The 230,686-nt window shown below is 38.7% G+C and carries 223 protein-coding genes, 7 tRNA genes and 11 pseudogenes (2 of these 241 only partly in view); 98 read left to right on the top strand and 143 right to left on the bottom strand.

Annotated elements, in window-relative coordinates; genetic code table 11:
• On the bottom strand, positions 1-772 hold the 5' portion of the coding sequence (locus E2H97_RS09950; protein ID WP_133406992.1) for a TonB-dependent receptor. 2,402 nt of this gene lie to the left of the window's left edge; the window shows 772 of its 3,174 coding nt (coding positions 1-772); it begins with the start codon at positions 770-772; its stop codon lies off the left edge, out of view.
• A gap of 174 nt (positions 773-946) precedes the next feature.
• Between E2H97_RS09950 and E2H97_RS09945 the strand changes: the two genes are divergently transcribed.
• Positions 947-1,738: a S1/P1 nuclease gene (locus E2H97_RS09945; RefSeq protein ID WP_133406991.1), complete on the top strand. Its 792-nt coding sequence runs from the start codon at positions 947-949 to the stop codon at positions 1,736-1,738.
• 51 nt (positions 1,739-1,789) lie between these two features.
• Here E2H97_RS09945 and E2H97_RS09940 read toward each other — a convergent pair.
• Together E2H97_RS09940 and gloB are read right to left on the bottom strand one after the other, a co-directional pair.
• Positions 1,790-3,342 (bottom strand): annotated as a pseudogene (locus E2H97_RS09940) (LysM peptidoglycan-binding domain-containing protein).
• Between the two features lie 124 nt (positions 3,343-3,466).
• A complete protein-coding gene (gene gloB / locus E2H97_RS09935) occupies positions 3,467-4,243 on the bottom strand; it encodes a hydroxyacylglutathione hydrolase (RefSeq protein ID WP_133406990.1) in 777 nt (258 codons plus the stop codon).
• Between the two features lie 65 nt (positions 4,244-4,308).
• Between gloB and E2H97_RS09930 the strand changes: the two genes are divergently transcribed.
• Positions 4,309-5,016 carry a class I SAM-dependent methyltransferase gene (locus tag E2H97_RS09930; protein WP_246028988.1) on the top strand — a complete coding sequence of 236 codons (708 nt, stop codon included), beginning with the start codon at positions 4,309-4,311 and terminating at the stop codon, positions 5,014-5,016.
• A 2-nt stretch (positions 5,017-5,018) separates the two neighbouring features.
• On the opposite strand, the gene rnhA is transcribed toward E2H97_RS09930, so the two are convergent.
• Positions 5,019-5,489 (bottom strand): ribonuclease HI, encoded by a 471-nt coding sequence (gene rnhA / locus E2H97_RS09925; protein WP_133406989.1) that lies wholly within the window; start codon positions 5,487-5,489, stop codon positions 5,019-5,021.
• 61 nt (positions 5,490-5,550) lie between these two features.
• On the opposite strand from rnhA, the gene dnaQ reads away from it, so the two are divergent.
• The 3 genes from dnaQ to E2H97_RS09910 all read left to right on the top strand — a co-directional run bounded on the left by dnaQ (position 5,551) and on the right by E2H97_RS09910 (position 7,759).
• Positions 5,551-6,279 carry a DNA polymerase III subunit epsilon gene (gene dnaQ / locus E2H97_RS09920; protein WP_133406988.1) on the top strand — a complete coding sequence of 243 codons (729 nt, stop codon included), beginning with the start codon at positions 5,551-5,553 and terminating at the stop codon, positions 6,277-6,279.
• A 6-nt stretch (positions 6,280-6,285) separates the two neighbouring features.
• The gene (locus E2H97_RS09915) at positions 6,286-7,593 is read left to right on the top strand and encodes a TIGR03503 family protein (RefSeq protein WP_133406987.1); all 1,308 of its coding nucleotides are present in this window, start codon (positions 6,286-6,288) and stop codon (positions 7,591-7,593) included.
• 89 nt (positions 7,594-7,682) lie between these two features.
• Positions 7,683-7,759, top strand: a tRNA-Asp gene (locus E2H97_RS09910).
• Positions 7,760-7,797: 38 nt separating this feature from the next.
• Here E2H97_RS09910 and E2H97_RS09905 read toward each other — a convergent pair.
• The 6 genes from E2H97_RS09905 to sppA form a co-directional block, all read right to left on the bottom strand.
• Complete coding sequence (locus E2H97_RS09905) at positions 7,798-9,522, bottom strand: Na+/H+ antiporter NhaC family protein (protein ID WP_246028987.1); 1,725 nt, start codon at positions 9,520-9,522, stop codon at positions 7,798-7,800.
• Between the two features lie 187 nt (positions 9,523-9,709).
• Entirely contained in the window at positions 9,710-12,310 is a 2,601-nt protein-coding gene (gene adhE, locus E2H97_RS09900; RefSeq protein WP_133406985.1) for a bifunctional acetaldehyde-CoA/alcohol dehydrogenase, read from the bottom strand.
• A gap of 278 nt (positions 12,311-12,588) precedes the next feature.
• Complete coding sequence (locus E2H97_RS09895; protein WP_170308279.1) at positions 12,589-13,701, bottom strand: ankyrin repeat domain-containing protein; 1,113 nt, start codon at positions 13,699-13,701, stop codon at positions 12,589-12,591.
• 318 nt (positions 13,702-14,019) lie between these two features.
• A complete protein-coding gene (locus E2H97_RS09890; protein ID WP_170308278.1) occupies positions 14,020-16,599 on the bottom strand; it encodes an ankyrin repeat domain-containing protein in 2,580 nt (859 codons plus the stop codon).
• A gap of 450 nt (positions 16,600-17,049) precedes the next feature.
• Positions 17,050-18,057, bottom strand: a complete 1,008-nt coding sequence (gene ansA, locus E2H97_RS09885) for an asparaginase (protein ID WP_133406982.1) — start codon at positions 18,055-18,057, stop codon at positions 17,050-17,052.
• Positions 18,058-18,157: 100 nt separating this feature from the next.
• The gene (gene sppA / locus E2H97_RS09880; protein ID WP_133406981.1) at positions 18,158-20,014 is read right to left on the bottom strand and encodes a signal peptide peptidase SppA; all 1,857 of its coding nucleotides are present in this window, start codon (positions 20,012-20,014) and stop codon (positions 18,158-18,160) included.
• 159 nt (positions 20,015-20,173) lie between these two features.
• Here sppA and E2H97_RS09875 point away from each other — a divergent pair, with 159 nt between their 5' ends.
• Both E2H97_RS09875 and E2H97_RS09870 read left to right on the top strand, forming a co-directional pair.
• Positions 20,174-22,186 (top strand): NADPH-dependent 2,4-dienoyl-CoA reductase, encoded by a 2,013-nt coding sequence (locus E2H97_RS09875; protein WP_133406980.1) that lies wholly within the window; start codon positions 20,174-20,176, stop codon positions 22,184-22,186.
• 106 nt (positions 22,187-22,292) lie between these two features.
• Positions 22,293-22,982, top strand: a complete 690-nt coding sequence (locus E2H97_RS09870) for a hypothetical protein (RefSeq protein ID WP_133406979.1) — start codon at positions 22,293-22,295, stop codon at positions 22,980-22,982.
• A gap of 6 nt (positions 22,983-22,988) precedes the next feature.
• On the opposite strand, the gene yfaE is transcribed toward E2H97_RS09870, so the two are convergent.
• The 5 genes from yfaE to ubiG form a co-directional block, all read right to left on the bottom strand.
• Positions 22,989-23,288, bottom strand: coding sequence for a class I ribonucleotide reductase maintenance protein YfaE (yfaE, locus tag E2H97_RS09865; protein WP_133406978.1), 300 nt, complete (start codon positions 23,286-23,288; stop codon positions 22,989-22,991).
• The gene (gene nrdB / locus E2H97_RS09860) at positions 23,288-24,418 is read right to left on the bottom strand and encodes a class Ia ribonucleoside-diphosphate reductase subunit beta (protein ID WP_133406977.1); all 1,131 of its coding nucleotides are present in this window, start codon (positions 24,416-24,418) and stop codon (positions 23,288-23,290) included. The genes yfaE and nrdB overlap by 1 nt, the downstream gene beginning before the upstream one ends.
• Before the next feature lie 69 nt (positions 24,419-24,487).
• Positions 24,488-26,776, bottom strand: coding sequence for a class 1a ribonucleoside-diphosphate reductase subunit alpha (gene nrdA, locus E2H97_RS09855; protein WP_133406976.1), 2,289 nt, complete (start codon positions 26,774-26,776; stop codon positions 24,488-24,490).
• A 367-nt stretch (positions 26,777-27,143) separates the two neighbouring features.
• Positions 27,144-27,803 carry an HAD family hydrolase gene (locus E2H97_RS09850; protein WP_133406975.1) on the bottom strand — a complete coding sequence of 220 codons (660 nt, stop codon included), beginning with the start codon at positions 27,801-27,803 and terminating at the stop codon, positions 27,144-27,146.
• Positions 27,803-28,513: a bifunctional 2-polyprenyl-6-hydroxyphenol methylase/3-demethylubiquinol 3-O-methyltransferase UbiG gene (ubiG, locus tag E2H97_RS09845; RefSeq protein ID WP_133406974.1), complete on the bottom strand. Its 711-nt coding sequence runs from the start codon at positions 28,511-28,513 to the stop codon at positions 27,803-27,805. The genes E2H97_RS09850 and ubiG overlap by 1 nt, the downstream gene beginning before the upstream one ends.
• Before the next feature lie 341 nt (positions 28,514-28,854).
• On the opposite strand from ubiG, the gene gyrA reads away from it, so the two are divergent.
• Both gyrA and serC read left to right on the top strand, forming a co-directional pair.
• The gene (gyrA, locus tag E2H97_RS09840) at positions 28,855-31,518 is read left to right on the top strand and encodes a DNA topoisomerase (ATP-hydrolyzing) subunit A (RefSeq protein WP_133406973.1); all 2,664 of its coding nucleotides are present in this window, start codon (positions 28,855-28,857) and stop codon (positions 31,516-31,518) included.
• A 55-nt stretch (positions 31,519-31,573) separates the two neighbouring features.
• The gene (gene serC, locus E2H97_RS09835; RefSeq protein ID WP_133406972.1) at positions 31,574-32,656 is read left to right on the top strand and encodes a 3-phosphoserine/phosphohydroxythreonine transaminase; all 1,083 of its coding nucleotides are present in this window, start codon (positions 31,574-31,576) and stop codon (positions 32,654-32,656) included.
• Positions 32,657-33,042: 386 nt separating this feature from the next.
• On the opposite strand, the gene E2H97_RS09830 is transcribed toward serC, so the two are convergent.
• The 3 genes and pseudogenes from E2H97_RS09830 to E2H97_RS09820 form a co-directional block, all read right to left on the bottom strand.
• A complete protein-coding gene (locus tag E2H97_RS09830) occupies positions 33,043-33,306 on the bottom strand; it encodes a hypothetical protein (protein WP_133406971.1) in 264 nt (87 codons plus the stop codon).
• A 116-nt stretch (positions 33,307-33,422) separates the two neighbouring features.
• Entirely contained in the window at positions 33,423-34,139 is a 717-nt protein-coding gene (mnmC2, locus tag E2H97_RS09825) for a tRNA (5-methylaminomethyl-2-thiouridine)(34)-methyltransferase MnmC2 (protein ID WP_133406970.1), read from the bottom strand.
• Between the two features lie 161 nt (positions 34,140-34,300).
• Positions 34,301-35,673: pseudogene (locus E2H97_RS09820) on the bottom strand (MATE family efflux transporter).
• A 32-nt stretch (positions 35,674-35,705) separates the two neighbouring features.
• Between E2H97_RS09820 and E2H97_RS09815 the strand changes: the two are divergent.
• Complete coding sequence (locus tag E2H97_RS09815; RefSeq protein ID WP_133406969.1) at positions 35,706-36,320, top strand: riboflavin synthase subunit alpha; 615 nt, start codon at positions 35,706-35,708, stop codon at positions 36,318-36,320.
• On the opposite strand, the gene E2H97_RS09810 is transcribed toward E2H97_RS09815, so the two are convergent.
• Entirely contained in the window at positions 36,317-36,577 is a 261-nt protein-coding gene (locus E2H97_RS09810; RefSeq protein ID WP_133406968.1) for a hypothetical protein, read from the bottom strand. The genes E2H97_RS09815 and E2H97_RS09810 overlap by 4 nt on opposite strands.
• A gap of 308 nt (positions 36,578-36,885) precedes the next feature.
• On the opposite strand from E2H97_RS09810, the gene thrS reads away from it, so the two are divergent.
• The 6 genes from thrS (at position 36,886) to E2H97_RS09780 (ending at position 41,282) form a co-directional block, all read left to right on the top strand.
• Positions 36,886-38,814 carry a threonine--tRNA ligase gene (gene thrS, locus E2H97_RS09805; RefSeq protein ID WP_133406967.1) on the top strand — a complete coding sequence of 643 codons (1,929 nt, stop codon included), beginning with the start codon at positions 36,886-36,888 and terminating at the stop codon, positions 38,812-38,814.
• 3 nt (positions 38,815-38,817) lie between these two features.
• Positions 38,818-39,360 carry a translation initiation factor IF-3 gene (gene infC / locus E2H97_RS09800; RefSeq protein WP_133406966.1) on the top strand — a complete coding sequence of 181 codons (543 nt, stop codon included), beginning with the start codon at positions 38,818-38,820 and terminating at the stop codon, positions 39,358-39,360.
• A gap of 90 nt (positions 39,361-39,450) precedes the next feature.
• The gene (rpmI, locus tag E2H97_RS09795) at positions 39,451-39,645 is read left to right on the top strand and encodes a 50S ribosomal protein L35 (protein ID WP_011496149.1); all 195 of its coding nucleotides are present in this window, start codon (positions 39,451-39,453) and stop codon (positions 39,643-39,645) included.
• Positions 39,646-39,661: 16 nt separating this feature from the next.
• Complete coding sequence (gene rplT, locus E2H97_RS09790; protein ID WP_121840707.1) at positions 39,662-40,021, top strand: 50S ribosomal protein L20; 360 nt, start codon at positions 39,662-39,664, stop codon at positions 40,019-40,021.
• Between the two features lie 202 nt (positions 40,022-40,223).
• Positions 40,224-40,592 carry a hypothetical protein gene (locus E2H97_RS09785; protein WP_133406965.1) on the top strand — a complete coding sequence of 123 codons (369 nt, stop codon included), beginning with the start codon at positions 40,224-40,226 and terminating at the stop codon, positions 40,590-40,592.
• 45 nt (positions 40,593-40,637) lie between these two features.
• A complete protein-coding gene (locus E2H97_RS09780; RefSeq protein WP_133406964.1) occupies positions 40,638-41,282 on the top strand; it encodes a hypothetical protein in 645 nt (214 codons plus the stop codon).
• 123 nt (positions 41,283-41,405) lie between these two features.
• Here the strand turns inward: E2H97_RS09780 and E2H97_RS09775 are convergent, their stop codons facing one another.
• Positions 41,406-42,422, bottom strand: coding sequence for an IS110 family RNA-guided transposase (locus E2H97_RS09775; RefSeq protein ID WP_133406963.1), 1,017 nt, complete (start codon positions 42,420-42,422; stop codon positions 41,406-41,408).
• Positions 42,423-42,666: 244 nt separating this feature from the next.
• The gene (locus E2H97_RS09770; RefSeq protein ID WP_133406962.1) at positions 42,667-44,133 is read right to left on the bottom strand and encodes a methyl-accepting chemotaxis protein; all 1,467 of its coding nucleotides are present in this window, start codon (positions 44,131-44,133) and stop codon (positions 42,667-42,669) included.
• Between the two features lie 407 nt (positions 44,134-44,540).
• On the opposite strand from E2H97_RS09770, the gene pheS reads away from it, so the two are divergent.
• The 8 genes from pheS to rplY all read left to right on the top strand — a co-directional run bounded on the left by pheS (position 44,541) and on the right by rplY (position 55,972).
• A complete protein-coding gene (pheS, locus tag E2H97_RS09765) occupies positions 44,541-45,521 on the top strand; it encodes a phenylalanine--tRNA ligase subunit alpha (RefSeq protein ID WP_133406961.1) in 981 nt (326 codons plus the stop codon).
• 15 nt (positions 45,522-45,536) lie between these two features.
• A complete protein-coding gene (gene pheT / locus E2H97_RS09760) occupies positions 45,537-47,924 on the top strand; it encodes a phenylalanine--tRNA ligase subunit beta (RefSeq protein ID WP_133406960.1) in 2,388 nt (795 codons plus the stop codon).
• Between the two features lie 3 nt (positions 47,925-47,927).
• Positions 47,928-48,224 carry an integration host factor subunit alpha gene (gene ihfA, locus E2H97_RS09755; RefSeq protein ID WP_133406959.1) on the top strand — a complete coding sequence of 99 codons (297 nt, stop codon included), beginning with the start codon at positions 47,928-47,930 and terminating at the stop codon, positions 48,222-48,224.
• A gap of 264 nt (positions 48,225-48,488) precedes the next feature.
• Positions 48,489-49,424: a lauroyl-Kdo(2)-lipid IV(A) myristoyltransferase gene (lpxM, locus tag E2H97_RS09750; protein ID WP_133406958.1), complete on the top strand. Its 936-nt coding sequence runs from the start codon at positions 48,489-48,491 to the stop codon at positions 49,422-49,424.
• A 49-nt stretch (positions 49,425-49,473) separates the two neighbouring features.
• Positions 49,474-51,258 carry a DUF885 domain-containing protein gene (locus E2H97_RS09745; RefSeq protein WP_133406957.1) on the top strand — a complete coding sequence of 595 codons (1,785 nt, stop codon included), beginning with the start codon at positions 49,474-49,476 and terminating at the stop codon, positions 51,256-51,258.
• A 132-nt stretch (positions 51,259-51,390) separates the two neighbouring features.
• Positions 51,391-53,349, top strand: coding sequence for a hypothetical protein (locus E2H97_RS09740; RefSeq protein WP_133406956.1), 1,959 nt, complete (start codon positions 51,391-51,393; stop codon positions 53,347-53,349).
• Positions 53,350-53,482: 133 nt separating this feature from the next.
• Positions 53,483-55,576, top strand: coding sequence for a prolyl oligopeptidase family serine peptidase (locus E2H97_RS09735; RefSeq protein ID WP_133406955.1), 2,094 nt, complete (start codon positions 53,483-53,485; stop codon positions 55,574-55,576).
• A 108-nt stretch (positions 55,577-55,684) separates the two neighbouring features.
• Complete coding sequence (gene rplY / locus E2H97_RS09730) at positions 55,685-55,972, top strand: 50S ribosomal protein L25 (RefSeq protein WP_133406954.1); 288 nt, start codon at positions 55,685-55,687, stop codon at positions 55,970-55,972.
• Between the two features lie 73 nt (positions 55,973-56,045).
• Here rplY and E2H97_RS09725 read toward each other — a convergent pair whose 3' ends face one another.
• Positions 56,046-59,834: a translocation/assembly module TamB domain-containing protein gene (locus tag E2H97_RS09725; RefSeq protein ID WP_133406953.1), complete on the bottom strand. Its 3,789-nt coding sequence runs from the start codon at positions 59,832-59,834 to the stop codon at positions 56,046-56,048.
• Complete coding sequence (locus E2H97_RS09720) at positions 59,831-61,615, bottom strand: autotransporter assembly complex protein TamA (RefSeq protein ID WP_246028986.1); 1,785 nt, start codon at positions 61,613-61,615, stop codon at positions 59,831-59,833. The genes E2H97_RS09725 and E2H97_RS09720 overlap by 4 nt, the downstream gene beginning before the upstream one ends.
• 185 nt (positions 61,616-61,800) lie before the next feature.
• Between E2H97_RS09720 and hrpA the strand changes: the two genes are divergently transcribed.
• Together hrpA and E2H97_RS09710 are read left to right on the top strand one after the other, a co-directional pair.
• Positions 61,801-65,676 (top strand): ATP-dependent RNA helicase HrpA, encoded by a 3,876-nt coding sequence (gene hrpA / locus E2H97_RS09715; RefSeq protein ID WP_133406952.1) that lies wholly within the window; start codon positions 61,801-61,803, stop codon positions 65,674-65,676.
• A 60-nt stretch (positions 65,677-65,736) separates the two neighbouring features.
• Positions 65,737-66,963, top strand: coding sequence for a nucleoside recognition domain-containing protein (locus E2H97_RS09710; RefSeq protein ID WP_133408613.1), 1,227 nt, complete (start codon positions 65,737-65,739; stop codon positions 66,961-66,963).
• A 267-nt stretch (positions 66,964-67,230) separates the two neighbouring features.
• Here E2H97_RS09710 and E2H97_RS09705 read toward each other — a convergent pair whose 3' ends face one another.
• Positions 67,231-68,253, bottom strand: a complete 1,023-nt coding sequence (locus E2H97_RS09705) for an IS110 family RNA-guided transposase (protein WP_133405709.1) — start codon at positions 68,251-68,253, stop codon at positions 67,231-67,233.
• A gap of 421 nt (positions 68,254-68,674) precedes the next feature.
• On the opposite strand from E2H97_RS09705, the gene E2H97_RS09700 reads away from it, so the two are divergent.
• Positions 68,675-69,304, top strand: coding sequence for a YidC/Oxa1 family membrane protein insertase (locus tag E2H97_RS09700; RefSeq protein WP_133406951.1), 630 nt, complete (start codon positions 68,675-68,677; stop codon positions 69,302-69,304).
• Between the two features lie 43 nt (positions 69,305-69,347).
• Here E2H97_RS09700 and E2H97_RS18995 read toward each other — a convergent pair.
• From E2H97_RS18995 to E2H97_RS09640, 12 genes and pseudogenes are all read right to left on the bottom strand, one after another.
• Positions 69,348-69,500: pseudogene (locus E2H97_RS18995) on the bottom strand (DUF2897 family protein); the annotation flags it as partial.
• Positions 69,501-69,557: 57 nt separating this feature from the next.
• Positions 69,558-70,892, bottom strand: a complete 1,335-nt coding sequence (locus E2H97_RS09690) for a patatin-like phospholipase family protein (RefSeq protein WP_170308277.1) — start codon at positions 70,890-70,892, stop codon at positions 69,558-69,560.
• Between the two features lie 143 nt (positions 70,893-71,035).
• Entirely contained in the window at positions 71,036-71,773 is a 738-nt protein-coding gene (kdsB, locus tag E2H97_RS09685) for a 3-deoxy-manno-octulosonate cytidylyltransferase (RefSeq protein WP_133406948.1), read from the bottom strand.
• Between the two features lie 103 nt (positions 71,774-71,876).
• Positions 71,877-72,491 (bottom strand): carbonate dehydratase, encoded by a 615-nt coding sequence (can, locus tag E2H97_RS09680; RefSeq protein ID WP_133406947.1) that lies wholly within the window; start codon positions 72,489-72,491, stop codon positions 71,877-71,879.
• 74 nt (positions 72,492-72,565) lie between these two features.
• Entirely contained in the window at positions 72,566-73,246 is a 681-nt protein-coding gene (locus tag E2H97_RS09675; protein WP_133406946.1) for a M15 family metallopeptidase, read from the bottom strand.
• On the bottom strand, positions 73,240-74,370 hold the full coding sequence (dapE, locus tag E2H97_RS09670; protein ID WP_133406945.1) for a succinyl-diaminopimelate desuccinylase: 1,131 nt from the start codon (positions 74,368-74,370) through the stop codon (positions 73,240-73,242). Before dapE ends, E2H97_RS09675 begins: the two co-directional genes overlap by 7 nt.
• Complete coding sequence (locus tag E2H97_RS09665) at positions 74,370-74,711, bottom strand: ArsC family reductase (protein WP_484237560.1); 342 nt, start codon at positions 74,709-74,711, stop codon at positions 74,370-74,372. Before E2H97_RS09665 ends, dapE begins: the two co-directional genes overlap by 1 nt.
• Before the next feature lie 81 nt (positions 74,712-74,792).
• A complete protein-coding gene (locus E2H97_RS09660) occupies positions 74,793-75,959 on the bottom strand; it encodes an acetyltransferase domain-containing protein (protein WP_170308276.1) in 1,167 nt (388 codons plus the stop codon).
• A gap of 93 nt (positions 75,960-76,052) precedes the next feature.
• Entirely contained in the window at positions 76,053-76,565 is a 513-nt protein-coding gene (gene crr, locus E2H97_RS09655) for a PTS glucose transporter subunit IIA (protein WP_133406942.1), read from the bottom strand.
• Positions 76,566-76,582: 17 nt separating this feature from the next.
• Positions 76,583-78,286, bottom strand: a complete 1,704-nt coding sequence (ptsP, locus tag E2H97_RS09650) for a phosphoenolpyruvate--protein phosphotransferase (protein ID WP_133406941.1) — start codon at positions 78,284-78,286, stop codon at positions 76,583-76,585.
• Between the two features lie 23 nt (positions 78,287-78,309).
• Positions 78,310-78,567, bottom strand: a complete 258-nt coding sequence (locus tag E2H97_RS09645) for an HPr family phosphocarrier protein (protein WP_133406940.1) — start codon at positions 78,565-78,567, stop codon at positions 78,310-78,312.
• Between the two features lie 58 nt (positions 78,568-78,625).
• Positions 78,626-79,957 (bottom strand): anti-phage deoxyguanosine triphosphatase, encoded by a 1,332-nt coding sequence (locus E2H97_RS09640; RefSeq protein ID WP_133406939.1) that lies wholly within the window; start codon positions 79,955-79,957, stop codon positions 78,626-78,628.
• Positions 79,958-80,205: 248 nt separating this feature from the next.
• On the opposite strand from E2H97_RS09640, the gene pssA reads away from it, so the two are divergent.
• Positions 80,206-81,516 carry a CDP-diacylglycerol--serine O-phosphatidyltransferase gene (pssA, locus tag E2H97_RS09635; RefSeq protein ID WP_133406938.1) on the top strand — a complete coding sequence of 437 codons (1,311 nt, stop codon included), beginning with the start codon at positions 80,206-80,208 and terminating at the stop codon, positions 81,514-81,516.
• Between the two features lie 77 nt (positions 81,517-81,593).
• Complete coding sequence (locus E2H97_RS09630; protein WP_133406937.1) at positions 81,594-82,355, top strand: tRNA-uridine aminocarboxypropyltransferase; 762 nt, start codon at positions 81,594-81,596, stop codon at positions 82,353-82,355.
• A 3-nt stretch (positions 82,356-82,358) separates the two neighbouring features.
• Here the strand turns inward: E2H97_RS09630 and E2H97_RS09625 are convergent, their stop codons facing one another.
• On the bottom strand, positions 82,359-82,670 hold the full coding sequence (locus tag E2H97_RS09625; protein WP_133408612.1) for a hypothetical protein: 312 nt from the start codon (positions 82,668-82,670) through the stop codon (positions 82,359-82,361).
• Positions 82,671-82,920: 250 nt separating this feature from the next.
• Here E2H97_RS09625 and E2H97_RS09620 point away from each other — a divergent pair, with 250 nt between their 5' ends.
• The 11 genes and pseudogenes from E2H97_RS09620 to E2H97_RS09570 all read left to right on the top strand — a co-directional run bounded on the left by E2H97_RS09620 (position 82,921) and on the right by E2H97_RS09570 (position 93,805).
• A complete protein-coding gene (locus tag E2H97_RS09620; RefSeq protein ID WP_133406936.1) occupies positions 82,921-84,765 on the top strand; it encodes an AsmA family protein in 1,845 nt (614 codons plus the stop codon).
• 342 nt (positions 84,766-85,107) lie between these two features.
• Positions 85,108-86,220, top strand: a pseudogene (coxB, locus tag E2H97_RS09615) (cytochrome c oxidase subunit II); the annotation flags it as partial.
• A gap of 24 nt (positions 86,221-86,244) precedes the next feature.
• On the top strand, positions 86,245-87,849 hold the full coding sequence (gene ctaD, locus E2H97_RS09610) for a cytochrome c oxidase subunit I (RefSeq protein WP_133406935.1): 1,605 nt from the start codon (positions 86,245-86,247) through the stop codon (positions 87,847-87,849).
• Positions 87,849-88,427, top strand: coding sequence for a cytochrome c oxidase assembly protein (locus E2H97_RS09605; protein ID WP_133406934.1), 579 nt, complete (start codon positions 87,849-87,851; stop codon positions 88,425-88,427). The genes ctaD and E2H97_RS09605 overlap by 1 nt, the downstream gene beginning before the upstream one ends.
• Positions 88,428-88,445: 18 nt before the next feature.
• Complete coding sequence (locus E2H97_RS09600) at positions 88,446-89,318, top strand: cytochrome c oxidase subunit 3 (RefSeq protein WP_133406933.1); 873 nt, start codon at positions 88,446-88,448, stop codon at positions 89,316-89,318.
• Positions 89,319-89,409: 91 nt separating this feature from the next.
• Entirely contained in the window at positions 89,410-90,093 is a 684-nt protein-coding gene (locus tag E2H97_RS09595; RefSeq protein ID WP_170308275.1) for an SURF1 family protein, read from the top strand.
• A complete protein-coding gene (locus tag E2H97_RS09590) occupies positions 90,074-90,607 on the top strand; it encodes a hypothetical protein (RefSeq protein ID WP_133406931.1) in 534 nt (177 codons plus the stop codon). The genes E2H97_RS09595 and E2H97_RS09590 overlap by 20 nt, the downstream gene beginning before the upstream one ends.
• Positions 90,607-91,599 (top strand): COX15/CtaA family protein, encoded by a 993-nt coding sequence (locus tag E2H97_RS09585; RefSeq protein ID WP_133406930.1) that lies wholly within the window; start codon positions 90,607-90,609, stop codon positions 91,597-91,599. The genes E2H97_RS09590 and E2H97_RS09585 overlap by 1 nt, the downstream gene beginning before the upstream one ends.
• Positions 91,592-92,488, top strand: coding sequence for a heme o synthase (gene cyoE, locus E2H97_RS09580; RefSeq protein ID WP_133406929.1), 897 nt, complete (start codon positions 91,592-91,594; stop codon positions 92,486-92,488). Before E2H97_RS09585 ends, cyoE begins: the two co-directional genes overlap by 8 nt.
• 9 nt (positions 92,489-92,497) lie before the next feature.
• Positions 92,498-93,124, top strand: coding sequence for an SCO family protein (locus E2H97_RS09575; protein ID WP_133406928.1), 627 nt, complete (start codon positions 92,498-92,500; stop codon positions 93,122-93,124).
• Between the two features lie 90 nt (positions 93,125-93,214).
• Positions 93,215-93,805, top strand: a complete 591-nt coding sequence (locus E2H97_RS09570) for a hypothetical protein (protein ID WP_133406927.1) — start codon at positions 93,215-93,217, stop codon at positions 93,803-93,805.
• 121 nt (positions 93,806-93,926) lie between these two features.
• Here the strand turns inward: E2H97_RS09570 and exaC are convergent, their stop codons facing one another.
• Positions 93,927-95,447: an acetaldehyde dehydrogenase ExaC gene (exaC, locus tag E2H97_RS09565; protein ID WP_133406926.1), complete on the bottom strand. Its 1,521-nt coding sequence runs from the start codon at positions 95,445-95,447 to the stop codon at positions 93,927-93,929.
• 125 nt (positions 95,448-95,572) lie between these two features.
• On the opposite strand from exaC, the gene E2H97_RS09560 reads away from it, so the two are divergent.
• The 9 genes and pseudogenes from E2H97_RS09560 (at position 95,573) to E2H97_RS09525 (ending at position 101,448) form a co-directional block, all read left to right on the top strand.
• Positions 95,573-96,490, top strand: coding sequence for a helix-turn-helix domain-containing protein (locus tag E2H97_RS09560; protein ID WP_133406925.1), 918 nt, complete (start codon positions 95,573-95,575; stop codon positions 96,488-96,490).
• Between the two features lie 138 nt (positions 96,491-96,628).
• On the top strand, positions 96,629-96,931 hold the full coding sequence (locus E2H97_RS09555) for a hypothetical protein (RefSeq protein ID WP_246028985.1): 303 nt from the start codon (positions 96,629-96,631) through the stop codon (positions 96,929-96,931).
• Positions 96,928-97,089, top strand: a complete 162-nt coding sequence (locus E2H97_RS18990; protein ID WP_246028984.1) for a GNAT family N-acetyltransferase — start codon at positions 96,928-96,930, stop codon at positions 97,087-97,089. Before E2H97_RS09555 ends, E2H97_RS18990 begins: the two co-directional genes overlap by 4 nt.
• 44 nt (positions 97,090-97,133) lie before the next feature.
• Positions 97,134-97,598 (top strand): GNAT family N-acetyltransferase, encoded by a 465-nt coding sequence (locus E2H97_RS09550; RefSeq protein WP_133406924.1) that lies wholly within the window; start codon positions 97,134-97,136, stop codon positions 97,596-97,598.
• A 519-nt stretch (positions 97,599-98,117) separates the two neighbouring features.
• Positions 98,118-98,375 (top strand): annotated as a pseudogene (locus E2H97_RS09545) (transposase); the annotation flags it as partial.
• 67 nt (positions 98,376-98,442) lie between these two features.
• Positions 98,443-99,594 carry an IS30 family transposase gene (locus E2H97_RS09540; protein WP_133406922.1) on the top strand — a complete coding sequence of 384 codons (1,152 nt, stop codon included), beginning with the start codon at positions 98,443-98,445 and terminating at the stop codon, positions 99,592-99,594.
• A 6-nt stretch (positions 99,595-99,600) separates the two neighbouring features.
• A pseudogene (locus E2H97_RS09535) lies at positions 99,601-100,503 on the top strand (IS3 family transposase); the annotation flags it as partial.
• 65 nt (positions 100,504-100,568) lie between these two features.
• Complete coding sequence (locus E2H97_RS09530) at positions 100,569-101,066, top strand: VOC family protein (RefSeq protein ID WP_133406920.1); 498 nt, start codon at positions 100,569-100,571, stop codon at positions 101,064-101,066.
• A 19-nt stretch (positions 101,067-101,085) separates the two neighbouring features.
• Complete coding sequence (locus tag E2H97_RS09525) at positions 101,086-101,448, top strand: cupin domain-containing protein (protein WP_133406919.1); 363 nt, start codon at positions 101,086-101,088, stop codon at positions 101,446-101,448.
• Positions 101,449-102,040: 592 nt separating this feature from the next.
• Here E2H97_RS09525 and E2H97_RS09520 read toward each other — a convergent pair.
• The 10 genes and pseudogenes from E2H97_RS09520 to E2H97_RS09475 form a co-directional block, all read right to left on the bottom strand.
• Positions 102,041-102,116, bottom strand: a tRNA-Val gene (locus E2H97_RS09520).
• Between the two features lie 281 nt (positions 102,117-102,397).
• A pseudogene (locus E2H97_RS09515) lies at positions 102,398-103,128 on the bottom strand (IS3 family transposase); the annotation flags it as partial.
• A 9-nt stretch (positions 103,129-103,137) separates the two neighbouring features.
• Positions 103,138-104,267, bottom strand: a pseudogene (locus E2H97_RS09510) (ISAs1 family transposase).
• A gap of 657 nt (positions 104,268-104,924) precedes the next feature.
• Positions 104,925-105,284, bottom strand: coding sequence for a hypothetical protein (locus E2H97_RS09505; RefSeq protein ID WP_133406917.1), 360 nt, complete (start codon positions 105,282-105,284; stop codon positions 104,925-104,927).
• A 109-nt stretch (positions 105,285-105,393) separates the two neighbouring features.
• The gene (locus E2H97_RS09500) at positions 105,394-105,675 is read right to left on the bottom strand and encodes a hypothetical protein (protein ID WP_133406916.1); all 282 of its coding nucleotides are present in this window, start codon (positions 105,673-105,675) and stop codon (positions 105,394-105,396) included.
• A gap of 112 nt (positions 105,676-105,787) precedes the next feature.
• Positions 105,788-106,291, bottom strand: a complete 504-nt coding sequence (locus E2H97_RS09495; protein ID WP_133406881.1) for a hypothetical protein — start codon at positions 106,289-106,291, stop codon at positions 105,788-105,790.
• Positions 106,292-106,748: 457 nt separating this feature from the next.
• Positions 106,749-107,941, bottom strand: a protein-coding gene (locus tag E2H97_RS09490) for an IS3 family transposase (protein ID WP_133406885.1) whose coding sequence is annotated in 2 segments (ribosomal slippage) — positions 106,749-107,633 and positions 107,636-107,941 — 1,191 coding nt in all. Because the reading frame shifts where the segments join, the coding sequence is not laid out codon by codon here.
• 85 nt (positions 107,942-108,026) lie between these two features.
• Positions 108,027-108,317 (bottom strand): hypothetical protein, encoded by a 291-nt coding sequence (locus E2H97_RS09485; RefSeq protein ID WP_133406915.1) that lies wholly within the window; start codon positions 108,315-108,317, stop codon positions 108,027-108,029.
• A gap of 791 nt (positions 108,318-109,108) precedes the next feature.
• Positions 109,109-109,447, bottom strand: coding sequence for a hypothetical protein (locus E2H97_RS09480; RefSeq protein WP_133406914.1), 339 nt, complete (start codon positions 109,445-109,447; stop codon positions 109,109-109,111).
• A gap of 117 nt (positions 109,448-109,564) precedes the next feature.
• Positions 109,565-110,344 (bottom strand): annotated as a pseudogene (locus E2H97_RS09475) (IS3 family transposase); the annotation flags it as partial.
• A 115-nt stretch (positions 110,345-110,459) separates the two neighbouring features.
• Between E2H97_RS09475 and E2H97_RS09470 the strand changes: the two are divergent.
• The gene (locus E2H97_RS09470) at positions 110,460-111,578 is read left to right on the top strand and encodes an ISAs1 family transposase (RefSeq protein WP_133408610.1); all 1,119 of its coding nucleotides are present in this window, start codon (positions 110,460-110,462) and stop codon (positions 111,576-111,578) included.
• Positions 111,579-111,584: 6 nt separating this feature from the next.
• Here E2H97_RS09470 and E2H97_RS09465 read toward each other — a convergent pair.
• From E2H97_RS09465 to E2H97_RS09415, 11 genes and pseudogenes are all read right to left on the bottom strand, one after another.
• Positions 111,585-112,024 (bottom strand): annotated as a pseudogene (locus E2H97_RS09465) (transposase); the annotation flags it as partial.
• 73 nt (positions 112,025-112,097) lie between these two features.
• Positions 112,098-112,334, bottom strand: coding sequence for a hypothetical protein (locus E2H97_RS09460; RefSeq protein WP_133406912.1), 237 nt, complete (start codon positions 112,332-112,334; stop codon positions 112,098-112,100).
• 130 nt (positions 112,335-112,464) lie between these two features.
• Positions 112,465-112,992 carry a hypothetical protein gene (locus E2H97_RS09455; protein WP_218938207.1) on the bottom strand — a complete coding sequence of 176 codons (528 nt, stop codon included), beginning with the start codon at positions 112,990-112,992 and terminating at the stop codon, positions 112,465-112,467.
• A 404-nt stretch (positions 112,993-113,396) separates the two neighbouring features.
• The gene (locus E2H97_RS09450) at positions 113,397-113,876 is read right to left on the bottom strand and encodes a hypothetical protein (protein ID WP_133406911.1); all 480 of its coding nucleotides are present in this window, start codon (positions 113,874-113,876) and stop codon (positions 113,397-113,399) included.
• 439 nt (positions 113,877-114,315) lie between these two features.
• Positions 114,316-114,783 (bottom strand): hypothetical protein, encoded by a 468-nt coding sequence (locus tag E2H97_RS09445; RefSeq protein ID WP_133406910.1) that lies wholly within the window; start codon positions 114,781-114,783, stop codon positions 114,316-114,318.
• A 138-nt stretch (positions 114,784-114,921) separates the two neighbouring features.
• A complete protein-coding gene (locus E2H97_RS09440) occupies positions 114,922-115,335 on the bottom strand; it encodes a hypothetical protein (RefSeq protein ID WP_133406523.1) in 414 nt (137 codons plus the stop codon).
• A gap of 127 nt (positions 115,336-115,462) precedes the next feature.
• The gene (locus tag E2H97_RS09435; RefSeq protein ID WP_133406909.1) at positions 115,463-115,804 is read right to left on the bottom strand and encodes a hypothetical protein; all 342 of its coding nucleotides are present in this window, start codon (positions 115,802-115,804) and stop codon (positions 115,463-115,465) included.
• Between the two features lie 448 nt (positions 115,805-116,252).
• Positions 116,253-117,445, bottom strand: a protein-coding gene (locus E2H97_RS09430; RefSeq protein ID WP_133406885.1) for an IS3 family transposase whose coding sequence is annotated in 2 segments (ribosomal slippage) — positions 116,253-117,137 and positions 117,140-117,445 — 1,191 coding nt in all. Because the reading frame shifts where the segments join, the coding sequence is not laid out codon by codon here.
• A gap of 33 nt (positions 117,446-117,478) precedes the next feature.
• A complete protein-coding gene (locus tag E2H97_RS09425; protein WP_133406908.1) occupies positions 117,479-117,910 on the bottom strand; it encodes a hypothetical protein in 432 nt (143 codons plus the stop codon).
• Between the two features lie 106 nt (positions 117,911-118,016).
• The gene (locus E2H97_RS09420; RefSeq protein WP_133406907.1) at positions 118,017-118,532 is read right to left on the bottom strand and encodes a hypothetical protein; all 516 of its coding nucleotides are present in this window, start codon (positions 118,530-118,532) and stop codon (positions 118,017-118,019) included.
• Positions 118,533-119,050: 518 nt separating this feature from the next.
• Positions 119,051-120,243 (bottom strand): IS3 family transposase gene (locus tag E2H97_RS09415; RefSeq protein WP_133406885.1). Its coding sequence is split into 2 segments (ribosomal slippage): positions 119,051-119,935 and positions 119,938-120,243, totalling 1,191 coding nucleotides; the frame shifts between segments, so codons are not numbered across the junction.
• A gap of 749 nt (positions 120,244-120,992) precedes the next feature.
• On the opposite strand from E2H97_RS09415, the gene E2H97_RS09410 reads away from it, so the two are divergent.
• Positions 120,993-122,123, top strand: coding sequence for an ISAs1 family transposase (locus tag E2H97_RS09410; RefSeq protein WP_133408585.1), 1,131 nt, complete (start codon positions 120,993-120,995; stop codon positions 122,121-122,123).
• Between the two features lie 167 nt (positions 122,124-122,290).
• Here the strand turns inward: E2H97_RS09410 and E2H97_RS09405 are convergent, their stop codons facing one another.
• The 24 genes from E2H97_RS09405 to E2H97_RS09285 all read right to left on the bottom strand — a co-directional run bounded on the left by E2H97_RS09405 (position 122,291) and on the right by E2H97_RS09285 (position 139,076).
• The gene (locus E2H97_RS09405; RefSeq protein WP_133406906.1) at positions 122,291-122,698 is read right to left on the bottom strand and encodes a hypothetical protein; all 408 of its coding nucleotides are present in this window, start codon (positions 122,696-122,698) and stop codon (positions 122,291-122,293) included.
• A gap of 114 nt (positions 122,699-122,812) precedes the next feature.
• Positions 122,813-123,202 (bottom strand): hypothetical protein, encoded by a 390-nt coding sequence (locus tag E2H97_RS09400; RefSeq protein ID WP_133406905.1) that lies wholly within the window; start codon positions 123,200-123,202, stop codon positions 122,813-122,815.
• 128 nt (positions 123,203-123,330) lie between these two features.
• Positions 123,331-123,612: a hypothetical protein gene (locus tag E2H97_RS09395; RefSeq protein ID WP_133406904.1), complete on the bottom strand. Its 282-nt coding sequence runs from the start codon at positions 123,610-123,612 to the stop codon at positions 123,331-123,333.
• 117 nt (positions 123,613-123,729) lie between these two features.
• Positions 123,730-123,990, bottom strand: a complete 261-nt coding sequence (locus tag E2H97_RS09390) for a hypothetical protein (RefSeq protein ID WP_133406903.1) — start codon at positions 123,988-123,990, stop codon at positions 123,730-123,732.
• Positions 123,983-124,333 (bottom strand): DUF6864 domain-containing function, encoded by a 351-nt coding sequence (locus E2H97_RS09385; RefSeq protein ID WP_133406902.1) that lies wholly within the window; start codon positions 124,331-124,333, stop codon positions 123,983-123,985. The genes E2H97_RS09390 and E2H97_RS09385 overlap by 8 nt, the downstream gene beginning before the upstream one ends.
• A 495-nt stretch (positions 124,334-124,828) precedes the next feature.
• Positions 124,829-125,080 (bottom strand): hypothetical protein, encoded by a 252-nt coding sequence (locus E2H97_RS09380; protein WP_133406901.1) that lies wholly within the window; start codon positions 125,078-125,080, stop codon positions 124,829-124,831.
• 835 nt (positions 125,081-125,915) lie between these two features.
• Entirely contained in the window at positions 125,916-126,152 is a 237-nt protein-coding gene (locus E2H97_RS09375) for a hypothetical protein (protein ID WP_148669340.1), read from the bottom strand.
• 129 nt (positions 126,153-126,281) lie between these two features.
• A complete protein-coding gene (locus E2H97_RS09370; protein WP_133406899.1) occupies positions 126,282-126,599 on the bottom strand; it encodes a hypothetical protein in 318 nt (105 codons plus the stop codon).
• 72 nt (positions 126,600-126,671) lie between these two features.
• Entirely contained in the window at positions 126,672-127,328 is a 657-nt protein-coding gene (locus tag E2H97_RS09365) for a DUF4145 domain-containing protein (RefSeq protein WP_133406898.1), read from the bottom strand.
• 163 nt (positions 127,329-127,491) lie between these two features.
• The gene (locus E2H97_RS09360) at positions 127,492-127,956 is read right to left on the bottom strand and encodes a nuclear transport factor 2 family protein (RefSeq protein WP_133406897.1); all 465 of its coding nucleotides are present in this window, start codon (positions 127,954-127,956) and stop codon (positions 127,492-127,494) included.
• A gap of 116 nt (positions 127,957-128,072) precedes the next feature.
• Positions 128,073-128,420 carry an energy transducer TonB gene (locus tag E2H97_RS09355; RefSeq protein WP_133406896.1) on the bottom strand — a complete coding sequence of 116 codons (348 nt, stop codon included), beginning with the start codon at positions 128,418-128,420 and terminating at the stop codon, positions 128,073-128,075.
• A gap of 121 nt (positions 128,421-128,541) precedes the next feature.
• Positions 128,542-129,045 (bottom strand): hypothetical protein, encoded by a 504-nt coding sequence (locus tag E2H97_RS09350; protein ID WP_133406895.1) that lies wholly within the window; start codon positions 129,043-129,045, stop codon positions 128,542-128,544.
• A gap of 75 nt (positions 129,046-129,120) precedes the next feature.
• Positions 129,121-130,149: a hypothetical protein gene (locus tag E2H97_RS09345; protein ID WP_133406894.1), complete on the bottom strand. Its 1,029-nt coding sequence runs from the start codon at positions 130,147-130,149 to the stop codon at positions 129,121-129,123.
• A gap of 63 nt (positions 130,150-130,212) precedes the next feature.
• Positions 130,213-131,019, bottom strand: coding sequence for a hypothetical protein (locus E2H97_RS09340; RefSeq protein WP_133406893.1), 807 nt, complete (start codon positions 131,017-131,019; stop codon positions 130,213-130,215).
• Between the two features lie 113 nt (positions 131,020-131,132).
• On the bottom strand, positions 131,133-131,390 hold the full coding sequence (locus E2H97_RS09335) for a hypothetical protein (protein WP_133406892.1): 258 nt from the start codon (positions 131,388-131,390) through the stop codon (positions 131,133-131,135).
• Positions 131,391-131,448: 58 nt separating this feature from the next.
• The gene (locus tag E2H97_RS09330; protein WP_133406891.1) at positions 131,449-131,790 is read right to left on the bottom strand and encodes a hypothetical protein; all 342 of its coding nucleotides are present in this window, start codon (positions 131,788-131,790) and stop codon (positions 131,449-131,451) included.
• 61 nt (positions 131,791-131,851) lie between these two features.
• A complete protein-coding gene (locus tag E2H97_RS09325) occupies positions 131,852-132,166 on the bottom strand; it encodes a DUF6966 domain-containing protein (protein ID WP_133406890.1) in 315 nt (104 codons plus the stop codon).
• Between the two features lie 348 nt (positions 132,167-132,514).
• Positions 132,515-133,707, bottom strand: a protein-coding gene (locus tag E2H97_RS09315) for an IS3 family transposase (protein WP_133406885.1) whose coding sequence is annotated in 2 segments (ribosomal slippage) — positions 132,515-133,399 and positions 133,402-133,707 — 1,191 coding nt in all. Because the reading frame shifts where the segments join, the coding sequence is not laid out codon by codon here.
• Between the two features lie 73 nt (positions 133,708-133,780).
• Positions 133,781-134,137, bottom strand: a complete 357-nt coding sequence (locus tag E2H97_RS09310; protein ID WP_133406889.1) for a hypothetical protein — start codon at positions 134,135-134,137, stop codon at positions 133,781-133,783.
• A gap of 836 nt (positions 134,138-134,973) precedes the next feature.
• A complete protein-coding gene (locus tag E2H97_RS09305; protein WP_133406888.1) occupies positions 134,974-135,270 on the bottom strand; it encodes a hypothetical protein in 297 nt (98 codons plus the stop codon).
• Positions 135,271-135,377: 107 nt separating this feature from the next.
• Positions 135,378-136,304 carry an SDH family Clp fold serine proteinase gene (locus E2H97_RS09300; protein WP_133406887.1) on the bottom strand — a complete coding sequence of 309 codons (927 nt, stop codon included), beginning with the start codon at positions 136,302-136,304 and terminating at the stop codon, positions 135,378-135,380.
• Between the two features lie 527 nt (positions 136,305-136,831).
• Positions 136,832-137,401 carry a hypothetical protein gene (locus E2H97_RS09295; RefSeq protein WP_133406886.1) on the bottom strand — a complete coding sequence of 190 codons (570 nt, stop codon included), beginning with the start codon at positions 137,399-137,401 and terminating at the stop codon, positions 136,832-136,834.
• Positions 137,402-137,517: 116 nt separating this feature from the next.
• Positions 137,518-138,710 (bottom strand): IS3 family transposase gene (locus E2H97_RS09290; RefSeq protein WP_133406885.1). Its coding sequence is split into 2 segments (ribosomal slippage): positions 137,518-138,402 and positions 138,405-138,710, totalling 1,191 coding nucleotides; the frame shifts between segments, so codons are not numbered across the junction.
• A 72-nt stretch (positions 138,711-138,782) separates the two neighbouring features.
• Positions 138,783-139,076: a MafI2 family immunity protein gene (locus E2H97_RS09285; protein WP_133406884.1), complete on the bottom strand. Its 294-nt coding sequence runs from the start codon at positions 139,074-139,076 to the stop codon at positions 138,783-138,785.
• Between the two features lie 1,104 nt (positions 139,077-140,180).
• On the opposite strand from E2H97_RS09285, the gene E2H97_RS09280 reads away from it, so the two are divergent.
• A complete protein-coding gene (locus tag E2H97_RS09280; protein ID WP_133406883.1) occupies positions 140,181-140,360 on the top strand; it encodes a hypothetical protein in 180 nt (59 codons plus the stop codon).
• On the opposite strand, the gene E2H97_RS09275 is transcribed toward E2H97_RS09280, so the two are convergent.
• The 15 genes from E2H97_RS09275 to E2H97_RS09205 all read right to left on the bottom strand — a co-directional run bounded on the left by E2H97_RS09275 (position 140,352) and on the right by E2H97_RS09205 (position 154,191).
• Complete coding sequence (locus E2H97_RS09275) at positions 140,352-140,606, bottom strand: hypothetical protein (RefSeq protein ID WP_133406882.1); 255 nt, start codon at positions 140,604-140,606, stop codon at positions 140,352-140,354. The two genes, E2H97_RS09280 and E2H97_RS09275, sit on opposite strands and share 9 nt — an antisense overlap.
• Before the next feature lie 105 nt (positions 140,607-140,711).
• Entirely contained in the window at positions 140,712-141,215 is a 504-nt protein-coding gene (locus tag E2H97_RS09270) for a hypothetical protein (RefSeq protein ID WP_133406881.1), read from the bottom strand.
• Between the two features lie 54 nt (positions 141,216-141,269).
• Positions 141,270-141,932, bottom strand: coding sequence for a hypothetical protein (locus E2H97_RS09265; RefSeq protein WP_133406880.1), 663 nt, complete (start codon positions 141,930-141,932; stop codon positions 141,270-141,272).
• A gap of 448 nt (positions 141,933-142,380) precedes the next feature.
• The gene (locus tag E2H97_RS09260; RefSeq protein WP_133406879.1) at positions 142,381-142,797 is read right to left on the bottom strand and encodes a hypothetical protein; all 417 of its coding nucleotides are present in this window, start codon (positions 142,795-142,797) and stop codon (positions 142,381-142,383) included.
• Between the two features lie 116 nt (positions 142,798-142,913).
• Complete coding sequence (locus E2H97_RS09255; protein ID WP_133406878.1) at positions 142,914-143,165, bottom strand: hypothetical protein; 252 nt, start codon at positions 143,163-143,165, stop codon at positions 142,914-142,916.
• A gap of 768 nt (positions 143,166-143,933) precedes the next feature.
• Positions 143,934-144,539 (bottom strand): hypothetical protein, encoded by a 606-nt coding sequence (locus tag E2H97_RS09250; RefSeq protein ID WP_133406877.1) that lies wholly within the window; start codon positions 144,537-144,539, stop codon positions 143,934-143,936.
• Between the two features lie 95 nt (positions 144,540-144,634).
• A complete protein-coding gene (locus tag E2H97_RS09245; protein ID WP_133406876.1) occupies positions 144,635-145,540 on the bottom strand; it encodes an FRG domain-containing protein in 906 nt (301 codons plus the stop codon).
• 122 nt (positions 145,541-145,662) lie between these two features.
• A complete protein-coding gene (locus E2H97_RS09240; RefSeq protein ID WP_133406875.1) occupies positions 145,663-147,354 on the bottom strand; it encodes a hypothetical protein in 1,692 nt (563 codons plus the stop codon).
• A gap of 134 nt (positions 147,355-147,488) precedes the next feature.
• Positions 147,489-148,475 (bottom strand): restriction endonuclease, encoded by a 987-nt coding sequence (locus E2H97_RS09235; protein WP_133406874.1) that lies wholly within the window; start codon positions 148,473-148,475, stop codon positions 147,489-147,491.
• Positions 148,476-148,627: 152 nt separating this feature from the next.
• Positions 148,628-148,969, bottom strand: coding sequence for a hypothetical protein (locus tag E2H97_RS09230; RefSeq protein WP_133406873.1), 342 nt, complete (start codon positions 148,967-148,969; stop codon positions 148,628-148,630).
• Positions 148,970-149,243: 274 nt separating this feature from the next.
• On the bottom strand, positions 149,244-150,431 hold the full coding sequence (locus E2H97_RS09225; RefSeq protein ID WP_133406872.1) for a phage integrase Arm DNA-binding domain-containing protein: 1,188 nt from the start codon (positions 150,429-150,431) through the stop codon (positions 149,244-149,246).
• The gene (locus E2H97_RS09220) at positions 150,431-150,637 is read right to left on the bottom strand and encodes a hypothetical protein (protein ID WP_133406871.1); all 207 of its coding nucleotides are present in this window, start codon (positions 150,635-150,637) and stop codon (positions 150,431-150,433) included. Before E2H97_RS09220 ends, E2H97_RS09225 begins: the two co-directional genes overlap by 1 nt.
• A gap of 12 nt (positions 150,638-150,649) precedes the next feature.
• Positions 150,650-153,304 carry a toprim domain-containing protein gene (locus E2H97_RS09215; RefSeq protein WP_133406870.1) on the bottom strand — a complete coding sequence of 885 codons (2,655 nt, stop codon included), beginning with the start codon at positions 153,302-153,304 and terminating at the stop codon, positions 150,650-150,652.
• 39 nt (positions 153,305-153,343) lie between these two features.
• Complete coding sequence (locus E2H97_RS09210; protein WP_133406869.1) at positions 153,344-153,601, bottom strand: hypothetical protein; 258 nt, start codon at positions 153,599-153,601, stop codon at positions 153,344-153,346.
• 206 nt (positions 153,602-153,807) lie between these two features.
• On the bottom strand, positions 153,808-154,191 hold the full coding sequence (locus E2H97_RS09205; protein WP_133406868.1) for a hypothetical protein: 384 nt from the start codon (positions 154,189-154,191) through the stop codon (positions 153,808-153,810).
• Between E2H97_RS09205 and E2H97_RS09200 the strand changes: the two genes are divergently transcribed.
• Both E2H97_RS09200 and E2H97_RS09195 read left to right on the top strand, forming a co-directional pair.
• Positions 154,168-154,869: an SDR family NAD(P)-dependent oxidoreductase gene (locus E2H97_RS09200; protein WP_133406867.1), complete on the top strand. Its 702-nt coding sequence runs from the start codon at positions 154,168-154,170 to the stop codon at positions 154,867-154,869. The genes E2H97_RS09205 and E2H97_RS09200 overlap by 24 nt on opposite strands.
• A gap of 195 nt (positions 154,870-155,064) precedes the next feature.
• Positions 155,065-155,586: a hypothetical protein gene (locus tag E2H97_RS09195; protein WP_133406866.1), complete on the top strand. Its 522-nt coding sequence runs from the start codon at positions 155,065-155,067 to the stop codon at positions 155,584-155,586.
• Between the two features lie 205 nt (positions 155,587-155,791).
• Here E2H97_RS09195 and E2H97_RS09190 read toward each other — a convergent pair whose 3' ends face one another.
• Positions 155,792-156,439 carry a VUT family protein gene (locus tag E2H97_RS09190; RefSeq protein WP_170308273.1) on the bottom strand — a complete coding sequence of 216 codons (648 nt, stop codon included), beginning with the start codon at positions 156,437-156,439 and terminating at the stop codon, positions 155,792-155,794.
• Entirely contained in the window at positions 156,429-157,076 is a 648-nt protein-coding gene (locus E2H97_RS09185) for a hypothetical protein (RefSeq protein WP_133406864.1), read from the bottom strand. The genes E2H97_RS09190 and E2H97_RS09185 overlap by 11 nt, the downstream gene beginning before the upstream one ends.
• A 271-nt stretch (positions 157,077-157,347) precedes the next feature.
• On the opposite strand from E2H97_RS09185, the gene E2H97_RS18795 reads away from it, so the two are divergent.
• The 5 genes from E2H97_RS18795 (at position 157,348) to E2H97_RS09165 (ending at position 160,009) form a co-directional block, all read left to right on the top strand.
• A complete protein-coding gene (locus E2H97_RS18795) occupies positions 157,348-157,491 on the top strand; it encodes a hypothetical protein (RefSeq protein ID WP_170308272.1) in 144 nt (47 codons plus the stop codon).
• Positions 157,488-158,156: a hypothetical protein gene (locus E2H97_RS09180; protein ID WP_133406863.1), complete on the top strand. Its 669-nt coding sequence runs from the start codon at positions 157,488-157,490 to the stop codon at positions 158,154-158,156. Before E2H97_RS18795 ends, E2H97_RS09180 begins: the two co-directional genes overlap by 4 nt.
• On the top strand, positions 158,156-158,587 hold the full coding sequence (locus E2H97_RS09175; RefSeq protein ID WP_133406862.1) for a hypothetical protein: 432 nt from the start codon (positions 158,156-158,158) through the stop codon (positions 158,585-158,587). The genes E2H97_RS09180 and E2H97_RS09175 overlap by 1 nt, the downstream gene beginning before the upstream one ends.
• Positions 158,588-158,874: 287 nt before the next feature.
• Positions 158,875-159,399, top strand: coding sequence for a plasmid mobilization protein (locus E2H97_RS09170; RefSeq protein ID WP_133406861.1), 525 nt, complete (start codon positions 158,875-158,877; stop codon positions 159,397-159,399).
• Positions 159,392-160,009: a relaxase/mobilization nuclease domain-containing protein gene (locus E2H97_RS09165; protein WP_133406860.1), complete on the top strand. Its 618-nt coding sequence runs from the start codon at positions 159,392-159,394 to the stop codon at positions 160,007-160,009. The genes E2H97_RS09170 and E2H97_RS09165 overlap by 8 nt, the downstream gene beginning before the upstream one ends.
• A 34-nt stretch (positions 160,010-160,043) precedes the next feature.
• Here E2H97_RS09165 and E2H97_RS09160 read toward each other — a convergent pair whose 3' ends face one another.
• From E2H97_RS09160 to E2H97_RS09145, 4 genes are all read right to left on the bottom strand, one after another.
• Positions 160,044-160,382 carry a hypothetical protein gene (locus E2H97_RS09160; protein ID WP_133406859.1) on the bottom strand — a complete coding sequence of 113 codons (339 nt, stop codon included), beginning with the start codon at positions 160,380-160,382 and terminating at the stop codon, positions 160,044-160,046.
• Positions 160,383-160,385: 3 nt separating this feature from the next.
• Positions 160,386-161,003, bottom strand: coding sequence for a hypothetical protein (locus E2H97_RS09155; RefSeq protein ID WP_133406858.1), 618 nt, complete (start codon positions 161,001-161,003; stop codon positions 160,386-160,388).
• An 11-nt stretch (positions 161,004-161,014) separates the two neighbouring features.
• Positions 161,015-161,311: a hypothetical protein gene (locus E2H97_RS09150; protein WP_133406857.1), complete on the bottom strand. Its 297-nt coding sequence runs from the start codon at positions 161,309-161,311 to the stop codon at positions 161,015-161,017.
• Positions 161,312-161,503: 192 nt separating this feature from the next.
• Positions 161,504-161,683: a hypothetical protein gene (locus E2H97_RS09145; protein ID WP_133406856.1), complete on the bottom strand. Its 180-nt coding sequence runs from the start codon at positions 161,681-161,683 to the stop codon at positions 161,504-161,506.
• A gap of 287 nt (positions 161,684-161,970) precedes the next feature.
• Between E2H97_RS09145 and E2H97_RS09140 the strand changes: the two genes are divergently transcribed.
• Positions 161,971-163,653 (top strand): ABC transporter ATP-binding protein, encoded by a 1,683-nt coding sequence (locus E2H97_RS09140; protein ID WP_133406855.1) that lies wholly within the window; start codon positions 161,971-161,973, stop codon positions 163,651-163,653.
• Positions 163,654-163,772: 119 nt separating this feature from the next.
• On the opposite strand, the gene E2H97_RS09135 is transcribed toward E2H97_RS09140, so the two are convergent.
• Positions 163,773-164,333, bottom strand: coding sequence for an excalibur calcium-binding domain-containing protein (locus tag E2H97_RS09135; protein WP_133406854.1), 561 nt, complete (start codon positions 164,331-164,333; stop codon positions 163,773-163,775).
• A 210-nt stretch (positions 164,334-164,543) separates the two neighbouring features.
• Here E2H97_RS09135 and E2H97_RS09130 point away from each other — a divergent pair, with 210 nt between their 5' ends.
• A complete protein-coding gene (locus E2H97_RS09130) occupies positions 164,544-165,533 on the top strand; it encodes a nuclease-related domain-containing protein (protein ID WP_133406853.1) in 990 nt (329 codons plus the stop codon).
• A gap of 449 nt (positions 165,534-165,982) precedes the next feature.
• Positions 165,983-168,109 (top strand): P-loop NTPase fold protein, encoded by a 2,127-nt coding sequence (locus E2H97_RS09125; RefSeq protein WP_133406852.1) that lies wholly within the window; start codon positions 165,983-165,985, stop codon positions 168,107-168,109.
• Here E2H97_RS09125 and E2H97_RS09120 read toward each other — a convergent pair.
• The 17 genes and pseudogenes from E2H97_RS09120 to E2H97_RS09055 form a co-directional block, all read right to left on the bottom strand.
• Positions 168,104-168,709, bottom strand: a complete 606-nt coding sequence (locus E2H97_RS09120; protein ID WP_246029087.1) for an ArdC family protein — start codon at positions 168,707-168,709, stop codon at positions 168,104-168,106. The genes E2H97_RS09125 and E2H97_RS09120 overlap by 6 nt on opposite strands.
• A gap of 87 nt (positions 168,710-168,796) precedes the next feature.
• Positions 168,797-169,102 (bottom strand): annotated as a pseudogene (locus tag E2H97_RS18930) (ArdC-like ssDNA-binding domain-containing protein); the annotation flags it as partial.
• Positions 169,102-169,293 (bottom strand): conjugal transfer protein TraD, encoded by a 192-nt coding sequence (locus E2H97_RS09115; protein ID WP_133406851.1) that lies wholly within the window; start codon positions 169,291-169,293, stop codon positions 169,102-169,104. The gene E2H97_RS09115 and the pseudogene E2H97_RS18930, both read right to left, overlap by 1 nt.
• Complete coding sequence (locus E2H97_RS09110) at positions 169,262-171,190, bottom strand: LPD7 domain-containing protein (RefSeq protein ID WP_133406850.1); 1,929 nt, start codon at positions 171,188-171,190, stop codon at positions 169,262-169,264. Before E2H97_RS09110 ends, E2H97_RS09115 begins: the two co-directional genes overlap by 32 nt.
• Entirely contained in the window at positions 171,187-173,088 is a 1,902-nt protein-coding gene (locus tag E2H97_RS09105; RefSeq protein ID WP_133406849.1) for a type IV secretory system conjugative DNA transfer family protein, read from the bottom strand. The genes E2H97_RS09110 and E2H97_RS09105 overlap by 4 nt, the downstream gene beginning before the upstream one ends.
• Positions 173,085-174,134: a P-type DNA transfer ATPase VirB11 gene (virB11, locus tag E2H97_RS09100; protein WP_133406848.1), complete on the bottom strand. Its 1,050-nt coding sequence runs from the start codon at positions 174,132-174,134 to the stop codon at positions 173,085-173,087. The genes E2H97_RS09105 and virB11 overlap by 4 nt, the downstream gene beginning before the upstream one ends.
• A complete protein-coding gene (virB10, locus tag E2H97_RS09095) occupies positions 174,112-175,242 on the bottom strand; it encodes a type IV secretion system protein VirB10 (protein WP_133406847.1) in 1,131 nt (376 codons plus the stop codon). The genes virB11 and virB10 overlap by 23 nt, the downstream gene beginning before the upstream one ends.
• Entirely contained in the window at positions 175,235-176,041 is an 807-nt protein-coding gene (gene virB9, locus E2H97_RS09090; RefSeq protein ID WP_170308270.1) for a P-type conjugative transfer protein VirB9, read from the bottom strand. Before virB9 ends, virB10 begins: the two co-directional genes overlap by 8 nt.
• Before the next feature lie 101 nt (positions 176,042-176,142).
• Entirely contained in the window at positions 176,143-176,886 is a 744-nt protein-coding gene (locus tag E2H97_RS09085) for a VirB8 family type IV secretion system protein (protein ID WP_133406845.1), read from the bottom strand.
• Positions 176,876-177,025 carry a hypothetical protein gene (locus E2H97_RS18790; protein ID WP_170308269.1) on the bottom strand — a complete coding sequence of 50 codons (150 nt, stop codon included), beginning with the start codon at positions 177,023-177,025 and terminating at the stop codon, positions 176,876-176,878. Before E2H97_RS18790 ends, E2H97_RS09085 begins: the two co-directional genes overlap by 11 nt.
• Complete coding sequence (locus E2H97_RS09080; protein ID WP_246029076.1) at positions 177,022-177,807, bottom strand: TrbL/VirB6 family protein; 786 nt, start codon at positions 177,805-177,807, stop codon at positions 177,022-177,024. The genes E2H97_RS18790 and E2H97_RS09080 overlap by 4 nt, the downstream gene beginning before the upstream one ends.
• Positions 177,798-178,037 carry a hypothetical protein gene (locus E2H97_RS18925; RefSeq protein ID WP_218938245.1) on the bottom strand — a complete coding sequence of 80 codons (240 nt, stop codon included), beginning with the start codon at positions 178,035-178,037 and terminating at the stop codon, positions 177,798-177,800. Before E2H97_RS18925 ends, E2H97_RS09080 begins: the two co-directional genes overlap by 10 nt.
• A gap of 8 nt (positions 178,038-178,045) precedes the next feature.
• Positions 178,046-178,342 carry an EexN family lipoprotein gene (locus E2H97_RS09075; protein WP_133406844.1) on the bottom strand — a complete coding sequence of 99 codons (297 nt, stop codon included), beginning with the start codon at positions 178,340-178,342 and terminating at the stop codon, positions 178,046-178,048.
• A gap of 31 nt (positions 178,343-178,373) precedes the next feature.
• Entirely contained in the window at positions 178,374-178,988 is a 615-nt protein-coding gene (locus E2H97_RS09070; RefSeq protein WP_133406843.1) for a type IV secretion system protein, read from the bottom strand.
• Entirely contained in the window at positions 178,988-181,462 is a 2,475-nt protein-coding gene (locus E2H97_RS09065) for a VirB4 family type IV secretion/conjugal transfer ATPase (protein ID WP_133406842.1), read from the bottom strand. The genes E2H97_RS09070 and E2H97_RS09065 overlap by 1 nt, the downstream gene beginning before the upstream one ends.
• Positions 181,462-181,797, bottom strand: coding sequence for a VirB3 family type IV secretion system protein (locus tag E2H97_RS09060; RefSeq protein WP_133406841.1), 336 nt, complete (start codon positions 181,795-181,797; stop codon positions 181,462-181,464). Before E2H97_RS09060 ends, E2H97_RS09065 begins: the two co-directional genes overlap by 1 nt.
• Before the next feature lie 9 nt (positions 181,798-181,806).
• Positions 181,807-182,130 (bottom strand): TrbC/VirB2 family protein, encoded by a 324-nt coding sequence (locus tag E2H97_RS09055; RefSeq protein WP_133406840.1) that lies wholly within the window; start codon positions 182,128-182,130, stop codon positions 181,807-181,809.
• A 357-nt stretch (positions 182,131-182,487) separates the two neighbouring features.
• On the opposite strand from E2H97_RS09055, the gene E2H97_RS09050 reads away from it, so the two are divergent.
• The 3 genes from E2H97_RS09050 to E2H97_RS09040 are packed head-to-tail and all read left to right on the top strand — an operon-like array spanning position 182,488 to position 184,580.
• Entirely contained in the window at positions 182,488-182,823 is a 336-nt protein-coding gene (locus tag E2H97_RS09050) for a PadR family transcriptional regulator (RefSeq protein ID WP_218938244.1), read from the top strand.
• Between the two features lie 8 nt (positions 182,824-182,831).
• Positions 182,832-183,392 carry an HAAS signaling domain-containing protein gene (locus E2H97_RS09045; RefSeq protein WP_133406839.1) on the top strand — a complete coding sequence of 187 codons (561 nt, stop codon included), beginning with the start codon at positions 182,832-182,834 and terminating at the stop codon, positions 183,390-183,392.
• Between the two features lie 24 nt (positions 183,393-183,416).
• Complete coding sequence (locus E2H97_RS09040) at positions 183,417-184,580, top strand: metallophosphoesterase (protein ID WP_133406838.1); 1,164 nt, start codon at positions 183,417-183,419, stop codon at positions 184,578-184,580.
• 105 nt (positions 184,581-184,685) lie between these two features.
• On the opposite strand, the gene E2H97_RS09035 is transcribed toward E2H97_RS09040, so the two are convergent.
• The 4 genes from E2H97_RS09035 to E2H97_RS09020 all read right to left on the bottom strand — a co-directional run bounded on the left by E2H97_RS09035 (position 184,686) and on the right by E2H97_RS09020 (position 189,435).
• Positions 184,686-185,816 carry a serine hydrolase domain-containing protein gene (locus E2H97_RS09035; RefSeq protein WP_133406837.1) on the bottom strand — a complete coding sequence of 377 codons (1,131 nt, stop codon included), beginning with the start codon at positions 185,814-185,816 and terminating at the stop codon, positions 184,686-184,688.
• Positions 185,817-186,262: 446 nt separating this feature from the next.
• Positions 186,263-187,222, bottom strand: a complete 960-nt coding sequence (locus tag E2H97_RS09030; protein ID WP_133406836.1) for an acyl-CoA thioester hydrolase/BAAT C-terminal domain-containing protein — start codon at positions 187,220-187,222, stop codon at positions 186,263-186,265.
• A gap of 316 nt (positions 187,223-187,538) precedes the next feature.
• A complete protein-coding gene (locus tag E2H97_RS09025; RefSeq protein WP_133406835.1) occupies positions 187,539-188,828 on the bottom strand; it encodes an MDR family MFS transporter in 1,290 nt (429 codons plus the stop codon).
• Between the two features lie 115 nt (positions 188,829-188,943).
• Positions 188,944-189,435, bottom strand: a complete 492-nt coding sequence (locus tag E2H97_RS09020) for a nuclear transport factor 2 family protein (protein WP_133406834.1) — start codon at positions 189,433-189,435, stop codon at positions 188,944-188,946.
• 191 nt (positions 189,436-189,626) lie between these two features.
• Between E2H97_RS09020 and E2H97_RS09015 the strand changes: the two genes are divergently transcribed.
• The 5 genes from E2H97_RS09015 (at position 189,627) to E2H97_RS08995 (ending at position 191,975) form a co-directional block, all read left to right on the top strand.
• The gene (locus E2H97_RS09015) at positions 189,627-190,124 is read left to right on the top strand and encodes a VOC family protein (RefSeq protein ID WP_246029075.1); all 498 of its coding nucleotides are present in this window, start codon (positions 189,627-189,629) and stop codon (positions 190,122-190,124) included.
• A 132-nt stretch (positions 190,125-190,256) separates the two neighbouring features.
• Positions 190,257-190,667: a GFA family protein gene (locus E2H97_RS09010; RefSeq protein ID WP_133406833.1), complete on the top strand. Its 411-nt coding sequence runs from the start codon at positions 190,257-190,259 to the stop codon at positions 190,665-190,667.
• A 94-nt stretch (positions 190,668-190,761) separates the two neighbouring features.
• Positions 190,762-191,121 (top strand): GNAT family N-acetyltransferase, encoded by a 360-nt coding sequence (locus tag E2H97_RS09005; RefSeq protein ID WP_425466809.1) that lies wholly within the window; start codon positions 190,762-190,764, stop codon positions 191,119-191,121.
• A gap of 42 nt (positions 191,122-191,163) precedes the next feature.
• On the top strand, positions 191,164-191,514 hold the full coding sequence (locus tag E2H97_RS09000) for a cupin domain-containing protein (protein ID WP_133406832.1): 351 nt from the start codon (positions 191,164-191,166) through the stop codon (positions 191,512-191,514).
• Positions 191,515-191,516: 2 nt separating this feature from the next.
• Positions 191,517-191,975 carry a GNAT family N-acetyltransferase gene (locus E2H97_RS08995; protein ID WP_133406831.1) on the top strand — a complete coding sequence of 153 codons (459 nt, stop codon included), beginning with the start codon at positions 191,517-191,519 and terminating at the stop codon, positions 191,973-191,975.
• 635 nt (positions 191,976-192,610) lie between these two features.
• On the opposite strand, the gene E2H97_RS08990 is transcribed toward E2H97_RS08995, so the two are convergent.
• Both E2H97_RS08990 and E2H97_RS08985 read right to left on the bottom strand, forming a co-directional pair.
• Positions 192,611-192,687: transfer RNA gene (locus E2H97_RS08990), tRNA-Val, on the bottom strand.
• A 30-nt stretch (positions 192,688-192,717) separates the two neighbouring features.
• Positions 192,718-192,794: transfer RNA gene (locus tag E2H97_RS08985), tRNA-Val, on the bottom strand.
• A 249-nt stretch (positions 192,795-193,043) separates the two neighbouring features.
• Between E2H97_RS08985 and E2H97_RS08980 the strand changes: the two genes are divergently transcribed.
• Genes E2H97_RS08980 through E2H97_RS08965 form a run of 4 tightly spaced genes read left to right on the top strand, consistent with a single transcriptional unit; the run spans position 193,044 to position 195,304 of the window.
• The gene (locus E2H97_RS08980; protein ID WP_133406830.1) at positions 193,044-193,778 is read left to right on the top strand and encodes a DUF1538 domain-containing protein; all 735 of its coding nucleotides are present in this window, start codon (positions 193,044-193,046) and stop codon (positions 193,776-193,778) included.
• Positions 193,775-194,563, top strand: a complete 789-nt coding sequence (locus E2H97_RS08975) for a DUF1538 domain-containing protein (protein ID WP_133406829.1) — start codon at positions 193,775-193,777, stop codon at positions 194,561-194,563. The genes E2H97_RS08980 and E2H97_RS08975 overlap by 4 nt, the downstream gene beginning before the upstream one ends.
• Positions 194,553-194,906: a P-II family nitrogen regulator gene (locus tag E2H97_RS08970; protein WP_133406828.1), complete on the top strand. Its 354-nt coding sequence runs from the start codon at positions 194,553-194,555 to the stop codon at positions 194,904-194,906. The genes E2H97_RS08975 and E2H97_RS08970 overlap by 11 nt, the downstream gene beginning before the upstream one ends.
• Positions 194,903-195,304 carry a CBS domain-containing protein gene (locus E2H97_RS08965; protein WP_133406827.1) on the top strand — a complete coding sequence of 134 codons (402 nt, stop codon included), beginning with the start codon at positions 194,903-194,905 and terminating at the stop codon, positions 195,302-195,304. Before E2H97_RS08970 ends, E2H97_RS08965 begins: the two co-directional genes overlap by 4 nt.
• Positions 195,305-195,465: 161 nt before the next feature.
• Here the strand turns inward: E2H97_RS08965 and fadE are convergent, their stop codons facing one another.
• Complete coding sequence (gene fadE / locus E2H97_RS08960; RefSeq protein ID WP_133406826.1) at positions 195,466-197,916, bottom strand: acyl-CoA dehydrogenase FadE; 2,451 nt, start codon at positions 197,914-197,916, stop codon at positions 195,466-195,468.
• A gap of 298 nt (positions 197,917-198,214) precedes the next feature.
• Here fadE and E2H97_RS08955 point away from each other — a divergent pair, with 298 nt between their 5' ends.
• The gene (locus E2H97_RS08955) at positions 198,215-198,988 is read left to right on the top strand and encodes a class II glutamine amidotransferase (RefSeq protein WP_133406825.1); all 774 of its coding nucleotides are present in this window, start codon (positions 198,215-198,217) and stop codon (positions 198,986-198,988) included.
• Here E2H97_RS08955 and E2H97_RS08950 read toward each other — a convergent pair.
• The 4 genes from E2H97_RS08950 to E2H97_RS08935 all read right to left on the bottom strand — a co-directional run bounded on the left by E2H97_RS08950 (position 198,985) and on the right by E2H97_RS08935 (position 201,392).
• Positions 198,985-199,761, bottom strand: a complete 777-nt coding sequence (locus E2H97_RS08950) for a DUF3108 domain-containing protein (RefSeq protein WP_133406824.1) — start codon at positions 199,759-199,761, stop codon at positions 198,985-198,987. The two genes, E2H97_RS08955 and E2H97_RS08950, sit on opposite strands and share 4 nt — an antisense overlap.
• Before the next feature lie 8 nt (positions 199,762-199,769).
• Positions 199,770-200,135, bottom strand: a complete 366-nt coding sequence (locus E2H97_RS08945; protein ID WP_133406823.1) for an MGMT family protein — start codon at positions 200,133-200,135, stop codon at positions 199,770-199,772.
• A gap of 81 nt (positions 200,136-200,216) precedes the next feature.
• Positions 200,217-200,633, bottom strand: coding sequence for a CBS domain-containing protein (locus tag E2H97_RS08940; RefSeq protein WP_133406822.1), 417 nt, complete (start codon positions 200,631-200,633; stop codon positions 200,217-200,219).
• 111 nt (positions 200,634-200,744) lie between these two features.
• Positions 200,745-201,392 (bottom strand): class I SAM-dependent methyltransferase, encoded by a 648-nt coding sequence (locus E2H97_RS08935; RefSeq protein ID WP_133406821.1) that lies wholly within the window; start codon positions 201,390-201,392, stop codon positions 200,745-200,747.
• A gap of 79 nt (positions 201,393-201,471) precedes the next feature.
• On the opposite strand from E2H97_RS08935, the gene E2H97_RS08930 reads away from it, so the two are divergent.
• The 5 genes from E2H97_RS08930 (at position 201,472) to E2H97_RS08910 (ending at position 205,691) form a co-directional block, all read left to right on the top strand.
• Positions 201,472-202,020: a hypothetical protein gene (locus E2H97_RS08930; protein WP_133406820.1), complete on the top strand. Its 549-nt coding sequence runs from the start codon at positions 201,472-201,474 to the stop codon at positions 202,018-202,020.
• Between the two features lie 84 nt (positions 202,021-202,104).
• Entirely contained in the window at positions 202,105-202,875 is a 771-nt protein-coding gene (locus tag E2H97_RS08925) for a class I SAM-dependent methyltransferase (protein WP_133406819.1), read from the top strand.
• A 12-nt stretch (positions 202,876-202,887) separates the two neighbouring features.
• Entirely contained in the window at positions 202,888-203,346 is a 459-nt protein-coding gene (locus tag E2H97_RS08920) for a nuclear transport factor 2 family protein (protein WP_133406818.1), read from the top strand.
• Positions 203,346-203,738 (top strand): hypothetical protein, encoded by a 393-nt coding sequence (locus E2H97_RS08915; RefSeq protein WP_133406817.1) that lies wholly within the window; start codon positions 203,346-203,348, stop codon positions 203,736-203,738. Before E2H97_RS08920 ends, E2H97_RS08915 begins: the two co-directional genes overlap by 1 nt.
• A gap of 48 nt (positions 203,739-203,786) precedes the next feature.
• The gene (locus tag E2H97_RS08910) at positions 203,787-205,691 is read left to right on the top strand and encodes an ATP-dependent DNA helicase (RefSeq protein ID WP_133406816.1); all 1,905 of its coding nucleotides are present in this window, start codon (positions 203,787-203,789) and stop codon (positions 205,689-205,691) included.
• Positions 205,692-205,735: 44 nt separating this feature from the next.
• Here E2H97_RS08910 and trxB read toward each other — a convergent pair whose 3' ends face one another.
• Both trxB and ald read right to left on the bottom strand, forming a co-directional pair.
• Complete coding sequence (gene trxB / locus E2H97_RS08905; protein WP_133406815.1) at positions 205,736-206,689, bottom strand: thioredoxin-disulfide reductase; 954 nt, start codon at positions 206,687-206,689, stop codon at positions 205,736-205,738.
• Positions 206,690-206,827: 138 nt separating this feature from the next.
• A complete protein-coding gene (gene ald, locus E2H97_RS08900; protein WP_133406814.1) occupies positions 206,828-207,940 on the bottom strand; it encodes an alanine dehydrogenase in 1,113 nt (370 codons plus the stop codon).
• 175 nt (positions 207,941-208,115) lie between these two features.
• Between ald and lrp the strand changes: the two genes are divergently transcribed.
• The 7 genes from lrp to E2H97_RS08865 all read left to right on the top strand — a co-directional run bounded on the left by lrp (position 208,116) and on the right by E2H97_RS08865 (position 215,343).
• Positions 208,116-208,622, top strand: coding sequence for a leucine-responsive transcriptional regulator Lrp (gene lrp / locus E2H97_RS08895; protein ID WP_133406813.1), 507 nt, complete (start codon positions 208,116-208,118; stop codon positions 208,620-208,622).
• Positions 208,623-208,885: 263 nt separating this feature from the next.
• Positions 208,886-211,324 carry a DNA translocase FtsK gene (locus E2H97_RS08890; RefSeq protein ID WP_133406812.1) on the top strand — a complete coding sequence of 813 codons (2,439 nt, stop codon included), beginning with the start codon at positions 208,886-208,888 and terminating at the stop codon, positions 211,322-211,324.
• Between the two features lie 12 nt (positions 211,325-211,336).
• Positions 211,337-211,957: an outer membrane lipoprotein periplasmic chaperone LolA gene (lolA, locus tag E2H97_RS08885; RefSeq protein WP_133406811.1), complete on the top strand. Its 621-nt coding sequence runs from the start codon at positions 211,337-211,339 to the stop codon at positions 211,955-211,957.
• A gap of 12 nt (positions 211,958-211,969) precedes the next feature.
• On the top strand, positions 211,970-213,301 hold the full coding sequence (locus tag E2H97_RS08880) for a replication-associated recombination protein A (protein WP_133406810.1): 1,332 nt from the start codon (positions 211,970-211,972) through the stop codon (positions 213,299-213,301).
• Entirely contained in the window at positions 213,294-213,668 is a 375-nt protein-coding gene (gene crcB, locus E2H97_RS08875; RefSeq protein WP_133406809.1) for a fluoride efflux transporter CrcB, read from the top strand. Before E2H97_RS08880 ends, crcB begins: the two co-directional genes overlap by 8 nt.
• A 17-nt stretch (positions 213,669-213,685) precedes the next feature.
• Positions 213,686-214,972: a serine--tRNA ligase gene (serS, locus tag E2H97_RS08870; RefSeq protein ID WP_133406808.1), complete on the top strand. Its 1,287-nt coding sequence runs from the start codon at positions 213,686-213,688 to the stop codon at positions 214,970-214,972.
• A gap of 65 nt (positions 214,973-215,037) precedes the next feature.
• Positions 215,038-215,343: a hypothetical protein gene (locus E2H97_RS08865; protein WP_133406807.1), complete on the top strand. Its 306-nt coding sequence runs from the start codon at positions 215,038-215,040 to the stop codon at positions 215,341-215,343.
• On the opposite strand, the gene E2H97_RS08860 is transcribed toward E2H97_RS08865, so the two are convergent.
• The 6 genes from E2H97_RS08860 to punR all read right to left on the bottom strand — a co-directional run bounded on the left by E2H97_RS08860 (position 215,330) and on the right by punR (position 218,451).
• Entirely contained in the window at positions 215,330-215,668 is a 339-nt protein-coding gene (locus E2H97_RS08860; RefSeq protein ID WP_133406806.1) for a TusE/DsrC/DsvC family sulfur relay protein, read from the bottom strand. The genes E2H97_RS08865 and E2H97_RS08860 overlap by 14 nt on opposite strands.
• Positions 215,662-215,928: a DsrH/TusB family sulfur relay protein gene (locus tag E2H97_RS19090; RefSeq protein ID WP_133406805.1), complete on the bottom strand. Its 267-nt coding sequence runs from the start codon at positions 215,926-215,928 to the stop codon at positions 215,662-215,664. Before E2H97_RS19090 ends, E2H97_RS08860 begins: the two co-directional genes overlap by 7 nt.
• An 8-nt stretch (positions 215,929-215,936) precedes the next feature.
• A complete protein-coding gene (tusC, locus tag E2H97_RS08850; protein ID WP_133406804.1) occupies positions 215,937-216,293 on the bottom strand; it encodes a sulfurtransferase complex subunit TusC in 357 nt (118 codons plus the stop codon).
• Positions 216,293-216,682 carry a sulfurtransferase complex subunit TusD gene (gene tusD / locus E2H97_RS08845; protein WP_133408605.1) on the bottom strand — a complete coding sequence of 130 codons (390 nt, stop codon included), beginning with the start codon at positions 216,680-216,682 and terminating at the stop codon, positions 216,293-216,295. Before tusD ends, tusC begins: the two co-directional genes overlap by 1 nt.
• A gap of 59 nt (positions 216,683-216,741) precedes the next feature.
• Positions 216,742-217,398: a Bax inhibitor-1/YccA family protein gene (locus E2H97_RS08840; protein WP_133406803.1), complete on the bottom strand. Its 657-nt coding sequence runs from the start codon at positions 217,396-217,398 to the stop codon at positions 216,742-216,744.
• A 150-nt stretch (positions 217,399-217,548) separates the two neighbouring features.
• Entirely contained in the window at positions 217,549-218,451 is a 903-nt protein-coding gene (gene punR / locus E2H97_RS08835; protein ID WP_133406802.1) for a DNA-binding transcriptional activator PunR, read from the bottom strand.
• A gap of 181 nt (positions 218,452-218,632) precedes the next feature.
• Here punR and E2H97_RS08830 point away from each other — a divergent pair.
• The 4 genes from E2H97_RS08830 (at position 218,633) to E2H97_RS08815 (ending at position 220,482) form a co-directional block, all read left to right on the top strand.
• Positions 218,633-218,722, top strand: a tRNA-Ser gene (locus E2H97_RS08830).
• Between the two features lie 74 nt (positions 218,723-218,796).
• Complete coding sequence (locus E2H97_RS08825) at positions 218,797-219,828, top strand: hypothetical protein (protein WP_133406801.1); 1,032 nt, start codon at positions 218,797-218,799, stop codon at positions 219,826-219,828.
• Between the two features lie 185 nt (positions 219,829-220,013).
• Positions 220,014-220,103 (top strand) — tRNA-Ser (locus tag E2H97_RS08820).
• 289 nt (positions 220,104-220,392) lie between these two features.
• Positions 220,393-220,482: transfer RNA gene (locus E2H97_RS08815), tRNA-Ser, on the top strand.
• A gap of 55 nt (positions 220,483-220,537) precedes the next feature.
• On the opposite strand, the gene E2H97_RS08810 is transcribed toward E2H97_RS08815, so the two are convergent.
• Positions 220,538-222,511 (bottom strand): hypothetical protein, encoded by a 1,974-nt coding sequence (locus E2H97_RS08810; protein WP_133406800.1) that lies wholly within the window; start codon positions 222,509-222,511, stop codon positions 220,538-220,540.
• A gap of 268 nt (positions 222,512-222,779) precedes the next feature.
• Here E2H97_RS08810 and E2H97_RS08805 point away from each other — a divergent pair, with 268 nt between their 5' ends.
• Complete coding sequence (locus E2H97_RS08805) at positions 222,780-223,223, top strand: hypothetical protein (RefSeq protein ID WP_133406799.1); 444 nt, start codon at positions 222,780-222,782, stop codon at positions 223,221-223,223.
• Positions 223,224-223,272: 49 nt separating this feature from the next.
• Here E2H97_RS08805 and sodB read toward each other — a convergent pair whose 3' ends face one another.
• Positions 223,273-223,857: a superoxide dismutase [Fe] gene (gene sodB, locus E2H97_RS08800; RefSeq protein WP_133406798.1), complete on the bottom strand. Its 585-nt coding sequence runs from the start codon at positions 223,855-223,857 to the stop codon at positions 223,273-223,275.
• Between the two features lie 209 nt (positions 223,858-224,066).
• On the opposite strand from sodB, the gene E2H97_RS08795 reads away from it, so the two are divergent.
• The 6 genes from E2H97_RS08795 to E2H97_RS08770 all read left to right on the top strand — a co-directional run.
• Positions 224,067-224,405 (top strand): Grx4 family monothiol glutaredoxin, encoded by a 339-nt coding sequence (locus tag E2H97_RS08795; protein ID WP_133406797.1) that lies wholly within the window; start codon positions 224,067-224,069, stop codon positions 224,403-224,405.
• A gap of 147 nt (positions 224,406-224,552) precedes the next feature.
• Positions 224,553-225,629: a DUF2066 domain-containing protein gene (locus tag E2H97_RS08790; protein WP_133406796.1), complete on the top strand. Its 1,077-nt coding sequence runs from the start codon at positions 224,553-224,555 to the stop codon at positions 225,627-225,629.
• Positions 225,630-225,694: 65 nt separating this feature from the next.
• Positions 225,695-226,405: a DnaA inactivator Hda gene (gene hda / locus E2H97_RS08785; RefSeq protein WP_133406795.1), complete on the top strand. Its 711-nt coding sequence runs from the start codon at positions 225,695-225,697 to the stop codon at positions 226,403-226,405.
• Positions 226,406-226,544: 139 nt separating this feature from the next.
• Positions 226,545-228,299 carry an acyl-CoA dehydrogenase family protein gene (locus E2H97_RS08780; RefSeq protein ID WP_133406794.1) on the top strand — a complete coding sequence of 585 codons (1,755 nt, stop codon included), beginning with the start codon at positions 226,545-226,547 and terminating at the stop codon, positions 228,297-228,299.
• Between the two features lie 118 nt (positions 228,300-228,417).
• Entirely contained in the window at positions 228,418-229,803 is a 1,386-nt protein-coding gene (locus E2H97_RS08775; RefSeq protein WP_133406793.1) for a Na+/H+ antiporter NhaC family protein, read from the top strand.
• Positions 229,804-230,029: 226 nt separating this feature from the next.
• Positions 230,030-230,686: the 5' portion of a methyl-accepting chemotaxis protein gene (locus E2H97_RS08770; RefSeq protein WP_133406792.1), read on the top strand. It continues 912 nt past the right edge of the window; only the first 657 of its 1,569 coding nucleotides appear in the window; the start codon lies at positions 230,030-230,032; its stop codon lies off the right edge, out of view.

Below are 230,686 nucleotides of genomic sequence, written 5' to 3'. Positions count from 1 at the left end.
TATTTTGCCAAAATAGGGTACCATCTACTTCGTTAGTACCTGATTTGGTTGTTACGTTAATTTGAGCACCTGTGAATCCACCACGACGAGCAGAAAATGGTGCTGTATCTAGAGCTACACTTTGAACTGCATCGATTGAAATTGGAGAACGTTGAGTAGGATAACCGTTGCTATTTAAACCAAAGTCATCATTTTGTTGAATGCCATCAACTACAAATGAGTTATAGCGAGGATTCATACCTGCAACAGAAAGGCTGATTCCATCTGCATCCAAGTTAGCGAATGGATTCTGGCGAAGAGTATCTTTTAGATCACGATCTAATCCTGGAGAATTCTCAATGGCTTTTGCACCATAATATTGAGAATCACCTAAACCGATGATAGCTTGTGAGCTAGCTGATACAGTGATTGACTCAATTTCTTCTTGGTTTGAAAGAGAGCGGTTCAGACGGAATGTTTCACCAACGTTTAGGTAAACACCTTCAATAGTGTCATCAGCTAACGACTCAGAGTCTAAGATGATCTTGTATGGACCACCAACGCGTAGACCCCTTGCGCTGAAGTTACCTTTGCCATCAACTTTTACTTTAGTGATAGAACCTGTTGGTTCATGGACAATAGATACAGTAACATCGGTTACTGCCACGCCTGATGCATTAGTAATATGCCCTCTCATATTACTTGCGGTATCAGCCATTGCTGGAGCAGCAAGGCCGTACGCCATACACAAGGCTAAGGCTACAGAGCTTATTTTACGATTTCGCGTTTTCATCGCTTTTATTTCCCTTTGTAGGTATGTAGGTTTATTTTGTTTGGTGAATTTTAAACTACTGTTAATTACAGGTTTATGACACTTCTTATTCGGGGCATATTTTGATACCTTTGCATCAAATTTGCAACGTGTGTCACAGAAATTTTGCTGCTTTGAATGTATGGGGTTGTGTAAATGAAAATAAGAAAATGTACTGGATTACTAATCACTGGTCTGACTTGTGGAGTGCTCGCTTCGCATAGCTATGCACATGGACAAAATGGTCATCGAATCGTAGGTGAAATAGGGCAGTTAAATTTAACGCCAAAGGCTAAACAGGCAGTATTAGCTATTACTGATGGAGTGCCTTTAGCGCGCCTGTCAACTTGGCCTGATGAAATGCGTTCGTCAGGGGAGTGGGACCATGCTTCGCCTTGGCATTATATTAGTGCGGAAACAGAAAAGGATTTAACAGGAAAAAATCGCAATCCTAGAGGTGATATTTTAAAAACCTTGAATAGAATGGAAGCGAGATTGCAAGATCCACAGCTATCTAAAAAAGAACGTTGGCAGTCATTAGCATTCTTTATCCACATGGTTGGAGATCTTCACCAGCCACTGCATGTGGGCTTTGCAGAAGACAGAGGTGGTAATAAAATCAAGGTGAAGTGGTTTAATGAGGATTCGAACCTCCATAGAGTTTGGGACTCTCATTTGATAGATCGTCAAAAATTAAGCTACAAAGAGTATGTCGAATTTTTACCCCTCACTACCAAAGAAAAACAAAATTGGCAGCAGGGAACCTATTTAGATTGGGCGAAAGAGTCACTGAGTTATCGAGATCAAGTCTATCAATTCAATAGAGTGGAAAATGGGATACCAAGATTAGGTTTTGATTATATTTACAAGAATAGAAAATTATCCGAACAGAGATTAAAGCAAGCAGGTATTAGATTGGCTTATAAACTCAATCAAATTTTCAAATAATTGAGACTGATTATTTATGCAAATAAAAGGCTGCGTGATGCAGCCTTGAACTTAGCTAGAATAATTTGTCACATCGACATATAAGCTTAATGTTTGTCCTGGTTGTAAATATTTAGAAGCGTCTAATTGATTCCACTTGATTAAATCTTTAACAGTGACTTTAAATTTGTTTGCAATTCTTGCCAAAGAATCACCATTTCGTACTTTATAGTTTACAGTACGAATAACACCAGTTTTTTTACCTTTCTTCAACCAGATGACTAATTTTTTGCCCACGCTTAATGTATCTCTTGGAGCCATATGATTCCAACGAGCAAGAGAACTGGTTTTAATTTTGAACTGACGTGCAATGATCCATAACGAATCACCAGATTTTACTTGATAATTAATTTTAACTTGTCCACGAGGTGTGTTTTGCTTTTGAGCTAAGCGTGAAGGTAGAGATAACGTATAGTCCTCACGTTCTCTCGCAGAAACAGGAATTAATAAGTGTTTACCGGCAACAATAACGTTTTTTTCTAAGTGGTTTGCTTTTTTAATAAAGCGAATTGAAGTATTAAATTTCTTAGCGATAAGGCCGAGGCTATCACCTGATTTGATTTTATAGCGAGTCCATTTTAAACGTTTTTCAGGACCGTTTTCCGCAAGTGCAAGCTCAAACCTTTCTGCGTTTTCGACAGGAAACAAAAGATTGTACGTGCCTTCTGGGCCTGTTGCCCAGCGGTTAAATCCCGGGTTGAGTTTATAAAACTCATCGATGCTCAAACCTGCAAAGTCAGCTGCTAATGCAAGATCAATTTGCGAATCAATCTGAACAACTCTGAGTTGGGGTTTGTTTGGAATTGGAGCCAGTTTTAAACCGTACTTATCAGAATGTTTGATTATATCAGCTAGAGCGAGTAATTGTGGTACATAACGCTCTGTTTCAGTAGGTAAATCTAAAGCCCAAAAGCTCGTACTTTTACCTGCGCGCCGATTGTTTCTCGAGGCTCTTAAAACTCTGCCTTCACCAGTATTATAAGCGGCTATTGCGTACAACCAGTTACCGTTGGTTTTTTTATGAAGGTATTCAAGCATGTCTAATGCAGCAATGGTTGCCGCATAAACATCGCGACGACCGTCATACCACCAATCAATATCTAGACCAAAGTGTCTTGCCATTGGTGAGGTAAATTGCCAAAGGCCAGAAGCAGAACCGTGTGAATAGGCGAAAGGATCAAACGAGCTTTCAACAATAGGGAGTAGGGCAAGCTCAAGCGGTAAGTTTCGCTTTTCGATCTCTTCAACAATCAAATACATGAAAGGCTGCGCGCGTTTAGACACTCGCAATAAATGCTTTGGATTTTTAGGTACCACTTACGGTATTGTCTAACGAGTTTTTCGTTTGGAACTTTGAATTGAAGGCCATTGCGAATTCGTTGCCACACGTCTATTTGAGGGACAGGAGTGGCGTTGACTTCTTCTGTAGCGTTGATCTCTTTAGTATCTACTATAGCCGTTTGAACATTAGTATCGGGTTCTTTTGACTGAGTCAGGTTATCAGTCGAATTACAACCAGCAAGTAGAACAAGGCTTCCTGCAAAAAGGCAATGAATCACGCGCATAAAAAACAAATTTCTCCAAACTTCAAAAGGATTAATATTCAATAACTTCTAGTGAAGCTTGATTTTAACGGTTCAGTATATATAGAAAATTAATAATATAAAGTGTCTAATTCTATACTGTTGGTCAAAAAACGTCTTTCCATTTTCGTAAATGTGTGAAGTAATCGACCACAGGTAAAGAGGAAGGGAGTTCAAAAGCCGCCCTAAGATTAGATTGAATTTCAGATTGACCGCAGCGGAAAAAAGGATTGATTTTCAATTCGTTTTCAATGGTAGATGGCAAAGTAATTTGGTTTAATTTTCGTTGTCGTTCCACCTTTGCGTGATAAGCTTGTAAAGCTCGGTTATTTGGCTCAGCTGCCAGCGCAAATTTTAAATTTGAAAGCGTGTACTCATGAGCACAGAAAATCTTCGTTGTAGGGGGTAAATCTTTAAGCTTGTTGAGTGATTCGAACATTTGTTCAGGCGTCCCTTCAAAAATTCGGCCACAACCACCACTGAATAAAGTATCACCACAAAATAAATTTCCTTCAATTAAGTATGCGATATGCTCAAGCGTATGTCCCGTTAATGTAATTATTTGAGCTTCAATGCCTAATTCATTGATAACGAGTGGTGAAGTATCATCTACAAAATGGGTAACTTGTGGTATTCGATTGGATTTAGGACCATATACAGGAATCTCTTCACCAAGCGTGTTAAGTATCTCATTTACGCCACCGATGTGATCAGCATGATGATGAGTAATTAAAATACCCTTTAGAGTTAACTGTTGTTGTGTGAGATAGTCTATGACTTCTTTAGCTGAGCCGGGATCTACAATAAGCGCTTGCTTTTCTTGATTGCTGATACACCAAATGTAATTATCATTAAATGCAGGAATTGGCTGAATTGATAGCATAATTTCTTAGATTAAGCGGGTACTCTTAAGCCATACTATACCCAAAAGGAATTTCGAAAAATACCATGATTATGACTAAACCTATCTCTTGGTCTTCTCTACCTCATGGAGAGCAAGCTTTAGCAACATTATCACCCTATATAGCAGAGCAGGTGACACAAGTATTTGGATATCACTTCCTTAAACTGGGTGCATTATCTTCTGAAGTCGATACATCAAAATCAAGTATTGCTCATCAGTTTTCTATTGTAGAAACAGGTGATGCCACTGTTAATGCAGCATATACGCATTTGCCATTGCAAAAAAGATCAGTTGATTGTGTTCTTTCGGCATTGCTTTTGGAGTTTGAATCAAACCCTTACCGAGTATTACGGGAAATAAGTCGAGTTTTAATTTCAGGCGGGCATTTGATCTTGATTGGTTGTAATCCAATTAGCCCGTTATCACTAGGTAAAGTATCACCGAAACATCGGCAACAGTGCCCTTGGAATGGGCGTTTTTTTACTGCACATAGAGTAAGGGATTGGTTAGAAGTTTTGGGATATCAGGTTATTGAGCAGAAGAAATTAGTTTATCATTCATTAGTTGGTAAATTTAATGACAATAGTTTATTACAGCAATGGATGAAAAACTGGCTTCCTTTTTCTGGTGCTTTTTATGTTATTACCGCTAAAAAAGTTGAATGTCCGTTAACGCCATCGAAAGCATCGAAGAAGAAGCGCGCCACTAACTGGTCGACGGCTCCTTCTGCGGGAAGAGTAAATAGAAGCTAGCTTTAGCTCTCGTATCCGACATCTATTTGAGTTGGGTTGGCTTCAGCGGCCTCTCTGGCTAAGTCATCACAGCGTTCGTTTTCAGCATGACCAGCATGACCTTTAACCCATTTCCAATCTATTTCATGTGCTTGCTGAGCTTTATCTAATCTTTGCCATAAATCAACATTCTTAACTGGGGTTTTATTGGATGTCTTCCAATTATTTTTTTTCCAGTTGTGGATCCATTGAGTGATCCCTTGGCGCATATATTGACTATCGCTCGTTAAAGTAACTTGGCAGGGTTCTTTTAAGCTTTCAAGGGCAATAATGGGAGCTAAAAGCTCCATGCGATTATTGGTTGTGTTTACAAAGCCATCACTCAATTCTTTTCGGTGCTGCTTAAAAGTCATCACGATACCATAGCCACCTGGACCTGGATTTCCTAGACAAGAACCATCCGTATAGATATTGATATGTTTCCGTTCTGCCATCAAATTGCTACCATAGTTAGATAATTACGTCAGATTATACAAATTTTATTTATTTTAGCCTATGAATATTGTTTCTAAAGCGTCACGACAGATCATTCTCGATACTGAAACCACGGGTATGAACCAAGGCGGAGGACCTGTTTATATAGGTCACAGAATTATTGAGATTGGTTGTGTTGAAGTCATTGACAGAAAGCTAACGGGTCGTCATTTCCATGAGTACATCAACCCTGGGCAAGATATTGATGAAGAAGCAATTGCGGTTCACGGGATAACAAATGAACGCGTTGCTGATTGCCCAAGATTCCATGAAGTTGCTCCTGCATTTTTAGAATTTATTCGTGGTGCAGAAATTGTTGCACATAATGCTCCGTTCGATATTTCGTTCATGGATCATGAGTTTTCATTGTTAAATCCCAAAGGGCCAATTACCGCCGATATATGCTCGATTGTTGATTCTTTAGATATTGCTAAATACAAACATCCTGGTGAACGAAATAGCCTTGATGCGTTGTGTAAGCGCTATTTTGTTGATAACTCCCGCCGTGAGCTTCACGGAGCATTATTGGATGCTGAAATTCTAGCGGATGTTTATTTGCTCATGACGGGTGGGCAAACTAAGTTAAACCTTTCTGCTGACTCAGTGGGAGGTGAAGCTGGAGGAATTAAAAGGCTCGCTACTGATCGACAAATGGGTAAAGTTTTAATGGCTACAGCCGATGAATTAACTAAGCATACCGAGCGACTTGAGTTAGTTGCAAAAGGTGGGAAATGTCGTTGGAGCGACTGATCGTTTATGAATCGAGCTGTATTATTTTTAGGAATTACTTGGTTATTTGCTTGCCTTGTTTTCTCGTCTTTCGTAAAAGCAAACGATATATCGACGGCTAGTGAATTAAAAAATCGTTTTAGAATCGACCATATGGTGTCTGAGATCACTATAGTGGTTCAAAGAGAGTACGGCTCTCCGCCTGTCGTGATTGTTTTACCTGATGGTCGAAAATGGTATGCGCACCGTCATCCTGAAAACGTGAAATGGTTGGATGGTATGACGGGAGACATGATTAAAATCAGTCAACCTCAAGCAGGGCCTTGGCAACTGCTTGGTCGTATTTCAGATGGCTCTACTATCACTAAGGTAAGTGAATTAAATATTGAAGTTCAACCATTGCCACAGCCACTTTATGTTGGAGAGAGAGTAAAGGCCTTAGCACAGTTAAATGCTGACGGTCATCAAATGAGGTTACCTGGCCTAGATTATTTAGTTGAATGGTCTGTAGCTTTCAAGCGTCTATCAGACGAAGAAGGTGAAAAAAAAACAGCTGGTAAACGTCGAATAGGCTCGTATAAAGATGATGGAAAGCTATTGGATGAAAAACCAGATGACGGTATTTTTACCAGTAATTTTCATTTAGAGCTTGAACCCGGCAAATATCTTTTTGATGTTCGAGCTCATAATGAGGTTTTTGACCGTCATTATAGCGAGCCAATTCTTTTAAAACCTATACCGGTAAGCTCTTCGGTAATTAATCCTGCATTGGGTGATAACATTCGTTATCTTCAAATTACCAGTGATACGAATGAAATAAATATTTCAGACAGTGTTATTGAATACACCATTATGGGGCCAAATAACCTGAACGAGCGTTATGTTATTCAGGGGTTAGAATCACCGAGAGAAAGAATTAAACTTCCCCATATTGAAGCCTATGGTAATTATGTAGTTTCAGCTTTTGCAGCCGCAACAACGGTCAAAGGTCGTGAAATCTTGCTTCATTTATCGGATATCACTTTTAACCTTGAGCAACCGCCAGAGCCAGGAAAGTCAGAATTAGAGATAGCTCAAGAACAAGCACAACAGATCAAAAATAAAGAAGAATCCGCGAAGCGTACAATTCTTTATTGGGTAGTCAGTTTAAATGTCGTGTTGATATTGCTTGGTGTTATTTCATTTATCGTATGGCGTAAATTGCAAGTAAGAAAGAAAGCCATCAAGGCAGCTGAAGAAATGGTTGTCATAAACTCTGATCAAGTTGATTCAGTATCGTCAGATGATAGTTTAAATGATATAGATCTGACTATGCCGGAAGATGGTAATAAATAGATTTTTGCTCAAAGGTTGAGCTGTTAAAGGCGTTTTGGCTAAAAAGCCATTGACCTTGTTCAGATGCATCAGTACTATTCAAAGTCATTGGAGCGGTAGTTCAGTTGGTTAGAATACCGGCCTGTCACGCCGGGGGTCGCGGGTTCGAGTCCCGTCCGCTCCGCCAATATTTTAAAGCCCTGTCAGAAATGACGGGGCTTTTCTTTATGCGAATAAATATACTGTTGCTGTCCATAACCCAGCTGCTGCAGTTGCTGCTAAAGTTGCAGGGAAAAGCTGAGATTTTACATGATCCATTAAATCGCAACCAGTCGTCATTGAGCTTAGAATAGTGGTATCAGAGATTGGCGAGCATTGATCACCATAAACACTTCCATTGAGTACAGCTGCAAAGCACACCATCATAAAGAGTTCTGGATTGGACAGCCCTTGAGACTGTACAATTGCCCAAGCCAATGGCATTGCCAGTGGAAAAGCAATCGCGTAAGTGCCCCAGCTTGTGCCAGTTGAAAAAGCAATAATCATCGTGATGAGTTGCAAAATAACTGGTAGCAACCAAAATGGAAGCTCTCCACCCAATTGAGATACTAAATAAAGTCCGCCTCCAATTTCTTTACTAATGCTGCCTATAATTACGGCTAACATTAAAATAACTGAAGCAAGCACGACGCCTTTTAAACCTTCTCCAAAACCTTCAATAATATGAGTTAATGACATACCTTTTGCCATCGCCATTAAAGCTGCTAAAAGTAATGCTGTACCAAATGCCCAATTTACTTGTGGAGAGCCCATATAGATAAAGGTACACACAGCAATTCCAATTAAGGTAACCAGTGGAAGAATAAACTCAAGTACACTGGGTGAATACCCTTCGGGTACGTTTGTTTTTTGTAGTTCTTTAGCGCTTAACGGCTTAGCTTCTGGTGCATCAAGTTGACCAGTTTGCAGGGCTCTTTGATGAGCGGCTCGTAATCGATGGCCAGAAAATGTGGTTATATTAAGACTGAGTAATAAAGTACCCATCACAGCCAAAATTCCATAAAAGCTAAATGGGATGCTTTGAAAAAAGAAGGCTAATCGGTCCGCTTCTGTTGCCAAAAAAGAAACACCAGGAACAAAAATTAAGGCTTGAACATAAGCTGGCCAAGCGTTAAAAGCTAATACTGATGCAATTGGCGATGCGGTGGAGTCGATAACGTAACTCATCTCTTCGTGGCTAACTTTTGCTTTATCGGCAAGTGGTCGTACAGTTGTACCTACCAACACCGTGCTCATTGTGCCACCTTGAAAAAATAAGACTCCTAAAAACCATGAAACCAGCTTTGCTGAACGCTGTCCTTTTACAAAGTGTTTAGTCATAAAATTTGCGAAGGCTTGTGCTGCTCCCGTTTTTGACCATATCCCCAGTAGCCCACCAAGCAGCCACAGATATAGCAACAATAATGCTGCTGTACCTTCTTTGGCTAAATTGGGAATAATGACTTTATCTGTTAAATCATACTGGCCTAGCATAAAAGCACCGATGACTATTCCTCCAAACAAAGCGCTAAGAGGTTCACGGGTAAGTAAACAAAGAGCAATAGTGATGAAAGCGGGCAGTAATGACCATAAGCCAAAATGAAACGTAGGTTTTAATAACTTTAATTGTCGATGTTCATTAACAACCCACTGTTGATTAAGTTCAGTGCTTTTACCGTGGAGTGATAAATTATGTTGATTTAGCGGAGAGTCTAGGTAGGGGACAGCATCTTCAATTAAGATTTCTTTTCCTTTGTACTTATAAGCATTTTCACCGCTATTCGTTTTATAAACATCAAATAAAAACGATTGTTCTACCCATGTTTTGTTGATGTAGTGGTTCACATAAAATGCTGAACATAAACCCACTAAAAAGATCACTAACGCAAAGATATTATTATTTTTGTTCACAGGCGATTCCTTGGCCATCAAATTTTAAATCTCAGGTTATAGCCCGCTGCGAAAGAGTCAATCGATATTTGTTGGTTTTTTGTATGGTAATGAGTAATGGGAGTGTGACAGTTGACGCGATAAATCCAAAGTAAAAAAACCTCAGCAATACTGCTGAGGTTCATTTGAGGACAAGAATAAGTTTAGATTATTCGTCCTTGTATTCATTTCCATAAAAGCTATCTAACAAAATTTGCTTTAATTCCGCAATCAAAGGATAGCGTGGGTTAGCACCTGTACATTGGTCATCAAATGCGTCTTCAGCAATTTCGTCAAGCTTAGCTAAGAAGTCAGCCTCATTTACTCCGGCATCTTTGATCGATGCTGGAATGCCAATCGTCGCCTTGATTTGTTCAATTTTTTCAATGAGCTTTTGGACTTTTTCTTCATCAGTTTTACCTCCGAGATCAAGATGATCTGCGATTTCAGCATAACGACATAACGCTTTAGGACGGTCATATTGACTGAATGCCGCTATTTTTTTAGGTAAGTCGGTCGCGTTAAAGCGAATAACGTTTGAAATTAATAGGGCATTAGCTAAACCATGTGGAATATGGAACTCTGCACCGATTTTGTGAGCCATTGAGTGGCATATACCCAAGAATGCATTAGCAAAAGCGATACCGGCGATTGTTGCGCCATTATGAACACGTTCTCTAGCTACTGGTGCTGCGGCGCCTTTTTCGTAAGATTCTGGTAGGTATTCAGTTAACAAGCTCAGTGCTTGTAAAGCTTGGCCGTCAGAATATTCATTTGCCATGACACTCACGTAAGCTTCAAGTGCATGAGTAATGGCATCAATACCACCAAAAGCAGTTAGTGATTTCGGCATATCCATAACTAGGTTCGGATCGACGATCGCCATTTGAGGAGTTAATTCATAATCAGCAATTGGGTATTTTTGACCTGTTACTTCATCAGTAACCACTGCAAAAGGTGTAACTTCAGAACCTGTTCCTGAGGTTGTTGGGATTGCAACCATAGTGGCCTTTTTGCCCATTTTAGGGAACTTATAAATACGTTTACGGATATCCATAAAACGTAAAGCTAAGTCTTCAAAATGAACATTTGGATGTTCATACATTACCCATAAGATTTTCGCAGCATCCATTGGTGAACCACCACCAAGGGCAATGATCACATCAGGTTGGAAACTCTGAGCCACTTCAGCACCACGTTTAACTACCGCAAGGGTTGGGTCGGCTTCAACTTCATAGAATACTTCAGTTTCTAGTCCTTGAGCTTTCAGAACTTTAATGGTTTCGTCACAGTAGCCATTGTTGAATAGGAATTTATCGGTAACGATTAGCGCACGTTTTTTATCACTTAACTCTTCAAGAGCAATCGCTAAGCTACCACGACGGAAGTAGATTGAAGATGGTAACTTGTGCCAAAGCATGTTTTCAGCCCTCTTAGCTACTGTTTTTTTGTTGATTAAGTGACTTGGGCCAACGTTTTCAGAAATTGAGTTACCACCCCAAGAGCCACAGCCGAGTGTTAATGATGGCGCAAGTTTGAAATTGTATAAGTCACCAATACCACCCTGAGAAGCTGGTGTGTTGATCAAAATACGCGCGGTTTTCATGCGGAAACCGAACTGTTTAACGCGTTCCTCTTGAGTATCTTGATTGGTGTATAAACCAGATGTATGTCCAATACCACCTAAAGCGACTAAAGCTGCTGCTTTATCAAGCGCTTCATCAAAGTTGGCTGCACGATACATACCTAAGAGAGGAGATAGCTTTTCGTGTGCAAAAGCTTCAGCTTCTGAAACTTCTGTTACTTCACCAATTAGAACCTTTGTTGAACTTGGAACTTTAATGTCTGCCATTTCTGCGATGGTAATGGCACTCTGTCCAACGATATCAGCATTCAGTGAACCGTTTTTCAAAATCACTTTTTGGATGGCTTTGGTTTCTTTCTTATTAAGAATATAACCACCGTGAGTACCAAAACGCTCTTTTACTTGATCATAAATACTGTCAACAATAACAACCGCTTGTTCAGATGCACAAACAACGCCGTTATCAAAAGTCTTAGACATTAAAATTGAACTTACTGCACGTTTAATATCGGCCGTTTCATCGATAATGATTGGTGTATTACCTGCACCAACACCAATTGCTGGTTTTCCTGATGAATATGCTGCTTTAACCATACCTGGGCCGCCAGTAGCAAGGATCAGGTTGATATTGTCGTGAGTCATCAATTGGTTCGAAAGGGCAACGCTTGGCTCATCAATCCAGCCAATAATATCTTGTGGTGCTCCAGCTTCAATTGCAGCATTCAATACTAGGCGAGCGGCTTCGGTGGTTGATGCCTTTGCTCTTGGGTGTGGCGAGAAAATAATACCATTACGAGTTTTTAAGCTGATCAAAGCTTTAAATATGGCGGTTGAAGTTGGGTTAGTGGTTGGAACTATACCACAGATGATACCCACAGGCTCTGCAATCGTGATCGTACCGAAAGTGTGGTCTTCTTCAAGAATGCCACAGGTTTTATCATCTTTATATTTGTTGTAAATATATTCAGATGCAAAGTGGTTTTTGATCACTTTATCTTCGATGATTCCCATACGAGTTTCTTGCGCTGCCATTTTGGCTAATGAGATTCTTGCGTCAGCAGCCGCAAGCGCTGCAGCACGGAAAATTTTATCAACTTGTTCTTGAGAGAAGTTGGCAAATTCAGCTTGTGCCTTGGCAACACGCTCAACCAATAAATCAAGTTCTTGAGCATTAGTAACAGTCATTTAAATGATTCCTAATAAAAATATTTAGCTAAAAAGATAGGCTTTTTGGCTAAATGTTCTTTTAATTACGAATTTACAGATAAGCAAAGTCATAGTCTGTGATCAATTCTGCAAAAATAGAGACTCCGTGTAATTTTATTACACTTTATTACGGATTTTTGCTGGCAAAAATAAAGAGTTAGACACTATTTAAACAGGTGTGAGACGGTATCATATTTCGAGTTCATATGAAGTAGAAAAGAATCTGGGATAGGATATAAATAAACGGTTAGATTGCTTTAGTACTCAGACTTTATATGTTTGGTTAACTTAACGACTATTTGCCGTGCTGATTCTAAGTGATGCGTGTGATTAGTCGAACTTTTTAGTTGTTTGTCATAGGCTTGATTAGCAATGGCTAAAGGATTTTGATCATCTTCATTTCGAATGCTAAGGTTAAGATTCGGAGTGGCAAGTAAATCAGAGACAAGCTCAGAATGAGAATGTAAGCAGGCAGTGTGAATGGCTGTATTTCCATTGATGTCGGCACAATTAACATTAACTCCTTGAGCTAGTAATGTTTGGATGATTGGTCGAAAGCCTCTTGATGCTGCAATATTAAGAAGTTCTGCATTAAGAAAAGGGCTAAGTAATTCTCTTGCATTCGGTAGTAGATGCTGGAGTGCAATCTGGTTATTTGCATGAACAGCAGCTTTTAAGTGTCTTACTTTTAGTTTTATTTTTGGCGACATAAGCAATTGCTTTATCAATTTATGCTGATTTGATTTGATTGCTAATGTTAAAACGTCAAGGTTGGTATGGTTTTCGTGATTGATATTAATCCTTGGCTCCATAGAAAGCTTCATTGCAAACGTCCAAGAATTAAATAGCGAAGCACAGAGCAAAGGAGTATTACCACTATTATCGATGGCATTGATGTCACATTGAGAATTTTCGACAAATATGGGTAACAATAAATGGCGATCATATTGTGCGGCAATATGCAGTGGTGTTTTACCATCTTGATCAACGGCATTTACATTACCCTTATGGTGAAGCAATAAGCTCATCACTTTTGGGCTGCAATTTAATGCACAGACATGTAGCCATGGAAACTGATAGTGCTTCTGGCGATCAATTGTGACACCGGCTGCTAATAATTTGCTCACAGCTTCTGGGTTGTCATCCGAAATCGAGCGTAGCATTGCAGATTCAAGGGATTTCGGACAAAGTGTTTGAGTTAATAAAAATGGCTCTACTTTTGTAATATTTTTTGGCTCACATAACTCTAAAGTCGTCCACATACCTTCTGACTTGTCGTTATGATAAGGCTCATAATTCTTATGAATAAAGTCTGTAAATATGTTTCCCTTGTTTAAATGCTTGCTCGTTATCGGAGTTGTTTCTGCCAAGTCACTTACCTTAGCTTGATAAACTCGATATTTGTGCATTCTAAAGTAACTCGTATTGAGTAGATCAGTAAAAACAAGAAAGTTACTAATCTCTATAAAGTAATTAGATTGTGCAAGGATATTTGCGGTAAGTGAAGTGAATGTTTATTCACTACTTTTTTAGGTTGTGCACATCTTTAAGAGGAAGTTATTGAAATATCAGTTTATTTTTTAAGAGTAAAAAATAAACTGATATTAAAAAGAATTGAAGCCAATGCTGGTGATAGAGTGTTAGCTCAAGTAGTGCGGTAATGTCATAATTTCTTTAACATATAAAGGTTATTCTCCGTCATTATAACCAGCGGCATCTTCCAAATCGACAATAACAGGCTCTTCAGATACTTTTGAATCTAGTAGTTTTGCGATTTCAAGGTGATGATGTTGACGAGCTAGGGCTGCGGCGGATACTGCATTTACAGCAGGCAGTTTTACTCCCAATGCTGTCCTAGCTTCTGCTCTCATGAATATTTTATTAGTTGGCCAAAAAGGTAATAATACTTTTACGGATTCAACAAAGCCTTGCTCTGCTGCAACATGAAGTGCAGTAAGACCTCTTTTATTATGTACAAATAAGTAGTCTTGATCTGCTTGGGTTAATTCACAAAGTTTATGTATAACTACTTGTTTATCATACCTTGCCGCTAAAGTGAGTGGCGTTTCACCGTTATGCTGAACGTGAAGTAGAGGTTTAACATAGCTTATAAACATTTCGCATAAATCTAAATTTTGATCCATAACGGCTGTATGGAATAACGGGGCAAGATCTTTATAATGATCTTTATTTGGAACAAAAGCGCCAGTTTCTAACAATAAACGACAGACATTGAATTTTTTGTTTTCATATGCAGATTGAAAGCATTCAAGTAATTCATCTTGATAATGTTTAAATCTATCCACTCCGCCTTTACTAATCATCTTAGCAATAACGTCATAATATCCAGCGCCACATAGACTCTTCATTAGCTTATATTCATGGTTTAAGTAGCGTCTAAACAAAAGGTCGTTGCTTAAACCTTGCGATCTACTGTGATTCAGAATTAATAATAGGCGCTGTAGCCATTTGGTTTGATTTTTTTGAGGTTTATATAGTACTCCTAAGAAAAGTGAATCTATGGTTGTTTGATCAATAGTATGTCTTTTTTCAAAAAATGCGTCATCTAATTCGTCAAAGTTGGCAGATAAAAGCCCTAACTTTTTGAATCCTTCAACAGCTGGTAGAGCACCTTCTTCTATCGAACATAAAAGGTCATATGCAGGTCTGTTTTCGGAGTATGTCCTTCCTTCTCTATAGTAAGGGGCAGTGGCTGATTTATAGCAGTCCTTATTTCTGTAGTAGTAATATCGAGTCGTTGCTAATAAAAAAATCACGTCCATATTACATTTAGACTTGATAGCCCATGATAGCAGAGTGAGGCCATCTAAACCCCTGACAAAGATATGGTTGTATTGAGGGATTGAGATTAATAAGTCAACAAGCTCGTAATTTCCACTCAAGCAAGCTAGGTGGACTATATTCAACTCCTCAAACCTGAAGGAATCGCCGCTGTGGTCGTTAATTGCTGTAAAGCCACCTAAAAGGCATTGAACAGTCTCCAATCTTCCGTTATGGGCTGCTAGCATTATTAGTGTGCAGTTGTTACGATGTCTTGGATATGTAAGCACTTCTTTTTGACGAATTTCAAGAAATAATTCTACAACTTGAACATCACCTTTTCTACAGGCATTTTGTAGTGCAGTGCTATGCTCATTGGCTTCAAAATCGATAGCTACATCTGCTTCGAGTAGTGATCTTAGAGCCAGAAATTGATGTTGTTCAGAGGTTGATTTTAATAACCGCTCAGCCCTTTCTTGTGATAAACACTCTGTTAGCAATTCTGATTTTACAGCACAAATGATGTCGACTTGAAATAGCTCTGGACTATCTTTAGGTAATTGCCCGTTTTCGAACAGTAATTCTAAGAATTGTTTCTTCTGTTCAATTGTGGCCAATTGCTTAAAAATTAATGATATTTGCTCCGAAGAAATTTCTGTGGGTATCGAGTGTGTCAACAATAGCTTAAAGTCTTCATCAGAATGTTTATTTATATAGGCTAGGAATTGTTTCTCACATCTGCGTATTTCAAATTCGTCAGTTGTTTTTTCCCAGTAGGCTAGTAATTCCCCCAAACTTGTTACTTTCTCTATAGTGTAATTAAATAAGGCATTCCGTAGTGTTGAATTAAGCTGCTTGAGTTCACATTGAGCAAGATCTGATAATGTCAAATGTCTAGCGGGCTCTTCACCTTGAGGAGTAGTATAATATTCAGTGAAATCTTCAGTGAATATCGTAACGCCACCACTTGAGTGGAGTGGACGATATGGCTGTAATGACGTTGCCAGTAGAGGTCTTATCTGATTAAATTTAGGCTTACCGAGATATAGCGGTGATATAGCTGCAGCAAGAGTATTGTAGCAACATTCTCGTGTATGCTCATCTACCTTCACACTAGCTTTGGAGGTAATTCCAAGCAGGCCTGTAAAAGATGTATCTTGTTTTATGAGCATTTCTGCTTGTTCAGAATAATCAAATAACTCAGCATGTAGTGTGCATATTTCTTCTAGCAATCTCTGCGACTGTAACTGTAGCTCTTCTAGCTTACCTTCTTTGGCTCGCTCTAATGTACAGATTGCCAAATGGGCTAAATGTCCATGTGCATAGGCTCTGTTAGGTAAGATTGTTTGTGGAAGCTGACAGAGCGCTGTTAACTTTATTTCCGTTGGGATGCCAGTGTCAGCCATTAGCTGGCAGAGTCGCTCTAACTGTGCTTCAGGTTTGCCATACATTAAGCTTAAGCAGTTAGCAGTATCATAAGAATTCATTTTGACCTGTTGATAACAACGACCAAAGTGACTTAGTCGGCTTATCATTTCTTTATTTAGCGATTTATTTTGCTCTAAAAACTCAAAAATGATTTCAAAATTAGGATCAACCGCTCTAAGGCTCGATCTTTCATCAGAGAGAGGGGGTTGTGACTTAACTTCAGAAGTGTAATCAGTAGCTTCGGGTTGGGTATAAGTTGTTAATTCGATATTAATTGCCATGGTAAACTTTCTTTAGATACTCTTGATAAAAGTCTACAACTTACATAGCCTGTCGTGTGAGGTAGGCGTTAATTTTAGATTAAACTTACTTTATATTTTAATAGGTTAGGTTCGTATGAGGATGCTTTTGAGGATTGAAATAAAGTGTCAATGACAATGTTCCTGTGCAACTAGAACATTGTCAAAAATGTAGAATGAATCATTGGTGAATCCAACCGATTCACAGAATCAGTCCATTTCACCACATAAATTAGTAATGAAGTCTTGTTTTATCTGATCGGTACTTCGGTCACTAGAGAGTAAAATATGAAGTTTAGCCAATGCTGCTTCAATCGTTAGACTTCCACCACTAATAACACCAGATGCCGCAAGTGCATTGCCTGTTGCATAACCTGCCATGTTAACGCGTCCTTGAAAACACTGGGTTAAATTGACCAATATGATACCGCGATCATTTGCTTCCTTAAGAAGTGAAAGGAGTTCTGGGCTTTCTGGAGCGTTTCCAACACCAAAACTTCTAATGATTAATGCCTTAACGGGTTGAAGTAGAATGTTATTAATCAACTCTACTGAAATTCCCGGATACAGCATCACAACCCCGATAGGTTGAGGTTGGATCTTCGTAACTTGAAGTGCAACGTTAGTTTCGATAATAGGTGAGTCAATGTGCTGACGGATTTTGATGCCTGCTTCCAGTAACACAGGAAAATTAGGAGAAGCAAAAGCATCAAAGCCGTCTGCGTGGGCTTTGGTCGTTCTGTTTCCTCTAAACAGCTTATTGTTAAAAAACAAACAAACTTCAGGAATAGGGTAGTTGGCAGCGATGTACAGCGCATTGAGCAAATTTGCTTGACCGTCAGAACGTAATTGAGCCAATGGGATCTGAGAGCCTGTCACAATAACGGGTTTTGTGAGCCCTTCAAACATAAATGATAAGGCTGAAGAGGTATAAGCCATGGTATCGGTGCCATGTAAAATCACAAAGCCATCATAATTATCATAATTTGCTTTGATATCATCAGCTATCATTTGCCAATCGGATGGCATCATATTTGAAGAGTCAATCAGTGGACTGTATTCATTAATTGTGAAATCAGGCATTTCCTGATGATAAAACTCAGGCATGTTCTCAACACATTGTGTTAAAAAACCAGCGACAGGGACATATCCCTGCTCAGTTTGTTGCATGCCTATTGTGCCACCTGTGTATGCAACGTAAATTGACTTCTTGCCCATAGCTCTTTTTTATAAAGTAAACATTATTGTGATCTTACTATCTGAAAACAAAAAAGGGCAACCGAAGTTCCCCTTTTTCTATCGTATCAATGTAACAATGTTATTGAGAGCACTGCTCGCAAAGCATATATAAATGGTTCGGGTCATTGAACTGTTTCAGTGACTTGGCGACATCTTCAACTTGAAGTAATAAGCTATCAACAGGAGACTGAGACTGTGTCGCTTGTGGTAAATATACCGAAACGTGAGCGAACATTTCTTGAATTAGTGTCTCTTCAGGGCTGAGTTCTTGTTGAATGACTTCAGTATGATAATTATCTAAGTTCGCTAATTCTGCTGCTTTAGTAACGGCTTGGTCCATGTCACCAATCGCATCAACTAGGCCTAGTTTAAGAGCTTTGTTTCCGCTCCAAACTCGACCTTGTGCAATGTTATCCACTTGTTTGAGTGACATATGACGTTCATTGGCAACCAAAGAGATAAATTTATGGTAACCATGCTCAACTTTCTTTTGGATCACTCGCGATACATCTGGAGTAATGCCTCTTACCGCAGATAAACCAGCCCATTCAGATGTCGAAACACCATCTGCATGTATACCCAAGTACGATAGTGAATCCTCAAAAGTATTAAACATACCAAAGATCCCAATCGAGCCTGTTAGCGTAGTTGGAGTGGCATAGATATAATTGGCACTGGCTGAAATCCAATAGCCACCAGATGCCGCATAACTTCCCATGCTTACAACAACAGGTTTACCCGCTTTTTTTAATTCTACAATCTGTTGACGGATTTGCTCTGAAGCAAATGCGCTACCACCAGGGCTGTCCACTCGCAATACTACAGCTTTAACACTGTCATCAAAACGTGCTTTACGCAGAAGTTTAGATGTACTTACACCACCAATATTTCCCGCCTTTTGGCTTCCGTCTAGAATAACCCCTTTGGCAACGATGATAGCAACGGTATCACCAGTATTGAAAGAATGAGTAGGTTTAACCAGTTTTAAATAATCCTGTAGATCAATCTGTTTGAAGCTCTGACCAGTATTCGATTGTCCCACTTCATTGATCATTTTGCTTCGGAACTGATCGATAGTCACTAACTCATCAACAAGCTTTCTCTTTAACGCTAATTTTGCGTCATCATCGCCAGCGTTATTAAGCGCTGTTAAATAAGCTTTAGGTTCAAGTAGCACTTGGTTTGTTTGAATATTTCTATTTTTTGCAACGATAGCAGTATAGCTACTCCAAATGTCGTTTAAGAGTGCTTTGTTGGCTTCTTTGGCCTCTGGTGACATATCATCACGCAAGAAGGGCTCAACGGCAGATTTAAATGTACCGACACGGAAAACATGAGTTTTAATTTTAAGTTTTTCAAAAGCTGACTTGTAATATAGGCGGTACCTTCCAAGTCCCTCCAAAGCAACGGTTCCTTGAGGATTTAAATAAATTTTATCTGCGTAAGAAGCAAGTAAATACTGCTGCTGATCGAAGTAATTCCCGAAAGTTACAATGGATTTACCAGAGTCTTTAAATTTCTGAAGCGCTTGGCCGATAGATTCAAGTTTGCTTGTTTCAGCGTAATCAAAGTTTGATAAATCTAATACTAGAGTTTTAATGCGTTTATCATGGGCCGCAGAGTCAATGGCATATAAAATGTTGGCCAATAAGGTTTCAGATTGCTTGGTCTGTCCTCGGCTTTCTGCGATGATCGTTTCGATTGGATCAACATAATGCTTTTGGTCGACAACGCGACCGTTTATATCTAATACCAATGCACTATCTGGGGCAAGGTAGACTTTTTCTTCGGTTGCAACAGCAGCAATGATGCCTATCAATGCAATGAAAAGGAAAAAGAAAAATACCAAGTTTAAGATAAATTGGCGCGTAAAATTTATCACTTTCCATATAAATTTAAACGTGCTCTTGACTGCAGAAGGTTGTGCTGAAGACATACCCACTCCCTTTGATTCGAATATGATTTCATGCTACCTGAATCATCAAAGAATTTCTAAAGAGAATTGTAACTGTTTTTAATAATACTAATAGGTACTTGAGGAAACCTGACGAAGGCATTAAGTTATCCTTACTATAAATATTAAAAAGGTGGCCAGATGCAATACCCTCATATTTTTAAACCTTTAGATCTAGGCTTCACAAAATTAAAAAATAGAGTGTTAATGGGCTCAATGCATACTGGGCTTGAAGAGCAAAAAGGCGGCTTCGAAAAACTGGCTCAATTTTATCAAGAAAGGGCAGAGGGTGGCGTTGGATTGATAGTCACAGGTGGTATAGCACCTAATTTTTGTGGTAGGGCTTATCCTTTTGCTGCTGAGTTAAGTAGTGGTTTTCAACTTTCTAAGCATCGATTGATTACAGACGCTGTTCATAAAACAGATACTAAAATTTGCATGCAAATTCTCCATACTGGTAGGTATGCTTATCATCCTTTTGCTGTCGCTCCTAGTCGTATTAAGGCACCCATTAGCCGTTTTACACCATGGAAATTAACAAAGTGGTGGATTCGCTCGACGATTAAGGATTTTATTAGATGTGCCAGTTTAGCCCAGCAAGCAGGTTATGATGGTGTCGAAGTGATGGGATCTGAAGGCTATCTTATCAATCAATTTATCAGTAAAAGAACCAATAAAAGAGCTGATGAATGGGGCGGGAGCTTTGAAAACCGATGTAGTTTAGCCTTGGATATTGTAAAAGGGATAAGGGAAAAACTGGGTACAGACTTTATCATTATTTTTCGACTTTCAATGTTGGACTTGGTTGAGGAAGGGTCAACATGGGATGAAGTGATTCAACTTGCGAAATGGTTGGAAGAAGCTGGCGTGACGATCATCAATACCGGAATTGGTTGGCACGAAGCTCGAATTCCGACTATCGCCTCTAGCGTACCGAGAGCAGCATTCTCATGGGTTACGGCAAAATTAAAAGGTGAAGTATCCATACCTTTAGTGGCAACTAATCGCATTAATACACCTGAAGTTGCTGAGAATATATTAAAAAGTGGACAAGCAGATATGGTTTCTATGGCAAGGCCATTCTTAGCTGATGCTGACTTTGTAAATAAGGCAGAAGCAGGTACTCCTGAACTGATAAATACTTGTATTGGCTGTAATCAGGCGTGTTTAGATCATGCTTTTGAATTAAAGCGTGTTACTTGTCTCGTCAATCCAAGGGCTTGTTTTGAAACTGAACTGAATTTTGAACCTTCGTCAAACCCTAAACGTATCGCTGTTGTTGGGGCAGGACCAGCAGGACTGGCTTTTAGTATCTACGCAGCACAACGAGGTCATAAAGTCGTGTTATTTGAAGCTAACAGTGAAGTTGGTGGTCAATTTAATCTTGCTAGGAAAGTTCCAGGTAAGGAAGAATTCAACGAAACAATCAGGTATTTTCTAGCCCAAATTGATAAGTTGAATATTGATTTAAGATTAAATACGCATTTTAACCCTGAAACTGAACATGATTTTGATAAATACATTTTGGCATCAGGTGTAAAACCAAGAGAGATCCCTCTTGAAGGTATCGAGCATCCATCAGTGATCAGTTATCAAAAGCTGTTAATTGAGCAGCCGGTTTTAGGACATCGCATTGCAATTATCGGCGCTGGTGGAATTGGATTTGATATCGCTCATTATTTATTAGAACCAAAATCCAAAACGCTAAATAAAGAGTCTTGGCTTTCCCGCTGGGGCATTGATCAAAACCACCGTTCTGCAGGTGGGTTAATGGTTGAGAATGACTCAGACATTACAGCAAAACAGGTTTATTTATTACAACGAAAAAACGAAAAAGTAGGTAAGAATTTAGGAAAGACCACAGGCTGGATTCATCGTAGTGAACTAAAGCATCACAATGTTATTAGCAAAACAGGTGTCAGTTATCAAAAAGTTGATGATGATGGACTTCATATTTCTATTAATGGTGTTGATGAAGTTCTAGATGTTGACAATATTGTGATTTGCGCAGGTCAAGAATCAAATCTTGAGCTGAGTCAGCAGTTAGAACAATTAGGTAGAGAAGTTGAAATAATTGGTGGTGCAGCTGAAGCTGGAGAACTTGATGCTAAAAGAGCAATCAGACAAGGCGCTGAACTGGCTGCTGTTATTTAATGCGATATGCTAAAGGTCACATTAACAGTATCTTATCGTTGAGAAGTTTATTTTAAAAATATAGGTTAGGGCACGCGTTAGCGATCACACTTTATCTGAGTTTTTTATGCGAAATATTACAATTTGTTCAATTTTAATTTTAACAGGCTGTGTATCTGTTCCTACGTACAAATCAAAGTCAACATATCAACAAGCACAAACAAGTTGCATTCAAAAGACAGCGTTAAGTGTGAATGATCATACTATACAAAGGCTAAACTTAGTTAATTTGAAACGACTTAATAAAAAGTATTTTGAAATTAATAATAAGACATGTCAGTTAGTGAATTATGGAGACTACAAATCAGCGAGTATCGCGTTTGAATTAAATGAAAAGCGTAATAACACACTGGTCATCAACAGTCAGGTTGTAAAATCAAAAGACAAGAAGTTTTATCTCTTTTACCCAGTTATTACCACTTTGGACTCTAAGTACGAAAAAATCCAAGAGATCCTCCCTAAATATGAATTTCAATTTAAGGATAATGTACTCACCAATACATTTAAATTACCGGAAAGTACTAAGTATATTTTGGTTCACACTAAGCCGGAATTTACTGGAATGACATTTGATGAATCAACAGTACGTTATGAAAGTGCAAATAAATTATCTGGGTTAGCAGTAGCGTTAGCCGTGGTCGGTGGGGCTGCTGGAGGAGCAGTGGGTGGCGCTATTAATGCCGATAACTCCTATGTTCAGCAGAGAAGTGATACTTTTACATTTTCAAATGCTGGTGCGATAAAAGTGATGGACTAAATATTATTAGTCTTCAACATTTAGTGGTGCTTGAGTATTTGCTGCTAAGTCTAGATCTAAGTCTTCTTGCGGCTTACAGCAACAAGGAAGGCATTCATCTTCTTCAAGTACGGCCAAGGGCTCTTGAATATAATTTACCGTGCCACTAATAACTTTAGTCTTACAAGAGCCGCAAAAACCATTGCGGCATTCAGAGAATATATCAATTTGTTTTTCTTCTAATGCTTCAAGTAGAGTGGCCTGTTTATCAAACAATAAAACAGGCTTACCTTGCAGATAAACAATTGGCGCTTTTTTGAAATTCATTACAAATCGAAATCTTCAAATTCACTTTCGTCAATTGATGCGTCGATTTGGCCAACTAAATAAGATGACACTTCAACTTCTTGGGGTGCTACCTGAACTGCATCACTTTCTAGCCAGTTTTTCATCCATGGTAATGGATTTGAACTTTCAGAGTAGGGTTGCGCAAGACCAACGGCTTTCATACGTTGGTTTGTTATGTATTCTACATACTGACAAAGAATTTCTTTGTTCATACCAATCATAGAACCGTCTTTGAACAGGTATTCTGCCCATTCTTTTTCTTGCTCTGCGGCTTTGTAGAATAAATCATAAGCTTCTTGCTGACATTCAGCTGCAATTTCTGCCATTTCTGGATCATCTTTACCAGATTGCATTAGGTTAAGAATGTGCTGTGTGCCATTTAAGTGCAAAGCTTCGTCACGGGCAATCAAACGAATAATTTTAGCGTTACCTTCCATCAGTTTACGTTCTGCAAAAGCAAATGAACATGCAAAGCTTACGTAGAAACGAATGGCTTCTAGAGCATTCACTGACATCATACACAGGTAGAGCTTTTTCTTAAGGACTCTTAAATTGACGGTAAAAGTTTTACCATCGACAGTGTGAGTACCTGCACCGAACAACTCGTAAATTTGAGTAAGCTTGATTAAGTCATCGTAAAATTCAGAAATATCAGTAGCACGTTTTAAAATCTCTTCATTTACAACAATATCATCGAATACGGTCGAAGGATCATTAACGATGTTACGAATGATATGAGTATATGAGCGGCTATGGATGGTTTCAGAGAATGACCATGTTTCAATCCAAGTTTCTAACTCAGGAATTGAGACTAATGGCAAAAATGCCACATTTGGCGAGCGCCCTTGAATTGAATCAAGTAGGGTTTGGTACTTCAGGTTTGAGATGAAGATGTGCTTTTCATGATCCGGTAATGCAGCATAATCGATTTTATCACGACTAACATCAACTTCCTCTGGGCGCCAGAAAAAAGATAACTGCTTTTCTATAAGTTTTTCAAAAACTTCATATTTTTGTTGGTCATAACGAGCAACATTGACCGGTTGACCAAAAAACATTGGTTCTTTGGTTGCATCGTTGGGTTGTTGACAAAAAGTTGAATAAGCCATGTTGTAATACTCTGCACTCTAAAAGGGGACGAAACGTCCCCAGATTAATCCTATTAATGAAATGTAAGATTAAATCTTACACGCACCGCCTGCGCATCCATCATCCTCTTCTTCAACACTGGTTATATCATCCAGTTGATCTGAGGCTCCATCTCGAGTGTTATGATAATATAAAGTCTTCACTCCAAGCTTGTATGCAGTCAATAAATCTTTCAATAATGTCTGCATTGGGACTTTGGCATCACTAAATTTGGTTGGGTCATAGTTAGTATTTGCGGAAATTGCTTGGTCGACAAACTTTTGCATGATTCCCACTAACTCAAGATAACCTTGATTTCCATCCATGTTCCAAAGTAGTTCGTATCTGTCTTTTAGCTTATCAAAATCAGGTACAACTTGTTTTAGTTGTCCATCTTTACTTGCTTTAATGCTGATCAAACCACGCGGAGGTTCAATACCATTTGTAGCATTTGAGATTTGTGAAGACGTCTCTGATGGCATTAATGCAGACAGGGTAGAGTTACGTAAACCATACTGCTGTATATCACTACGTAACGATTCCCAATCTAGGTGCAATGGCTCGTTACAGATCTTATCTAGGTCTTTTTTGTAGGTATCAATCGGTAAGATACCTTTCGAATACGTAGTCTCATTGAATAACGGACATGCACCATATTCTTTAGCCAAATTCATTGAAGCTTTTAATAAGTAGTACTGAATCGCTTCAAATGTTTTGTGAGTAAGACCGTTGGCACTACCATCCGAATATTTCAACCCGTTCTTCGCAATATAGTTAGCGAAGTTAATCACACCAATACCTAATGTACGGCGATTCATTGAAGAAAGTTCAGCGGCTTTGATTGGGTAATCTTGATAATCAAGTAAATTATCTAGAGCACGAACGGCAAGATCAGAAAGCTCTTCAAGTTCGTCTAGATTTTCGATAGCACCTAAGTTCAATGCCGAAAGAGTACAAAGTGCAATTTCGCCGTTTGGATCATTGATGTCAGTTAACGGTTTAGTTGGTAATGCAATCTCTAAACAAAGGTTAGATTGACGTACAGGTGCAACTTTCGAGTCAAATGGGCTGTGAGTATTACAGTGATCCACGTTTTGGATATAAATACGACCTGTTGATGCACGCTCTTGCATCAATAAAGAGAACAACTCAGCCGCTTTAATATTTTGACGTTTGATACTGCTGTCGTTTTCGTATTGAAGATATAAACGCTCAAACTCAGTTTGATCTTCAAAAAATGCATCGTAAAGACCAGGAACGTCAGAAGGACTAAACAGTGAAATGTCTTGGCCTTTAATCAAACGCTGATACATCACTTTGTTTACTTGAACACCGTAATCAAGGTGACGGATACGGTTATCTTCTACACCACGGTTGTTTTTAAGAACAAGTAAAGACTCAACTTCAAGATGCCAAATTGGATAGAACAGCGTAGCTGCTCCACCACGAACACCACCTTGCGAGCATGACTTAACCGCGGTTTGGAAGTGCTTATAGAAAGGAATACAACCAGTGTGGAATGCTTCACCGCCACGGATTGGACTACCTAATGCACGAATGCGACCAGCATTAATACCAATACCAGCACGCTGACTAACGTATTTAACGATTGCAGATGAAGTGGCGTTGATTGAATCTAGGCTATCATCACACTCGATCAGTACACATGAACTGAACTGACGAGTAGGCGTACGTACACCAGCCATGATTGGTGTTGGTAAAGATATTTTGAATTTAGAAGTTGCATCATAAAAACGTTTAATGTGATCTAAACGCGTTTCTTTCGGGTAGCGAGAGAATAAGCATGCTGCTACCAAAATATACAAAAACTGCGCGCTTTCATAAACTTCACCAGATACACGGTTTTGTACCAGATACTTACCTTCTAACTGCTTTACAGCAGCATAAGAGAAGGTCATATCACGCCAGTGATCTATGTAAGAATCCATAGTATCAATTTCATCCTTGCTATAGTCTTCAAGGATGTGATTGTCGTATTTACCTAACTCAATAAGTTTAGTGACATGGTCATATAGCTTTGGCGGTTCAAATTGACCAAAGGCTTTCTTTCGTAAATGGAAAACAGCTAAACGAGCAGCTAAAAACTGGTAATCAGGTGACTGTGGAGAAATTAAATCTGCAGCGGCCTTGATGATGGTTTCATGAATCGCTTCAGTCGGAATACCGTTATAAAATTGAAGGTGTGAGCGAAGTTCTACTTCGGATACAGATACATTGTTAAGCCCTTCGGCTGCCCATGTGATCACGCGGTGGATTTTTTCGAGATCGATCGTTTCTCTCTCACCACTACGTTTTGTAACTGTCATATTGCTGTTCATTGAAGATAAGCCTTGTCTATATATCGTCAGCAACTACTGCTGAGTTGTTCATGTAATACAATCGAATCATGACAACCCTTGGCTAGGCAAGGTGAAGTCTTAATTTGTTTATTTTGCAGGCAAATTGTAGTGTAGCGATTGTTATTAATACACAAGATATAGTGTTTATTATGTTGTTACCTACAAGATAGTGAGGTTAGTTGGATTTTGCAAGATGTATATCTTGTGGATAACTTGAGGGTAAAATTGAGGTTAGTAATAGCTAACCATAGAAGCATTTTTATTAAAACCTATATCACCGCAAGGTGAATATATGAACGGCAAAATTTTCTTCCTTAAGGGTTAACAAATTGTTAAAAACAATATTTTATAAATTGAACAATTGTAAAAGTTCATTGGGATCGTTTAAGGTTCGATCAGCGTTCCAATTTTCTAAGCAGTCATCTGAATGTAAATAACCCCATGCCGCAATGGCTGATTTCATACCAGCATTATGTGCCGCACTTATATCTGTTTGAGAATCTCCAACATAAATGATTTCATTTGCAGGTAGACTCAGCTGCTGAGCCGCAAGCAGCATCGGCTGGGGATTTGGTTTAGAGTGAATAGTAGAGTCACCTGAAACCAGTGTTTTGACATTACTCAAGGACTGACATTGTTTCACCAGTGGTCGTGCAAACTTTGCTGCTTTGTTGGTGACGATGCCATATGTGTAACCGTGCAAGTCTAGCTTTTTTAATAACTCTATGATGCCGTCAAAAGTATCGGTTTTTTCTCCGTTGACACGTTGATAATGCGACAACATGGCCTGTTGGACTTCCCGTTGGACATCAAGTGTTTGATTGGGAATCGCATCTTGGCATATTACTAAACTACCTCGTGATATCGTTTGCTTAACTTGAGACTCTGAAACTTGAGCAAAACCATGATCGGTTAAACTGAGATTCAGAGCATACGTTAGGTCTTTAGCTGTATCGAGTAAAGTACCGTCGAGATCAAATAAAATCCCTTTTATTTTTTCTGACATTATTTAACCTTTTGACAAGCAATCATATAGTTAACATCGAGCTTATTGGTATATGAAAAAATTTGAGTGATTGGATTATATTTAGTTCCAATAGCATCAAAACATTGCAGCTCGGTTTGTTCTACTAATTTAATCAACTCGGAAGGACGGATAAATTTACTGTGGTCATGTGTGCCAACCGGAAGCATTTTTAATACGTATTCAGCGCCAACAATCGCTTGAATGTATGACATGAGATTACGGTTGATGGTAGAGAAAAAAGCATAGCCGTCTTTTTTGACCATATCGCAACAAGCTTGAATCACAGAGAGTGGATCTGGAACATGCTCCAGCATTTCCATACAAGTTACAACATCATAATGTTCACGGTGCTCATCGCGATGAGATTCTGCTGTTTGTTGTAAGTAATTGACAGTAACACCAGATTCCAATGCATGTAATCGAGCAACTTCTAATGGTTCTGTTCCCATATCTAACCCAGAAACATTAGCGCCTAGCTTAGCCATGCTTTCAGATAAAATTCCGCCACCACAGCCAACATCCAGTACTTGTTTACCAAATAATCCTTGGCTTTTTTCATCGATATAATTAAGACGAAGTGGATTCATTTGATGAAGAGGCTTAAATTCACCATTTGGATCCCACCATGTAGCAGCCATACTTTCAAACTTAGCGATTTCTTGTTTATCTACATTTAAATTGTCTTGCATACTCAATTGCCAAATATCCGGCTAAAAATTAGTTGCGATTATATAACGAATAATAACTTTAGCTATGTGATTAATTTATCAATCGCTTAAAAAAAGTGCTAACAATCAGTCATTTTTTGATTAGTATTAATGTTTGATATCAAGGTTGCTCAAATAAAAGTTCGTTATATCACAGGCTTCAAAAGCAATTGGGTTTGTAAGTGTTTAAATGCTGTTTAAACAAAATTAGATTGCAGTGGCGGCTTCAAATAACTGTGTTAGAATGTTAAATCAATTTTTTTGGGCTCGAATGGACACGGAATCATAGTGTCGTCAGCAATTTTCAGGAGAGCGAGCAGTTTATGACTGATCTGGCATCATCAATTTCGCCGATAAACATCGAGGATGAATTAAAAAATTCTTACCTTGATTATGCAATGAGCGTGATCGTAGGTAGGGCGCTGCCAGATGTACGTGATGGCTTAAAGCCTGTACATCGTCGCGTTCTATTCGCAATGAACGAGTTAAAAAACGACTATAACAAGCCTTATAAGAAGTCGGCTCGTGTTGTAGGTGACGTAATAGGTAAATATCACCCACATGGTGACTCAGCGGTTTACGATACCATTGTTCGTTTAGCTCAACCTTTCTCTATGCGTTACACCTTAGTTGATGGACAAGGTAACTTTGGTTCGGTAGATGGAGACGCTGCAGCAGCAATGCGTTATACCGAAATCCGCATGGAAAAACTGTCTCACCAATTATTGGCTGATTTAGATAAAGAGACCGTTGATTTTGTACCTAACTATGACGGTACAGAGCAAATTCCAGCCGTTTTACCTACTCGTATTCCAGCATTACTGGTTAATGGTTCTGCGGGTATTGCGGTTGGTATGGCAACGAACATTCCACCTCACAACTTAACTGAAGTGGTTCAAGGCTGCTTAGCATTAATTGATAACCCAGATGTCACCATTGATGAGTTAATGGAATACATACCGGGACCAGACTTCCCGACAGCAGCAACCATCAATGGTCGTAAGGGTATCATTGAAGCATATCGAACAGGTCGTGGTCGTGCGGTAATGCGTGCTCGTGCCGTTGTTGAAACTGATAACAATGGTAAAGAAACGATTATTGTTTCTGAAATTCCTTACCAAGTTAACAAAGCTAAGCTTATCGAGAAAATCGCTGAGTTAGTAAAAGACAAGCGTATCGAAGGTATCAGTGCTCTAAGAGATGAGTCTGATAAAGAAGGTATGCGTATTGTTATCGAAATCAAGCGTGGTGAAGTAGGCGAGGTTGTTCTAAATAATCTTTACGCACAAACGCAAATGCAGTGTTCTTTTGGTATCAATATGGTTGCCCTAAGTAATGGTCAACCTAAGATATTCAACCTAAAAGAAATGCTAGAAGCATTTGTTCTGCATCGTCGCGAAGTGGTAACTCGTCGTACCGTTTACGAATTACGCAAAGCCCGCGACCGTGCTCATATCCTTGAGTCATTAGCGATTGCACTGGCTAACATCGATCCTGTTATTGAGCTTATCAAAAACTCGCCAACGCCCAACGAAGCAAAAGCTAAGTTAATTGCGCAAGGTTGGGATTTGGGCAATGTTAAGTCGATGCTTGAAAAAGCAGGTGATGATGCAGCACGTCCAGAGTGGTTAGAGCCAGAGTACGGTATTCGCGATGGAAAATATTACTTAACTGAGCAACAAGCTCAAGCAATTCTTGAGCTTCGTTTACACCGTTTAACTGGTCTTGAACATGAAAAGATCTTAAACGAATACGAAGAGCTATTGGAATTCATCGCAGGCCTGTTGCACATTCTTCGCAGCCCAGAGCGCTTGATGGAAGTGATCAAAGAAGAGCTTGAAGTGGTTCTTGCTGATTTTGGTGACGAGCGTCGTACTGAAATCAATGCAAACGAAGTTGATATGAGCCTTGAAGACCTTATCAACGAAGAAGATGTAGTTGTAACTCTATCGCATCTTGGTTATGCCAAGTACCAGCCATTAACCGATTACCAAGCGCAACGTCGTGGTGGTAAAGGTAAAGCGGCAACTAAGGTTAAAGACGAAGACTTTGTTGAGAAGTTATTGGTGGCGAATACCCACGATACAATCTTGTGCTTCTCCGACAAAGGTAAGATGTACTGGTTGAAGGTTTATCAATTACCTCTTGCAAGTCGTACCGCACGTGGTCGCCCAATTGTTAACTTGTTACCACTCACCGATGAAGAGCGTATCACTGCAATTCTGCCTGTACGTGAGTACTCAGAAGATAAGTTCATCATCATGGCAACTGCACATGGTACAGTTAAGAAGACAGCACTGACTGCGTATAGTAATCCTCGTTCTAACGGTATTATTGCGGTTAACCTACGTGATGATGACGAGCTAATTGGTGTTGATATCACCAATGGTGATGATGAGATCATGTTGTTCTCGAACGAAGGTAAAGTGGTTCGCTTTGGTGAGAAAGTTCGTGATTCTGAAACTGGTGAAATCAGACGCGACCCAGAAACCGGTGAAGAAGTTTACTCATTAAGAGCGATGGGACGTACTGCAACCGGTGTCCGTGGTATTAAGCTTGAAGACGGACAAAAAGTAGTATCGCTAATCGTTCCTAAAGGCGATGGTGATATTCTGACAGTTACTGAAAATGGTTACGGTAAACGTACCATTCTAAGCGAATACCCAGCTAAGAGCCGTGCAACCAAAGGTGTTGTATCTATCAAGGTTAGCGAACGTAATGGTGAAGTTGTTGGCGCTGTTCAAGTGAACGAAAACGACGAAATCATGCTGATCAGCGACAAAGGTACATTAGTGCGAACTCCAGCTAGTGGCGTTTCGACCATCGGTCGTAACACGCAAGGTGTAACCATTATCCGTACTGCTGATGGCGAAAGCGTCGTTGGATTGCAGCGTATTGATGAAGTTCAGTGTGCAGACGATGAAGTCGAAGAGGCTATCGAAGAAGCCGCGGCTGAAGGTGCAACAGCGCAACCAACAGAAGAATAATCGGAAAGAACAGACTGAGCGCCTAAATGGCGCTCTTTTTTTAAGGAATGAAAGAGTGACGAAAACCTACAATTTTTGTGCTGGTCCTGCAATGATCCCAGAGCCTGTCATGCAAAAAGCGCAAGCAGAGTTAATTAATTGGAATGGCTTAGGTACTTCAGTTATGGAAGTAAGTCATAGAGATAAGCCTTTTCTAGCATTAGCTAAACAAGCCGAAGAAGATCTTCGTGAGCTAATGAACATTCCTGAAAATTATCATGTGTTCTTCATGCATGGTGGAGGAAGAGCTCAATTTGCGGCTGTTGTAAATAACTTTTTAGGAGAGCAAGGTAAAGCGCTATATCTGGTTTCTGGTCAATGGTCACATTTAGCTGCAGTTGAAGCAAAAAATTTAGTCGCTGAAGAACAAATTGAAACGCTTGATATTTCCAATTATCAAGATAAAGAGTCGACTAAATCAGTAACGCTACCAGACTTTTCTAATGACAAACGTGATTTTAGATATTTACACTATTGTCCAAATGAGACCGTGGATGGTATCGAGATTTTTGATGACATTGAATGCCCTTGGCCAGTAATTGCCGATATGTCTTCTAACATTCTTTCTAGAGAGATAGATGTATCAAAATTTGCAGTGATTTATGCAGGGGCACAAAAAAATATTGGGCCATCAGGTTTATCTATTGCGATAGTTCGTGATGATATGTTGCAATTGCCTAGCCTACCTCAGCCAACGATCTTTCATTATAAAGCGCAGCTTGAAACTAATTCTATGTATAACACTCCACCAACATTTGCTTGGTACTTGGCAGCTGAAGTATTCAAGTGGCTTAAAGATATTGGTGGTGTTTCATATATCGAAAAGCACAACAAAGAAAAAGCGGCATTACTTTATGATGTAATTGATAATTCCGATGACTTTTACAATGACGTAGCCTTAAATAATCGATCTTTAATGAACGTGACTTTCCATATGCATGATACCAATAGTGAAGCTAAGTTTTTGGCTGATGCTGAGAGTGAAGGCTTAGTTGCTCTGAAAGGACACCGCTTTGTCGGTGGCTTAAGAGCAAGTATCTATAATGCTATGTCCAAAGAAGGTGTTAAGGAATTGGTAAGGTTTATCGAAAAGTATTAAATAAAATAAACCTGTATACTCATCAGAATTCAGGTCTTTATCATTTACGGGATAAACCTGAATTTTTTATTTTTCATTGAACCATTATTCATTTTTAAAGCGTTGTAAGTTTTTAGCTTAAAACGGAACTGGTTTTGAATATCTCGAGTAACTAAGCATTTCTCTAAGTGTAAGTTGTAGTTAAGAGTATAATTTAGCGCTGCTTTATAACACTTCTGAAGTTTTGATGTTTGTTAAATTTGCTCTATACCTCTGAATACTTGGGTATTTATGAGGTGGGTTGTAACTTTCCTCTGTATAAATCTCCCTACTACGATAGGGTGAATCTAATACTTCTGGGGTGGGTTTTAATGTATGGAAAAGGTTTAAAGGTTTTAATGCTGCTATTATTTTTTTCTTATTGGGATCGAAATCCTCTCCTCTGGGGGGGGACCTTCTTGTCTTGATTTAACAGCATTAAGTATCCTACCCTCGGTAAAAATAAGGCTATAATGCATTCCGCCAATATAAGCAGGAACTCTATAAAACTCAGGAGATGGTTCCCATCCCCCGTCATATTTTTTTTGTTCACAAGATATATCATTAATTGTCAACTGACTGATTTGAGACTTAACAGTCTCAAGAATCTGTTGTGGTGAAAATGCTGCCATAGTATTTTGATTTAATCATGAATTATTGACCAATAATTACTCTTTACACCCAATTGTTACAAGGTAATTCTTTGAATTAATTCAAGATATACAGAAAGCGTTCAGGAAAGTGGGCTCTAATTTTTCCAAGCTCGAGTAATTTCGCGTCTCCCCATAGGCCCTTTACATTGATCCAGAGTGAAGCCTATCGACTTTAGATCACGCTTAAACTGACCGTTTGCACAATAGCTAACAAGTAAACCGTTCGGTTTTAAGGCTTCAAAACACTTTTCGAATAATTGCTTTTCCCAAGCATCTGGTTGCTTACTAGGGGCGAAAGCATCATAAAAAATTATATCTATTGAATTGGGTTCAAGCTTAGTTTCATGTAATTTTTGATTGAGTTTTTTAAGCTCAAAATTTTCAGTTATTTTAACTGTATTATTCCACTCACAGGTATGCAATTGCCGGAATAACTCCGGGTAGGGCTGAGCTAAGTTATCAGTGTAATTGAGTTGTAACGCAGTAGCTGCTGGAACTGGGAATGGTTCTAAACTTATATAATGAACTCTTGTATTACTATGAGTGCAATGCTGTAACGTTAACAATGCATTTAGACCTGTACCAAAACCAAATTCAAGAATAGTGATAGGGTCTCTCGAGTCACTTCTATTGCTAATGTAATATTCTAAGCCGCATTGAATATACACATATTGAGACTCAGTATGGGCACCATTATAGGCATGGTATGACTCTTCTAATGACGGGTTGATCAAAGTATGAGAACCATCTTTGGTGATGTGTAATTGTACTTCTTGCATTAATCCAATATAGGCTGACTTGATTTGGCTCATAGTGTAAATAACTGCGGATTGTTTTACAAAAATTCTCTTTGTGAAATCAGCTACGTTTCTCTTTATTTATTTGACTATTCATTAGACTGCAGAAATTTGTAGAAACTTGAATATCGACCAGAAAAGGAGTGCATTATTTCTGATCGATATGTTACTTACTTTTAGTTCAACGTGTTATTGGAAGCAAACTGTTGCTCCATTTTCTTTTGTGTGACGTGCAGACGCCAGAAAAATAGAACAGCTGCGGTTGTTAAACCTGCAATAAGTCCAATCCAAAAACCTTTCGCTCCCATGGCTGGAGCTAGTATATTTGTTTTGCCTAAAATATACCCAAGCGTTACACCCACACCCCAATATGAATTTAAGGTGATAAAAAAAGTAACTGTATTGTCTTTGTAGCCACGTAATGCCCCTGCTGCAACGACTTGTATTGCGTCTGAAATTTGATATAAGGCCGCCAAGCCCATAAGAGCAACGGCCATCTGTACAACAATAGGGTCATTATTGTAGATCAGAGCAATTCTTTCTTTGAACAAAAGGGTAATGATTGCAGTTATAACTGCCATCGATAAGCCGATTGTCAGACCAATTTTAGTCGCACTTTTTGAGAGTACTAGATTTTCACGTCCAACATAATAACCAACGCGAATAGATACAGCCATTCCGATGGATAGTGGCAGCATAAAGACTACCGAGGAAAAGTTAAGAGCAATTTGGTGGCTTGCAACAACGTTTGAGCCCAATGGTGCCAACATAAGAGCGATGACTGAAAATAAGCTGACTTCAAATAAGACAGATAAACCAATCGGTAAACCTAAAACGGTTAGACCTTTAATTGCAGTGAAATCAGGCTTATAGAATTGATGAAATAACTTAATTTGTTTGAATTTGGGATGAACATGAATGTAAACCGCCATACTTATCAGCATGCACCACATAACTAGGGCGGTGGCAACACCACATCCAGCGCCACCCATTGCAGGAGCACCCAAGTAACCATTGATAAAAATATAATTTACTGGAATGTTTATCAGTAAACCTATAAAGCCAATCATCATAGTCGGTAAGGTATATGAAATTCCTTCACTACAGCCTCTCAAGGTTTGGTAAAGCATAAAAGCTGGAGCCCCCACAAAACAGCATCAATATAGCCTTCAGCTAATAGTGATAGCTTGGGTTCAAGAGCCATTTTTGAGAGAATAAGCGAGGAAAAGCTTAAAGTAACCATGACCAGCACCGCACCGATTAGAGCAATGTAACCAGCCTGATGAATGAAAGGACGGATTTTTTCAGGCTTGTTGGCACCATGATGTCCTGCTACAACAGGGGTAAAGGCCATTAATATGCCTAGAATAAATAAAAAAGGCGGAAACCATAAACTGGTTCCAATTGCTACTGCCGCCATGTCAGTTGCACTAACTTGACCAGCCATAACGGTATCAGTAAATCCCATTAATGTTTGGGTTACTTGTGCGATAAAAATTGGAGCTGCGAGCTGAAGTAAACGCTTAGCTTGATACCCGAACCGATTCATTCAACCACCTTAATACTGAAGAGAATAATTAAATGTTCACAGGAATTGTACAAACGACAGCTGATGTTGTTTCGATTAAGAAACAACATGGCTTAAAGCAATTTGGGATCGCCATTAACCCTGAGTTTTGTGAGAACTTGTTAAGAGGTGCGAGTGTTGCCGTTAACGGTGTGTGTTTGACAGTTACCGAACAAACTCATGATAAGGTTTTTTTTGATGTAATGGAAGAAACATTAAGAGTAACGAATCTTGATGATTTAAAGGAAACTGACACTGTTAATATCGAACGCTCACTAGCTTTTGGTCATGAAATCGGTGGCCATATTTTATCAGGTCATATTCATACGCAAGCAAAGGTCATTTCAGTAGATAATACTGTTGATAATTGTAAATTAACATTAGAGGTTGATGCTCATTGGATGAAATACATCTTGTATAAAGGATTTATTGGTGTCAATGGGTGTAGTTTAACGGTGGGAAATCTTACTGAAAATACATTTGAACTGTATTTGATCCCTGAAACACTTAAGCTAACAAACTTAAGTGAAGCGGGATCGGGAACACTGTTTAATATAGAGATAGACTCTCAAACCCAAACTATCGTAGATACGGTAGAACGAGTACTGGCAGAGAAAAAACTAAGTTAAATATGCTCTTGCTTAAGCATAGGGTGCACGCTCATCCTATCCATAATCAATTTATTATGCCTATGAAATATTTCACTGCAAAGGCTATTAAGCATTTTGATATGCTGTTTTTGCAGATCTTCTGATATGTGTTGCATAAGAACTGCTTTAGCTTGAGCGCTATGTAATTGGTGGCTCATTGTTACTTCTGTTGCTGGCGAGCTATACATCGAAATATTTGTTGATGTAAGTGCTGCAAATACTACCACTTTTAACATCCTTGTTACCTCAGTATTTACATTTATAAGGACACTCTAACTTATTGAAAGGTTAGGGTGTTCAGAACAACTCCACTCATTTGTAGAACATTTAGAATAGAACAGATTTGTCACTTGTCTAATTAAAGCACAAAATTGAGGAAATAATTAATCTGGCATTGCTTGAAGGGTAGAGAATCCTTATCATAGACGCTCTTTTTATCATCGAAGGCCTACTTAGGCTCTGGTACTGACTAACGCTTTCGTTGAGTTTTTATTTATACAACCAAGTGGCCCTGCGTATGGGTCACCACTGGAAAGGAATATATATGCCTGTTATTACACTTCCTGATGGTAGCAAACGTGAGTTTGCTCAACCTGTCTCTACTTATGATGTTGCTGCTGATATTGGTCCTGGTCTTGCGAAAGCTTGTATCGCAGGTCGAGTTAATGGCGAACTTAAAGATGCTTGTGATGTGATTGATACTGATTCAGAACTCTCAATCATTACAGCCAAAGACGATGAGGGACTAGAAATTCTTCGTCACTCATGCGCACATTTATTGGGACATGCAATCAAACAATTGTGGCCAGATGTCAAAATGGCGATCGGTCCGGTTATCGATAATGGCTTTTATTATGATATCGATCTTGATCATAAATTAACTCAAGAAGATATTGATGCTCTTGAGAAGCGCATGCTTCAGCTAGCCAAAACTAACTATGACGTAGTTAAAAAGGTCGGCAGCTGGCAAATCGCGAGAGACACGTTTGAGGCTCGTGGCGAAACTTATAAGATGCAGATCCTTGACGAAAATATTAGTCAAGATTCGACGCCAGCGCTGTACCATCACGAAGAATACATCGATATGTGCCGTGGTCCACACGTACCAAATATGAAGTTCTGCCACCACTTTAAGCTAATGAGTGTTGCAGGTGCATACTGGCGTGGTGATTCAAATAACAAAATGTTGCAGCGTATCTATGGGACTGCTTGGGCTGATAAAAAAGCATTAAAAGCTTACCTAAATCGTTTAGAAGAAGCTGCAAAACGCGACCATCGTAAAATTGGTAAACAGCTTGATTTATATCACATGCAAGAAGAAGCGCCAGGCATGGTGTTTTGGCATAACGATGGCTGGAGCATTTTCCGCGAACTAGAAACGTTTGTTCGTACTAAATTAGTTGATTACGATTACGACGAAGTTAAAGGTCCCATGATCATGGACCGAGTACTTTGGGAGCGTTCTGGTCATTGGGATAAATATTCTGAGGCAATGTTTACGACTCATAGTGAAGCGCGTGATTACGCATTGAAGCCAATGAACTGCCCAGGCCACGTTCAAATTTTTAACCAAGGTTTGAAATCATACCGTGATTTACCATTGCGTATGGCTGAGTTTGGATGCTGTCACCGTAACGAACCATCTGGTTCACTTCACGGCTTGATGCGTGTACGTGGCTTTACTCAAGATGATGCACATGTATTCTGTACCGATGATCAAGTGCAGCAGGAAGTCAGTAAGTGTATCAAGATGGTATACGACACTTATTCAACTTTCGGCTTTAAAGACATTGTTGTTAAGCTTTCTACTCGCCCAGAAAAACGTATCGGTGATGATGATATGTGGGACAGAGCTGAAGAAGCGTTAAAACAAGCTTTAGCTAACAATAATATCGAATACGGTATTCTAGAAGGTGAAGGTGCGTTCTATGGTCCTAAGATCGAGTTCACACTTCACGACTGTTTAGATCGTGCTTGGCAGTGCGGCACTGTACAATTGGATTACGCGTTACCATCTCGTTTAGGTGCAACTTATGTAGCTGAAGATGGTAGTCGTCAAACTCCGGTAATGATTCACCGTGCTATTTTAGGATCATTGGAGCGTTTCATCGGTATTCTAATTGAAGAATACGCGGGTCGATTCCCAACTTGGCTTGCACCAACCCAAGCTGTTGTGATGAATATCACGGATAAACAAGCCGATTATGTTCAAGAAGTAGTCGGATTATTCAAAAAGCAGGGTATTCGTGCATCAAGTGACTTGAGAAACGAAAAGATTGGCTTTAAAATACGCGAGCACACGTTACGACGTGTTCCTTATTTGCTGGTCGTTGGCGACCAAGAAATGGAAAATAGGGAAGTCGCGGTGCGAACTCGAGACGGAAAAGACTTAGGTAAGTTGAGTATTGATGCCTTTGCCGCTAAAATCCGTGAACAAATTTCGCTCCGTAGTCTAAATCTTTTGGAGGAATAAGTCATAAAGGCTAAAAGAACAGGTGGACGCAAAGACGCCGCCAATAGAATCAATGAAGAAATTACCGGTTTAACTGAAGTACGTGTTAACGGTGTGGATGGTGAACAACACGGCATCATGCACATTAGAGAAGCACAAGGTTTAGCTGACGAAGCTGGGTTAGATCTTGTAGAGATCAGCCCTAATGCTGAGCCTCCAGTATGCCGGATCATGGACTACGGAAAATTCTTGTTCGATAAGGCGAAAGCGCAAAAAGAACAGAAGAAAAAGCAAAAGCAGGTTCAGGTTAAGGAAGTTAAATTCCGTCCTGGAACTGATGAAAACGATTATCAGGTAAAACTACGCAACCTGACTCGTTTTCTAAACGATGGTGACAAAGCGAAAGTTACGCTGCGTTTCCGTGGCCGTGAAATGGCACACCAAAGCATCGGTATGGATCTTTTGAACCGTATTAAAGGTGATTTGGAAGAGATTGCAGTAGTGGAGTCTTTCCCGAAAATGGAAGGTCGCCAAGCTGTAATGGTGCTAGCGCCTAAAAAGAAATAAGTAGGGCAATTATTTAAAAGTAAATGAGGCTTTTATAAGTCTCATTTCGCCTTGCTATTTATTAACATTCCCAATGCGGAGTAGTATACAATGCCTAAGATGAAAACCGATAAGGGTGTTGCTAAGCGTTTTAAGAAAACTGCTAATGGTTTCAAGCGCAAGCAAGCTCACCTTCGTCACATTTTGACTAAGAAAAGCACTAAGCGTAAACGTCATCTACGTGCTAAGTGCCTTGTTGCTAAGTCTGACGTTCCAGCAATCGCGCGTCAATTACCATACGCTTAATTTAGGAGATTAGAAAATGCCAAGAGTTAAGCGTGGTGTAACCGCTCGTGCTCGTCACAAAAAAGTACTGAAACTTGCCAAAGGTTATTACGGAGCTCGTTCACGCGTTTATCGCGTAGCAGTTCAAGCTGTAACTAAAGCTGGTCAATATGCTTACCGTGACCGTCGTCAAAAGAAACGTCAATTCCGTCAACTATGGATTGCACGTATCAATGCAGCGTCTCGTCAAAATGGTCTATCTTACAGCCGTTTCATCAACGGTCTTAAGAAAGCGTCTATCGAAATCGATCGTAAGATTTTGGCAGACATCGCAGTATACGACAAAGTTGTTTTCGCAACTTTAGTTGAAAAAGCAAAAGACGCTCTAGCTAAGTAATTAGCAAAAGTTAATTTTGTTTTTTGTCTCAAAGCCTCAGTTTACTGAGGCTTTGTTCGTTTTGAATTCTAATAATTCCAACTCTACCAGTTACACGTATAGTTTTATCTTTCAACCAATCCTTTATTTTCTAACTGTCACTTGAATAATCCTTTTTTAACTCAATATTGTTGTTAACATAAAAATAACAATGGAGTGTTTAATGCGCTTGGTAGTAAAAGCTAGATTAGTATTTCTTATCGTTGCAATTTTAGGGTATGGTTTAGGTGTGCAATTATTACCTGAACAACTTCAAAATTCTCAAGATTGGTTTGTATTCTACTGTATCAATTTGGTGTTTTTTGTTGTTTTACCTGCTGTTTACTGGTTTTGTATCATTAAACTAGGAAAGCAAAAGCTCTGGAAGATGTTAGTCATCTTTAGTTTGAGTGGATTGGTCGCCCGTTATTCTTTTCCGCAAGAATTTGCGTCATATTTTGAATTCATCTCTTATATTCGGTATCCCTTAATCGCCTTACTAATTATTGTCGAATTGTACATTATGGTAAGTGTTATTCGAGGTTTATGGTAAGCTAGGGGGGCTAAGGGGGATCCTAGAGTTACAGCTTTGAAAGTGATGGCTGGGAATAGAGAGTCAGAATGCGAGCCAACAACGTTTAAAGATAAAATTTTGATACAGGCAAAAGAGGGGAGGAATGAAGCTACAGATACACTGGCGCTGACTTTGGCTTCTGAACCAGCCAGTTGGTACTACGCAATACCTTACTTTTCAAAGAATCATACGCCAACAATTGCTCATTTAAATAGTAAAGCTGCAAAAGTAAGTAGCATGGTTTTAGTCGCTATATCATTAATTATATTGGCAACGTTAAGCTACTACCTTTTACTCGATTTTAGTGAACTTTTAGCGATTATCACGTGTTCACTGTTCCTTTATGGCATAGTTTTCTGTGTTGCGAATTACAGGGCTGCGAAGAACTATTCAATTTATATTCAAGATGATCACCTCGTCATTACGAAAGGACTTATTGGGATTATACGAGTTCCGCTGAAACATATAAAAGACGTTAAGATCAATGTTGATGTTGAGAGCAATGACTTGGTCTTAGGTAAAAAGTCAGAAGACAATGCAAAGCTAATCTTCAATCAGCCCCAATATATGGTACGTCCCGTTATTGCAACTAGAGTTAAAAATAACGAGCTGATTTGCGCTAATATATTCAGAGTCTTTTTGAGACCTTCATTAGTCTCAGCTCTATGATGAGGTATGCGCCAGACTGTCCTCACAAAGCGAAAAGCATTTTACATTGCTGTTTGGGGCAACAGGTCATCAGTCTGGTGGTCTAACCGTTGTGTCATCTTTTACTCTCACTGCAAATTTTGACTATATTCTGATTTCAAAAGACTTTTTATTGACTAAAACTGCCCAGGCTATACGGGCTATTTTGTTGGCTAATGCAACTACAGCAACGTTAAAAGGCTTTCGTTTTTTAAGGTTGATAAGCCATGAACCAAAGTATTTCTCTGCAGATTTATCTCGCCACAAAATAGACCTCGCACCATGGATGAATAGTGTTCTCAGCTCTTTATTTCCACGTTTTGATATTCCAAGTAATATGGTTTTTCCACCTGTAGAGTGCTGGAGGGGAACAAGCCCAATCCATGCTGCGAAATTTCGTCCATTTTTGAAGTCGCTTGGTTCACTAACAGATGATACACAAGCGCTTGCGACAACAGGACCTATGCCTGGGATACTTTGTAATTGTTTAACTTGCTCATTATCAGCAAGAATTCTCTCAACTTTATTCGCTTGTGATGCTATACGCTCATTAAGGTTCAGATAGTGTTCATGTAACTCTGTTAACTCAAAAACAATTAGGGGTGGAAGATGTTGATTCTTATCAGCTAGCCATTGAAACAGACCTTTCATAATAGAGTGTCCTTTTGGCAAACTTATCCCGAATTCAAGAAGAATTGAGCCTATTCTGTTCATGCATGCGGTTCGCTCTCTAATATACCCATTACGAATTTTTTGAATGGTCGAGATAACTTGAGCTGATTCTGTTTTTGGAGACGAGAACCTCATAGTTGGTCGAGAAGCGGCTTCAGCAATAGCATCGGCATCAATGAAATCATTTTTATTAGTTTTAACGTATGGCTTTACATATTGGGGAGGGATTAACTTAGCAGTATGTCCAAACTCAGAACATTTTCTCGCGAGCCAGTGAGAGCCGCCGCACGATTCCATAGCTATGATCACCGGCTCATGAAATGCCAAAAATTCGAGTAGCTTTTGGCGAGTAAGCTTTTTCTTAAATAACCGTTGACCAGATTGGTCATGGCCAACTAAATGAAAAGAGTTTTTACCTAAGTCGATTCCAATAATGTGTGGAGTATTCATTTGGCACTTCCTTTAAAGGCTACATCAGTTGCAGTTTAACTGTATGCAGGGAGGGACGTACCATCTCATTAAGTATTATGGAATGATGGGTAGTATTGTTGAAGAGGTATCTGAAATAGTTATTTCAGTTGAATCAGCAGAAACATTGAAGAAAAATTTGATTAAAAGTTCTTAAATGACTTTGTAAAAAAGGGAGAACAATGTTCTCCCCTTAATAGAAAATGAGAGTAATTATAAAGAAATATTACACTTTTAAGCCAACAAGTAGTTGATCAAGCTGCTCTGCTGTAGCAAATAAGTCATCACATCCTACGACAGCATTTTTCGCAGAGCTCTCCACATCATGTGACTGATTACGAATTTCCATCAAGTTACTGGCGACTTCGTTTACAGTAGCAGATTGTTCTTCAGCAGAGCTTGCAATTAGTACGCTCATATCGAGTACATTATCACTCTTATCTGCGATTGAAGTAAGATCTTCACCAGTTTTGATGATGCACTGTTTACCTTGTTCCGCTTGTTCTACCGTTCTAGCCATTACTTGGGTAAGGGCGCTCGCACCTTGCTGTAATGACTCGATCATAGATTTAATTTCAACGGTTGCTGATTGAGTTCGTCCAGCAAGGGTTCTTACTTCATCTGCTACAACCGCAAATCCTCGACCTTGTTCACCAGCTCTAGCGGCTTCAATGGCTGCGTTAAGTGCAAGTAAGTTGGTCTGTTCAGAAATAGCATTAATGGTTGTTACCACCTCATCAATACGAGATGCATTATCATTTAGCTCATGAACCGCATCTGATGCATTGGTAATATCCTGTGCAAGAGCGCCAACAACAGATACAGTACTGGAAATATCTTGAGAGCCGACGGTGATCTGATGATTGGTTTCTTGAGTCTCAGAAGCAGATTGTTCAGCATTTCTAGATACTTCTTTCACTGCTGCGGTCATTTCTTCCATCGCGGTTGCCAATGAATCTAGATGTTGGCGTTGATCTGCGGCTAAGCTTTTGCCTTGTTCAGCACCGGCACGAAAATCGATCACAACATCACGGATTTTCGTCGTGGCTGCCATTAATTGCTGTACTAAGTTGTGCTGACGTTCAACTAAAGAATCAATGCTCACGGCTAAGATACTAAATTCATCTGGAACAACATGGAAGTTTAAACGCTGAGTTAAGTCGCCTTTGGCAGCTGTATCAAGTGCTTTGACAGTTGTGTATAGTGCACCACGGATGAATGTTGAGATGTAATAAATCGAAACTATGACAAAAAGTACACATAAAGCTGCTATGAAATAAATATATTGAATGTGCTCTAATAAGTTTTGGCTTTCAACATCAAGAGTTTTTACAAGTGCTTTTTGATTCGTTGAAACTTTACTAACAGCCGTATTTCCTACAACGCCACCGCCTGAACGAGCAATCCCTTTTTGCTCATGAGATAGATTTGCAACATCGATTAATCGTCCTTCGATGTTTAGCTTTGATAGTGAGTCAAGTTCTACTGCTTGTATGATTTTTAGCTGCTGATTCAGTGACTCAACCTGATTTTCAAGGTATCGCTCAATATGGGCATTATTCACTTGAACGCTCATGATATAAGTCAGAATAATTAACGGCAATACTGCAAAAATTGCCAAAGCAATGAACTTCTGTCTTACGGTCATTTGAATTAACAGTCCGTCAATCCAACGAAATTTTACTTCTTTCATAAATATCTTATCCGCTATAAGTACAAGGGATTTGTGGCTAGACACACAGTTTAATCGACCGTTAGAGACAAAGCTTAACTAACAATTTGGTATTTGTGATCTGAGTGGTGCATTTGTAGTCTAAATGTTTGTATTGTTATATATATCCGACAATTTAAGGGCCGAATTTGTGTGTAAAAAAACAGTATTTTTCATAATTATCTAAAGTCATGTGATCCGAGAATATTCTTATTCCTAAATCAGTTTTTGTATTCCTACGATTTTACAAAGAAAAAAAGGCATAGCCCCTAGTCAAAAACGCTGTGATAACGTAAAATTTTCCTTTTTTTATATCCGTCAATATGTATGTTTTCACTAGGATTAGAATCTTTTCTAAATCCTAGTTTTGGTATGCAGTGGAATCTACAATGCAACAACTAACAGACATCGTATCTAAAGCCTTAGAAGTGATTGAGCAAACCAACGACTTGAAAGCGTTGGATGACATTCGCGTTGATTTTCTAGGTAAAAAAGGCCAAATCACCGCAATGATGCGCATGATGGCAACCTTATCACCTGAAGAAAAACCAGCTTTTGGTCAAGCCGTCAATGACGCCAAACAAAGCGTTCAACGCGCTTTAAATTCAAAAATTGAGAACATTAAAGCTGAACAATTAGCGGAAAAGCTAAAAACAGAAAGCATTGATGTGACTCTTCCTGGGCGCAGCCTTGAACTAGGTGGCTTGCACCCAGTAACTCGCACGATTGAAAGAATTGAAACTTTCTTTGGTGAATTAGGCTTTAGCGTCAAGCAAGGCCCAGAGATTGAAGATGACTTTCATAACTTTGATGCATTGAATATCCCAGCACATCACCCAGCGCGTGCTGACCATGATACTTTCTATTTTAACCCGAAGTTAGTACTGCGAACTCAAACTTCAGGTGTTCAGATCCGTACCATGGAGCAAGAGCAACCGCCACTACGTATTATTTCTCCTGGTCGTGTTTACCGTAACGATTATGATCAAACTCATACGCCAATGTTCCATCAGGTGGAGGGTTTGATGGTTGATGAGCATGCTACTTTTGCTGAATTAAAAGGAATATTGCACGACTTTTTGCGTAACTTTTTCGAAGATGATTTAGAAGTGCGCTTCCGTCCATCTTACTTCCCATTCACTGAGCCTTCAGCAGAAGTCGATGTAAAAGGTAAGAATGGCTGGTTAGAGGTATTAGGTTGCGGCATGGTACATCCTAACGTATTAAGAAGCGTTGGCATTGACCCTGAAAAATACTCTGGTTTCGCATTTGGCATGGGCGTAGAGCGTCTGACTATGCTGCGTTATGGCGTGAACGACTTACGTTCATTCTTTGAAAACGATTTACGTTTCTTAAAGCAATTCAAATAACGGAGCAAAGATACAATGAAATTTAGTGAATCATGGCTTCGTGAGTGGGTTAATCCTGCTATTGACAGTGAAGCATTATCAGAACAAATCACCATGGCTGGTTTAGAAGTTGATGGCGTAGACCCAGTTGCTGAAGCGTTCAGTGGTGTTGTCGTTGGTGAAGTAGTTGAATGTGGTCAGCATCCAGATGCAGACAAACTACGTGTAACCAAAATCAACGTTGGTGAAGAAGAGCTAATTGATATCGTATGCGGCGCGCCAAATTGCCGTTTAGGTTTAAAAGTTGCGGTTGCAATGGTAGGTGCAAAACTACCTGGCGACTTTAAAATTAAGAAAGCGAAACTTCGTGGTCAACCGTCTTTCGGTATGCTTTGCTCATACACTGAGCTCGGTATTGATATTGAAAGTGACGGTATTATTGAGCTACCACAGGATGCACCAATCGGCAAAGACATCCGTGAATACTTAGATCTTAACGATAAAATCATTGATGTAGACCTTACAGCGAACCGTGCCGATTGTTTAGGTATGGTTGGTCTAGCTCGTGAAGTTGCAGTACTTAATCGTACTACAGCTAAAGAGCCAACTTGGGAAGCCGTTACTGCAACAGCTTCTGATAAACCAAGTGTTAATGTTACTGAATCAGCGGCTTGTCCACGTTATTTAGCTCGTAGCGTAAAAGGTATTAACGTAAAAGCGGAAACGCCTTTATGGATGCAAGAAAAATTACGCCGTAGTGGTATCCGCTCAATCGACCCAATCGTTGATGTAACTAACTATGTATTGATTGAATTTGGTCAACCGATGCACGCATTTGATGCGGCTAAAGTGGCAGGTGATATTCAAGTTCGTTACGGCAATGGTGAAGAAAAGTTGACTTTACTTGACGGCAATGAAATCACTGTGGCTAATGAAGCGCTGGTTATTGCTGATAACAATAGTCCTCTAGCATTAGCAGGTATTTTTGGTGGTGAAGCTTCAGGCGTTACTGCTGAGACTCAAGATATCATCCTTGAGTGTGCATTTTTTGCACCCATGGCAATCCGAGGTAAAGCTCGCCAATACGGTTTACACACTGATTCTTCACATCGATTTGAACGTGGTGTTGACCCACAAATTCAACACAAAGTGATGGATCGTGCCACTCGCCTGATTTTAGACATTTGCGGTGGTGAAGCCGGTGAGGTAGTAGAAGCGGTTGCTGAGCACGAATTGCCAACTGAAAACACGATTACACTTCGTCGTTCGCGCCTAGATAGCCGTTTAGGTCATCACATTGGTGATGCTGACGTAATGGAAATTCTACAGCTTTTAGGTTTCACTGTTGAAGAGAAAGACAATAGCTGGGAAGTGACCACTCGTACTTATCGTTTCGATATGGCTATCGAAGATGATTTGATTGAAGAAGTGGCTCGCATTTATGGTTATAACAATATTCCAAACACAGCACCGCAAGCGCGTTTGGTGATGTCTGATCATAAAGAAGCAAACTTACCACTACGTAAAGTGCGTCAAACGTTAATCACTCGTGGTTTCCAAGAGGCAATTACTTATAGCTTTGTAGATCCTAAACTGCAGCAACTGGTTCATCCACAAGCAAAAGTTATGGAGCTGCCAAATCCGATTTCTAGCGAAATGTCGGTAATGCGTTTGTCTATGTTCACGGGTCTTTTGACTACAGTGGCATACAACCAAAAACGTCAGCAAGGTCGCGTACGCTTGTTTGAAACAGGTTTACGTTTTGTGCCTGAAGAAAATGCAGAGTCTGGTGTTCGTCAACAACAAATGATCGGTGCCGTAATTGCGGGTAGCAATGTGGACGAACATTGGTCAATGGAAAGCAAAGCTGTTGATTTCTTCGATCTTAAAGGTGATTTAGAGGCGATTATAGGCTTGACAGCGGACGCTTCAGAATTTACTTTTAAAGCCTGTCAGCATTCTGCGCTACATCCGGGGCAATCTGCTGAAATACTAAGAAATGATCGAGTAATTGGCTATATCGGTGCAATTCATCCAAGCTTGGAAAAGCCTTTTGGCTTGAATGGAAAAACCATTGTTTTCGAAGTTGAATTAGATGCTTTGTTGCAACAGAAGATCCCTTCTGCACAAACTGTTTCTAAATTCCCTGCGAACAGACGTGATATTGCTGTTGTTGTAGATGACTCCATCTCAGCTGGAAATGTTGTTGATGCAATTCAAAAAGTAGGCGATAATCAGTTAGTTGGAGTAAACTTGTTCGACGTTTACCAAGGTAAAGGTATTGAGGAAGGCAAGAAGAGCTTAGCAATTGCACTGACATTACAAGACACTACTCGTACACTGGAAGAAAAAGAAATTACAGAGCAAGTTGATTCTATAGTTTCTGTTCTTAAAAAAGAGTTCAACGCATCGTTGAGGGATTAAAGTATGGCACTTACCAAAGCCGAAATGGCAGAACATCTTTTTGAAGAGCTTGGTATTAACAAGCGCCTAGCAAAAGAGATGGTAGAGTTGTTCTTCGAAGAAATTCGTGGTGCGCTCGAAAATGGTGAGCAGGTCAAGCTATCTGGCTTTGGCAATTTTGACCTTAGGGATAAGAATCAAAGACCGGGAAGGAATCCAAAAACGGGTGAAGATATTCCAATTTCTGCACGCAGGGTAGTCACATTCCGCCCTGGGCAAAAATTGAAAAGTCGCGTAGAAAAATCTAACGCGGCGAATTAACAGCCTTTTAAAAAGACCACCTACTCAGGTGGTCTTTCTCTTTTCATCACTTTTAATTTCATTAAACGCTGTTCTATTAGGCGTTTCACTTGAACTTTCTTTATCTATCACACTCTACATTAGGGTATAATTTATATTGATTTAGCTATAGAAAACATATTCTAGTAACAATTAATTTACATCGATTGGTTGAATTGTATAAACTAGAGTACTGTGCTCAAAAATAATTATAATAACTACAGCTGTAAGAGTGAGGAAGCCAGTTTGTCCTGCAAAAAAAATAAATATGATTGTGATTTTACTTGGGGACTTTTGCATCCCAAATTATGGCCTTCTTGGATTGGGATAGGAATTCTATTTTTAATCGGTTTTTTACCTGCCACAGCGAGAGAATTTATAGCACGAAGTCTTTGTGGGTTAGTTTATAAAATCTCAAGCAAACAAGTTAAAATTTGCAAAGCTAACCTCAACGCTTGTTTTCCTCAAAAATCTTCCGATGAAATTGAACTGTTAGTCAGAGAAAATATTGAGTATTTTTTAATGACCTTATTGGCTCAAGCTGAATTAATGTTGTGCAATAAGGATAAATTACAGAAATCGGTCTCTTTATCTGGACAGCAACATATAAAAAAAGCTCGTGATGAAGGAAAGCCAATTATTTTTATTTCTCCACATGTTTGGGGGCTAGAGCACGCTGGTTTAAGGTTGAGTGCAGAGTTACCCATGATGGCAATGACTAAAGCTCACCGAAATCCATTGTTTCAATGGCTGACGGTAAAAATAAGAAGTAGTCATGGTGGTCATGTTTATAAGCGTGAAGCAGGGCTACGTGCTATGATTTCGGCATTGAAAGAAGACAGAAGTTTTTTTTATTTACCCGATGAAGATCTAGGGCCAGAAAAAAGTGTTTTAGCGCCTTTTTTTAATACCACCAAAGCCACATTACCTGTGGTGGGTCGGCTGGCAAAGGCTGGTGACGCTGTCGTACTTCCTGTATGTGTTGGATATTCAAAAGAGAGCCATAGGTTTGAAGTTAAAGTGATGGAAGAATGTGATTTGGATCCCATCAAATGTAAGCAATCTGAAGCGCAGTGCCTAAATGATATGATAGAACGCTCTATTATGGCCCATCCTGAGCAATACATGTGGTGTTTAAAGGTGCTTAAAACTCGACCCGAGGGCGAAGCTAGATTGTATTAGTTATTGAATGAAGTATTATGTTTCAAACGAAAAAGTTAGGAACATAATAATGAAAAAGAGCTTATTAGCTTTAGCGCTTACAACCGCATTAGTTGGAGTCACTGCCTGCAGTGGCTCACACTCCTCAAATGAAGTTCAACACCCTCAACATTCACAAGTAAAAAGCCAAGCTTTCTCTGATTTTTCACAGCAATTTATTAATGACTTGTGGAAACAGTTTCCAACGTGGGCAACGTATAGCGGTTACCATAAATATGATGGTGAACTGGTTATACCAAATCAACAAAGTCGTACAAAAACATTGGCGTTTGTGCAAAAACAAAGAGATGCGCTTAAGCAGATTAAACTGTCGACCTTAACCATTAGTCAAACTATTGATTTCCGCTTGATTGAAAACGTACTCGATAAAATAGAATGGGGTATCAATAATGGCAAAGCGTGGCAGTGGAATCCTGCACAATATAATGTTGCTGGTGGTTTTGCCCAAATTATCAACGAAGATTTTGCGCCTCTAGATCAAAGATTAAAATCAGTTCTTAACAGGATGCAATATATAGCAGCGTATTACAAAGCGGCTAAAGGAAATATCTCTAATCCTACGCTTGAACATACTCAATTAGCCATTCAGCAAAATAAAGGCGGGCTAGGCGTATTTTCTGATGAGCTTATTGAAAAGGCAAAAAAATCTGGGCTGTCAGAATCTGATAAACAGTTATTTGTTCAGAGAGTTAATCAATCTCGTCAAGCGATAAAAGGTTATGTTACTTGGCTTCATAATTTAGAAAAAGATCTAGCCAAAAATGGTGCTCGTAGTTTCCGTATTGGTGAAAAGTTATATGAACAAAAGTTTGCACTAGATATCCAATCAGGTATGACTGCAAGGCAGCTTTATGAAAAAGCGGTGGCGGATAAAAATCGTGTTCAAGGGGAAATGGTTAAGCTTACGGATCAGCTATGGTCAAAATACTTCACTGAGCCACAGCCGAAAGATAATAAACAGGCGATTCGTCAACTGATTGAAAAACTCTCAGTAAACCATGTTAAACGTGATGACTTTGTAGCTGAGGTCAAAAAGCAAATTCCTGAGTTAGTAGACTTTGTCAATAAAAAGCAGTTAATCACACTAGATCCTTCTAAGCCTCTTGTTGTTCGTGAAACCCCAGCCTATATGCGTGGTTTTGCAGGTGCATCGATTAGTGCCCCTGGCCCTTACGATAAACACGGAAATACTTATTACAACGTAACTCCGCTTGATGCCATGTCAGATGGACAAGCTGAAAGTTATCTTCGTGAATACAATCATTGGATTTTACAAATTCTAAATATCCATGAAGCCATTCCTGGTCATTACACACAATTGGTTTATTCAAATGAATCACCAAGTTTGGTTAAAAGTTTATTTGGTAATGGCGCCATGGTTGAGGGCTGGGCTGTATACACTGAACGTATGATGCTTGAGGAAGGCTATAGCAACTTTGAGCCAGAAATGTGGTTGATGTACTACAAATGGAATCTACGTGTAATTTGTAACACCATTCTTGATTACAGCATTCAGGTCAAAGGTATGACTAAACAACAAGGCTTAGACTTGTTGATGAACGAAGCTTTCCAAGAACGTGCCGAAGCAGAAGGTAAGTGGCGTCGTGCGACATTAAGTCAAGTTCAGCTCACTAGCTACTATTCTGGTTATAGAGAAATCTATGACTTCCGAGAAGAATATAAACAGCTACTGGGTAAGAAATTCGATCTTAAACAGTTCCACGAGAAGTTTTTAAGTTATGGTAGTGCACCAGTTAAATATATACGTCAACAGATGTTAGCCGAAATACAGTAAACCCGCTTTAATCCTAGAGGTAGAGATTTTTTGAAACCTGCTTCTAGGATTTCTTTGTTCAAAATACCTACTCAACTCAAAATTCTTGCTAAGCTTTAATTTCAAGGATGTTAGCTAATATTGGAGTAGGTCATGTCGTACAAAGGATTGCTGGTTGTTTCCTTGTCATTATTTCTCAACGCTTGTTTTGATGGTTCATCATCAAAACATAAATCTATAGCTGTTATCGCTGATGATGATTACTTGCAAAATGCAATGGTTTGCTCGGATTGTAATAACAACTTAGCTTGTGATACTGATGAAATGCAAACATCATCAAACGATGATGGTTTCGTTTTTTCTCAAAACCTAAACCTCAGCTGCCCTACATTGGCCGTTATTTCACCTAATACCATTAAAAAAATGAGTTCAGTTCAAGTCGAGCATGAATTTAAAATGGTGAGTCCAGTGGATTGTGACTCAATTAGCCCAATGACGAGTCTGCTTTATCAGGAAATGATCCATCGAGGTTCGAAAAACAAAGCGTTAAAATCATTACAAGATGGAATGTTAACAAACCTCGATTTATGCAAAGATTTTTTAAAAGAAAAGAGTTTGCCTATATCGCAGTCCACGCCAATTTCTAAGAAAGAAGCTGAGGTTTATATGCAGGCTTCCAAGGATTATATTGCAAATTACAAACGAAGATCAGATTTGATTGAAGCAGACAGCCAATTAGGCGAACTACCACCTAGTGATAAACACAAACTTATTACATTTAGCACATTAAGAAGAGTACATAAATACCAAAAAATCCCAAGGTTTAGCTTTACTGAGCAACAAGGAAGTAATCAAGCTAGTGTAAGTTCAAGTAATGATAACCTTCTATCACAATCCGAATCAGAAGATTTGAAATTTGAAGACCAGCTGCGAACGTATTTAGAGAATGCAGAACCTGCCAACTTATTTGACGTCTTTAATGGTAATACTAGCGCGAGCCTTACGCGTTATCATGAAGTACCAGTAGGGCTCAAATCTACCAGACTCCAATATAATGATTCAGTCTTAACAGAATTTCAAAGTTATTGGCCCCCTAAAGTTAATGAAGTTATCGAGAAACCAAGTGTTTTAGGCGTTGATGGAATAAAAGGCCTATCTAGCTCAGATAATTCGGTCTCTCAGCTAAGTATTTATTATAATCATAAACTTTATGAGCAAACCACAAAAGATGGCGATGAAGTAACGGGACTTGAACTGGTCAACCAAAGTTATCGTCAATTAGATTATGTAGTTTTATCAAACAAGTTCTCTGTAAGTGGTATACCCGTTACTACATTAATGAATAACTTTCCTGGAATACCTTCTTGGGGTGAAGCATCTAAAAATAGTAATGTATCATTCCCAGAAAACGACTCTTCAGTTGCTTATGAAGTTTTTATTGTACCAACAGTGGACGGTGTAATTTATCAAGATAAAAGTGATTGTAAGCCAAATGCAGATGATCCTATTGAAGGATTATGTCACTACGTTGGTGTGATTAGGCCTCATAATCGCGCTAAAGGGGCTAAAAATGTAACAACCTATTTTGATAAGAGAACTAAATCTGGTTATATATACCAAGCATCTGTTAATGAAATTCCTGATGTTCTATATCTTGGTACCGCTAATTTAAGTGACAAGGAAGAAGGGGCGCATATTTTAGCTTATAAAGAAACAGATGAGATATTTCGAATTGCTGTTGTTAACGGTGATTTATCAAAGTTAATTATTGAAGAAGCGGGTGGTCCAAATAATATTTACCTTCAGTTTTATATTCCTAGCGGTGATCCTAAAATCGGGCCTGAGAATGTAACTGATAATGATCACTTTGCTACAACAAACTGGGGCACGAGTACGGTAAATGGGCATGATGTAGCAGGCATTATTATCCCGAACTCTTTTAGGCAACTATTACCTGAATTACCAAGTATATTAGCCCTAACCAAAGTTGGTGGCTATGATCGACAAGGTGATTTTGTCCAACGCTTTGGGCAAAGGGGAACTACATTATTGGGAATTGAAGGTGGAACAATAGGGTTCGTCGAAGAAGCTATACAGCATAGGGACGATTAAGTATCGTCACTTTACCCATCTTGGATTTAAGCACTGCATTTAGCAGTGCTTTTTTGTTACATTTTATTTATACAATGTATTTAAAATATACCAATTTGTTATAGTTGTTGGGTCAGAAATTAAGGATCTAACAATGAATAAAAAACTCCAGCCATTCGCTCTTGCGAGTACATTGGCAATGATTGGCTCCGTTCATGCACATGAAGATAAATTCCAATGGCTTGAGGATGTGCATGGCAAAAAGCCAATGCAGTGGGTAAGCCAAAAAAATGAAAATTCAGCTAAACAAATCAAAGCATATCCCAAATTTGATGAGCTGGTTGAAAACAGCTTAGCGATTTATAACTCCAAACATCGAATTGCTTATGCAAGTAAGCGTGGCGATTATCTATATAATTTTTGGAAAGATGAGAACCATGTTCGTGGTATCTACCGTAGGACCACAATGGAAGAATATCTAAAAGAAAATCCAAAATGGGAAACTGTTCTAGATATTGATGCTTTAGGTAAAAAGGAAGGCGTTAACTGGGTTTATAAGGGGATGCGTTGTCATTATCCTGAAAATGTAAGGTGTTTAGTGAGTCTTTCCCGTGGTGGCGCCGATGCAGTCGAAATCCGTGAGTTTGATCTTTCGACAAAATCATTTGTTCCAAAGTCTGAAAAACCTTTCTTTTTGCCAGAAGCAAAATCCAATTTAGCTTGGATTGATAAAGACACTTTATTTGTCGGCACGGACTTTGGCGATGGTAAGAGTATGACCGACTCTGGCTACCCAAGAGTCGTAAAGCTTTGGAAGCGTGGGCAGTCTTTGTCTGAAGCTAAAACAGTCTATGTTGGCGATAAAAAGTCGGTATCTATCGGTGGGTATGTTGCTTTTGACGATAAAACACCGCTACCGATTGTATATGACAGCACAACGTTTTATACCCGTGACTATAAAGTGTATCAAAACGGAAAATTAGTTGATTTACCTTTGCCAAAAGATGCTGATATTTCTGGCTACTTTAAAGGTAACTTGTTCGTTGAGCTAAAGTCAGAATTAAAATCGAATGGTAAAACCTTTAAGCAAGGCTCGATCGTTTTTACCCCAGTAGAGAAACTTATTGCTCAACAACCGCAATTTACTACACTTGTTGAGCCCACTAAAACTAGTTCGATTTCGGGCATCAGTTTTACCAAAAACTCAATTTTCATTAATTGGTTAGATAATGTAAAAAGTAAGCTTGTTCGTTACCAACAAAGCTCAAATGGTAAGTGGCAACAATCATTAGTACCGTTCCCAGAAAATGGCGCAATTAGTGTTTTGAACGTTCAGCGTGATAGTGATGAGTTCTTTGTAAATTATACGAGTTTTCTCGAACCATCAACGTTATATCACGTTGATGAAAACACGCTTACGCTTTCAAAATTAAAAGGAATGCCACAACAGTTTGCTGCTAACAAGTTTAAAAGTAAGCAATTTTTTGCGACCTCTAAAGATGGCACTCAAATTCCGTATTTTGTGGTGATGTCTAAAGACATCAAGCTGAATGGCAAAAATCCAACTTTACTTTATGGTTATGGCGGTTTTGAAATTTCACTTCGACCATCTTATTCTGCACTTACCGGTAAAAACTGGCTAGAGCAAGGTGGCGTTTATGTGCTTGCCAATATTCGTGGTGGTGGCGAGTATGGGCCCGCATGGCATCAAGCTGCACTTAAAAGTAATCGCCATAAAGCTTATGAAGATTTTGAAGCCATTGCTGAAGACCTGATTGCTCGTAAAGTTACGTCAAGCCGTCACCTAGGAATTCAAGGTGGTAGTAATGGTGGGCTTTTAGTTGGTGCAGCATTTACTCGTCGTCCAGATCTATATAATGCGGTAGTTTGCCAAGTGCCGCTATTAGATATGAAACGCTTCAATAAGTTACTTGCTGGTGCTAGCTGGATGGGGGAGTACGGTAACCCTGATGTTGCAGCTGAATGGAATTACATTAAAACCTATTCTCCATATCATAATTTGAATAAAAATAAGCAATATCCAAAAGTATTCTTTACCACTTCTACTCGTGATGACCGCGTACATCCGGCTCATGCTCGTAAAATGGTAGCTAAGATGGAAGATATGGGATTTGACGTCTTATATTATGAGAATATTGAAGGTGGTCATGCTGGTGCAGCGGATAACAACCAAGCTGCTGAATTAAGGGCATTAACTTACGCCTATTTGATGCAACAATTGCGTTAATACTTGTTGGTATAAGATGTTCGTGATAAACTCCGCGAGCTTTTCATGAGTCAGGACTGGTCGAGGTTCTGACTTTTTATTTTAACGTTTTATATAAGTGAGAAAGATATGTCTTACACTTTAAATGCTGAAATCCGCACAGAAGTGGGGAAAGGTTCGAGCCGCCGCCTACGTCGTGCTGGTAAACTTCCTGCAGTTGTATATGGCAAAGGCAAAGAGCCTATGTCAATCGTTCTTGAGCACAAAGATATCATCAACATTCAACTTAATGATGACTTCTATACGACTGACCTAACTGTTGTTGTAGACGGTAAAGAAGTTAAAGTTCGTGCACAAGCTATGCAACGCCACGCGTTCAAGCCAATGGTTGAGCACATCGACTTCGTTTACGCTTAATATTTCGTAATCGGTCGATTAAAAAGCGCCTTAGGGCGCTTTTTTTGTATTTATTACTTTAGTTTTGAAAGTGTTAGTTAAAACTAAATCGGTAATAGATATCAAGTGATTGGCCGACAGCGCTGGATACGGTTTCTAAATAAAGCTGTGATAGTAGATAAAAGCGTAAACTTAGCTCATAACCAGGGTTGAATACACCATAGCCATACTTAACCAATAATCTGTCACCAATATTGCCACTTACAGCAACCTTACCTTGATCGTTGGCGTTGAGTTGCACGTTTTTTATTCCAAGTTTATTTAAAACACTTTCAGCAGAATTCCCAATAGCACTGATAGGGTTATTGCCAGTGTGTGAACCTATAGTAAGAGCTGCACTTAGTAGGAGCGCATCGTTAGAGTTATCGGTAGTATCGTTAAAGAAACTGTGTCCTTGAAATAAATATGACACGATTTCGGCTTGCTCTTTAACAGGACTAGAGAATAGCGTTACTGTTGGCTTTCTTGCTTGCCCCGTCATTTTTACACCAACAGTAAGATCTTCATCTTGAATGTTTTTTACTGCAACAATATAGATATTAGGATTATCCGCAGGCCCAACAAATTCTAGATTTCCATCAGTAATATTTAGAGTTTGTCCTAAAAAGCGATAGCTACCATTCAAGACTTTGATTGAACCAAATAATAACGGTTTTTCTTGCTGTTTCTGACGTAAGCTTATTTTGCCACCTAAATTGGCAGACAGTCCCATTCCTTTAATTTCTACTTTGTCACTGACATTGACATCTAGGTTAGTGGTAAGTTGTAAAAAGTTCGAACTGAGGCTTTTTTTCTTTTGGTTCACGAATACAACATCGTCCGATAATGGTGTGCCTTCTTTAGGTAAGGGGGCAATAGTAATGGCACCATCAGGAACATCAACTTTCCCTGAAAAGGCAACTTGTTTACCATCAATATCAATTTTTATGTCTGGGTTTACGGTTAAAACAGCTAATGGAGGTTTGATGACACTGAGATTTTTTCCTTTAAGTGCGAGTTTTCCTTTTAGTTTTTGATCTTGCCAATCTAAGATGCCATTAAGTGAAGCCGTTCCCTCATCCATATTCCAATTGCTAAATATGTTAACCTTTCTATTCTTTACTAAGAGTTTTGCATTTAAGCCATGAATTTTTGTTGGGTTTTCTAATAAAGCGATTTCAGTATCTTTTACCTCAGCCTCACCATCAAACAAAGGGTCTTTAAGTGTGCCAGATACTTTAATCTTACTGGTGAGTTTACCGTCGAATTTTTGGAATAAAGGTATGAACTCAGCAATGGGTGCGAGTTCGATGTTATTAATGTCGAGTAGACCGTTTAAATTATGCTCGGGTTGAACTCCAATGTTTAGCTTTGCATCTAAGTGAGCTAAATTTTTAGCTTTTAAACTTGATGCCAGTTTTAGCCATTGTTTATTCAAATTACCTGTTAGGGAAAAAGATTGGTAACCAAATTCTCTTGGAACATCTTTGTGGGGATAGATGCGTATTTTCCCTGAGGGAAGGTCTAGGTTAAAGTTACCGGTGGGTTTTTGGTCTTGCTTCCATTCAATTGTTGAATTTAGGTGAGCATTGCCTTCTAATTCAATATGTTTAGGTAGATAGGGCTTAGTAATTTCTTTTATACCACCGTTATAGCTAATTTGGGCATGACCAGATTTACCTATGATTGCTTCATCATTCAAACATAATCCTTCCCCATTCTTAAGTAAACAAAAGGCACTTATACTGGCTTGATTACGCTTACTGTTCCAGCTTGCTGAGATAGGTTTGTTCAATTGCCACATGGTCTTAGCGGTAAAGATATCAAGTGTAGGTAAAGTAAAAGCCCAGCCAGTGTCGGTTGTGTGAGAATCTATTTTTAAACGGGCATTAAGTGCGCTATGTATTGTGATATCAGATGATTGCCTGTTGAGATCGGCTTGTGTCTTGATCTGAATCAGCCGTAGTTTATGTTTGAATATGCTGAGATTGGTTAATTGAGTCAAACTATCAGTGAAGTGGTTTTTAAGAGGAAAGTAACTGCCACTACTTTTAATGGACTCTAGTTGATAGTCTTGATATTCAATATTCTGACCTTGTAAATCAAAATCAAACTTAGGTTGCTGGTTAAGAGAGGTTGTGAATTGAGTATTTATAGAGCCTTTTAGATCTGGAATTAGAGTTGATAACTGTTGTACCTCTAGTAACCCTTCAAGCTTGTCATTACTTTTTTTAGTAAGTTGTAATTTGTTTCCCAAAAACTCCGCACTTAATCCCTGACTTCTCAATTGATAGGAAGAATTAAAATCCACACTTCCTTTTATATTAAAAGGGGAATTGTTATATGAGCCTGCAAGGTCACTATCTTTGACTTTAATATACCAATTACTGTGCTGAAACTTTCCATTGGACACAAGCATTCCGTTTAAAGCAATTTGAGGTATTTTATTGCTGAATCTTTTACCAAAGTTTTGCAGTTGAAAGTGAGCAAAATTTCCATCTAAATCCCAAACATATTGATTGTTCCATGAAATTTTGCCCTTGGCTTCAATATTACCTGAGCTCGACTTAACGATTAAATGCTCAAAATTAGCATCATCACGAGAGATATGGCCATTAACATCGAGGTTAATTTGCGGAATAAAAGGCGTCTTAAATTGTCCTTTAGCTACTAAATTAACCGAATTAATGCTGCCATTGGCTGTGATGGTCGTTTGATCTGCGTAAATTAATCCTTGTGCGGTTTTCCATCTGCCCTGTAATTTTTTAATGTCTGTTTTAAAAGGCAGGTTTTCCTGCAAAAGGTTTACTTCTCCTGCAGCTTGGCTGTTTATATCGCCACTTAACTTCAGTGAATAGTTTAGTGATGATAAATTTTTTGATAGCTTGGCTTGTAGGAATTGCTGATGAATATCTTTCAGATAAGTCAGCCAAGGTAAAGGTGAAGAAAGCTCTCCTGATCGGTTATCAAGTTTAGCATTTACACTGAGGGTAAGAGGGTAATTATCAGTAAACTTCAAATTTCCAGATAAGGCGGCTGTAATCTTGTTATGAGATAGTTGCAGTTGTTTGAGAGTTAATTGTTTACCTCGCCAAAAACCGTCAATATTAATACGTTTAAAATTTATAGGTTTACCATCAAGCTCCAATTGAGAGTTAATTAAATTGGAGTGATGGACGGTGAGTTGGAATGGCAACTCAACACTAGGAAGTGTTATCGGTTCAGAATCTTTAGCGCTATTGTTATTTGTATTAACTTCAGTACTTTTCTCAGCCCCCCAGACACCAGACATTGAGAATTGATTGGAGTTTAATTTAGTAATGATCATTCCTGACTCTAGCCATTGAGCAGAAAAGTCCAAGTTTTTACTGGCATATTTTTGGTTATCAACGTCTACAAGGATGTCGTTAAACTCTGCATGCTTGGCAATGATCCCAAAAGGCAGTAAAAAAACATCAGAATTGGCGTTGGGTTTGTTCTTTATTTCTGGTGACTTTGAACTGGTTGCAGTGGATGTAACAATCTTAACTCTTGTGTTAGTTGCTTTTATATCATTAACACATAGTTGTTTTTGTAAAAAACAGTGAGGACGCCAAGTTAGCAGAATATCGTCAGCAGTCACTGAGACACCATTGTCAATCCAAGAAAACTTCTTGATATGAATCGTTTTGTTTAGGGTTCCACTTTGATAACTAACCTTCAATTGAGGGAGTAGGCCGTTCAATGCGGTAATCGTAATCTGGCTACCTAAAGGTGTACCTACCAATAAAGCGATGATGACGAATAATGCTGTAGGGATATAAATTAAACCACGGAAGAAGTGTCGAACGTATTTCCAGTTCATAACTCTGCCCCCATGGTAAGGTGAATTCGCCAAGAGCGGGCAACGGTATTGGTTTTGTTGAGACCGGTTGCGAGGTCAAGGCGTATTGGACCGATAGGAGAAATCCAGTGTAATCCTGCACCAGTAGAAATAATAGGCTTTAATTGGCTGGTATCTAAGGCATTACCTGCATCAACAAAGGTGGCAACACGCCAAGTTGGAGTGACATAGTATTGGTATTCTGTGCTTGCTACTGCCAAGTATCGTCCGCCTATGACTTGTCTATGAAGACCAGTAGAATCGGTGTAGTCAATATAGGGACCTAACTCCTGATATCCATAGCCTCTGATACTTTGATCTCCACCAGCAAAGTAGCGAAGAGAAGGGGCAATTTTGGGCAGGTCTGCGCTTTTAGCAATGTTAACCCCTAAATCGACTCTTGATACAAACCTATGTCTATCCCAAGGCGTGAATATCCACTTGAACTGAGCTTGTATGCGAGTAAGGCTGATTGTTGAACCTAATGCTGTATTTGCATGTTCAATACTGTATGACTGTCTAAATCCGAACTCTGGATCTAGGGGAGTAATTTCGTCTTTGACCGTTTTTGACCAAGCAAGATTGAAAAGGAGATACCTTGGCTTGTAGTTTATGTTTTGTTGGGTGTATTTACTGGCAAGGGTCTGAACCGAATAATTTAAAACCCAAAGGCTCTTAAATTTACGCTGACGTCCCACACCAAATAAATACTGTGTTGCTTCCAATTTATTTTTTGTTCTAAAGCGTTTCTCATCTTTATCAAAGTCTTGAACAACGCCATATTTGTCCTGCTGCAAACCAACCTGCAGTTGCAGTTGGTCGTTAATAGGGTGAGTTAAGGGGATCATATAGGTTGTTAAAAACTTAGGACGCTCAGGTGACCATTCGGTAGTAGTGAATTGAGAGTGTCCGTACTTATTAATTTGTGGCATTCCCCATGAAACACGGATTCTAGGATCGATATCGCGTTCACTAGATGTTCCTATGTCTGCACCTAAACCAAGTTCAATGATGTTTTTATCTTTATTAGAGAGCTCAACTTTTAATGGTACTTTATAATCTTTAGCATGATGCAGTTGCGGTAACACCTTGATACTGGAAAAATATCCAGTAGTACTCAATTCTTTGTTAAATTCGGATAACCAATGACTGGAATAAGGTGTATTTTTAGGGAAAGGGATCAGCTTCTGCATAACCTCATCAGTTAAAGTTTGCCCTGTAAACTTGATATCACCAAAGTAATAACGTGTTCCTGAGTCTAGATACAAACTGATGCTGGCAGTATTGGCTTTGCGATCAACTAATATTTGGGACTTGGTATAGGTCGCATCAAAATAGCCGTTGTCTAATGCAAGACTTGCTAAGCTAGATTTTACGTCTTCGTAAGTTCCGTGGTTGAGTTGTTGATTGGTTTTTAATTGTATTTTCGAACGCCAAAGTAGGTAATCAGGATCTCGTTGCATCTCTCCGGTAACGTGGATATCTAAATTGGATATTAGAGTAGGTTTACCCTCTGCAACTTGAACATGAAATTTCCATATTCCTTTTTTTATGTCTGTTTTTATTTGTGAATGATAATAACCACGAGATTCCATGGCTTCACGTATTTTGCTTTCGGCATTAAAAATATATGCTCGGCGTAATGTCTTCGAGGTTGGTAGAGGACCAAGATGTGCTTCAATGTTTTTTGTCAGTGAGCTATTTACACCTGATATTTCAACGTCAATAAAATCATTGCCTTTTCCCAAAGTGGGGAAAGCCACCAGAAAAAGCAGAATTATTGAAATAGGAGTCGTGTATTTTTTCAATGATTTCTATTTGGTTTTTAATAGTAAATAGGCATTAGATTCATTGTGGTAAGGAATCGTTCTTCACGCAAGCAAAACTATTAAAACTATCAGGATACTGATAGGATCTAGCACTTTCTTTTTCGATGTAGGTTTTCAAAGTGACTTCGACGGTTAACCCTCTTTCCCATGCTTTTTTGAATCAAGGATTTCTTCAAGATACGGCAAAAATCCGTCGGCGTTTGTTTCGTTTAAATAAGCAAGCTAACTCAACTGAAAAAGATCAAGAATTAGAGGCGCTAAAACAAAAAGCACTCGATGCAAAAGAAAAGGCAGAATTCCGATTCCAACAGCGTCCAGAAGTAACCTATCCTGAAGCGCTACCAGTTTCACAAAAGAAAGATGAAATTGCTAAAGCCATTGCTGAAAACCAAGTGGTCATTGTTGCTGGTGAAACCGGTTCAGGTAAAACCACACAGCTTCCAAAGATTTGTTTAGAGCTTGGGTTGGGAAGTCGAGGGTTAATTGGTCACACTCAGCCAAGACGTTTAGCAGCGCGTTCGGTTGCCACTCGTATTGCAGAGGAAATCAATTCTCCACTAGGTGAAACCGTAGGTTTTAAAGTTCGTTTTGCAGATGCCATTAAAGATTCTAGTTATATCAAGTTAATGACCGACGGTATTCTGCTGGCTGAATTGGCATCAGACCGTTACTTAAATCAGTACGATGCTCTAATTATTGATGAAGCCCATGAACGTAGTTTAAACATCGATTTCATATTGGGTTACCTAAAAGAAATCCTTAAAAAGCGTAAAGATTTAAAAGTCATCATTACTTCGGCAACCATTGATGTCGATCGTTTCTCAAAACACTTTAACAATGCCCCAGTTATTGAAGTTTCTGGCAGAACATTTCCTGTTGAAACCAGATACCGTCCATTAGTGAGAGAAGAAGGGCAATCGCTTGATCTTATCGATGGTATTTTCTCAGCGGTAGAAGAACTCATGGACGAAGGCTTAGGTGATATTCTGATCTTCATGAATGGTGAGCGGGAAATTCGTGATACTGCAGAGCAACTCAATAAACAAAATTATCGTGATACAGAAATTCTGCCGCTTTACGCACGTTTGTCTTATGGTGAGCAATCCAAAGTCTTTAAATCGCATGTTGGCAGACGAATCGTATTGGCGACCAACGTAGCGGAAACCTCGTTAACCGTTCCTGGTATTCGATACGTGATTGATCCCGGTACAGCGCGTATTAGCCGTTATAGCTATCGCACCAAAGTACAACGACTGCCCATTGAGCCAGTTTCACAAGCCAGCGCTAATCAGCGGCAAGGTCGCTGTGGTCGTGTCGGTCCAGGCATTTGTATTCGCTTATATGACGAAGACGATTTTTTAAGTCGTCCTGAGTTTACCGATCCAGAAATCCTAAGAACCAACTTAGCATCGGTTATTTTACAAATGCTGGCGATTGGACTTGGTGATATTGAAGGTTTCCCGTTTATTCAACCACCAGAATCTCGTCACATTAAAGACGGCTTCTTATTGCTGGAAGAATTAACCGCAGTAAATAAGGGAAAAAAAGGATTACAGTTGACTCAGCTTGGCCGTCAATTGGCGCAAATCCCTGTTGATCCGCGTTTGGCAAGAATGGTAATTGAAGCGAATAAGCTTGGCTGTTTACAACAGGTGATGGTTATCGCAGCAGGTTTATCAATCCAAGATCCACGTGAGCGTCCATTAGAGAAGCAACAAGCTGCAGATGAAGCCCATAGCAAGTACAAAGACAAAGATTCGGATTTTGTTGCTTGGTTAAACTTGTGGGAACACATTCAGTCTCAACAAAAAGAGCTATCAGCCAGTCAATTTAGAAAGAAATGTAAACAAGACTTTTTAGCTTACCTTCGTATTCGCGAATGGCAGGATTTGTACTCACAATTAAGACAAGCCGTACATGATCTTAAATGGAAGCTTAAAGGCGAAGAATCTGATTACGATAACATTCACCAAGCAATTCTCTCAGGCTTATTGAGTCATATCGGTTTTAAAGATAATAACAATGAATATTTGGGTGCTCGAAACCGTAAGTTTTTCGTGTTTCCTGGCTCGCCATTAGCCAAAAAAGGGCCTAAGTGGATCATGGCGGCTGAACTCACTGAAACATCACGCTTGTTTGCGCGCAGCTGCGCCAAAATCAATCCAGAGTGGATTGAACCATTGGCAGGCCATCTCATTAAACGTAATTACAATGAGCCGCATTTTGAAGCTAAGCAGGGCAGTGTTGTCGCTTTTGAAAACCAAGTGCTTTACGGGCTAACGACTGTTCATAAGCGTAAAGTCCAATATGGGAAAATCGATCCTGTTGAGTCTCGTGAGATCTTTATTCGTAGCGCACTTGCTGAAGGTGAACTGCGAACCAAAGAACCTTTTTATCTCCACAACTGTAAACAATTAGAGGAAGTTGAAGCGCTTGAGCATAAATCTCGTCGTAAAGACATTCTGGTTGATGAACAAGTGCTGGTGGATTTTTATCAAGAGCGTTTACCAGACAATATTTATAGCTCTGCCACCTTGTTCAAATGGTGGAATAAAGCCAAGCGCAATGATCCTAAACTGTTGCATTTCGATCCTGAGATGTTGTTTAAGCGTGATGCAGGGCATGTTTCGCAATTAGATTTTCCGGACACTTGGCAGCAAGGTAACTTAACTTTGCCTATCAGCTATCAATTCAAGCCTGGAAATGAAGATGATGGTGTCTCTATTCACATTCCTATTGCTTTGCTAAACCAAGTTGAAGATCAAGGCTTTGATTGGCTGGTGGCCGGTCTTCGGTATGAGAAGTGTGTAGCTTTAATCAAGTCTCTGCCTAAAACTTTAAGACGTAACTTTGTGCCTGCGCCTGAATACGCAAAAGCTTGTGTCGAAGCCATGAAACCGTTTGAGTTGTCATTTATCGAAGCTTTGAGTAAGCAGCTCTTACGCATGAGTGGTGTACGACTCAGCGAAGACGACTTTGACTTTAGCCAACTTGATAAACATTTAATCATCAACTTTAAAGTGGAAGGTGATAAAGGTAAGTTGATAGCACAAGGTCGTGAACTCACTGAGTTACAGGCAAGCCTTCAAGGAAAGGTAAAGCAGGCTATTCGCAAAGTCGCTGACTCAGGAATAGAGAAAGATAAGCTTACTGAGTGGAACTTTGGTGATTTGCCAAAGCAATATCAGCAACACAAAGGAAGTTTTGAAGTCAAAGCATTTCCAGCGCTTATCGATAATAAAGACTCAGTTGCTATCAAATTATTTGATAATGAAAATCAAGCTGAAATGCAACAGCGGAGAGGCTTGAGAAGGCTGTTGCTTTTAAATATCCCATCTCCTGTGAAACACTTGCAGCAAAGGTTGCCCAATAAAGCTAAGCTTTCAATGTACTTTAATCCATTCGGACAAGTACAAATACTGATTGATGACATCATTGCTGCTTCAGTTCAACAATTGCTTGATGAAAAGCAATTGGATGTTCGTAATGCCGATGACTTTGATAAGGCTCGCGATTGGGTAAGACAAGAACTTAATGAAACCGCCGAAAAAATAGCGCTCAAAACCGAAGAAATTTTGACCCTTCATCAAAAAATTAAAAAGCGCTTAAAGGGTAAAATCAGTTTAGATATTGCATTTGCGATGAGTGACATTCAAGCTCACCTTGATCGTTTAGTATTTAAAGGATTTGTTGAAGTTTCGGGCTGGGAAAGGTTATCGGATATTCTTCGTTATCTGAAAGCTATAGAAAATCGCTTGGAAAAATTACCTGTCGACCCTAATCGTGACCGTTTGCAAATGCATTCGATTAATAATTGTGAGAAAAGCCTTGAGGCTAAATTAGCCAAGTTACCAAAGCTTGCAGCGGTGCCACAAGAACTTGAAGAAGCAAAGTGGATGATTGAAGAATACCGCGTGTCTTGTTTTGCGCAGGTGTTAGGGACTAAGTACCCAATTTCTGAAAAACGTATTATGATTCAGCTGGATAAAGTTTAATATTATTATCCTGTTTTCGCAGGAGTAATGATTTCAGCCAGAATTTTAGAGAGTGTTCATTTGCTAAACCGTATTTGGTGGTATTTCTTTGTTGTTGCTTTTGTGGTCATTATAGGCAAGGTTGCTTATGGTGATACTTCAGTCATTAGCGCTTCTGTGACAGCATTATTTGATAGCTCAAAGTTATCTGCCAATATCGCTATTGGTTTAGTAGGCGTACTAACCCTATGGATGGGGCTAATGCGTGTCGGTGAAAAAGCAGGGATGATCCGTTTGATCTCCAAGTTTACTGAGCCTTTACTTGCCAAATTAATGCCTGAAGTACCAAAAGGGCATCCTGCATTTGGCAGTGTGACAATGAATCTCACGGCTAATGTTCTTGGGTTGGATAACGCGGCAACACCACTTGGTTTAAAAGCCATGCAGGATCTACAATCCATCAATCCTGTAAAAACCGTAGCTTCAAATGCGCAAATCTTATTTTTGGTTCTCAATACCTCATCGGTAACGCTAATTCCAGTCACTGTATTTCTATATCGAGCACAACAAGGTGCCGCCAATCCCGCCGATGTATATTTGCCTATTCTATTAGCTACTAGCGCTTCAACGTTAGCGGGTTTAACTGCGGTAGCGATTGCGCAACGAATTTCATTATTGAATACCGTCATACTTGGTTACGGGGCGCTATTAATTGGTGGCTTGATGGCGCTGGTTGCTTATCTGACTACATTGAGTGCAGCTGCCATAGGTGAAATATCAACTGTGCTTGGTAATGGTATTTTACTGTGTTTGATTTTCAGTTTTATTCTTGTAGCTGGATATCGAAAAGTGGCTGTTTATGATGAGTTTATTGATGGTGCCAAAGAAGGCTTTGGTCAAGCGATTCAATTAATTCCATACATTCTTGCCATGTTAATAGCCATTGGCCTATTGAGAGCTTCTGGTGCGTTGGATGTCGCACTTCAAGCAATAGCAAGTGTTGTTAGCTGGTTTGGTTTCGATACAAGATTTGTTGATGCATTACCAACCGCCTTGATGAAGCCTTTTAGCGGCAGCGGTGCACGAGCATTAATGCTTGAAACCATGCAACATGATGGTGTTGATTCATTCGCAGGGCGTTTAGTGGCCATTATTCAAGGCAGTTCAGAGACAACCTTTTATGTGTTAGCGGTATATTTCGGATCAGTGGGTATTCGAAATGGTCGTCATGCCATTACCTGCGGTCTGATAGCTGATTTAGCAGGCGCATTAGCGGCAATAGGTGTTTGCTATTGGTTTTATGGCTAGGGCGTGTATATGGTCTCCTCCAATATTGCAACATAAAAAATAGTTTTTGACAGGGATAGGTTTGCGTTCGTATATCCGACTTCTCTGTTGAAACACTTGGGTTTCGAGCCTTGATGAACTTCGCACATATCGTCCTTATCGTTGACACGAGTTATGAACTCATCAGCCCTATCAGGTTTTCGATATGTCGGTCTTACCTGTTTGTCATCGGTTACTTTTTATTGAGCAATCCTTTGGAATGATTATAGTTAATATTGTTTCTTGTTATCAGGCTGCGTAATCGGCCTGATAACTACTGTCATTTATCATTAAAGCCCAACCCACACGAGCCATCTTATTCGCTAACGCAACAGCAGCTTTATTTCGGCCGCGAGTGCTTTCTAATTTCTTTATCCATTGAGCCAACTTGGTCTCTTTACCCACATTGGCTCTTATCACGGCTCTCGCTCCGTGTATTAACAAGGTTCGTAAATAACCATCACCCCGTTTACTTATCCCAAGAAGCTTATCTTTGCCACCAGAACTATGTTGCTTTGGAACCAAACCTAGTGAAGCTGAGACGCAGCGCCCATTTTTAAATTCACTACCGTTACCCACATGTTGATAAAACGCACTAGCTGTAATTGGCCCTATACCTGGAATGCTCTGTAATTTTACACAGGCTTCTACTTTGCTAAGCTCTTTGATTTTTTGAGTGTAAACATCCAAATGCTCTTGTAGCTGTTCCAATTTTTTATAATGCTGTTTTAGTAATTCTTTGAATAAGTTGCTGAGTCCGTTTTCTACATTTGCATCGAACAGCTCTGGTAACCTCTTATAAACGTTATGAATACCTTGTGGAATAACAATGCCGTATTCCATGAGTAATCCTCTAATTTCATTGGTATTCGCTGTTCTATCACGTTCACATTTTTTTCGCATAACATGAAGTGCTTGAATATCTTGTTGAGTGCGAGTTTTAGTTCGAATAAATCGCATCTCTGGTCGCACAACAGCCTCAGCTATGGCTAAAGCATCGTTGTAATCATTCTTATTGCCACGAACATAAGCTTTTACAAATTGAGGTGCGATTTGCTTGACGATATGTCCAAGCTTCTCAATCTCTCTTGCCCAATAATGAGCACTGGCACAAGATTCTAACCCCACTAAACATTTGGGTAACTGAGCAAAGAAAGGCAAAATGTCTTTCCTACTAAGCATTTTCTTTTTAACGATTTTTCCAGCTTGATTACAACCAACAAAGTGGCTTACGTTTTTTGCTAAATCCAGGCCTACTGTAGTAATCTTCATAGTGGTCTCCTCACTCTGTTAACTTGAATAATCTATTTCCAAGTCTGGCACATTGTGATGCCGATAAGAGGAGGAGACCATCTCATCGTTGATCTTTCTGGATTGAATTTTGTGCTGTTTGAGCACCTTTCTGTTCAAGGCGTGAGCAGTGAAGCTTAGTCATCTAAGTGAGCTGATCACAACACAGAACAGGAAGTGCTCAAAAGCATCAAGACAGCGTAAATTGGTCACTTCTGCCGCGTTATCGTTTGTTTATGTGGAGAAACCACACTTCACAAACTCTGCCTTGCATAAGATAACCAATTTATCGCTGCAAAAATAATCACGATAGTTCAACACGCCCTAGAGTTTTGCCGTTGACACTATTCAAATGATCGATTAACTTAGTTGACATAATATGTCTTAACTAAATGGAATTATCATGGATTGGCTATTTCAGTCAGCTATTAACACCTTACAATCAGAATTAACATTATCTTCCGGCCTAGCTGTAATTGTGTTTACTCTAGTAATACGCCTTATTTTAATGCCGATTTCTTTTGCATCTCTTAAGCAAACATTTTCGAATATGCAAAAATTAGCTGAATTAAAGCCTGAAATAGAAGTATTAAAGGAAAAATATTCTAAAGATCCTGTTTTACAATCCCAGAAACTTATGGAATTGTATAAATCAAACGGCGTTTCTCTAATGAGTAAAAACACTGTCCTAAACATGATGGTTCAAGCCGTTGTAGGTATTGGGATGTTCCAAGGCCTAAGTAATATTGCCTTGTCGGGCAGATTAGCTTGGATTGCTGATATTTCTAAGTCAGATATATTTTTGAGTGTGGCCGTTGCGTTTATAACAGGTCTATCAATGTATTTTATGCCGAGTGCAGCTGACAGTGTAAATTATGCAATGATTGCATTGATGAGTGTAGTCTGTTTGATCAGTTTGTTGAATGTGTCGTCTGCGATTGGTCTTTATTGGGGGACATCTTCAGTGATTTCTTTATTCCAATCCCTAGCTGCAAAACTGCTGTTTGAAAATAAGCGTCCTCTAGTTTTATAGTATTGCACATAAATATCACACCAGTTAGCTCTCAACTATCTGGTGTATTGTTATCTTTTTCCTGAGTTTTATCTTTATCTGAATCCGCTTTAAATTGAGGCATTTTGAATTTTGCACTGTACTTTAATACGGCGAGATTACTCATAATCACACCAACCACTAATAATATTATTAACCAAACTTCAAGAGTGCTCATAATCAGTTTCGTTTTGAACGTTTCGGTTAAGGTAACAGAAAAATAACCTGATACCAATTATCTCCATACCTCTTTACTGGCAAAACTATATTTCTCATTTGTGTATTTTCTTTGGGATTGGAGCTGTTGTTCTTTTGTTTGCGTTTTTGAGTCTGAACTACTGTTGAAAGCTTGGCGTTGTTTTAAAAATTCGTGGGTCTGTAATCTAGAATCATTCGATAATTCCCAGAATTTAATTAACCCTCTTTGGAAATCTTGAACACCGACATTCACCTTTAAAAAGAACAAAGTGACACTTGGATCTACGGTGGCTTGACGAATATCGAAGCGGTTTAACCTCATTACTCTCGATGCATTGAACCCAAGAACCAATGACGAGGCTGCTAGCTTTAACTCTTCTGCAATTACGTCTAAGCTAGACTGTTGTTGATCAGGTAATAAAACTTTTGGTGAATAAGGCGTAACAACTAACTTATTTAGTCCTTTTGCATAAATGTGAGGAGTATTATTTGTTAAGCCACCATCAAATAATTTTAGCGTTTTGGGAATACGAACAGGTGGTAAGCATTTGAAAGCAGAAGATGGAAGTTCAACGGGAGGCATTAATTTTGGCATGCTTGAACTTGCTATAGCAGCAGTGACTATAGGTACACTCGGCGTATTTTCAGCTGAAAATTCAATTTCGTATTTACCAAGTATACTCGCAATGATCGTCAGGGATTTCATATTCTGTGGGAGTAGCGAGGTATCTGCGGTGTTAGTACATGCGTCTACTAGTAATTGATGTTGTCTAAAATTTATATTTGCTATACACCGCCTTCCGTTTTCGCCGTGATATCTTTGGCCACTATCGTCTAGTAAAGGCTCTCCTTTAAATTTCAAGTATTCAGAAATAAATTGCAAATGTGGCTCACATACATGCCACAGAATAGTTTCTAACTGCGTATTCATTATTTCTTTATCGAACTTTGCTCCTGAAGATGCCATCCACTGCTGAGTAGTATTTATTGATGCACCAAGGGAAAGTGCAAATAAGACCATACCACCAATGCTGGTGCCTACTAGATCATTTATCGACTCTAATCGCTTAGTTGTATCAAGTTCTTCAATTAATCCGGCGTAGCCAGCGCCTTTTGCTCCGCCACCACTTAATACCAAACTGTCAAAGCGAAACGGTTTCGTTGTATCTGCGTTTTGATTCGACGAGCGAACATCTTCAGCTTCTTTTCTGTCAGAGTTTTGTTCTAAATGAAAGGGTAGCTGAGGAGAATGTTGTGATCTGACCTGATATTCATTTTTAGCGTATTTGAATTTTGGCTTAGTGAATACGGTTGCCGTTGCAGGGGCAAGTCTATTTGGTATTCTCGATAAAGTTGCTGATAGGGCTGCCATAGTCATTACCTTTTAGAAGCAAAGGCTTACATTAAAAGGTGAAATAGAAAAAATTAAAAATTAATTTAGATTCATTAACTTTTTGAGAAATGATATGGGGACAGAATATCAAGGTCACCTGAGTTCAGGTGACCGACAAACAGTTAATCTATTGCTAACCTAGCTTCGCATTTTTTAACGTCTTCTGGTGTATCCACTTCCTGAGAATTAAATGCACTAATGGCAATTTTGATCTTGTGCCCATGTTCTAATGCACGTAATTGTTCGAGTTTTTCAAGTTGCTCCAAAGTTCCATGCGGTAACTTTGCAAACATCTGAATAAAACGGCTGGTATAGGCGTACATGCCAATATGCTTGAATACAGGATACTCATTAGTATCACGACCAAATGGAATTCTTGAACGCGAGAAGTACAAAGCATGATGCTGATTATCAAAAACAACTTTGACTTGCATTGGGTCATCAATGTCTTTTTCGTTAGTGATTTGGTACGCAAGGGTAGCCATTTCAAACTCACCGGGGTGCTTTTCGAATAATGTGATTAATTGCTCGATTGAAATGGGATCAACTAAAGGCTGATCACCTTGTAAGTTGATGATGATTTCATCATCAGGTAAGCCAAGTTTTGCAATTGCTTCATTAATTCTGTCTGTACCTGTCGCTGCATCAGGATTGGTCATAACCACTTTACCCCCAAAACCTTCAACAACTGCTTGAATGCGTTCATCATCCGTTGCAACAACGATATTGGCTAACCCTTTCGCTAAAGAGGCACGTTCATATACATGTTGGATCATTGGCTTACCAGCAATTGAAGCAAGTGGCTTACCGGGAAAGCGAGTTGAACCATAACGTGCAGGTATGATCAGGGTAAAATTCATTTTTTCGCCTTTAGCTTTAATAAAAAATCTGCGAGCAATCATAACATTGGTCGCAGATTCGGTCTTTGTCTATTTTAAACTTTAGATAAAGGCTGGCTAATTATCATTCATATTGAGCCATTTTTCGATCGATAGTAACATCTAGATCATTCAGCAGACCGTTATCGATTCCGTATATCCAACCATGAACAGCCACGTCTTGACCATTTTTCCATGCGTGTTGAACAATAGTCGAGCTAGCAACATTGGCGACTTGTTCAATAACATTCAGTTCACACATGCGATTGAATTTTGCATCTTCGTCTAAATCAACAAGTTCTGCTTCGTGCTTGCGGTAAACGTTACGGATTTGATCTAACCAGTGATCAATGAGTCCAAAACGATCTTCATTCTGCATAGAGGCTTTCACGCCACCACAACCATAATGACCGACAACCATAATATGTTTCACTTTTAGTACTTCTACTGCGTATTGAATTACGGCTAAGCAGTTAATGTCAGTATGGATCACTTGGTTAGCAATGTTGCGATGGACAAATACTTCACCCGGCATAACGTCTATGATTTGGTTTGAAGGCACTCGACTATCAGCACAACCAATCCATAAGTATTCTGGGGTTTGCTGTTTAGAAAGTTTTTCAAAGAAGCTAGGGTCTTCTTCTTTAATTCGTTCTGCCCATTGGCGATTATTATCAAAAAGTGGTTTTAATAATTTCATTCTAGTTCCACTGTATAGTTGAGTGATTTGGTAGGGATTATATCAAGATAAAGGGGCTATGTGGTCTAGCCAATTTAAAATGCGATCCTGTATACGTAATTCTCCACTAATTGGTTCAATTGTTTAAGAATATCATTCTTCAAATGAATATCTGCTGCAGATATGACTGTATTGAAGTCATTTATATCAAACGCTTTAAGGTAAGTATCAGATACAGGGCGATAGCTTATATGCCAAGGCTCTGAACTCACGCCACTTTTCCCTGTTTGATAAGGATGCTCAAAACCAAATTTGGCAGAGTTTTGTTTCAACCACTGGTATAAATCGCTACAGGGACCATGCTCCGAATACTCATCAGTAATTAATTGGAGGTTGGCTTTAGATACGTTATTTACGTCATAAACATCAATATCAGTCCCCCAATGGTGGCGTGAAGCACCAGGTAGGGCAGACCACTGAAGAATGGCTCGCATTAACTGTGCTCCTGAAAGCTTGGCGATATCTATGGCTTGAGAATTGATGTCTAAGACAGGGCGCTTGCCCGAAGCTTTATTATTCCAAATATTAAGTTGTTGGTTAAAGTCTCGAAAACCTGAACAAATTGAAATGTTTATTCCATCATTTGAAGCTGCATTTGCCATGTTGACAAATGCAGTTGCCGTCTGACTTTCTAATAATATCCCATCAACATCAATTAAGTGGTCTTGTTGAAGGCCATAAAGATATGGATGCTTAATAGAAAGGTTTTCTAGCATAAAAGATTTTCCAAAATGGCTTCATAGCAATCAGATAATTGTATTAGATCATCGGCTTTTACGCATTCATTCACTTTGTGAATGGTGGCATTTACTGGGCCTAACTCAATGACTTCTGCACCGGTTGGGGCAATAAAGCGTCCATCAGATGTTCCGCCTGTAGTCAGTAATTGAGTGTCTCGACCCGTGACTTGTTTAATGGCTGTTTGGGTCGCTTCAACTAATTTTCCTTTATCCGTTAAAAACGGTAAGCCATTAAAGACCCAGTTCAAATCGTATTTGAGTTGGTGTTTATCGAAAATCGCTACAGTTCTTTCAATTAGTTGCTCTGCGGTAACTTCTGTTGAATAACGGAAATTGAACATCACGTCTAAATGCCCTGGAATTACATTAGACGCACCAGTGCCACCATTGATGTTGGCGATTTGAAAACTGGTAGGTGGAAAAAAGTCATTACCGTTATCCCATTCTTGATGACTCAGCTCTGCTAATGCATGTGCTGAAGTATGAACAGGGTTTTCTGCTAGATGAGGATAGGCAACGTGCCCTTGAATACCATGAACAGTCAAGTTGCCGGTAAGGCTACCACGACGACCATTTTTTACTACGTCACCCAACTCGGTTGTAGAAGAAGGCTCACCAACTAATGCCCAAGTGATTTTCTCATTACGAGCTTCTAGGGTGTCGATGACTCTTGTTGTGCCGTTAATAAATGGCCCTTCTTCATCACTGGTAATTAGATAAGCAATAGAGCCTTTATGGTTTGGGTTATTAGCAATAAATGATTCGGTTGCAGTGATCATTGCAGCTAAAGAGCCCTTCATATCAGCAGCACCACGACCATGGATATAGCCATCGATAAGTTCAGCAGAAAAGGGCGGATGCTCCCAAGCTGATTCTTTTCCTACCGGCACCACATCGGTATGACCAGCGAAGCAAAAAACGGGGCCATCGGTACCACGTCGCGCCCACATATTGGTGGTGTCTTCGAAAACCATGGTTTCAATGGTAAACCCCAGCTTTTCAAGACGTTCAGCCATTAATGTTTGGCAACCTTCATCTAGGGGGGTAATCGAAGGGCGTTGTATTAATTCTTGTGTTAACGATATGACAGGATGCGGCATTAGTTGAATAACTCTTGATATTGTTCAGCCTTAAATCCAATTTGAACTGAATTTTCAGTTAGTAATACTGGTCTTTTTATCAATGTAGGGTGCTCCAACATCAACTCAATGGCTTTTGCTTGATCAATATTAGTTTTATCCTCATCAGGTAAGGCTCTATAGCTAGTACTTCTTTTGTTAAAAAGAGCTTCCCAACCTTGCCTTTCCAGCCAATGATTGATTTCAGTCTTACTTAGACCATCTTTTCTAAAGTCGTGAAAGGTGTGTTCAATCTGATTCTCTGCTAACCATTTACGGGCTTTTCTAACCGTATCGCAATTTGAAATGCCAAATAAAGTAATTGCTTTCATCTTTCTTCGCTCTAAAAATGTAAAGCTGTATGGTAACTATCAAGAAGTCTAAAAGACAATAACTTATTTAAGTTAAATGTATTTTAAGATCCGGTATTGATGTTGCTTTTTAAATTTCAAATACCATTTAGCGATAAAATAGAGCGTTGTAGATAAACTCAGCCACACGACAAAAGCCCTAGAAAGGCTTTCTTGATAAGTGTCCGGCCAAATGAATGTTTTTGATTGTATCTGTGCGTCCATAAAATTTATGTAAGTGCCAAAACTGAGCTTTGACCAAAATAAAGATCCAATCAATAAAATAACCAGATGCGCAACATAGACAAACAAAGAGGCTTTGCCAATTGTAGAAAAGAATGAGTATTCATTAGCATTTTTTTTGTCCATGATGGCTAATAGAAGCCATGAGAAAGGTAGTGTTAACAATACAAAATCTAATGATAAAGGGTACTTAGTCAGGTTGATAAATGATAAAAAAGCATGTTGAGTATTCACCCAAAGTGAAGTGTCACCTAGCTTTAAAAATCTTAAGACTATAAATAGCGTAATACTCAATAAAGATAAACAAAACAGCCAGTTTCTTCGTTGTTGTGCTGGGAAATCATAAGTATGACCGAAGATGTAGCCTAAATACATAATTGAAAAGTAAGGGATTAGGGTGTAAACAGTTGAGAACCATTTCGGTGAAGTGCCTTTAGCTAGTACCGAAGGTAAATGCATTAAGTTCCATACCCAACTGAAGTTACCTAATTTTTCAATTAATAATTTATCAGGTAACAGATTATGAAAAGCGATAATTGTAACCATAACGATTGCCGTCGGAGCTTTTGGTAATTTCACTAAAAAAGCTAAGATAATCATACTTGCGCCAAGGGCTGAAATCACTTGAAAAATATAGATCGAATAGCCTGCTTGCCATATAAAATCAATCACTGTCGCTTCTAGAAGCAGTAAAAAAAGACCTCTTTTCAATAAATAATTGGACAACTCGTTACGATCATATTTACCTTCAAACTGATATGCACTGATGCCTGAAATAAAAACAAAACCTGGTGCGCAAAAGTTAGTGATCCATCGAGTGAGAAATAGAGCAGAAGAAGCGTGAGTTAAATCAGTTGGATAGAAAGAGGTTGCACTAAAAAAGTCTCGTGTATGGTCAAGTACCATTAGGACGATGAGAACACCCCTGACAATATCAAGAGAGTGTTTTCGTTTATGTATATTACTTAAATCTTCCATGTGAGCTTCTATAAAACAAAGCATTATGCTAACGAATAGAAACTTGAGACAAACTGAATGTATTTATGAAAACTCTGATGATTGTATAATGGTCTAATCTATATCAACGCTAAATATTACGTCTTCTCCAGCGGAGACCTTACCTAGGTTTTTATTGATGTTTTTTACATCTTCCATATTAGCGAGAACAACAGGTGTTAAAGTGCTTTCAACCTGTTCTGCAATATAGTCAAGATTAAACGTTAAAATAGGTTCGCCAGCCTTTACTTCTTGGCCTTCTTTAGCCAAACGGCTAAACCCATTTCCTTGTAATTCGACCGTACCAATACCGAAATGGACAAACAGCTCCAAACCATTTTCCGATTTGATATTAAATGCATGGTTTGTTTCGAAGATTTTTCCGATTTTGCCATCAATCGGAGCATGAATTGTTGAGCCTACAGGCTTAATTGCAATGCCATCACCAACAATTTTTTCGGCAAATACAATATCAGGAACTTGCTCAATAGATACAATTTCACCAGAAACTGGCGAATAGATGTCAACTGTTTGTGTTTGCTGCGGTGTTTTGTCAAACCACTGTTTACATTGATTGATAAAGCCCATTTTTCCCTCAAATGCTATCAAGTACGCGCATAAATTAATTGCTGCAGTGGTTGAATTCTCGTCTGCTTCAACGCTTTTTCAGCAAGCTCTTGGAATTGATTATAGTCACCAGAGCAGATTGTGGATTTAATCTCTAAAAATTTATTCAAATTTACACTCAGTTCGCTTAAGCCAAGACCGATTAACAATGGGACAACCTTAGGATCACTGGCTAATTCTCCACAGAGTGAAACACTAACATCGTATTGCTTGGCTTGAGTAACGATTAGATCAATGGTTTTTAAAATAGCAGGAGAAAGCGCTGGAAAAGATTTTGATAAACTTAGGTTACTACGGTCTGCCGCCATACTGTATTGCGTTAAATCATTGGTGCCAATACTTATGAAATCAAGTTCTGGGAGCATACTCGGCAAATTAAGAACCGCAGCAGGTGTTTCAACCATAATGCCAAAATCGAAATTTCCATAACCTATATCGTTATTTATCAGCTCTTGCTTACATTCCTCTATAACAGATTTAATCAGATCAATTTCTTCAACCTGATTGACCATAGGGAACATGATTTTAACCAAGCCATGATTTGTTGCCCTCATGGCGGCTTTCAATTGAGGTTTTAGATATTGAGGGTGATCCAATGAATACCGACAGCCACGAATTCCTAATGCTGGGTTTTCTTCTTGTGCAGCTTGCACGAAAGGTAGAGGTTTATCCGCACCAACATCTAAAGTTCGAATGGTCAGTGGCATACCATTTAGAATATGTAACGCATCGCAAAATGTTTGATATTGCTTTTGCTCGTTAGGGTATTCACTGTCATGCATAAGCATAAATTCAGTTCTGAATAGACCTACGCCAAGAGAGCCGATATCCTTGGCTCTTGTTACATCATTGATATTTCCGACATTAGCAAGAAGTGAAACGGAATGACCATCAAGGGTTTGTGTTTCTTGACCTGTTATGGTTAACAGAGCATTGGTTCTGGTCACTTCCTCTAATTGTTTGCGACGCAGTTTTTCAACAAGTTCATCATCTGGCATGTGATGCAATATGCCATCAATAGCATCAATAACTAGTGGTTGGCCATTGCGGATATTTAAACTTTGATACTGGCAATCTAAAAGCGCAGGGATGCCTGCGGCACTAGCTAGAATCGCAGTATGGCTGGTTATGCTTCCCGTTTCCAACACAATGCCACTGATGTATTTCGTCGGCAGCAATGCAAATTCAGCAGGGGTGATATCGTGGGCTAAAATAATGGTACTTTGGGTTAGGTAATCTAAATTCCAACTTAATGTACCATTGATTGCAGCGATGAGCCTTGAAGATAAGTGTCGAATATCTTGCCCACGACTGGCAATCATTGGATCTTGAATGCTCTCTATTTCATAGGCGTGAGTATCAAAGGTTCGTTGAACAGCAAGCGTTGCCGAATAGCGTTGATGTTCGATGCTATTAAGCATTTCGGCATGCAGCTCTTGATCGTCAAGTAATAATATATCGGACTCAATGAGCTGATAGTTTTCGCATTCGGGATTGAGCTGTTGAAGACTTGCTTGTAACAACTGGACAAGGTGCCGAACACCTTCTTTTAAGCGAGCTTGCTCTTCAGTGACTTCATGTTTGCGAAGCAGGTGTAAGTCAACTTTATAATCTTGCTCAATAATGTGTACAGCTTGACCAAATGCAAGACCAGTGGATCCAATAATTCCAGTTAATGACATAGTGATATCCGAATATAAGCGGATTAACTTAAGGTTTCGAGTAGTGTAGATACACTCTCAACGGCTTCTTGTGCATGCGCGCCTTCGGCAAAAACTTTTACTTCTTGCCCTTGATATAAGCCCAGAGTTTGCAATTTGAATAAACTTTTGGCACTGGCTTGTTTGCCATTACACTCCACAATGACATCACAATCAAATGTTTTAGCCGTTTTTACTAAGAGGGCTGCAGGGCGAGTATGAATTCCATGCTTGGCTAGGATGGTAATCGTTTTTTGGTACATTTATACGGCTCTAGTAACGCTTTTATTTTAGAGCCGCGTATTATCTTACAATCGAAGACTATTGGGAACTTAAATCGATCAAACTATTGGTTTTAGGGCTAAATAATTGTTGATACAAACGACCCGCAAAATCATCGGTCATTCCGGATATATAATCACATAAAATACGGTTGCCGTTACCAAACTCATGTTGATGTTTAAGCCAGCGCTCTTGAGTATTAAAAGGGAGCAAGCGCTCAGGATCGGATTCTAATGCTTCAAATAACTCCATGACGATTTGCTGTCCTTTAAATTCAATCATTTGAATTTCTGGCCTGCGTATCACCATTTTGTAAACGAAGCGTTTTAAGATATCGAGCAATAAATTAAACTCAGGTTGAAGCTTGGCATTAAAGCTAAGTAATGGGCTGTCAAAGTTGGGATCACGGTCAAGATAAATGGCTGTGACTAAGCTGTTTACCAACGTGCCTATTGCATCTTTTCTAACATGATGTTCAGAGTTAAAGAGTTTGTCTTTGAGATTGACAACTTCTTGATTTATCCAATCGTTATCAATTTCATTTAATTGAAATTCAACCAAATGTTGCCATTGTTCCTTAGTTACAATTCCCATAACAATGGCGTCTTCTAGATCATGTACGGCATAGGCGATGTCATCTGCCAATTCCATGATCGAGCAATCAAGTGACTTATAAACTGTCCGTTTGTGATGATACAGTTTTGTCTCTTTGCTGGTTAAAAATCGTGATTTGTCGTTGTCTGATAATGGCTCAAGTACCCAATCGAGGATCTCGATGTCATCATCATATATTCCTTTTACAACGGGCCACTGGGCAGGCTTTAATTGACGATAATTTTTTACTTTTTGTAACTCATATTGATTAAATAGACTTTGATAAGGAACAGGGTATTTTAATACTCCAAGAAGTGTGCGCCGCGCGAGGTTCATTCCCCAATGTGCTGTGTAGGGCTCTAAACGCGATAAGATCCGGAACGTTTGCCCATTGCCTTCAAACCCGCCATGATCACGCATCATATAATTTAAAGCGGTTTCACCTCCATGGCCAAAGGGAGGATGACCAATATCATGAGCTAAGCAAAGACTTTCTATTAAACTATTTGAACTTAGTAATTCATGTTGGTTCGGGTGCTTCTGTTTTAACTGAGCTAAAATTCCTGTGCCGATTTGAGCGACTTCTAGCGAGTGAGTTAATCGGGTGCGATAAAAATCATTCATACCAACACCCAAAACTTGAGTTTTGGCTTGTAAGCGACGAAAAGCGGCTGAGTGTAAAATTCTTGCTCGGTCACGCTGAAATGGACTGCGATGATCATCCCGTCTATTTTTAGACTCTGTTGATCGACGTTGATGCCACAAATTTAGACTCATCGTTTTTCCTTATCCGCTGGAAACAACCTGTTTTGTTCTACTCTAACAAGTTAAGGTTGAAACACACAAGATAACATTAATATCGGATAAAAATGCGTCGTTCTATCCACTTACTCTCCTAAAAATACACAAATAACTTGCTCAAAAGAGGACAAGTCGGTAGTTTTTACCTCCATGTGTCTTTATGGTCGAATCGTGCTCCAATCTTATTCAGCACACGACCCTTAGTTCCGGTTAAGGAGATTATCTTGTTAAGCCAGTTAAGTGGCATTTCAATTACGGCTGACTCAATGTCATGGTTACTCACGGCAGAACATTTTCGCAAAGAGTTAATTAACCGTATTGCCAACGCACAACACAGCATCTATATCTCAGCACTATATCTTGAAGATGATGAAGCGGGTCGCGAAATTATTGATGCACTACTGGCTGCAAAGCAATCTAACCCTACGCTTGATGTTAAAGTCTTTGTTGATTTTCACCGTGCTCGTCGTGGTTTGATTGGGCATAAAGGAGACAGTGGGAACTATTTCATGTATCGGGAGCGTCTAGCGAAGGCTGAGCACCCGATTGAAATTTATGGTGTTCCTGTTAAATCAAAAGAAATTCTTGGGGTACTTCACCTAAAAGGATTTGTCATTGATGACTCGATCATCTTTAGTGGCGCGAGTTTAAATAATATCTATTTACACCATGCAAACAAATATCGTTTTGACCGTTATCATGTCATTGATAGTGAATATGGTGCTCGCACACTACGCGATTTTATGAAAGGCTTACTTGAAGAGCCTGCGATTGTTTCTTTAGCGCAAACACAAGAACCGGAAATTTTACCGACTAAATCGCAAATTAAAAAGCTTAAGAGCCGTTTAAGCAGAAGTAATTATGAATTCAATGGTGTTAAGTTAGGCCTTCGTATTACTCCGTTGGTTGGATTAGGCAAACGAAAAAATGCACTAAATAAAGCAGCGATTGCGGTTGTTAAAGAATCCATTGAATCATTATTTATTTGTACTCCATACTTTAATCCACCGTATTCATTGAGTCGCGCGTTAACAAAACATTTGAAGCAAGGCAAAAAGCTTGAAATTGTTGTGGGTGATAAGACAGCTAATGATTTCTTTATCCCTCCTGAAGAGGAATTTTCAACCATTGGTGCTGTTCCATATATCTATGAACAAGCATTACTGCGATTTATGAAGCGTCATCAATGGGCGATAGATAAGGGATTGTTGAAGGTTAACCTTTGGAAGAATGAAAACAACAGCTTTCATTTAAAGGGCATAAGTGCAGATAATAAATACCACCTACTTACAGGTTCAAATCTAAACCCTAGAGCGTGGTCGTTAGATCTTGAAAATGGCATTTTAGTTCATGATGTTCACCAAGAGTTAGAGCAAGGATTCTCTAAAGAAAGAGAGCATATTTTACAAAATACTACGCAGGTCGCTCATTATACCGATATCGAAACCTTGCAAGATTACCCTGAAGAAGTGAAAAAAATCTTAACTCGCATTAAGCGCTTACGTGCAGACTTTATCCTTCGTCGTATTATGTGATCTACACAAAGATTGAATGAACTTGTTTGACACTAAACACTCGTTATCAGGCGAGTGTTTTTTTAACTTTAAAGAAAATGACTATATTAAAGCACCGCATTCACAGCCTGTATGATTACAGAAAATCCTTGTCCTCTACCGAGTTTAATGCCAGAGGCAAAAACATCAGTCGCTGCAAACTGTGTTTACAGGCAAGAATTTGGTGTTTGTGTCCGCATAGACGCCAGTTAAATTCCGATGCCGCATTTGCTTTAGTCATGTACGATGATGAAGTGTTAAAACCTTCAAACACTGGGCGCTTAATTGCGGATTTATTCCCTGACACACACGCTTTTCTTTGGTCGAGAACGGAACCTAATCCGAAGTTATTGGCTTTATTGACCAACGACCAATATCAACCAATTCTTATTTTTCCTGAAGAATATGCAACAGAAAAAACGAGTGTTATTAATTCGATAAACACAAAAGATTTTTCAAATAAGAAGCCGTTATTTATCCTACTTGATGGTTGCTGGCGTGAAGCGGTAAAAATGTTTCGGAAAAGTCCGTATTTACAAAACATTCCTATGCTGTCATTTAGTCCAGATTTTCTGGCGAACTATATGATCCGAAAAGGTGTCAGAGATTTCCAGCTTGGTACGGCTGAAGTTGCCGCTTTAGCATTAGAGTCATTTGGGGAAACTCATAATGCTATTGCGTTGCAAAAATGGTGTGATGTCTTCAAAGAATCTGTTTTATTAGGACGAAATAAAAGACCAGCCAAAGAACTTAAACCTTTTACTGAATATTTAGATCGTTTTAATGAAGCACATCAACAAGCGATATTAGAAGGGATGTAAATTCTAACTTTTACTTGCCATTATTTGTAATACTTCATCATAACTGATGTTGTATTGGCGAGAGAGGTTGATCACTTTTGTTTTAAAAGTTTGAATCTGCTCTTGCTGCAATAAGCGATGTTCTTCCGTAGCTACCATTTCGTTAATGGCTTCTTGAAGCAGTTTCATTCTTCTTAAGCTGTAATCAAGTGTTTCAAGGTAAGCCGTCATTTGCTTTTTGTTACGGGCTTGAGTTAAGTCCGACGATTGTTTTTGTTCAAGTCCATATGAATCGAGTGCAGAAATGGCTTTTTCTAAATCCAAATTCTCATTCATCATAATTTATTCGAGTACAAGTATTATTGATTCACCTAAGGGTTAATCAAATGAAGTGAAAAGGTTTACTGAGCGTCACTTTGGATTACACTATGGTAATTTTAATTAGCATCAGCAGAGTAATTATACAATTTTATGGCTATTGCTCAATAAATAATAATTAAGAGTTCAAAAATTGATATTAAAATTGTGATCCTATTTTCATTATCAAGGTATACAATAGCTAAAATTTTCTTATGGGACTCTAAAGATGAAATTGATAAAAGGATTGGCAATAGGCATTGTCGTTATCATAACCGCGCTCGTTTTATATCTCACACTGTTCTTCAATATCAACCAGCTAAAACCTCAAATTATCTCTTCCATTGAAGAATCTACTGGCTATAAAGCTAATATTGATGGTGATTTAGGTTGGAAACTTTTCCCTTCAGTTGGAATTGAAGTTAATGGTTTCGCCATTGAAAACCCTAAAGGTTTTAATAAAAAAGAATTGGTACGGATTGACCACGTTGTTGCTGATGTCGCTTTATTGCCATTGCTTTCAAAAGACATTGAAGTTGAAGCGATGGAATTCAAAGGTATGACGTTGAATCTTTTAACGGATAAAAATGGTCTATCGAATCTCAATAAGTTGCAACAAAAAGGTCAATCGACAAAATCTAAACCTGAAGTGGCTAAGCCTGAACAAGCAAAGGATGAAAAAACAAATATCGATCTTGGTTCAGTAAAGATTGCGGGTGTGAATATTGAGAATATTATTATTCATCAACAAAATTTACAAATTCAATCACAACAAACAGTAAAGTTAGATTACTTTAAACTGGCCTCGTTTAGTTTAGATACAGACTCACCATTTAATCTTAAGGCCGAAATTAAGCAGCCTAAGCTGGATGCAAATCTTACAGGTAGAGGCGTAATCAATGTGGCTTCCAGTTTTAAATCAATAAACTTGAAAAGTTTTGAAACTGAGTTGAATGCAAATGGTGCTGATTTGCCGACAGGGCACATAAAAGCCATCTTGAAGTTAGCTGCAACGGTAAATCTTGACGAACAAAAAGCGAAGTTAAAGGTTAACCATGTACAAGTTAATGACATCAAAGGTAACGGAAGTGTATATGCAAGCTACGGTTTGAGGGTTCCAAAGGTAAATGTCAGCTTCAACTTAGGTGATGTAGACCTTACTCCTTATTTGCCAAAAGACTCTGCTGAACAAAGTTCCAATGAGAGCGTTAATGACGATGTTGCTGCTAAAACTTCTCAAGGTGCTGAGAAAGAGCCAGACCTTTCAGCTCTAGCTTCAATCAATGGCAGTGTACAAGTGAACATCAAGAGTGTTAAAGCGAATAACATTCACGCCGAAAACCTACAGCTGATAACAGAAATTACTAACTCTGTATTAACAGTGAAAGATATTTCCAGTGATCTTTATCAAGGCAGACTCCAAGCTAAAGCTCGTTTGGACGCAAGAAAGCCAATTGCTCGTTATGGCTTTAGTGGTAACTTGTCCAAATTCCAATTTCAGCCATTGTTAAAAGATGCATTAGATGCTGAAGAGATTTCAGGGGAAACCAATTTATCTATCACAGGTAATGGTATTGGTCTAACACCTTCTTCCATAAAGCGTAAGCTGTCAGCTAAAGGCCGTTTTGCGGTAACAGATGGTGCCTATCATGGTGTCGATATTGGAAAAATGCTATCTAATTTCGAGAATCAGCTGAAAGGAGCTGCTGCACCAGCTGAGACGCAAGTTGATAAAACACTTTTTGCAAAGTTAGGTACAGAGTTTGCCATTAATAACGGCGTTATGAGGATAACTAATACAACCTTATCTTCACCAGCTTTAAAGGTTAAAGGCAATGGGACTGCTTCTTTATTGACGGATAATTTAGTTTATAAACTCACAGTAAATGTTACTGAAAGTAAAAGAAATAAATCAGGCTGGAATCAACTTAGAGGTAGAGATATTCCGTTCTTAGTAACTGGTACTTTAGCTAATCCTAAGTTTAAATTAGATACTGAAGCCGTTTTAAAGCAAGAGTTGAATAGAGAAAAAGAAAAGTTTAAAAAGAAATTATTTGAACAGCTTGGCTTCTAAATTGATATAACCAATGACTAATGCCCTGTAAATACAGGGCTTTTTTATACCTCTGTTTAAATTATTTTCACCAAGTATTCACAGTTTGTTGACCATCATTAATCCTTGTTAATAAAAGGATTTTCTTTTAGGAAGTTTGAGTTAAGTCAAGTAATCTTCCACACCATTCGGTGCTTTTTAGTCGATAAGAATTAAAAATCTTTCAGATAGCTAGAAAGTCATCCTTTCGTTCAAACTGTCTTTACCTGTTTCAATTCAGACATTGAACATATCAATTCAGGACTTTTGGGTAGGGAGATTAACCGTCCAGCAGCGTTAAGTGATTACTTTAGGAGTCGTTGGGTGTATTCAAATTCAAAAAGGTTTTTAGCTTTAGTTTGCCTGCTTTTATTTCCATATTTTGTGGAAGCGGGGCAACTTAATATGACGGAAGGTGTTACTGGGATCAGTCATGATATCTATCATCTTCACATGACCATATTTTACATCTGCTGCATCATTGGGTTCGGTGTTTTTGGTGCCATGATTTATTCCATGTTTCGGCATCGTAAATCCAATGGCCATCAAGCCGCAAACTTTCATGAAAGCGCGAAAGTTGAATTGGCATGGACAATCATTCCATTTCTGATTTTGGTTGCGATGGCAGTTCCAGCAACAGGCACATTAATTAGAATGGATGATACTAAAGATGCCGCGCTAACCGTCAAGATAACAGCGTCACAATGGAAGTGGCATTATGATTACTTTAATAAGGGCGTTGGCTTTTATAGCATCTTAAAAACCTCTCAAAAGCAGATAGATAATCAACAACCAAAAGATGCTAATTACTTGCTTGAAGTAGATAAGCCTCTAGTTTTGCCTATCCATCGCAAAATTCGTTTTTTAATCACTTCAGAAGACGTTATTCATTCTTGGTTTGTACCAGCATTTGCCATCCAAAAGGATGCCAATCCTGGTTTTATTAATGAGGCTTGGACTCGTATAGATAAAGCTGGAGTGTATCGAGGACAATGCGCTCAATTATGTGGTAAAGGTCATGGTTTTATGCCGATTGTAGTAAAAGCAGTGACAGGTAAAGATTTTGACAAGTGGCTTAAAAATCAGCAACAGGCCAAGCTACTGGCCGCTCAATCAGCCCAAGCTTCACTCTCTAAAACATTATCTAAAGAAGAGTTGATGAAAAAGGGGCAGAGTGTTTATCTCGCTCATTGTGCTGTCTGCCATCAACCAAATGGCATGGGGCTGCAAGGTGTGTTTCCAGCGCTTAAAGGCAGTAAAACCGCAACAGGTCCTGTTCATGATCACATTCATACGGTGAAGTTTGGTCGTCCAGGAACGGCAATGCAGGCATTTGGTAAGCAACTAACAGATGAAGAAATCGCCGCAGCCATAACCTACGAGCGTAACTCTTGGGGCAATAACATGGGTGATGCTGTTCAAGCTGCCGATGTTCATAAGGTTCAGCAATAAGGATAATCCATGACAACATTGAATCCAGAGATGTCCACCACTATTAACTCGACCAGCCATGAACATCACCATCAACCTCCAAAAGGAATCATGCGTTGGTTAAAAACGACTAATCATAAGGATATTGGCACTTTATATTTATGGTTTAGCTTTATTATGTTTTTGATTGGCGGCTGCATGGCAATGCTGATCAGAGTTGAGCTCTTCGAACCAGGCAAAGTCATCTTAGACCCAAATTTATTTAATCAGATGACCACTGTACATGGACTGATAATGGTATTTGGTGCGGTAATGCCAGCATTTACTGGTTTAGCGAACTGGCTTATTCCAATGATGATCGGCGCACCTGATATGGCGCTACCAAGAATGAATAATTGGAGCTTTTGGATATTACCGTTTGCCTTTGCCATTTTAATTAGCACCTTGTTCATGCCTGGTGGTGGCCCAAATTTCGGATGGACTTTTTACGCACCGCTATCCACCCATTACAGTAGTGATAGTACCGCTTTATTTGTTTTTTCTATTCACATTATGGGTATTAGCTCAATCATGGGCGCAATGAATGTCATTGTAACTATCTTTAACCTTCGTGCACCGGGTATGAAGTGGATGAAGTTACCACTTTTTGTATGGACTTGGCTGATTACCGCATTTTTATTGATAGCAGTAATGCCCGTATTGGCTGGTGTTGTTACCATGGTGCTAACAGATAAGTTTTTTGGGACCAGTTTTTTTGATGCTGCTGGTGGTGGCGATCCTGTAATGTTTCAGCACATCTTTTGGTTTTTTGGTCATCCTGAAGTTTATATTATGATTCTGCCTGCTTTTGGGATCATTTCTTCCATCATTCCTGCATTCAGTAGAAAGAAATTGTTTGGTTATTCATCAATGGTTTATGCCACAGGAAGTATCGCATTGCTGTCATTTATCGTGTGGGGGCATCACATGTTTACTACAGGTATGCCATTGGTGTCAGAACTCTTCTTTATGTATTGCACCATGATTATCGCGGTTCCCACAGGTGTAAAAGTGTTTAACTGGGTAGCAACCATGTGGCGGGGCTCACTATCGTTTGAACCTCCAATGTTGTTCGCTATTGCGTTTGTCATTCTATTTACCATTGGTGGGTTCTCTGGTTTGATGTTGGCGATTACGCCTGCGGATTTCCAATATCATAATACCTATTTTGTCGTCGCTCATTTTCATTACGTATTAGTGACTGGTGCGGTATTCGCGATTATGGCCGCTGCGTATTATTGGTTACCGAAATGGACTGGACACATGTATAACTTCACATTAGCCAAATGGCACTTTTGGTGTTCTGTGATATCTGTGAATGTGTTATTTTTTCCAATGCACTTTTTGGGTCTAGCTGGTATGCCAAGGCGTATCCCTGATTATGCATTGCAGTTCGCGAATTTGAATAAAGTGGTTTCTATCGGTGGTTTTACTTTCGGGTTATCGCAATTATTGTTTTTAGCATTAGTGATCAAATGCATTAAAGGAGGTGAGAAAGCACCAGCTAAACCTTGGGATGGAGCTGAAGGATTGGAGTGGACATTGCCTAGTCCGCCACCATATCACTCATTTTCAACACCGCCAGAGGTTGAATAATGAGTCAACAACCCATGTCCAAGAATAAAAAGCTGATGATTTACTTAATTTTCGGCTGTATTGGTATGTTTGGATTTGGATTTGCTTTAGTACCTCTCTATAACGTCATGTGTAAACAGCTCGGTATAAATGGTCACTCTTCAAACATTCCAGAAAAATATAAAAAAGAACTAGTGGTCGATAAAAGTCGCAATATTAAAGTTGAATTTGTGACTCAAATTCATCCTGGACTACCTTATGATTTTGGAGCAATAACTAAAGAAGTGACTGTTCATCCCGGTGAGTTAGCTCATGCAAAGTTCTACGCGCGGAATAATTCACATCATTTGATTGTGTCACAAGCCATTCCTTCGATATCACCCGGTCAAGGGACGCTGTATTTTCATAAAACCGAATGTTTTTGTTTTACTCAACAACCACTGAAAGCTCAAACAAGCGCAGATTTACCCGTCGTTTTTTTTATTGACCCAGCGCTACCTAAGGACATACATACCATAACTTTGTCCTACACCTTGTACGACGTCACTAAAGCTGTTTTAGAGGCTCACCCTGAAGTTGCCAAACAAGTAGAAAGCTAATTACCTATGGAGACTGCAATGAACTCGTATGCAAAATATTATGTGCCAGAACAAAGTCAGTGGCCAATTATTGGTGCTATTGGTTTGTTTTGTATTGCTTTTGGCGCGGGCAATTTTGTGATGGAGTTAAATAAAGGGCAGGCCACTCATGGTCTGTATTTATTAATGGCTGGTGTTGCCACGATTCTCTTCATGATCGTTGGTTGGTTTCGTAATGTAATCTCAGAATCTATGTCCGGTTTGTATTCAAGGCAGATGGATATTTCATTTCGTCAGGGGATGAGCTGGTTTATTTTTTCAGAAGTCATGTTTTTTGGTGCTTTCTTTGGTGCTTTGTTTTTTGTAAGAGTATTTTCGGTTCCTTGGCTCGGTGGACATGATGGTGGTTCTACACACCAAGTTTTATGGCCTCATTTTCAAGCTCATTGGCCGTTAATTGTTACTCCAAAGGGAGAGAAAACCCAAGCTATGGAATGGTTAGGGGTGCCTTTGGTGAATACTGTGATCTTATTAACCTCATCAGTCACTTTGCATTTTGCGCATATCAGTTTGGAAAATAACAAACGCAAGCCGCTAGCTGTGTGTTTAGGCTTAACCATTTTACTAGGGCTGTGCTTTTTGTTTTTTCAAGCTAAAGAATACCATCACGCCTATACCCAAATGGGGTTAACACTCCAATCAGGGGTTTATGGTAATACCTTCTTTATGCTGACTGGATTTCACGGTTTACATGTCACTCTCGGGACTATATTTTTAATCGTGTTGTTTTGTCGAGTATTAAAAGGACACTTTACGCCTAAGAAGCATTTCGCATTTCAGGCGGGGAGTTGGTATTGGCATTTTGTCGATGTTGTTTGGCTGTGTTTATTCGTGTTTGTATATGTACTTTAAGCAATTAATAACATCAGTAACACTGAACACGTTTAAAAAATCGAACAGTAAGAAATTGCTGGGCTTAATTCTATTTGTGGCGTTATTTATCTTGCTAGTTAGCCTAGGATTTTGGCAGCTAAAAAGGGGAGACCAAAATCAACGATTTGAACAGAACCTTAGAAGCAGAAGTCAACACCAATTAAGTTACTCGCAAATCGAAAATACACATAAAGTAGCGGAACTGACTGGTTACCAGACACACTTAACATTAGCTCCTGTATCTAAGCCACTACTCTATTTAGACAATCAAATCATGGGTCAACAGGTCGGTTACGAGGTTTATCAGGTTATGCAATATCAGCCTAATTTACCATGGGTGTTAGTTGATCTAGGTTTTATTGCGGCTTTTGCTGAGAGAAATAATCTACCAGAAGTGAAACCAATAGAGCGAAAAATGAAAGTAGTAGGGACTTTGTATCACACAGACAAAAACCCATTTAGTAGCAAATTGTTACCTGAAATAGGCAAAGAAGTTCGCATCCAAAACATGAACTATAAAGAACTTAGCCTTTTCCTAGGCCACTCGGTACTTGGCATTGCAGTACAAGCAAAACAAGCGGTTCACAGTGTTGATGGCCGTTTATTAATAAAAAGAATACATAAATTGGCCATGCCATCTTCAAAAAATTACGGGTACGCGGTGCAGTGGTTTGCCATGGCAACAACTTTGGCAGTAATTGGTTTGTTTAGTATTTTTAAAAGGAATCGGTTAGATGGTGACAAGATTAAGTAACCATCAAGTTCTAATGTGCTTGGTTTTCGTTTTTATCGCTCCAGTTTTGTTAGGTAAATTATTTCTGAATATGCATTGGTATAGTGCTGGTGCTACTAACTTAGGTGATTTGCTTCCGGTCAAGTTGAGTTATCAGGCCTTAAAAATAGATAATCCCGTACCTCATCATTGGCAAGTGCTCTTCCAAGTTCCTAGGCAGTGCACATGGTTATGTAAACAGCAGATATCCATATTGCAGCGCACGGTTATTGCGTTAGGTAAAGATCAAAATAGGGTAAAACCAGTGTTAATAACCAATAACCTTAAGCAGATAAAACACCTTAATGCTAAGGTTCTGAAACCTAACTCGGCATTGGCGACCGCTCTGGCTGATGATCTGTTCGTTATTGTCGACCCACTTGGCAAATGGGTATTAAGGTACCCAACAGTGACAAATGAACGAGCAAGCCTACTACAGGCGCGGCATTTACTGACAGATATGAAAACCCTACTTAAATTGTCGAAGGTGGGGTGATGAAGTCTAAATTACTCATAGGTAGTGCAATCATACTGGCTTTTGTTGTGATTCTGATGGGGGCGTACACTCGTTTATCGAATGCTGGTTTAAGTTGCCCTGATTGGCCGCAATGTTATGGTCATTATACCGTTCCAACTCAGCAGCAATTACAGAAAAATCCAAATAGCTCATTTCAAGGCGATACGGTTCAGCCTAAAAAAGCATGGCTTGAAATGATCCATCGTTATCTTGCCGGCACTCTTGGTTTATTGGTTGTATTGATTTTACTCCAATCATTTTTTAAAAGGCTAACTCTACGGTATCTAGCCGTGGGCTTATTTGCCGTTATTGTGTTTCAGGCTGCATTAGGTATGTGGACAGTGACGATGAAACTTATGCCTATTGTAGTCATGTCTCATTTAATTGGCGGCTATTGCGTTATCTCCATACTGTGGCTCATATATCTTAATTTTACGAGTAAACCACCAGCCGAAGGTAATAGATGTTCAATAGGCATAAGGTTTCATGCTGTTTTGGCGCTTGCTGCACTGATAATTCAAATAATGTTAGGTGGGTGGACGTCCACTAATTACGCGGCACTAGCCTGTACGTCGTTACCGATATGTCAAGGTGACTGGAGTAATCACCTGAACTTCGGGCAAGCATTTTCAGTCTGGCAGGGGATTCACAACAGCTATGAATTTGGCGTTCTGAATGCTAATGCGCGGATGACGATACATGCTTGTCATCGGATTTGGGCAATGGTGACGGCTGTTATTCTAGCAACGTTAGCATTTAGGCTTTGGGCTCAATCTAAAGCACCATTAAGGAGAAGTGGTTATTGGTTAATAGGGCTACTTTTATTGCAAATAAGTTTAGGTGTAATGAACGTATTGTTTCAGTTACCTATTGGTGTAGCAGTGTCACATAACGCTGGAGCTTTATTATTGTTGCTTTGCCTAATCTATATCAATTTTCATGCTAGGCGCAAGGTTGGTAGCTATGAATAGGGAGATACTTGTCAGCAATTTCTCAACAATCCCCTTTAGTTGGAAAGATTACCTAGAGCTTACAAAGCCTAAAGTGGTCGCGCTCATGTTGCTGACCGTTGTTGTAGGTATGTGCTTGTCTACACCCAGTCGATTACCGATTAATCTAGTGATTAGTGGTTTAGTGGGAGTGGCTATGATGGCTGCATCTGCAGCTGTGATTAATCATGTGATTGACAGAGATGCCGATTTAAAAATGCAGCGAACGCACAACAGGCCCATCGCACAGCATAGAGTCAGTGTGTTTAAGGCTTCAATATTTGCTGCGATTCTTGGTTGTTGTGGATTTGGGGTTCTCAATTATTTAGTCAATTTTCTAACAGCCTGGCTTACTTGTGCAAGCCTACTGGGCTATGCCGTGGTTTATACTTTGTATTTGAAAAGAGCAACGTCACAAAACATCGTGATTGGTGGTTTGGCTGGTGCAATGCCGCCACTACTCGGTTGGACGGCGATAACTGGGAGTTTTAACAGCAATGCGTTGCTGCTAGTAATCATAATCTTTTTATGGACCCCTCCTCATTTTTGGGCGCTTGCTATTGCCAAGAAAGATGAATACGCAGAAGCCGACATTCCTGTACTATCCGTTACTCATGGCATTGAGTACACCAAAACATCCATTCTCTTATACACCTTACTTTTATGGGTAGCATGCTTATTGCCTGTGATTGTCGGTATGAGCGGAACTGTTTATCTTATAGGCGCAACTTTATTAAGCGCAATGTTCTTTGTAAAAGCGTGGCGATTAAAGTTCAACTCGAGCAGAGTTTCTGCAATGTCTGTGTTCAGATTTTCTATTTATCATCTAATGATTCTTTTTATTGTGTTATTGATAGACCATTATTTGTAAGGAAAAGCGATGAAATCAAAGTTATTTATTATCTGTTGCTTGATTACTTTTGCAGTGCTTGGTGGAGGTGTTGCATATTACTATCAACATCAGCCATTAAAATTGGTAACCACAACTGAATATCCAATAAAATCTCCAGTTACAAAGTTTTATTTGATGGATCAATTTGAGAAACCATTTACCAATGCAAATCTGCAGGGGAAATGGACATTATTTTTTGTTGGTTACACTTCCTGCCCTGATATCTGTCCCACCGCTATGACAAAATTGGCTGCTGCATATCCCAAGCTTAAAAAAGACTATCCATTTCAAATAGTGTTTATTTCAGTCGATCCTGAGCGTGACAGTCCTGCTAAGTTGAAAGAATACACATCATTTTTTAATAAACACTTTATCGCTGTTACTGGAATACAGTCTGAATTATTTCAGCTTACTAGAAATCTAGGAATGGCTTATTCCAAGGTAGGTGAAGGTAAAAATTATTTAATTAGCCATAGTGCAACAATGACATTAGTATCCCCAAGAGGCTTAAAAATTGGAATTGTAAAACCTCAAATTGTTCCTGGAAGGATAGCGCAGATCAAGAATAAAGATATGGAGGCAGATGTTCTTAAATTGATGGCTAGGTATAGCTAATTAACCTGAGCTCAGGTTAATTATGATAGAACATGGTCTTTTATTGAAAGGTTCAGATTGATTGCAAGGTTAGTATTAGGCGAGTTAAAGATGTCAGATAGTAACGATGAGAGTATTTATAGTACAGGCAAAATGTATGTTGAAATTAACGCTAGAAATGTGATTAAAACTTTTTTGCCCCAAAGAGACAGCATAAAGCGGTTTAAACTTGAATTACACGCACTCAAGCAGTTTACAGATATGGATCGAGTTCCTCATCTAATTAACGCTAATATGGATAAGATGAAACTCGAAATGACCAAGCTTCCTGGTAAGAATCCAAGCTTTTTATCTCAATCTCACTTACAGCAGTTACAAGGAATTGTTTCAGATTTATTTGCACATGGAATCGCTAGACATGCTTTACCTATCCGAGATTTACTTGTTGATGACAAAGGTAAACTTTATATGGTCGATTTTGAGCGAATCACAGTCAGAAAGTTCAAATTGTCTCCCATTTGGCTAATTGCAAAAGCTGTCACACAATCTCATGTATTACGTTTGATATGGCAATTCCAACCACATATGTTAACCACAACTCAAAAGTTTGAGGTATTTTCAATTATTGGTATTCGCCGCATATTTCATTCACTTAAAAGTGTCATTAATAAGGTGAAGAAGGGCATTATTTATAGAAAATAGTTTATAGGTACGGGTTTAACGCGGATTTGTAACTAAATAAAAGATGATTCCTTTCACTTCCATCACTATATCAAGGCGTGACCGAAATCACCTTTTAGTACTAACACGCTCTAGTTATCCTCTAGAAAAATCCTAAAGGATTAACGTCATAACTCACCAATAAGTTTTTAGTCTGCTGATAATGTTCTAGTGCCATTTTATGCGTTTCACGTCCCACACCTGACTTCTTATACCCACCAAATGCGGCATGGGCTGGATACATATGATAACAGTTAGTCCATATTCTACCTGCTTCAATCTTACGACCCATTCGATAAGCAAGATTCATGTCGCGTGTCCAAACCCCTGCACCTAATCCAAATTCAGAACTATTTGCTAACTCCAGTACTTCTGCTTCATCTTTAAAGGTACAAAGTGAAATAACAGGTCCAAATATTTCTTCTTGGAAAATTCGCATATCATTTGTACCTTTTAGCAAGGTAGGTTTGATATAAAAACCATTACTATGCTCACTATCTAATGATTCAGCCTCTCCACCAAGTAAAACTTCGGCACCTTCTTCACGTCCAATTTTTATGTAACCCATGATTTTATCGTACTGCTCTTGCGATGCTTGAGCACCAACCATGGTCTCAGTATCTAATGGGTTTCCTCGTATAATAGCCTTGGAGCGCTCAATAACTTTTTCAATAAATTGAGAATAGATATCTTCATGGACGAATAAGCGGGACGGGCAGGTACAGACTTCACCTTGATTGAAATAAGCTAATACAACACCTTCAATACATTTACTCAAATATTCATCTTCTTGATCCATTACATCTTTAAAGAAAATATTGGGTGATTTACCGCCGAGCTCTACAGTCGATGGAATGATATTCTCTGCAGCGCATTTTAGGATGTGTGAACCAACAGGTGTTGAACCTGTAAAAGCTATTTTGGCAATACGTTTGCTGGTGGCTAGTGCTTGTCCAGCTTCTTCGCCATAGCCATTTACGATATTAAGCACACCAGCAGGAAGAAGGTCTTCAATTAATTCAACTAACAGCAAAATAGATGCTGGTGTTTGTTCGGCTGGTTTGAGCACAACACAATTGCCTGCGGCAAGAGCAGGACCTAGTTTCCAAGCCGCCATGAGAATAGGGAAGTTCCAAGGGATGATTTGTCCAACAACACCTAATGGTTCATGAAAATGATATGAAACGGTTTTTTCATCAATTTCGCCAATCGAGCCTTCTTGGGCGCGTAAACAACCTGCAAAATATCTGAAATGATCAACAGCAAGTGGTATATCGGCTGCTAGCGTTTCTCTTACTGCTTTACCGTTATCCCAAGTTTCAGCTACCGCTAGATATTCAATATTTTGCTCGATGCGGTCTGCAATTTTTAGTAAAAGATTAGAACGCTCCGTTACAGAAGTTGTACCCCAAGAGTCTTTAGCTTTATGAGCTGCATCTAGTGCTAGCTCTATGTCTTTAGCATTTGAGCGGGGAATTTCACAAAAAGATTTGCCATTAACTGGGCTGATATTCTGAAAGTATTTGCCATCACTAGGTTCAACCCATTGACCGCCAATGAAATTTTGATACCTAGGTTTAAAATTAACAATGGCATCTTTGGTACCAGGTGCAGAGTAAATCATATGATGTCCTTCTATTGTATTTATCGGTTTTTCTTATTAACGTAATGACACAAAATGAATTTAACTTTGCTGTTAATCCATAATAAATGACTCTCAGTACAAAATAAATACACTGGAGTAGGCGTATGATTCGTGAACAACTATCAGAATTACGAAAGAAACCTAAAGTGCTGGTTGAAAATAAGATAAGTTTTGCTGCTTCAGATACTGAACTGAGTATTTATGACACTTTTGAGCAAGCCGATAAAATTCCGCTCCTATCTGATCAATTGCTTTTTTGTGGAATGATTGCAGGTAAAAAAATCATGCATGACAACTCAGCTGATTATCAGAGTCAATTTTTACCCCACGAATCCTTTATCATTGCACCAAATAATCAGGTAAAAATTGACTTCCCAGAGGCGACAAATTCAGAGCCAACAACTTGCTTAGCGATCGAAATATCAACGGATCGTATTAAGAAGGTTGTAGAGCAGCTAGAGAAATCTGAACCGCTCGATAAAGATTATGGATATTGGGGTTACAGACCAAATTCAATTCATACACACCATACATCTTCAACACAGCATTTGCTTAACCGCATTGTTCAGGTTTACATAGAGAATCATCAAGATCGAAACTATATGATCGATCTTGCTATTACAGAGTTAACGATTCGTTTATTGAGGGAGCAAACTAGAAGCTTTATTTTGGAACACTGCACAAAAGATCCCGAGACCAATGGATTAAATGCATCAGTAAATTATATTGTTGAAAACTTAGACGCTCAGCTCGATGTTGAGCAGTTGTGTAAATTATCCTGTATGAGTAGAACAAAATTTTTTACTCAGTTTAAAACTCACTTCGGCTGCACTCCTGCGGCCTTTCAATTGCAGCTTAGATTAAAGAAAGCTGCGGAATTAATAAAGCTAGGAAAGTCGATTACGGCAGCGTGTTTTGAGTCAGGCTTTTCGAATACAAGTCACTTCAGTCGATGTTTCAAGCGGTTTTATGCCGAATGCCCTCGGAGTTACCAGTCAAAATATTGTTCTGTACAATTTTAAAATCATTTGTGAATGATGAAGGGGAGAACAATCAATATAGAGATATGGCAGTCTAGAATGGATTTAACAAAATCAGCGGCGACATGCTCTTATGTACTGGATCAGTAACTGTAACATTGCACAAAAAACGAGAACAAAATGAATTATAGAAAGGCGAAACTTGAAGATCTTGGAAGTTTAAAAGCGTTAGAACAAGCTGTTGTAGAAGCAGAGCGTCCGTATAACAACTCTATCAAGCCTTCAGATGCAAAGTACTATGACATTGAATATTTGATTAATGATCATGATTCGCACCTACTTGTTGTCGAAGAAGCAGGACAAATAATTGCAACAGGCTACGGACAATTACGCGATTCAAAACAGTCTCTCATCCACAGTAAACATTGCTATCTTGGTTTTATGTATTACCTGAATATCGAGGGCAGGGCATTAATAAATTGATACTGGATAAACTCTTCGCTTGGGGTAAAGAACGTGGTGTCTCTGACTTTTACCTAGATGTTTACTCAGCAAACGATTCAGCCATAAAAGCTTATGAAAAAGCAGGCTTCCAACCGTCACTATTAGAAATGAAACTCAATTTAGGTGAGAATAATTGAGCTAAACCATCTAGCGCTAAGGTCTTATAAATAGGGAAATTATTATGCAAGTTGCTTACTTAGCAGATCATCAAGAATACGTCAGTACTATTGCCAAATGGTATTACGATGAATGGGGTAATAATGGAAAAACTTTTACTTATGATTTTATCTACAATCTAGGTTTGAGTAGGAGCAAAAACAAAGGAAAGCTCCCTTATTCATTTATTATTGAAGATAACAACGCTCTAGTTGGTGTAGCTGAGCTTAAATATAGAGAAAATAAGCATCATCCAGAATATGAGCATTGGGTTGGTGGCGTGTATGTTTGTCCAAATCAGCGTGGGAAGGGGTATGCGAATATTCTAATTTCTAAGGCAAAGCAATTGGCCAGAGAGCTTGGCATAGAGCAATTATATCTTCAATGTGATGAACATAATATTGCTCTTTATCAAAAGCATGGTTTTGTTGCTCTGCATGAGGCAGAACACTTTGGTGATATTACAACCATAATGGTTTGTGAAATATGACCTTAGCAAAAAATCGCTTAGTGTTAGTTAACTTATTGTAATTCAATCAAAAACAATGTTTTATGCTCTCAATGAATTTTGACAACACTGAGTTTACTGAACTTGAAGTGTATATTAATTAATAGGTTGCAGCATGGTTTTGCAGCTGATTGTTGATGAATTATAAGTCTTGAGCAAATGAATTTTGGAATTATTAGAAGGACGCTATGCTTTGTTAAGCGATGCACAAAGGCGATGGCAGTATCCTAAGCAGATACCGCCAACAGGCGATTTCTTAACTGATTTATAAGTTCACTTCTTTACAGTCAGACTCGCTACCGCGCAGATAACAAATCTCTTTGATTGTAGTTAGTGTTGCCAATTTCTCGCTGATCACATCAAAGTTCTTGTGCGTGATAATTATACCGTTGACTTGAGTTATAACGTCCGATTCTTTTAGACCATTGTTTTGTGTTCTGGTCTAATGGAACTGGACACTTGAATGAGAGACAATTAACAGTCAAACATTAAGGTGTATCAATGACAGCAAGAAGAAGTTACAAAAATTACCCTAAAGAGTTTAAAGAAGAAGCCGTTGCCCTTGTTTTGGATCAAGGCTATTCAGTTCCGGAAGCGGCTAAGTCTCTTGGAATAACAACAAGTTTACTTTACAAATGGAAGGATAAAGTAGAAGCAGAACGAGACGGCACTGCTTTATCAGAATCAGAGCGTGATGAACTTAAACAGTTAAGGCGTGAAGTTAAGCAACTTAGGATAGAAAAAGAAATATTAAAAAAGGCAAGTGTAGATTCAATTGGTCAACGCAACACTCATGTGAAAATATTGAGTAGCGGAGGAAAATTGAATGAAACGTACCTTTACCAAACAGGAGCGAGAGTTTGTCTTTGACTCTTGGAAATCAGGGCTTGGTTTTAGTGATATTGCTCAGATCATTAACTCTAAGCCTGGAAGTGTGTTTACTATACTCAGAGACTCAGGAGGCATAAAGCCAGAATCACGTCAGCGTAGGAGCTTACATTTAACAATTGAAGAGCGAGAAGAGATTCGAGCTGGCTTATCTGCTAAAAAGAGTATCCGTGCCATAGCTCGTCAATTAAATCGCTCGCCATCAACAATATCTAGGGAAGTACAGCGTAATCGAGGGAGTAGATATTACAAAGCCGTTGATGCTAACAACCGAGCGTGGAGAATGGCCAGACGCCCCAAGCTTTGTTTACTGGAAGCCAATACCGAACTTCAAATTACCGTCCTTAAAAAGTTAGAATTAAATTGGTCTCCAGAGCAGATATCGGGTTGGTTGAAGCGTACAATGTCCCGACGTAAATCAATGCAAATTTCCGCTGAAACTATATATAAAACCATTTATTACCGAAAGCGTAATGCGCTTCATCATTCCCTAGTAAAACACCTTCGTCGTGGTCATAGTTTACGGTATAGCAAAAAACACTCTCGTAAGGGCGAACGTGGCACCATTAATATAGTTAATGGCGTTTCCATCCACGAAAGACCAAGAAGTGTTGAGACAAGAAGAACTGTTGGGCATTGGGAGGGAGATTTAGTTACAGGTTCTAAAAATACGCATATCGCTACTCTAGTTGATAGGAAATCGCGCTATACGATCATATTAAAACTGAAGGGAAAAGACGCAGTATCTGTCAATGAAGCTCTTGTAGATAAATTTAATAAGCTACCACAAGAGCTAAAGAAGTCATTAACTTGGGATCGAGGAATGGAATTAGCAAAACATGCTGAACTAACGGAACGAACTGGTGTACCTGTTTATTTTTGTGATCCTCAAAGCCCTTGGCAAAGAGGTTTAAATGAAAATACTAATAGCCTGATTAGACAATACTTCCCTAAGAAGACATGTTTACGCCAACACTCTCAGAGTCGATACAGTGAAGTCGCAGAACAGTTAAATAACCGTCCTAGAAAAATACTGGGCTTTAAAACACCAAAACAGGTAATTGAAAATAGTGTTGCGTTGACAAGTTGAATCTACAAGCGCCTTCTTTGCGAAAGAAATGAAGTAAAGTTTGAGTTCATAAAGTCCCAAGCCAAGCATCTGCCGATTACAGCATTGTGTAAGCAACTCAATGTTAGCACTTCAGCATACTACGTTTGGTTAAAACGCCCTGCAAGGATTATCAGTGCTGATACGCTAAACCTGTATCGCAGAACCAAAGCTCTGTTTAAAGAAAGCCGGAATAGCCTTGGCAGTCGTGGACTAATGAAAGCATTACGCAAGGAAGGCTTTGCCATTGGGCGTGACAGAACACGGACAGTCATGCAAAAGCTAGGGCTGCATGTAACTCAGCGTGTGGCTTATCGAGTAACAACCAAGCGACGTCATTCAGATGCTGTTGCGGATAACTTATTAAATCAAAATTTTAATCCAGTGGCACCAAATCAAGTCTGGTGTGGAGAGGTGACCTATTTAAAAACAGAGCAAGGTTGGATGTACCTTGCAGTTGTGATGGATTTATACTCACGTCGAATTGTTGGTTGGCAGTTATCTAGAAGAATGACTACTGACTTAGTAGCGTTAGCCATGCTTAAAGCTCATCGCCTGAGAAAACCACCTAAGGGATTAGTTTTTCATAGTGACAGAGGTTCACAGTATACAAGTAAACAGTATCGTAACTTGCTGAAGAAATTAGATGTTAGAGCTAGCATGGGAGATGTTGGTGCTTGTTGGGATAATGCCGTAGTTGAAAGATTTTTCGGCAGCTTAAAACATGATTGGATTTTAAAAGTTAGGCAGAAAACACGTTCTCAAATAAGTGCTGATGTTGCTGCTTACATGAAGTATTACAACTTGAAACGTTTACATTCTGCTAATGATGATCGAACTCCGGTTGAATTTGAAAATGAGTATGAAAACTCTCTAAGAAAAGTGTCCTGATTTAGTTGACCAGAACAGGTTTATCTGGTCAGTAAAAGGAAGTAATTTTAAAGGGCTTATAAACAATGAATTTTAAAGTACTGGTACTATCAATTGCAGCATTGTCTGCAGGGGCTTCAACTCAAGTTTTCGCAGAAGATCAACAACCGTTTAAAAGAGTGATGACACAAGGGTTAAATCATTTAGGTTTAACGGTAAAGAACCTTAAGCGTTCATCGGAATTCTTTATTGAAACTTTGGGGTGGAGAAAAGCAGGGGGTTATCCTGATTATCCTTCAATTTTTGTAACGGATGGTTCTATCTTTCTAACATTATGGAAAACTCAAAATGAAGCTAAAATAGTTGAGTTTGATCGAAAGAATAATGTTGGTCTTCACCATTTAGCATTATCTGTAGCAAGCCTTGAAGATTTGAATCAACTACACGAAACATTTAAGTCCATTAAAGATGTGGTTATTGAATTTGCTCCAGAGCCGAATGGAAATAGCACAACAATCCATATGATGATCAGAGAACCCAGCGGTAATCGTTTAGAGTTTGCATACAATCCCCCTCGTAAGTAAATCAGGACACAACACCATCATGAAACAAACAAAAATCAGTATTGCAAAAAAGTTGAGTAAGTTTTCAGAACATTGGTCTCCCAAGGTTATCGCTGAAATGAATGACTATCAGTTTAAATTGGCAAAATTTAAAGATGAATTCACTTGGCACAAACACGATGATACAGATGAGGTGTTTCTCGTTATTGAAGGCGATATGACCATTGAGTTTAAAGATGGGCAGGTTGAATTAACCAGTGGTGAGATGTGCGTCGTACCAAAAGGCGTTTTACACAAACCATCAGCAAAGAATGAGTGCTCTGTAATGCTTATCGAACCTAGAGGTGTGATCAATACAGGAGAAGAAGGGGAGTTAACAGCCCCAAATGATGTTTGGATATAGCCATGATTTGGCTGAGGGGTAACAAAGGTGATCTATCACTTAAAGCCTAGATAAGATCTTGATTTAGCATCATATAAGTCGTTACCCCAAAACGGTGATCAAAAGTGACCACTAAGGTAATGTTATTGATTAATAAACAATTTATATTTTGAGAATATTAATTTTTATAGGGTAATTTGGTTACCCCTATATTATCCAAGAGATCACCCTTAACAGAATAGAACGAACTGTCTAAATATTCATTGTTTACAATAGATTGTGGTTAGTTAAGTGAACTAATCACCTTCGTTACCCTGAAATTGCTTACGCAATGTTAGAAAGGACACAAAGGCCAAATAACCTGATAAATAGATGTATAGGCTTTTTGGAGTATTCAAGGAAGTTGTGCTGTAAAACCGTTCTAGATATCTTTTCCTCAATTTAGCCATATTCAAACGTTGAGCTAGTAAAACTACTTTTTAGAACAGAGAATATTTAAGAAAAAATTACTTAATAAAGGGTAGGGGTTTTGCGCGAGTTTTGCGCCGATTTTGCGCATTGAAATATTTGTTAATAATTTAACAGAAAAACTTGTATTAAATCAGGAAGATAATGGTACAACCGAGTGGATTCGAACCACCGACCCCTACCATGTCAAGATAGTGTTCTATTGCTAGTTAACTCATTGTATTTTAATCAAAAATACAGGTTTTGAGCTCTAAATAATTTACTGAAAACACTGAATTTACTGAATTCACAGTGTTTATTAATCAATAACTTGCTCCATAGTTTTGCGAGTTATTTTGGAGGTTTTAGAAGTATTGAGCAAGCTAATTTTGATGATTTTTGAAGGGGAGTGCATAAGTAAGGTAGGTGCAATGAAATAGAGAAGGGGGACTATGTTTATATCCAGAAGTAACCATTTCGTCATAATGATAAGGAAGTGTCCACTAAAGTGGGGCAACTACACAGCCCCTCTATCGGTATGAAACAAAATGGTTTTATCAGTCTTCCTGTTTTTAAGTGCAGTCTTTAATGCTTTAAGTGTCAGCTCAGTAGTTTTATTTTTCCCAAAAGCCCAGCCTATGATACGCCGAGAAAAGACATCTAAGACAACCGCTAAATAATGCCAGTGCTGACCCACTTTGAGATAAGTAATATCTCCAGACCATAGTTGGTTTATTGTTGTCGGATTAGCTCTATCTTTTCTTTTATTCTCAACGGCTTTATAGAACAGTTTAGTTTTAGCGGGCTTAGCATACGTTTTAATTCCTCTGGCTTTTAACCCATTTTCTTTCATCAAACGAGCGACCCGTTTCCTACTGGTATTGATGCCCGCTCTTTTTAATGCGGCGTAAACTCTTGGGCTTCCATAGATTTGATGGCTCTTTTCAAACGTCATTTGGATTTTAGATAGCAATTGCATGTCATCTAAGTGGTGCTGAGGTAAAGGACGTTTAAGCCAAGCGTAATAGCCACTACGTGATACATGAAGCCAATTACACAGGTACTTAATGCCTAAGTTTTTTCCGTTGTCTTTGATGAATTTAAATCGTTCTGATGAACTTCCGCCAGATACCGTTGCCACTTTTTTAGTAATTCATTCTCCTTTTGCAAGCGGTCAACTTGTTTTTGAAGCTGTTTGATTTTATTGAGTTCTTTTTTGTTAGGGACTTTTCTCATAAGCTCACTATCGCTTTCACGGAAAGATTACGAAAGCTCTTGCCCTGCAAGGACTTGAGCTAGGTAACTTGTACTCATTGCTGCTTTCTTTTGCTTTCTCTTTAAACCGGCTTTAAAGGTTGTTTCTTTATTGAGTAAATTCAGCGCTACATGACGTATGTTTGAAAACACTTCTGGTGCTTCACCTCGTCGTATACGACAATCATCCTCTCGCATCGCAACATCCAATTTCCAGTGAAGCTTATTTTCTATATGCCAATGCGACCTTACAGCTTCAGCAAACTTCTTCGGCGTTAATTTAGCTGAGCTAATGAAGTATCGAATTGTAGCGTCTGTGGGAACTTCACCTTCGTTATTTCTAAAGGAAATACTGATTCCCAATGTTTGTAGCCCTGGCCATTCAAAGCCTAAATCAACAAACTCTCCAAAAGTTTCACAGGTTATGTGCATTCGAGTTTCTTCACGCCCGTGTGCCTTTTCGTTTGTTGTAAAATATTCACCATTCCATTTCTGAAGTTTATCCATAGAGAAATGTTTGATAAAGGTTTCTTCTAAGCGCTTATGATTACCTTTTACTGCAAGCAAGTAGTCGGTATTTTATCTAAGATTGTTTGAGCTATTTGCTTCTGACAGCCCATTGCATCAATGGTTACAATGCAACCTCTAATGTCTAATAGTTTTAGTAACTCTGGGATTGCTGTAATTTCGTTAGACTTTTCAGCCGTTTTTATTTGTCCAAGCACGACATTATTCGCTGTATAAAAAGCACTCACCATATGAATAGGGCCAAGCCGCTTTGCTTTGTTATATGAACGACGAACGGTCTTACCGTCAATGGCGACAACATCGCCTTTAGTCACTTCATGACAAGCTTGCATCCAATCAATAAAACATTGTTGGAACTGCTTTGCACTAATGCTGCTAATCACTCTGGCAATGGTATCGTGAGCGGGAATTCCATTATCAAAATCTCCATAATTCTGAAGCCAGTCAAGTCGTTCATGACCGAAGTCTTCAACTTCTTCCCAACCTTCAGCACCAGCAATAACACCACAAATGGTGAGTAGCAAAATATCTGTTAGCTTGTGATCAATCTTCCAGTCCTGTCGTGGGTCTCTGATTGTAGAAAGTTGTTGAATCAAATCATGGCCGTTCATAAGAAATCTCATACTCTAAAAAGAAGTATAAGATCACAGTGAGATATAAAAGAAAAGCTAAATTTCTAAATCTGCGGAAAACTAGCTGTGACGGGGTGTTTCATGATCTTTCCCTACTCTGGTTGTTTATCGAGCATACACAAACCAATAAACTCATAATTCCTGAATTATATGGATGGAAAAGGGTAGTTGCACCTCGCCACCTAACGCCCGCTTAACAGGCAAATGGTGGTTGGCTATAATCCGAAGCGCAGCGTAGGAGCCAACCAGTATTTGTCCTTGTTGAAGCGCTTGTTAGTTTTTTTCTGTAGCGGATGTAATTTTATTGATTACTTGTTGCCTTTTTTTCTCATCGCAATATTTGGAGTTAACCGTCCGTTGCTGAGATGAAACTGAAGCAGAGAAATAATTCTCTTGACACCATTTTGGGCTCTTTGTTTTTACAAGTTCACTAATTTGATTATTCCTTTGGGGCTCATAAATATTAGAACAGCCGAAAATTGTAAATACTGACATAAGAAAAATGCTCAACTTTTTCATATAACTCTCCTTGTATTTATTGAAAACTAACGCCCAGTTAACGGGCAAATGGTGTTTGGCTAAAATTTGGAGCGCAGCGACAAAAGCCAAACAGTATTTGTCCTGTTGAACTGCTTGTTATAAAGCACTTTTCTCACGAAGCATAACTTTGTAAGTAGTGACTGCCGATGACATTACTTGGTTTGAAAAAGAAACATTGTTTTTGGGTTGGTAGGATATTTTTAACGCAGCAGGTGAGTTTGAGCATTTACCTGTTTTGACAAAACCATCCCATAATAACCCCAAACCAGATATTGGTTGGAAAGTACCATCAATTAAATAACGTGTTCGTTTAGTGAAACCATTATCCATTAGATAAATACCAGTATTGCGTGCTTCTTCTCTGGAGTTAAAGCAAAACGAAACCTCTTCGACTTTTGGTTTGCTGGAACAACCAATAATTAATATTGATAATAACAGCGCGATAGAATGTTTCATCAGCCTCTCCGTGCTTTATAACGCCCAGTTAACGGGCAAATGGTGTTTGGCTAAAATTTTGGAACGCAGTGACAAAAGCCAAACAGTATTTGTCCTGTTGAACTGCTTGTTATGTGTTTGCTAAATAATCATTAATCGCTTTCTGCGCTTCAATTAAACTTGCACCCGTATGCTCTCGATACAACCTAATAGCTCTAATTTTTTTACCATTTTTTAACGCATACTGCACTTCAATGGGAACAAACTCACTTCCATTTGCTGAGATACCATTTTTTTCTAAGAGAACATTTAATTTAGACTCTATAAGTTTTAACTTATATTTGGTACTTGATAACTCGCTTAGTACGAAAAGAAAACCTAGTATCACTAAAACTATCAATAATTCTTCCATGTCATACTTCCTTTGTGACACATAACGCCGCATTAACAGGCGCAAAACGTTGGCTTATACTTTGCGACGCAGGAGCAAAAGCCAACGATTTTGCGTCCTGTTGAATGCCTTGTTAGGGCACTTCTGCGCGATCAAATGTAGCAATACGTACACTACGCCCAGCAAATTTTATTTTTGCAATTTCATTTAATGCAATGATTGTTTCATTAACGGCTTTTAGGTCATTAGCAGTAGTTGCATACTTATTTGTTTGTGGCTCTTTCTCTAATTCGACACACTCAACCTGAAACTCTTTCTTTGAAATTTTAACGTAGCAATAGACTGCATTAGTGTCAGGGTACCTAAAACCTAAATTTTTTGTATGTCCAGTTAGAGGTTGTAATCCCCATGATTCACTAGAATTGGCTAGTTTGAACCCTTTCCTTTTAAAAAGAGCTTCAATTTCTAGAGCAAACTCATTAACCTCATCGTTGGAAGGGAGTATTTTTTCTGTGCCATCCACGTATAAACCAACATCAATGCGCTGAATATCTTGTTGCTTTAACAGTAAACTTTTTGGTGGACATCCACATAAAAGAAAGGATATCGCTAAAATGGTAACTGCTCGAATTTTCATGAATGCCCTAACGCCCAATTAACGGGCAAATGGTGTTTGGCTAAAATTTGGAGCGCAGCGACAAAAGCCAAACAGTATTTGTCCTGTTGAATTGCTTGTTATGTTTTGACTGCAAACAAGCCAGTTTTGTAACTTAGATTTGGTGATATAGCAAAAATAAAACAATTAGAATTATTACTACACCTGTGTACTTAAGTTTTTGCTTAAAGCTGAAGCTACTAATTTTATGCTTACAAACAGGGCAAATATAATATGAGTTATTAAGTGTTACAGTAACTTCTTGAGGGACAACCTTTGCCTTGCATTTTTCACATTGAGCCATATAAGTTAGAACTTTCAGATTGAAACATAACGCCCAGTTAACGGGCAAATGGTGTTTGGCTATAATTTTGGAACGAAGTGACAAAAGCCAAACAGTATTTGTGATCTTGCCCCGAAAAAGTGGACACATTCCACTTTAAATTACTGCCTGTTCAAATTCGACAGGCGTTCTATATCCTAAGCTTGAATGTAAGCGTTGTCTATTATAGAAATAGTTTAAGTAACTCTTTAAAGGCTTCAGTAACTCATTGAAGGTTCTAAACTTATTCCCTCTAATGATGTCACCTTTCATAGAATGAAAAAATGACTCAACTTCCGCATTGTCTGTACAGTGACCAGGTCGATTCATACTCGGCTCAATCTGGTGTTTTTTCAGAAATGCTTGAACCACTTTGGCTCGATACTCAGCCCCTCTATCGGTATGAAACAAAATGGTTTTATCAGTCTTCCTGTTTTTAAGTGCAGTCTTTAATGCTTTAAGTGTCAGCTCAGTAGTTTTATTTTTCCCAAAAGCCCAGCCTATGATACGCCGAGAAAAGACATCTAAGACAACCGCTAAATAATGCCAGTGCTGACCCACTTTGAGATAAGTAATATCTCCAGACCATAGTTGGTTTATTGTTGTCGGATTAGCTCTATCTTTTCTTTTATTCTCAACGGCTTTATAGAACAGTTTAGTTTTAGCGGGCTTAGCATACGTTTTAATTCCTCTGGCTTTTAACCCATTTTTTTTCATCAAACGAGCGACCCGTTTCCTACTGGTATTGATGCCCGCTCTTTTTAATGCGGCGTAAACTCTTGGGCTTCCATAGATTTGATGGCTCTTTTCAAACGTCATTTGGATTTTAGATAGCAATTGCATGTCATCTAAGTGGTGCTGAGGTAAAGGACGTTTAAGCCAAGCGTAATAGCCACTACGTGATACATGAAGCCAATTACACAGGTACTTAATGCCTAAGTTTTTTCCGTTGTCTTTGATGAATTTAAATCGTTCTGATGAACTTCCGCCAGATACCGTTGCCACTTTTTTAGTAAATCATTCTCCTTTTGCAAGCGGTCAACTTGTTTTTGAAGCTGTTTGATTTTATTGAGTTCTTTTTTGTTAGGGACTTTTCTCATAAGCTCACTATCGCTTTGATAGCGCTGGACATTATCGAACTTGCCCTCGCGGTACTCTTTACGCCACCGGGAAAGCATAAGCGGGTGAATGTCTAACGCTAGGGCAATATCCTTAGACATGACATCGTCTCTCAAGCTTAACTCGACAGCTTTCACTTTGAAATCGATAGGGTAAAACCAAGTCTTTTTTGGTCGTGTATATCTAGGCATAACCACTTCCTTATAATGATAAGGAAGTGTCCACTAAAGTGGGGCAACTACAGCGTCCTTGTTGATGCACTTGTTATACGACGGCTTAATAAGCACTAATCGGTGCGACTGTAAAATTATGCTTAAACTTTTGTGGTTTAAGTTTATTTAGCTGCTTAGTATTTATAAATACTACAAACGTTGCAACTTCACCCTTGTAAGAATACGGATATAGGGTTGTACCAGCTGGCAATGTACCAATATTAGTTGGAGATGCTTGTAACTCTAAAGCTTCTGTTAACGTTACAACATCGTGTTCGTGAAAACTCCATTTTTGCCAGAAGCTACCAGCGAAAAATGAAGCAACTGTTAAAATTAAGATCCCTATTAATTTCAAGTGAACTCCAATGTTTGCTTTAGTCGTATAACGCCCAGTTAACGGGCAAATAGTGTTTGGCTAAAATTTTGGAACGCAGTGACAAAAGCCAAACAGTATTTGTCCTGTTGAACTGCTTGTTATCTGGTTGATGTTTAAATCAGCCAATTATTGCGACATTTTATATAAAAAGAAGGCGAATCCCGCAAAAAATATGAATCCGACTATTAACATAATTGTTAGTGTTTTTGATTTGGTTGCTGATTCAGCGATATCTTTAGACGGAAACAAGCCAAATAGATTTAAAAAGAATTCTACAAAAATTTGCAAATGACACCTCCATGTTCAAAACCAGATAACGCCGCATTAACGGGCGGAAAATTGTTGGCTATAATTTGCGACGCAGGCGCAAAGCCAACGATTTTGCGTCCTGTTGAATGCCTTGTTATACGAATGTTGGTTAAGTACAACAATTTACCAGTTTACAATTTTTTTGAATGCTTTTCTACCACGACACAATTGTACTTTGAATTTTGAGCCTTTCTGCGAAGTAAACCGAGCTAATGGCGCAAAATGAAAGTGAGACCTTATTTTATCGGTTGACGCCTATTAGCGACAAAATGAACGCAAAGGCGAAAACACAGAATTACTAAACGCTGTAAAAATAACGACAGCAAGTCTGCCGCAACAAATGAATCCAACCTTGTCGAGTGGTAGCGTATAACGCCCAGTTAACGGGCAAATAGTGTTTGGCTAAAATTTTGGAACGCAGTGACAAAAGCCAAACAGTATTTGTCCTGTTGAACTGCTTGTTATGTAGCAGAGCACCTTACAATGCCATATACACTAGCTTTATCTTTATTACGAACCCACTGGCCATTAACTTTACTGTAAGTGTCGCTATCTCTAGTGTTGCGAATAATTGGATTACCGTTATTGATGATGACGACTGCTTTTTTACTACCGCAAATGTCATTTACTTTGTTTTTCCAACTTTCAAGTAAGTCCATGCCCACATCAGTATCACCAGATGCACTTAGAGCAAAAGTATTTTCAAATTTTAAGTAAGAAACCTGAAACTTTACCTTTATAGCTGAAAGACAGTAACAGCTTATTGTACATAAGAATAAAGCGATAATAGTTGATTTCATAGTGCTACATAACGCCCAGTTAACGGGCAAATGGTGTTTGGCAATAATTTTGGAACGCAGTGACAAAAGCCAAACAGTATTTGTGATCTTGCCCCGAAAAAGTGGACACATTCCACTTTAAATTACTGCCTGTTCAAATTCGACAGGCGTTCTATATCCTAAGCTTGAATGTAAGCGTTGTCTATTATAGAAATAGTTTAAGTAACTCTTTAAAGGCTTCAGTAACTCATTGAAGGTTCTAAACTTATTCCCTCTAATGATGTCACCTTTCATAGAATGAAAAAATGACTCAACTTCCGCATTGTCTGTACAGTGACCAGGTCGATTCATACTCGGCTCAATCTGGTGTTTTTTCAGAAATGCTTGAACCACTTTGGCTCGATACTCAGCCCCTCTATCGGTATGAAACAAAATGGTTTTATCAGTCTTCCTGTTTTTAAGTGCAGTCTTTAATGCTTTAAGTGTCAGCTCAGTAGTTTTATTTTTCCCAAAAGCCCAGCCTATGATACGCCGAGAAAAGACATCTAAGACAACCGCTAAATAATGCCAGTGCTGACCCACTTTGAGATAAGTAATATCTCCAGACCATAGTTGGTTTATTGTTGTCGGATTAGCTCTATCTTTTCTTTTATTCTCAACGGCTTTATAGAACAGTTTAGTTTTAGCGGGCTTAGCATACGTTTTAATTCCTCTGGCTTTTAACCCATTTTTTTTCATCAAACGAGCGACCCGTTTCCTACTGGTATTGATGCCCGCTCTTTTTAATGCGGCGTAAACTCTTGGGCTTCCATAGATTTGATGGCTCTTTTCAAACGTCATTTGGATTTTAGATAGCAATTGCATGTCATCTAAGTGGTGCTGAGGTAAAGGACGTTTAAGCCAAGCGTAATAGCCACTAGGGAAAGATCATGAAACACCCCGTCACAGCTAGTTTTCCGCAGATTTAGAAATTTAGCTTTTCTTTTATATCTCACTGTGATCTTATACTTCTTTTTAGAGTATGAGATTTCTTATGAACGGCCATGATTTGATTCAACAACTTTCTACAATCAGAGACCCACGACAGGACTGGAAGATTGATCACAAGCTAACAGATATTTTGCTACTCACCATTTGTGGTGTTATTGCTGGTGCTGAAGGTTGGGAAGAAGTTGAAGACTTCGGTCATGAACGACTTGACTGGCTTCAGAATTATGGAGATTTTGATAATGGAATTCCCGCTCACGATACCATTGCCAGAGTGATTAGCAGCATTAGTGCAAAGCAGTTCCAACAATGTTTTATTGATTGGATGCAAGCTTGTCATGAAGTGACTAAAGGCGATGTTGTCGCCATTGACGGTAAGACCGTTCGTCGTTCATATAACAAAGCAAAGCGGCTTGGCCCTATTCATATGGTGAGTGCTTTTTCTACAGCGAATAATGTCGTGCTTGGACAAATAAAAACGGCTGAAAAGTCTAACGAAATTACAGCAATCCCAGAGTTACTAAAACTATTAGACATTAGAGGTTGCATTGTAACCATTGATGCAATGGGCTGTCAGAAGCAAATAGCTCAAACAATCTTAGATAAAAATGCCGACTACTTGCTTGCAGTAAAAGGTAATCATAAGCGCTTAGAAGAAACCTTTATCAAACATTTCTCTATGGATAAACTTCAGAAATGGAATGGTGAATATTTTACAACAAACGAAAAGGCACACGGGCGTGAAGAAACTCGAATGCACATAACCTGTGAAACTTTTGGAGAGTTTGTTGATTTAGGCTTTGAATGGCCAGGGCTACAAACATTGGGAATCAGTATTTCCTTTAGAAATAACGAAGGTGAAGTTCCCACAGACGCTACAATTCGATACTTCATTAGCTCAGCTAAATTAACGCCGAAGAAGTTTGCTGAAGCTGTAAGGTCGCATTGGCATATAGAAAATAAGCTTCACTGGAAATTGGATGTTGCGATGCGAGAGGATGATTGTCGTATACGACGAGGTGAAGCACCAGAAGTGTTTTCAAACATACGTCATGTAGCGCTGAATTTACTCAATAAAGAAACAACCTTTAAAGCCGGTTTAAAGAGAAAGCAAAAGAAAGCAGCAATGAGTACAAGTTACCTAGCTCAAATCCTTGCAGGGTAAGAGCTTTCGTAATCTTTCCGTGTAATAGCCACTACGTGATACATGAAGCCAATTACACAGGTACTTAATGCCTAAGTTTTTTCCGTTGTCTTTGATGAATTTAAATCGTTCTGATGAACTTCCGCCAGATACCGTTGCCACTTTTTTAGTAAATCATTCTCCTTTTGCAAGCGGTCAACTTGTTTTTGAAGCCGTTTGATTTTATTGAGTTCTTTTTTGTTAGGGACTTTTCTCATAAGCTCACTATCGCTTTGATAGCGCTGGACATTATCGAACTTGCCCTCGCGGTACTCTTTACGCCACCGGGAAAGCATAAGCGGGTGAATGTCTAACGCTAGGGCAATATCCTTAGACATGACATCGTCTCTCAAGCTTAACTCGACAGCTTTCACTTTGAAATCGATAGGGTAAAACCAAGTCTTTTTTGGTCGTGTATATCTAGGCATAACCACTTCCTTATAATGATAAGGAAGTGTCCACTAAAGTGGGGCAACTACATTGTCCCTGTTGAACTGCTTGTTAGGAGCCGGGGTTTGATTTATCTGGCGTGTCATTACAAATTGCACAACTACGACCTTTTTTAGAATGGTAGAGCCTTGTGCAGATAAAAACACTTGTTGCTAAAAATGACCAAACTGCTGCAGACAAAATAGCTTGGTTGGTTTCATAACCTTTGAAATAATAAATTACGGTTAACAACAAAAAGACAACTGTAAATACGCTAGTTGCTCGAACAAGCCAAAATTTGAATCCCATGATGAAATTTCCCTTTTCAATTTAGGCACCTAACGCCCAATTAACGGGCAAATAGTGTTTGGCTATAATTTTGGAGCGAAGCGACAAAAGCCAAACAGTATTTGTCCCTGTTGAATTGCTTGTTATATGCCTACACTTTTTCTATAGATACAATTGCGCTTTTTGGTATTTCCAAAAAATCTTTTGCTACAAGTATATGCTCGTCATCTTCAGGTATTGATGGATTTGTCACTAAAGCATTTACTTTATGGATTGAGACATTTTCATTTTTTAAATTTTCAATTGATAGTTTGAAAATATAACCTTCAGTATTTTCACCGCCTGACAGCGCATAAAACCTTGCGCGTTCTTTATTTGGGGTTGTTGAAATACCTGATGTTGGGAAACCTTTCTGTCCCCATTGATGAAAGATAACTTCGTTAATTGTTGCATCTCCAGCAACGATGCCGCTCCCACATTCTGCATGCGGGTCGCCAGCACAAGGAACAGAGGAAAAACTCTCACCGAATTTTTTAGGAATGAGTTTTCCCTCCAATTCTTTATACATTGTTGAATTCATTCCTCTGTAAAGATACAAAATAACTTCCTTAGCATATAACGCCGCATTAACAGGCGCAAAACGTTGGCTTATACTTTGCGACGCAGGAGCAAAAGCCAACGATTTTGCGTCCTGTTGAATGCCTTGTTATGCGAAGTTACTTTAAACCCAATAGGTTAGGGCACGTAATACCCTTGAATAATTTTACTGCCACGACCAAATGGCAGTGACTATTTGAGCCATTTTTTGTAAGCAAACAAGCTAATGGCGCAATTGATATTAAGATCTTACTTTACAGGTTGACGCCTATTAGCGTAACGACGCTATTAAGGCGAAAACACAAATGAGCTTTAGTAAACGCTGATTTAAACTGAATTGCTCAAATTTCCCAAACAACCAAACTCGAATGAGTGGCAGCCACGCATAACGCCCGCTTAACAGGCTAATACTGTATGGCTATAATCCGGAGCGCAGCGTAGGAGCCATACAGTATTAGTCCTTGTTGAAGCGCTTGTTATGAGTATTTACTGATTAATCCTTTTTTGAACAAATTTATACCATTTATCATTTTTGTTGTTAACTATCTCTGCAGACTTGATTGCGCCTAATAAATCTGGAAAAAATAAGTAATTAACACCTTTTTTAAATGAGTGGTCTGGTCCACAAATACAACAAGGCCATTTAGAGCGACCAATATTATCTTTAACCCAAAACTTTATATTATTATGGTTATCAAAATCATTATCCTGATATTTGCTGCCATAGTTAACAAAATTGATTATTTCAGGAGCATTCCCTTTTAATACTTCGACAACTTTTAATGAATAAGTATTTGTGAATCCTTCTTCAGCAACACTAACCATTTGAACCAAGAATATGTTTTTAGATTGATCAATGAGCTTCTCCATCGGATAACCGAAACCAGCTTTAGGAGAAGAACAAGCCATTGAGCTAAGTGGAAATAAAACTAGAACCAATATCGATAAAATTTTCATAATACTCATAACGCCCGCTTAACAGGCAAATGCTGGTTGGCTAAAATCCGAAGCGCAGCGTAGGAGCCAACCAGTATTTGTCCTTGTTGAAGCGCTTGTTATATGTACATTTATGTAACGTTAAACTTTCCAGTTGAAGCAACTATAAGTATGATAAACAAAATTACTGTACACGAGTATAGAAATTGTGAAAACATCGATTTATTTGGGTACTTCCAAGCTAAAATAATTTGAATTGGAGCACCCAAAACAACAAACAGTAATGAAAAAAACGTCAATAAAAGTGAGCCGCCAATCATAGGCTGAGACCAAAAGAGTATTGCTATTGCGATAATGGCTAGCGATAGCCATAAAGCATAAATTTTAAATGCCTTAGTTATACTCATACTTTCCTAGTACATATAACGCTTGGTTCAGGTGCGCCGTAGGCGTCACCTGGAACCACTTGTTATATTTTGTAGCATTCAGATGATTTTTGCGTTTTGGGGTCGAATGACAACCAAATATTATCTTTGACACTTAAAGTCTTAATTGGCGGGTTTGTTTCTCGATAGGACTTTTCAACTGCATCAAAGAATTGTTTTGTAAGAATGCCTTCCTTATCAATAACTGGTTTAAATTTAATTTGCTCTAAATTGAATGTTAGATTTCCTTTTTTGAATTGTAACTTTCCCTTTTCTTGCGCTTTGTATTGAGCTATAGGCTCAGCAGAGTCAATATAAATTGAGACAGTTTCGGAAAAGGAGTAAACCATTTTTTCAAGATCATATTCATCGTAAGAAGGTCCCTTAAAAGTTACTCCATCTTCTTCATAATCCAAAGGACAAAGCCATTTCCCATGAATGTTTGGAAGTGGTTCATTAGCATAGGTAACCGAAGTGAAGGTTGCTAATAATAATATTCCAATAATTCTCATATCATTCCCTTTAAAGAGGCTTGGTTGGGTACCTGAAGAAATATAACGCCGCATTAACGGGCGCAAAACGTTTGGCTAAAATTTGCGACGCAGGAGCAAAGCCAAACGTTTTTGCGTCCTGTTGAATGCCTTGTTAGGCTATAAGCTGATTACACCGAACATATCCATAGTGAAAAAAGCAATAAAGCCGATAACCGCAAATAAAATTAAATAAAGTGTCGCAATACCAAAGACTTTCCAGCTTGATTGAAATGAATAGCTTTCATTGCTAGCTATTTCAGGTTTATCAAGTTGTGTTTTTATAGCAATCTGTTTTGCCGTTAAGCAATATAAAAGCGGAATAATAATATTTGGAAATTTTTCAGGTAAAAAAGGGAGTAAGGCAAGCATGCATACCAAAAATAATACGCCAAATATGAGAGCTTTCTGTGCTAACTCACTCTTCCCGATACTTGAATAGTTTTTCCATAAAAAATAAATGGCTGCAATGGGACCACCCCAAAAAGAACCCAGAGCAATCTGATTTGGTGAATAGAGTTTAGTAACTTCCAATTTGAATCGTCCTTATTCATTAAATAAAGCCTAACGCCGCATTAACGGGCGGAAAATTGTTGGCTACAATTTGCGACGCAGGCGCAAAGCCAACGATTTTGCGTCCTGTTGAATGCCTTGTTATGCACTAGTGCCGGATATAAGCTTCATTTTTAATGAATTTACACCAGTCGGTTAAATGAGATTTTGCAAATTTAGATTTGCTTTTAATTGAATTGTGAGCGTATGTTTTTAAGGCATAGCCACGAATATACATAAACGCATTTTCAGCTTCTAAATAGTAATCAGAATCATCAAGTTTATGTACCAAAAGTTTAAGCTCATTGGCGGCTTTGCTAGCTGCATTTTTGGTAAAAGCATTTTCTGGTAAAGGCCAATGACCTTCACCTTTACTTTTGACTACATCACATAAGTTACCTGCGAAAGAAGGAACAGATAAAAGCAAAAGCATCAAATGAAGGTATTTCATAATATTAAGTGCATAACGCCGCATTAACGGGCGGAAAATGGTTGGCTACAATTTGCGACGCAGGAGCAAAGCCAACGATTTTGCGTCCTGTTGAATGCCTTGTTAGGCGCACCAGTTACGTTTTGATATTACAGACGTTTTGGAGTGTGCCCAAATTTGTTTTTTGCAAAATAACCAATGATTTTGCTGATTTATATAACTTTTAAAACAACCAGAAACAACATTGAATAGTGTGGTTTCGTGGTTGATCTACAGCAACAGAATTTAAGCTGAATATCCATTGCTACCGCAGTTGAACCTTGTATGGTACAACATTAAAATCATTGAAGTTTTTATAACGCATAACGCCCGCTTAACAGGCAAATATTGGTTGGCTAAGATCCGAAGCGCAGCGTAGGAGGCAACCACTATTTGTGATCTTGCCCCGAAAAAGTGGACACATTCCACTTTAAATTACTGCCTGTTCAAATTCGACAGGCGTTCTATATCCTAAGCTTGAATGTAAGCGTTGTCTATTATAGAAATAGTTTAAGTAACTCTTTAAAGGCTTCAGTAACTCATTGAAGGTTCTAAACTTATTCCCTCTAATGATGTCACCTTTCATAGAATGAAAAAATGACTCAACTTCCGCATTGTCTGTACAGTGACCAGGTCGATTCATACTCGGCTCAATCTGGTGTTTTTTCAGAAATGCTTGAACCACTTTGGCTCGATACTCAGCCCCTCTATCGGTATGAAACAAAATGGTTTTATCAGTCTTCCTGTTTTTAAGTGCAGTCTTTAATGCTTTAAGTGTCAGCTCAGTAGTTTTATTTTTCCCAAAAGCCCAGCCTATGATACGCCGAGAAAAGACATCTAAGACAACCGCTAAATAATGCCAGTGCTGACCCACTTTGAGATAAGTAATATCTCCAGACCATAGTTGGTTTATTGTTGTCGGATTAGCTCTATCTTTTCTTTTATTCTCAACGGCTTTATAGAACAGTTTAGTTTTAGCGGGCTTAGCATACGTTTTAATTCCTCTGGCTTTTAACCCATTTTTTTTCATCAAACGAGCGACCCGTTTCCTACTGGTATTGATGCCCGCTCTTTTTAATGCGGCGTAAACTCTTGGGCTTCCATAGATTTGATGGCTCTTTTCAAACGTCATTTGGATTTTAGATAGCAATTGCATGTCATCTAAGTGGTGCTGAGGTAAAGGACGTTTAAGCCAAGCGTAATAGCCACTACGTGATACATGAAGCCAATTACACAGGTACTTAATGCCTAAGTTTTTTCCGTTGTCTTTGATGAATTTAAATCGTTCTGATGAACTTCCGCCAGATACCGTTGCCACTTTTTTAGTAAATCATTCTCCTTTTGCAAGCGGTCAACTTGTTTTTGAAGCTGTTTGATTTTATTGAGTTCTTTTTTGTTAGGGACTTTTCTCATAAGCTCACTATCGCTTTGATAGCGCTGGACATTATCGAACTTGCCCTCGCGGTACTCTTTACGCCACCGGGAAAGCATAAGCGGGTGAATGTCTAACGCTAGGGCAATATCCTTAGACATGACATCGTCTCTCAAGCTTAACTCGACAGCTTTCACTTTGAAATCGATAGGGTAAAACCAAGTCTTTTTTGGTCGTGTATATCTAGGCATAACCACTTCCTTATAATGATAAGGAAGTGTCCACTAAAGTGGGGCAACTACATTGTCCTTGTTGAAGCGCTTGTTATAAGACGACTTATCGGTTATCGACGGTGGTTCGTGCGTAAGAATTGACACACACTCATTAAGGCCAATGATAAGGAATTCTCTTGGATTATATAATTTACCAGTTATAAAATGAGGTCTTGAATTCTCTAAAGAAGTCCAGCCACCTTCAGTAACCTCAAAACACCAACCAACAGTTAAATTACATTCTGACCAAAACTCTCCCAAATCACCTTCATCGAGCACTCTGAACCCATAAATACAATCAAAGTTGACCTTAACTTGCCAATTAATGGAGTTTACATAAACATCCAAGCCGTTATCACTAAATCTTATTTCATCTACATAAATACTTCGATCTGTTTTAAATTTAGATTCGACATTTAATAGTTTAGGTTCAGGTGTTTTCATTAGTCTTATAACGCTCGCTTAACAGGCAAATGCTGGTTGGCTAAAATCCGAAGCGGAGCGCAGGAGCCAACCAGTGTTTGTCCTTGTTGAAGCGCTTGTTAGGGCTTTAGCCGTGAGAGCCACTTTTTCGAAGTGAACCTTCTTGTACACATGCTTTGAAATTTCCCATTGAAATTTCTTTCGCATGAAGTTCTATTCCACCTGCATTTTTATATGTTGTATAATCTTTATTAGGCATTTTTTTGGATATATACCAAGCATTACCATCAATGTTCTCTGAACATGCCCCAGGGAAAGTTAGAGTCCAAGTTTTCCTTAAAAAACACTTTTTTGAAGTTTGAATATAAGTAGCATCGGTTTTTACAGTATCTCCTTTAGAACCAAAAATCTGTGTAACCGTTACTTCGGTTGCAGGTCCGTCAATACCACCTACATGTTTATCTATGAAAAAATTCCAGTTACTTTTAAGCTTGCTATTTTCAAGTATAAACCTGTCACATTTTGAAATTCCATATTCGTGAAAAGACTTTAATAAGCTCTGGTCACCATTTGCAAGAGCAGGATTAGCTATGCTAATTCCAAAAGAAATTACCAATGCGATTGTCTTTTTTATTTTCACCATTATTCCCTTATATACAGTTGAGATGTTTAGTTTAATTGAGCCCTAACGCCGCATTAACGGGCGGAAAACGTTGGCTTATACTTTGCGACGCAGGAGCAAAAGCCAACGATTTTGCGTCCTGTTGAATGCCTTGTTATGCGAAGTTACTTTAAACCCAATAGGTTAGGGCACGCAATACCCTTGAATGTTTTTACTGCCACGACCAAATGCCAGTGACTATTTGAGCCATGTTTTGTAAGCAAACAAGCTAATGGCGCAATTAATAGCAAGATCTTACTTTATAGGTTGACGCCTATTAGCGTAACGATGCTATTGAGGCGAAAACACAAATGAGTTTTGGTTAACGCTGATATAAACTGAAATGCTTAAATTTCCAAAATACCCAAACCCGAATGAGTGGCAGCCACGCATAACGCCTGGTTAACGGGCAAATAGTGTTTGGCTATAATTTTGGAACGTAGTGACAAAAGCCAAACAGTATTTGTGATCTTGCCCCGAAAAAGTGGACACATTCCACTTTAAATTACTGCCTGTTCAAATTCGACAGGCGTTCTATATCCTAAGCTTGAATGTAAGCGTTGTCTATTATAGAAATAGTTTAAGTAACTCTTTAAAGGCTTCAGTAACTCATTGAAGGTTCTAAACTTATTCCCTCTAATGATGTCACCTTTCATAGAATGAAAAAATGACTCAACTTCCGCATTGTCTGTACAGTGACCAGGTCGATTCATACTCGGCTCAATCTGGTGTTTTTTCAGAAATGCTTGAACCACTTTGGCTCGATACTCAGCCCCTCTATCGGTATGAAACAAAATGGTTTTATCAGTCTTCCTGTTTTTAAGTGCAGTCTTTAATGCTTTAAGTGTCAGCTCAGTAGTTTTATTTTTCCCAAAAGCCCAGCCTATGATACGCCGAGAAAAGACATCTAAGACAACCGCTAAATAATGCCAGTGCTGACCCACTTTGAGATAAGTAATATCTCCAGACCATAGTTGGTTTATTGTTGTCGGATTAGCTCTATCTTTTCTTTTATTCTCAACGGCTTTATAGAACAGTTTAGTTTTAGCGGGCTTAGCATACGTTTTAATTCCTCTGGCTTTTAACCCATTTTTTTTCATCAAACGAGCGACCCGTTTCCTACTGGTATTGATGCCCGCTCTTTTTAATGCGGCGTAAACTCTTGGGCTTCCATAGATTTGATGGCTCTTTTCAAACGTCATTTGGATTTTAGATAGCAATTGCATGTCATCTAAGTGGTGCTGAGGTAAAGGACGTTTAAGCCAAGCGTAATAGCCACTACGTGATACATGAAGCCAATTACACAGGTACTTAATGCCTAAGTTTTTTCCGTTGTCTTTGATGAATTTAAATCGTTCTGATGAACTTCCGCCAGATACCGTTGCCACTTTTTTAGTAAATCATTCTCCTTTTGCAAGCGGTCAACTTGTTTTTGAAGCTGTTTGATTTTATTGAGTTCTTTTTTGTTAGGGACTTTTCTCATAAGCTCACTATCGCTTTGATAGCGCTGGACATTATCGAACTTGCCCTCGCGGTACTCTTTACGCCACCGGGAAAGCATAAGCGGGTGAATGTCTAACGCTAGGGCAATATCCTTAGACATGACATCGTCTCTCAAGCTTAACTCGACAGCTTTCACTTTGAAATCGATAGGGTAAAACCAAGTCTTTTTTGGTCGTGTATATCTAGGCATAACCACTTCCTTATAATGATAAGGAAGTGTCCACTAAAGTGGGGCAACTACATTGTCCCTGTTGAACTGCTTGTTATACGATTCGTGAATTAGTACAACAACTTACCAGATTACAGCTTTTCTTGAATGCTTTTCTACCACGACAACAAAGCCAGTGATTATTTGAGCCTGACTACGAAGTAAACAGAGCTAATGGAGCAAAATGTCAGTAAGATCTTACTGTAACGTTGCCGACGATTAGCGGAACAAATGAACGCAAAGGCGAAAACACAGAATTACTAAATGCTGTAAAAATAAGAACAGTAAACTTGCCACAACAAATAAACCAAACACTTTCCGAGTGGTAGCGTATAACGCCCAATTAACGGGCAAATATTGTTTGGCTAAAATTTGGAGCGCAGCGACAAAAGCCAAACAGTATTTGTCCTGTTGAATTGCTTGTTAGGCGCACCAGTTACGTTTTGATATTACATACGTTTTGGAGTGTGCCCAAATTTGTTTTTATGAAACTGCCAATGATTTTGCCAATTTCGATAACTTTTAAAGCAACCAGAAATAACATTGAATAGGGTAGTTTCGTGGTTGATCTACAGCTGCATTATTTAAGCTCAATTTCTATTGCTACCACAGTTGTAGGGAAAGATCATGAAACACCCCGTCACAGCTAGTTTTCCGCAGATTTAGAAATTTAGCTTTTCTTTTATATCTCACTGTGATCTTATACTTCTTTTTAGAGTATGAGATTTCTTATGAACGGCCATGATTTGATTCAACAACTTTCTACAATCAGAGACCCACGACAGGACTGGAAGATTGATCACAAGCTAACAGATATTTTGCTACTCACCATTTGTGGTGTTATTGCTGGTGCTGAAGGTTGGGAAGAAGTTGAAGACTTCGGTCATGAACGACTTGACTGGCTTCAGAATTATGGAGATTTTGATAATGGAATTCCCGCTCACGATACCATTGCCAGAGTGATTAGCAGCATTAGTGCAAAGCAGTTCCAACAATGTTTTATTGATTGGATGCAAGCTTGTCATGAAGTGACTAAAGGCGATGTTGTCGCCATTGACGGTAAGACCGTTCGTCGTTCATATAACAAAGCAAAGCGGCTTGGCCCTATTCATATGGTGAGTGCTTTTTCTACAGCGAATAATGTCGTGCTTGGACAAATAAAAACGGCTGAAAAGTCTAACGAAATTACAGCAATCCCAGAGTTACTAAAACTATTAGACATTAGAGGTTGCATTGTAACCATTGATGCAATGGGCTGTCAGAAGCAAATAGCTCAAACAATCTTAGATAAAAATGCCGACTACTTGCTTGCAGTAAAAGGTAATCATAAGCGCTTAGAAGAAACCTTTATCAAACATTTCTCTATGGATAAACTTCAGAAATGGAATGGTGAATATTTTACAACAAACGAAAAGGCACACGGGCGTGAAGAAACTCGAATGCACATAACCTGTGAAACTTTTGGAGAGTTTGTTGATTTAGGCTTTGAATGGCCAGGGCTACAAACATTGGGAATCAGTATTTCCTTTAGAAATAACGAAGGTGAAGTTCCCACAGACGCTACAATTCGATACTTCATTAGCTCAGCTAAATTAACGCCGAAGAAGTTTGCTGAAGCTGTAAGGTCGCATTGGCATATAGAAAATAAGCTTCACTGGAAATTGGATGTTGCGATGCGAGAGGATGATTGTCGTATACGACGAGGTGAAGCACCAGAAGTGTTTTCAAACATACGTCATGTAGCGCTGAATTTACTCAATAAAGAAACAACCTTTAAAGCCGGTTTAAAGAGAAAGCAAAAGAAAGCAGCAATGAGTACAAGTTACCTAGCTCAAGTCCTTGCAGGGCAAGAGCTTTCGTAATCTTTCCGTGACCACAGTTGAACCTTGCATGGTACAACATTAAAACCATTGAAGTTTTTACAACGCATAACGCCGCATTAACGGGCGGAAAATTGTTGGCTACAATTTGCGACGCAGGAGCAAAGCCAACGATTTTGCGTCCTGTTGAATGCCTTGTTAAATTGCGATTACCAATGTTCTTTCCAGTTTACACCTTTGAGCAACTTATGCCCTGAGTCCAATGTAAATATTGTTTGTTTGCGTTTGCCATGATGAGCATTTTGGTTTAACAAAAAAATATAATACAGATGCTTGCCTACCTTAAATTCAGATTCACGGGCTTTGGCTACAACAATTTCGGGATTTTCTAAGCCAGAGCTTAACTCAATTTCACATAGATTTTCCCATGAGTTTTTAGGGATAACTATTGGTTTTGCTTTAAATTTATATGTAGTTTTACCGATATGAGTTTTGTTCGTTGGTTTAGCTATATGGGTCAATACAAGTTTTACCGCGCAACGACGATGTTCGATTGTTTCGGCAAAGCTAGTTTGACTAAACAAAACTAATATGAAAATACATATGAATTTTCTCATGCCGCTCCTTAGCAATTTAACGCCCAAATAACGGGCAAATTGTGGTTGGCTAAAATTTGGAGCGCAGCGACAAAGCCAACCAGAATTTGTCCTGTTGATTTGCTTGTTATATGACTACTTATGCGCATTTGCAGATTTGATTTTATGCCTTTGAAACCATGCAATTAAGTACACAAAAGGTAATGGAACAAACGATAACATATAAAGATCGTTAAAGAACCAGAAATATGTGAACCAAATTTGGCAAATACAAAAACTTACGAACTTTAACCACGTTGGCATTAGTAATAAGCTACCGATCGCAGCTATAAAAAAGCTGTAAGCAAACATGCTTAAAGCAAAGAAAAATGTAATGCCTGATGTTTCAGGATAAAAGAAGTCTGCAATGTAGCCAAATACAAAAGGAATTAGTATTGGCATTAACAAAATATGGCCAGTCTTTTCCTTTTTAACTTCAGCATCATGTTCTGCATTTTTACGGGCTAATTTCTCTAATGTATCCATAGTCATATAACGCCCAGTTAACGGGCAAATAGTGTTTGGCTAAAATTTGGAACGCAGTGACAAAAGCCAAACAGTATTTGTCCCTGTTGAACTGCTTGTTATACGTTTTGCTGATTAACCTTTTGATATTAATTGCTTAATTGTTTGTGTGAGCTGTAAATGTGCTGAGAATTGTTACCATTTACTAGATAGGCATCCATTTCAACAGATAATAATTTTGATAACGGTTTAATTTGTAGAAAACCAGCATCGCCTAAATTTGCAGATAATAACGATTTATTACCTTTAGCAACCATTGTCTTATCAGTGTCTCTCAGCTTGCCATCAACATACAATTTAGCTCCACTAAACCAAGAATTAGTGATGGTTACATTGTGACCCTTGATATTAAATGCAAATTTTTTTCTCACCAGTACCTCCGTATTCTGATAAACGTATAACGCCGCATTAACGGGCGGAAAATTGTTGGCTATAATTTTGCGACGCAGGAGCAAAGCCAACGATTTTGCGTCCTGTTGAATGCCTTGTTAGTTTTGTTGTTCACCAGCAAAGTACGATACTGTGCCTGTAACTGCTGCGGATATTATAGGACCTACAATTACCCATATATCCTTTGCAGATGTAGGATTAACGAATGTAGCAATAAGTCCACCAAGTGACAATATTCCACATATAATCCCAACAAACCAAACTATTGCAATTTTAGTTTTTACATTTCCGTGAGCTTTAATTTGTTCAGTTGAAAAAGTATCAGCTTGACCGCTATTTAAATTGCTATTTTTAAGCATTTGCAGCTCCTAATAGCAGTTGTATATCTAAACGGTAGACATTTCCGATAGCCTGACCACAAAGGGTTATATAAATATTCCTGTTTGAGGTATTCGTTGTACCTAATAATGCAGGTTTTGCCATTGATGATGTTTGCATTTTTTGCCAATTAACAAGTTGGATGTGCGCATGGTTGTCATCGGCAGCTGTCCAGCTTATCGAAGTGCTCGTATGCTGAGTCTCTGCAAATTCGAATGAAATTTTGATAGGCCAGTTATCCACAACTGTTTCGATTTCAGCTTGTTTTTCATGTATCAATATGAAAGCGGAGCAAGATAATTCTAAATTATTTATTTTTATCATTTGAGTTCGACTTTGACTATAAAACTAACGCCGCATTAACAGGCGCAAAACGTTGGCTTATACTTTGCGACGCAGGAGCAAAAGCCAACGATTTTGCGTCCTGTTGAATGCCTTGTTATGCGAAGTTACTTTAAACCCAATAGGTTAGGGTGCGCAATACCCTTGAATATTTTTACTGCCATGACCAAATGAAAGTGACTATTTGAGCCATTTTTTGTAAGCAAACAAGCTAATGGCGCAATTGATAGCAAGATCTTACTTTACAAGTTGACGCCTATTAGCGTAACGATGCTATTAAGGCGAAAACACAAATGAGCTTTGGTTAACGCTGACATAAACTGAAATGCTTAAATTTCCCAAATAACTAAACCCGAAATGAGTGGCAGCCACGCATAACGCCGCATTAACGGGCGGAAAATTGTTGGCTATAATTTGCGACGCAGGAGCAAAGCCAACGATTTTGCGTCCTGTTGAATGCCTTGTTATACGCAACCTTTAATTTTTCTCAGAACTAAATAAGCTGATAATTCCTTGAAAAACCATATTTGCAACACCGCTAATTAAATCATCACTATGTGGATTGTAATTCTGTTCATGAGATGGTTTATTTTCATTTCTTGATTCAACGCTATCACTTACACCATCGCCAAGTGCATCAATAGACTTTTCAACTTGCAAGCTTGTGCAGCCAACAGACAAAATTAAAAATGAAAGTAATGAAGCCTTTTTTAAAAAAGCAATGAACATCTAATACAACTCCTTGCGTATAACGCCGCATTAAGCGGCAAATGGTTGTTGGCTATAATTTTGTAGCGAAGCGGAAAAAGCCAACAAGTATTTGTCCGTCTTAAATGCCTTGTTAGGCGCACCAGTTACGTTTTGATATTACAAACGTTTTGGAGTGTGCCCAAATTTGTTTTTACGAAACTGCCAATAATTTTGCCATTTTCGGTAACTTTTAAAACGACCAAAAATAACATTGATAATTGCAATTTCGTGGTTGATCTACAGCAGCATTATATAAGCTGAATTTCCATTGCTACCGCAGTTGAGCCTTGAATGGTATAACATAAAAAACATTGAAGTTTTTACAACGCATAACGCTCGAATAACAGGCAAAAGATTGCAGGCTAAAATTTGGAGCGCAGCGGAAAAAGCCTGCAATTTTTTGTCCTGTTGATTTGCTTGTTATACGAACTTTGTTGATTTAATTGATGTTTGTAGCTTACAGCAAACTTGAACGAAGTAAACTGCCACGACAAATTGAACTTCGGATTTTTGAGCCAACAAACAATGTTTTTCGAACTAATGGCGCAACAAATGTTTGAGCTTTTACTTTGCTAGTTGACGCCTATTAGCGACACGATAAACGCAAAGGCGAAAACACGATCAACGCTGAACTTTAAAAACTGCCAATTAACTTTGAGCTAAAACTGATACTGATTTATACCAACAACCAAATTTACTAAAGTGGCAGCAAACGTATAACGCCGCATTAACGGGCGGAAAATTGTTGGCTATAATTTGCGGCGCAGGCGCAAAGCCAACGATTTTGCGTCCTGTTGAATGCCTTGTTATGTGGTTACGCTGAATGATACAGAGTTTTAATACCATACTTTTTTAAAATAAATTCAAGTGTACCAGCAACGCCGACGACTAAAATAGACCAAGCAAAAATACCAAAGTTTGTTGCTGTTAACGTACCTAATACAGAGTTAGGAGATAATGTTGATTGAGCCAAACCTAGAAATAGACATGCAACCATTACAGAGTAAAAACATACTCCAAACATTGGTAATGTTAACTTTTGCAGGATCACTTTTCATTTATGATTTCCTAAACCACATAACGCCGCATTAAGCGGAAAATGGTTGTTGGCTATAATTTTTGGAGCGAAGTGGAAAAAAGCCAACAAGTATTTTTCCGATTGAATGCCTTGTTATATTTGTTACCTGATAAGTTCACAAGTTGCATTAATTTTGAAGCTGTTTGCACGTATTTTACACTCAGATAAAGCTCGGCGATCCGCTTCTTTTTTTGATTTAAACCCGAAAGAGTAACCAAAGGCTTCGTGACCATTTGAAGATTTAGCTAATGCAAATGACTTTTTGGATTTGAAGCTTTCAAATTTCTCTAACGCTTCGATAGTATTTGAAGAATATGATGCTGAATTACAAACATTAGCATTAGGATTGGTGTCGCAAATGGTAGTTGTAGATTTGCAACCAGCAAGTAGAGCTAAAGCTAGAAAGCCTAAATACTTCATTGTATGCGGATACTCCTTTAAAAATATAACGCTTGGTTCAGGTGCGCCGTAGGCGTCACCTGGAACCACTTGTTATGCGCTTTCTGTACGTTTATCTCTTTGGTTTATACCTTTTATCTTGTCTTCAGGTAATGTCCCATAAAGATCATCTATTTCTTTAGGTTCAGTAATCATTTTATTGGCGATAAAATTAACGAGTTTGAATAGCTTATTAACTGTTGCTCTATCATCTTTTAAATCAATACTACCCGGATGAACTGCATCATTGCCAATAACTCTCACACTATCAAGTGCTTCTTGCACTTTAGGAGGTAAGCCTTTCTCTACCAGTGATTTTATATCGGTATTTATATTACGACCCGGTTCACCGAGAAAAGCACATAGTTTTTGTATTGCAAGCCTTAATAAGGCTGCGGCACCACGAGGTGATAAAGTTGCAATGGTTCTTGCTTCTTCATAATCACTTTTTATTTCTTCAGGTAAATCTTTATTTGGTGGCTCTGCAATAGAATGGATTGGAAAAATTATTTTTTCTCCTAGCCATATAGTCGGAAAATCACAGCTTTCACAATTTGAAACCAAAAAATTGTCATTGCTGTATTGGAGGCCAAAACCATCTTTATTCTTGGCTGCATTAAGATAGTACCAATCTTGTTTCGCATAAACATGGCAATTAGGGCAATTGAATGCTTTTGCTCCTACGCTTGGTGAAATATATTCGGCTTTCATACTCTTAACTTATTCAAATATTCCTTGAAAAAATGAAGTTGGTTAGATGATAGGATTGGCGCATAACGCCGCATTAACGGGCGGAAAATTGTTGGCTATAATTTGCGACGCAGGCGCAAAGCCAACGATTTTGCGTCCTGTTGAATGCCTTGTTATACGCACATTACCCAGCATGCCTGCGTATACGTTTTATTAGCCCTGATTTATCAAACTCCAATGAAACGATATTGGTACTGCTGTAGTTAATGAATTTATCTAAATGAAAAGGCTTAACTTTTGCTGATTCGGTATAGTTAATAAATACAACATTAGCGCCAACCATAATTGTATTAATTTTGATATTACTGAAAGCAATCTCATCCTTTAACTTTGCAACCATATCTTTTCTAAGGCTGGATTTGTTTGTATATGTGAAATTGTGCTTTATATGCTCGTCAACAAACTCGTTTGCGAGCAAAGATATGAAATGATCAATATCCTTAGTTGACGAGTTTGGTTGTTGGCGGGCATTTTTAGCAGCAATAAAATCTTTTGCCTTATCTAATAATTGCTCTCTTGAAAAAGGCTCTTGAGCGAAACTAAAAAATGAAAGAGCAGTTAATATACATAAGAAGATAAATTTTTGCACGATTTCCTCCGCTGTGCGTATAACGCCGCATTAACGGGCGCAAAACGTTTGGCTAAAATTTGCGACGCAGGAGCAAAGCCAAACGATTTTGCGTCCTGTTGAATGCCTTGTTAGCATTACTTTTTGAGGGTGTAACTAAATTTAATTGTATGTCCTGTTGAAATTACTGCTTTGTTATTGACTACTTTTGGAATCCAGTACCAATTAGAAAAAGCTTCTTTTGCCGAATTATCAAAGACACCTTGAGGAAATGATTCAATTACATTTATATTTATTGTTTTTCCGTTTGGACCTATATCGTAAGAAAGCCGAATCCACCCTTCAATCCTATTTTCTTCTGCTTCAGGTGGGTACGGCATTTCAGTCCTTACCCTAGGAACTTTACTTGCATTGCGATCCAAATTATTACTTTTACAGCCGATTAAAAAAACGATTGAAAAAATGAAAATATAAGCAAACTTCACGAAACTTCCTTATTGTAATGCTAACGCCCAGTTAACGGGCAAATGGTGTTTGGCTATAATTGGAACGCAGTGACAAAAGCCAAACAGTATTTGTCCTGTTGAACTGCTTGTTATACGCATGTTAACTACACCATTTTTTAATTTTATTTTGTGGTTCTGTTTTGTTGTTATTTACAGGATTAGCTAGGGCTTTGCATTTATTACTGCCACACATTACACCTGCTGCGTGCTTTACTTCACCATACTCTTTGATTAACCCAACACTACGACCAGAGTTAAAATAAATTCTATTGTAATATCTACCAGTTGGAGCTAGGAGAGGGACGGGAACAACACCAACAAAAGCACCTCCGCCACTCCAAGCTAAACCATTATCATAGTAATATACTGTGCAATTGTTAGCTTTTTCTGTTTTATCTGGAACACCCCACAACGAAGTTACCTCGTCTGGAGTGTAACCTTCCGGCGGATCATCATAGCAGTTGGTGTTATTTTTTCCTTTAGCGAGACAAAAATTATTTTGAGCTAATTCATGCTTTCCGTAAGTTCCCACAGCAACACCAGCACAACCATTTAATAAACACACGACAGTAGAGAGAAGAAAGAATTTTTGAAGGTGAATCATGGTTATCCTTGCGTGTTTCTGGTTGCGTATAACGCTTGGTTCAGGTGCGCCGTAGGCGTCACCTGGAACCACTTGTTATACCACGTCTTGCACCGCACTATACGATGCTATTCTTTTATCAATAGATTCTTGTGCTTCTTTTGGAAAGCACCCTGTTTTAGCCATTTGTATTAAATCACTGTGTTCTGGATCTGGGTATCCATTCTCGGTGCAATGCTCCAGTAGCCAGGCTGATAATGAGAATACGAGTTCTCCGTTTTCATCAGTAGCATACCGTTCTTCAATATCATGACTTGCTAGTATGAATTGCGCTGATATGCGGCGCATCATATCAAGGATATATTGTTCTGATGTCGGAGCTATCCTTTCTAATACATTTTCGACAATTAAATAGATATAGAATAGTAAATATGGCAAGCGGCTATAAAAATATTTCCACTGAGAAGGTAACCCTTTAACACCAGAAAATATGAAATTTATATTTGAATCTTCTGTCTTTATTGAGTGATGACCAGTAAATAGATGCATGGCCTTATTACATATCCCATCAAAACTATCATTTGAGCTTTTGTCATACCGCAATTGGGCAATATAGTTTGAGTCGAGAACTCCATTAAACTTAAGAGATTCTAGAACTTGAGAAATTCTTTTTTTGTGCCCATCAATACCTCCAGTGATTTTAGGCTGAAGGCGGGATTGATTGCTCTCAAGATTACCTACAAAAGCATCTCTATCAAGATACATCTCTTCAAGTACAAACAAACTTTCTTGAATAGGTTTTCTAATAAGCATGTACGCAACTGACATTTTTCCCTTTGATGCAGATGATAGCGCCTCATAAATACAATGCATCATGTCAGATAAAATAGCAGGAAGAACTGTAGAAGATATAATTTGATTTTTATCTTCTACCTTATCGTTTCTCTTTAGCCAATCAAGTATATGCTCTTCATCAGAAATTGATTCTATCTCTTCCTCACTGAGCTTTACATGCGTCGTAAAAGCATCTGCTTTTTCTCCAGACACAATTATTTGAGTCATTATGTCATGAAGTATGAAGCATAAATCATGTGCACTTTGATATTTTTCTGGGAGAGTAATCATTACTCAGAACTCCCTGAAGTGGTATAACGCCTAAATCAGGTGCGCCGTAGGCGTCACCTGGATTTACTTGTTAAGTTCAAAATTGCACGATTCTCCAGCTATTTCATACCAGAGAACAGAGATATTGAGTGTGCTCAAACACTGAAGCAACTGATCATTATCTTCTGGACCTGGTAATACCATCCATTTTTCAATATCTGGAGCTCCAGCCGAGTGCATGTAAAGTTGACCAACAGCTGTATAAATAGATTGCGTATCAGTAGCTGTTTTTACTTCGTATATTCTCTGAAGCTCGCCAGACTGCTCTAAGGCTAGGTCAACTTTTTGTGTATTATATGTATAGCAATAGTCCGTTGTTTCCTCAACGTACTGTTTAAGGCTGTCAACAACAAGACCATGGTTCACAGTAGCTACTGTAACTTTTCTAGCCTTTAGTGTTTTCTTTCCCTTGAACTCAGAAGAGAAAAATTTAGCCTTACTGGCAGTGACTTCCTTGACTTTTCTCTTTGAGATTTTTGCATCGTAGGAAGTAACGACATAAGGTTTAATCTTTTTCCAAAGTGCACCATTATCTAATTTTTGCAGCTCATCAAATACATGTTGATTGGTACTAGAAAGCTGCTGCGGTTTGCCATCATCAGCTTTCCAGCCAATCCGAATATTATCAAGATGGCTATCAAAATGATCTCTCAAATTTTTAAGGCTATTCTTGAATTCTTCTTCGGTTTTTCCAAATCCAAATGTGCCATAAAACTTCGCGTATGCTTCTTTCCATGAAGCAACATTTAACAATTCTGGTGGGTTATCAATGCCCATCCGTGACAAGAAGTATCCTACTTCTATTAGTCCTTTTTCTAGATTGCTACTCATATCTCTCTTTTTGGACTTAACGCCGCATTAACGGGCGGAAAATTGTTGGCTATAATTTGCGACGTAGGAGCAAAGCCAACGATTTTGCGTCCTGTTGAATGCCTTGTTATATGTTACTCCAGCCAATAGATGCCATCATGATGTCCTACAAGCATTTTGTTTATTGCAGGAATCCTTAACTCCAAGTCGCCGCCTGGCTGATGACCGTATTCGATAGCTTCAGAGATCATTTCTTTAAACTTACTTTTTGAAAGCGATTTTTGCCTTCTGATTTCCCCTTTATTGTGAGGGCGAACTTGCTCAAAGTGGATTTCATCTCCAAGAGAGTCTATCAATACATGCACTTCAGATTCTGATAAATGTTGATTCATAATACTTACATATAACGCCTGGTTCAGGTGCGCCGTAGGCGTCACCTGGAACCACTTGTTATGTGCGTGCCTGACTGGTTGCTGTGATTATTGAATAAATTATTACAGCTACAACTGTAATTGACATTGGAGGCAAGCCAATCGCACTTGAAATGAGGAAGTCAAAAAGAATCACTACCGGAAGCATGATGAAAAGAACATAAAACTTTAGATTTCCCCAAAAACCTCCTGCCCATGAAACTATCACTACGGACATGACTGCTGTAAGAAAGGCATAAACAGGCTGCATAATGTCATCAGCTTCTGCATCCATAAAGAATACAAGCATGTATAGGACTGCTAAAAAGTAAATCACCACAAATGGTGATCCTAGGAAAAAGAACTTTAGAAAACGTTTCATTGTGTATTTGTGTAGGAGCACATAACGCCTAAATCAGGTGCGCCGTAGGCGTCACCTGGATTTACTTGTTAGCTGCACGTTGAATGTTCCGTGCAAAGCCATAAAGTGAGTCTAAAAGCTCTTGGTATTTACTGTTCAGTTCTTTATGATTTGGTTTCCAAGAGAATTTTCCATTCTGATCTACAGATTGCCCCAAGACTAAATCATTTAAACTCCCCATACCGCCGCTACCCGAGAGAATAATTCTTCCGGAATGATAATATTCACCGGCCTCAAGTGCAGATAGCGCCCTTTTAAAATGAATTGACCATGCTGAATTTTCAGAATCTAGCAAAGCGATAATAGCTCTCAGGTCAGCCTTGGTTTTCTCATACATATCTTTATGTTCTTATCGGTTTATTTTCTCTTTCAAAACTACATCGAAATATTTTGTATCGTTGGGTCTAGAACTTACGTTCTCGCGAAAGTCATCCCTGCATCCGGGGTTGCAGAATCCAACAATATGCCCTTTATATTCAGTCAAAGAATCCTCTTGTACTGGCTTTCCTGATCTTGGACAAAACATGTTAATTGCTTTCATAATGTGGATGTCAAACTCGATGTTGGTTTGTGCAGCTAACGCCCAGTTAACGGGCAAATGGTGTTTGGCTAAAATTTTGGAACGTAGTGACAAAAGCCAAACAGTATTTGTGATCTTGCCCCGAAAAAGTGGACACATTCCACTTTAAATTACTGCCTGTTCAAATTCGACAGGCGTTCTATATCCTAAGCTTGAATGTAAGCGTTGTCTATTATAGAAATAGTTTAAGTAACTCTTTAAAGGCTTCAGTAACTCATTGAAGGTTCTAAACTTATTCCCTCTAATGATGTCACCTTTCATAGAATGAAAAAATGACTCAACTTCCGCATTGTCTGTACAGTGACCAGGTCGATTCATACTCGGCTCAATCTGGTGTTTTTTCAGAAATGCTTGAACCACTTTGGCTCGATACTCAGCCCCTCTATCGGTATGAAACAAAATGGTTTTATCAGTCTTCCTGTTTTTAAGTGCAGTCTTTAATGCTTTAAGTGTCAGCTCAGTAGTTTTATTTTTCCCAAAAGCCCAGCCTATGATACGCCGAGAAAAGACATCTAAGACAACCGCTAAATAATGCCAGTGCTGACCCACTTTGAGATAAGTAATATCTCCAGACCATAGTTGGTTTATTGTTGTCGGATTAGCTCTATCTTTTCTTTTATTCTCAACGGCTTTATAGAACAGTTTAGTTTTAGCGGGCTTAGCATACGTTTTAATTCCTCTGGCTTTTAACCCATTTTTTTTCATCAAACGAGCGACCCGTTTCCTACTGGTATTGATGCCCGCTCTTTTTAATGCGGCGTAAACTCTTGGGCTTCCATAGATTTGATGGCTCTTTTCAAACGTCATTTGGATTTTAGATAGCAATTGCATGTCATCTAAGTGGTGCTGAGGTAAAGGACGTTTAAGCCAAGCGTAATAGCCACTACGTGATACATGAAGCCAATTACACAGGTACTTAATGCCTAAGTTTTTTCCGTTGTCTTTGATGAATTTAAATCGTTCTGATGAACTTCCGCCAGATACCGTTGCCACTTTTTTAGTAAATCATTCTCCTTTTGCAAGCGGTCAACTTGTTTTTGAAGCTGTTTGATTTTATTGAGTTCTTTTTTGTTAGGGACTTTTCTCATAAGCTCACTATCGCTTTGATAGCGCTGGACATTATCGAACTTGCCCTCGCGGTACTCTTTACGCCACCGGGAAAGCATAAGCGGGTGAATGTCTAACGCTAGGGCAATATCCTTAGACATGACATCGTCTCTCAAGCTTAACTCGACAGCTTTCACTTTGAAATCGATAGGGTAAAACCAAGTCTTTTTTGGTCGTGTATATCTAGGCATAACCACTTCCTTATAATGATAAGGAAGTGTCCACTAAAGTGGGGCAACTACAGCGTCCCTGTTGAACTGCTTGTTATGTGCAGGACTTAGATTCAAACCTATTTTTGATTAAACCTAATACAGAACATAAGGCAATGATTACTGATGCACTATAAGAAGCAAAGATATACGGTGTTCCTTGCTCATTTATTACGGCGACACCAACGTGTGGATCGTTAAGAGTTTCGTACGAGGATGTAGCGAAAAAACATGTTAATAAAATGCCTAATATCAAAAACTTTTTACGCCAAGCTATTAACAGGTAAGTTGGAATACCAAAAATGACGCCATGTAGCCAAAGTTCAGTGATAGTTGGCATTTTATCTGATACTTCAGCTGAAACATCAAATGCAATTACCAATAATAAAATGATTACGATTATTTTACTCATAAGCACATAACGCCCAGTTAACGGGCAAATGGTGTTTGGCTAAAATTTTGGAACGCAGTGACAAAAGCCAAACAGTATTTGTCCTGTTGAACTGCTTGTTATGCAACGCCTTAGATGAAAGGCAGAAACATAAATGTACACATGGTAATTAAGTAAAACCATAATTTAAGGTAATACTTTGGATTACCACTTGAGCTGAACATGCTTGAAAGTACATGCCATTGTGAATTAGTAATTACATCTAAAAGTGACACCTTAAGCTTACCTAATATCACCCAAAACCTAAACGCACAATAGATATAAGCCATTAAGCATATACAAATAAAGATGATTTCAAATGCTTGATAATACTGTTCGTTTGTCATTTGCTCATAGTTGCATAACGCCGCATTAACAGGCGCAAAACGTTGGCTTATACTTTGCGACGCAGGAGCAAAAGCCAACGATTTTGCGTCCTGTTGAATGCCTTGTTATGCGAAGTTACTTTAAACCCAATAGCTTAGGGCACGCAATACCCTTGAATATTTTTACTGCCACGACCAAATGGCAGTGACTATTTGAGCCATTTTTTGTAAGCAAACAAGCTAATGGCGCAAATGTTAGTAAGATCTTACTTTATAGGTTGTCGCCTATTAGCGTAACGATGTCATTAAGGCGAAAACACAAATGTGTTTTGTAAACGCTGAATTAAACTGAAATGCTTAAATTTCCAAATAACCCAAACCTGAATGAGTGGCAGCCACGCATAACGCCGCATTAACGGGCGTAAAATTGTTGGCTATAATTTGCGACGCAGGAGCAAAAGCCAACGATTTTGCGTCCTGTTGAATGCCTTGTTATATGCTGAACCTTGATAGGTAAGGATAAGTTAACACAAGCCACCAAATGATAATTGAAAAAAGAATTTTGCAAATCAACTCAATTGTTGACCATTTTACTATTTTTGGATTTCCTTCTGGATTACTCCAACCACCTTTCAGTTCTTCGTCAAATGTTACAACATGACCTATGACAACTAAAGTAGACACACAAGCAAAACTAAAGGCCACAGGTACCTCAAAGAGCCATGAGCCAGAAATAGTTAATACAACAATCCAAACGCTGAATAGTAAAATAGTCGTCAGTCGATTCATAATTGCATATAACGCCCGCTTAACAGGCAAATAGTGGTTGGCTAAAATCCGAAGCGCAGCGTAGGAGCCGACCAGTATTTGTCCTTGTTGAAGCGCTTGTTAAGTGCTTATTTATCATCTTTATCAGTTAGGTCTAGCCCAGACTCGATACTACCGACGTAGCGCATATTTTTGTGTTTAAATATACTAAATAAATACTGAGCGAACTCAAAAAAGTCATATATAGAGTTGCTAAGCTCATACTCTTTAGTGCCTTCTTTTACAACTTTTTTGCCTAATAATGAAGCGGCTTCGTCAGCATCAATAACAAATCCATGATCTTTATAATGGTTAGTAAAGTGATCTGCTAAAGTTTCAGGTGTTTGTGTATCAGGTAAATCTTTGCCAGATAATAAACGTTCCGCATACTGAGAGGCTGATTCATTTACACGCTCAAAAAGACCTAGATGCCTAATGTTTAAATTATCGGTTAAATATTTAGCAAACATATCTGATGCATTTGGATATTGTTCAGACATTTCGGCTATTTTTTCCATTGCATTTGATAGCCCTAATGCAGGGAAACCCCCAAATTGCGGATCAATTGGTCCTAGCTCACTTAGTAAGCCCATATGAATTTCTGCTGCCCCAAGAGATATTAGCGTTGCTGCAGATTTGGCACGACGAGGAATAGCAACATTGAACTTTGATTTAGATAATCGTTTGCACGTTTTACTAATTAGATAGGCTGGTTCAATTTGTCCACCACCAGACTGAACAATCATCAGAATATTTTTCTTTTTGTTTAGGTCTTTTACTGCATGATAAATACGGTTTGAGTGAAATGAGCTTATTGAATTTTCATCGTATAAAAAAATAACTTCATATCCAGTAACACCCGATTCTTTTACTAACTTTTTTAAATGCTCAGAGAATAATTGTTTTAGTTTATCTTCAGATATTTCATCTTTAAATGCCGCTACAAAATCTCCGAAATTAGAAAAATCATACACTTTTTCTTCTACAGCGTCTTCGTTGACTATTTCATCAGCCATTCTTTTTCCTTAAATTTTACACTCAACCCTGATTAGACTCAGGCACTTAACGCCCGCATAACAGGCAAATACTGGTTGGCTATAATCCGGAGAGCAGCGTAGGAGCCAACCAGTATTTGTCCAGTTGATGCGCTTGTTAGGCGAACAGGAATACTTATTAACAGCACCACCGCCCGACTTTTATTTTTTTAAACAAAACAAACTGCTTGAATTTGTTTTTGCCACGCTACCGCAGCGCTAAAAATTTGAGCCTTACTTTACTAGCCGACAAGCTAATGGCGCAAGATGAAAGTTAGATCTTACGCAAATGGTTGACGCCAATTAGCGCAACTACAAGCTTAAAGGCGAAAACACGTTGCCTGAATTTAAACCAGTAACCGATAATTTTGCCGTAAACACCAAAACCAACAAATAATTGATTTCGTGGCAAACGCATAACGCCCAATTAACGGGCAAATGGTGTTTGGCTATAATTTTGGAACGTAGTGACAAAAGCCAAACAGTATTTGTCCCTGTTGAATTGCTTGTTAGCAGTACCTTACATTGAACCTTTTACATACAACATATGTGTTTTCTACTATTAACATTTTAAAGCCACTTTCGTTATTATGAGATTTTATAATGTTTACATTTAAAAGCTCTGACAGTGCATTTTTGTATAACTCTAAAATAGGTATTGGAGCTGAAGCCAAAGAACCATTACCAGAATTTAGTAAATCGGTAATTGGGATATTCGTATTTAAGTATTTTGACAGATTGCGCCAACCTTTAAAGTAAGATTCATGGGCTGTATACAATGAGCCTATAACTTCATATGGGTTATTAGGTTTACTTGAAAAGAAAAGAGTGCCCGATTCTCCAGTATACTCGTCTAATATAGGGTGTTCAGTAACTAACTGAAACGAACCACCTGCTTCAATATTTAATGTAGATTCAGCAACATCTTCACATTCTATTCGTAAACGAACCCGTTTATCATGTTCTTCCCAATGATCTGTTTCATATATAAAGCTAATACCCATATAAGTGCTTTCAATAGCACTTATATAACCATCTAAATCTTCGTAAATATTATTGCAGAGAGTTTCAATATTCATAGTACTGCTAACGCCCAGTTAACGGGCAAATAGTGTTTGGCTAAAATTTTGGAACGCAGTGACAAAAGTCAAACAGTATTTGTGATCTTGCCCCGAAAAAGTGGACACATTCCACTTTAAATTACTGCCTGTTCAAATTCGACAGGCGTTCTATATCCTAAGCTTGAATGTAAGCGTTGTCTATTATAGAAATAGTTTAAGTAACTCTTTAAAGGCTTCAGTAACTCATTGAAGGTTCTAAACTTATTCCCTCTAATGATGTCACCTTTCATAGAATGAAAAAATGACTCAACTTCCGCATTGTCTGTACAGTGACCAGGTCGATTCATACTCGGCTCAATCTGGTGTTTTTTCAGAAATGCTTGAACCACTTTGGCTCGATACTCAGCCCCTCTATCGGTATGAAACAAAATGGTTTTATCAGTCTTCCTGTTTTTAAGTGCAGTCTTTAATGCTTTAAGTGTCAGCTCAGTAGTTTTATTTTTCCCAAAAGCCCAGCCTATGATACGCCGAGAAAAGACATCTAAGACAACCGCTAAATAATGCCAGTGCTGACCCACTTTGAGATAAGTAATATCTCCAGACCATAGTTGGTTTATTGTTGTCGGATTAGCTCTATCTTTTCTTTTATTCTCAACGGCTTTATAGAACAGTTTAGTTTTAGCGGGCTTAGCATACGTTTTAATTCCTCTGGCTTTTAACCCATTTTTTTTCATCAAACGAGCGACCCGTTTCCTACTGGTATTGATGCCCGCTCTTTTTAATGCGGCGTAAACTCTTGGGCTTCCATAGATTTGATGGCTCTTTTCAAACGTCATTTGGATTTTAGATAGCAATTGCATGTCATCTAAGTGGTGCTGAGGTAAAGGACGTTTAAGCCAAGCGTAATAGCCACTACGTGATACATGAAGCCAATTACACAGGTACTTAATGCCTAAGTTTTTTCCGTTGTCTTTGATGAATTTAAATCGTTCTGATGAACTTCCGCCAGATACCGTTGCCACTTTTTTAGTAAATCATTCTCCTTTTGCAAGCGGTCAACTTGTTTTTGAAGCTGTTTGATTTTATTGAGTTCTTTTTTGTTAGGGACTTTTCTCATAAGCTCACTATCGCTTTGATAGCGCTGGACATTATCGAACTTGCCCTCGCGGTACTCTTTACGCCACCGGGAAAGCATAAGCGGGTGAATGTCTAACGCTAGGGCAATATCCTTAGACATGACATCGTCTCTCAAGCTTAACTCGACAGCTTTCACTTTGAAATCGATAGGGTAAAACCAAGTCTTTTTTGGTCGTGTATATCTAGGCATAACCACTTCCTTATAATGATAAGGAAGTGTCCACTAAAGTGGGGCAACTACAGCGTCCTGTTGAATGCCTTGTTATGTGTCGGAGAGTTCGCCGAACCTTAAATACACAAGATTAGAGCCATCACCAATTTTCCATGGAGCAGTATTGCTAAATTGGAAAGAATGAACAACTTTAACTGAAGAGCTAAAGTGCGAGCTAATTTCAGTTAGCGCTTCATCTATTGCTGCAACGTGTTCTTGCGGCGTATTTTCAATAAATAAGGCATTGAACTCAAATACATTGTCAGTAAGATTTGAATACACACACCTTAAAGTAGGTGGAACTTGCCCTAAAAGTGCAATTTGAACAATTCTATGAATATCCACTGAATTTACCTAGACACATAACGCCCAGTTAACGGGCAAATGGTGTTTGGCTATAATTTTGGAACGCAGTGACAAAAGCCAAACAGTATTTGTCCTGTTGAACTGCTTGTTAGTAGTGGAATTACTTACTTAACTTTCCCTGTTTTTTGCTTGGGAGTAGGTTAAGCCAATACAGAACTTCAAATGCAGCTGCTAGAACAAAAAATGAAATTGCTCCTGTTGCGTTGCCGTAAACAAAACAAGTGATTGCGGTAAAGATTAAGGCTAATGACAATACTATTTTATGTAAGAACTTCAAACTAAATTCCTTTTCATTTACGACAAACTACTAACGCCCAGTTAACGGGCAAGTGGTGTTTGGCTATAATTTTGGAACGCAGTGACAAAAGCCAAACAGTATTTGTCCTGTTGAACTGCTTGTTATGTGTTGTTTGCACGGAATCCGCCTCTACATGCTTCAACGTCAACGGAAAGAGTAAACAATTGATCACACGCTGAACATTTAAATGTTCCGTATACTGAAACTTTTGGCCAGATTTCACTAGATGCTTCTTTACCCTCAAAATTATCAGAAGACAAAAGAACAAGCTTTGAAGCACTAAGTGACTTTGCCAATTTCTCTGAAGTTGCAGCATAACTTGATGGCTGTTGGAACCCTCTGGGAATTTTCCATGATTCACAATTAGTACAATTTTTCATAAAACACATAACGCCGCATTAACGGGCGGAAAATTGTTGGCTATAATTTGCGACGCAGGCGCAAAGCCAACGATTTTGCGTCCTGTTGAATGCCTTGTTATGCGCAACATTTACCTTTTGAATTTACAAACGGTTTGGATAGCGACCAATTGTGTTTTTGCAAAATAACCAATGATTTTGCCGATTTCCAGAAGTTTTAAAACAACCAGAAACGACATTGATAAATGTAATTTCGTGGTTGATCTACAGCAACAGAATTTAAGCTGAATTTCCATTGCTACCGCAGTTGAACCTTGCATGGTACAACATTAAAACCACTGAAGTTTTTACAACGCATAACGCCCGCTTAACAGGCAAATACTGGTTGGCTAAAATCCGAAGCGCAGCGTAGGAGCCAACCAGTATTTGTCCTTGTTGAAGCGCTTGTTAAATGCCGTTTACTCAAATGCTAAATTGCCATTTATTGAATGTAATGTTTTACCTGAAGTAATTAACGCCCATTCAGGATTGCCTTCCACAGTTGAGAAAGAGCATAACCAAGTTTCAGAGCTAAATGCAACGACAAGCTCTGGTAACCTAGACTGAAAATATATCAGAAATTTTTAAACCTTTAAGCCTTTGCAAATTAAATTCGAACATATCTTCTTCAGACCAACTACCAAATGCTATCTCGTTTTTAACTTCAACTCTCCAACTCCATTCAATCATAATTGTCAGATCATCGACTTCTAAGAAAATAGCACTACCATGTCCTCTCTTGGCTCGTTGAACTTTTTTGCCAATATAGGGCTGAATAAACTCTGTTACTTCATTTTCTAAAATTTCTGACATACTTTTTTAGGCATTTAACGCCGCATTAACAGGCGCAAAACGTTGGCTTATACTTTGCGACGCAGGAGCAAAAGCCAACGATTTTGCGTCCTGTTGAATGCCTTGTTAGGGCACTTCTGCGCGATCAAATGTAGCAATACGTACACTACGCCCAGCAAATTTTATTTTTGCAATTTCATTTAATGCAATGATTGTTTCATTAACGGCTTTTAGGTCATTAGCAGTAGTTGCATACTTATTTGTTTGTGGCTCTTTCTCTAATTCGACACACTCAACCTGAAACTCTTTCTTTGAAATTTTAACGTAGCAATAGACTGCATTAGTGTCAGGGTACCTAAAACCTAAATTTTTTGTATGTCCAGTTAGAGGTTGTAATCCCCATGATTCACTAGAATTGGCTAGTTTGAACCCTTTCCTTTTAAAAAGAGCTTCAATTTCTAGAGCAAACTCATTAACCTCATCGTTGGAAGGGAGTATTTTTTCTGTGCCATCCACGTATAAACCAACATCAATGCGCTGAATATCTTGTTGCTTTAACAGTAAACTTTTTGGTGGACATCCACATAAAAGAAAGGATATCGCTAAAATGGTAACTGCTCGAATTTTCATGAATGCCCTAACGCCAAAATCAGGTGCGCCGTAGGCGTCACCTGGATTTACTTGTTAGGCGAATTCTTTGGACTCAATAATGACTAAATCTTTTATTTTTTCATGAATGGATTTAATTGAAACAGATGGAAAAGAATGATATTGACTTGGATTAAGGATGTTTAGCGGATAAACCCTGCGTATGATTCCATCCTTAATTTTAGGTACATTTTTGTTCCATTCAATATTTTCTGCATCTACTGTTACAGATGTACTGAAAACTCCTTTTCTAATTCTTGTTTCCAATCTTATGTCATAGTTTTTTCTAAGATCAACTGCATAGCCGTAACGAATATCAAGGTCAATGATTAACGATTTCAATATGTCAATAACATTTATACTGTAAAGAGCAGGGTCGTACCAGACGATAATTTCACTACAATCTTCTGGGGCTATATATGAGAGTTCAAATCCGAATTCATTTACCCGCTCACCCGTAACATATGAGTATTTATCATGACCAAACTTATTTAGCTTGTTCCAGAATGATTTCTCTCCAACTGTCTTACCTTTGCTAATTCTATAAGGGCCACCAATATCAAATTGATTTGCTGATTGGTTGAAGAGCCCTCTAACAAGATCAGAAACAGCTTGAAGATTTTTTACACGTTCCTCTGAACATACATTCAAAACATACAGTTTGATAACTCTGTTCTTTTTTCTTTCTAATTTAAACATGCTAGTGATGGTTGGTAGCGCCTAACGCCGCATTAAGCGGCAAATGGTTGTTGGCTATAATTTTGTAGCGAAGCGGAAAAAGCCAACAAGTATTTGTCCGTCTTAAATGCCTTGTTAGGCGCACCGTTTACGTTTTGATATTACAGATGTTTTGGAGTGTGCTCAATTTTGTTTTTATAAAACTGCCAATGATTTTGCCAATTTCTTAAAACTTCAAAACAGCCAAAAATAACATTGAATAGGGCAGTTTCGTGGTTGATCTACAGAAGCAAAATTTAAGCTGAATTTCCATTGCTACCGCAGTTGAACCTTGCATGGTACAACATAAAAACCATTGATGTTTTTACAACGCATAACGCCGTATTAACGGGCGGAAAATTGTTGGCTATAATTTGCGACGCAGGAGCGAAGCCAACGATTTTGCGTCCTGTTGAATGCCTTGTTATGTTTATTTTACTCGGTAAGATACAAACTTTAATTTATTCCATGGCTCTTCAGTTGTCATGATGGTATATACCATTTTATTCTTGCCAACGTGATGCAATTTATATTTTCTTGTCCCATCATCCGCCACATTTGTATGATGCTTGAACAGAACATTGTTTAAACAACCCCATGTGCCTTTTTCAATATCTTCGGAGTACTCACCATCAACTTGGTATTGAAACTTAACAATTGTTGTGCCATTTGAACGATAAATAGCATCCCATTTTTGAAAGGTGTTTGGCAAATTTGGTATCTGAATTTCACCTTTCCAGCGCCCAACAACTTGAGAGCACATATTTTTGACATTATTTGTCTGAGTAGATGCGGAAGCACTTAGTGAGAAGGCTATAAGGACTACTAATAAATTGAAATATTTCAAGAATACTCCCATAAACATAACGCCGCATTAACGGGCGGAAAATTGTTGGCTATAATTTGCGACGCAGGCGCAAAGCCAACGATTTTGCGTCCTGTTGAATGCCTTGTTATAAGTGGCTATGCAATTACCTTAGTTATTGTAACTATTGCGCCGAGGTAAATGAAAAAACCAATTGCACGAACAGCCCTTCGATTAAATATTGGATTTTGAGCTTCTTTTTCGGTTTTGAATACCAATACACCCAAAGGTGTGTATTTAAAAAGGAACAACTGATATTTACGAATAACAAACATTAAATGATTTGGAAAAAATACTAGCCATGAACCAGCAAAAATTTGAACTATAATGTTTAAGAGTTCAGTATCCATCAAAGCCCTTATAACAGCTTATTAGGCGGAAAAAGTCCTTCTTTCAACGGACACGCTACCGCCTGCTAATTTAAATTTAACATCTAAGTAAAATATCTGTATAAGGTAATAAGATCAATAGGTTTGTAATCAATTTGCTTGAAATTTACTCAAGTGCTTTTGCGTGAAAGAAGGAAAAATTCCTTTTTTCTTGTAGAAAGGAGGAAAGCTATGGAGCTGTATGAATATACAGTGCTATTTTTTATTTTTTGTTTAAAAATCAGGTGGTTGTTAATCCAACGATTTGGCTAAGGCTGGGGGATTCATTCACTCGCAAAATATGCGCAAAACTAAAGTTAGTGAATCCTTACCGAGAGCTGATGTTAAATGTATTATATTTCAATAAGATATGGTACAACCGAGTGGATTCGAACCACCGACCCCACCATGTCAAGATAATGCTTTATCGCTAGTTAACCTATTGTATTTTAACTAAAAACAATGGTTTTACGTTCTAAAAAATTTACCGAAAACGCTGAATTTACTGAATTCGCAGTGTATATTTATCAATAAGTTACACCATAGTTTTGCGAGTAATTTTGGATGAACCATAAATTTTAGCAAGTTAATTTTGGAGTTTTTTTATGGATTATGCTTTATGAAGTTACGCATGAAGGCAGGTTAAAAGAAATAGTGCAGGGTGTATATCTAGGCATAACCACTTCCTTATAATGATAAGGAAGTGTCCACTGAAGTGGGGCAACTACAAAATCAGACTTCAAGGCCTTGTTAACTGATCATGCTGACTACTATCACGACAATAAGAATAGCATTTACAGCAGTTAAAATTGCCACGCTGCTTTCAAGTTTACCTAACCTAGAGTAAATTTCCGTCGGGACTTCATAAATATCCGTCGTTTGGTGACGTGTAGTGACACCATGGACAAAGAAGTTTACCGAAAGCGGAATTGCAAATAGCGCACTAATTACTTCAAATATGAATAACCAAGATTTGAAATATCCTAGATCTTCAGTTTCTTTCTTATCTAGCAATTCTTTTAAAGACTCGATTTCATAGATTATTTTCTCTTCCGTTTCTCCATTTTCAATGAGGCGCTTAATAACACCTTGATTCATTTTTATTTGATCATGAGATTTTTCTAACTGGTTCAACTTCAAGTCATAATTCGTTGAAATGATATCATCCGACATCATTTGCATCTTATGAAGTGTCACGAGAGTAACTGACGCACATACCAATAAAGAAACAGATAAAATTATGTATTCCCAAGACTTCATTTTTCGATGACTGAAAAATGAAACAACCAGCAGCAATATCAATAATGCGTACAAACCTATAATTGCTATTGTCTTTATTAAAGCAACTGACTCCATGTTCTAAATACTACTCCGAGGTTTTCTTGAACAGTTAACGCCTAAATCAGGTGCGCCATAGGCCTCACCAGGATTTATTATTATGTGCTTCAGGGTTACTGATAATCTTCATTTAACTGTTCTGAAACTTTATCTATCTCAGGGTAAATATAAGATTTTTTGATACCTAGATTTTTAAGCTCGGTTTGCATATCTTTGATGCTATGTGCTTTCAGTTTTGCAATATGGATCTCAACGATTGGATGAGAGATTCTATTATCTGATTCTATGAGTTTATTCGACTTTATAATTTTTATTGGTTTTGCGTGGTTGTCAGGATTTAACCCGAAAAGTAAAAAAGCGCCTTTCTGTGATTTTATTCTACTACTAGTGAATTTAGGTAGAACAAATTTTACAGAAGTAATGTCTTCTGGATCTATTAATGGTAAAAATTGAGGCTTTTCACTTCTGATTTCATGGAGTAAATATTGAACACATTTCTCATTGTTGAATTTATCAGTATCTGTCTTGTTAGAAGACGCAGACTTAGCAAGTTTTTCCTTGGACTTTAGACCAGAACCATTGAGAGGGATCTTGGAAAGGTTTGAGATTACGCTTACAGAGTCCGAATCGTAGTACTTTATCTCATTCTTTTTTATTTCAAAAATATAAATAAGCGCATCAGTTTCAAGCTCTTTTTTTTCTGCAATAGCGAAGTACACAGCGCTTAACAAATCTTCGCTAACATCTATAAGTCTAGTTGGTGCAGAATAATGCTGAATCCTACTTAATCGGTCAAATGTCGTTTTATCTTGATGAAAGCTATCGTCGTTAAACCTTTGGCTTTCTCTATAAATGATATCTTCTTTACTTATATAATTCTTTCGATATACAAAAGGAACTAAAGCAGTTTCTTCATAATCCTTTTTCTCACCTCTGTACACTAGGAGGTTATCAGTTGTATCTCCAATTTCCTTTATGAAGTCGATTAGTTCTGACAGTTTTGATACGTCTTTTTCCATATACTCTAATCTCTATTTTTTCTGCGCAACGTCTTACTAAACGGCGAAAAATTGTTAGCTAAAATTGCGAGGAACGAGCGCTAGGAAACTGCTTAGTGTCCGTTTGAGTAACTTGATACTTATCATGCTTTATCACTAAGTGCCTTGGTGATGATCTCTAAAGATTCATCACAATCAGAGCATATTTTTTCGTAGTGACTTTTATAACTACCATAATCAGTTATCGCATTCTTTCTAAGTTCTTCTGCTTCCTGCCCTAAAGTGTGCCCCTTCAAGATCGATCGTGCGTTGTGAACCACATGAAACGGTGTCATTATTTCGCGAGCATGTTCGGTTTCAAACCCAGCACCAACTAGTATTACTTCAATTAACTTTAATGCTCGTAATCTAGCATCAGGATTTAAATTTAACTCCTTTGCTTTTCTCCTAAGCCATTTTTCCTCTAAGCCTTCGACAATCAGCTGGTCTAAATTTAATATTTCTTCAGCCCATTCATCCCGAGAACTAGTATAGGGGTAGTGAACTTTATCAGGGGCTTTTTTATCTCTGAGTTTCCACCAAGGAACTCCCTTAGTATTCAATTTTTCTAGCTTATCTTTAAGGTTTAATAAAGCGTCATAATCACTACTCCACTTACCCTCAATATCATTTTCCATGGCACGCTTTGAAATTGGTGCTTTTGGGGGTTCATTGTATTGCTTCCAATGCAATTGCTCCTCATATGGTAAGTGACTAAGGTATATTAAGTATGTATGAACTTGACCAGCAGAATTGACATCAAATGTCTTTAATTCCCATGCACCTCGACAATAAACACTGCGACTGTTAAGAGTATATCTATCCCGATCGGTTTTATATTTTAACAAGACTTCTGGCTTAAAAAATGCGGGTGTTATTTCAAAAGGCAAATCCGATTCGGTGAAGTAATTTGCCAAACAACTTGGATTACACGAAATCTCTTTTATTTCTTTGTTTTTCCAGTCTTGTGCTATGTAGCTACAATACTCTTTTTCCTCTTCAGAATTTCCCCAGACATTGGAAATTATCAAATCTTTAGGGGTAGCTATATCTGATATTTGAAACCCTCTAGAATAACTTCCGATGCCTTTAACCACATTAAGGCTGCCAAAAATATTATTGCTATTTATTTCTATGGGATTTCTTTCAGATCCCCAGCCGTTAAAATCACCTGTTTTATAGCGAGTAAAATCAAACATTCGAAATAGTTTATGGTCTTCTATTCCGGCATACTCTCCTAAGACATCTTTTTTCGCACAAATAACTGTGCCAACTTCTTTATTATCTTGATCGATCTTAACTATTTTAATGACTTCATCAATTTCCCCATGAGAGTCTAACTTACACCAAGACATTCGTTCAGCGACATAATGAAGCTCTAAAGAGTGAGCAATTTTTTGATTCATTTCGTAGTAAGTTTCACCGCCATTTATCCCTTCGAAGGAACGTGCAAATATAATCTGTTCGCCATAAGTTAAAGATTTGTCTCCAAAACTAGATAAAGGGTTTTCTATAGTCACATCTTCTGAAGAACATGAAACGCCCCAAGAAGAATATGGGTTACCACTCCATCGCATCAAGTTTTCGAAATTTTCTTTTTGTGCATGAGTTTCAGGTAACAATATTGCGTGGAGAAACACGTGAGGTAATGCGGCATATAGAAGTACATATTCATCACTTTCATCAGAAGACAAAAAATCACAAACATCTGTTTGTTGATACCACAAGTGTAAATCATCATCAGAACTAGGTTGATCAAACAATAGCTTTAAACCACTTAAATCATATATATTCATTATCTAATTGCACCAAACCTGAGATAAATCTAACGCCGCATTAAGCGGAAAATGGTTGTTGGCTATAATTTTGTAGCGTAGCGGAAAAAAGCCAACAAGTATTTTTCCGATTTAATGCCTTATTTGTTAGGCGATTACACGCAATAATAGGCGAATAATCTAGTCAAAATGTCTCTACGCTCAGTAGCCGTTGATTCTGCAAGCCACTGGAAGCTCATTAGATCAAGGTCTTGCTGTGATGCGTCATGTCTGAGTTCTTTTAGAATCTCTCTTACCTTGTTTCGATCTATTAGGCTCCAGATAGCAAGTAAAGTCCACCTAGGGTTTGGCCTCAATTCGTCAAGATGTATTTTAGCTTCCCACTTAGGAGGTAGGTCACGCCAGTGAATAGCTTCATCAATTCCCTCTTTAGGGATACTGAAATATTTAGGATATAAGCGAACAGCGTCTTTCCATGCAGCAAGAAACATTGGCTGGTGTATTTCTTCAGTTGCAGCTTCATTTGCAATTGTCACAGCGTCTTCCGCTGCAGAAGCATAGGGAATAGTAGAGGAAGACTTAAATTGATCCAAAACAACCCATTTATATGAGTCAACTTCAGTTGCATCGTCTAATGAATATGCTGTGCTCAAGCTAATAATTTGTGGCCAGACATTTTTTATGGAATCAGGGAAAAATCTTTTTGCAATATGAAAGCCAGATACACTATCTAGAAGGACAGCTTCAATGCTTTCATTGTCGTAAATTTTGTACTTTATTTTCTTGTTTCTCTTTAAGCGTTCTAGTTTTTGCTCAAGACCAGAGGAGGCTATAGTCGAATAGAATCCTATGAAAACATCACAATTATGCTCAGCGAGCCTATCTAATATATCTTCTTCATCCGCTCTCCCGACAGACTTACCTGAATGAGCATAATGCTTACAACTTACCAAGAGTCTTTCATTAGCGCCCTTATCTAAGACACTTAAGTCTACTCCTCCATCAGGTCCTCTGCTTGGGCCACTGATAACTTCCATTTTTAAGGCGTGCTCGAAAAACTGCTTACTAAATTTCTCGAATTGGTCTGAATCATTTCCTTTGATTGTTGAAGCATCTATTTCTTTAAAATTTAATCGAGCCAAGCGGTTCTATTCCTTGCTGATGTGGAGGTTGATGAAAGCGCCTATTGCCCAGTTAACAGGCAAATGGGCGTTAGGCTAAAATTTTGGAGCGTAGTAACAAAAGCCAAACAGTATTTGTCCTGTTGAATGCCTTGTAAGCCTTTAGATTAAGGTTAAGAATGACTCATTGCTGTTACGCCAACTAATGCTGGAACTAAAAACGGAATAGCGTGGCACAACATTGCTGGATACTTTTTTATTACATTTTTTGTAGGAATAAAGAAATACGGATCAATTTTACAAATTGAACGGTAAACAGGAATTAAAACTGGTTTAATCCATACATGAAAGTAGTAACCAGCGATAGCAATAAACTGTACTTCTAATAGCATAAGAAACAATTCTAAACCAATTGCGTCGATGTATAAGACTAACGGTACAGCTTCAGGGTTAATTAGCAAAAAAGAGAAAGCTACCAGTGTTGCGATTTTCCAGTGCAACTTTTTTAAATTCATGAATCTTCCTTGAGAGATTAAAAGCTTATCATGCGGAAAGTCTTTATTTAATTGGAAACGCTACCGCCTGCTAATTAAAATTTAATATCGCAGGAAAATATCTGCTTAACTACTTAAAATCAATAGGTTTTGATTTGTTAGCCTAATAATTGACCTGCTGTTTTTAGTGAAATAGGGAAAAAAACCTTTTTTGTGAAAAAGAGGAAATTCCTAGATTCAACACAATAAAGCTATGCCGTTTTGCTTTTAACAAGATAAATTATTGATGTCTATTTCAGCTAATCTTAACCTCAGCATAAGGTACTTCAACCCATTCGATATGGTTCTTCATATAAATCTTTGTGCTCTTGGCATCGGTGTGTGCCATGCGTGATTGTGGGTCGATACCTTGCCTTCCTAGAAGGTGGGCGGCGAGGGCACGTATTTCGTGGAATGTTGGGCGTTGTTCTTTGGGTAGATGATTACAGCAGCCGACTTCGTCACGTACTTTCGAGAAAGTCCGATTGATGTAGTTTGGTGCGAGTTGGGTTAAATGAGATACATCTTTGCCAAGTACGCTTGGACATTTCTCTGGTAAACGGTGCACAACGTAATTACTTATCAGGTTATCTCTGCTACGTTCAATGATTGCTTTAAGGCTTTCACCAATAGGAATGGCTACATTAGCGGCTTCTTTCTTTGCCACTTTCTGACGATGAATATACAAAGTACCGTAGATTTTTCCTTGTGGGGTAAATTCGGGTTCTTTGAACCATAAGCAGCCACAGATTTTGTTGCTTGAGTCTTTGATGTTGTAGCGGATTCGAGAGATCTCTAATCTGGCATGTGTCGTTTGTAATGATAAGTCCATTGCCGTTTGTAACCAGAGTGGGGCGGCTGCGTGGATCTCTTGATACCATTCTGGTTTGAGACGTTGCCTCTTCTTAGCGTCTAGACGTTTGGTTTTCTTCAATGTCGCAGGGTTTGAATCCATTAAGCTTTCGTCAATAGCGTAGGAAAATATCTTCTTTAGCCAACCAACCTTACGATTCGTTACCTCAGCTGTGGCATCGGGGTGAAGCTCATTCAAATAGTCATTCACATGATGCAGCGTGATATCACCTCCCGGAATATTTTTGAAAAACTCTTTCGTTCTCTTTGCGTCGTTTCTCATTGCTTGGGCAACACGGGCTGATGGTTGCTCTTCGTGCAAAATTCTAGTTAGCAGTGAATCTACATAAGTGCTAAATGGTTTTTCATCTGGCATATAACCAGATTCAAGTAGACTTTCTACTGCAATAGCTACTTTGGGACGAGCGATACGGTTATATTCTTTTGCAATAGATATAGCCACCTCTCGCTCATTGCCAAGAGAACGAAACCGTCCATCAATTAACCTGATCCTATAAAAGCCCCGGCGAGGGTCATAATAGACGTGCTCAGGTAAATTGATATTTTTCTTTTTTCTAGGTCTTGCAGCCATTATGCACTCAATAAATTCTTAACTACTTTCGAAACGTCGGTATCCAGCCCAGCATGTTCACTATCAAAAACATACGTTTTACCATCTACAATCCGACCTTTAATTACGCCACGTTCAACCCAACGTTTTAATGTCATACCATCAGGAATAGAGTCTTTACAAAATTCACGCTTTGCCCAATTACTCGCACGCATTAACTTATTCATGGTTAGCTCCTATTATCTTGAAGTTGACTGGAAAACCCAACATTTAACGGTTGAAGGTTTAGTCATGGAAGGATGAGACTTGTTTAATCTGTCATTGACGGCACTGTTTACTGGCTTTCGACCAACGAACTTATGAGTTCGACAATCCTTCAATAAGGCTTTTAGTTCATTCAATAGAGGAAGTTTCTGCTTTCTGACAGTTGCTTCTTCGGCAAATTGGTTGAGGTTGATAGCAATGTAATTTGGATCTCTTGAGTGATTAACTATCTTCTCGTTATCGCCTTCTAAAAATTCATACACTTCCCAAAATTCTTGAATAATTGGGTTATCTGTGCCACAGGTATGCTCACGTTCAATCGCCATAGATTTAATGAGTTCGTGAGCAAGAGCAATTTGACTAGGAGTTATGTCGACGACAAAAGCCAATGCCTCAACCAGTGAACATATCTGACCATGATTCAGACTGATACGCTCTTTTCTGATTTGAGGTTCTTGCTTTAGCCATTGCTCGTGCTGCAGTTGTCGACTTTTAAGGAGAGTCAGTATTTCTTGTTCTTTACTGATTGCTTTAATCATGAAGCCAGAAAGCTCATCTATTGAGTATTGTTTCAATTTATCGATTGCTGCGCGAGAGTGTGAAGTGTGATTACTGCGGCTATTGAAGATATGAATGATCCGTTCTAATGTGGCTTCTTCAGCGACAATACTTTTGTTTTGACTAATGACCAAAGCGCCACGAAACAAAGGCTCTTTAGTATCGTTTTGGTTGTTCTTGATACCCGTTGAACGGATAGGTCTACCATTGTAAGCCGTCTTGAATTGATCCCAATCAAAGCTATTACGGGCTGCGTTATCACCATGATCGGCTTCAATAAATACAACTGGTAAATTAGCCACTTGAGCTAGATTACGGTTGATTCCGGCAGGTGTGGATTTAACAGGATCAAAACCTTCGTAGTTCGTTCGACCTGATAATTTCCACAAGAATTCCAGTAATGTTGATTTACCAGAACCGGGTTCACCGATTAACTCAAGAAAAGGGTATGAATCAAAAATGTCACGATACTGCTCTGCAAAGTAACTGCCCAGCCAGTAAGCAAGGATCACAACGCCTTTGGCTGAGAACGCCTCATAGAAGTAATGAAAGAAGTCAGGTTTAAATTGGGTGAGATCATAATTGGGTTTGATTTGTGCTGGATTAAGGCTTTTGATGCAATGCTGTTTGACCTCAAAATAGTCTTCTTCATTGATTTGATAAAGCACACCGTTTTGCACAGCAATATTATTAAATACATAGGATTTGTGTTCTTTGCTGTAACCTACAAAATCGATGACTTTAACTTGTTTGATGCTGTAAAGGTGCTCTCTAAACCAACGATTGAGTTGGAGCGTCGAACCTTCAAAAATGGCACCGCCACCAATGCTGGATAAACGTTTTTTAAATTCATTGCTAGAACTGATCTGTGCGCCAGTAAAGGTTTTCTTAACTGTAAGCCCATGTGGGAAATCGATTTGAAAGTAATACCAGCATTCATCAGCATTAGGGCTGTCTTGAAAATACAGCGCGTGAGGATAGCAAAGGCAAAGTAATTGAACGCTAGATGCTTCTTGTATTGCTTGAGTTGGCTCGTCTTGTGTTTCTTCTATCTTATTGAATTTGTCAGAGTGAAACTTAAACCAATACATTGAAAGCCGGAATTCGAATGGAAACTCATGTTGTCCTGTTTTCTGATACATCAAAATGCCTTTGGTCTTTGCATCAGGAGCCGTTAGCAGCAGCCCGTTATATCGATAGTCTTGTAAATCATTTAAACTCAAGCGTTCCCGTTGCAGTAAGTCATTCCAATCCAGCTTGGCTTTACTTGCAGGAGGAAGCGCTGCTGTAGCTTGCCAACCGAGTTGTTTAGCTCGTTTAATAAATTTCAAAGCAAAAGATTCACCAGCTTTACCTCTATCAAAAGCAAATACCAATGTTGGTGCTTGTCGGTCTGATAGCTTCTTTCTAAGTTCACTAAGATCGTGCTCAGGAAAATTATTACAGCTCATCAAACTCACGGCAGATATACCGATTTGAAGCAGAGATAAAGCATCAAAAATGCCTTCTGTTAGCCACAGTTCATTGGTTTCAGAAAGCGAATTAATATGGAAGTTAGGTGGCTGCCACCAATAGCCTTGATACTTACCAGAGAAATAAGCTTTCATTTGCCCAAAGCGATCAGGCTTATCGATAAATCGCTCCCAAGTTGTACCATTGCTTAAAGTGAACTGAATCGTTGCTGTACCAATTTGGCGTTTGCCGCAATAATATGAACCTTGTTGATACCAGCCCTTAATCTGTGAAGTTTTTAAACCTCGACCAAGTTGTAAGTAAGCGTCTGCCGCAGAATTGGGATTGGTGAGTAAACCCGTTGATGGATCTTGCTGACTAGGAAATCGGTCACTCCAAGAGTCAAATAAGTCAGGGTAAACCTCTTTAAGATGAAGTTCGTTGCCACAGTTGTTGAGTCTTCCGCATCGAAGTACCCAAGGTTTATGTTTGTGGGTATAGAGTTCTCGATGATTACATCTTGGGCAAATGCCTTGTTGTAGAAAGCTATCGTTTTGATTTTTGAAATCGAAATCCCGTTTAAATCGACGCATCACTTCGGCATGAAACTCTGGCTGCATGGCTTACTCCTTCACATTTCTGATTAGAGGAAGTAAGTGTTACTGCTTGATTTGCATTTTATGGAGAAAGCGCTCGATTTTCCGAATATCGTAGCGGCCTGTACATAGGTCTTTTAGCTCCAACAAAGGGAAGTTTTTGTGCTTCTCCCAGCGTTTTAGCGTGTTGTAGGTTATCCCAAAGTGCTTACATAAATCAGCTTTGGTATACCAAACTTGTGGAACTTCTTGTTGTAGTTGGCGTTGAATTTTAAGTTGCTCTAGAGCATCAATAATATCTTGAGTGTAGGCAGTACGCATTTTAGACATCTCCAAATTGGACTAAGAATGTGTAGTGGTGTTTCTAAATTTATAATAGAAGTATCACGAAAGAATCTGGCTTGCATCTCGGGTTTGTAGTGTTCTGGTTAAAATGAGGTGATTATTAGGATTACTTATTGAATTACATAGAAAAGCTAATTGGTTTTCTGTCAGGGTAAATTCAGATTGAATAGAAAAATACGTCGTTAAATTAGGTTTTTTAAAATTTCTAAGGCTTCCTCACTGTCCTTACACCTGTGTACTTGGTTCATCAGCTCATGAAAATCTACCAAGGTTTGCTCACCGTTTGGGTAGCGTAAAAAGAACTTATCCCCAACCATCATTTTTTGAGGTTTCTGCTGCAGATTTCTATAAAGTATCTGTAATAGCTTGATCAATTCTGCGTCTGTACCTGAAAACCTTTGTGGATCTACTTCAGTAATTGAAAAGTCTAAAGAGTCATAAGCTGAATAATTGTGTAACCGTTGCTGCCATATTTTTGATGCTTTTATGTGCAGTGTGCTACCTTGTTGATATATATCCGTTATTCGGAGTGCATCATTAAAATGAAAGTAATTGTTACGGGACATGCTAGTGGCATAGGCTCTTATACGGCTCAACAGCTTCATCTTTTAGGTCACGAGGTTTATGGACTTGATATTAGAGTAAATAACATTTTAGCAAATGAAATCAAACAGAAAAGGTGCGATCTCAGGTTAGCACCTGATACTGAAAGCGCATATTCAGAAATAGGGGACTTTGATGTCGCTATTAACTGTGCTGGCGTAGCAGGTGTTCGTAAGTCGTTGGCAGAGTTTACATTGCATGAATATCAAGAGTCTTTTAATGATGTTTTCACTCCATTATTCAACTCATTAACCAATTTAATCAATCTCGCGAAAGCAGGTGAAACAAAAAGAAGACGGATCATTAATATCGCCAGCGTCACCGCCAACTTCGGTGCAAAAAATATGGCTGCTTACAGCGCTGCAAAGGCGGCGGTAATAAATCTAACTAAGGTTGCAGCAGTTGAAAATGCACCCCAATTACAGGTAAACGCTATATCTCCAGCCAGTATCGATACCCCAATGATCAGAGCCAAACACAAAGGCACATTACCTGATTACAGCCAAACATACCTCACGGGAGATTGTGGACAAGATGCAGATGTATTCTCAGTAATCGAAATGTTGATGAAAAATGACTTTATGACTGGGCAGAATATTGTGGTTGATGGAGGGTATTCAGCCGCTTTTAAGCTCAGCTAATATTAGGTATATGGTTTTAATCTTGATCGAAATTCATTAACTCTAGTAGCTTAACCTTACTTTTCTAAAGAAAAATTCGTTGCAAGTGTTCGGTACCAGATAGATAAATCAAATTAATGAGAGAGGTGAATTAAAATATGAAATAGCCCAAGTAAATTAAATAATTAGTGACTTAGCTGATTAGGAATGACTCTTATGAAAACACTACTATTACTTACAGCTTTAACAGTCCCTGCAGTGGCAGAAATACCTACAGTTCAAATAGGCGATTGGTATATTCAAGGCAATATAGACGGCTCAAAAATAGCTTATACAAATTCTATAGCACCAAATATAGGAGGGAAATTTTCTTATCAATGTAATTCAAGAGGACAAGATTGCAAAGCAATTTATCAGGGTGTAAATGATACGCCTCCAGATTGCAATCCTTTGGATGGATGTATTTATAAAGATCTCGTATTTGTAGGAACTAAATTTAATATATCAATCCCATTTGAGACTGGTTATTTTTTGGATTCAAAAGATAAGGCAAACCAAAAAGACAATGTACCTAGCCTCAATTTGATAGCAGCATTATTAGAGCAGTCAGCAGATGACAAAATTCAGATTGGAGGTAATTATTTCAGTATGAAAGGTGCTGCCTATGCCATTATGACTACTCGAGTAGGCAATGAAAATAATTTTGTTAAAACACAAGGAGTTGTGCAAAACAAATGACAGAAAAGCTTGCCGGCCTAAAATATCTTTAACGAGTATAGGTGTAAGTTTCTACAATCTTCTACAAAAGACTTAGAATTAGATTTTTTTGTGTCGGAATATTACCAATCACTCGCTTGATCGCTTGTGACGTTTGAGTATTTAAGAATAAACGCCCTAAGCAATGTATCAATATTTTTGCTGCCAATAGATAATTAGAAGGATATTAAGCCTTACTCGAACACTCCAACTTCCTATGCTCACCCGATGCAATTTTTACAGAAATAAGCGTAGACAGAACCAACGTAGCCAAAACCTTATACCCAACAATAAACACAATGGAGAGCATTTCATTTGAGTTTAGGTGGTTCTTATACATCATCATTGGGATTGAGATAAAACTGACACTGCATTCTGCAACTAGGCAAGCAGAAAAGAAGCTAAAGAAGGGCGGCACCTTACCGTCCATTATTGTGAATAGTTTGAAATTAATACCATTACTGAGCCAAACGAAAAAAAAGGTCATTGCCATGATGGTTGGTATTTGATTATAAACACTCAAGTAATCTTGTCGCTCTCCAATATGGCTTAGAAGCCAAGCCAGCATTACAAACAAAAGATCTCCCAAGAACCCGTATCTAACGGCTGTGTTGGCAAACAATACCCCGTAACGATACTGCATTAGGTTAGACAAGCTGAAAGTTACAGGAAAAAAGAGTAACCCGACTGATAAATGTAATGGGTAGCCAAAGACTTCGATGGTTCGGTAATCAAAAAAGAAGAATGTGGTTGAGGTTAAGAAAATAGTGAAGGCTATTGGATAGATGAATTTCCAGTGGTCATCTTGAGTTTTACCAAAGAGCTTATCTAGCATGATTAGCAAACCCTGAAGATAAGGTGATGACAATCGGTATGATTTTGTCATTAGTGGCTAATGTGACTGATTTACCTTGATTACACTTCAACGTACCATCATTCTCCATTCTCACAATGGACGTATCAGAACCAACCAAGATATAGAAATTGCCTTTAATCCTTTTTGCTGTGGTATTAAAGAAAATGGTGTCGGTTGCGGTGATAAAAGGTTCGTAGTCAATGCCACTTGAAACAACGCAATAGGTTTGCTCAACCGATTGCATATTCTCTAAAATGAAAGCCGGTAGGCTTATGGTGACTCTCGCCGATACTGGGAGTGGGGCGGTTTCAGACAAGCATGTAATTTGTGAGAGCTTTAGTTCAGGGACAAAATAGCAATTGAGCGATTCGTCGAATTTGGTAAGAGGTAAACTGTAGGGAGCATTATCAAACAAGTAAGAAGCATCAACACCAAATCGATCTGCAATAGTTAGTCTCTTTCCTCTTGGTGGACGTTTATCAGAATAGAGCCAGTTCTTAATAGTTGTTTTTTTCTCACCACTGATCTCAACAAGACTATCCTCTTTGTTTATTGAGTCAGGTAGGCGCTGCTCAGCGATAGCCAATGCCTTGGTTCGAAAATCATGCTGTGACAAATGAGATCCTCTATCCTAGTTTGAACTTAGTTTAGATGTAATTGGTTGGCATTATAACTACTTATAACTTTCAGGTACTTGAACGAAAGCTGAATTAAAGCACTGAGAAGGTAATTAGTTACGAAATTGTATATTCATATTCTCTGGTGTGTGATTTTTACCCACTTAACTAATCTGTAACAAGTTTCTTTTTATCATCGCTAGTTATTCCTTTATTATCAGGTAGTTCTAGTTTTTATAGTACTCAATAATTGATAAATAAAAGGATTTTATGTCGGATTTTAAAAAATGGCTTGAATCAATGGAGCCTGTTGAACGCGGCGGTGTGATCACTTTAATTATAATCGTCTTGTTGATTATGGCGCTTGGCTTGGGAGTGCAGTTTGGTCAGTTTGTAGGTAAATATCTTTTATGAGCGCCCTGACTAAAGTTAATGAATTTTGCGAAAATTTTTACCCAAAACTGTATAAGAAAAACAAATACATCTGCTTGCTTATCGGTTGTCTTCAATCGTTTGTGGTTATGTCTGCAATATTCTATATTTGGTTTGATGGAATCAATTCTAGTACCTTTTTGATAGCCGCTGCTATTGGTTTTTCGATAATGACTCAAGCCTCTACAAGGCTAAAAGAACGTGAACAGTTTATGTCAGAGCTCGCTAAATCTGAAGCTAGATATCCCTGCAAACATACAGCAAGGGCGAGGTTATTAAAGTTTTTAGGATTAGTCGTTATCGCTGGCATCGGTATAGATTTGATTGATAACCACCTTACAGCGATTGGCTACAACACAAATGTTATAGGTTACAATCTCATCTATTTATTTGGGTACGCACTGTTAATTCCATTATTAGTGTCGATTGTGAATTGGGAGCATGTCGGGAGAGTTTATGAAAGATATGTAACCAAAGATAAGATTGTTGGCTTACCTTGGTTTTATCATTTCGGAGTAGGTGCTTCAGTAGGATATGCCACAACCAGCAATGCATCTGGTATCGTGTTGGCATTATTACTTTCATTTGGAACGGCTTTTCACATCTATTATTCATTACCACCAATAGTAGAGAATGAAGCAAAGTGATGCTTGGCAGATTTTCATTGATTCTTGTTGCAGTCATTGCGTTTTCAGTTGCAATCGCACATGCATCTTGCATATTTTTTGATGAGCAATGCTACTCAATGCAAATGGCACCAGAGCAAATTATTGAATCAGCAAAAGCTGGAACCTTACTAGCACCAATATCAGCAATTATCGCTGGAGGCATATTTGCCGTCATTGGACTTTACATTTTATCTGCTGCTGGAATAGTCAGAAGGTTGCCATTACTCAAGCCAGTAGTTATGACAATTGCTGTCGTTTGCATTATCCGAGGGTTGCTACCAATTCAGCTATGGATAAGAAAACCTGAGCTAGTCAGCGAGGGAATACTCTTTATCGGATTGGTATGGCTATTTTGTGGGTTGTTGATTTACTTTGGACAACGGCAAGCATTAAAGTATGAGGCTGAATAATTTTAGAGGTTTGAACCAGTCAATTTTGGCGTTCGCTCCTTCTTAATCGCTAAAAACACCAACCACGCTAAATCAGAAAAACACTGCTTAATTTACTAATGCAGGATTCGCAACTTGCCAGCAATCAAACCCATATTTGCTGGCAAATAGTCCTAATGTTGCCAGCAAGTTGTACCAGTAGTCGCAATTCAAAACTATATTACTCTCACTCCAACTTAAGCACTGGTAATCACAATGAAAAGATGAAATAACAGATTTGTAGTAGCTAAAGAGCAGGGGAGTTGACTATGGTAAAGCACACAGTAAAAACCAGCTTGGATGATGAAGACAAAGAGAGGTGGCAATACTTCTGTCATCTAAACGGTATGACTGAATCAGGAATGGTTCGCATGATGATCAATCAAGTCCTTCCTGGCATTGCTTGTAATGATGAAATCAATCATGCCAAAAGCAATAAAGTTACCATTCGCTTATCTGATCACGATATTCAAAAGCTCACTACTCAGGCTCAGCAAGAAGGTTATATTCACCGTACCAGCTGGGTAACTGCCTGTGTCCAGTCAAACCTAACTCGCTCACCAGTATTAACCAAAGACGAGATCAAAGCTCTTAGAGAGTCGAACCGACAACTCGCAGCAGTAGGTCGAAACCTAAACCAGATAGCTAGGGTGTTAAATATTGACTTCCGGCACAGCGACAAAATCACTAGGGAAATGATTGAAGTGTTGGATAACAAAATCAATGAACATAAAGCTATAGTCAATAGCCTTATTAACCAGAACAGCAAAAGATGGAATTTAAGTGATGAGTAATGATACCATATCGGGCTTACTGAGAGGTGATGTAAGAACCAAGTCCAATCGCATCAAAGCAAGTAATCGTCATTCTAAAAAGCCGCCGGAAGTGATGGTTAAAGTCAGTGGCTTTGGATACAGTAGTAGCCACACAGCTAACCACTTTGACTACATCAGTCGTAACGGAAAGCTGGAACTAGAAGACGAAACAGGCTTGGTATATCAAGAGCAACAAGCAATTCATAAACTCGCCAAAGATTGGAACGACACTGATTTTCAGCAACAACGGCGTACCCGGCACAGCACACACTTGGTACTATCAATGCCCAATGGCACTGAACCCAAATACGTTAAACAAGCGGTACGATCCTTTGCTAAAAAGACCTTCTCAGAAAACCACCAATATGTTTTCGCGCTACACACTGATACCGACAGTCCACACGTCCACCTAACCATCAAAAACCTTGGATTTGATGGCAGACGCCTACATGTTAAAAAAGGATTACCGCAAGTCTGGCGAGAACAATTTGCTAAAGAGTTGGAAAGGTTAGGCGTAGCAGCTGAGGCTACGCCGAGTTTGAAGAAAGTACATTTAATAAATGATATAAAGGCACAACCACAAAGATGATCTTAGAAAAGGTTAAGGTACTTCGTACAGCCTGTCAGCTCAATAGTAAAAACTTCAGCGAGGCAATAAATAATGTGTAACTCATCAAGATAACTGACTTCCTTCGCCGTTGAGGAAGAAGCTCAGCAACCTTTAACTCCTCTGCTTGATATAAGCGAGAGCGCCAAAAGATTATCCAAAGAATTTTGATATTAAATTCGTGCTCATCGGCTTGAAACCTGATCGTTCTATACGGCGCAAAAAACAAATAGCGTGTTTGTAATAGTTCATCGTTAAAGCTGATTTCTAGTTTTGTCGAAAAACGATGATATTTGAGCGTTAGCTTGTTGCCATCAATGAAGTGCGATTCAGATTCTATTATCTTGAAAGCCATGAACTAGGACTTCTTTTTCCAGCCTAAGACTATTTTCATTATCAAGCCAAAAGCAGCACCGCCTACAAAATTGACCAGAGCATAATACGGTATGTTTTGTGGATTTAATTCACCAGTTGATCCTTTCATCAACAGGGTAAACAAAAACATCAAAAAGCCAAAAAGAACACCTGCCTTAATCCATAGCTTAGGCTCAGCCTTCACTTTAGGCTGTTGTTCTGCATGGAGTAGACGTTGCTTTTCATATTTGAGCCATTTCGCTTTACCAAAATGTTTTATAGGCATCCAAATAGGGAAGGTTAAAGCTAAAATTACGAGGCTGGTAAAATTCCATAAACACGGAATTATTCCGTCACATTTTGGACAAACATAGCCAAACCAATGACCAAAAGCATTCGATTTAGCCCATAGCCTAGCGTCATTCATTGATTCGCAGTGAGGGCATGGAATGTATTGTCGCTCTAATAATGGAGCATCACTAGTTTTATCGATTAAGGTAAGTTTTGGTAAGCGTTGCCCTAGAATGATTTCATTAAAAGCAATAGCTGGGTTTATGATCCAGTGTATCAATAGTAAATTCGGCAACTTCCATATTGTGTATTTGTCTTTATCAAACTCCATTTGAACCTCTGTTAAACCCTGTTACCAATGAAATCATTCACAGCTTTTTGAGCATCCAAAAGACTTGCTCCAGTATGTTGGCGGTAAAGACGAATGGCTTTTATCTTTTGCTTATTCTTGAGCGCCATCTGTACTTCGGCTGGAATAAATTCTTCGCCATTGACAGCGATGCCTTGTTTTTCAAGAAGCATATCTAACTTTCGTTCAATAAGTCTGAGCTTTTTTCGGTTTGCTGATACGTCTGTATAAGCTACAAACAAAAGACCAAGTGTCCCTAACACAATGAGTTCTGGTAGCATTAATTCCATTATTTAAATCCCTTTTTAAAATTTTCCATAGGATCAGATCGATTTATTACTCATAACCAATTTTAAAATAAGAGCTAAACCAATAAGGATGAAAACCGATAACCCAATGAAGTCTTCAGTAGCAACATTGTAAGCAATTCCCAAAGCACAGACAGCTAAGCCGACATAATTAAATTTTTTGTTCATTTACGTTTAGCCTGCAAGTGAAGATAACAACCAAAAGAAACCACCCATTGCAGTTAACCCAATGAACACCATTGCAGTAAGTGTCTTTGACTCCCTCATGGATTGAAGAAGAGCGTAGTTAGTGAGCATACCTGTAAGCATTAATCCCGTTACAGCGAGATCGCCATCTTTAAGTTCCTTTTTCATATTAAATCCTTATAACAAACTCATAACACCACCATGCTATCAACAAATATAATTCTCTGATATATCCAATAGACTGATTGCTAGTTTTTTATACTACTCTTAAGTTTCCTTTCTTTTCGAGCTTTAGAAGAAGCTAAATTGTCTCAAAGTTGATAATGTTTACGTCAAATTACCCATGTTAACTTCTTGTAATAAAAATCAGTTGAATAAATAGATTTTTAGAATGAAAATGCGTTTCGCTATATGAAAGTAGCATCAAAACAAAATATGGAATTAGAGAAGTAAATATGGAACAAACATCTGGTGACACTAAAGCACTCTGGAAATTACTCGCTCCTCACAAACCTAAAAACTTAACTTTCGTTTCTCTAGCTTTACTCACAATTATCACTACAGCTCTTGAATTGGTTTTACCCTTATACTCTAGTCACTTAGTGGACTCTATTAGCCAAGAGGGCATAGACAAGCTTTTGATCGTAGGCTTAATCGTTATTGTGCTAATTGGTGCAATATTTGAAGCAATTCTCAGTTGGTTTGGTGGCAAAGTTGGTCATCGTATCAATTTTAATCTCAGATACAGTTTAATCGGCAGATTGCTGCATGGTCATACTGAGAATCTCGAAAAAGAACATAGTGCAGAGTTAAGTGCTCATGTAATAAATGATTCGAATATTGTTAAATCGGTTCTGGCAGGTGACTTAATAGGCTTATTAAGTGGATTAATTTCTCTTGTCTCCGTTGTGACTATCATGTTTTTACTTGATTGGCGTTTGACTTTAGTTTTACTGAGCTGTGTCCTAACAGGCTTTATACTGATAACGCCAATATCACTACTGATGAATAATATTGGTGAAAAAACACAAGCCGCTGAAGCCAATTTATTGAAGCATTGTACTGAGTGGGTTCGTAACAATAAATTAATCAAATCACATAACTCTAGTGAGAGTTTCCACCAACAATCTCAATCGTTCCTCGATGAATGTTACACGCAAGAAATGCGTGAAACAAAGGTACTGTCACTAATTGGACCAATTGCAAATCTTGTATTAATGATGAGCATGATTGCTATTTTAGCTTTCTTGGCCTATTGGCTTGAAGAAGGCACCATGACGCTCGGAACGGTAACGGCATTCCTGTTGTATCTGTTCGGCTTAACATTTCCATTGATGTCTATGGCTATGTTTTTTAGTAACTTAAATAAAGCAGCAGGTGTTGCAAGCAGGCTTACTGAAATTTCTAAAATATCTAAGGAGTGTACGCTTGGTAGCGGTGTACAGTTAAATAAAATTGATAACTTTTCATTTGAAGGGCTTAATTTTGAACGAAATGACAAAAAGATTTTAACGAACATCAATCATTACTTTTCAGGTAAAGGGTTGTGGTTTGTGTTAGGGGCGAGTGGTAGTGGTAAAAGCACCTTATTAAACCAGCTTCTCGGATTTTATCCAGAGACTCATAAGCAAATATCAATTAACGGTATGACGCTAGAGCAATACAACCTATCTTCAGTAAGGCAAGCTTTTGCGTGGGTAGATCAAGAGCCTAAGTTGTTAAGCTCTAGTATTCGAAATAATCTCACTCTTGGTTTATCAGAAGCCATCAGTGACGATTCACTAATTTCACAGCTAAAAGCTGTAGGTCTCGATGATTGGTTGAATCGTATCAATTATGATTTATCACTGACTGTTACTGAGCAAGTTAATCAATTCTCTGGTGGAGAAAAACAACGCTTTGCAATTGCTAGGGCTATGATAAGAAAAGCTCAAGTTCTCTTACTGGATGAGCCAACTTCAGCTTTAGATGAGAAAAATACTGCCGAATTAATGAACCTTGTTCGTCACTTGTCTAAAGAGATTTTTGTCATCATAATTAGCCATGATTTGGATGTTGTGGCTCCAAATGACAGAGTGATAAAACTAGAATCAGGTCAACTGGTTGGTGATTCTGAATTGAAATTAGCAGCGAACTAATCTTGGTTTCGATGCGTAAAATGTTGAATTAGGCGTACTGATTGAAAGTTCGCCTAGTCCTATTAATTTTCAAATGAAAGTTATGAGTTAGTCATTACTTTTTACAGAGATAATTTAAATCAAAATCGCTTATCCCTTTCACACGGAATACCATCATGATCTCCATCCATTTTGGTATTAGGACAGTTGCGCGTGAAAAAGACCGCTTCTTCGCGTGAAGTCATCTGACTGCAGTATTGCCTACCATCGCATTTGAACTTTTGTGTATTAATAGATACAGGCTGAAAAGTTTCAATTTCAGTTTCATATTGAGGTTCAGTGTAATCAGGTTTGGCATGTTCAGCATGTAGAAAGCGTTTACCAAGATCTACAGAAATGACGATAATGCCAACGAGCATGACTCCTGTTAGTAGTTTACCGAGCTTGAGTGATGAACTATTCGTATGAAGTTTGGATTTGAGTTGTTTGCTTGGTACACCTTCAATACGGCAGTTTGTTGCTCGACGTTTGCTGTTGGGCTGAGTTTCAACTTCAAAATAAATGAAATCACCAACTTTGGGTGATCTGCTCATCGCTTTTAAAGTCGAAATATGGATAAAAGTGTTTTCGTTCAGCCCATCTGTTTCAATGAAGCCATATCCCTTTTCGTCATTCCAGTTAACTAACTTTCCTTTGTGCATTACAGTTCCATTGAATGTTAAAACAGATCCTACTAATGATTTTGCCATATCTATTTTGGTAATGTATATCTATTGCAATCAATGAATTAGGTTTTCATAAATAGTTGATTGTATTTTGTTCAAATGGTTGTGGGCTGTGATTTTGATAATTTAATTCATTGATCTTCTGTGTTATTTTTGTCCGAAAATTAGCGCTGCATGGAAGGCTGTATGATTGCTAAAGAAAAAGCCTTTACTCCTAAACATCATCCCATATCAAAAGCTGGTGACAAGCAAGAGAGCGATGTTGCCTTTTATTTACGAAGAGCATTTAAAGATCATCCACAAGTTTATGTCTTCAACGACTTGAATATCTCACATAATGATGAACATGCTCAAATTGATCATCTGGTTGTTTATAAATATGGTTTGATTCTAATTGAGTCAAAAAGTATCACTGGTGAAGTACACGTAAACAAGCATCAGGAATGGTCTAGAAGCTATCGTGGTAAATGGCAGGGGATGCCATCCCCAATACAGCAAGTCGAATTACAAAAGGCTTTATTAAAGTCATTGCTGCAAGAAAACCGTAAGTCAATTCTTGGGAAACTACTCGGCATTAAAGGGCAAACATTTACCTATCGTTGCTGGGACACTTTATGTGCGGTATCCAGTAATGCAATTATTGATAGAGATTCAATGCAAAATAAGGTATCTAAGCAGCTAGTTAAGTCAGAATTTTTAGCAGATAAGCTGACTAAAATGATGAATCTAAAAAATGTGGTCACTCAAACATTGACCTTTGATACAAGACCAGATTTTACTCCAGCTGAGTTAGCGTCAATCTCTACATTCTTACTTGAACATGATGTTAAATATCAAGCTAGTTCTATCGAGAAAACTCAAAATAGAGTAGAGACTAAACCAGCTCAGGTCGAAACATTTACCAAGCCCATCGAAGCGCATACCAAACCCAAACCTCTCAAAAAACTTGCTTGTAGAAAGTGCGGAATCGACGAGCAATTAACTGCTATGAATGGTAAGTATGGCTATTACGTTAAGTGCGGTTCTTGCAATGGTAACACTCCTATGAAAAGCCCTTGTCCTTCATGTAATAGCACTGAGGCTAAGGTCAGAAAGCGTGGGAACCAATATTCACTAGTTTGTGAAGAATGCTGTATAGCTGAGGTGGTTTATATGGCAGTTCCAGAATTGGTTTGAGTGTAATAACATGGGTGAAAATTGTTCGATTGCATTGTAGAAATTCAAAAAACAGATTTATTCGTAATCTCGATAGGTTGTGTTTTCTCTATAAGGTATTATAGCTTGCTAGGATTTACCCACACTTTAAAAATGATGCAAATAACTGTTTTTAGATATATAAATTTGGTTTTTTATGCTCTGGTCTCGGCTCTGATTATAATTTTAATTTCCGATACGGGAAAAGTTTCTTCTATTATATCTAATGGTATCACTCTTTATCAAAAGCTAGAAATTACTGTGAATAAAAGTGGCATATTTGATAATTCTGTGGGACAGCTACTACCCTTTCAGTCAATATTTCATTTCATTACGGGATTGAGTATTTCACATATTTGCTCATCATTATTGGTTTCTCATCATAAAAGACAAATAAAGCATAGTTTTTTTATCCTCCACTTACGTTCTCAGTGATATTAGGAATAATATTCTTATTATATTTTGGCGGACATAGCTATGTTTCTATTATTAATCTTTTACCCCTTTATAGGTTCTTGATATTTGGCTTACTTCTAGTTCCTTTTTGTAAGTCTATCCTCGAAAGAACACAGCAGCCTGTCACGGAGTTAAGTGATGACAAACCAAAAGAAAAACGTACACAATTAGACACACATCAAGTTAAAATCGTAGAAAGTTTACACAGAGAATTCAGTAATAAAGGTAGTCGACACATTACAATTTCCGGAGCCTTTGGTGTAGGTAAAAGTAGCGTAATAAATGTGTTTTGTAACGAGATAGTCAATAGAAAAGAATCCGGAAGTAAAACACACTACATATGTTGCAATATTGACTTGTGGGGCGTAGAGACTAATTCGATTATTCAGTTTGTGTTAGGTAAAGTCATAAGTACTTTAGCTGAATGCATCGATATGTCTGGCCAGCGTTCTTTACCGCAGAATTATCTGTCGGCGATGGCATCAGGGGGAGGTTGGTTTAAATTTTTAAACTCATTTTTAAAGAAACAGGTATCAGCTGAAGCTATATTTTTAGAGTTGAGTAAAATATTACAAGTAACAAACATCCACTTAATCATTAACATTCAAGATTTAGATAGAAACCCTAATGCAGAACAAAGCCTTAATGTCCTTGCTGGAATGTTAGATCGGTTAAAAAATCAGCCAAATATTTCATATGTTTTTGCAGCAGAAAATACACCTATTTTTTCTAATACTATTCTTCGCCTCTGCCAACATAGATGGTTCATGGAGCAGCCATCATTTCTACAAAAAATTGATAAAGCAGCAAGAGAACTAATATCACAAGAAGTGAATGGAAGGTGTTTACCTGACAATTATTACTATCAACTGAATCAGAGGAACAGTCCTTGCGTAGAACTGATTGACCAAATGCTCAGTAACTATCGTGCTTTTGAATCATTAGTTAAAGAGGCTCAATCAAAGTGGACTAACCTTCAAGGGGAGGTAACTACTTATGATTTATTCCTTATTTTGGGACTAAAAAATAGCTATCCAAGGGTATTGGATACAATAGTTAATATCATCAGAGGAGATATAGATGAGAATAAAAATGTTGATGAATTAGTTGATAGCTATATGACCAACTCAAATCTTTATGAAAAGTCGATTTTTGAAAACTCATTAATTCACCTAAAGATACTAAAAGATAAAGCCGATTATTTACCCAATTACGATGAAAATAATGAACCTAAAACAATTCAGACTACTTCATTAAAAAATTCAATCACAACATTAGCGTTAACTAAGGGGCGAATAGATATTGTTATTAGTGGGCATTTACATGATGGTGATTTTAGTTACCTTGAAGCTTACGATGTTTTTATAGCTGCTGCCGAAAACCCTGAAAATAATTTTGACATTTTTGCTGAAAAAATTAACTCAAACTTGAAAGAAATGTGGCTAACTGCATTTCATGAATTTGGTGTTTATGTTTTTTATGAGAGTGTCAAAAATGAACAATGTGCAAACAGGCTTATGGCAAATATTATGAAGCTTGATGGTGAGCTGCAACACAGAGTCCTTAATGCATTTATGGTTAATAAGAGTGAAAGGCTTAATTCTAGTTATTTGCTTAAATACTTATCTAGTCAAATCTTTATACAAGATTTGACTGATTGGTTGAATGATTTTAAATATGAGACGCTATTTGATATTGGTAAAATTTTTAAACATCTGAGTTTATTAAGAAGAGAAGGGAAAGAATTTAAAAGTATACAAACTGAGATACTTATTGATGTAGTTATTAGAGAATTACTTCAGAGTGGAACTTTAATGTCTAAAGCTGTTTTATGTAGTGGTTTTATTTCTAAAGAACCTGCACAAATGGGGCTTTGGACTTATTTATCTGACAAAACATTAAACGACTTGTTAACTTTTTTTAGAGAACTTGATGAAGAAAGCATTCTGGTAGAGACTCGCTATTTGTACGAGACATATACAAGTATTCAAGATAATGATTTGAAGGACAGTATAGTTAACCGTATCGGTGGTGGTAAGGAACTTATCCAGTCTTTAATCAATTTAAAAAGTGATAAAAACGAAAAGGGTAGTCAATCATAGTGTCTGTTCAGATTGAGATTGTGTCTTTGTAAGTGTTTGTATGCTTGATTTATTATTTGTTTCAAAGTGTAACCCTGAAAATTGATTGTTAGATACAGAATTTTCTTTCTCAAGCTCCAAAACAAAATCCTGTATTTTCTCGGCATCCCTCGATGCTCTGAGAATCTCTCTAGGATCATCTTTTAAAACTTGTATCCATGCGTCGACGTAGGCTGCGTGTTGTCCGAATGAGTGGCCGATTTGTAGTTCGTCGCCTAGCATGAGAGAGCCGATTTCGGCTCTGAGTTCTTCTTTGGCGTAGGATTTGTCACCGAATCGACCTGATAGATCTCGGTTGAGTCTACCTTCTGAGCCAGAGCTGTGGCAAAGCTCATGTAGTGCGCTGGCGTAATAGTTGTCAGCGGTTTCAAATTGGTTTTTGGCAGGTAGGTGAATGCTGTCGGTGGCAGGGCAGTAGTATGCATTGTCGTATTGGTCGTGTTGGATAGGTACGCCTGAATTGGTGAGGATTTTTTCTGCTCGTTCGTGGCGTTGCCATTCGGGTAATGGTTTTGCCTCAAGTTCGGGTAAGCCATCGATTTGTTCAGCGTTGAATACCACAGAGCTGAATACTCTTGGCTTATCGAGTTTGACGTTTACTTTGATGGGTTTGCCATCTGCGCCTACGATCTTTTTGCCGTTGTTGTCAGTTTTATCAATTTTGTCGAACAACTTCCAATACTGAACCAAAGTGCCGTGTTGTCCTTTCCGTACTTGGGCATCAATACTGTTCGCTTGCTTGTAGGTCATCCATCGTGGGTCAGTTCTTTCTTGCATACTGAGCTAAATGGCGTTGCAGCCTTTGTACCTTGTGCGGCTGATTGGGTTATGAGGCAGTTTGGGTACTCCGGGGTTCCAAGGGATTTGCCACGGGGCGGTGCCTTCCTCTAATTGTTTGATGAGCTTGGCAGCAACTTGCACATGGTAGGGTGGCTTTTTGTTGTCAGTAACCATTAGTGATCCTCCACATTGTTTTCAACGTCATTAGCTTCAAGTGCATCAGCTTCATCTAAGGCATCTTCTTCAAATGCGCCTAATTCTTCGGCTTCTGCTTGTATGACTTCGATAACCGTTCCGGGAATGTTTAAGTCATTTAGTTTGTTGTCTAAGTCGTTATTCAAATTGGTGTTCGAGTGATTGTTCATGTTGTGGCTCCTTGATGATGTTATGGTTTTGCTGTGAATGTGATTGCTTGAGTAAGCCATCTAGCTTTTGTTTTACCTTTTGCATAAAACGCTGTTGGATTTCTGGTTTTATGTTTTGGCTATAATTTTGGGCTGATTGCAAAGTGGCTTTTGGATTATTGTTGCTAGGAGTATTAGCAATTTCGTTGACGGTAGATTTTGGTTGGTGAGGTTGTTCCTTTGTATCCTTGCTAGTTTGCAAAGTTTTGAGCTGCTTGATGTCGTTAGTATCAGGGCGGTAGCCTCGAACTGTCATGTTCTGTAAAGAGGCTTGCAACCATGCTTGGCGTTTAAAAGCTTTAGTGCCAGATAGTTTGACGGATTGCCAGTTTCGTTGCTGAGCAATTACGAGTAAGTCTTCTACGATTTGAGCATGGCTTAATTTGGTTTGCAGCTTAGTACCTTTATCGATAAAGGCGAGGCTAGAAGGGCGGTTTGAGAAGTAATATTTATTGTTAACAGCCAGATAAGTTTTATTGAGACTGTCTGGTATTCGGTTTTGCGTTGAAGGAGTGGGTGTTGGTGCCGACTTAGGCTTTGGTTCTTTTGGAACTTGTTCATCGTTTGCAGATTTAGCTAATTTGGTGAGTGGTGCAAATTGTTGTTTCAGAGTTGGGTTAGCTGGTATTGGTGCAGCTTGCTGATGGCTTTGTTCAACAATTGCTTCAATGCTGTTGAGTGTGACTGGTCTTGGTTTATCTATATATGGCCAACACTGTTGAATATGGTTTTCAATTTGTCGTTTAACCACTTCTAACCCACGACTGACATGAAGATCGTTAAAATCTGTCATTCCATATTCAATTTCATCGCTGATGAAGTTGGGGCTGAGCCAATGCCCTTGGGTGATTTCTGCTGATTGTCTAGCTTTCTCTAATCCTTTGTTGGTTTTGTTTTTTCGATCATCGTCAGCTAAAAATAGATGTTGGCTGTTCGGGTAATGAGCTTTGAGTTTTTCTGCCACTTTGGGCATGTTGCCTGCGTCTACAGTCATTACCACGCTGCGATTGGTGGCTTCGGCTATACTGGCGGCAGTAGCGTAACCTTCAGCGTAAAGTATGGGTTCGCTATCTTTTAAAGGTTTGTAGCCGACTACAAAGAAGTGTCCGGATTTTTGTGCGCCTTTCTTTAAACATTTAAAACCGTTAGGGGTGATCCTTTGTAGTGAATGAACCTTATGATGCTCGTCCATCAGTGGGATCACTAACCGACCTTTTTTGTCTTGCATCACATCAGGAAAAGGCTGGACGTTCTTCTTTAATAAATAGGGATGGTCAAGATTAGCTGGTGGCATCAACTGAAAAGCTTGGCTGCATCGATTTGCATAATGTTGATAGCGTTTGGCAGCGGTGATTTCTCTTAGCGATCTTTGGTTTGCTTGATGCGCTTTGATATGAAGCTTGGCAAGTGGATCACTTTGGGCAAAACTGGCATGCCATTTTTGTGGCTCGCTGTGATTACGATGATCTTGATACCAACCTGCTGGATGACCATCACCATAGGCACAATACACGCCGCTTTTTTGTCCTCGTTTGTCATCTATGGTTGCGACACGATGTTTTTGTCCGTCAAACAGTGGCGGTTCATTCAATACAAAGCCTGATGACTCCAATACCTGTGCAAACTCAAGGTTCGGATCTTGATGTGTCGGTGTGTTAAAGAGATTGGGATTTGGTAGCCAAGGTTCAGCTTTACTTAATCGAGTGCCTTTTCTTGCAAACCATAAACCTTTTTCAGCATCAAAACTGATGGCGTTGCGCCCATTATCCAATTGACCAAGTTGCTGTATAGCTTTATCTCTTTGCTCATAAGGAATTGCTAAATAGGTTTGCTGTTCCAGTACGGGTTCATCATTCATTTAGCTTTCTCCTCTGTTTGGCTTGCGTTCGTAGGTTTATTCAGCTGGCTAAAGTAGTCTTCGACCATGGCATTGACTTCAGCTTCTTCAACTTCATTCAAGTTGATAGGCTCTTGTGGTTCGTTTGTGGCAGGTTGTTCAGGTTTTGTAGGGACTTGAGAATTAGTACCTGTGTCATCGGTAGCGAGTTTGATTGGTGCTGATTGAATGGCTTTGTTGACCAAAGGCTTCACCACAATCTTGTTAATGTTTGGTGTTGCCCAATGTTGATGTTGGCGGTCATTACCTCTTGGCTGTAGCAGTTTGTCTTGATACCAGCGGATCTTGTTGCACTTTATCGGTGGGCAGTTTTCTAAGAGTAAGATGGATTGCTGTGTGCCTAATCGCATTAACTCTTGTGGAAGCATTAAGGCTCGACTGTGGTCGCTGGTGTTTTCACTGCGTCCACCTCTGCCGGATAGTTGCTTACTGCGACTACTATTTTTGATGGTTTGATTGCCAAGGCTGTCGGATAGCTCTCTGGCAATTTTGATATTCTTGGGTGCAAATACGATTTGTAATGCGTGGTTGTCGATTATGGTTTCTGCGCCATCATGCCCATAGATTTCACGAAGTTGGGCAGGGGATTGAATGATGGTGACTAAGCGAATGCCATAACCTGCTATGTAACTGATCCCACGGCTTAAAATGCCAATTTTACCGATAGCGGCAAATTCATCCATCAATAGTAATAACTGATACTTTAAACTTGGATCATGCTCTGGAAGTTCACGGGTGTTGAGGTCTATTAACTGTTGAAAGAATAAATTGATCAGCGGTGCGAGTCTTTGCAAGTCATCTGGCGTGACACCAACATAAATCGAAATGCGTTGTTGTCGAAGTGTTCGTAAGTCAAAGTCATTACCAGCGGTGACGGCATCAATCACTGGGTTGTAAAACAGTTCTAGGGCTGAAGTGAAACTTTTACGGATTGAGCCTCGTGTACGTTCCGGCGTTTCAAGGTATTCTCTGAGGGAAGCATGGCATTGGTTTGATAGCGGTTGTTGACTTTGCATTCGTTCATTTATTTGCTCTATTAATTGGCTGTCACCTTTATTGAGCAATCTCAGTACTTCGCCCAATGTTACGGGTAAAGGTGGTGTCTCCAAAAGATATAAGACTAATCCAAGCCATAATGAACGGGCTGAGGCTTGCCAAATAGGTGATTCACTGTCGATATTTGGAAACAACATCTGACCAATCTTTTGAATGTCATTGATGCGAAAGCTTGGATCATTGGATATGTAATACAGTGGGTTCCAGCGGTGGCTGAGATAATCTCGTGGAGCAAGATTGAGAAGGTAGCATTTCTGTCCATGTGCTTTGCGAAAACCTGCACTGATGTTCCAGTTTTCTTGTTTGATATCGAGTACTACGACTGAATCTTGCCAGCTAAGTAAATTTGGTATGACGACACCCACACCTTTACCGCTGCGAGTCGGAGCTGACATTAGTACGTGTTGTTGTCCAGCAAACTGTAAATATTGATGCTTAAACAGTGATTGCAGTTTACCAACAATGATGCCGTGATTGGCGAGTAAACCTGCTTGTTGGATCTCTTTATGAGTGGCAAATTTTGCATCACCATACAGAGATGGTCTTTTAGGTTTGAATTTTAATGCGATGGGAAAACCTAAAGGCAGAAAGCCAATCACACAGGATAGAATCAACCAAAACTGAGTTCTCTTGTCATGCCCAAATCGGTAAGCATATTGAGCAATGGTTAATGGCGAAGCGTGGCTAACGGGAAGATTACCGAAATACAGAAATATTGTACCACTGAGCCATAAGCTGATGATCAGTGCTGTGAGTAATAAGGCTAAATAATGCCAAATGGATAAGGAAGTTCGGTTGTTCACAACTCGGTTCCCTCTGTTGTTGTGATGCCATAGCGATTCCAATATAAATCACTCACATATCGTCGACCATTTTCATGCTTGAGTTGAATTATGACATCGACACACAGGTTGATCAGCTGCTTGATTTCCTCTTTGGACAGCGTTGAACCTGCTTGGCTTTCTTTTAGCAATAACACCAATTGTTCGATGGCGAGTTTAGGACTACCTGCATGCATGGTGGTGATACTGCCCGGATGACCTGAATTGATGTTGCGAAGGAAGTAAAAGGCTTCATCACCTCGTATGAGTTCAGCAAGAAAGACTCTATCGGGCTTCATTCTCAGGCTTGATTCTAAAAGCTGCTTTTGAGTAACCGGGGCGATACCTTGATTACCAGCGGAATAGAACAGGCTAACAGTGTTATCGTGAGTGCGATACAATTGTAATTCATCGACGTTTTCAATGCTGATCAGTCGCTCATCTACTGGGATCTCCTGTAGCAATGAACGAAAGAAAGTGGTTTTGCCAGAGCCTGTTGCACCAGATACGATGATGTTTTTTCTCTCACCGATAGCCCACTGTAAAAAATCGACATAGCGACCTTGTCGATATAAGACATCAAGCTTGTCTTCAATCTTTTGTTTTAGTTGAACTTCTGGAAGTCGAAAATAACCTTGCTGCTGATAATCATCGAGAGTAAAAGACACACAAGATGGTTTACGGATGGTGAAGCTAATACGTCCGATTAAGGTCACAGGTGGAATAGCGATTTGTACCCGTTCACCAGAGGGTAGTGTTGCCGATAAGATAGGATGACTAGCATCCAGTTTTTGCCCTGAATAGGTGGCGATAAGTTTGGCGAGTCGCTGACAATAATCTTCACTGATGGCTTCAACGATAACTTCACTCCAACCATGGCAATTCTCAATAAAGGCTTGTTTGGGTTGATTGATCACTACTTCCGTTACGCCATCCATATCAAACAGTGGCTTTAGCACCTTTAAATGCTCTAACAGGGCAACGGCTCTACAGTTATCAACGGTGTTAGTTGCTAAGTTGTAAGTCATAGACACTCCTGAAGTCGAGATCACGAGCGACCATGACGTTAATATGCTCGCCCTGATTTTTGAGTAGAGTCGGTTTGATACGAATGGAATCTTGAAGCGCTATTGAAGCCAGATCTTTTGTGCCGCTGATGGTATTGCCAAATTGAATTTGGTTTTTATCGCCACTGTTGGCTTTGTTTGCCGCATATTGTCCAGCATCGCCAATCAAACTGAGTAAGATAGCGCTGCCGAAGCGTTGTTTGAAATGACCGTCAACAAATCCAGAATGACCGCTACGACCTAATGGATCGGTTCCCGGTGAATCTAAATCAATGATGATGCCGTTGGGCGTTTCAATTCTGTTCCATAATACAAAGATACGAGCTACACCTTGCTGCATTCCGCTTTGATATTCACCAACAATATGACTGCCTTTTTCGAGCAATAAGACTTTGCCATTGGTGGAGTAAATATCTCGACTGAGTTGGCAACGAGTCATACCCGGCACATCTGAACTGATCGCTGTTTCTAAAATACAATCAAGAAATGCGCCCTTGGTGATAACCAGGTTCGGATCAACGATGCGACTGGCGATGCTGCCTTTGATGCTGGTGGCTTGAAGTTGTGCGGCTAATGGCTTTGGTTGCTCGGAAATTACATTGCTGTTATCTGTTCGGTTTGCAGTTAACTGTCTATCAGCTAATTGTGATTGTTGGTTTACCACCAAAATATCATCGAGTTGCTTACGTTGTTGTGGTGTCCATTGATGCTGCTGGTTAGAGGTTGGAAACTGAGGGGTGGAGTCTGAGCCAGCTACATCCACTAAGCCGGTGTGTAACAGTCCGTGTTTGTCTGTACCACTGTTTTGTTGCTTTGGGTGAGCTGAAGTCACTTTTGGTAATTCTGGCGGCTTGCCTAAATGATTACCAATCTCTTGATTCTTCAGAGGTATAGAGTCGGTCTGCTCATGGCTGAAACCGCCATTGACCCAAACCAAAAGCAGTATTAGCAACAAACAACCAATGATCATCACGGGTTTAGAAAGGGCTGAACGGTTAGGTTGATTACCCATAAGTTCAGGCACCGCTTGAGTATCAAGGTTTGGATCGTTTGCTGGCGATTCAGTCATGGTCTTCTCCCTTAATTACTCGCTTAATATGCTTGATGTTGCTGGTTTGATAACTTGCAGCGGTTTCTTGCTTGAACCCTTGATTAAACAGACACACAACTTTATTACCTTGGCGGAGGACTAATTGCCTGACCACTTTGCGGATGATCAGGGTTTGTGGGTAGTGAGGGTTGACGTTACTGTTAACGATGCTTTCTGAGTCATCAGCATTGACGATGTAAACGGCTGGAAAATCTTGTTTGGGGTTGAAAGTGAGATAGGTAAAGCGACCGTCATCAAAGGCATGAATGGGTTTAATGCTGGCAGCACCTTTATAAGCATAATTACTGTTTGATATTTTCGGTGGTTGAGCACTATCGAGCGCTTTTCGTAAAGCTCGATGTTGCTGCTGTTGATGAGTTTGAGTGTTAAGTTGTTCAGGATAGCGAAAATCGATAGCGAACATCATGTCATTTGGAATAGGGTGGGCGCCGTGTTGTGACCAATGCGCTGAGAGTTCAAAGTGATAGACTCGTTTATTGGTGAGGATGGTCATATTAGTAATGGCTTTTTGAGCTTTGGGCTTGATAAACAAATGATTGGCAACGGGTGTCACTGACCATGCTTCACTGTCTCCCATGGCAATTTGTTTGACGATTTCATCATTATCAAAGGCTATGTCAGTGGTAAAACCGTAATGACCGACCAACTTAATCACTTGCTCGGCGTGGTAGCTGATATGGCGTACTCGTTTATCGAGTAGACCAAAGTGAGGAGTTTCGAGGGCGAAACAGGAAAATTGAGCCAATATGCTTGTCATAACAATGAAGAAAGGGAGCCAGTGCTTGTTCATCTTCTGAAATGAGTTAAAGTCGCTAGACTCCTGCCTTCGCAGGAGTGACGTTATAGAAGTGAGAAGTCTCATTCTTCACCTCCAATAGTTTGATCGTTGCGGTAGCTCAGTACCTGAAATCCCAAAGGATTCAAACGTCGATCTACTAACTTCATGGGTGAATTGCGATAGGTGAAAGTAATGGTGGCAACCCAATGGGTGATTGGATGCTGTTCGCCTTGCTGTAATTCTTGCTTGCTGTATCTCACTAGGGCAGTTTTATGCTGCTCACCATTGACCTTGTTACTGGCGATAAAACTGATGGCTTGAATGTTTACACGAACTTGAGCCGATTGTTGGTATAACTTGATAGGGGCTTGTGAGTTTGTCTTTGGATCGGTTGCAGCAGCATATTCTTGTTGTACTGGCTCTGATGACATGATCCCAATCAAATTACGATCATAAGTTCGTGTATCCCATTGGTAGCTTTCTCGATGTTCTAAATATTGGGTCAACCAATATTTGTCCATTACTTCTTGTGCTTTGAGTTTGATTTGTCCTTGGCTAGCCAGTGTGGATACCACATCTACCAAACCAGTATTGTTATCCACTCGGATCACGAATGGCTCGATGGTTTTTAACGGCAGTAAACACAACAAGCCTACGCCTTGCATAATGGCTATCAAGGTTAATAAAGCGCAGCAACGCCACGCTCTTTGTTCTGACTTTTTGATAGCAACGCTGGTTTCGGCATCCCAACTTCTGGCTTCTTTAAAATATTGCTTCGCCAGTTGTTTATTCGATAAAGGGGCGGCTAGTGTTTCACTCAGCATTCATCGCCTCCTTTAAAACAATGGGTGTGGTGTTGACGGGTTGTAGTCCTTTGCCGTTATCTGAACAATGAGGTGGTTGTGGCGCACTGGCACAATGAGTTAACAGCAAACACAAACTGATACAGATAAATCGTTTCATTGTTCAGATCTCCCCGAAATACTGTTGCCACCAAAATGTTGTTGGTAGGCGTGATAACTGGCGCCCACTGGCTTGAGTGGAGCAGCGATGGCTTGGCCGGTGTAATTCAAATCTCGTCGTAAGGTTCGGTATTGATGGCGTAAGCTGGTAGGACGTAACGCATGTAAGCTGTGGGCAATAGCTCCGTTTGCGGCAATTGCCACACCACCACCTAAAGCTGCTGCCATTGCCGGAATTTGCTTCATTACCAATATGCACAGTCCAAGCACAATGCACAGCATGGAGCTGTCGCTGAGGGTAGAAACGGTAGAATGGTTTTGAGTGATTTGTGCGAGATAATCAGCAGCAACCGAAGTCATTAATTGACCAGAAGTAACGCCCAACAACAAGATGAACCCGAAATTGAGTACCATACCCAGCCAACTTTCAAAGAAACGTTGAGTTGCAGGGAATAACAGCAAGACAAAGAAAGCAGGTCCGATAGCAAGTAGAATACTGACCATGACCTTGCTCAACAGAATAAAGAAAGCGACCAGCAAGGTCAGACAGCTTCCAATCATCACCACGGCTATGGCTAAAAAGTACATGCCGACATTACCGTTCATCACGCCCCCTTGTCGCCATGAGGTATCGGCAAGGGCAAAGATCTGACTGAATAATTTATCCAGTAGTCCTGCGGCATTTTGGCTCGATGAACCCGTAACAATTGAGGCTAACAGCTGAGGTGTTTCGCTAAGGAATGTCACCACCGTTTGGTTGTAGCGGCTGGCTGTTAACCCCAAAGTAAGATAAAACCGACTCGTAAGATGCGAAAAAATCCATCTTGCAATGGCGCTTCACTTCTACCAGACATCAGACTGTAGCCCCAAACTGCAATCCAGATGATCATTAAGCTACTAAATAACGGCAGCAGGTAGTGGATCATCCTAACCGCACCTTGATTGATGTAGTTGTTTAAGGCGTGATCCACCATATGGAAAATGCTTTGGTATAAGGTGCTTCGCCCAGCCATGACGTTTCCTAATTCCAACCGTGATGCTTAGGCAATTTGCTTACGTCAATGTGCAATGGTTGTAACTCGCCAGAACTTTGCTGATTGGCAGCTTGCAGTGCATTAATGCATTCAGGATTATTTTTATATCGGGCTGGATCATCAGCGCATTGTTTTAAGATACTGTTTAATAACTTGTCATGTGCCAGAAACCAGCTGACATTATGATGAGCTTGTAGACTGTCATTGTTGCTGTGTTTACCATCAAAGCAGGCACTCAAGGCTAGTGAGCCAATAGCTATAATGGGTAAGTATTGTAGTTTCATAGGGATCTCCAGATCCCATCCTTGGATAAAATTAATAGTTCAAGTGAATAGGGTGTAGTTCTCCAGCGGATTCCACTGCCATTTGGGTGATCCGCTGCTGTGTTAACGAATCACTGGCTTTGGCTTGTGCTTGCAGTAATTGCAGTTTGGCTTGCTCATTGGCGAGCATGACGCCTTCTGCATCAATTCGAGCTTGTAAGTCTTCGATGTCTTTTTGTTGTGGTGCGTTATCAATTTTTTGTACCAACCTCATCAATTGTTGGTAACGTGCCTGGGTTTCTTGGAGGGATAATTGCGTTTGTCCCATCCAGCGACCTCGATAGCGATTCACATCGTCATAAAGTCCAGCAACATCACCGCCTAATTGCAGCCATTGGCTGTTGTGTAAACCTTGGTTTTTCAAGGTCAGGTTTGGGTCGACTTTTACTGTGATGTCGTAAACACTATCAATGGCATTACCCATATGGCGCACTCCGTTAATGCTGCTGAGTTGAGATTTGGCAGTCTGAACTTGCTGCTTAAGAGTGTCGATTTCCTCTAGCAAATGCTTCACCTGAATGATGTTTTGATGCAGGTTCGCTATATCAATCACAGGGAAAGCAAAAGCTGTTTGCGATAACACGCATAAGACAAGTAGCCGTTTCATTACTTACCTCGCTTGTCTTTGAGTGCTTGGTAATAAGCTGGGAGCCAATTTGTTGGATCATTACCGACTTCTCGCAGCAGTTTATGAAGCAGTTTGACCTTGTCTATGGTTCCAGAAATTACCGCCAACTCTTCATCAAAGCCCTGTAGGTTGAGTCCTGTAACTATGCTTATAGAGTTGGTTTTAATGAGAAACTTTCTAGAACTTGGTGAAAGATGAGTTTTGATAAGCTCAAATTCACGTTCGGTAAGGTGAAGCCCGTCTATGTAGTCTTCTCGACGTGCTTTGGGGTTGGGCATTAAGATGAAGGTGGCGCACTGTTCGACAAGGGTATGAGCAATCGGGGAATTGAGTACATCCTTAACCGATTGAGTGGCGTACATCATCAATCCATTTTGCTTACGAATGACTTTTTGTTTGTTGTTGGCTAAATCCTGAAAATACTCATCAAGCAGTAATTTCCAAAACTCATCCATGACGATTTGTAAGCAGCGTCCATCAATCAGTTGTTCAATGCGATGAAATAAATACATCACAATCGGTGTGCGTACTTGTGGATGATCTAGAAACTCTGAAACATCAAATGCCAACAATTTTTGGTTACTGACATTAAGTTCGTCAGCAGGATTATCGAGTACCCAAGCTAGTTCGCCACCTTGACACCATTGCTTAAGGCGAGCATGGCAACCATCGCCATCAACAGGATCGAGAAACTCTAAACAACGACTTAATCTTCTAAGTGGTTTGAACAATGCCATTACGCCATTGACGGCTTCGGCTATTTGCTGTTGTTCTGTGTGAATAAGAGAGCCGCCAATCAGCTTGGCAACCAAAGCCGTTAAGAACATGCGGTTTTCAGCGGTATCATCAATTTGAAATGGATTAAAGCCCGTAGGTTTGCCCATTTTCAATGGCAGGTACAAACCACGGCATGCTCGAACATAAACCTCTAGGCCTCTGTCTTTATCGAAAATGATTTGAGTTGGTTTGTACTTCTTACTTTGTGAAATCAAAAAGCCTTGCAGTACGGTTTTACCAGAGCCTGATACACCGATAATGAGCGTGTTACCTAAAGCATGGTGCTCATCCTTGAGAGTGGCATCCCTGTTAGGTTCAGAGTGCTTATCCTCCTCTTGGTCAATGTCTAAGTGTTGGGACGTAGCACTTTGCTGCCGATGCTCGGTAGAACTCTGCTCATGGAAGTTAAAATAATAAGGCGAACCAGCAGCAGTTTGAAAAACCGTTACCGCTGCGCCCCATTGATTGCCATCAATCTGACCTAAAGGGTAGTTGTGAAAACTACAAAATCCGGCAAAGTTTCGAGAAGAGATTGGGGCAGGTCGAGGTCGATATTTATGGTTTGCTGGCAGCTGTGACCAATAAGCCGCTGCCAATGCAGTGTCTTCACTTACTGGAATAATAGATAAGTCTGCCAGTTGAGATTGAATGCTTGCTAGATGGTTTTCAAGCTGATTTGGCGTATCAGCCAATAGAGTCAAGGTAAGGTGATGTTCGCCATACACAATTCGATTGGAGGTGAGTTCATCCAAAGCTAGGCTGATGGCGGCGACTTGTGATTGTGCTAAGTCACCTGTGGTATTGAGGCGGTTTTGTTGTTTGATCAGCAATTGCGTGGCTAAAGGCTTAGATAAAAATTGAAAACTTTGGCTGAGGATTAAACGACAAGGTGCAGACAGTAGGGCATTTAACAAACCAGCTTCGGAATGCTCTGGATATTCAGCAATACCAATACAAGCAGCATATTGTTTATCTGAGATGCCTTGTAGCGCAATGGTGTTGTGGGGAAAGAAAGGGCGCTTGCGAGACAATACGTTGCTAATGTCACTGCTTGGGCAAGCTCGAACTTGCCACTCACCGTTTATTAGAAAATCAAGAAAAGTTAGTGTTTCTGAATAGAATCGTTTGCCTTTAAAATAGACCCCAAGTCGCTGAGATTGGTAATCGTGCAAAGAGGCTTGAACGGTATCGACCACTTCATTTAGTGCTTTCATTGCTGAGAGTTGTTGTGCAATCGCTTGTTCTTGTGTCTGCGTTTTCTTAAAAAGATTGAGAGAATCAGTAACTCCATCACGGTAGATAATGGTTAGATACAGCTCATTGATGAACAGTGAGCTTTGGCAGATCTGCTCAGCGTATTTTTGATTCAGTTTTCTATCAAACTCACAATCAAATTCACCTTCAGGAAACACTTGGTGTTCACGACGAATCAGATGCGACCACAAACAAATTTTAGGGCTGGCAATATTGCGAAGCAAAAGATTGATTTGTTCCTTAAAAATCTCAATTTGCTCAGGATCTTGTGTCTCATGAGCAATTCCTTGTAACTTCAAAACTTGCAAGTATTCATCATTACTGGTTTTAACTGTATGGGTATCACATAACGTCTGATACGGGATGTGTTCGCTTGCGGTGTTTTCACGTTGCCACAAAGTTGGCAGTTTGCTCAAGGTCATTACGCCATCCTCCAACTGCCAATCTCGTAAGTTGTATGTCGAGTTGAAAGTAGAGGTGCAGCACTTGCCGCACCAAACTGACGCCAGCCCAAAGACTTGGCTTTAGTCAGTAACCAAAGATGTAGCAAGCTAAAGCTGCGAGGATCACGCAAGCAAACGCCGTACATCAACCCATGCAAAGGAAAATACAGCAGCAAGAGAAACGGATTTTTGGTTGCAATCATTAGCACAGCCACAAAAGCGGCTGCGACGATAATGCCATCTAAAGTTACGCCCCATTTCATAGCAGGACGAGTCACAGCAACAAACAAAGGATCTTGATAAAGATGAGTCATAACAAGCTCCTACTTAACAGCTGAAATGATCAGGTCAACAATGGTTGAACCACCGAATACCAGTACTATCCCTGCAATGTATTTGCCGCAGGTTTCACCCGTTATCCTTCCGAACCATGCCAAGTAACCAAGAATGGCAATACCGATAATCGCAGCACTGCGAGCAATGCCATTTGTGAGTAAATTCATCACCCAATCGACGCCTTCTGAAATAGGGTCGGCGAAAGCCAATTCAGGAATAAGCATCAGTGTTAAGGCTAGAAAAAGATGGGCGACTAGCGCCCTAAGTGCCTTTTCAGAGTCGGAGAGTAGAGGTCGGTTTGCTGTGTTCATTGTCATTTCCTACTAAGTCTTACCAGTATGAAAGACACTCTCATCCATGAAAGCATCATACTGAAACTGTCTGATGTACAAAAAATTACACGGCAAACAAAGGCTGTAAATACTTAAGAAAACAAATAATTTTGGATTTCGAAAAGCTATCTCAAATTACGAATTTTTGATTCAAATTGAGGGTGATTTAATGAAGCGGAGTTAATGAGAAAACTGAGTGCTGGCTAGAAGAAAAATCACTTTTATATTCACATTCACTTAAATCGTTCAAAAAAAGATCTTGCTTTGCATTTTTCTATGTATTACAAATACACCTTGTAGTACACAGTGTGCTTGTAATACATAAAAGAGGCTATTTTGGAATCTTCAGAAAATAAATTAGACGTTCAATTTCGAAAAGGAACGCTCGAAATGTCTATTTTGGCATTGCTTAATCGTGAACCGATGTTTGGACTTCAATTGCTTAAAAAGTTGCACGAATTCGAGACAATGAAAATAACGGAAGGTACGCTCTATCCGCTATTAGATCGATTGAAGCGTGACAAAGTTGTTGAGAGCTACTGGGTTCAAGAAGGTGATGAAAGGCCAAGAAAATACTATCAATTATCAGATGTTGGTAGAACTAAGCTTACCGCTTTAAAAATGAGATGGCTTAAATCAGTAAGTGATATTCAATCACTCCTAGATCAATAACAATAATCATGGAAAGAGAAATGGCAAGAAACGAATTGATTCATTCATATTTATCAGAGCTTGAAATGTACCTTTCAAGAGTTAATAAAATCCAAGCGCAAGAAATTGTAAAAGAGATCGAAAGCCATATTTATGATTCGCTCATAATGGAAAGTGATGAGAGTCATGATACTACCGAAGTAGTTCTGGGTAGGTTGGGCACTCCTAAAGAACTAGCATCAGGGTACATTGAACACATTAATATTGGTGTTGCGCCACCAAAAGGTTTAAAGCCCATGACAAAAATAACAATGGGTATGAGTAAGAGCTTTTATTATCTCATTTTTGTTTTAGGAGGAAGCTTAGGACTAACGTTCATTGCAACTGCATTGGCAAAACTGATTGCTCCACCTAAGTTTGGAGTTTGGATTGCAGAACATGGAAACAGCATCATTGTTTCATTTAGCAATAACAGCTATCACTCAAATGAAGTTCCAGCGATTTGGTTAGTACCAATATCTTTACTCTCTGGGCTTGTGATTTTATATCTAACAAAACGACTTACACAGCTGCTAAAAGTGTTCGTTTAAATCAATTATGACAAGGATTAAGTCATGAAACTATTAGTAACTAATTTGAAACACTTCGGGTTCACTTTCGTCATTTTACTCACCTTATTAATTCTGTTTGGGATTAATATTGGTGCAGATGCCAAGTTACATGAAGATAAGCTGGCATATAAATTAAGTGGTGAAACTCACGTCTTTTTTGATGATGAAAAACTAATAAAAAAGGTATTAAGAGGAAGGCAAAAGGATGGCTTTTATGTTGAACCAACAACGTATGATTCAACTGCACCGATTAGTTTCCCTATTTCATTCCCGCAAGATGGAAGTCAGTTTTCAGTAACACTTACCAATAAATTTGAAGTTCCATCATCTAGATATAATGATGGAGAGCCTATTATTGCTGTTTCTGACTTTGAAAGTAGTTTCGGTGCTTTTAAAGATTTTTTAGTCACTCACGGCGTCGTTGATAAAGAGCTTAACTGGGTGTTTGGAAAAGGGCATCTGGTCTTAGTAGGAGACTTTGTTGATAGAGGAGCATCAACAACACAGATGCTATGGGGGATTTACCAATTAGAACAATCTGCGAAAAAAGTAGGAGGAAAAGTACATTACATAATTGGTAATCACGAAATTAAAAGCTTGCAAGGAAACTACCAATCAGCTCATAAAAAATATTTCTACATAGCAGGAATACTTGGCAAGCAGCAGTATGAATTATTTGATCATAATTCATATCTAGGCCGCTGGTTAGCATCAAAAAATGTTGTCGAAGTAATTAATGATGTTGCATTTGTACATGGCGGTTTACATCCACAAATTAAAAACTATTCAGATACCCTAGATGATATTAATCACATTGTTCGAAATGGTTATCGCCAGCTATATTTTACCCCTGTTAAAGAGTCTAAAGAGTCCTTTTTAAGGTCAAGTACAACAGGATTGGCATGGTATCGTGGGTATTTTAAAGATGATCTGACTCAGCAACAAATTGAGCAGGGGCTAAAGTCGATAAAAGCTAAATCAGTAGTTGTCGGTCACACAATTCAAAGCAAAGTTAATTCATTGTATGACGGAAGAGTAATTGCTATTGATGTTAAGCATCCACAAGACTATTTGACCAGTTTTCCTTTTCGGAGTAGCGAAGGGCTTCTTATAAAGAATGGTGAGCGATTTCGATTATTAGATAATGGTGAGAGAGTTACAATGTAGAAAACATCTGCCTCTGACATGCTTACACTTAAGGGGTATTTCGAGCTGACTGTGGTCAGCTCGAAAATGGCTACAATGTGCAGCGAAGTGAAATAAAGCCAACTGTTACGATTTCGACTTTAAGGCTTTTTTATATTCCATTAAATAGTCAAAAATATTATCTGAAATTGCTTCTAACTTTGGCTGAGTATTTCTACCTGCGAAGTTTGTTACGATGAAAATACCTATCTTTTTCTTCGGATAAATGGCAAGCCAGCTAGATGTGCCCATAGAACCACCACTATGGTATAGCACTTGTTCATCTGAATCACAGTTATATGTGTTCCAAGAGAATGCCATACCATTACCAGTCCAGCTTTTATCCAGAAGTTGATGAGAAATAGCCACCTCGGGTTCTGACGATAGTTGATGTTTAATATAATTCGTGACAGATTCAATGTTTGTAGTTAGCCCTCCGCCAGCAAAACTATATGCACTGGACAGAGGCATTTGTTTACCACCTCTTGTTCCTACTATAATTTCCCCGGGCTTAAAGTTAGTACCTCTGAATTTCGTGTGCTTTTCGCCTGACTTACTTGTAATGAATTCAGAAACCAGTAAAGCAAACGGTTTTTGGTAAACAGACTCCAGAATGTATCCAGCCAAATTAGTACCAACGCTTGAGTATTGATAACTCTCACCGGGTTTAGAATTCAGTTTCACCTTTCTAAGATCATCAAAGTAATCATCTCTGGAATATTTTGACATTTTTTCAAAAGCAACAGCAACGCCTTTAGCTTTATCTTCACTGCTGTAAGCAAAATCTGCCGGGAGGCCACTGGTGTGAGTCATAAGATGTCGTAAAGTTATATATTGATTCGACAGTTCTAAGTTTTTGTATTCATTATCTTTGAGGTAATGACGGATATCTTTATCAAGCTCAACTTTCCCGTCCAGAATAGCTTTAGCAACAACTAAACCAGTATACGTTTTGGTTATAGAGGCAATTTCGTATATTGTTTGGTTATTAGGAGTATCTCCGTTACTTAACTTTCCTAAATGATATTGGTACGTATTTTTTGCATCTACGACAGAAATTGAGACCACCTGCCCAACATTTCCATCAATAAAGTCAATGATTTCGGCTTTCGTATTTGATTCAAAATTAATTGCATCATGATTTTTACAAGAAGCCAAAAAGGTCATTAATGAAATAGCAAATATCAATGATATGGGTTGGGTTATTAATCGATTCACAAAAACTCCTAATTTTGAAACGTTATTATGTTTTTAATGGAACAGCAGCTGAAAATCAGCTAATCAAAACAGCGATACCAGTAATCATAATAAGAGAAAACTCTCACTATCTTTAAGCGCTTCAATAAGCTTCAAAATTACTTTCTATTATTAAAATTTGAGCGAGTTAAAACCAAGGCTTTAACTGTTATGATGTCTTGAATATTCCGAATAATTTGTATTAGCTAAGCAGTATTTTAGATATATTCAGCTAATCATCGTCATACTACATTTTAAAAAATGTACAGTAAATCAGATGATTAGTATCATTTGTAACTAATTATTAGGTCAAGATTAAAACAAGTAAGTCGATAGATCGATGTGTTGAACGTTTCAATATATTAAGAAATTTTGGGGCGTAAAAGTGCCAGAAAATAAGCTGGCACCGAGGTTGAGGCTAATGATAGTTATATTGTTTTTAAAGTATTCCCACTACAGGTAGGCAACAGTTTTTTATTTAAAAACTCAACAACCTCATGATGGTAGTCATTTGCAGGTTGAAAATGATTTCCATTGGGCACAGCAATATGTTTATAAGGAAAAGTAAAACTCTTATCTTTAAGGCGTTTAATTACCTCATCAGACATTTCTTTTGAAGGCCAAATATGATCTTTCTCACCAGAAATAAGTAATATTGGACCATTGATATCTTCAACTTTGATTATAGAATCCTTTACAGCTTGCTTATCTTTCAGAGCAACTTCATATGCACCTCTATAATCACCGAGTAATATTGAAGGGAGTACATCAAAAGATAAAGGAATAAAAGGAAGTTGTTCGTCATTGAACATAAAAGAAGATGTTTGCCCATGAGTGCTCATTGAAGTGCCAGCAAATACAGCATGACCTCCAACCAGCGAAACTGCCGCCTTAATTTTAGGGTGTTTCGAAGCAAGAACAAGCGCTAATTCAGCCCCTTTTGAAGCCCCTGCAACTACTATACAACTAGAATCTACATTAGGATGTTTGGATGCTTTTACAATTTCATCATAAATAGCATTCAGAGATATTCTGTCTAATCCATCTGGAATACCTTCCATACCAAAGTATCCGATACCAAGAACTGCATAGCCTTGATCTGTGTAAAATGTCCTCTCACCTACATTTCGCTCTTTGGTCATGCTATTTCCGCCTTCACTACCACCAAAGTATACGAATAACGGTTGCTGGCTACCTTCTTTGGAAACATATAATTTCGAATTAACCTTCCCGTAATTCTCGGGAAGCTTAGTAGGATCAACGGTTAAGGGGGCAACAAACACATATACTGCTAAAAATAGAACTAACAAGAGTAGAGCTGTAAATGAATATCTTATTATTTTTACGACCATTAATGATTCCTTTCTGATCTTGAATGCCTTTGTCATTTAATTGAACTCAAAGCTTATATGACGTTTATTTTCTAGATTGACACTCTCCTAGTATGAATAGGTTAGAAAACAAAAGAAATAAGCTTTTGTAATTAAAAGATAATGACATTTGTCACTGATTCACTAATGAACCTTAAATCTATTTGGCACTATCAAGGTTTTGGGCATTTTTGAGTCAGACTACGTTCTGGGCTGACTCTCCAATGGACAGGATTAATTTAGAAACAACCTTTGGCTCAGTACTAAGAGCCGACATTCAGTTTCCCGCTTCTGCTTAATCAAGATTGAACAAAAGTGGTCATTGGCTATGCTCTCAATTGGTTTTTTCTGCTGAATTGAGTTGTTCAGTTACAAAGTCCGGCCGATTTAAAGTCCCCATTATGTGATACAGACCAAACACTATAAGAGCAATCCCTGCACATAATGAGAATAGCCAAGTTCCATCGTACAAATCGAGAATAATACCACCGCCAATTGGTGCTATCGCAAATCCTAAATCATAGAATGCTGTTGCACCAAAATAGGCTCCTCTTAATTTTTCAGGTGCAATACGATCAACATGAACATTCATGGTTGGAAACAAAATAGCTTCAGCCAAACTCATAATGATCACCGCGCCAATCCAGCCGATAAAAAAGTGTAATGGATTAATTGCAAACCAAACTTGTGACAGCATCAACATTACCAGCCCAATCCTGATACGAACCAAAAGAGGACGTGATGCCATTAATTTCAGCAGAACAAACTGGCAAGAAATAATCACTAAGGCGTTAACAAAGATCATCGACGATATCAGTTCCAACAAATTTGGCACTTGTTCGCGGGTTAGATACTGAATTAACGAACTATCCATTTGTCCGTAAATAAATAGACAAAGCACATTTGCCAAGATCAGACACTGTAATAATCTATCTTTTATCAATATCTCTAATGTCTTGCTAAAGCTTGTGTTCTTTTTTTTCTTTGCAACGATAAGAGTATCGGACTCATTAGATGCCGTAGTTTGAGTTGCACTTTTTTCTTGATGTTTAAAACCAACGAACAACAACAGTAACAAAATAGCAAAAGCCACTACAGTGATATAGAAACTAGACTGCTCACCTGTCAGCCCTAACCATACCCCCAGCATTGGCCCTATTGCACAACCTACATTCACGGCAAAATACAATGACTGCATCGCAAGCTCACGAGATTCGGTTTGAGGTAAAATATCACCTATTAGCGCTGAAGTAAGTGGTCTCCATAAGGACGTGGCTATAGAGCACAGAGTTATTACTATGGTAAAAGCCAAAACCGAATCAGCTTCAGCCAGCAAACTAAATGAAATGATATATAGGATCCCTGTACCAAACATCATTGGCTTACGACCAAACTTATCCGATAAAGTACTACCTATAAAACTTATAAAGACTGAAATTATTGCTGCTAACGACAAAATAGATCCTACTTCAGTTGCACTTAACGCAAACTTTTCATATAGGATCACAGCAAGAAATGGCCAAACCATATAAAAGCTGCCACGTGTTATAAAAGAACCGAACAGCAAAACCCACATTAAGGGGGGAAACTGTTTTAATCTGGTAAACGATATATCACTTTTCATAGCTTCTTATCTTTTAGTGAAAGGTAAAGCTTGTAGAATCTTGCCAGACAAGCTGACAAAGGGGGTATACAAATAATTTGCATTAAATCCAATCAAAATTATTGAAGCTAAAGACTTAAAACATCGTGTTTTCATTTCTCGATTCTGCTGGTACTGGTTGCCCAACTCCCCAATGTTCAACAATCATTCCATCTTCCATTCTAAAAATGTGCATAAGTGCAGCACCAAGTGAATCAGGAGTTCGTTTTACATGTAGGTGAAGCCAAACAAGATCACCCTCAGAAGCGCTTCGTTTAATAGACATTGAAAGCTCAGGGTATTTTTTATATCGACTTAGAAATAACTGGAATAAGCCTTCACGACCATTACTTATATGAGGTGAATGTTCGACAAATTTCTCGGCATAACACTCATTTCTTAGAATATTAATTCGTTGCGAAGGTTTAAGGTCGTTTCGGCTTTCCAAAATTTCCATACAGTAAACGGCTTTCTCAAGATTTTTTTGCTCTAATGATGAGTGTGATTTGACATTTGCATGACAAGTTACGCTGCTTAAAAAGCATGATATTCCTACAATTGCAAAGCAAAGATTTTTTATTTTAGACACGATTAATCCATTAATACTTAAAGAAAAAGTAGGCTACTATAAACAAGCCCTGTAAACAAACATGATTATCTAAACTTTGCAACTTTTGGGATAAATCCAAGTTGGCTAATGTTCAGAAGTTATATGGAATGAACATTTTTGTTGGTTTCTCTGGTCAGTAAAAGGAAGTAATTATAAAGGGCTCATAAACAATGAATTTTAAAGTACTGGTACTATCAATTTCAGCACTGTCAGTAGTGGCTTCCACTCAAGTTTTCGCAACAAATCAACAACCTTCTAAAAGAGTGATGACTCAAGGATTAAATCATTTAGGTTTAACGGTAAAGAACCTTAAGCGTTCATCTGAGTTTTTTATTGAAACACTGGGATGGAGAAAGGCTGGTGGCTATCCAGATTATCCGTCTATTTTTGTAACTGATGGCTCTATTTTTCTTACATTATGGAAAACACAAAATGAAGCGAAAATTGTGGAGTTTGATCGAAAGAATAATGTGGGTCTTCACCATTTAGCGTTATCTGTAGCCAGCCTTGAAGACTTGAATCAACTTCACGAAACATTTAAGTCTATCAAAGATGTAGTTATTGAATTTGCTCCGCAGCCGAATGGTAATAGCAAAACAATCCATATGATGATCAGAGAACCGAGCGGTAATCGATTAGAGTTTGCATATAATCCTTCTCGTAAATAACTTAACTGAAACTGAGAGTTTAACTGTGCCGAAATAACCAATTTACAAAGAGTTAAGCTCAGTTTAGTCTTGTCGATAAGTTTTCTTCAGAAAATTTCCAGTCTTTAAGTTTTATTTCAAGGTAGGAATCAGATGTACAAAGGAAGTTGTCTTTGCGGCAAGGTAAAGTTCGAAATCACATCCCCAATAAAAGATATAATTCATTGTCACTGCTCACTTTGCCGAAAATCCAGCGGAACAGCTTATGCAACAAACGGCTTTGTAGAGAGTGAAGATTTTAAGGTTTTAGAAGGGAGCGACAGCCTAACTTACTTTGAAATGAAACCCGGTAAGAAGAGACATTTTTGCTCTACTTGTGCCTCTCCAATTTATAGCTCTAATGATTCTGATTTATCAAGAATTAGAGTTAGGCTTGGTACCATTGATAGTAATGTTAATGAAAGACCTATTTCACATAACTTCGTTACTTCAAAAGCAAGTTGGGAAGACCTTGACGCTCAATTACCAAGATATGAAGCTCATGAGCCGGGTCGAGGTAAATAGCATGAAATTTAGAGAAGCAAGACTCTCTGAAATAACAGATTTAAAAAAATGAGAGCAATCAGTAGTTGCTGCTGAGCGACCATATAATGACTCAATTAAAAGTAAAGGAGCCGTTTATTATGACATTGAACATTTGATTACTGATCATGATTCGTTCTTGCTCATCGCCGAAGAAGCAGGGCAAATTATTGCGACAGGTTATGGTCAACTACGAGGTTCAAAGCTGTCCCTCATCCATAGCAAGCATTGTTACCTTGGTGTTATGTATGTTTTACCTGAATATCGAGGGCAGGGGATTAATAAATTGATGCTGGATAAAATCATCGCTTGGAGTAAAGAGCGAGGTGTCTCTGATTTTTATCTTGATGTGTACTCGGCAAACGATTCAGCAATAAAAGCTTATGAAAAAGCAGGATTCCAGCCATCATTATTAGAAATGAAATTGAATTTATAGATTCATTAGCGAATTAAATAATAAATAGTGAAGGAGTCACTAATGATTCGAAATTTTCTCGACGCAGAAAAACAAAACCAAAGTTCTGCCCATGGTGGGCTTGGAACATTTAGCCTTTTTGAAGTCTTTGGTAGAGATGATTTTACAAGTAACTGTGAGTTTATTGACCGTCAAATTATTCCACCAAACTCTACTGTTGGTTATCACAAGCATGGAAATAATGAAGAGTTATATATCATCTTGAACGGTACAGGGACGATGACTGTTGATGGTTTATCTAAACAAGTAGTAAAAGGCGATATTATCAAAAATAAGCCTTATGGAGAGCATGGGTTGGTGAATGATTCTAAGGAAGACCTTGAGCTATTAATTATTCAAATTGGGATTAAATAACTGTGGAAATTAGAATCGGAAATGTTAGGGATGATGCTATTTTTTCGCTAATCCAAGAACATCATGAAAATATGCAGAAACATTCACCACCCGAGAGTATACATGCATTAGATATATCCGCTTTAGAACAACCCAATATTACGTTTTATAGCCTATGGATTGATGATGAACTTGCTGGTGTTGGAGCATTAAAGCATCTTGATGATCAACATGGCGAAATAAAGTCTATGAGGACTTCGTCTAAACATCTCCGCAAAGGAGTAGCAGAAACAATTTTAAGATGCATGTTGGAAGCAGCTCAAAGCCGCTCTTATAAGAGAGTTAGCTTAGAAACTGGAACTGCAAAGGCATTTTTTCCTGCCCATAAGTTATATCAACGAAATGGTTTTACAGAATCTGAGCCTTTTGGGGATTATCAAATAGATCCTAATAGCATGTATATGAGCTTGGATTTAAATTAATGTTATGAATTTTGTTAGCTCAGAACAGATAAAGACTACACCTATGGCTTTATAGGGGGTAACAAAGGTGATCTCTCACTTGAGACCTAGATAAGTTCTTGATTGAGCAACATAAAAAACGTCACCCCAAAACGGTGATCAAAAGTGACCACTAAGGTAATGTTATTGATTAATAAACAATTTATATTTTGAGAATATTAATTTTTATAGGGTAATCTGGTTACCCCTATATTACCCTAGAGATCACCCTTATCAGGAGAGATTGAACTTTATAAATATTCAATATTTACAATGAATTATGGTGAACTAAGTGAACTGATCACCTTCGTTACCCTGAAATTGTTGATTGCAATGTTAGACAGGACACAAAGACCAAATAGCCCAGATAAATAGATGCTTTGATATTTTGGTGTATTCAAGGAAGTTGTGCTGCAAAACCGTTCTAGATATCTTTTTCTCAATTTAGTCATATTCAAGCGTTGAGCTAATAAATCTACTTTTTAGAACAGAGAATACTTAAGACAAAATGGCTTAATAAAGGGTAGGGGTTTTGCGCGAGTTTTGCGCCGATTTTGCGCATTGAAATATTTGTTAAGACATTTAACATGAAAAATTGAATTAAATCAGGAAGATAATGGTACAACCGAGTGGATTCGAACCACCGACCCCCACCATGTCAAGGTAGTGCTCTAACCAACTGAGCTACGGTTGTATTTTAGAATGAAAGTATATTAGCTAGAAATGGTACAACCGAGTGGATTCGAACCACCGACCCCTACCATGTCAAGGTAGTGCTCTAACCAACTGAGCTACGGTTGTATCTTAAACTTCTGCGCTTTGTTTAGCGGGCTTAATATTAAGACCACTCAAAGTTTATCGCAAGTAAAAAATGGTTATTACCTATTTAATCGCTTGTTTTGCAATCACTTGTAGATATTGTGTACAGAATTCTAATCAAAACACCATTCTGGTGTGATCTAAATCAATAAATGACATGGGATTAAGTTGGTATCATTGTACTATTGACTATATCGAACAGTAGTTTAAAAAAGCATAAAAGGAGTATCAGTGGAAGCTTTTCGCAAGCTATTAACATCACTTTTAGGGAGTGTTCGTGATCTAATCCCCATCATTCTAGTTGTAACTTTCTTCGAAGTATTTGTTTTAAAACAAACACCAGATGACCTTATGACCATTATGATCGGATTAGGTTTTATCGTGTTTGGTTTAACATTTTTTATTTTCGGACTTGAGTTGGGCCTCTTTCCTATAGGTGAATCATTGGCACAAGCCTTAGCTAAAAAGGGTAGTACCTTTTGGTTAGTGGTCTTTTCTTTTGCGTTAGGTTTTGGAACCACCATTGCTGAACCGGCGCTTACCGCTGTTGCGAGTGAGGCTGCTGATGTTGCTGCTAAGGCGAGCGCTATCGCTAATACAGAAGCAGCAAAAGCAAGTTATGCGCTAGGGTTAAGGATAACCGTGGCTGTATCAGTCGGTATCGCAATTTTGCTTGGTGTTATCCGTATTCTTAAAGGTTGGCCAATACATTATTTAATTATCGGAGGTTACATCTTAGTGATGCTCCTTACCAGTGTTGCGCCTGAAAGTATCATAGGCATTGCTTATGACAGTGGTGGGGTTACTACTTCGACGATCACAGTTCCTCTTGTAACTGCACTTGGTGTTGGCTTGGCAAGTGTTATTAAGGGCAGAAACCCAATGCTAGATGGGTTTGGTCTGATCGCATTTGCTAGCTTAACCCCGATGATCTTCGTTTTATGTTACGGAATGGTAGTGCTATGACCGAGATACTATTACCACTTTGGGATACCTTTTTACTGACCTTACGTGATGTTGTACCCATTGCTGCTATTTTGTTTGGGTTTCAATTAGGGGTATTAAAACGTCCAATCGCTAATCCCAAAAAGGTTATCGCTGGCTTTGCATACGTCATTGTTGGTTTGTCACTCTTTCTTGTAGGCTTAGAAAAAGCTTTATTCCCTATTGGGGATATGATGGCTACTCAATTAACATCAAAAGAATTTATTGGCGCCGCCGATCATAATGTCATCGTTTGGTCTGATTATTATTGGGTTTACATTTTTGCTTTTGCGATTGGTTTTAGTACTACAGTTGCTGAACCTTCGTTAATCGCTGTTGCAATCAAAGCAAATGAAGTATCCGGCGGTGCGATTGGAGTCCAAGGACTTCGTTTTTCTGTTGCACTAGGTGTAGCAATAGGGATCAGCTTGGGGTGCTATCGAATCGTGGTTGGAGATCCGATTCAATATTACATTCTTGCAGGCTATGTAATTGTTGTTATTCAGACCTTCTTTGCACCTAAGATGATTGTTCCTTTGGCCTATGATTCTGGTGGTGTAACAACTTCGACTGTAACTGTCCCTTTAGTTGCGGCACTTGGTTTGGGGTTAGCCACAAATGTTCCGGGGCGTGATCCACTAATTGATGGCTTCGGGCTTATTGCTTTTGCTAGTTTATTTCCAATGATCAGTGTAATGAGTTATGCGCAGATTGTTGAATACTTGAATTCAAAGAAAACCAAAAAGGAGTCACTAGATGCGCTTTAAATTAATAATTGCATTTGTTGATGATCATTGTACAGATTCTATCATGGACGCAGCTCGCGAAGCTGGAGCTACTGGTGCGACAGTAATTAATCACGCCAGAGGAGAGGGCCTTGTTCAAAAGAAAACTTTCATGGGCCTGACCTTAGATGTTCAAAGAGATGTGATTTTATTTTTAGTCGAAGAACATAGAAGCAGACATATTTTGGAAACCATTAATGAGGTTGGCAAATTTGATACTGATTCAGGGCAAGGCATAGCAATACAAATAGATGTTGAGGATGCAGTTGGTGTTGCTCATCAAGTAGAGGAACTAACCAAAGAACTAGGAGATGAGTTAGTATGAATTCCAAGGTAGTAGATAATAAAACTGTCATGACGCAAAATTTTGCAATGGTTGAGGGATTACTCACAGTTGCAGAAGCGATTGAAATAGCAATGGCTAATAAAGTAGAAGTGTTATTTGTTAACAAACGCCACGAAAATGATGAATATGGCATGCTTTTGATGAGTGATATCGCTAAAAAAGTCGTAGCTAAAGATAAAGCAGCAGATCGTATTAATGTTTACGAAATTATGACTAAGCCCGTTGTTTCAGTAAGATCAGCTATGGACATTCGTTATACGGCACGCCTTTTTGATAGTATGGGAATTACCCGAGCTCCAGTTATTGATAACCAAGAAATCCTTGGGTTAATAACCTATAACGATATAGTTTTTAAAGGAATGCTTAATAAAGGTTAGATTTAGTTTGGATGGTCATGGTTTCCTTTTTGATCATCCTCTTCAAAACCTACACACTCCCAACCTTGAGAAACTATCAAGCACAGTAACAGAAAGAAATTGAGGTGCTACTCGAATAACAAAGCCGTACTGCGCAGCGCAGTACGGCTTAAATTTAAAGTTTATGCTGCGTAATGATCTTTAATTTCAGGTGCTACAGTCTGTGGTCGTAACACTGAAGGTTCGAAGTCATCGACATTAATGCTTCTCAAGCGTCCTTCTTCAGCCTGTTTTAGTAAAGTAATTTCTGACTCATCCAACACACCAAGTTCTTTACCAAGTTCAGCAACTTGATCTAATTGTACGAAGGGCAGTTTTTTACCTGCGGCATCACACACTTTTTTGTGTAAAGGTTCTGCTTTTAAGACTAAAGATAAAGCATGTTCTTGCATACCTATCGGGTTGTTTTCAGTGGCTTGAAAATACTGGTAAATACCCAAACGTTCACGGCTAGCAGATGGTGTTTGCATAATACGCGCTACTTTGTGATCTATCACATCACTAGGACGTTTAACACATCGGCCAAATGGAAAAATAACAAGTCTCAACAACCAACCAAGTCCTAGAGGGAAGTTATTGAGTAATTCATCCAATGATGTTTGAAGTTTATGAAGTGAGTCTTCAACTGCCCACTGAGCAAGAGGTAAATCTTCAGTTAAACGACCGTCATCATTATAGCGTTTCAGAGTTGCAGAGGTGAGATATAACTGACTCAGTAAATCCCCCAATCTTGCTGAAATTCTTTCTTTACGTTTTAACTCACCACCTAACGTTGCCATAGAAATATCTGAGAGAAGCGCTAGATTTGCACTGAAACGATTCATAAATTGATAATAACGCTTGGTTTTGTCTGAATATGGTGCATTCGAGAAACGACCGTTTGTAACACCAAGCCATAAACTGCGGACAAAATTGCTCATAGCAAAACCAATATGCCCAAACAGAGCACTGTCAAAATCTTTTAGAGATTTAGTTTGATCTTGTTCAAATGCTGAGACCATTTCAGCCAATACATAAGGATGACAACGAATCGCACCTTGACCATAAATAATCATTGAACGGGTTAAAATATTTGCACCTTCGACCGTTACAGCAATAGGTGCTGCTTGATAACCTCTACCTAAATAATTGTTAGGGCCAAGACAAATACCTTTACCACCATGAATATCCATAGCATCGACAACACATTTTTGCATACGGTCGGTTAGATGATATTTAACGATTGCTGATATAACGGAGGGTTTTTCTCCTAAGTCGATGCCTGTTGTTGTTAATGATGTAACAGCTTCCATCAGGTAAGCATTGCCACCAATGCGTGCCATTGGCTCTTCAATACCTTCCAACTTACCAATAGGTAATTTAAATTGACGGCGGATTCTGGCATAAGCTCCAGTTGCAATCGCAGCTGTTTTTACTCCACCAGCTGCATTAGATGGTAAAGTAATACCACGTCCAACTGATAAGCATTCAACTAACATACGCCAGCCTTGTCCAGCCATTTCAGGTCCGCCAATGATGAAATCAAGCGGCACAAAGACTTCGTTACCTTGCGTTGGACCATTTTGGAACATACAGTTCAGTGGAAAATGACGGCGTCCAATAATTACACCTTGAGTTTCTGTAGGAATAAGGGCGCAAGTAATACCTAAATCTTCTTCATCTCCAATAAGGTTATCGGGGTCTCGTAATTTGAAGGCCAAGCCGAGTACTGTTGCTACAGGAGCTAAGGTGATGTAACGCTTGTTCCATGTTAGTTTCATTCCCAACACTTCTTGGCCTTCCCATTCGCCTTTGCACACAATACCAAAATCGGGGATTGATCCTGCATCGCTACCTGCTTCAGGACTGGTTAGTGCGAAGCATGGGATTTCTAAACCTTTTGCAAGTCTTGGAAGGTAATGATCTTTTTGCTCTTCAGTACCATAATGCTGAAGTAACTCACCAGGACCAAGAGAATTTGGAACCCCTACGGTTGTAGCTAATTCACTATTAACCCCAGCAAGTTTTTGTAAAACACGCGTTTGGGCATAAGCAGAAAACTCCATGCCACCATACTTTTTCTTAATGATCATTGAGAAAAAGCCATTGTCTTTCAGGTATTGCCAAACATGTTCAGGTAAATCAGTTAACTCATGAGAAACCATATGCTGATTAACCATACCGCATACTTCTTCTACAGGACCATCAAGAAAAGCTTGCTCTTCAGGGGTTAATCTGACGCTTGCATAATTATGAAGTTTTTTCCAATTTGGTGCGCCTGAAAATAAATCGGCTTCCCACCATGTTGTCCCAGCCTCAATCGCTTCTTTTTCTGTAGAAGACATCTCGGGCATGATTTTTTTATATAAGCTTAATATTGGCTTAGAAAACAGTTGTCGGCGAATAACACCAATATTAAGCGGCAGAGCGAATAATAAGAATAAGATGAGTAAAGCAGGGTGATTGAAGTTGAAAAAACTCATTGCACTGATAACTACACCAGTGAGAAGTGTCGTGACAATTAGCGATACTCTTAAGTAAGAGCACGCCCCGATAAGCACGAGCAATCCAACAATCCAAGTTAGAGTAAACACAATAATTCTCCTTATTCTTTGTACACATTTTGTATAAGGTCTGCCTTATTTATTAAAGTATAGTATGTGGTCAGACCTCAGGTATGATTAAACATTAACCGCTGCTAAAAATTAATACAAGAACTTTTCAAACGATTGTTTGAATCTTTATTGAATTTAATATAATTAACTGAGCTCACGAATAGAGTTTTCTTAATACTCACAACATAAAATAGTTGTTAATATATCTCTTGGTGTTTATAGAAACGCTCCAAATTTATTTAAATTGAATGTCTTATAAATTGTTGTTGAGATAAATATGTGTGAACTGCTGGCGATGAGTGCCAATGTACCGACAGATATAGTTTTTAGTTTTACCGGATTGGTTGAACGTGGAGGAGTTACGGGGCCTCATGTTGATGGTTGGGGTATCGCTTTTTATGAGGGAAAAGGCAATCGAATATTTAAAGATGTGAAGCCAAGCTGTCAATCTCATATTGCAAGCTTAATAAAATCTTATCCTATAAAAAGTGTTTCAGTTATCAGTCACATCAGACAAGCTAACAGGGGTGAAGTGTCTCTTGAGAACACTCATCCATTTAATAGAGTACTTTGGGGAAAAAACTGGACTTATGCCCACAATGGCCAACTTTCAGAGTATGCAAGTACATTAAGACCACAACGTTTCATGCCAGTGGGAGAAACGGATAGTGAGTTGGCATTTTGCTGGATCGTTGAAAAAGTGATAGAACGTTTTGGCGAGAGTGAACCCGAAGACTTACTTCCTGTTTTTCAATATATTGCCCAGCTAGCTGATGAGCTTAGAAAATTTGGTGTTTTCAATATGATTTTAACTGACGGTCGTTTTTTAATGGCGTATTGCAGTAATAATCTAAGCTATATCACAAGAAAGGCGCCATTTGGTAAGGCTATTTTAAAAGATACGGATATGACAGTTGATTTTGATAAAGAAACCACACCCAATGATGTGGTTACTGTCATTGCCACCCGGCCTTTAACTAGCAACGAAGAGTGGAACGTATTAATAGAAGGTGAGTGGCGTTTATTTGAGCTAGGTGAGCAACGGATTTAACTTTTCTCAGTTTTTGGTTTAGGAGTAGGGAAAGTCACTACAGGACTTTCTCCTAAAAATTCAGCCGACTTCAAATATAGTTGAAATTGATTGCTGCCTTTTTTCATATGCTGAACTTTTATTGGTAAGTAACCATACTTTGGCGCAACCCAAACATAAGTCTGGCGTTTTTTCCTTTTCTTTGGATCTCGTACAACCTCAACTTTTAGAGCATCAAAACTCAAGCTGCCAATCTTGAGTATTTCAGTTCCCATAACGGCAAGTTCAACATCATCTTCTTTATTACTGCGAATAAGATCGTATTTGAATGATTTTTTTTGCTTTTGAGCATCCAATCTCAATTGCATCTGTACTGAAAGCACGTCCCAAATGTCATTGGCAAATTCAAACTTTTTCTTTTTATCTTTATAACGACTGATGATACTGCCTTGCTCAGGTAAAAAAACGATTTGCTCTTGATAGTCTGGTCCAAAACCTTCGCGCTTATGAAAAAAACGAGTGGGGTTCACTTGCCCATCCTTGACGGTAAATTCACTCACCACGTGACGAATATCTGTTAATACGAGTAAAGAAAGTGCACTATCAAAAATGTATTGATATTGTTGATCAGACTTTTCCAATTGAAAACGGGCTTTTCCTAAATCAATATCTCCATACATAACTTGATATTCGATAGTTTGAGGAGTTAGTGGTGTTATATTGCCTTCTGCTGAAGTAAGCATAGAAAAGAACAGCGATAGGGCACCAAATAACATTACGTTAATTTTTAACATATCAATCCTTAAAAGGGTAAATCCATAACCAATGTTGCAATGCAAGGTTGCCACTTATACTCGGACAAGCGAATCTTACCTTGGTTCACTTCAATATTTTCACAACGCAATAGTTCAATTTGAGTGCGGTAGCCAGAAGAATCTTTTGGAAGGGAAATTTTCCCTTGGCTGTTAATCACTCTATGCCAAGGACTGTTTCGAGAAGATGGAGATGCTTTTAAGGCTTTAGACACTAAACGTGCTCTCTTAGGCAAACCGGCTAAATCTGCAACTTGACCATACGTGCATACTTTTCCAGATGGAATCATATCCACTACCATTAGGATTCTTTGGATTGGCGTCAGTTCAAGTTGCTGTTCGTCTTTAGTTAGCATTGCCTAGTACTCATGTTTAATCAGCATATAGTATGTGCCATAAAACTAGGATAATAAAGAAACTCGAATATACGTGTACGTTTAGACAGCTTTGCAATTGTTGTAAGCGACTGCCAGTGCACGTAACACTTGAGTACGTGTAATAATGCCTGTTACACGCTCATCGTCATCGATAACAGGGTAGTTTTTAGGTTTATCACCAAGCATTTGTTCTGCTAGTGAAATGAGTGAGGTATCACCAGTAACCGAAAGTGGCTCTCCTCGCATTACGTCAGAAACCTTTATGCTAGAGTCACAATGGTAACTTGCATGAAGCATCGGCTTCAGTAATTCATGTTCAGACAAGTAAGCAACTAGCCTTTTGTTATTGTCAACAACCGGCGCGCCAATCAAATTAAATTCGCTTAGGAGTTCAATTGCTTGGCTAAGTTCGGTTTCAGGGTGAATGATTGGAAATTGGGCCTGCATGTGCTCTTTAACTGACATCATGTTCATCATTTAACTCCTTATAACAAGATTTGAATAGTGAGTATTAACGAGATTGATTCCAGCGTAAATCAATTAAAATCAATTGAGTTAATCGCTTTAATTAATGAAAGAAAAAGCCAATTAGTTTCTTCTAAAATGTAAAATATGGCCGTTAAAATCTTCTAATTGTGATTGGCTGACCTTTGATATATCGCAAATAAAGCCTGCCTTTTCAATTTGTTTCCGTAACCTTGTTTTTCTGCCTCGCCCGGGGTCAACCAACACGATTTCACTTTTAGGCTTACTGTGCTTCATTAAAAATTGGCTTAATGCCTGTACTTGATGATCTTCATACAATAGGTCACTACCAATAATAAGATCAAATTGACCTAAGTGAGTGTGATCTTTTTCCCAATCTACTCGTTCAAACTTAATTGGGTCGTGGTGATTTAATCCGTTATTACGCTCAATGAAAGTTTGGGCTTCAGGATGATAGTCACTGGCGGTGATATTCGCATTCAGTTTATTCAGAAGAAGACTACTAACGCCAAGACCGCAACCGACCTCTAGAATTTGTTTGTCTTTAAAATTAGATTTGAAAATATACTCTGCAAGCACAACGCCTGAAGGCCAAAGGACACCAAACAACGGCCACATGGCGGAAGATATTCCCACTGCTTCAGCTTTTCTATCAGGATCAGAGTATTGGTTGCTATCTCGAAGTGAGCAAATGTGAAGGTCGATTAAGTCGAATTCGAGTGTTTGATAGCGCAAGCGTAAATTTCCCATATATAAAGTTATAGCAGACTATTTTGCAGCTTGTTCATAAGTAACTACTTTTTAAATAGGGTTTTAAAGGAGTAAACAAATGAACAGATACGTTTTTATATGGGGATTAGCATTTTGCCTATTTCAGAACATAGCATTTGCAAGTGATAATGCGACACATAAGGGGCGGCCAATAGTATGTATGGATATATCACAAGTATCCAATCAGCACAGTCCTAATGTGTTGTTTCATTCACTTCGTGATTGTTTGAAAAAAAGAGATTTTTGGAAAGCGGCAAAGCTCAACTTTGCAGCAGATTTATATGGAAACTATGACGCACTTAGAGTACAAGGTGAACCTGAAAAAATTGCATTTAACAAATTGCGATTGAAAGCAGTTAAAGACATCCCTATAAACGATTACAGTACTTTTCAGCAAACCGCCGAAGCTTTGTTGAAGGATAAAAAAAAGAAAAGCGATTTATGTAAGTTAATGACGGTAATTGGAAAACCAGACTATCACCCTAATTATATAATTGACCACGCAAAGCAATCTCCAAATACTGAGGTCAAGGTGTTATCAGACAAGAATAGCTCATTACTTTGGGATCGAGTTTTGAATAATGATGCCCACTGTGTAGAGAGCTAGCTAAATCTATATTTATCTGAAATATATAGATATATAGCAATAAATGTGATTTCATGTAGCAAAAAATAACAAGGATATTGCTACATGGATTATCTTGCGGTAAATCGGAATGCATGGAATCAACGTACCGAAATTCACGTCGAATCTGAATTTTATGATGTTAACGGTTTTTTAGATGGTAATTGCACGCTTAATGATATTGAGCTCGCAGCACTCCCAAATGTGAAGGACAAATCTCTTCTTCATTTACAATGTCACTTTGGCTTGGATTCATTAAGTTGGGCAAGACGAGGTGCTAAAGTAACAGGTGTTGATCTTTCTGATGCAGCTATTACTAAAGCGACTCAACTAGCCAATCAAACAAAGCTTGATGCCAAATTTATCTGTAGCGACGTCTATAGCTTTACAGAAATCAACAATCATCAATTCGATATTGTCTTTACTTCTTATGGGACTATTTGTTGGTTGCCTTGCTTAAAGCAATGGGCAGAGGTCATTGCCAGCAGTTTAAAATCTGGTGGAACATTTTATATGGCAGAGTTCCACCCTTGTTACGATCTTATCGCTGGATACTCGTATTTCGATAAATCCCATCCAGATATTGAAGAAGAGGCAACGTATTCAGAAAATGCAGGAGACGAAACATCCAAAGTTGTTTTATGGTCTCATGCGATGTCTACCGTAGTTAATGCGTTAATTGGAGCGGGGTTGAGTATTAAAGAGGTCAATGAGTACCCATATAGCCCTTACAACTGTTTTGAAGGTCTCATTGAAACCGAAAAGGGCAAATATGTAATTCCGCATAAAGGCAATAACGTCCCGTTAGTATTCTCGATAAAAGCAAAAAAACGATAAAAGGATAAAAAGATGAAAAGGACAGCATTATTTATTTTAGGGTTGTTTTTAACTTGTTCAGTGTCTGCTAAAGACTTTGATGGAGAAAAGTTCGCCAAAGATTACTATGAAGCTTTGATAAATACACAGATGCCAAATGCGAAAGCAGAAGATATTGAGCATTATCTGAGTTTTTTAAAAGATGATGTGGGCAATCAACATATCCCATATCAACGTGACGATACGCGTACAAAAGGCGCTATCAAACGTTTCCGAAAGGGCATGACTTATTATTTGGGTTCTCACACATCATATGAAGCAAAGTTGATCGAGACCAATGTTGGTGACGGTTTTATCATTATAAAATTCTATAATAAGGCTAGTGGTATTCATCCTCAAACAAAACAAGTTAATGCTTACGCTGAAAATGTCATGGAAGTGCTGGAAATTGAAGACAATAAAGTTGCAAGGATCAGAAGGTATACCTATTGATGATGATAAATGTTGAAAGCAAACGACGTTGGCAAGTGTATATTTTAATTTTGCTCATCACGACAGGCGCTCGAACCATAGAGCGTTTTATGATTGATGTAGGCGGTATTATGAGCAATACACTTCCGATCTTGTTTGTTTTGTGGGTTGCATACGGTATTTATACCTGTAATCAACATAGGGCTGTATTTAACAAATACTTGTGGCGCTTCACTAGTTGGGTGGTATTGATTGCAACAGTATTAGGTATTGTTTTTGGCGGATATCTATTATTTAACAAAGGGCTTGTAGAAAGGAATGGCTTAATTCTTATTACATACTCGATACTTTTGTTACCTGCATTTTATAAAACTTGGCAATATGGTTACCGTTCCGACAGTATTTGGCGTTAATGTTTGTGGTAAACTGCCCACAAATGGCTTTCATTTAAGATAATATTTTTGAGCAAACGATTTCACCAACTTATCAATCAATATTTTGCTGAAACTGGAATTTTAGCACAATCAATCAAAGGGTATCGTTTCCGCCAAGGTCAAGCCTTTATGGCTAATTTGGTGGCAGAGGCTATTAGTAAAAAAAGCAATACGATAGTTGAAGCGGGGACAGGAATTGGTAAAAGTTTTGGCTATCTTGTTCCTGCGCTCTTATCTAAAAAGAAAGTTATCGTTAGCACTGCAACCAAAAATCTACAGCAGCAACTTTATGACAAAGACTTGCCAGCCATTCAAAATCTTATAAATCCAATACTCAAGACGTCGATTCTTAAAGGTGCGTCCAATTATCTGTGCAAACTCAAACTTGAACAGCAATTAACTCAAGCTAACTCACATGATCAAACCTTTCTAGCAGAGCTATTAAGAATTCAACAGTGGCAAGTGATAACGAAAGATGGTGATTTGAATCAACTCAATACTGTTAATGAAGATGCTGAGTCAATAACATCGGTAAGAACTACAAAAAATGCTTGTACTGGAAAAACCTGTGACTTTTATGCTGAATGTTATTACAGAAGAGCAAAGTCGAAAGCTATGCAGGCAGACGTTGTTATTCTCAATCATCATATCTTAGCTAATGAACTTGAAAAATTTACAGAATACGAATCAAAATTATTGATCGAAGATGCTGTTCTCATTGTCGATGAAGCCCACTCATTACCAGATACTATTGCGGAGTCATGCGGGATCAGCTTTAGTTTGGGTGAAATAATTCGAACGGTTGCGCGTTTCTTTGAATTGTACAAATTAGAAGCTGGAGATATACCTTCAATTGAACGAGGTCATCAATCATTTCTCATTGCGAGTGAGCGACTTAGATTTAGTATAAAGAACATAAACCAGTCTAGGTTTAATTTTGAACTGTTACTTAGTGATAAAGAAAATGCAAAAATTTGGTGGCAATGGGTTTCTACCATTGAGGAGTTGTGTAGACAAACAACACTACTCGAAGGACGTGTAGCAGATACTGCTTTTCATCAGGAACAGCTTCAAGATATTGTTAATCAACTTCAAAGGATCGCTCAGCATCATTCACTGGGTGAATATGTAGTGATTGAGTATGATGAGCAACACCTGCGTTTTAAAGAAGTACTTTTAAACGCTAACTCAAAGTTGAATTCAATTATCAACTCATCAACAGCTTGTGTATTTACTTCCGCTACAATGCAGATTGACGGCACACTGGCATACATAAAGGAAAAGCTAGGCTTGAAGTCTGTCACGGAAGCTATCATTCCTACTCCATTTGATTACCAGCAACATGCAATGATGTATGTCCCAAAATATTCCCATTTGGATGATGTTCGTGTTTGCATTGACCTAATCAACAAAAATGAAGGACGAACTTTTATATTATGCTCAAGCTTTGAATCAATTAAACGACTATCAAAAGAGCTGGTGGGAAAAACACAATATCCACTCTTGATTCAAGGGCAAGCGGGTAAAGAAGCACTGCTTAAAAAATATCGAATATTAGGTAATGCAGTACTTATTGGTAGTTTCAGTTTCTGGGAAGGTGTTGATATAAAAGGTCGGCTATTAAGTAATGTTATTATTGATAGATTACCTTTTGCATCACCAGAAGACCCTCTAATTAATGCAAAACTTAAAGTTGCTGAATTAAATGGAATTGATGGTTTTGAGCATATTTTGCTTCCTAAAGCCGTTTTACGATTTAAACAGGGAGTAGGGCGCTTATTAAGACATGAAACGGATAAAGGCTTAATCACCTTATTAGACGATAGAATTATTAATAAAGCCTATGGAACAAGCTTCATCAACTCAGTACCTCCAATTCGCAAGACGCGGAACCACAGCACTGCTTTAGCATTTTTGGAAAAATTGCAGTAAAAAGCCAGCAGAGCGCTGGCAATTAAAGCAATCTTATTTGTTACTTATTCTTGCGCATCAAGAAAACGCTCTGCATCAAGAGCAGCCATACAGCCAGCTCCAGCAGAGGTGATGGCTTGGCGATAGTGCTGATCCATTACGTCACCACAAGCAAATACACCTTCAACAGAAGTTTGGGTTGCATTACCTTGTAGGCCAGATTCAACCTTGATGTAACCATTGTTCATTTCAAGCTGACCATCAAAGATTTGGGTATTAGGCTTGTGACCGATTGCTACAAACACACCTGCAACTTCTAAATCAGTGATGCTGTCGTCTTTGGTGCTCTTTAGCTTAAGGCCAGTAACACCCATGTCATCACCAACGACTTCGTTCATGGTTTGATCAAGGTGAAGAATGATATTGCCTTCTTCAACTTTTTTCATTAGTCGATCGGTCAGTATTTTTTCAGAGCGGAAAGTGTCACGACGGTGAACTAAGTGAACTTCTGAGGCAATATTGCTCAGGTATAGTGCTTCTTCAACAGCCGTGTTACCACCACCGATTACCGCAACTTTTTGATTACGATAGAAGAAACCATCACAAGTTGCACAAGCAGAAACACCTTTACCCATAAAGGCTTGTTCAGATTCAAGGCCCAAGTACATTGCAGACGCACCAGTTGCAATAATAAGAGCATCACAGGTGTACTCACCTGAATCGCCTTTTAAGCGAAAAGGGCGCTGAGTTAGGTCTGTTTCGTTAATATGATCGAAAATGATTTCGGTATTAAATTTCTCAGCATGCTTTTGCATACGATCCATAAGTGCTGGACCCGTTAGGTCATCAGCATCACCTGGCCAGTTCTCAACTTCTGTTGTTGTAGTCAGCTGACCACCTTGTTGCATCCCAGTGATCATTACTGGATTCAAGTTTGCACGAGCTGCATATACAGCTGCCGTGTATCCAGCAGGGCCTGAGCCTAAGATCAACAATTTACAATGACGAGCTTCAGTCATTTGATTCTCCAAATTTTTTCAATCGGCTTGGATTGTAGGTAAATCGTTCTTGAAATTAAAGATAAATATTTCGATTACCTAAATCGATTTTATAAAAAAGGGAGCCTTAAGCTCCCTTAGTTTATTGAACAGTAGGTATTAAATAAGAGAATCCGCAGCTACATATTCCATATTGTGCGCTTCAGCTACTTCTTGAATCGTTACTTTACCGTGCATTACGTTCAAGCCATTCAGTAGGTGCTTATCACCTTGTAGTGCTGCTTTATATCCCATATCAGCAAGCTTGATGATATAAGGAAGGGTCGCGTTATTAAGTGCGAATGTTGAAGTACGCGCTACAGCACCTGGCATGTTTGCTACACAATAGTGAACGACACCATCTACCATGTAAGTCGGATCTTGGTGAGTTGTAGCTTTTGCTGTCTCAGCACAACCACCTTGGTCAATTGCTACGTCAACAATAGCTGAACCTTTTTTCATGCGACTAATATGATCGCGAGTGATAAGCTTAGGAGCAGCTGCACCAGGAATCAAAACACCACCAATTACAAGGTCGGCTTCTAATACATGACGTTCGATTGAATCAGCCGTTGAGTAAACGGCTTTAACTGTAGAACCAAATTGAACGTTAAGACGACGAAGTGTATCGATGTTACGGTCAAGAATAGTAACGTCTGCACCCATACCGATAGCCATTTGAGCAGCGTTGCTACCAACCATGCCGCCACCGATGATAACAACTTTAGCTGGCTCAACACCTGGAACGCCACCTAAAAGCATGCCGCGACCGCCTTTTGACTTTTCTAAAGCCATTGCGCCAGCTTGAATAGACATACGGCCAGCAACTTCTGACATTGGAGCCAATAGTGGTAAACCGCCACGATCATCAGTTACTGTTTCATACGCGATACAAACTGCACCGCTTTCAACCAATTCTTGAGTTTGCGGTAGATCTGGTGCTAGGTGTAAGTATGTAAATAGGATTTGGTCATGACGAAGCATTGCACGCTCAACCGCTTGAGGTTCTTTTACCTTTACAATCATTTCAGATTGAGCAAACACTTCTGCAGCAGTGTCTAAGATTTGTGCTCCAGCAGTGATGTAATCATCATTTGAAAAACCGATTCCTTCACCAGCATTTGTCTCAACGAAAACTTTGTGACCTTTTTGAGTAAGTTCACGTACGCTTGATGGAACCATGCCAACACGATATTCGTGATTTTTTATTTCTTTTGGTACACCAATAATCATTTTTAAGCCTCAACTTGCTATCACTGTATTAGAACGGTGAATTTTTATATTTATCATACAAAATATGTATATTTCAGTGCTAATTAGTATATTATTCCTCTCGCAGTTTATGTTGCTAAACTTCACATTGCTGCAGCATAATACACTTTAATTAATGGATTTTGTGGTTTTTAAAATGTCATATAATAAAAAGAGTCCTATAAAAGACTTGGATCGTATTGATAAAAACATATTAAATGAACTTCAACTAGATGGACGAATTTCAAATGTCGAGCTTTCGAAACGAGTTGGCCTTAGCCCTACACCTTGTCTAGAACGCGTTAAAAGACTCGAAAAGCATGGCTATATCAATGGCTATACTGCGATTGTTAATCCTCATTTCCTTGGCGCATCTCTTCTTGTGTTTGTTGAAATAACGCTTAGCAAGGATAATCCTCAAGTATTTGAAAACTTTAACCGAGCTGTTCAGCTACTGGATGACATTCAAGAATGTCACTTAGTATCAGGTGATTTTGATTATTTACTTAAAACCCGCGTAGCTGATATGTCGGCATACCGTCAGCTATTAGGTGAAACCTTGCTGAAATTACCCTCTGTAGCTGACACAAGAACTTATGTCGTTATGGAAGAGGTAAAGCAAACAAGTAAAATACCAATTAACCATTTTACTGAACCTAAGTAATTTTTATTTCAAAAAGGGGACTAAGGTTCCCTTTGTTCTATCTAAAACGAAAATATTTATCTACTATTCTCTGCTATGCACATCTTAAGATGATATCGTCTCCAATTTCTCTAAAATTAAACCGCACAGAATAAAAGCCAGTAATAGATTTAATAATACTCAAACGATGTACCTTGGAGTAACCCCCGTATAAATGCTAGTATTCTTTCAGGATATAAATCATTTCATTTTTTCGTGTTTTTCAGACAGTAAGGCTTGTAAATTTGTCACAGGGAAAAAAAGTAACCAAATTAAATGGTGTGCAGCGGCTTTTTGAAGGTGCCTTAATCATATTTTGTATGATGGCGACTTTCATTTTAATTGCTTTAGCCAGTTTCAACCCGCTAGATGCCGGATGGAGTCAATCAAGTTTCCAAGGAAAGGTGACTAATTTAGGTGGTAGTGTAGGCGCTTGGGTTGCAGACGTTCTTTTATACTTCTTTGGTTATGTAGCATTCTTCATTCCTATTATCATTGCATCCCTTGGTTGGCTCCTATTCAAACGTGCTTATAAGCTAACTGAAATTGACTACTTTACCGTTGGTCTGCGCTTAATTGGTTTCTTTATGATGCTTTTCAGTTTAGCGACTTTGGCGAGTTTAAATGCAAATGATATTTATCAGTTCTCAGCGGGTGGCCTTACAGGAAATATCATTGGCCATATTATGGTTGAATACTTCAATCATATAGGTACAACACTTTTATTATTATGCTTTTTGGTGGCGGGTTTTACGCTACTAACTGGCATAAGCATCGTCAACTTAGTTGAATACATTGGTAAATATAGCATTTGTTGTTTCAAATCACTGATCACTTTACCTAAGCGTTTTGAAAAAAATACATTAGCTTCAGAAAAAGATGAAACTGAAGATGAAGCAACAAGTTTTAGTGCTTTGGTTTCAAAAGTTAAGCAGTTAAGAGAGAAAAAGCCCCAAGTAGAAGAAGGCAAAACTGAACCTGGTTTGGGTGAGTTTATGTCTAAACCTACTGAAAAAGTCGAACCCATCTTAATTCAAGAGCCTTTTGAAACAGAAGATTCCATCCCAGAAACAAAGAGTAAACCTCAAGCAAAATCTGTTAAAACAGATGTTCAAAAAGCTAAAGTTGTAGATGGAATCATCGTTATTCCAGGACAAGAAAACAAAGTGGCTAAAAAAGATTTACCGCCACTTCCAAGTATCTCTTTATTAGATGTACCAAATCGTAAATCAAACCCAATCAGCCAAGAAGAATTAGATCAAGTGGCTCGATTGGTAGAAGCCAAGTTAGCTGATTTCAATATTACAGCTAAAGTGGTTGAGGTTTCACCGGGTCCTGTTATCACTCGTTTTGAGTTAGAGCTGGCTCCAGGCATTAAAGCCTCTAAGATTTCAAACTTATCTAAAGATTTAGCGCGTTCTTTGTTATCTGAAAGCGTTCGTGTTGTAGAGGTAATTCCGGGGAAACCTTATGTCGGGCTTGAGCTGCCAAATAAGTTCCGTGAAACCGTCTTTATGCGTGATGTACTGGATTGTAAAACCTTTGCAGAAAGTAAATCGCAGCTTTCTATGGTGTTAGGTTCAGACATTTCAGGCGAGCCCGTTGTAGTCGATCTAGCTAAAATGCCTCATTTGTTGGTAGCAGGTACAACAGGTTCAGGTAAATCGGTTGGTGTGAATGTAATGATCACCAGTTTACTCTATAAATCTGGACCTGACGATGTTCGCTTCATCATGATTGACCCGAAAATGTTAGAACTTTCTGTCTACGAAGGTATCCCACATTTACTCTGCGATGTTGTGACGGATATGAAAGAAGCCGCCAATGCACTGCGTTGGTGTGTCGGCGAAATGGAACGGCGTTATAAACTCATGTCCGCATTAGGAGTTCGTAACCTGAAAGGCTACAACGCAAAAATTGCAGCGGCTAAAGCAAATGGTGAAGAGATTTACGACCCATTATGGAAACCCAACGACAGTTTGGATGAGTCTGCACCAGCGTTAGATAAACTGCCTTGTATCGTGGTCGTGGTCGATGAATTTGCTGACATGATCATGATTGTTGGTAAAAAAGTCGAAGAGCTCATTGCACGTATTGCACAAAAAGCGCGTGCCGCTGGTATCCACTTAATTCTAGCAACTCAGCGTCCGTCAGTTGATGTTATTACAGGTTTAATCAAAGCTAACGTTCCAACACGTATGGCATTTCAAGTGTCTTCTCGTGTCGACTCTAGAACGATCATTGACCAACAAGGTGCTGAAACGCTTCTTGGTATGGGGGACATGCTTTATCTTCCTCCAGGGACTTCTGTTCCGATACGTGTTCATGGTGCCTTTATTGACGATCACGAAGTTCATAAAGTGGTTGCAGATTGGAAAGAGCGTGGTGAACCAGAATACGTTGATGAGATACTAAACGGTTTTAGTGAAGGTTCAGAGGTCTTATTACCCGGAGAGTCTTCAGAATCAGCAGATGAGCTCGATGCTCTTTATGATGAAGCGGTTGCATTTGTGACTGAAACTCGACGTGGCTCTATCTCAAGCGTTCAACGTAAATTTAAAATTGGCTATAACCGCGCTGCACGTATTATTGAATCAATGGAAGCTCAAGGGGTCGTCAGTTCACCCGGGCATAACGGCAACCGTGATGTGTTAGCACCACCTCCACCAAAAAATGATTTTTAGGTATTGTTTATAATGAAAAAAAGTATTGCCATAACACTTCTTAGTTCTTTGGGTTTATTCTCAATATCAAGCTTTGCCTCCGATGCTGATGACTTAAGATTGAAGCTGAGTTCTCTTGAATCGCTACATGCGCAGTTTGCGCAGAAGGTCACTGACATTAACGGTAAAGTCATTCAAAATGGTTCCGGTGTTTTCGCGCTTTCTAATCCTAGTAAACTTTATTGGAATCTTGTCGATCCTGATGAGTCGCTTATTGTTGCGAACAAAGATACAGTTTGGGTATATAACCCATTTGCAGAAGAAGTAACAATATTCGATCTTGATCAGGCAACTGCTTCATCGCCGATGACACTATTGATTCACAGAGATAAAGCGACTTGGGATAAATATTCGGTTGTTAAAAAAGATCAGTGTTACGGAATCACTCCCAAAGCAAATCAAGATAATGTAACCAAGGTCAATGCTTGTTTTAAAGGTAATGATATCTCATCATTTGCTATTCATGATTCGCAAGGGAACATCAGTTTGTTCACATTATCTGAGCAAAGAGCATTAAGCCCTGAAGAAAGCAGCTTATTCGATTTCGTACCACCAAAAGACGTTGATGTTGACGATCAACGACCACAGAATTAAATAGAGGGCTAAGTGTCCAGTTTGACTTTTGATTTCTCTCCCGACTTCCGACCGCTTGCGGCGCGGATGCGTCCGCAGTCATTCATTGAGTATTTAGGTCAAGACCATATATTGGGTGACGATAAACCGTTGAGGAAGTCGTTAGAAAATGGTCGTGCCCACTCCATGCTATTTTGGGGGCCGCCTGGTACGGGAAAAACAACATTAGCAGAATTAATTGCTCAGTACACAAACGCTCATGTTGAGCGAATTTCAGCTGTCTCGTCTGGTGTTAAAGATATTCGTGCTGCAATAGAACAAGCTAAGGCAATTGCACAATCTCGTAGTCAACAAACCTTGCTCTTTGTTGATGAGGTTCATCGCTTCAACAAAAGTCAGCAAGATGCTTTCTTGCCGTATATTGAAGACGGGACTGTCATTTTTATTGGTGCAACCACCGAAAACCCAAGCTTCGAAGTCAATAAGGCACTACTTTCTCGAGCCAGAGTTTACCTAATAAAAAGCTTACAAGATTCGGATATCATTGATCTCTGCAATAGAGCTATTCAAGATACTGATCGTGGGATAGGGGATAAACAGCTCATCTTGCCTGACGACGTAGCTGAAAAATTGGCTCATCATAGTGATGGTGATGCACGTCGAGCGCTAAACCTCCTTGAGCTCATGTCCGATATGTCTGATACAGGTTCAACACTTACGGTTGAGATCTTAAATCAAGTCGTTGGTCATCAAGTTGCCAATTACGATAAAAAAGGCGATCAATTTTACGATCTGATTTCTGCGGTGCACAAATCAGTTAGGGGCTCAGCACCAGATGCCGCTCTTTATTGGTATTGCCGCATATTAGAAAGTGGTGGTGAGCCACTCTATGTGGCACGAAGGTTACTAGCGATTGCTTCAGAAGATATCGGTAATGCTGATCCTAATGCAATGAGTGTAGCTATGAATGCTTGGGATTGTTTTCATCGAGTAGGTCCTGCAGAAGGGGAAAGGGCGATTGCCCAAGCTGTTATTTATCTTGCCTGTGCACCCAAGAGTAACTCTGTCTATACCGCTTACAAGCAAGCTAGAGCATTAGCTAGAGAAACGGGTGATCTTGATGTGCCAGTTCATCTTCGTAATGCACCAACATCTTTAATGAAAGATCTGGGCTATGGTGCTGAATATCGTTATGCACATGATGAACCCAATCATTATGCTGCAGGCGAGAATTATTTGCCTGAGTCGCTAAAAGACGCCGCTTTTTATCAACCTACAGAACATGGCTTTGAAAAACGAATTAAGCAGAAACTTAATTTTTTACAGGATATGGATAACCAAAGTCCGGTAAAGCGCTATGAATAATCTTCTATTTGTTGCTATGGGTGGAGCCATTGGTGCTTGTTTACGCTATTTGATTTCATTATTTATGATTCAAGTATTTGGAACAGGATTTCCTTTTGGTACACTTGCAGTTAATATCATAGGTTCGTTTTTGATGGGTGTTGTTTTTGCCATTGGAGAGGTTTCTCATCTCTCTCATGAACTAAAGGCATTGATTGCTGTTGGTTTGTTGGGGGCATTAACAACCTTCTCTACTTTTTCGAACGAAACCCTTCTACTAATACAAGAAGGGAAACTTATACAAGCTTTAATGAACGTGTTGCTCAATGTCAGTTTATGCCTGTTGATGGTATACGCTGGTCAGCAGCTCATTTTGTCTCGTGTTTAAACAATAAGAATTGAATCATGTTAGATCCTAAATACCTTCGTAATGAAGTTGAAGTTACAGCAGAAAAGTTGGCTTCTCGCGGTTTTATCCTAGACGTTGACCGTATCACTAAACTTGAAGAAACGCGTAAGTCGTTACAAGTTGAAACTGAAGAACTGCAAGCGAAGCGTAATTCGATCTCCAAGTCCATTGGTCAAGCAAAAGCGAAAGGCGAAGATATTCAGCCAATTCTTGCCCAAGTGGGTAATTTAGGTGAGCAGCTTGACGCCAAGAAAGCTGAGCTAGCTGAGCTATTAGATGAATTGAATGATATTGCTTTAACCTTACCAAACTTGCCTGACGAATCAGTACCCGTTGGTAATGATGAAGATGAAAACGTTGAAGTTCGTCGCTGGGGAACCCCGAAAGAGTTCAGTTTTGAAGTCAAAGATCATGTAGACCTTGGTGAAGCGCTTGAAGGTTTAGACTTTAAAAATGCGGTTAAGCTAACTGGCTCACGTTTTATCGTAATGAAAGGGCAAATTGCTCGTCTGCACCGTGCGCTAGCACAATTCATGCTAGATACTCATACGGGTGACCATGGTTACACTGAAGCTTATGTTCCTTATTTAGTTAATGCTGATAGCCTTTTAGGTACTGGGCAATTACCAAAGTTTGGTGAAGACTTATTCCACACCAAACCTGCTACTGAAGAGGGGCAAGGGCTAAGCTTGATCCCAACTGCTGAAGTCCCTTTAACTAACTTGGCTCGTGACAGCATCGTCAACGAAGATGAATTGCCGATTAAGTTTACCGCTCATACTCCTTGTTTCCGCAGTGAAGCTGGATCTTATGGTCGCGATACTCGTGGTCTTATCCGGCAGCACCAGTTTGATAAAGTTGAGCTTGTACAACTTGTTAAACCTGAAGATTCAATGCAAGCACTTGAAGATCTTACTGGTCACGCAGAAAAAATTCTTCAATTACTCGGTCTACCATATCGTGTTATGACCCTTTGTACTGGCGATATGGGCTTTGGTGCAAGTAAGACATACGATCTAGAAGTATGGCTACCAGCTCAAAATACCTTTCGTGAAATTTCTTCGTGTTCAAACATGAAGGATTTTCAAGCACGCCGTATGCAAGCTCGTTTTAAAGGTAAATCTGAGAAGAAAACCGAACTATTACACACCTTGAATGGTTCAGGTCTTGCTGTTGGACGTACATTGGTTGCTATTCTTGAAAATTACCAAAATGAAGATGGCTCAATTAGCATCCCAGAAGCGCTTCGTGGGTATATGGGTGGACAGGAAAAATTAGGCTAATCTTATTAGTCTAATTTAACCGAATGTTAGAAGCCTCTTTATGAGGCTTTTTTATTGGAGTTTTTATGTCGGCTTCAGGACCATTAGCATATCGATTACCGGTTGATTGGAAAGGTGATCACTTTGACGTTACGCATGAAGATCTTTTTAATATCATGTGTCACAACATATTTTCATCACTTGCAGAGAGCAAGTCACTTAAAGAAGTTTGCGCAGAGTTTAATGGTCTTCTATATCAAGTAAAATTAGATAAACGAAAGGTATTGATTTTGAAGAGAAGTCGTAAACAGAGTTATGAAGAATCGCACTGCTTACAGCTACAATACGTTCTTCTAGACTACTTTGATCGAAACAAACTCAAATACATCTAGCGGGTTTAGGTAAACCAGCAATTTTCGTAGCTTGTTTTGCTGGGCCAAGTGGGAAAAGTTTGTATAGGTATTTTGAATTACCTTTCTCCTCACCAAGTTTTTGACCTATTGCTTTTACCAAAGCTCGAATGGCCGGACTGGTTTTATATTCGAGATAAAAATCACGAACAAACCTAACTACTTCCCAATGGGCATCCGTTAATTCAATCTTTTCTTTTTCTGCAATGACTGGGGCAAGGTTTTCTGTCCACTGACTAAAGTCTTTCAGATACCCTTGCTTGTCTGTTTCGATAATTTCGCCGTTAATTTCTAATTGATTCACCAAGTTACTACCTTATTGTACGTTAAGCTTAATTCTATAAATTCTGGATAATTGATAATGTTGAAGTGATTCAATCGATTTGATAATCCAGATGCTTCCAGATCATTTTGTAAAATAAAGACTTTTCTACCTTCAATACATTTAGGGTTCATGATTAGTTCAGATAAGAAACGACTGGTGATGATAAGAGGATCATGCTCATGGGTATACGACAGGCATAAATCCAGAGCATCGACTTGTTTTTGGATAATATGTAAATTCATAATCAGCCTTAATAAACCAAAACTTCGTCGGCACGATCAATTAAATCTGCAATATCAGATTTAGTTAATACATCTGTTTCCATGCTTAAGTCGGAACGAGTCAAACCCAATAAAGATAATGAATCAGCACAGCAACAAATGTCTTCAACATCATAAAGCGGTAATGCTTTAAAGGTGGAAATATAGTCTTTGCTACCATAGGCTTCGGGCTTTTGATCTTTCACAAGGTTCAATATGCCTTGCTTTACAAAAATGACTGTCACTTGTTGATCAAAGCTAGCACTGAGCATGGTCAAATCAAGACCTTCTCGCCCATTGGCGTATTCTACTGGGTTTGAACTAAAAATAATGGTTAGCTTTTTCATTAAAAAGTAATCACTCTATCTGCAGTTTCGATACCGGTGATTAACTCACCAAGTCCCGCCATAGAAAATGGCGGCTTAACATTAAAGCTCATCAGGTCTTCTTCATCAGCTTCTTGCTCAGCAACGACACCTCGACGTAGCGCTGCGGATACACAACAAATTAAAGGGATGTTATGCGTGTTAGACAATTCTTGCCATTTTTGATTGACATTATATTCATCAGAGGCAGGGCAAAGGAGGGCGTTAGCGTGAGAAACACCATCCTGATAAAAAAAGACTTTAGTTAATTCATGATCAGAGCCAATAATGGCTTTGGCTGTTTCTATTGCTCTGTATGAAGCAGTATCACCGTAAGCACGAGAAGTTACCTGTATTACAAATTTGCTCATATCTAAATAAAAAATGACCCGCATAAGCGAGCCATTTTAGCTTAATATTCTTAAGAGTTTTAGTCTCTATTTGCACCGAGTAGATTTAACAGTGCGATAAATAGATTTAAGAAATCTAAATACAATGAAATCGTCGCACGAATGTAGTTTGTTTCACCACCATTTACTATGCGGCTAGTGTCAAACAAAATAAAACCGGTCATCAATAATGCGATACCTGCATTGGTAACCATAAATAACATGCTATTACCAAGGAAGATGTTTACAACACCTGCAACTATCATCACGATCAAACCAGCGAATAAAAATCCACGTAGGAAAGAGAAGTCTTTCTTTGTAGTCAGTGCATAGAAGGAAAGGCCAACAAAGATAGCAGATGTTAAGCCAAGTGCTTGCATGATTAATGAAGGGCCATTAGCAAGCGCAAGGTAATGGTTAAGTATGTAGCCTAGTGAGGCACCTTGCATCCCCGTGAATGCAAAGATCCAAAAGATGCCAGAAGCACCTTCCGCTTTACGTAATGTTACAAAAAGTAAGATTAAACCACCAATTGATAAACCTAGTGACATAAGCGGACTTATGTTTAATGCCATTGCTAACCCAGCACATAATGCTGAAAATGCTAATGTCATCGACAATAACATATAGGTGTTCTTAAGCATTTTGTTGACTTCTAGCGTCGAAGCGCGGCTAGAATAAACAGTCTGTTGATTCATTTCATTCTCCTTGATAACGAAACGAGTTATTCTCTAATTTTAGATTAAATCTATTATTAAGAGTTCAATTAGATAACTACTTTAACACTTTAATTAATTTTGATCCTACAGCTAGCATGAAGAATTGTTTAAAACTGCTCACTTTTGTAGTTAACTTAGCCATTGTTTTCTGAGATTTTCTGTATCTCCAAAATATTCTACTAACCAATTTAAAGCATCAGAATGATTGTCACTATGCCATGCAATACAGCAAGATTCTTTGTTTAGTGGATTTTCAATAGATTTTTCAACGAGGCGGCCAGACTTTATGAAGATATCAACCAAATGAGAAGGGAAGTAGCCTACAGCTAAGCCCGTTGCAACACAATTGATTGCTCGAATCCAATCAGGTACCACAATTCTGCGTTGATTAGGCAAGCGCCATAACTCACGCTTTTGGCTATCCCTAGCAGTGTCTTCAACGCAAACAACAGGAAAATTAAGGAGTTGTTCTTCAGTTAGAGGCAAATCAACATTAGCTAAAGCATGTTTAGATCCAACACAAAATACCCAATCAATATTTCCCATATCTCGGTATTTGTAATTACCACCGTTTGGAATGGCTGTTGTGGCACCAACTGCAATATCTGATTGCCCGCTTACAAGACTTTCCCATACACCGTTAAATACTCCTAGTTTTACCGTTAGTTCAACATCATCAAAGGCCTTATAAAAATCACTGATAAGTGCACTGATTTTGTCTGCCCGAAGGACATTATCAAAGGTAATGGAAATACTAGGCTGCCAATTATTCGCGATTCTTTGAGTGCTTAATTTAATATTTTCAAGCTGAAGCAATAAATTTCGCGTTTCTTGAACAAAGTGTGAACCTGCTGGAGTGAGGCTGACACTTCTATGATGTCGTTCGAAGATTTTTATACCAAGCTCATCTTCAGCTTGTTTAATTGAGTAACTGATGGCTGAAGGCACTTTGTTCAATTGATTTGCTGCAGCGGTAAAGCTGCCGAGATCAGTAACTGTATGGATTAAGCGTAGAACAGATTCAGATAGCATAGCTTCGACTTTCCTTTGCCTTGAATTTTTTTCAATGCGATAACAATAGATTCAAACGATTGATATAGCAACAAAACACTCAAAATATCAGCAGCGCTGTTTGATAGTTGTTCAATTGGGAGAGGATTATTAAATTTTGTCTTTACATGAAAAGTTCACCTCTATATTATTCACCGCGTTCGGAGGGGTGGCAGAGTGGTCGAATGCACCGGTCTTGAAAACCGGCAACGGTTTATCCCGTTCCAGGGTTCAAATCCCTGCTCCTCCGCCATCATTCAGAAAAGCCGCTCAATCGAGCGGCTTTTTGCTTTCCAATTATTGCTATTCAAGGCTGTTAGTCATAACATGAATAACTCCCTTGCTAAGCGGCAATTGGGTTTAGCCATGCATAAGCGACATAAACTTCCTATCGTCATACTGTATTCAATTTCTATTACATGCTCTTTGTTTATCATTAGCTGCAAAAGCAATAATAATTTTGTAGATTCCAATCAGATTTCTCATTTAAAAGCCAATAACACAAGTTATGTCTTGTTTCCTAAAACGATGAATCATTCATATTTTCAATGTAAAAAAGTCAAGCTAGAAGACACATGGGAGATGTTTAAAGGTGCTTTATCTTGTCAGGATCTAACAGTTCGTAAAAAGGTTTTAGATCAACTTAGTCAGCGATTGAAAATTGAAAAAAAGAAAAAATCACATCGACAATCATCTGAACTCGAGTATCTGATTGCTTCATTAAAGCTAGCAATGATTTCAGAAAATGGTCAATATCAATACTTAACAGGTGGCCAAAGCTTAATAACCAATTTTCAGCACTCGATATCTCAACCAAGCAAAGATATTCAACGCTTGTTTTTCTTAAATACGATTTTAATTGAGCAAGCCATGGCAGAAAACAATTGGCGCAAAGCTTTGTCAATCGCAAGAAAATCTCTTCTTAAAGCACGAGACGGTCCAAATAGATGGGAGTATGCGTTGATGAGTGCTAGCTATATAGGTATGCCACTAGTAACTAATCTACCCCAAACCGTTATTAATAACTTTGAACGTTCCAAATGCTCTCGAGATATACAAGAATGTGTTCCTTTAACGGAATTGGCGCCCTTCGGCCAACTAGGATTTACCTATGAGTTAGCTGAGGCATATGCCAGGGTAGGGGATAAAGAGAATGCTAAAAAGTATTTACAATTATTAACGAAAGAAAAAAACTTTATATCATGGGCGTATCGGGAGCAGGTATTAAGTAATATTAAACACCTTAATCAATTTGTTGGGAGGTTTAACCGCTTTAATAAGTATCAGGGGGTTAATTCATTATTGAATATCCGAGGCAATCACAATTGTATTGCATGTCACCATGCGAAATTATCATAAGTACTAATCCAGTACTAAGGCTTGCATTGGTGACGAGTAACAATTAATTGTGCATCTATATTAGCCGTATATTTCTTCGCTTTGAGCATTTAATAACAGCTCTGCTGCTTTTGCGGTCAATTGGGTTCGAAATTTAAAATTATCATTTACAAAATAAATCCAGATAGGTATCTTTATCGGCGTTCGGAGGGGTGGCAGAGTGGTCGAATGCACCGGTCTTGAAAACCGGCAACGGTTTATCCCGTTCCAGGGTTCAAATCCCTGCTCCTCCGCCATTATTCAGAAAAGCCGCTCACTAGAGCGGCTTTTTGCTTTGTATATCATTTCAACTTTATTAGCGATTGATATTAGTAACCTATTCAATCAATATTCATCTAAGTTAACAAACTGGATTGTGATTCAATATTTACTTTGTTCTTTTTGTTAACTCTCATTTATTTATCTAAAAGACGAGTCCACTACACAACCAACTTTTATTGGTTGATGGTTTTGCAATCAAACAGTCAAAAAAATGAAATTTATCATTTACAAAATAATTAGAGATAGGTATCTTTGTCGGCGTTCGGAGGGGTGGCAGAGTGGTCGAATGCACCGGTCTTGAAAACCGGCAACGGTTTATCCCGTTCCAGGGTTCAAATCCCTGCTCCTCCGCCATCATTCAGAAAAGCCGCTCATTAGAGCGGCTTTTTGTTTTTAACTTCATTCACACTTATGCGTCCGCTGGGATCAATTGTTTTTTATCATCTAAAGAGACTTGGTCATAAGCGTCATCATCTAAGTCTGTGGTTTGAGGCTCTTCTGCTGATAGAGAGTTGTCTCCATGGGTTGAAGCTGAATCTCCACTTCCAGCTGTTTGATTTTCATTAGGTAAAGATTCTGCTTGTTGTGGTGTAGTGCTTAAAGTAGATGTGTGTTCAGCCTCAAGAGCCTCACGTTCTTTTCTCTGTATTGCTTTAACCAGAAAATCTATATCAGATTCCATTTCATAAGCATCATCAGCAACAAAAGGAGGATTTGTCAGTTGTGGTACTGATTTTTCAAATTGGGCAGTATCTACAGGTTCGTTATGTTTTGGGTATTCAGAATTATCTTGAATAAATTGCTCTTCATCATATAAAGGGTTTTGTTTAGTGATGGTGCTATCTCCAGACAAATCAAGAACTGTTAGCTCTACATCTTCAAGTACTCTTCTATCATTTACATTTTTTCGATGTAAGCGTCGTAACATGTACAAAATCCCGCTGACGGTACAACCTGTAACAACCAAGGTGAACACAATACCACCGACGATAATGAATATTTTGGTGCAATCTTTAGGATTTGGGCTAGGGGAGGGAGAAGATGAAGGTCTTGTGTAGCTACTATCACCCGAAGTAATTTTGGTAACAAGCTCAGATGAAAGCAGAGTATTAATGATATCGTCCATAACATCGGTAGAACTTAAATGTAAATACATATAGTCACTGGACGCATAAGCCGTTATGTCTTCAGAAATATCTATTTGTTGCGTGCTGCTTAGTAAATTAGCGAGCATTGTATAGTTTTGTGTAGAACTTGGTGTGGGTGTTGAGGATGTTGCTGATTGTTGTACTCGGCAAAGTGGAATGTTATGGAATGACTGCTCATGTAGTTCTAGTAAGTGATAAGTCAAAGTAACTCCGTGTGGTTGGAAGCAAGAGGGTCCTCCTTTCCCCATTTCATATAAAAAGCACTTTTGAAAAATGCCTGTTTTACCATTTGAGCATTGTACAATTTCCACACAGTTGTCATTTGCCCACATGTAAGCTTCACTTGTAGTAGCACAGATATTAATAGGTATATGACGAGCATAAATTGTCATCTTACATAACATATTCGTATCTACCTCAAAAGTGATATTTTTAAGACTCCCCAGATTGATATTAGTCGCATTGAAGTAATATATTGACTCACCAGTATTGAATGTATGCTCTTCGGGTTTCACACACTCTACAACAGTATCAACATCAATTGTTGGTAGATCAGTTGTAGCTTCTTCAGTCGCCTGCCTAATCGTTCTTAGGTTTTCTTGAGGTATTGGTTGTTCATGTGAGCTATTTTTGAGCGGACTTCCTGTTTCAAATTTAAATTCGTCGCCAGTTTTAGGAAGTGTTAGTAATCGACCATTCAATGTATTGGCACATAAATCAAAACTCCATGTTGCTACAGCCCCACCAAGTAATCTGGCAGCAAGCCTTCCAACAAAATACTTCGTCGTTCCTTTTTTAACTTCAAAGCATTCCATTGTGAGTACATTTAATTCTTCACCCATTTTGGCGCCTAAAAAGCAGCAAAATTTTCTTAAAACTGATTCACCCCCCGTTGGTGATGTTATGCAGGAAGGGGCAACAAAAATTGAACCAAAAGAAATAGCATCAAGAGTAAAACTACCAACATAGCTATCTTTAACTTGTTCTGGTGCAATAGCCCTAAGACCATGATTAGCCATTGTAAAAAATACAACCAGTAAAACTTGAAGCGCGACTGAGAAAGGAACAGCACCATCTAGCACAGCTAAAGCCCCAACAGAAACGACATTAAAGAAAACATCAAATGCAGCACCTGTATATTCGAACCCAACACGTTGAGTCACACTATTGAACTCTTTTTCTCGTTCGAAATCGATATCCTGAACCGCTTCAATTGTTGGGAGTTGCGTACTCATAAGTAGGCTTTATTTTAGTATTTAAGACCTTGATTTAATAACACTGAGCTAGATGTTCAAGTTAATATTTATTAACTAAAGCCTCAAAGAGTCAGAAAGGGAGATTTTCAGCTTAAAATTTTTAGATTCCATGTTTGAAATTTACAGTCTCGAATGAAGTAACTTTAACTTACACTTCACAACCAACATAAGATCAATTGCTAGGCTTTAAATTAACGGACCCAATAATCCTTTGACAGGCAAGTCTAATAAAGCTTAGAGGTTAAATATGCCTGATCTTATGTACCGTGAAGCCAAATCTCAGGATTGGAACTTCGTCAATCTGCTTAATGTCAATGAGCTCAAACAGCACTTAAATGACTTATGGCCTTACCAAGATGACAAAGCACAATTTGAAAGAATAAAACGAAGTAAATTCTACCAAGCTCACTCAAAAATTATTTCATATAAAAATGTCGATATCGGATACATTTCAATGAAAAACAATGACAATGAGCTTGTAATTGAAGAATTTGTTCTTTGGTATGAGGACGAAGAAGATGTTATCGCCGAATCAGTAATCCAACAGTTAGTGATTGAACCATTAACTAAAGGTTCACAGGTTGTGAGTAAAGCACGATTCAATGATCCAAATATCCTTGTTTACGAAAGACTGGGGTTCGTTCGTTATTTAGAAACAGATAATAGGGTCTATTTACGAAAAATTATTTAATGCAATAAAAAAGGAGCCATCGGCTCCTCTTTAGATCGTCTCAGCTTAGTTAACCTGCGAAATTTGCATTAACAAATTCCCAGCTAACTAATGCCCAAAAACCATTCATGTAGTCAGGACGTACATTGCGATAATCAATGTAGTAAGCGTGCTCCCACAAATCTACAGTTAGAAGTGGCGTAACACCTTCTTCGGTAAGTGGAGTAGCAGCATTGCTGGTGTTCACAATAGCTAGGCTACCGTCAGCGTTTTTAACTAACCAAGTCCAAGAGCTGCCGAAGTTATTGATAGCAGAGTTGGTGAACTCAGTTTTGAATTCTTCGAAAGAACCGAAAGAAGCATTGATTGCGTCAGCGATTGAACCAGTTGCTTCACCACCACCATTTGGAGATAAGCAGTGCCAGTAGAACGTGTGGTTCCAAATTTGTGCTGCGTTATTGAAGATGCCACCCGTTGAAGTTTTAACGATCTCTTCAAGTGATTTATTGGCAAGGTCAGTACCTTCAACTAAACCATTTAGCTTAACAACATAAGTGTTGTGATGCTTACCATAATGGTATTCAATAGTTTCTTGAGAGATATGCGGTTCAAGTGCGTTCTTTTCATAAGGTAGTGCTGGTAATTCAAAAGCCATTAGTTATATCTCCGTTGACTTAAATTAAGTATGCTCACAGATACTTATTGTACTTATAAATTCATTGATGTGAATCATTGATTGCTAAATTTATACGTTAATGGATAAAAATTAGTTCATCTGTAAACCCACAAAAATAATAGGTTTTTGTTATGGTTGCTGCTGAAGTACAATAGCTATTAGACAATGTTGTTGTAATAGGAAACACTATGGAAACGGTTGACAAAATTAAGCAGCAAATCGCTGAAAATCCAATCATCTTATATATGAAGGGATCACCAAAGTTACCAAGTTGCGGTTTTTCATCTCAAGTTGCACAAATCATGATTAACTGTGGTGAACAATTCGCTTACGTGGATATTTTGCAACATCCAGATATTCGTGCTGAATTACCTAAATATGCTAACTGGCCAACTTTCCCACAACTTTGGGTTGAAGGCGAGTTAATTGGCGGCTGTGATATTATTGTTGATATGTTCCAAAAAGGTGAACTTCAACCAATCATCAAAGAAACGGCTGATAAATATAAATCAGATGATGCTGAGTAACCCATTAAAAGCCGCTTTGCGGCTTTTTTTATGGCTATATTTTAATAACGTTTGTACTTAAAATGTTTTTACACTTGAATGATTGTGTATCAATAACACTATGTTAGAATTTGCGTACACTTTACATAATATCTTTCAATACTAACAATGACTTATAAGCGCTGTTTACTATTAGTAGTTTTATCGTTCATTTCTATTAGTTTCGAACAAACTGCAAATGCGGTATCTGTCGAAGGATTAAGCCAAACTCAAATATTAGTATCCTCTCAAAGCTTTTCAGAAAGAAGAAATGCATTACGTCAAGCGTTAGCCATAGTTATTGTTAAAAATACAGGTTCTAAAGAGACCTTAACAAACCCTACTATTAAAGCTGCATTAGTGAAACCCACCAGCTATTTGCGTCAATATTCTTATTTGAATGAAGATGATAAATTAAAATTGATGGTTAACTTTGATGAATCAAAACTCATTGAGCTGTTACGCAATGCCAAAGTGCCAATATGGGAGCGTAACCGTCCAATTTCTTTACTATGGCTATCTTTTGATTCTACTGCCAACCAACAAATATTGAGTGATTCTAGTACAGAACCACTTGTTATAAAGCTAAAGAAAATAGCCGAGCAAAAAGCATTGCCAATAATACTTCCAGTTCTTGATTTATCTGAATTAAGTATGATTTCTGAATCCGACATAAAGGGTTATTTTATTGATGCTTTTCCAAAGGTTTCTGAAAAATACAATGTTGATTACCTAGTTTTAGCCAATATCACGCAAAATGATGCAGGATATCAATATCATCTTCAATTGTATCCTGCAGTTCAGGATGGCGTACGACGTCCAATTTTGATTAAACAGTCCTCTATATATCAAGACCCACAAGAATTTGTAGAAGACCTAGTAAGTCAGTTAGCTGAATACTATTCAAATGAATATTCAATTTCAGTTGTTGATCAACAACAAGCTGTTTCCATCGAATTTACGCAAGTTATCAGCCTTAAACAAAGCATTGAACTCCAACGTTATTTGAGCCAATTAGCGATTATAAAATCAGTCAAAGTCAATAAATTACAAGGCGAAAAACTTGTTTTAAGCCTTTCTTTGTATGGAAGTACTCAAGATTTAGATCGCGTACTCAAACAGGATCCCAACATTCGTTTAAAATCTAACCAAGATTTTTTAGGTGATGAATCTGAATCTAAGACTTACCTTTGGATGGGGAATTGAGTGAATAGATTTTACTGGCTGCCATGTTACAATGTCGTTGATCTTTCAGAGCTAGGATAAACTGAGTGCATCTTAATTCACCATTACAGCTTTCATTACCAGTATATTTGCCCGATGATGAAACCTTTAATAGTTATTACCCAACAGTCGGTAATGATGAATTAATTCATAAATTACATGACACCGCAATCGGAAGAAACGAAGCTGCAATTTATCTATGGGGGCCAGCCAAATCTGGACGAACTCATTTATTGCATGCGGCTTGTGCTCATGCCAACGAAAATGATAGGACAAGCTTTTATATTCCTCTTGGCATTCATGCCAGTATTTCTCCGGATTTATTTGAAGGTCTTGAGGCCGTCAATTTAGTTTGCATTGATGATATTGATGCGATTGCAGGAAATCCAATCTGGGAAGAAGCAGTATTTGATCTTTTTAATCGTGTGGCTGACTCGAAAGAATCATGTCTAATTGTCAGTTCTAGTAAACCATTAAAAGAAGCGAATTTCCTCCTGCAAGATCTAGCCTCTAGACTTCAATGGGGACTAAATTATCAGTTATTGCCACTTGAAGACACAGACAAATTAAGTGCTCTACAACGACGTGCTGAAATGCGTGGTTTACAATTATCTGAAGATGTTGGTAAGTTTTTGTTGAACAGATTGCAACGAGATCTTCGAACCTTATTTGATGTGCTCGATAAGTTGGACAAAGCATCTATGGTACACCAGCGTAAACTTACCATCCCATTTATCAAAGAAATGCTCCATTTGTAATCTTTTAATGGGCATTCCAAATGTCCATTAATTTGAAAGCCTATCCGCTTAAGCCAAATTTTCCCATCTAATTCTGCTTGTTTTTTATTCATAAAAATCATAAATTAAAACATATGTTTGAATAAAAAATGAGAAGAATATGTATCCATATCATGCACCTTTAACTGAAATGAATTTTCTGCTCAAACATGTGTTTAATGCACAAAATCATTGGCAGACATTTCCTTATATCAAAGACAACTTAGATCTAGAAACGGCTTCCGCTATTCTAGAAGAAGCCAGTAAATTCTCATCAGAACGAATTAAGCCGATTAACGCAAATAGCGATAGACAAGGCATAGCATTTGACAATGGAATTGTGAAAACACCTGATGGATTTAAAGAAGCGTACCAAGAGTTTGCAGAAGGTGGCTGGGTAGGTTTTTGTGGTAATCCTGAGCATCAAGGGATGGGAATGCCTAAAATGCTAGGTGTTTGTGTAGATGAAATGAATTACAGTGCTTCAAATGCTTTTTCTCTTTATAACTCATTAACAGCGGGAGCGGCTCTTTGTATTAATGCTCACGCCAACGAAACAATAAAACAGAAATTCCTCCCCAAATTGTACAGTGGTGAGTGGGCAGGTGTAATGGCGATGACTGAATCTGGCGCAGGCTCTGATTTACGACATATACGCACACAAGCGATTAAACAAAATGATGATACTTACAAGGTCACGGGTACCAAAATATTTATTACTGGTGGAGACCAAGATTTAACGAGCAACATCATCCATTTGGTCTTAGCAAAAATAAAAGGTAGTGACAAACTATCTTTATTCGTTGTTCCTAAGTTTTTGAGTGATGAGCAGGGGCATGTTAACGAACAGAATAACGTAAAAGCTATTTCTGTAGAACATAAGATGGGTATCCATGGCTCATCAACATGTGTGATGAACTACGAAGAGTCTACGGGATATCTAATTGGTTCTGAAGATAAAGGCCTAGCTTGCATGTTCACAATGATGAATTATGAGCGTCTATCTATTGGCATTCAAGGTTTAGCCAACGGCGAAATGGCTTATCAATTAGCAAGCCAATATGCAAAAGAACGCGAACAGGGGAGTACCGTTTTAATCTCTGGTGAGAAATGCTCGTCTTGCAGTATAATCGAACATGGTGATATTAGAAGAACCTTGCTCACAATAAAAACATTAACTGATGCTGGTCGAGCCTTGGCGATCTTCACTGGGTTACATTTAGATAGATCACAATATTTGGACGCTAGCGAAGCTAAACATTCTTCAAAGTTTGCTCAGTTATTAACTCCTGTTACCAAAGCTTTTTTTAGTGATCGTGGACTAGAATGTTGCGTTATGGCGCAACAAGTCTTCGGCGGACATGGTTATGTTTGGGAAACAGGCATCGAGCAATTAGTGCGGGACTCTAGAATTGCTCAAATATACGAAGGCACTAATGGCATTCAAGCTAATGATTTTCTGGGACGTAAAATATTAGCCGATGATTTAAATACCTTAAGATTGTTCGTTTCAGAAATGAAAACTAATCTCATGAACTTCAAAAATGTCCCTGAATCGTTTATTTCAAGTGTTTCTCAGGCATTCGGAAAATTAGTAGACGTGGCAGAGAGTATTAAATCAAGAGTATCAAAACAGCCTTCAGCACTCAGTGCCTGCTCTGTTAACTACTTAGATGCTTTTGGCTATTGTATTTATGGTTACTTCTGGCTTGAAATGCTTGAAAAGGCAAATCTTGTTTCTGAGTCTTTTTTTACACAAAAAAGTTATTTTTGCCAATTCTATTTCGATCAGGTATTCCCAAAGGTAGACCTTCACCTACAACAGTTAGAAAAACTTGATTCAGTAACCCTGAATATTCCCACTGAATTTTTGTAAACAAAGTACCGGCGAATAATTATCGTCGGTGTTTAAATTTTTATTGACTCTATTCGGCATCAGATTTATTTTGCGCTTTTTTAAAATATAAAATAACAAAAACAGAGGAATTACATTAATGACTGAGCCATCAGCTTTAAGCTTGATCCCGCCGCTGGTAGTTTTGGTTTTAGCAATTTGGTTAAGAATGCCCATATTAGCATTGATTATTGGTGCTATTTCAGGATTGATAATACTAAACCCTAACATTGAAACCATTTTAACGTCGTTTTCTGATATCTCATTAAAAGTAATGCAAGACGAGACTATAGGCTGGCTGATTCTAGTATGCGGCTCATTTGGTGCTCTTATCGGTCTTTTGGTCAGAACCGGTGGTGCAAGTGCCTTTGGTCACTCCGCTTTAAAGTTTACAAGAGGTCCTAAAAGCTCTTTATTTATGGCTTTTATCTTAGGGATTGTAATTTTTATCGACGACTATTTGAATGCTTTAACTGTTGGTGAATCAATGAAAAGAGTTACTGACAAATTTAAAGTAAGTCGGGAAATGCTTGCTTATGTTGTTGACTCCACTGCAGCACCAATTTGTGTTCTCGTTCCTTTATCAACTTGGGCCGTCTATTTTGGTGGATTACTCGTCGATAATGGCGTTGCTGATGCTGGACAGGGCATTGCAGTGTATGCTTCGGCAATACCATACATGCTATATGCTTGGCTCTCTGTTGCTGTAGTACTTTTAGTAATATTGGGTGTTATTCCTGCTTTTGGCCCAATGAAAAAAGCGGAATTAATGGCCAAGAAAGGTAAATCGATTGAAGTCGGATCAAACGATGATGTTCATACTTCTGATGATTACGCAGTTAAAGCCATTGAAGAAGAATTCAAGCATGCACAACCTAAAGGAAAGTTATATAACTTCCTAGTGCCAATTCTATTGCTGGTTGGTTTCACCATCTATTTTGAAATCGATATATGGAAAGGGCTATTAGCCACACTATGTGTCACGATTCCATTTTACGCATTCCAGAAACTAATGACTCTTTCAGAGATGTTAGATCAAATGTTTGACGGCTTTAAAAGTATGCTGCCTGCGATTGGAACTGTTGTTGCTGCGTTTATCTTTAAAGAAGTTTGTGATCAGTTACTGCTACCGCAATTTGTGATCGACTCATTAACGGGTTATATGACACCCAAATTATTACCCGCCATTGTTTTTGTCTCAATGGCGATATTAGCCTTTGCAACAGGGTCTAGTTGGGGAATATTCGCAGTAACTATTCCGATTGTAATGCCATTGGCATACTCGTTAGATGCTAATATACCACTTGTAATTGGGGCATTATTGTCAGCTTCAGCTTTTGGTAGCCAAGCGTGTTTTTACTCTGATTCAACAGTATTGGCCGCTCAAGGTTCAGGTTGTAATTTAATGAGCCATGCCATAACACAACTCCCTTATGCACTGATTGCTGCAATTTTAGCTTTTGTAGGTTTCTTGGTTATTGCATAACAAAATACTAATAATTGAGGTGCTCGCTTTCTATTCCTAGTTGAATATAAATAAAGTGGCACCTCTAGAAATCTACTTTCTTAAGTCATTCACAGCACAAATGTACGATAAATACGCTTATATGACATTTTTATATCGGTTCTACTTTAAATTCCTTATGTTTTATATTTTAATGCCGATTACTGTCAAAAGGACAAATGATAAATAATAAAAATACGGCATAACAATGAGAGCAAATCTTCCAGTTACGGATAAAGAATTTATAATCAGTGAAAATGATCAATTGATATCATCTACAGATACTCATGGAAATATCACTCATTGTAACCAAGCCTTCATAGATGTAAGCGGGTTTACAACCGAAGAACTTATAGGACAACCGCATAATATTATCCGTCATCCCGATATGCCTGCTTCTGTTTTTCACGAAATGTGGAGAACGTTAAAAAGTGGCAATGTCTGGATGGGCTTGGTAAAAAATAGACGGAAAAACGGTGACTTTTATTGGGTAAGTGCATTTGTCACCCCTCTATACGAAAATCGAACCTTAATAGGATATGAATCTGTAAGGGTAAATGCCACACCAGAAGAAAAGCAAAGAGCGGCAAAATTATATCGCCGGATAAGCGCTAATAAAGTGCCTGTTTCTCTATTTAAATCATGCTCAAGGTTTGCCAAGCGTACAATGGGGATCTCAATACCATGTAGTGCAGCAGCAATTATTACTGGCATTCAATACGGACCAACATTATCAGCATTATTTATTGCAACAGGATTAGTATCTTTATTTTGGGTTGCCTATCAAAGAAAACTAGAATGGCAGCAAGTAACTAAATTGGTACCCGGTGTGTATGCCAATGAAATTGTTGCACAGAGTTATTTT

Source organism: Parashewanella tropica, assembly GCF_004358445.1.
Lineage (GTDB): Bacteria > Pseudomonadota > Gammaproteobacteria > Enterobacterales > Shewanellaceae > Parashewanella > Parashewanella tropica.
This window is presented reverse-complemented; position numbering and strand designations above follow the sequence as displayed.

Coding starts and splice junctions, on each gene's coding strand:
- E2H97_RS09945 (WP_133406991.1), top strand. CDS start 947: ATGAAAATAAGAAAATGTACTGGATTACTAATCACTGGTCTGACTTGT.
- gloB (WP_133406990.1), bottom strand. CDS start 4,243: ATGCTATCAATTCAGCCAATTCCTGCATTTAATGATAATTACATTTGG.
- E2H97_RS09930 (WP_246028988.1), top strand. CDS start 4,309: ATGATTATGACTAAACCTATCTCTTGGTCTTCTCTACCTCATGGAGAG.
- rnhA (WP_133406989.1), bottom strand. CDS start 5,489: ATGGCAGAACGGAAACATATCAATATCTATACGGATGGTTCTTGTCTA.
- dnaQ (WP_133406988.1), top strand. CDS start 5,551: ATGAATATTGTTTCTAAAGCGTCACGACAGATCATTCTCGATACTGAA.
- E2H97_RS09915 (WP_133406987.1), top strand. CDS start 6,286: ATGAATCGAGCTGTATTATTTTTAGGAATTACTTGGTTATTTGCTTGC.
- adhE (WP_133406985.1), bottom strand. CDS start 12,310: ATGACTGTTACTAATGCTCAAGAACTTGATTTATTGGTTGAGCGTGTT.
- E2H97_RS09890 (WP_170308278.1), bottom strand. CDS start 16,599: ATGAATTCTTATGATACTGCTAACTGCTTAAGCTTAATGTATGGCAAA.
- ansA (WP_133406982.1), bottom strand. CDS start 18,057: ATGGGCAAGAAGTCAATTTACGTTGCATACACAGGTGGCACAATAGGC.
- sppA (WP_133406981.1), bottom strand. CDS start 20,014: ATGTCTTCAGCACAACCTTCTGCAGTCAAGAGCACGTTTAAATTTATA.
- E2H97_RS09875 (WP_133406980.1), top strand. CDS start 20,174: ATGCAATACCCTCATATTTTTAAACCTTTAGATCTAGGCTTCACAAAA.
- E2H97_RS09870 (WP_133406979.1), top strand. CDS start 22,293: ATGCGAAATATTACAATTTGTTCAATTTTAATTTTAACAGGCTGTGTA.
- yfaE (WP_133406978.1), bottom strand. CDS start 23,288: ATGAATTTCAAAAAAGCGCCAATTGTTTATCTGCAAGGTAAGCCTGTT.
- nrdB (WP_133406977.1), bottom strand. CDS start 24,418: ATGGCTTATTCAACTTTTTGTCAACAACCCAACGATGCAACCAAAGAA.
- nrdA (WP_133406976.1), bottom strand. CDS start 26,776: ATGAACAGCAATATGACAGTTACAAAACGTAGTGGTGAGAGAGAAACG.
- E2H97_RS09850 (WP_133406975.1), bottom strand. CDS start 27,803: ATGTCAGAAAAAATAAAAGGGATTTTATTTGATCTCGACGGTACTTTA.
- ubiG (WP_133406974.1), bottom strand. CDS start 28,513: ATGCAAGACAATTTAAATGTAGATAAACAAGAAATCGCTAAGTTTGAA.
- gyrA (WP_133406973.1), top strand. CDS start 28,855: ATGACTGATCTGGCATCATCAATTTCGCCGATAAACATCGAGGATGAA.
- E2H97_RS09830 (WP_133406971.1), bottom strand. CDS start 33,306: ATGGCAGCATTTTCACCACAACAGATTCTTGAGACTGTTAAGTCTCAA.
- mnmC2 (WP_133406970.1), bottom strand. CDS start 34,139: ATGAGCCAAATCAAGTCAGCCTATATTGGATTAATGCAAGAAGTACAA.
- E2H97_RS09815 (WP_133406969.1), top strand. CDS start 35,706: ATGTTCACAGGAATTGTACAAACGACAGCTGATGTTGTTTCGATTAAG.
- E2H97_RS09810 (WP_133406968.1), bottom strand. CDS start 36,577: ATGTTAAAAGTGGTAGTATTTGCAGCACTTACATCAACAAATATTTCG.
- thrS (WP_133406967.1), top strand. CDS start 36,886: ATGCCTGTTATTACACTTCCTGATGGTAGCAAACGTGAGTTTGCTCAA.
- rpmI (WP_011496149.1), top strand. CDS start 39,451: ATGCCTAAGATGAAAACCGATAAGGGTGTTGCTAAGCGTTTTAAGAAA.
- rplT (WP_121840707.1), top strand. CDS start 39,662: ATGCCAAGAGTTAAGCGTGGTGTAACCGCTCGTGCTCGTCACAAAAAA.
- E2H97_RS09785 (WP_133406965.1), top strand. CDS start 40,224: ATGCGCTTGGTAGTAAAAGCTAGATTAGTATTTCTTATCGTTGCAATT.
- E2H97_RS09780 (WP_133406964.1), top strand. CDS start 40,638: ATGGCTGGGAATAGAGAGTCAGAATGCGAGCCAACAACGTTTAAAGAT.
- E2H97_RS09775 (WP_133406963.1), bottom strand. CDS start 42,422: ATGAATACTCCACACATTATTGGAATCGACTTAGGTAAAAACTCTTTT.
- E2H97_RS09770 (WP_133406962.1), bottom strand. CDS start 44,133: ATGAAAGAAGTAAAATTTCGTTGGATTGACGGACTGTTAATTCAAATG.
- pheS (WP_133406961.1), top strand. CDS start 44,541: ATGCAACAACTAACAGACATCGTATCTAAAGCCTTAGAAGTGATTGAG.
- pheT (WP_133406960.1), top strand. CDS start 45,537: ATGAAATTTAGTGAATCATGGCTTCGTGAGTGGGTTAATCCTGCTATT.
- ihfA (WP_133406959.1), top strand. CDS start 47,928: ATGGCACTTACCAAAGCCGAAATGGCAGAACATCTTTTTGAAGAGCTT.
- E2H97_RS09745 (WP_133406957.1), top strand. CDS start 49,474: ATGAAAAAGAGCTTATTAGCTTTAGCGCTTACAACCGCATTAGTTGGA.
- E2H97_RS09740 (WP_133406956.1), top strand. CDS start 51,391: ATGTCGTACAAAGGATTGCTGGTTGTTTCCTTGTCATTATTTCTCAAC.
- E2H97_RS09735 (WP_133406955.1), top strand. CDS start 53,483: ATGAATAAAAAACTCCAGCCATTCGCTCTTGCGAGTACATTGGCAATG.
- rplY (WP_133406954.1), top strand. CDS start 55,685: ATGTCTTACACTTTAAATGCTGAAATCCGCACAGAAGTGGGGAAAGGT.
- E2H97_RS09725 (WP_133406953.1), bottom strand. CDS start 59,834: ATGAACTGGAAATACGTTCGACACTTCTTCCGTGGTTTAATTTATATC.
- E2H97_RS09705 (WP_133405709.1), bottom strand. CDS start 68,253: ATGAAGATTACTACAGTAGGCCTGGATTTAGCAAAAAACGTAAGCCAC.
- E2H97_RS09700 (WP_133406951.1), top strand. CDS start 68,675: ATGGATTGGCTATTTCAGTCAGCTATTAACACCTTACAATCAGAATTA.
- E2H97_RS09690 (WP_170308277.1), bottom strand. CDS start 70,892: ATGGCAGCCCTATCAGCAACTTTATCGAGAATACCAAATAGACTTGCC.
- kdsB (WP_133406948.1), bottom strand. CDS start 71,773: ATGAATTTTACCCTGATCATACCTGCACGTTATGGTTCAACTCGCTTT.
- can (WP_133406947.1), bottom strand. CDS start 72,491: ATGAAATTATTAAAACCACTTTTTGATAATAATCGCCAATGGGCAGAA.
- E2H97_RS09675 (WP_133406946.1), bottom strand. CDS start 73,246: ATGCTAGAAAACCTTTCTATTAAGCATCCATATCTTTATGGCCTTCAA.
- dapE (WP_133406945.1), bottom strand. CDS start 74,370: ATGCCGCATCCTGTCATATCGTTAACACAAGAATTAATACAACGCCCT.
- E2H97_RS09660 (WP_170308276.1), bottom strand. CDS start 75,959: ATGGAAGATTTAAGTAATATACATAAACGAAAACACTCTCTTGATATT.
- crr (WP_133406942.1), bottom strand. CDS start 76,565: ATGGGCTTTATCAATCAATGTAAACAGTGGTTTGACAAAACACCGCAG.
- ptsP (WP_133406941.1), bottom strand. CDS start 78,286: ATGTCATTAACTGGAATTATTGGATCCACTGGTCTTGCATTTGGTCAA.
- E2H97_RS09645 (WP_133406940.1), bottom strand. CDS start 78,567: ATGTACCAAAAAACGATTACCATCCTAGCCAAGCATGGAATTCATACT.
- E2H97_RS09640 (WP_133406939.1), bottom strand. CDS start 79,957: ATGAGTCTAAATTTGTGGCATCAACGTCGATCAACAGAGTCTAAAAAT.
- E2H97_RS09630 (WP_133406937.1), top strand. CDS start 81,594: ATGACTATATTAAAGCACCGCATTCACAGCCTGTATGATTACAGAAAA.
- E2H97_RS09625 (WP_133408612.1), bottom strand. CDS start 82,670: ATGAATGAGAATTTGGATTTAGAAAAAGCCATTTCTGCACTCGATTCA.
- E2H97_RS09620 (WP_133406936.1), top strand. CDS start 82,921: ATGAAATTGATAAAAGGATTGGCAATAGGCATTGTCGTTATCATAACC.
- ctaD (WP_133406935.1), top strand. CDS start 86,245: ATGACAACATTGAATCCAGAGATGTCCACCACTATTAACTCGACCAGC.
- E2H97_RS09605 (WP_133406934.1), top strand. CDS start 87,849: ATGAGTCAACAACCCATGTCCAAGAATAAAAAGCTGATGATTTACTTA.
- E2H97_RS09600 (WP_133406933.1), top strand. CDS start 88,446: ATGAACTCGTATGCAAAATATTATGTGCCAGAACAAAGTCAGTGGCCA.
- E2H97_RS09590 (WP_133406931.1), top strand. CDS start 90,074: ATGGTGACAAGATTAAGTAACCATCAAGTTCTAATGTGCTTGGTTTTC.
- E2H97_RS09585 (WP_133406930.1), top strand. CDS start 90,607: ATGAAGTCTAAATTACTCATAGGTAGTGCAATCATACTGGCTTTTGTT.
- cyoE (WP_133406929.1), top strand. CDS start 91,592: ATGAATAGGGAGATACTTGTCAGCAATTTCTCAACAATCCCCTTTAGT.
- E2H97_RS09575 (WP_133406928.1), top strand. CDS start 92,498: ATGAAATCAAAGTTATTTATTATCTGTTGCTTGATTACTTTTGCAGTG.
- E2H97_RS09570 (WP_133406927.1), top strand. CDS start 93,215: ATGTCAGATAGTAACGATGAGAGTATTTATAGTACAGGCAAAATGTAT.
- exaC (WP_133406926.1), bottom strand. CDS start 95,447: ATGATTTACTCTGCACCTGGTACCAAAGATGCCATTGTTAATTTTAAA.
- E2H97_RS09560 (WP_133406925.1), top strand. CDS start 95,573: ATGATTCGTGAACAACTATCAGAATTACGAAAGAAACCTAAAGTGCTG.
- E2H97_RS09555 (WP_246028985.1), top strand. CDS start 96,629: ATGAATTATAGAAAGGCGAAACTTGAAGATCTTGGAAGTTTAAAAGCG.
- E2H97_RS09550 (WP_133406924.1), top strand. CDS start 97,134: ATGCAAGTTGCTTACTTAGCAGATCATCAAGAATACGTCAGTACTATT.
- E2H97_RS09540 (WP_133406922.1), top strand. CDS start 98,443: ATGAAACGTACCTTTACCAAACAGGAGCGAGAGTTTGTCTTTGACTCT.
- E2H97_RS09530 (WP_133406920.1), top strand. CDS start 100,569: ATGAATTTTAAAGTACTGGTACTATCAATTGCAGCATTGTCTGCAGGG.
- E2H97_RS09525 (WP_133406919.1), top strand. CDS start 101,086: ATGAAACAAACAAAAATCAGTATTGCAAAAAAGTTGAGTAAGTTTTCA.
- E2H97_RS09505 (WP_133406917.1), bottom strand. CDS start 105,284: ATGAAACATTCTATCGCGCTGTTATTATCAATATTAATTATTGGTTGT.
- E2H97_RS09500 (WP_133406916.1), bottom strand. CDS start 105,675: ATGGAAGAATTATTGATAGTTTTAGTGATACTAGGTTTTCTTTTCGTA.
- E2H97_RS09495 (WP_133406881.1), bottom strand. CDS start 106,291: ATGAAAATTCGAGCAGTTACCATTTTAGCGATATCCTTTCTTTTATGT.
- E2H97_RS09480 (WP_133406914.1), bottom strand. CDS start 109,447: ATGAAATCAACTATTATCGCTTTATTCTTATGTACAATAAGCTGTTAC.
- E2H97_RS09470 (WP_133408610.1), top strand. CDS start 110,460: ATGAACGGCCATGATTTGATTCAACAACTTTCTACAATCAGAGACCCA.
- E2H97_RS09460 (WP_133406912.1), bottom strand. CDS start 112,334: ATGGGATTCAAATTTTGGCTTGTTCGAGCAACTAGCGTATTTACAGTT.
- E2H97_RS09450 (WP_133406911.1), bottom strand. CDS start 113,876: ATGAGTATTATGAAAATTTTATCGATATTGGTTCTAGTTTTATTTCCA.
- E2H97_RS09445 (WP_133406910.1), bottom strand. CDS start 114,783: ATGAGAATTATTGGAATATTATTATTAGCAACCTTCACTTCGGTTACC.
- E2H97_RS09435 (WP_133406909.1), bottom strand. CDS start 115,804: ATGAAATACCTTCATTTGATGCTTTTGCTTTTATCTGTTCCTTCTTTC.
- E2H97_RS09425 (WP_133406908.1), bottom strand. CDS start 117,910: ATGAAAACACCTGAACCTAAACTATTAAATGTCGAATCTAAATTTAAA.
- E2H97_RS09420 (WP_133406907.1), bottom strand. CDS start 118,532: ATGGTGAAAATAAAAAAGACAATCGCATTGGTAATTTCTTTTGGAATT.
- E2H97_RS09410 (WP_133408585.1), top strand. CDS start 120,993: ATGAACGGCCATGATTTGATTCAACAACTTTCTACAATCAGAGACCCA.
- E2H97_RS09405 (WP_133406906.1), bottom strand. CDS start 122,698: ATGAGAAAATTCATATGTATTTTCATATTAGTTTTGTTTAGTCAAACT.
- E2H97_RS09400 (WP_133406905.1), bottom strand. CDS start 123,202: ATGGATACATTAGAGAAATTAGCCCGTAAAAATGCAGAACATGATGCT.
- E2H97_RS09390 (WP_133406903.1), bottom strand. CDS start 123,990: ATGCTTAAAAATAGCAATTTAAATAGCGGTCAAGCTGATACTTTTTCA.
- E2H97_RS09385 (WP_133406902.1), bottom strand. CDS start 124,333: ATGATAAAAATAAATAATTTAGAATTATCTTGCTCCGCTTTCATATTG.
- E2H97_RS09380 (WP_133406901.1), bottom strand. CDS start 125,080: ATGTTCATTGCTTTTTTAAAAAAGGCTTCATTACTTTCATTTTTAATT.
- E2H97_RS09370 (WP_133406899.1), bottom strand. CDS start 126,599: ATGAAGTATTTAGGCTTTCTAGCTTTAGCTCTACTTGCTGGTTGCAAA.
- E2H97_RS09365 (WP_133406898.1), bottom strand. CDS start 127,328: ATGAAAGCCGAATATATTTCACCAAGCGTAGGAGCAAAAGCATTCAAT.
- E2H97_RS09350 (WP_133406895.1), bottom strand. CDS start 129,045: ATGATTCACCTTCAAAAATTCTTTCTTCTCTCTACTGTCGTGTGTTTA.
- E2H97_RS09345 (WP_133406894.1), bottom strand. CDS start 130,149: ATGATTACTCTCCCAGAAAAATATCAAAGTGCACATGATTTATGCTTC.
- E2H97_RS09340 (WP_133406893.1), bottom strand. CDS start 131,019: ATGAGTAGCAATCTAGAAAAAGGACTAATAGAAGTAGGATACTTCTTG.
- E2H97_RS09335 (WP_133406892.1), bottom strand. CDS start 131,390: ATGAATCAACATTTATCAGAATCTGAAGTGCATGTATTGATAGACTCT.
- E2H97_RS09330 (WP_133406891.1), bottom strand. CDS start 131,790: ATGAAACGTTTTCTAAAGTTCTTTTTCCTAGGATCACCATTTGTGGTG.
- E2H97_RS09325 (WP_133406890.1), bottom strand. CDS start 132,166: ATGTATGAGAAAACCAAGGCTGACCTGAGAGCTATTATCGCTTTGCTA.
- E2H97_RS09310 (WP_133406889.1), bottom strand. CDS start 134,137: ATGAGTAAAATAATCGTAATCATTTTATTATTGGTAATTGCATTTGAT.
- E2H97_RS09305 (WP_133406888.1), bottom strand. CDS start 135,270: ATGAATCGACTGACGACTATTTTACTATTCAGCGTTTGGATTGTTGTA.
- E2H97_RS09300 (WP_133406887.1), bottom strand. CDS start 136,304: ATGGCTGATGAAATAGTCAACGAAGACGCTGTAGAAGAAAAAGTGTAT.
- E2H97_RS09295 (WP_133406886.1), bottom strand. CDS start 137,401: ATGAATATTGAAACTCTCTGCAATAATATTTACGAAGATTTAGATGGT.
- E2H97_RS09275 (WP_133406882.1), bottom strand. CDS start 140,606: ATGTCAGAAATTTTAGAAAATGAAGTAACAGAGTTTATTCAGCCCTAT.
- E2H97_RS09270 (WP_133406881.1), bottom strand. CDS start 141,215: ATGAAAATTCGAGCAGTTACCATTTTAGCGATATCCTTTCTTTTATGT.
- E2H97_RS09265 (WP_133406880.1), bottom strand. CDS start 141,932: ATGTTTAAATTAGAAAGAAAAAAGAACAGAGTTATCAAACTGTATGTT.
- E2H97_RS09255 (WP_133406878.1), bottom strand. CDS start 143,165: ATGGATACTGAACTCTTAAACATTATAGTTCAAATTTTTGCTGGTTCA.
- E2H97_RS09250 (WP_133406877.1), bottom strand. CDS start 144,539: ATGGAGTCAGTTGCTTTAATAAAGACAATAGCAATTATAGGTTTGTAC.
- E2H97_RS09245 (WP_133406876.1), bottom strand. CDS start 145,540: ATGGAAAAAGACGTATCAAAACTGTCAGAACTAATCGACTTCATAAAG.
- E2H97_RS09240 (WP_133406875.1), bottom strand. CDS start 147,354: ATGAATATATATGATTTAAGTGGTTTAAAGCTATTGTTTGATCAACCT.
- E2H97_RS09230 (WP_133406873.1), bottom strand. CDS start 148,969: ATGAATTTAAAAAAGTTGCACTGGAAAATCGCAACACTGGTAGCTTTC.
- E2H97_RS09225 (WP_133406872.1), bottom strand. CDS start 150,431: ATGGCTGCAAGACCTAGAAAAAAGAAAAATATCAATTTACCTGAGCAC.
- E2H97_RS09220 (WP_133406871.1), bottom strand. CDS start 150,637: ATGAATAAGTTAATGCGTGCGAGTAATTGGGCAAAGCGTGAATTTTGT.
- E2H97_RS09215 (WP_133406870.1), bottom strand. CDS start 153,304: ATGCAGCCAGAGTTTCATGCCGAAGTGATGCGTCGATTTAAACGGGAT.
- E2H97_RS09210 (WP_133406869.1), bottom strand. CDS start 153,601: ATGCGTACTGCCTACACTCAAGATATTATTGATGCTCTAGAGCAACTT.
- E2H97_RS09200 (WP_133406867.1), top strand. CDS start 154,168: ATGAAAGTAATTGTTACGGGACATGCTAGTGGCATAGGCTCTTATACG.
- E2H97_RS09205 (WP_133406868.1), bottom strand. CDS start 154,191: ATGTCCCGTAACAATTACTTTCATTTTAATGATGCACTCCGAATAACG.
- E2H97_RS09195 (WP_133406866.1), top strand. CDS start 155,065: ATGAAAACACTACTATTACTTACAGCTTTAACAGTCCCTGCAGTGGCA.
- E2H97_RS09190 (WP_170308273.1), bottom strand. CDS start 156,439: ATGCTAGATAAGCTCTTTGGTAAAACTCAAGATGACCACTGGAAATTC.
- E2H97_RS18795 (WP_170308272.1), top strand. CDS start 157,348: ATGTCGGATTTTAAAAAATGGCTTGAATCAATGGAGCCTGTTGAACGC.
- E2H97_RS09180 (WP_133406863.1), top strand. CDS start 157,488: ATGAGCGCCCTGACTAAAGTTAATGAATTTTGCGAAAATTTTTACCCA.
- E2H97_RS09175 (WP_133406862.1), top strand. CDS start 158,156: ATGCTTGGCAGATTTTCATTGATTCTTGTTGCAGTCATTGCGTTTTCA.
- E2H97_RS09170 (WP_133406861.1), top strand. CDS start 158,875: ATGGTAAAGCACACAGTAAAAACCAGCTTGGATGATGAAGACAAAGAG.
- E2H97_RS09165 (WP_133406860.1), top strand. CDS start 159,392: ATGAGTAATGATACCATATCGGGCTTACTGAGAGGTGATGTAAGAACC.
- E2H97_RS09160 (WP_133406859.1), bottom strand. CDS start 160,382: ATGGCTTTCAAGATAATAGAATCTGAATCGCACTTCATTGATGGCAAC.
- E2H97_RS09155 (WP_133406858.1), bottom strand. CDS start 161,003: ATGGAGTTTGATAAAGACAAATACACAATATGGAAGTTGCCGAATTTA.
- E2H97_RS09150 (WP_133406857.1), bottom strand. CDS start 161,311: ATGGAATTAATGCTACCAGAACTCATTGTGTTAGGGACACTTGGTCTT.
- E2H97_RS09145 (WP_133406856.1), bottom strand. CDS start 161,683: ATGAAAAAGGAACTTAAAGATGGCGATCTCGCTGTAACGGGATTAATG.
- E2H97_RS09140 (WP_133406855.1), top strand. CDS start 161,971: ATGGAACAAACATCTGGTGACACTAAAGCACTCTGGAAATTACTCGCT.
- E2H97_RS09135 (WP_133406854.1), bottom strand. CDS start 164,333: ATGCACAAAGGAAAGTTAGTTAACTGGAATGACGAAAAGGGATATGGC.
- E2H97_RS09130 (WP_133406853.1), top strand. CDS start 164,544: ATGATTGCTAAAGAAAAAGCCTTTACTCCTAAACATCATCCCATATCA.
- E2H97_RS09115 (WP_133406851.1), bottom strand. CDS start 169,293: ATGAACAATCACTCGAACACCAATTTGAATAACGACTTAGACAACAAA.
- E2H97_RS09110 (WP_133406850.1), bottom strand. CDS start 171,190: ATGAATGATGAACCCGTACTGGAACAGCAAACCTATTTAGCAATTCCT.
- virB11 (WP_133406848.1), bottom strand. CDS start 174,134: ATGACTTACAACTTAGCAACTAACACCGTTGATAACTGTAGAGCCGTT.
- virB10 (WP_133406847.1), bottom strand. CDS start 175,242: ATGACTGAATCGCCAGCAAACGATCCAAACCTTGATACTCAAGCGGTG.
- virB9 (WP_170308270.1), bottom strand. CDS start 176,041: ATGACAAGCATATTGGCTCAATTTTCCTGTTTCGCCCTCGAAACTCCT.
- E2H97_RS09085 (WP_133406845.1), bottom strand. CDS start 176,886: ATGCTGAGTGAAACACTAGCCGCCCCTTTATCGAATAAACAACTGGCG.
- E2H97_RS18790 (WP_170308269.1), bottom strand. CDS start 177,025: ATGAAACGATTTATCTGTATCAGTTTGTGTTTGCTGTTAACTCATTGT.
- E2H97_RS18925 (WP_218938245.1), bottom strand. CDS start 178,037: ATGGCTGGGCGAAGCACCTTATACCAAAGCATTTTCCATATGGTGGAT.
- E2H97_RS09075 (WP_133406844.1), bottom strand. CDS start 178,342: ATGAAACTACAATACTTACCCATTATAGCTATTGGCTCACTAGCCTTG.
- E2H97_RS09070 (WP_133406843.1), bottom strand. CDS start 178,988: ATGAAACGGCTACTTGTCTTATGCGTGTTATCGCAAACAGCTTTTGCT.
- E2H97_RS09065 (WP_133406842.1), bottom strand. CDS start 181,462: ATGACCTTGAGCAAACTGCCAACTTTGTGGCAACGTGAAAACACCGCA.
- E2H97_RS09060 (WP_133406841.1), bottom strand. CDS start 181,797: ATGACTCATCTTTATCAAGATCCTTTGTTTGTTGCTGTGACTCGTCCT.
- E2H97_RS09055 (WP_133406840.1), bottom strand. CDS start 182,130: ATGAACACAGCAAACCGACCTCTACTCTCCGACTCTGAAAAGGCACTT.
- E2H97_RS09045 (WP_133406839.1), top strand. CDS start 182,832: ATGGAAAGAGAAATGGCAAGAAACGAATTGATTCATTCATATTTATCA.
- E2H97_RS09040 (WP_133406838.1), top strand. CDS start 183,417: ATGAAACTATTAGTAACTAATTTGAAACACTTCGGGTTCACTTTCGTC.
- E2H97_RS09030 (WP_133406836.1), bottom strand. CDS start 187,222: ATGACAAAGGCATTCAAGATCAGAAAGGAATCATTAATGGTCGTAAAA.
- E2H97_RS09025 (WP_133406835.1), bottom strand. CDS start 188,828: ATGAAAAGTGATATATCGTTTACCAGATTAAAACAGTTTCCCCCCTTA.
- E2H97_RS09015 (WP_246029075.1), top strand. CDS start 189,627: ATGAATTTTAAAGTACTGGTACTATCAATTTCAGCACTGTCAGTAGTG.
- E2H97_RS09010 (WP_133406833.1), top strand. CDS start 190,257: ATGTACAAAGGAAGTTGTCTTTGCGGCAAGGTAAAGTTCGAAATCACA.
- E2H97_RS09000 (WP_133406832.1), top strand. CDS start 191,164: ATGATTCGAAATTTTCTCGACGCAGAAAAACAAAACCAAAGTTCTGCC.
- E2H97_RS08975 (WP_133406829.1), top strand. CDS start 193,775: ATGACCGAGATACTATTACCACTTTGGGATACCTTTTTACTGACCTTA.
- E2H97_RS08970 (WP_133406828.1), top strand. CDS start 194,553: ATGCGCTTTAAATTAATAATTGCATTTGTTGATGATCATTGTACAGAT.
- E2H97_RS08965 (WP_133406827.1), top strand. CDS start 194,903: ATGAATTCCAAGGTAGTAGATAATAAAACTGTCATGACGCAAAATTTT.
- E2H97_RS08955 (WP_133406825.1), top strand. CDS start 198,215: ATGTGTGAACTGCTGGCGATGAGTGCCAATGTACCGACAGATATAGTT.
- E2H97_RS08950 (WP_133406824.1), bottom strand. CDS start 199,761: ATGTTAAAAATTAACGTAATGTTATTTGGTGCCCTATCGCTGTTCTTT.
- E2H97_RS08945 (WP_133406823.1), bottom strand. CDS start 200,135: ATGCTAACTAAAGACGAACAGCAACTTGAACTGACGCCAATCCAAAGA.
- E2H97_RS08940 (WP_133406822.1), bottom strand. CDS start 200,633: ATGATGAACATGATGTCAGTTAAAGAGCACATGCAGGCCCAATTTCCA.
- E2H97_RS08935 (WP_133406821.1), bottom strand. CDS start 201,392: ATGGGAAATTTACGCTTGCGCTATCAAACACTCGAATTCGACTTAATC.
- E2H97_RS08930 (WP_133406820.1), top strand. CDS start 201,472: ATGAACAGATACGTTTTTATATGGGGATTAGCATTTTGCCTATTTCAG.
- E2H97_RS08925 (WP_133406819.1), top strand. CDS start 202,105: ATGGATTATCTTGCGGTAAATCGGAATGCATGGAATCAACGTACCGAA.
- E2H97_RS08920 (WP_133406818.1), top strand. CDS start 202,888: ATGAAAAGGACAGCATTATTTATTTTAGGGTTGTTTTTAACTTGTTCA.
- E2H97_RS08915 (WP_133406817.1), top strand. CDS start 203,346: ATGATGATAAATGTTGAAAGCAAACGACGTTGGCAAGTGTATATTTTA.
- trxB (WP_133406815.1), bottom strand. CDS start 206,689: ATGACTGAAGCTCGTCATTGTAAATTGTTGATCTTAGGCTCAGGCCCT.
- ald (WP_133406814.1), bottom strand. CDS start 207,940: ATGATTATTGGTGTACCAAAAGAAATAAAAAATCACGAATATCGTGTT.
- lrp (WP_133406813.1), top strand. CDS start 208,116: ATGTCATATAATAAAAAGAGTCCTATAAAAGACTTGGATCGTATTGAT.
- lolA (WP_133406811.1), top strand. CDS start 211,337: ATGAAAAAAAGTATTGCCATAACACTTCTTAGTTCTTTGGGTTTATTC.
- crcB (WP_133406809.1), top strand. CDS start 213,294: ATGAATAATCTTCTATTTGTTGCTATGGGTGGAGCCATTGGTGCTTGT.
- serS (WP_133406808.1), top strand. CDS start 213,686: ATGTTAGATCCTAAATACCTTCGTAATGAAGTTGAAGTTACAGCAGAA.
- E2H97_RS08865 (WP_133406807.1), top strand. CDS start 215,038: ATGTCGGCTTCAGGACCATTAGCATATCGATTACCGGTTGATTGGAAA.
- E2H97_RS19090 (WP_133406805.1), bottom strand. CDS start 215,928: ATGAATTTACATATTATCCAAAAACAAGTCGATGCTCTGGATTTATGC.
- tusC (WP_133406804.1), bottom strand. CDS start 216,293: ATGAAAAAGCTAACCATTATTTTTAGTTCAAACCCAGTAGAATACGCC.
- tusD (WP_133408605.1), bottom strand. CDS start 216,682: ATGAGCAAATTTGTAATACAGGTAACTTCTCGTGCTTACGGTGATACT.
- E2H97_RS08840 (WP_133406803.1), bottom strand. CDS start 217,398: ATGAATCAACAGACTGTTTATTCTAGCCGCGCTTCGACGCTAGAAGTC.
- punR (WP_133406802.1), bottom strand. CDS start 218,451: ATGCTATCTGAATCTGTTCTACGCTTAATCCATACAGTTACTGATCTC.
- E2H97_RS08825 (WP_133406801.1), top strand. CDS start 218,797: ATGAATAACTCCCTTGCTAAGCGGCAATTGGGTTTAGCCATGCATAAG.
- E2H97_RS08810 (WP_133406800.1), bottom strand. CDS start 222,511: ATGAGTACGCAACTCCCAACAATTGAAGCGGTTCAGGATATCGATTTC.
- E2H97_RS08805 (WP_133406799.1), top strand. CDS start 222,780: ATGCCTGATCTTATGTACCGTGAAGCCAAATCTCAGGATTGGAACTTC.
- sodB (WP_133406798.1), bottom strand. CDS start 223,857: ATGGCTTTTGAATTACCAGCACTACCTTATGAAAAGAACGCACTTGAA.
- E2H97_RS08795 (WP_133406797.1), top strand. CDS start 224,067: ATGGAAACGGTTGACAAAATTAAGCAGCAAATCGCTGAAAATCCAATC.
- E2H97_RS08790 (WP_133406796.1), top strand. CDS start 224,553: ATGACTTATAAGCGCTGTTTACTATTAGTAGTTTTATCGTTCATTTCT.
- E2H97_RS08780 (WP_133406794.1), top strand. CDS start 226,545: ATGTATCCATATCATGCACCTTTAACTGAAATGAATTTTCTGCTCAAA.
- E2H97_RS08775 (WP_133406793.1), top strand. CDS start 228,418: ATGACTGAGCCATCAGCTTTAAGCTTGATCCCGCCGCTGGTAGTTTTG.